The sequence below is a fragment of the Roseovarius sp. MS2 genome, from assembly GCF_051447875.1.
Classification (GTDB): Bacteria; Pseudomonadota; Alphaproteobacteria; order Rhodobacterales; family Rhodobacteraceae; genus Roseovarius; species Roseovarius mucosus_A.
Genome location: NZ_JBKHVF010000001.1, coordinates 109,307 through 332,193 on the forward strand (window position 1 = coordinate 109,307; position 222,887 = coordinate 332,193).

At 61.7% G+C, this 222,887-nt stretch carries 229 protein-coding genes, 1 tRNA gene, 2 pseudogenes and 2 riboswitches (2 of these 234 running past the window's edge); of the genes and pseudogenes, 87 read left to right on the forward strand and 145 right to left on the reverse strand.

Features of this window, described 5'->3' with window-relative positions:
• The 8 genes from metK to miaB all read right to left on the reverse strand — a co-directional run.
• A protein-coding gene (gene metK, locus ACLGGT_RS00605; RefSeq protein ID WP_437194816.1) for a methionine adenosyltransferase crosses the window boundary here: on the reverse strand, positions 1-539 show its 5' end (the start). Its footprint begins 628 nt before the window's first position; the window shows 539 of its 1,167 coding nt (coding positions 1-539); it begins with the start codon at positions 537-539; its stop codon lies off the left edge, out of view.
• A 5-nt stretch (positions 540-544) separates the two neighbouring features.
• Positions 545-592, reverse strand: a riboswitch (SAM-SAH riboswitch).
• A gap of 38 nt (positions 593-630) precedes the next feature.
• Entirely contained in the window at positions 631-2,151 is a 1,521-nt protein-coding gene (gene lnt, locus ACLGGT_RS00610) for an apolipoprotein N-acyltransferase (protein ID WP_437194817.1), read from the reverse strand.
• Entirely contained in the window at positions 2,144-3,031 is an 888-nt protein-coding gene (locus ACLGGT_RS00615) for a hemolysin family protein (protein ID WP_081506596.1), read from the reverse strand. Before ACLGGT_RS00615 ends, lnt begins: the two co-directional genes overlap by 8 nt.
• A gap of 41 nt (positions 3,032-3,072) precedes the next feature.
• Positions 3,073-3,561, reverse strand: coding sequence for an rRNA maturation RNase YbeY (ybeY, locus tag ACLGGT_RS00620; RefSeq protein ID WP_422000497.1), 489 nt, complete (start codon positions 3,559-3,561; stop codon positions 3,073-3,075).
• A gap of 6 nt (positions 3,562-3,567) precedes the next feature.
• Positions 3,568-4,500: a PhoH family protein gene (locus tag ACLGGT_RS00625; RefSeq protein ID WP_232279184.1), complete on the reverse strand. Its 933-nt coding sequence runs from the start codon at positions 4,498-4,500 to the stop codon at positions 3,568-3,570.
• A gap of 226 nt (positions 4,501-4,726) precedes the next feature.
• Complete coding sequence (locus ACLGGT_RS00630) at positions 4,727-5,032, reverse strand: hypothetical protein (RefSeq protein WP_037297429.1); 306 nt, start codon at positions 5,030-5,032, stop codon at positions 4,727-4,729.
• Between the two features lie 12 nt (positions 5,033-5,044).
• Entirely contained in the window at positions 5,045-5,584 is a 540-nt protein-coding gene (locus ACLGGT_RS00635) for an OmpA family protein (RefSeq protein WP_008280420.1), read from the reverse strand.
• 223 nt (positions 5,585-5,807) lie between these two features.
• On the reverse strand, positions 5,808-7,130 hold the full coding sequence (gene miaB / locus ACLGGT_RS00640; protein ID WP_008280421.1) for a tRNA (N6-isopentenyl adenosine(37)-C2)-methylthiotransferase MiaB: 1,323 nt from the start codon (positions 7,128-7,130) through the stop codon (positions 5,808-5,810).
• A 114-nt stretch (positions 7,131-7,244) separates the two neighbouring features.
• On the opposite strand from miaB, the gene ACLGGT_RS00645 reads away from it, so the two are divergent.
• On the forward strand, positions 7,245-8,120 hold the full coding sequence (locus ACLGGT_RS00645; RefSeq protein ID WP_081506599.1) for a glycosyltransferase family 2 protein: 876 nt from the start codon (positions 7,245-7,247) through the stop codon (positions 8,118-8,120).
• Positions 8,121-8,185: 65 nt separating this feature from the next.
• Here ACLGGT_RS00645 and ACLGGT_RS00650 read toward each other — a convergent pair whose 3' ends face one another.
• Positions 8,186-8,497 (reverse strand): hypothetical protein, encoded by a 312-nt coding sequence (locus ACLGGT_RS00650; protein ID WP_422000494.1) that lies wholly within the window; start codon positions 8,495-8,497, stop codon positions 8,186-8,188.
• 164 nt (positions 8,498-8,661) lie between these two features.
• On the opposite strand from ACLGGT_RS00650, the gene ACLGGT_RS00655 reads away from it, so the two are divergent.
• A complete protein-coding gene (locus tag ACLGGT_RS00655) occupies positions 8,662-9,453 on the forward strand; it encodes a calcium-binding protein (protein ID WP_008280424.1) in 792 nt (263 codons plus the stop codon).
• Positions 9,454-9,494: 41 nt separating this feature from the next.
• Here the strand turns inward: ACLGGT_RS00655 and ACLGGT_RS00660 are convergent, their stop codons facing one another.
• From ACLGGT_RS00660 to ACLGGT_RS00710, 11 genes are all read right to left on the reverse strand, one after another.
• A complete protein-coding gene (locus tag ACLGGT_RS00660) occupies positions 9,495-10,286 on the reverse strand; it encodes an enoyl-ACP reductase FabI (RefSeq protein WP_008280425.1) in 792 nt (263 codons plus the stop codon).
• 6 nt (positions 10,287-10,292) lie between these two features.
• Entirely contained in the window at positions 10,293-11,522 is a 1,230-nt protein-coding gene (gene fabB, locus ACLGGT_RS00665) for a beta-ketoacyl-ACP synthase I (RefSeq protein WP_008280426.1), read from the reverse strand.
• Between the two features lie 318 nt (positions 11,523-11,840).
• Complete coding sequence (locus tag ACLGGT_RS00670; protein ID WP_008280427.1) at positions 11,841-12,119, reverse strand: HlyU family transcriptional regulator; 279 nt, start codon at positions 12,117-12,119, stop codon at positions 11,841-11,843.
• A gap of 85 nt (positions 12,120-12,204) precedes the next feature.
• Positions 12,205-14,190 carry an RNA polymerase sigma factor RpoD gene (rpoD, locus tag ACLGGT_RS00675; RefSeq protein WP_437194818.1) on the reverse strand — a complete coding sequence of 662 codons (1,986 nt, stop codon included), beginning with the start codon at positions 14,188-14,190 and terminating at the stop codon, positions 12,205-12,207.
• A gap of 118 nt (positions 14,191-14,308) precedes the next feature.
• Positions 14,309-16,258: a DNA primase gene (gene dnaG, locus ACLGGT_RS00680; protein WP_422000486.1), complete on the reverse strand. Its 1,950-nt coding sequence runs from the start codon at positions 16,256-16,258 to the stop codon at positions 14,309-14,311.
• 47 nt (positions 16,259-16,305) lie between these two features.
• On the reverse strand, positions 16,306-16,593 hold the full coding sequence (locus ACLGGT_RS00685; RefSeq protein WP_008280430.1) for a hypothetical protein: 288 nt from the start codon (positions 16,591-16,593) through the stop codon (positions 16,306-16,308).
• A gap of 60 nt (positions 16,594-16,653) precedes the next feature.
• Entirely contained in the window at positions 16,654-17,211 is a 558-nt protein-coding gene (locus tag ACLGGT_RS00690) for a sarcosine oxidase subunit gamma (RefSeq protein ID WP_437194819.1), read from the reverse strand.
• Complete coding sequence (locus tag ACLGGT_RS00695) at positions 17,204-20,134, reverse strand: sarcosine oxidase subunit alpha family protein (protein WP_437194820.1); 2,931 nt, start codon at positions 20,132-20,134, stop codon at positions 17,204-17,206. Before ACLGGT_RS00695 ends, ACLGGT_RS00690 begins: the two co-directional genes overlap by 8 nt.
• Positions 20,131-20,388 (reverse strand): sarcosine oxidase subunit delta, encoded by a 258-nt coding sequence (locus tag ACLGGT_RS00700; protein ID WP_151978962.1) that lies wholly within the window; start codon positions 20,386-20,388, stop codon positions 20,131-20,133. Before ACLGGT_RS00700 ends, ACLGGT_RS00695 begins: the two co-directional genes overlap by 4 nt.
• Positions 20,389-20,445: 57 nt before the next feature.
• Positions 20,446-21,699, reverse strand: coding sequence for a sarcosine oxidase subunit beta family protein (locus ACLGGT_RS00705; protein WP_008280434.1), 1,254 nt, complete (start codon positions 21,697-21,699; stop codon positions 20,446-20,448).
• Positions 21,700-21,831: 132 nt separating this feature from the next.
• Positions 21,832-23,262, reverse strand: coding sequence for a Glu/Leu/Phe/Val family dehydrogenase (locus tag ACLGGT_RS00710; protein WP_437194821.1), 1,431 nt, complete (start codon positions 23,260-23,262; stop codon positions 21,832-21,834).
• A gap of 315 nt (positions 23,263-23,577) precedes the next feature.
• On the opposite strand from ACLGGT_RS00710, the gene ACLGGT_RS00715 reads away from it, so the two are divergent.
• The 3 genes from ACLGGT_RS00715 to ACLGGT_RS00725 are packed head-to-tail and all read left to right on the forward strand — an operon-like array spanning position 23,578 to position 26,497.
• Entirely contained in the window at positions 23,578-25,377 is a 1,800-nt protein-coding gene (locus tag ACLGGT_RS00715) for a pilus assembly protein TadG-related protein (protein ID WP_437194822.1), read from the forward strand.
• Positions 25,374-25,910 (forward strand): TadE/TadG family type IV pilus assembly protein, encoded by a 537-nt coding sequence (locus ACLGGT_RS00720; RefSeq protein ID WP_008280437.1) that lies wholly within the window; start codon positions 25,374-25,376, stop codon positions 25,908-25,910. Before ACLGGT_RS00715 ends, ACLGGT_RS00720 begins: the two co-directional genes overlap by 4 nt.
• Positions 25,910-26,497 carry a TadE/TadG family type IV pilus assembly protein gene (locus ACLGGT_RS00725; RefSeq protein ID WP_437194823.1) on the forward strand — a complete coding sequence of 196 codons (588 nt, stop codon included), beginning with the start codon at positions 25,910-25,912 and terminating at the stop codon, positions 26,495-26,497. Before ACLGGT_RS00720 ends, ACLGGT_RS00725 begins: the two co-directional genes overlap by 1 nt.
• On the opposite strand, the gene ACLGGT_RS00730 is transcribed toward ACLGGT_RS00725, so the two are convergent.
• The gene (locus ACLGGT_RS00730) at positions 26,494-26,973 is read right to left on the reverse strand and encodes a hypothetical protein (protein ID WP_437194824.1); all 480 of its coding nucleotides are present in this window, start codon (positions 26,971-26,973) and stop codon (positions 26,494-26,496) included. The genes ACLGGT_RS00725 and ACLGGT_RS00730 overlap by 4 nt on opposite strands.
• Before the next feature lie 155 nt (positions 26,974-27,128).
• On the opposite strand from ACLGGT_RS00730, the gene ACLGGT_RS00735 reads away from it, so the two are divergent.
• Positions 27,129-28,031, forward strand: coding sequence for a pirin family protein (locus ACLGGT_RS00735; RefSeq protein ID WP_151978960.1), 903 nt, complete (start codon positions 27,129-27,131; stop codon positions 28,029-28,031).
• Between the two features lie 142 nt (positions 28,032-28,173).
• On the opposite strand, the gene ACLGGT_RS00740 is transcribed toward ACLGGT_RS00735, so the two are convergent.
• Complete coding sequence (locus ACLGGT_RS00740) at positions 28,174-28,761, reverse strand: TetR family transcriptional regulator (protein ID WP_437194825.1); 588 nt, start codon at positions 28,759-28,761, stop codon at positions 28,174-28,176.
• Positions 28,762-28,869: 108 nt separating this feature from the next.
• On the opposite strand from ACLGGT_RS00740, the gene ACLGGT_RS00745 reads away from it, so the two are divergent.
• The 7 genes from ACLGGT_RS00745 (at position 28,870) to ACLGGT_RS00775 (ending at position 34,645) form a co-directional block, all read left to right on the forward strand.
• Positions 28,870-29,175: a hypothetical protein gene (locus ACLGGT_RS00745; protein ID WP_008280443.1), complete on the forward strand. Its 306-nt coding sequence runs from the start codon at positions 28,870-28,872 to the stop codon at positions 29,173-29,175.
• Between the two features lie 96 nt (positions 29,176-29,271).
• Entirely contained in the window at positions 29,272-30,558 is a 1,287-nt protein-coding gene (locus tag ACLGGT_RS00750) for a homoserine dehydrogenase (RefSeq protein ID WP_008280444.1), read from the forward strand.
• Between the two features lie 79 nt (positions 30,559-30,637).
• Complete coding sequence (gene glpX, locus ACLGGT_RS00755; protein ID WP_008280445.1) at positions 30,638-31,603, forward strand: class II fructose-bisphosphatase; 966 nt, start codon at positions 30,638-30,640, stop codon at positions 31,601-31,603.
• 95 nt (positions 31,604-31,698) lie between these two features.
• Complete coding sequence (gene recJ, locus ACLGGT_RS00760; RefSeq protein WP_437194826.1) at positions 31,699-33,447, forward strand: single-stranded-DNA-specific exonuclease RecJ; 1,749 nt, start codon at positions 31,699-31,701, stop codon at positions 33,445-33,447.
• Between the two features lie 124 nt (positions 33,448-33,571).
• Positions 33,572-33,646, forward strand: a tRNA-Glu gene (locus ACLGGT_RS00765).
• A gap of 79 nt (positions 33,647-33,725) precedes the next feature.
• Complete coding sequence (locus tag ACLGGT_RS00770; RefSeq protein ID WP_008280447.1) at positions 33,726-34,100, forward strand: exodeoxyribonuclease VII large subunit; 375 nt, start codon at positions 33,726-33,728, stop codon at positions 34,098-34,100.
• A gap of 35 nt (positions 34,101-34,135) precedes the next feature.
• Positions 34,136-34,645: a peptidoglycan-binding domain-containing protein gene (locus ACLGGT_RS00775; protein WP_081506608.1), complete on the forward strand. Its 510-nt coding sequence runs from the start codon at positions 34,136-34,138 to the stop codon at positions 34,643-34,645.
• A 46-nt stretch (positions 34,646-34,691) separates the two neighbouring features.
• Here the strand turns inward: ACLGGT_RS00775 and ACLGGT_RS00780 are convergent, their stop codons facing one another.
• Entirely contained in the window at positions 34,692-35,747 is a 1,056-nt protein-coding gene (locus ACLGGT_RS00780) for a P-loop NTPase (protein ID WP_437194828.1), read from the reverse strand.
• Positions 35,748-35,995: 248 nt separating this feature from the next.
• Here ACLGGT_RS00780 and ACLGGT_RS00785 point away from each other — a divergent pair, with 248 nt between their 5' ends.
• Positions 35,996-36,223, forward strand: a complete 228-nt coding sequence (locus ACLGGT_RS00785; protein WP_008280451.1) for a DUF1127 domain-containing protein — start codon at positions 35,996-35,998, stop codon at positions 36,221-36,223.
• A gap of 255 nt (positions 36,224-36,478) precedes the next feature.
• On the opposite strand, the gene ACLGGT_RS00790 is transcribed toward ACLGGT_RS00785, so the two are convergent.
• The 8 genes from ACLGGT_RS00790 to pyrH all read right to left on the reverse strand — a co-directional run bounded on the left by ACLGGT_RS00790 (position 36,479) and on the right by pyrH (position 43,001).
• A complete protein-coding gene (locus ACLGGT_RS00790) occupies positions 36,479-36,775 on the reverse strand; it encodes a hypothetical protein (RefSeq protein ID WP_437194829.1) in 297 nt (98 codons plus the stop codon).
• A 102-nt stretch (positions 36,776-36,877) separates the two neighbouring features.
• Positions 36,878-37,077: riboswitch (cobalamin riboswitch) on the reverse strand.
• 50 nt (positions 37,078-37,127) lie between these two features.
• A complete protein-coding gene (locus ACLGGT_RS00795) occupies positions 37,128-37,598 on the reverse strand; it encodes an OsmC family protein (protein ID WP_008280453.1) in 471 nt (156 codons plus the stop codon).
• 18 nt (positions 37,599-37,616) lie between these two features.
• Positions 37,617-38,966, reverse strand: coding sequence for an RIP metalloprotease RseP (gene rseP, locus ACLGGT_RS00800; RefSeq protein WP_375553201.1), 1,350 nt, complete (start codon positions 38,964-38,966; stop codon positions 37,617-37,619).
• Positions 38,967-38,969: 3 nt separating this feature from the next.
• A complete protein-coding gene (gene dxr / locus ACLGGT_RS00805; protein WP_008280455.1) occupies positions 38,970-40,148 on the reverse strand; it encodes a 1-deoxy-D-xylulose-5-phosphate reductoisomerase in 1,179 nt (392 codons plus the stop codon).
• Positions 40,145-40,924: a phosphatidate cytidylyltransferase gene (locus ACLGGT_RS00810; RefSeq protein WP_437194830.1), complete on the reverse strand. Its 780-nt coding sequence runs from the start codon at positions 40,922-40,924 to the stop codon at positions 40,145-40,147. Before ACLGGT_RS00810 ends, dxr begins: the two co-directional genes overlap by 4 nt.
• Complete coding sequence (locus tag ACLGGT_RS00815) at positions 40,921-41,646, reverse strand: isoprenyl transferase (protein ID WP_437194831.1); 726 nt, start codon at positions 41,644-41,646, stop codon at positions 40,921-40,923. The genes ACLGGT_RS00810 and ACLGGT_RS00815 overlap by 4 nt, the downstream gene beginning before the upstream one ends.
• Before the next feature lie 17 nt (positions 41,647-41,663).
• Positions 41,664-42,227 (reverse strand): ribosome recycling factor, encoded by a 564-nt coding sequence (gene frr / locus ACLGGT_RS00820; protein ID WP_008280458.1) that lies wholly within the window; start codon positions 42,225-42,227, stop codon positions 41,664-41,666.
• 48 nt (positions 42,228-42,275) lie between these two features.
• On the reverse strand, positions 42,276-43,001 hold the full coding sequence (pyrH, locus tag ACLGGT_RS00825; protein WP_198133578.1) for a UMP kinase: 726 nt from the start codon (positions 42,999-43,001) through the stop codon (positions 42,276-42,278).
• Positions 43,002-43,142: 141 nt separating this feature from the next.
• Here pyrH and miaA point away from each other — a divergent pair, with 141 nt between their 5' ends.
• The 8 genes from miaA (at position 43,143) to ACLGGT_RS00865 (ending at position 51,309) form a co-directional block, all read left to right on the forward strand.
• Positions 43,143-44,030 carry a tRNA (adenosine(37)-N6)-dimethylallyltransferase MiaA gene (gene miaA, locus ACLGGT_RS00830; RefSeq protein WP_437194832.1) on the forward strand — a complete coding sequence of 296 codons (888 nt, stop codon included), beginning with the start codon at positions 43,143-43,145 and terminating at the stop codon, positions 44,028-44,030.
• Positions 44,031-44,167: 137 nt separating this feature from the next.
• Entirely contained in the window at positions 44,168-45,022 is an 855-nt protein-coding gene (locus ACLGGT_RS00835) for an FAD binding domain-containing protein (RefSeq protein WP_437194833.1), read from the forward strand.
• A gap of 12 nt (positions 45,023-45,034) precedes the next feature.
• Complete coding sequence (locus ACLGGT_RS00840) at positions 45,035-45,529, forward strand: (2Fe-2S)-binding protein (protein WP_008280463.1); 495 nt, start codon at positions 45,035-45,037, stop codon at positions 45,527-45,529.
• Positions 45,526-47,943: an aerobic carbon-monoxide dehydrogenase large subunit gene (locus tag ACLGGT_RS00845; RefSeq protein WP_081506614.1), complete on the forward strand. Its 2,418-nt coding sequence runs from the start codon at positions 45,526-45,528 to the stop codon at positions 47,941-47,943. The genes ACLGGT_RS00840 and ACLGGT_RS00845 overlap by 4 nt, the downstream gene beginning before the upstream one ends.
• 67 nt (positions 47,944-48,010) lie before the next feature.
• Positions 48,011-48,889 carry an AAA family ATPase gene (locus ACLGGT_RS00850; protein WP_081506615.1) on the forward strand — a complete coding sequence of 293 codons (879 nt, stop codon included), beginning with the start codon at positions 48,011-48,013 and terminating at the stop codon, positions 48,887-48,889.
• Entirely contained in the window at positions 48,886-50,067 is a 1,182-nt protein-coding gene (locus ACLGGT_RS00855; RefSeq protein WP_437194834.1) for a vWA domain-containing protein, read from the forward strand. The genes ACLGGT_RS00850 and ACLGGT_RS00855 overlap by 4 nt, the downstream gene beginning before the upstream one ends.
• The gene (locus tag ACLGGT_RS00860) at positions 50,064-50,831 is read left to right on the forward strand and encodes an XdhC family protein (RefSeq protein ID WP_437194835.1); all 768 of its coding nucleotides are present in this window, start codon (positions 50,064-50,066) and stop codon (positions 50,829-50,831) included. Before ACLGGT_RS00855 ends, ACLGGT_RS00860 begins: the two co-directional genes overlap by 4 nt.
• Before the next feature lie 28 nt (positions 50,832-50,859).
• Positions 50,860-51,309 carry a CoxG family protein gene (locus ACLGGT_RS00865; RefSeq protein ID WP_437194836.1) on the forward strand — a complete coding sequence of 150 codons (450 nt, stop codon included), beginning with the start codon at positions 50,860-50,862 and terminating at the stop codon, positions 51,307-51,309.
• Here ACLGGT_RS00865 and ACLGGT_RS00870 read toward each other — a convergent pair.
• The gene (locus ACLGGT_RS00870; protein ID WP_375553190.1) at positions 51,306-51,728 is read right to left on the reverse strand and encodes a GlcG/HbpS family heme-binding protein; all 423 of its coding nucleotides are present in this window, start codon (positions 51,726-51,728) and stop codon (positions 51,306-51,308) included. The genes ACLGGT_RS00865 and ACLGGT_RS00870 overlap by 4 nt on opposite strands.
• A gap of 12 nt (positions 51,729-51,740) precedes the next feature.
• On the reverse strand, positions 51,741-53,867 hold the full coding sequence (locus ACLGGT_RS00875; RefSeq protein ID WP_437194837.1) for a malate synthase G: 2,127 nt from the start codon (positions 53,865-53,867) through the stop codon (positions 51,741-51,743).
• A gap of 111 nt (positions 53,868-53,978) precedes the next feature.
• Here ACLGGT_RS00875 and ACLGGT_RS00880 point away from each other — a divergent pair, with 111 nt between their 5' ends.
• Complete coding sequence (locus ACLGGT_RS00880; RefSeq protein WP_008280471.1) at positions 53,979-54,758, forward strand: IclR family transcriptional regulator; 780 nt, start codon at positions 53,979-53,981, stop codon at positions 54,756-54,758.
• A 5-nt stretch (positions 54,759-54,763) separates the two neighbouring features.
• On the opposite strand, the gene xseA is transcribed toward ACLGGT_RS00880, so the two are convergent.
• Complete coding sequence (gene xseA / locus ACLGGT_RS00885; RefSeq protein WP_437194838.1) at positions 54,764-56,251, reverse strand: exodeoxyribonuclease VII large subunit; 1,488 nt, start codon at positions 56,249-56,251, stop codon at positions 54,764-54,766.
• An 81-nt stretch (positions 56,252-56,332) separates the two neighbouring features.
• Here xseA and purD point away from each other — a divergent pair, with 81 nt between their 5' ends.
• Positions 56,333-57,595 carry a phosphoribosylamine--glycine ligase gene (gene purD / locus ACLGGT_RS00890; protein WP_437194839.1) on the forward strand — a complete coding sequence of 421 codons (1,263 nt, stop codon included), beginning with the start codon at positions 56,333-56,335 and terminating at the stop codon, positions 57,593-57,595.
• A 60-nt stretch (positions 57,596-57,655) separates the two neighbouring features.
• On the opposite strand, the gene ACLGGT_RS00895 is transcribed toward purD, so the two are convergent.
• From ACLGGT_RS00895 to ACLGGT_RS00905, 3 genes are all read right to left on the reverse strand, one after another.
• Positions 57,656-58,402: an FG-GAP repeat domain-containing protein gene (locus tag ACLGGT_RS00895; protein WP_437194840.1), complete on the reverse strand. Its 747-nt coding sequence runs from the start codon at positions 58,400-58,402 to the stop codon at positions 57,656-57,658.
• A gap of 1 nt (position 58,403) precedes the next feature.
• Complete coding sequence (locus tag ACLGGT_RS00900; protein WP_008280476.1) at positions 58,404-58,727, reverse strand: 2Fe-2S iron-sulfur cluster-binding protein; 324 nt, start codon at positions 58,725-58,727, stop codon at positions 58,404-58,406.
• A gap of 98 nt (positions 58,728-58,825) precedes the next feature.
• A complete protein-coding gene (locus ACLGGT_RS00905) occupies positions 58,826-59,857 on the reverse strand; it encodes a hypothetical protein (RefSeq protein ID WP_151979567.1) in 1,032 nt (343 codons plus the stop codon).
• Between the two features lie 222 nt (positions 59,858-60,079).
• Here ACLGGT_RS00905 and ACLGGT_RS00910 point away from each other — a divergent pair, with 222 nt between their 5' ends.
• Positions 60,080-60,364, forward strand: coding sequence for a hypothetical protein (locus tag ACLGGT_RS00910; protein ID WP_008280478.1), 285 nt, complete (start codon positions 60,080-60,082; stop codon positions 60,362-60,364).
• Here ACLGGT_RS00910 and ACLGGT_RS00915 read toward each other — a convergent pair.
• The 3 genes from ACLGGT_RS00915 to ACLGGT_RS00925 form a co-directional block, all read right to left on the reverse strand.
• Complete coding sequence (locus ACLGGT_RS00915) at positions 60,361-61,971, reverse strand: thiamine pyrophosphate-binding protein (protein ID WP_437194841.1); 1,611 nt, start codon at positions 61,969-61,971, stop codon at positions 60,361-60,363. The genes ACLGGT_RS00910 and ACLGGT_RS00915 overlap by 4 nt on opposite strands.
• Positions 61,972-61,997: 26 nt before the next feature.
• A complete protein-coding gene (locus ACLGGT_RS00920) occupies positions 61,998-63,446 on the reverse strand; it encodes a TrkH family potassium uptake protein (protein ID WP_008280480.1) in 1,449 nt (482 codons plus the stop codon).
• Between the two features lie 63 nt (positions 63,447-63,509).
• The gene (locus ACLGGT_RS00925; protein WP_437194842.1) at positions 63,510-63,737 is read right to left on the reverse strand and encodes a DUF1127 domain-containing protein; all 228 of its coding nucleotides are present in this window, start codon (positions 63,735-63,737) and stop codon (positions 63,510-63,512) included.
• A 254-nt stretch (positions 63,738-63,991) separates the two neighbouring features.
• Between ACLGGT_RS00925 and ACLGGT_RS00930 the strand changes: the two genes are divergently transcribed.
• Both ACLGGT_RS00930 and ACLGGT_RS00935 read left to right on the forward strand, forming a co-directional pair.
• Positions 63,992-64,579 (forward strand): cytochrome P460 family protein, encoded by a 588-nt coding sequence (locus ACLGGT_RS00930; RefSeq protein ID WP_437194843.1) that lies wholly within the window; start codon positions 63,992-63,994, stop codon positions 64,577-64,579.
• 86 nt (positions 64,580-64,665) lie between these two features.
• Positions 64,666-65,373 (forward strand): CDP-alcohol phosphatidyltransferase family protein, encoded by a 708-nt coding sequence (locus ACLGGT_RS00935; protein ID WP_008280483.1) that lies wholly within the window; start codon positions 64,666-64,668, stop codon positions 65,371-65,373.
• Positions 65,374-65,402: 29 nt separating this feature from the next.
• Here the strand turns inward: ACLGGT_RS00935 and ACLGGT_RS00940 are convergent, their stop codons facing one another.
• From ACLGGT_RS00940 to ilvD, 4 genes are all read right to left on the reverse strand, one after another.
• A complete protein-coding gene (locus tag ACLGGT_RS00940; RefSeq protein ID WP_008280484.1) occupies positions 65,403-65,780 on the reverse strand; it encodes a hypothetical protein in 378 nt (125 codons plus the stop codon).
• A gap of 12 nt (positions 65,781-65,792) precedes the next feature.
• A complete protein-coding gene (locus ACLGGT_RS00945) occupies positions 65,793-66,551 on the reverse strand; it encodes a DUF6478 family protein (protein WP_008280485.1) in 759 nt (252 codons plus the stop codon).
• A 107-nt stretch (positions 66,552-66,658) separates the two neighbouring features.
• Positions 66,659-67,195, reverse strand: a complete 537-nt coding sequence (locus ACLGGT_RS00950) for a hypothetical protein (protein ID WP_008280486.1) — start codon at positions 67,193-67,195, stop codon at positions 66,659-66,661.
• Positions 67,196-67,244: 49 nt separating this feature from the next.
• Positions 67,245-69,002 (reverse strand): dihydroxy-acid dehydratase, encoded by a 1,758-nt coding sequence (gene ilvD / locus ACLGGT_RS00955; RefSeq protein ID WP_008280487.1) that lies wholly within the window; start codon positions 69,000-69,002, stop codon positions 67,245-67,247.
• A 97-nt stretch (positions 69,003-69,099) separates the two neighbouring features.
• Here ilvD and ACLGGT_RS00960 point away from each other — a divergent pair, with 97 nt between their 5' ends.
• The 4 genes from ACLGGT_RS00960 to ACLGGT_RS00975 all read left to right on the forward strand — a co-directional run bounded on the left by ACLGGT_RS00960 (position 69,100) and on the right by ACLGGT_RS00975 (position 73,220).
• On the forward strand, positions 69,100-69,987 hold the full coding sequence (locus ACLGGT_RS00960) for a CPBP family intramembrane glutamic endopeptidase (RefSeq protein ID WP_437194844.1): 888 nt from the start codon (positions 69,100-69,102) through the stop codon (positions 69,985-69,987).
• Positions 69,988-70,049: 62 nt separating this feature from the next.
• Complete coding sequence (accD, locus tag ACLGGT_RS00965) at positions 70,050-70,967, forward strand: acetyl-CoA carboxylase, carboxyltransferase subunit beta (RefSeq protein WP_437194845.1); 918 nt, start codon at positions 70,050-70,052, stop codon at positions 70,965-70,967.
• On the forward strand, positions 70,964-72,238 hold the full coding sequence (locus ACLGGT_RS00970) for a bifunctional folylpolyglutamate synthase/dihydrofolate synthase (RefSeq protein ID WP_437194846.1): 1,275 nt from the start codon (positions 70,964-70,966) through the stop codon (positions 72,236-72,238). Before accD ends, ACLGGT_RS00970 begins: the two co-directional genes overlap by 4 nt.
• A 358-nt stretch (positions 72,239-72,596) precedes the next feature.
• Positions 72,597-73,220 (forward strand): LysM peptidoglycan-binding domain-containing protein, encoded by a 624-nt coding sequence (locus ACLGGT_RS00975; protein ID WP_151979572.1) that lies wholly within the window; start codon positions 72,597-72,599, stop codon positions 73,218-73,220.
• Between the two features lie 82 nt (positions 73,221-73,302).
• On the opposite strand, the gene ACLGGT_RS00980 is transcribed toward ACLGGT_RS00975, so the two are convergent.
• Positions 73,303-73,746, reverse strand: coding sequence for an Lrp/AsnC family transcriptional regulator (locus ACLGGT_RS00980; protein WP_037297527.1), 444 nt, complete (start codon positions 73,744-73,746; stop codon positions 73,303-73,305).
• Positions 73,747-73,827: 81 nt separating this feature from the next.
• Here ACLGGT_RS00980 and ACLGGT_RS00985 point away from each other — a divergent pair, with 81 nt between their 5' ends.
• On the forward strand, positions 73,828-74,424 hold the full coding sequence (locus tag ACLGGT_RS00985; RefSeq protein ID WP_437194847.1) for a LysE family translocator: 597 nt from the start codon (positions 73,828-73,830) through the stop codon (positions 74,422-74,424).
• Positions 74,425-74,495: 71 nt separating this feature from the next.
• Positions 74,496-75,458: an acetyl-CoA carboxylase carboxyltransferase subunit alpha gene (locus ACLGGT_RS00990; protein WP_008280494.1), complete on the forward strand. Its 963-nt coding sequence runs from the start codon at positions 74,496-74,498 to the stop codon at positions 75,456-75,458.
• Positions 75,459-75,479: 21 nt separating this feature from the next.
• Here ACLGGT_RS00990 and ACLGGT_RS00995 read toward each other — a convergent pair whose 3' ends face one another.
• Positions 75,480-76,532 (reverse strand): ketopantoate reductase family protein, encoded by a 1,053-nt coding sequence (locus tag ACLGGT_RS00995; protein ID WP_081506634.1) that lies wholly within the window; start codon positions 76,530-76,532, stop codon positions 75,480-75,482.
• 142 nt (positions 76,533-76,674) lie between these two features.
• On the opposite strand from ACLGGT_RS00995, the gene ACLGGT_RS01000 reads away from it, so the two are divergent.
• Positions 76,675-78,081, forward strand: coding sequence for a helix-turn-helix domain-containing protein (locus ACLGGT_RS01000; protein ID WP_008280496.1), 1,407 nt, complete (start codon positions 76,675-76,677; stop codon positions 78,079-78,081).
• 45 nt (positions 78,082-78,126) lie between these two features.
• Here the strand turns inward: ACLGGT_RS01000 and ACLGGT_RS01005 are convergent, their stop codons facing one another.
• From ACLGGT_RS01005 to ACLGGT_RS01045, 9 genes are all read right to left on the reverse strand, one after another.
• Positions 78,127-79,638, reverse strand: coding sequence for a tripartite tricarboxylate transporter permease (locus ACLGGT_RS01005; protein ID WP_375553180.1), 1,512 nt, complete (start codon positions 79,636-79,638; stop codon positions 78,127-78,129).
• A 40-nt stretch (positions 79,639-79,678) separates the two neighbouring features.
• Positions 79,679-80,182: a tripartite tricarboxylate transporter TctB family protein gene (locus ACLGGT_RS01010; protein ID WP_008280498.1), complete on the reverse strand. Its 504-nt coding sequence runs from the start codon at positions 80,180-80,182 to the stop codon at positions 79,679-79,681.
• A 34-nt stretch (positions 80,183-80,216) separates the two neighbouring features.
• Positions 80,217-81,173 (reverse strand): Bug family tripartite tricarboxylate transporter substrate binding protein, encoded by a 957-nt coding sequence (locus tag ACLGGT_RS01015; RefSeq protein ID WP_037297528.1) that lies wholly within the window; start codon positions 81,171-81,173, stop codon positions 80,217-80,219.
• Between the two features lie 168 nt (positions 81,174-81,341).
• Positions 81,342-82,205 carry a universal stress protein gene (locus ACLGGT_RS01020; protein ID WP_008280500.1) on the reverse strand — a complete coding sequence of 288 codons (864 nt, stop codon included), beginning with the start codon at positions 82,203-82,205 and terminating at the stop codon, positions 81,342-81,344.
• Positions 82,206-82,207: 2 nt separating this feature from the next.
• Positions 82,208-82,384: a hypothetical protein gene (locus ACLGGT_RS01025; RefSeq protein WP_157667266.1), complete on the reverse strand. Its 177-nt coding sequence runs from the start codon at positions 82,382-82,384 to the stop codon at positions 82,208-82,210.
• A 29-nt stretch (positions 82,385-82,413) separates the two neighbouring features.
• On the reverse strand, positions 82,414-83,331 hold the full coding sequence (locus ACLGGT_RS01030; protein ID WP_232279177.1) for a methionyl-tRNA formyltransferase: 918 nt from the start codon (positions 83,329-83,331) through the stop codon (positions 82,414-82,416).
• 58 nt (positions 83,332-83,389) lie between these two features.
• Positions 83,390-84,661, reverse strand: coding sequence for a formyl-CoA transferase (frc, locus tag ACLGGT_RS01035; protein WP_008280502.1), 1,272 nt, complete (start codon positions 84,659-84,661; stop codon positions 83,390-83,392).
• A gap of 60 nt (positions 84,662-84,721) precedes the next feature.
• Positions 84,722-86,494 carry an oxalyl-CoA decarboxylase gene (gene oxc / locus ACLGGT_RS01040; RefSeq protein WP_008280503.1) on the reverse strand — a complete coding sequence of 591 codons (1,773 nt, stop codon included), beginning with the start codon at positions 86,492-86,494 and terminating at the stop codon, positions 84,722-84,724.
• A 62-nt stretch (positions 86,495-86,556) separates the two neighbouring features.
• Positions 86,557-87,261, reverse strand: a complete 705-nt coding sequence (locus tag ACLGGT_RS01045) for a GntR family transcriptional regulator (protein WP_081506636.1) — start codon at positions 87,259-87,261, stop codon at positions 86,557-86,559.
• Positions 87,262-87,705: 444 nt separating this feature from the next.
• On the opposite strand from ACLGGT_RS01045, the gene ACLGGT_RS01050 reads away from it, so the two are divergent.
• The 7 genes from ACLGGT_RS01050 to ACLGGT_RS01080 all read left to right on the forward strand — a co-directional run bounded on the left by ACLGGT_RS01050 (position 87,706) and on the right by ACLGGT_RS01080 (position 94,535).
• Positions 87,706-88,284, forward strand: a complete 579-nt coding sequence (locus ACLGGT_RS01050; protein ID WP_008280505.1) for a hydrolase — start codon at positions 87,706-87,708, stop codon at positions 88,282-88,284.
• A 34-nt stretch (positions 88,285-88,318) separates the two neighbouring features.
• Positions 88,319-89,512 (forward strand): ADP-forming succinate--CoA ligase subunit beta, encoded by a 1,194-nt coding sequence (gene sucC / locus ACLGGT_RS01055; protein ID WP_151979574.1) that lies wholly within the window; start codon positions 88,319-88,321, stop codon positions 89,510-89,512.
• Positions 89,513-89,640: 128 nt separating this feature from the next.
• Complete coding sequence (gene sucD, locus ACLGGT_RS01060; RefSeq protein WP_008279485.1) at positions 89,641-90,522, forward strand: succinate--CoA ligase subunit alpha; 882 nt, start codon at positions 89,641-89,643, stop codon at positions 90,520-90,522.
• 55 nt (positions 90,523-90,577) lie between these two features.
• A complete protein-coding gene (locus tag ACLGGT_RS01065; RefSeq protein ID WP_437194849.1) occupies positions 90,578-91,333 on the forward strand; it encodes an alpha/beta hydrolase family protein in 756 nt (251 codons plus the stop codon).
• Positions 91,334-91,474: 141 nt separating this feature from the next.
• Positions 91,475-92,650: an ATP-grasp domain-containing protein gene (locus tag ACLGGT_RS01070; RefSeq protein ID WP_151979577.1), complete on the forward strand. Its 1,176-nt coding sequence runs from the start codon at positions 91,475-91,477 to the stop codon at positions 92,648-92,650.
• On the forward strand, positions 92,650-93,549 hold the full coding sequence (sucD, locus tag ACLGGT_RS01075) for a succinate--CoA ligase subunit alpha (RefSeq protein ID WP_081506639.1): 900 nt from the start codon (positions 92,650-92,652) through the stop codon (positions 93,547-93,549). Before ACLGGT_RS01070 ends, sucD (ACLGGT_RS01075) begins: the two co-directional genes overlap by 1 nt.
• Positions 93,546-94,535, forward strand: coding sequence for an NAD(P)H-quinone oxidoreductase (locus tag ACLGGT_RS01080; protein ID WP_437194851.1), 990 nt, complete (start codon positions 93,546-93,548; stop codon positions 94,533-94,535). The genes sucD (ACLGGT_RS01075) and ACLGGT_RS01080 overlap by 4 nt, the downstream gene beginning before the upstream one ends.
• A gap of 75 nt (positions 94,536-94,610) precedes the next feature.
• On the opposite strand, the gene ftsZ is transcribed toward ACLGGT_RS01080, so the two are convergent.
• The 9 genes from ftsZ to ACLGGT_RS01125 all read right to left on the reverse strand — a co-directional run bounded on the left by ftsZ (position 94,611) and on the right by ACLGGT_RS01125 (position 104,460).
• On the reverse strand, positions 94,611-96,212 hold the full coding sequence (gene ftsZ / locus ACLGGT_RS01085) for a cell division protein FtsZ (RefSeq protein ID WP_037297441.1): 1,602 nt from the start codon (positions 96,210-96,212) through the stop codon (positions 94,611-94,613).
• Positions 96,213-96,385: 173 nt separating this feature from the next.
• Complete coding sequence (ftsA, locus tag ACLGGT_RS01090; RefSeq protein WP_008280514.1) at positions 96,386-97,720, reverse strand: cell division protein FtsA; 1,335 nt, start codon at positions 97,718-97,720, stop codon at positions 96,386-96,388.
• Positions 97,721-97,723: 3 nt separating this feature from the next.
• Positions 97,724-98,593 carry a cell division protein FtsQ/DivIB gene (locus ACLGGT_RS01095; protein WP_008280515.1) on the reverse strand — a complete coding sequence of 290 codons (870 nt, stop codon included), beginning with the start codon at positions 98,591-98,593 and terminating at the stop codon, positions 97,724-97,726.
• Positions 98,581-99,504, reverse strand: coding sequence for a D-alanine--D-alanine ligase (locus tag ACLGGT_RS01100; RefSeq protein ID WP_437194852.1), 924 nt, complete (start codon positions 99,502-99,504; stop codon positions 98,581-98,583). Before ACLGGT_RS01100 ends, ACLGGT_RS01095 begins: the two co-directional genes overlap by 13 nt.
• Before the next feature lie 52 nt (positions 99,505-99,556).
• The gene (gene murB / locus ACLGGT_RS01105) at positions 99,557-100,501 is read right to left on the reverse strand and encodes a UDP-N-acetylmuramate dehydrogenase (RefSeq protein WP_437194853.1); all 945 of its coding nucleotides are present in this window, start codon (positions 100,499-100,501) and stop codon (positions 99,557-99,559) included.
• A gap of 50 nt (positions 100,502-100,551) precedes the next feature.
• Positions 100,552-100,797 carry a DUF2484 family protein gene (locus tag ACLGGT_RS01110; protein WP_008280518.1) on the reverse strand — a complete coding sequence of 82 codons (246 nt, stop codon included), beginning with the start codon at positions 100,795-100,797 and terminating at the stop codon, positions 100,552-100,554.
• On the reverse strand, positions 100,794-102,197 hold the full coding sequence (gene murC / locus ACLGGT_RS01115) for a UDP-N-acetylmuramate--L-alanine ligase (RefSeq protein WP_437194854.1): 1,404 nt from the start codon (positions 102,195-102,197) through the stop codon (positions 100,794-100,796). The genes ACLGGT_RS01110 and murC overlap by 4 nt, the downstream gene beginning before the upstream one ends.
• Positions 102,194-103,300: an undecaprenyldiphospho-muramoylpentapeptide beta-N-acetylglucosaminyltransferase gene (gene murG / locus ACLGGT_RS01120; RefSeq protein WP_437194855.1), complete on the reverse strand. Its 1,107-nt coding sequence runs from the start codon at positions 103,298-103,300 to the stop codon at positions 102,194-102,196. The genes murC and murG overlap by 4 nt, the downstream gene beginning before the upstream one ends.
• Complete coding sequence (locus ACLGGT_RS01125) at positions 103,297-104,460, reverse strand: peptidoglycan glycosyltransferase FtsW (protein WP_081506644.1); 1,164 nt, start codon at positions 104,458-104,460, stop codon at positions 103,297-103,299. Before ACLGGT_RS01125 ends, murG begins: the two co-directional genes overlap by 4 nt.
• Before the next feature lie 126 nt (positions 104,461-104,586).
• On the opposite strand from ACLGGT_RS01125, the gene ACLGGT_RS01130 reads away from it, so the two are divergent.
• The gene (locus ACLGGT_RS01130; RefSeq protein WP_437194856.1) at positions 104,587-105,780 is read left to right on the forward strand and encodes an NAD(P)/FAD-dependent oxidoreductase; all 1,194 of its coding nucleotides are present in this window, start codon (positions 104,587-104,589) and stop codon (positions 105,778-105,780) included.
• A gap of 19 nt (positions 105,781-105,799) precedes the next feature.
• On the opposite strand, the gene ACLGGT_RS01135 is transcribed toward ACLGGT_RS01130, so the two are convergent.
• The 5 genes from ACLGGT_RS01135 to flgB are packed head-to-tail and all read right to left on the reverse strand — an operon-like array spanning position 105,800 to position 109,377.
• A complete protein-coding gene (locus ACLGGT_RS01135) occupies positions 105,800-106,561 on the reverse strand; it encodes a flagellar basal body rod protein FlgF (protein ID WP_008280523.1) in 762 nt (253 codons plus the stop codon).
• A 14-nt stretch (positions 106,562-106,575) separates the two neighbouring features.
• Positions 106,576-107,835, reverse strand: a complete 1,260-nt coding sequence (locus tag ACLGGT_RS01140) for a flagellar hook protein FlgE (protein ID WP_199861306.1) — start codon at positions 107,833-107,835, stop codon at positions 106,576-106,578.
• Positions 107,836-107,881: 46 nt separating this feature from the next.
• Positions 107,882-108,559: a flagellar hook assembly protein FlgD gene (locus ACLGGT_RS01145; RefSeq protein ID WP_008280525.1), complete on the reverse strand. Its 678-nt coding sequence runs from the start codon at positions 108,557-108,559 to the stop codon at positions 107,882-107,884.
• Between the two features lie 11 nt (positions 108,560-108,570).
• A complete protein-coding gene (flgC, locus tag ACLGGT_RS01150) occupies positions 108,571-108,987 on the reverse strand; it encodes a flagellar basal body rod protein FlgC (RefSeq protein WP_008280526.1) in 417 nt (138 codons plus the stop codon).
• Between the two features lie 3 nt (positions 108,988-108,990).
• Complete coding sequence (gene flgB / locus ACLGGT_RS01155; RefSeq protein ID WP_081506647.1) at positions 108,991-109,377, reverse strand: flagellar basal body rod protein FlgB; 387 nt, start codon at positions 109,375-109,377, stop codon at positions 108,991-108,993.
• Between the two features lie 133 nt (positions 109,378-109,510).
• Between flgB and ACLGGT_RS01160 the strand changes: the two genes are divergently transcribed.
• Positions 109,511-109,939, forward strand: a complete 429-nt coding sequence (locus ACLGGT_RS01160; RefSeq protein ID WP_008280528.1) for a hypothetical protein — start codon at positions 109,511-109,513, stop codon at positions 109,937-109,939.
• A gap of 131 nt (positions 109,940-110,070) precedes the next feature.
• The gene (locus ACLGGT_RS01165) at positions 110,071-110,238 is read left to right on the forward strand and encodes a hypothetical protein (RefSeq protein WP_157132402.1); all 168 of its coding nucleotides are present in this window, start codon (positions 110,071-110,073) and stop codon (positions 110,236-110,238) included.
• A gap of 148 nt (positions 110,239-110,386) precedes the next feature.
• Here ACLGGT_RS01165 and scpA read toward each other — a convergent pair whose 3' ends face one another.
• A complete protein-coding gene (gene scpA / locus ACLGGT_RS01170; RefSeq protein WP_008280530.1) occupies positions 110,387-112,516 on the reverse strand; it encodes a methylmalonyl-CoA mutase in 2,130 nt (709 codons plus the stop codon).
• A complete protein-coding gene (locus tag ACLGGT_RS01175) occupies positions 112,488-113,423 on the reverse strand; it encodes a hypothetical protein (protein ID WP_437194857.1) in 936 nt (311 codons plus the stop codon). The genes scpA and ACLGGT_RS01175 overlap by 29 nt, the downstream gene beginning before the upstream one ends.
• 169 nt (positions 113,424-113,592) lie before the next feature.
• Between ACLGGT_RS01175 and ACLGGT_RS01180 the strand changes: the two genes are divergently transcribed.
• On the forward strand, positions 113,593-114,039 hold the full coding sequence (locus tag ACLGGT_RS01180; RefSeq protein ID WP_008280532.1) for a DUF4174 domain-containing protein: 447 nt from the start codon (positions 113,593-113,595) through the stop codon (positions 114,037-114,039).
• Positions 114,040-114,052: 13 nt separating this feature from the next.
• On the opposite strand, the gene ACLGGT_RS01185 is transcribed toward ACLGGT_RS01180, so the two are convergent.
• The 8 genes from ACLGGT_RS01185 to ACLGGT_RS01220 form a co-directional block, all read right to left on the reverse strand.
• The gene (locus ACLGGT_RS01185) at positions 114,053-114,571 is read right to left on the reverse strand and encodes a hypothetical protein (RefSeq protein ID WP_437194858.1); all 519 of its coding nucleotides are present in this window, start codon (positions 114,569-114,571) and stop codon (positions 114,053-114,055) included.
• Positions 114,572-114,575: 4 nt separating this feature from the next.
• A complete protein-coding gene (locus ACLGGT_RS01190) occupies positions 114,576-116,576 on the reverse strand; it encodes an acetyl-CoA carboxylase biotin carboxylase subunit (RefSeq protein ID WP_151979585.1) in 2,001 nt (666 codons plus the stop codon).
• 160 nt (positions 116,577-116,736) lie between these two features.
• Positions 116,737-116,967, reverse strand: coding sequence for a hypothetical protein (locus ACLGGT_RS01195; RefSeq protein ID WP_151979586.1), 231 nt, complete (start codon positions 116,965-116,967; stop codon positions 116,737-116,739).
• A 412-nt stretch (positions 116,968-117,379) separates the two neighbouring features.
• Positions 117,380-117,724, reverse strand: a complete 345-nt coding sequence (locus ACLGGT_RS01200; RefSeq protein WP_037297538.1) for a hypothetical protein — start codon at positions 117,722-117,724, stop codon at positions 117,380-117,382.
• 93 nt (positions 117,725-117,817) lie between these two features.
• Positions 117,818-117,955: a hypothetical protein gene (locus tag ACLGGT_RS01205; RefSeq protein ID WP_008280537.1), complete on the reverse strand. Its 138-nt coding sequence runs from the start codon at positions 117,953-117,955 to the stop codon at positions 117,818-117,820.
• A gap of 223 nt (positions 117,956-118,178) precedes the next feature.
• Entirely contained in the window at positions 118,179-118,580 is a 402-nt protein-coding gene (locus tag ACLGGT_RS01210; protein WP_437194859.1) for a DUF6497 family protein, read from the reverse strand.
• A gap of 8 nt (positions 118,581-118,588) precedes the next feature.
• Positions 118,589-118,927: a hypothetical protein gene (locus ACLGGT_RS01215; RefSeq protein ID WP_081506652.1), complete on the reverse strand. Its 339-nt coding sequence runs from the start codon at positions 118,925-118,927 to the stop codon at positions 118,589-118,591.
• A gap of 41 nt (positions 118,928-118,968) precedes the next feature.
• Positions 118,969-120,501, reverse strand: coding sequence for an acyl-CoA carboxylase subunit beta (locus ACLGGT_RS01220; protein ID WP_437194860.1), 1,533 nt, complete (start codon positions 120,499-120,501; stop codon positions 118,969-118,971).
• A gap of 169 nt (positions 120,502-120,670) precedes the next feature.
• Between ACLGGT_RS01220 and ACLGGT_RS01225 the strand changes: the two genes are divergently transcribed.
• The 7 genes from ACLGGT_RS01225 (at position 120,671) to ACLGGT_RS01255 (ending at position 128,760) form a co-directional block, all read left to right on the forward strand.
• Entirely contained in the window at positions 120,671-121,891 is a 1,221-nt protein-coding gene (locus tag ACLGGT_RS01225) for a multidrug effflux MFS transporter (protein WP_081506653.1), read from the forward strand.
• 236 nt (positions 121,892-122,127) lie between these two features.
• On the forward strand, positions 122,128-122,682 hold the full coding sequence (locus ACLGGT_RS01230) for a L,D-transpeptidase (protein WP_008280543.1): 555 nt from the start codon (positions 122,128-122,130) through the stop codon (positions 122,680-122,682).
• Positions 122,683-122,833: 151 nt separating this feature from the next.
• Positions 122,834-123,040 carry a cold-shock protein gene (locus tag ACLGGT_RS01235; protein ID WP_008280544.1) on the forward strand — a complete coding sequence of 69 codons (207 nt, stop codon included), beginning with the start codon at positions 122,834-122,836 and terminating at the stop codon, positions 123,038-123,040.
• 159 nt (positions 123,041-123,199) lie between these two features.
• Positions 123,200-124,267 carry an AI-2E family transporter gene (locus tag ACLGGT_RS01240; protein WP_037297449.1) on the forward strand — a complete coding sequence of 356 codons (1,068 nt, stop codon included), beginning with the start codon at positions 123,200-123,202 and terminating at the stop codon, positions 124,265-124,267.
• Positions 124,267-124,941: a chromosomal replication initiator DnaA gene (locus ACLGGT_RS01245; protein WP_437194862.1), complete on the forward strand. Its 675-nt coding sequence runs from the start codon at positions 124,267-124,269 to the stop codon at positions 124,939-124,941. Before ACLGGT_RS01240 ends, ACLGGT_RS01245 begins: the two co-directional genes overlap by 1 nt.
• A 49-nt stretch (positions 124,942-124,990) precedes the next feature.
• Complete coding sequence (locus ACLGGT_RS01250; protein ID WP_437194863.1) at positions 124,991-127,165, forward strand: RNA degradosome polyphosphate kinase; 2,175 nt, start codon at positions 124,991-124,993, stop codon at positions 127,163-127,165.
• A gap of 50 nt (positions 127,166-127,215) precedes the next feature.
• Positions 127,216-128,760 carry a Ppx/GppA family phosphatase gene (locus ACLGGT_RS01255; RefSeq protein WP_008280549.1) on the forward strand — a complete coding sequence of 515 codons (1,545 nt, stop codon included), beginning with the start codon at positions 127,216-127,218 and terminating at the stop codon, positions 128,758-128,760.
• Positions 128,761-128,765: 5 nt separating this feature from the next.
• On the opposite strand, the gene ACLGGT_RS01260 is transcribed toward ACLGGT_RS01255, so the two are convergent.
• The 9 genes from ACLGGT_RS01260 to ACLGGT_RS01300 form a co-directional block, all read right to left on the reverse strand.
• Positions 128,766-129,128, reverse strand: coding sequence for a hypothetical protein (locus ACLGGT_RS01260; RefSeq protein ID WP_151979589.1), 363 nt, complete (start codon positions 129,126-129,128; stop codon positions 128,766-128,768).
• Positions 129,129-129,180: 52 nt separating this feature from the next.
• The gene (locus ACLGGT_RS01265; RefSeq protein ID WP_437194864.1) at positions 129,181-130,206 is read right to left on the reverse strand and encodes an endonuclease/exonuclease/phosphatase family protein; all 1,026 of its coding nucleotides are present in this window, start codon (positions 130,204-130,206) and stop codon (positions 129,181-129,183) included.
• The gene (locus tag ACLGGT_RS01270; protein ID WP_008280552.1) at positions 130,187-130,885 is read right to left on the reverse strand and encodes a molecular chaperone DjiA; all 699 of its coding nucleotides are present in this window, start codon (positions 130,883-130,885) and stop codon (positions 130,187-130,189) included. The genes ACLGGT_RS01265 and ACLGGT_RS01270 overlap by 20 nt, the downstream gene beginning before the upstream one ends.
• Before the next feature lie 45 nt (positions 130,886-130,930).
• Positions 130,931-131,410, reverse strand: a complete 480-nt coding sequence (locus ACLGGT_RS01275; RefSeq protein WP_008280553.1) for a GNAT family N-acetyltransferase — start codon at positions 131,408-131,410, stop codon at positions 130,931-130,933.
• Complete coding sequence (locus ACLGGT_RS01280; protein ID WP_437194865.1) at positions 131,407-132,018, reverse strand: VOC family protein; 612 nt, start codon at positions 132,016-132,018, stop codon at positions 131,407-131,409. Before ACLGGT_RS01280 ends, ACLGGT_RS01275 begins: the two co-directional genes overlap by 4 nt.
• Positions 132,019-132,022: 4 nt before the next feature.
• Positions 132,023-133,426, reverse strand: a complete 1,404-nt coding sequence (murD, locus tag ACLGGT_RS01285; RefSeq protein ID WP_437194866.1) for a UDP-N-acetylmuramoyl-L-alanine--D-glutamate ligase — start codon at positions 133,424-133,426, stop codon at positions 132,023-132,025.
• 104 nt (positions 133,427-133,530) lie between these two features.
• On the reverse strand, positions 133,531-134,115 hold the full coding sequence (locus ACLGGT_RS01290) for an HNH endonuclease (protein ID WP_437194867.1): 585 nt from the start codon (positions 134,113-134,115) through the stop codon (positions 133,531-133,533).
• Positions 134,116-134,285: 170 nt separating this feature from the next.
• Complete coding sequence (locus tag ACLGGT_RS01295; RefSeq protein WP_422000377.1) at positions 134,286-136,106, reverse strand: ABCB family ABC transporter ATP-binding protein/permease; 1,821 nt, start codon at positions 136,104-136,106, stop codon at positions 134,286-134,288.
• 63 nt (positions 136,107-136,169) lie between these two features.
• Complete coding sequence (locus tag ACLGGT_RS01300; RefSeq protein ID WP_437194868.1) at positions 136,170-137,288, reverse strand: LysM peptidoglycan-binding domain-containing protein; 1,119 nt, start codon at positions 137,286-137,288, stop codon at positions 136,170-136,172.
• 103 nt (positions 137,289-137,391) lie between these two features.
• Here ACLGGT_RS01300 and ACLGGT_RS01305 point away from each other — a divergent pair, with 103 nt between their 5' ends.
• A complete protein-coding gene (locus tag ACLGGT_RS01305; RefSeq protein ID WP_437194869.1) occupies positions 137,392-137,943 on the forward strand; it encodes a TIGR00730 family Rossman fold protein in 552 nt (183 codons plus the stop codon).
• Here the strand turns inward: ACLGGT_RS01305 and rarD are convergent.
• The 7 genes and pseudogenes from rarD to ACLGGT_RS01340 all read right to left on the reverse strand — a co-directional run bounded on the left by rarD (position 137,904) and on the right by ACLGGT_RS01340 (position 145,154).
• Positions 137,904-138,800, reverse strand: coding sequence for an EamA family transporter RarD (gene rarD, locus ACLGGT_RS01310; protein WP_437194870.1), 897 nt, complete (start codon positions 138,798-138,800; stop codon positions 137,904-137,906). The two genes, ACLGGT_RS01305 and rarD, sit on opposite strands and share 40 nt — an antisense overlap.
• 423 nt (positions 138,801-139,223) lie before the next feature.
• Positions 139,224-139,823, reverse strand: coding sequence for a superoxide dismutase (locus ACLGGT_RS01315; protein WP_375553160.1), 600 nt, complete (start codon positions 139,821-139,823; stop codon positions 139,224-139,226).
• A gap of 107 nt (positions 139,824-139,930) precedes the next feature.
• Positions 139,931-140,500, reverse strand: coding sequence for a sarcosine oxidase subunit gamma (locus ACLGGT_RS01320; protein ID WP_437194871.1), 570 nt, complete (start codon positions 140,498-140,500; stop codon positions 139,931-139,933).
• Entirely contained in the window at positions 140,493-140,936 is a 444-nt protein-coding gene (locus ACLGGT_RS01325) for a glycine cleavage T C-terminal barrel domain-containing protein (RefSeq protein ID WP_437197384.1), read from the reverse strand. The genes ACLGGT_RS01320 and ACLGGT_RS01325 overlap by 8 nt, the downstream gene beginning before the upstream one ends.
• Positions 140,913-143,503, reverse strand: a pseudogene (locus ACLGGT_RS01330) (2Fe-2S iron-sulfur cluster-binding protein); the annotation flags it as partial. The pseudogene ACLGGT_RS01330 and the gene ACLGGT_RS01325, both read right to left, overlap by 24 nt.
• A gap of 62 nt (positions 143,504-143,565) precedes the next feature.
• The gene (locus ACLGGT_RS01335; protein ID WP_151979632.1) at positions 143,566-143,895 is read right to left on the reverse strand and encodes a sarcosine oxidase subunit delta; all 330 of its coding nucleotides are present in this window, start codon (positions 143,893-143,895) and stop codon (positions 143,566-143,568) included.
• Between the two features lie 14 nt (positions 143,896-143,909).
• Complete coding sequence (locus ACLGGT_RS01340) at positions 143,910-145,154, reverse strand: sarcosine oxidase subunit beta family protein (protein ID WP_037297457.1); 1,245 nt, start codon at positions 145,152-145,154, stop codon at positions 143,910-143,912.
• 214 nt (positions 145,155-145,368) lie between these two features.
• On the opposite strand from ACLGGT_RS01340, the gene ccmI reads away from it, so the two are divergent.
• The 4 genes from ccmI to ACLGGT_RS01360 all read left to right on the forward strand — a co-directional run bounded on the left by ccmI (position 145,369) and on the right by ACLGGT_RS01360 (position 147,672).
• Positions 145,369-146,610: a c-type cytochrome biogenesis protein CcmI gene (gene ccmI, locus ACLGGT_RS01345; RefSeq protein ID WP_437194872.1), complete on the forward strand. Its 1,242-nt coding sequence runs from the start codon at positions 145,369-145,371 to the stop codon at positions 146,608-146,610.
• Complete coding sequence (ruvX, locus tag ACLGGT_RS01350; protein ID WP_008280568.1) at positions 146,607-147,089, forward strand: Holliday junction resolvase RuvX; 483 nt, start codon at positions 146,607-146,609, stop codon at positions 147,087-147,089. The genes ccmI and ruvX overlap by 4 nt, the downstream gene beginning before the upstream one ends.
• Positions 147,079-147,315 (forward strand): DUF1289 domain-containing protein, encoded by a 237-nt coding sequence (locus ACLGGT_RS01355; RefSeq protein WP_081506670.1) that lies wholly within the window; start codon positions 147,079-147,081, stop codon positions 147,313-147,315. The genes ruvX and ACLGGT_RS01355 overlap by 11 nt, the downstream gene beginning before the upstream one ends.
• Before the next feature lie 114 nt (positions 147,316-147,429).
• Positions 147,430-147,672: a hypothetical protein gene (locus ACLGGT_RS01360; protein WP_112303047.1), complete on the forward strand. Its 243-nt coding sequence runs from the start codon at positions 147,430-147,432 to the stop codon at positions 147,670-147,672.
• Positions 147,673-147,875: 203 nt separating this feature from the next.
• Here the strand turns inward: ACLGGT_RS01360 and ACLGGT_RS01365 are convergent, their stop codons facing one another.
• From ACLGGT_RS01365 to cysE, 3 genes are all read right to left on the reverse strand, one after another.
• Positions 147,876-148,187 carry an ETC complex I subunit gene (locus ACLGGT_RS01365; protein ID WP_008280571.1) on the reverse strand — a complete coding sequence of 104 codons (312 nt, stop codon included), beginning with the start codon at positions 148,185-148,187 and terminating at the stop codon, positions 147,876-147,878.
• Positions 148,188-148,271: 84 nt separating this feature from the next.
• A complete protein-coding gene (locus tag ACLGGT_RS01370) occupies positions 148,272-148,625 on the reverse strand; it encodes a DMT family protein (RefSeq protein ID WP_008280572.1) in 354 nt (117 codons plus the stop codon).
• A 5-nt stretch (positions 148,626-148,630) separates the two neighbouring features.
• Positions 148,631-149,461 carry a serine O-acetyltransferase gene (cysE, locus tag ACLGGT_RS01375; protein ID WP_008280573.1) on the reverse strand — a complete coding sequence of 277 codons (831 nt, stop codon included), beginning with the start codon at positions 149,459-149,461 and terminating at the stop codon, positions 148,631-148,633.
• An 85-nt stretch (positions 149,462-149,546) separates the two neighbouring features.
• Between cysE and ACLGGT_RS01380 the strand changes: the two genes are divergently transcribed.
• The gene (locus ACLGGT_RS01380; protein ID WP_422000359.1) at positions 149,547-150,524 is read left to right on the forward strand and encodes an NAD(P)H-binding protein; all 978 of its coding nucleotides are present in this window, start codon (positions 149,547-149,549) and stop codon (positions 150,522-150,524) included.
• Between the two features lie 153 nt (positions 150,525-150,677).
• Here the strand turns inward: ACLGGT_RS01380 and bfr are convergent, their stop codons facing one another.
• Genes bfr through hemP form a run of 4 tightly spaced genes read right to left on the reverse strand, consistent with a single transcriptional unit; the run spans position 150,678 to position 152,056 of the window.
• The gene (bfr, locus tag ACLGGT_RS01385; RefSeq protein ID WP_008280575.1) at positions 150,678-151,163 is read right to left on the reverse strand and encodes a bacterioferritin; all 486 of its coding nucleotides are present in this window, start codon (positions 151,161-151,163) and stop codon (positions 150,678-150,680) included.
• Positions 151,111-151,404 carry a (2Fe-2S)-binding protein gene (locus tag ACLGGT_RS01390; protein ID WP_008280576.1) on the reverse strand — a complete coding sequence of 98 codons (294 nt, stop codon included), beginning with the start codon at positions 151,402-151,404 and terminating at the stop codon, positions 151,111-151,113. Before ACLGGT_RS01390 ends, bfr begins: the two co-directional genes overlap by 53 nt.
• A 20-nt stretch (positions 151,405-151,424) precedes the next feature.
• Positions 151,425-151,895, reverse strand: coding sequence for a hypothetical protein (locus tag ACLGGT_RS01395; protein WP_081506672.1), 471 nt, complete (start codon positions 151,893-151,895; stop codon positions 151,425-151,427).
• Positions 151,892-152,056, reverse strand: coding sequence for a hemin uptake protein HemP (gene hemP / locus ACLGGT_RS01400; protein ID WP_008280579.1), 165 nt, complete (start codon positions 152,054-152,056; stop codon positions 151,892-151,894). The genes ACLGGT_RS01395 and hemP overlap by 4 nt, the downstream gene beginning before the upstream one ends.
• Before the next feature lie 270 nt (positions 152,057-152,326).
• Here hemP and ACLGGT_RS01405 point away from each other — a divergent pair, with 270 nt between their 5' ends.
• Together ACLGGT_RS01405 and ACLGGT_RS01410 are read left to right on the forward strand one after the other, a co-directional pair.
• Positions 152,327-152,740 carry a DUF1178 family protein gene (locus ACLGGT_RS01405; RefSeq protein WP_037297545.1) on the forward strand — a complete coding sequence of 138 codons (414 nt, stop codon included), beginning with the start codon at positions 152,327-152,329 and terminating at the stop codon, positions 152,738-152,740.
• 15 nt (positions 152,741-152,755) lie between these two features.
• Entirely contained in the window at positions 152,756-153,403 is a 648-nt protein-coding gene (locus tag ACLGGT_RS01410; RefSeq protein ID WP_437194874.1) for an SDR family oxidoreductase, read from the forward strand.
• A gap of 4 nt (positions 153,404-153,407) precedes the next feature.
• On the opposite strand, the gene ACLGGT_RS01415 is transcribed toward ACLGGT_RS01410, so the two are convergent.
• Positions 153,408-153,821 carry a VOC family protein gene (locus ACLGGT_RS01415; RefSeq protein WP_081506674.1) on the reverse strand — a complete coding sequence of 138 codons (414 nt, stop codon included), beginning with the start codon at positions 153,819-153,821 and terminating at the stop codon, positions 153,408-153,410.
• An 84-nt stretch (positions 153,822-153,905) separates the two neighbouring features.
• Here ACLGGT_RS01415 and ACLGGT_RS01420 point away from each other — a divergent pair, with 84 nt between their 5' ends.
• The 4 genes from ACLGGT_RS01420 to ACLGGT_RS01435 all read left to right on the forward strand — a co-directional run bounded on the left by ACLGGT_RS01420 (position 153,906) and on the right by ACLGGT_RS01435 (position 159,609).
• The gene (locus ACLGGT_RS01420) at positions 153,906-155,186 is read left to right on the forward strand and encodes an O-acetylhomoserine aminocarboxypropyltransferase/cysteine synthase family protein (RefSeq protein WP_437194875.1); all 1,281 of its coding nucleotides are present in this window, start codon (positions 153,906-153,908) and stop codon (positions 155,184-155,186) included.
• A 116-nt stretch (positions 155,187-155,302) separates the two neighbouring features.
• Positions 155,303-156,994, forward strand: a complete 1,692-nt coding sequence (locus ACLGGT_RS01425) for a hypothetical protein (RefSeq protein ID WP_437194876.1) — start codon at positions 155,303-155,305, stop codon at positions 156,992-156,994.
• Positions 156,995-157,152: 158 nt separating this feature from the next.
• The gene (locus ACLGGT_RS01430; protein ID WP_437194877.1) at positions 157,153-157,683 is read left to right on the forward strand and encodes a hypothetical protein; all 531 of its coding nucleotides are present in this window, start codon (positions 157,153-157,155) and stop codon (positions 157,681-157,683) included.
• A 27-nt stretch (positions 157,684-157,710) separates the two neighbouring features.
• Positions 157,711-159,609, forward strand: coding sequence for a cation:proton antiporter domain-containing protein (locus ACLGGT_RS01435; RefSeq protein WP_437194878.1), 1,899 nt, complete (start codon positions 157,711-157,713; stop codon positions 159,607-159,609).
• 12 nt (positions 159,610-159,621) lie between these two features.
• Here ACLGGT_RS01435 and ACLGGT_RS01440 read toward each other — a convergent pair whose 3' ends face one another.
• Together ACLGGT_RS01440 and ACLGGT_RS01445 are read right to left on the reverse strand one after the other, a co-directional pair.
• Positions 159,622-160,710 carry a DUF2235 domain-containing protein gene (locus ACLGGT_RS01440; protein WP_437194879.1) on the reverse strand — a complete coding sequence of 363 codons (1,089 nt, stop codon included), beginning with the start codon at positions 160,708-160,710 and terminating at the stop codon, positions 159,622-159,624.
• 118 nt (positions 160,711-160,828) lie between these two features.
• Positions 160,829-161,959 carry a type III PLP-dependent enzyme gene (locus ACLGGT_RS01445; RefSeq protein WP_437194880.1) on the reverse strand — a complete coding sequence of 377 codons (1,131 nt, stop codon included), beginning with the start codon at positions 161,957-161,959 and terminating at the stop codon, positions 160,829-160,831.
• A gap of 114 nt (positions 161,960-162,073) precedes the next feature.
• Here ACLGGT_RS01445 and ACLGGT_RS01450 point away from each other — a divergent pair, with 114 nt between their 5' ends.
• The 3 genes from ACLGGT_RS01450 to ACLGGT_RS01460 all read left to right on the forward strand — a co-directional run bounded on the left by ACLGGT_RS01450 (position 162,074) and on the right by ACLGGT_RS01460 (position 166,549).
• On the forward strand, positions 162,074-162,508 hold the full coding sequence (locus tag ACLGGT_RS01450) for an Lrp/AsnC family transcriptional regulator (protein WP_008280588.1): 435 nt from the start codon (positions 162,074-162,076) through the stop codon (positions 162,506-162,508).
• 134 nt (positions 162,509-162,642) lie between these two features.
• Positions 162,643-165,762, forward strand: a complete 3,120-nt coding sequence (locus ACLGGT_RS01455) for a valine--tRNA ligase (protein WP_437194881.1) — start codon at positions 162,643-162,645, stop codon at positions 165,760-165,762.
• Positions 165,763-166,213: 451 nt separating this feature from the next.
• Positions 166,214-166,549, forward strand: a complete 336-nt coding sequence (locus ACLGGT_RS01460) for a hypothetical protein (RefSeq protein ID WP_008280590.1) — start codon at positions 166,214-166,216, stop codon at positions 166,547-166,549.
• 85 nt (positions 166,550-166,634) lie between these two features.
• Here the strand turns inward: ACLGGT_RS01460 and ribD are convergent, their stop codons facing one another.
• The 4 genes from ribD to fabA all read right to left on the reverse strand — a co-directional run bounded on the left by ribD (position 166,635) and on the right by fabA (position 169,308).
• Positions 166,635-167,705 (reverse strand): bifunctional diaminohydroxyphosphoribosylaminopyrimidine deaminase/5-amino-6-(5-phosphoribosylamino)uracil reductase RibD, encoded by a 1,071-nt coding sequence (ribD, locus tag ACLGGT_RS01465; protein WP_437197385.1) that lies wholly within the window; start codon positions 167,703-167,705, stop codon positions 166,635-166,637.
• A gap of 20 nt (positions 167,706-167,725) precedes the next feature.
• Positions 167,726-168,208, reverse strand: coding sequence for a transcriptional regulator NrdR (gene nrdR, locus ACLGGT_RS01470; RefSeq protein WP_008280592.1), 483 nt, complete (start codon positions 168,206-168,208; stop codon positions 167,726-167,728).
• Positions 168,209-168,343: 135 nt separating this feature from the next.
• Positions 168,344-168,775 carry a hypothetical protein gene (locus tag ACLGGT_RS01475; RefSeq protein ID WP_437194882.1) on the reverse strand — a complete coding sequence of 144 codons (432 nt, stop codon included), beginning with the start codon at positions 168,773-168,775 and terminating at the stop codon, positions 168,344-168,346.
• Positions 168,776-168,798: 23 nt separating this feature from the next.
• Positions 168,799-169,308, reverse strand: coding sequence for a bifunctional 3-hydroxydecanoyl-ACP dehydratase/trans-2-decenoyl-ACP isomerase (fabA, locus tag ACLGGT_RS01480; protein WP_008280595.1), 510 nt, complete (start codon positions 169,306-169,308; stop codon positions 168,799-168,801).
• A 189-nt stretch (positions 169,309-169,497) separates the two neighbouring features.
• Between fabA and irrA the strand changes: the two genes are divergently transcribed.
• The 3 genes from irrA to ACLGGT_RS01495 all read left to right on the forward strand — a co-directional run bounded on the left by irrA (position 169,498) and on the right by ACLGGT_RS01495 (position 171,723).
• A complete protein-coding gene (irrA, locus tag ACLGGT_RS01485; RefSeq protein ID WP_037297550.1) occupies positions 169,498-169,917 on the forward strand; it encodes an iron response transcriptional regulator IrrA in 420 nt (139 codons plus the stop codon).
• 11 nt (positions 169,918-169,928) lie between these two features.
• The gene (locus tag ACLGGT_RS01490) at positions 169,929-170,918 is read left to right on the forward strand and encodes an NADPH:quinone reductase (protein WP_437194883.1); all 990 of its coding nucleotides are present in this window, start codon (positions 169,929-169,931) and stop codon (positions 170,916-170,918) included.
• 166 nt (positions 170,919-171,084) lie between these two features.
• A complete protein-coding gene (locus ACLGGT_RS01495) occupies positions 171,085-171,723 on the forward strand; it encodes a hypothetical protein (RefSeq protein WP_375553125.1) in 639 nt (212 codons plus the stop codon).
• 180 nt (positions 171,724-171,903) lie between these two features.
• On the opposite strand, the gene ACLGGT_RS01500 is transcribed toward ACLGGT_RS01495, so the two are convergent.
• The gene (locus ACLGGT_RS01500) at positions 171,904-172,332 is read right to left on the reverse strand and encodes an FKBP-type peptidyl-prolyl cis-trans isomerase (RefSeq protein ID WP_008280601.1); all 429 of its coding nucleotides are present in this window, start codon (positions 172,330-172,332) and stop codon (positions 171,904-171,906) included.
• Between the two features lie 205 nt (positions 172,333-172,537).
• Here ACLGGT_RS01500 and ACLGGT_RS01505 point away from each other — a divergent pair, with 205 nt between their 5' ends.
• The 7 genes and pseudogenes from ACLGGT_RS01505 to ACLGGT_RS01535 all read left to right on the forward strand — a co-directional run bounded on the left by ACLGGT_RS01505 (position 172,538) and on the right by ACLGGT_RS01535 (position 178,810).
• Positions 172,538-173,224, forward strand: coding sequence for a haloacid dehalogenase type II (locus tag ACLGGT_RS01505; protein WP_437194884.1), 687 nt, complete (start codon positions 172,538-172,540; stop codon positions 173,222-173,224).
• The gene (locus ACLGGT_RS01510; protein ID WP_437194885.1) at positions 173,224-174,057 is read left to right on the forward strand and encodes an alpha/beta fold hydrolase; all 834 of its coding nucleotides are present in this window, start codon (positions 173,224-173,226) and stop codon (positions 174,055-174,057) included. Before ACLGGT_RS01505 ends, ACLGGT_RS01510 begins: the two co-directional genes overlap by 1 nt.
• The gene (locus ACLGGT_RS01515) at positions 174,054-175,031 is read left to right on the forward strand and encodes a threonine ammonia-lyase (protein ID WP_151978783.1); all 978 of its coding nucleotides are present in this window, start codon (positions 174,054-174,056) and stop codon (positions 175,029-175,031) included. Before ACLGGT_RS01510 ends, ACLGGT_RS01515 begins: the two co-directional genes overlap by 4 nt.
• Positions 175,032-175,192: 161 nt before the next feature.
• Positions 175,193-175,516: a hypothetical protein gene (locus tag ACLGGT_RS01520; RefSeq protein ID WP_008280605.1), complete on the forward strand. Its 324-nt coding sequence runs from the start codon at positions 175,193-175,195 to the stop codon at positions 175,514-175,516.
• A gap of 50 nt (positions 175,517-175,566) precedes the next feature.
• Complete coding sequence (pcaD, locus tag ACLGGT_RS01525) at positions 175,567-176,364, forward strand: 3-oxoadipate enol-lactonase (protein ID WP_437194886.1); 798 nt, start codon at positions 175,567-175,569, stop codon at positions 176,362-176,364.
• A 66-nt stretch (positions 176,365-176,430) separates the two neighbouring features.
• A pseudogene (locus ACLGGT_RS01530) lies at positions 176,431-177,515 on the forward strand (alcohol dehydrogenase catalytic domain-containing protein).
• 62 nt (positions 177,516-177,577) lie between these two features.
• Entirely contained in the window at positions 177,578-178,810 is a 1,233-nt protein-coding gene (locus ACLGGT_RS01535) for a mandelate racemase/muconate lactonizing enzyme family protein (protein ID WP_008280608.1), read from the forward strand.
• A gap of 3 nt (positions 178,811-178,813) precedes the next feature.
• On the opposite strand, the gene ACLGGT_RS01540 is transcribed toward ACLGGT_RS01535, so the two are convergent.
• Positions 178,814-179,734 carry a LysR family transcriptional regulator gene (locus tag ACLGGT_RS01540; RefSeq protein WP_008280609.1) on the reverse strand — a complete coding sequence of 307 codons (921 nt, stop codon included), beginning with the start codon at positions 179,732-179,734 and terminating at the stop codon, positions 178,814-178,816.
• 105 nt (positions 179,735-179,839) lie between these two features.
• Between ACLGGT_RS01540 and metF the strand changes: the two genes are divergently transcribed.
• The 4 genes from metF to ptsP all read left to right on the forward strand — a co-directional run bounded on the left by metF (position 179,840) and on the right by ptsP (position 184,891).
• A complete protein-coding gene (metF, locus tag ACLGGT_RS01545) occupies positions 179,840-180,706 on the forward strand; it encodes a methylenetetrahydrofolate reductase [NAD(P)H] (RefSeq protein ID WP_008280610.1) in 867 nt (288 codons plus the stop codon).
• Positions 180,707-180,767: 61 nt separating this feature from the next.
• Positions 180,768-181,259: a PaaI family thioesterase gene (locus ACLGGT_RS01550; RefSeq protein ID WP_437194887.1), complete on the forward strand. Its 492-nt coding sequence runs from the start codon at positions 180,768-180,770 to the stop codon at positions 181,257-181,259.
• Between the two features lie 82 nt (positions 181,260-181,341).
• A complete protein-coding gene (locus tag ACLGGT_RS01555; RefSeq protein ID WP_008280612.1) occupies positions 181,342-182,580 on the forward strand; it encodes an aspartate kinase in 1,239 nt (412 codons plus the stop codon).
• Positions 182,581-182,647: 67 nt separating this feature from the next.
• Entirely contained in the window at positions 182,648-184,891 is a 2,244-nt protein-coding gene (gene ptsP / locus ACLGGT_RS01560) for a phosphoenolpyruvate--protein phosphotransferase (RefSeq protein WP_008280613.1), read from the forward strand.
• 13 nt (positions 184,892-184,904) lie between these two features.
• Here the strand turns inward: ptsP and ACLGGT_RS01565 are convergent, their stop codons facing one another.
• The 4 genes from ACLGGT_RS01565 to ACLGGT_RS01580 form a co-directional block, all read right to left on the reverse strand.
• Positions 184,905-186,101 carry an HlyD family secretion protein gene (locus tag ACLGGT_RS01565; protein ID WP_008280614.1) on the reverse strand — a complete coding sequence of 399 codons (1,197 nt, stop codon included), beginning with the start codon at positions 186,099-186,101 and terminating at the stop codon, positions 184,905-184,907.
• Entirely contained in the window at positions 186,094-186,468 is a 375-nt protein-coding gene (locus ACLGGT_RS01570) for a hypothetical protein (protein WP_008280615.1), read from the reverse strand. Before ACLGGT_RS01570 ends, ACLGGT_RS01565 begins: the two co-directional genes overlap by 8 nt.
• 109 nt (positions 186,469-186,577) lie before the next feature.
• The gene (locus ACLGGT_RS01575; RefSeq protein WP_008280616.1) at positions 186,578-187,348 is read right to left on the reverse strand and encodes an EcsC family protein; all 771 of its coding nucleotides are present in this window, start codon (positions 187,346-187,348) and stop codon (positions 186,578-186,580) included.
• 54 nt (positions 187,349-187,402) lie between these two features.
• Positions 187,403-187,888, reverse strand: coding sequence for a GNAT family N-acetyltransferase (locus tag ACLGGT_RS01580; RefSeq protein WP_008280617.1), 486 nt, complete (start codon positions 187,886-187,888; stop codon positions 187,403-187,405).
• 89 nt (positions 187,889-187,977) lie between these two features.
• Between ACLGGT_RS01580 and ACLGGT_RS01585 the strand changes: the two genes are divergently transcribed.
• Positions 187,978-188,583 carry a flavin reductase family protein gene (locus tag ACLGGT_RS01585; RefSeq protein WP_198133579.1) on the forward strand — a complete coding sequence of 202 codons (606 nt, stop codon included), beginning with the start codon at positions 187,978-187,980 and terminating at the stop codon, positions 188,581-188,583.
• A gap of 32 nt (positions 188,584-188,615) precedes the next feature.
• On the opposite strand, the gene ACLGGT_RS01590 is transcribed toward ACLGGT_RS01585, so the two are convergent.
• Together ACLGGT_RS01590 and cobT are read right to left on the reverse strand one after the other, a co-directional pair.
• A complete protein-coding gene (locus tag ACLGGT_RS01590; RefSeq protein ID WP_437194888.1) occupies positions 188,616-190,280 on the reverse strand; it encodes an ABC transporter permease in 1,665 nt (554 codons plus the stop codon).
• A 77-nt stretch (positions 190,281-190,357) separates the two neighbouring features.
• Positions 190,358-191,374 carry a nicotinate-nucleotide--dimethylbenzimidazole phosphoribosyltransferase gene (gene cobT / locus ACLGGT_RS01595; protein WP_437194889.1) on the reverse strand — a complete coding sequence of 339 codons (1,017 nt, stop codon included), beginning with the start codon at positions 191,372-191,374 and terminating at the stop codon, positions 190,358-190,360.
• Positions 191,375-191,452: 78 nt separating this feature from the next.
• On the opposite strand from cobT, the gene cobS reads away from it, so the two are divergent.
• Positions 191,453-192,211 (forward strand): adenosylcobinamide-GDP ribazoletransferase, encoded by a 759-nt coding sequence (gene cobS / locus ACLGGT_RS01600; RefSeq protein WP_008280622.1) that lies wholly within the window; start codon positions 191,453-191,455, stop codon positions 192,209-192,211.
• A 57-nt stretch (positions 192,212-192,268) separates the two neighbouring features.
• Here cobS and ACLGGT_RS01605 read toward each other — a convergent pair whose 3' ends face one another.
• From ACLGGT_RS01605 to ACLGGT_RS01625, 5 genes are all read right to left on the reverse strand, one after another.
• Positions 192,269-192,778, reverse strand: coding sequence for a CarD family transcriptional regulator (locus tag ACLGGT_RS01605; protein ID WP_008280623.1), 510 nt, complete (start codon positions 192,776-192,778; stop codon positions 192,269-192,271).
• A gap of 290 nt (positions 192,779-193,068) precedes the next feature.
• Positions 193,069-193,407 (reverse strand): ferredoxin FdxA, encoded by a 339-nt coding sequence (gene fdxA, locus ACLGGT_RS01610; RefSeq protein ID WP_008280624.1) that lies wholly within the window; start codon positions 193,405-193,407, stop codon positions 193,069-193,071.
• 52 nt (positions 193,408-193,459) lie between these two features.
• Positions 193,460-193,840, reverse strand: a complete 381-nt coding sequence (locus tag ACLGGT_RS01615) for an RNA-binding S4 domain-containing protein (RefSeq protein ID WP_437194890.1) — start codon at positions 193,838-193,840, stop codon at positions 193,460-193,462.
• Positions 193,841-193,843: 3 nt separating this feature from the next.
• Positions 193,844-196,756, reverse strand: coding sequence for a helicase-related protein (locus ACLGGT_RS01620; RefSeq protein ID WP_437194891.1), 2,913 nt, complete (start codon positions 196,754-196,756; stop codon positions 193,844-193,846).
• Positions 196,757-196,777: 21 nt separating this feature from the next.
• Entirely contained in the window at positions 196,778-197,338 is a 561-nt protein-coding gene (locus ACLGGT_RS01625) for a tetratricopeptide repeat protein (protein ID WP_081506696.1), read from the reverse strand.
• Positions 197,339-197,409: 71 nt separating this feature from the next.
• On the opposite strand from ACLGGT_RS01625, the gene ACLGGT_RS01630 reads away from it, so the two are divergent.
• Together ACLGGT_RS01630 and ACLGGT_RS01635 are read left to right on the forward strand one after the other, a co-directional pair.
• Positions 197,410-197,700 carry an SCP2 sterol-binding domain-containing protein gene (locus tag ACLGGT_RS01630; RefSeq protein WP_008280628.1) on the forward strand — a complete coding sequence of 97 codons (291 nt, stop codon included), beginning with the start codon at positions 197,410-197,412 and terminating at the stop codon, positions 197,698-197,700.
• Positions 197,700-198,689: an alpha/beta fold hydrolase gene (locus ACLGGT_RS01635; protein WP_375553114.1), complete on the forward strand. Its 990-nt coding sequence runs from the start codon at positions 197,700-197,702 to the stop codon at positions 198,687-198,689. Before ACLGGT_RS01630 ends, ACLGGT_RS01635 begins: the two co-directional genes overlap by 1 nt.
• On the opposite strand, the gene ACLGGT_RS01640 is transcribed toward ACLGGT_RS01635, so the two are convergent.
• Positions 198,643-199,473 carry a fumarylacetoacetate hydrolase family protein gene (locus ACLGGT_RS01640; protein WP_437194892.1) on the reverse strand — a complete coding sequence of 277 codons (831 nt, stop codon included), beginning with the start codon at positions 199,471-199,473 and terminating at the stop codon, positions 198,643-198,645. The two genes, ACLGGT_RS01635 and ACLGGT_RS01640, sit on opposite strands and share 47 nt — an antisense overlap.
• A gap of 124 nt (positions 199,474-199,597) precedes the next feature.
• Between ACLGGT_RS01640 and ACLGGT_RS01645 the strand changes: the two genes are divergently transcribed.
• Positions 199,598-201,418, forward strand: coding sequence for a M3 family oligoendopeptidase (locus tag ACLGGT_RS01645; protein WP_437194893.1), 1,821 nt, complete (start codon positions 199,598-199,600; stop codon positions 201,416-201,418).
• 106 nt (positions 201,419-201,524) lie between these two features.
• On the opposite strand, the gene ACLGGT_RS01650 is transcribed toward ACLGGT_RS01645, so the two are convergent.
• The 4 genes from ACLGGT_RS01650 to ACLGGT_RS01665 form a co-directional block, all read right to left on the reverse strand.
• On the reverse strand, positions 201,525-201,794 hold the full coding sequence (locus tag ACLGGT_RS01650) for a DksA/TraR family C4-type zinc finger protein (protein ID WP_437194895.1): 270 nt from the start codon (positions 201,792-201,794) through the stop codon (positions 201,525-201,527).
• 64 nt (positions 201,795-201,858) lie between these two features.
• Positions 201,859-202,896 (reverse strand): alpha/beta hydrolase, encoded by a 1,038-nt coding sequence (locus tag ACLGGT_RS01655; protein ID WP_237183536.1) that lies wholly within the window; start codon positions 202,894-202,896, stop codon positions 201,859-201,861.
• Between the two features lie 108 nt (positions 202,897-203,004).
• Positions 203,005-203,901 (reverse strand): RNA polymerase sigma factor RpoH, encoded by an 897-nt coding sequence (rpoH, locus tag ACLGGT_RS01660; protein WP_437194896.1) that lies wholly within the window; start codon positions 203,899-203,901, stop codon positions 203,005-203,007.
• A 158-nt stretch (positions 203,902-204,059) separates the two neighbouring features.
• Positions 204,060-205,088, reverse strand: coding sequence for an RluA family pseudouridine synthase (locus tag ACLGGT_RS01665; RefSeq protein WP_437194897.1), 1,029 nt, complete (start codon positions 205,086-205,088; stop codon positions 204,060-204,062).
• On the opposite strand from ACLGGT_RS01665, the gene ACLGGT_RS01670 reads away from it, so the two are divergent.
• Complete coding sequence (locus ACLGGT_RS01670; protein WP_008280636.1) at positions 205,087-205,398, forward strand: DUF6476 family protein; 312 nt, start codon at positions 205,087-205,089, stop codon at positions 205,396-205,398. The two genes, ACLGGT_RS01665 and ACLGGT_RS01670, sit on opposite strands and share 2 nt — an antisense overlap.
• Before the next feature lie 134 nt (positions 205,399-205,532).
• On the opposite strand, the gene ACLGGT_RS01675 is transcribed toward ACLGGT_RS01670, so the two are convergent.
• From ACLGGT_RS01675 to ureC, 18 genes are all read right to left on the reverse strand, one after another.
• Positions 205,533-205,877 (reverse strand): hypothetical protein, encoded by a 345-nt coding sequence (locus tag ACLGGT_RS01675; protein WP_008280637.1) that lies wholly within the window; start codon positions 205,875-205,877, stop codon positions 205,533-205,535.
• Between the two features lie 17 nt (positions 205,878-205,894).
• Positions 205,895-206,602: a tetratricopeptide repeat protein gene (locus ACLGGT_RS01680; protein ID WP_151976128.1), complete on the reverse strand. Its 708-nt coding sequence runs from the start codon at positions 206,600-206,602 to the stop codon at positions 205,895-205,897.
• Positions 206,599-207,705, reverse strand: a complete 1,107-nt coding sequence (locus ACLGGT_RS01685) for a Rieske (2Fe-2S) protein (protein ID WP_437194898.1) — start codon at positions 207,703-207,705, stop codon at positions 206,599-206,601. Before ACLGGT_RS01685 ends, ACLGGT_RS01680 begins: the two co-directional genes overlap by 4 nt.
• 71 nt (positions 207,706-207,776) lie before the next feature.
• On the reverse strand, positions 207,777-209,987 hold the full coding sequence (locus ACLGGT_RS01690) for a N,N-dimethylformamidase beta subunit family domain-containing protein (protein ID WP_437194899.1): 2,211 nt from the start codon (positions 209,985-209,987) through the stop codon (positions 207,777-207,779).
• A gap of 8 nt (positions 209,988-209,995) precedes the next feature.
• On the reverse strand, positions 209,996-210,181 hold the full coding sequence (locus ACLGGT_RS01695) for a hypothetical protein (protein ID WP_375553108.1): 186 nt from the start codon (positions 210,179-210,181) through the stop codon (positions 209,996-209,998).
• A gap of 98 nt (positions 210,182-210,279) precedes the next feature.
• The gene (locus ACLGGT_RS01700; RefSeq protein ID WP_008280641.1) at positions 210,280-210,720 is read right to left on the reverse strand and encodes a hypothetical protein; all 441 of its coding nucleotides are present in this window, start codon (positions 210,718-210,720) and stop codon (positions 210,280-210,282) included.
• 34 nt (positions 210,721-210,754) lie between these two features.
• Positions 210,755-211,453 carry an urea ABC transporter ATP-binding subunit UrtE gene (urtE, locus tag ACLGGT_RS01705; protein ID WP_437194900.1) on the reverse strand — a complete coding sequence of 233 codons (699 nt, stop codon included), beginning with the start codon at positions 211,451-211,453 and terminating at the stop codon, positions 210,755-210,757.
• Complete coding sequence (locus ACLGGT_RS01710; protein WP_081506706.1) at positions 211,453-212,202, reverse strand: ABC transporter ATP-binding protein; 750 nt, start codon at positions 212,200-212,202, stop codon at positions 211,453-211,455. The genes urtE and ACLGGT_RS01710 overlap by 1 nt, the downstream gene beginning before the upstream one ends.
• The gene (locus tag ACLGGT_RS01715) at positions 212,199-213,305 is read right to left on the reverse strand and encodes an ABC transporter permease subunit (RefSeq protein ID WP_081506707.1); all 1,107 of its coding nucleotides are present in this window, start codon (positions 213,303-213,305) and stop codon (positions 212,199-212,201) included. The genes ACLGGT_RS01710 and ACLGGT_RS01715 overlap by 4 nt, the downstream gene beginning before the upstream one ends.
• Before the next feature lie 35 nt (positions 213,306-213,340).
• A complete protein-coding gene (locus tag ACLGGT_RS01720) occupies positions 213,341-213,901 on the reverse strand; it encodes an ABC transporter permease subunit (protein WP_437194901.1) in 561 nt (186 codons plus the stop codon).
• On the reverse strand, positions 213,877-214,221 hold the full coding sequence (locus ACLGGT_RS01725) for an ABC transporter permease subunit (protein ID WP_437194902.1): 345 nt from the start codon (positions 214,219-214,221) through the stop codon (positions 213,877-213,879). The genes ACLGGT_RS01720 and ACLGGT_RS01725 overlap by 25 nt, the downstream gene beginning before the upstream one ends.
• Positions 214,222-214,298: 77 nt before the next feature.
• On the reverse strand, positions 214,299-215,603 hold the full coding sequence (locus ACLGGT_RS01730) for a transporter substrate-binding protein (protein WP_081506708.1): 1,305 nt from the start codon (positions 215,601-215,603) through the stop codon (positions 214,299-214,301).
• Positions 215,604-216,006: 403 nt separating this feature from the next.
• The gene (locus ACLGGT_RS01735) at positions 216,007-218,250 is read right to left on the reverse strand and encodes a nitric oxide reductase activation protein NorD (RefSeq protein WP_437194903.1); all 2,244 of its coding nucleotides are present in this window, start codon (positions 218,248-218,250) and stop codon (positions 216,007-216,009) included.
• Positions 218,237-219,034, reverse strand: coding sequence for a CbbQ/NirQ/NorQ/GpvN family protein (locus ACLGGT_RS01740; protein ID WP_437194904.1), 798 nt, complete (start codon positions 219,032-219,034; stop codon positions 218,237-218,239). Before ACLGGT_RS01740 ends, ACLGGT_RS01735 begins: the two co-directional genes overlap by 14 nt.
• Positions 219,035-219,089: 55 nt before the next feature.
• On the reverse strand, positions 219,090-220,133 hold the full coding sequence (locus ACLGGT_RS01745; RefSeq protein ID WP_008280651.1) for an aliphatic amidase: 1,044 nt from the start codon (positions 220,131-220,133) through the stop codon (positions 219,090-219,092).
• Positions 220,134-220,181: 48 nt separating this feature from the next.
• On the reverse strand, positions 220,182-221,012 hold the full coding sequence (locus tag ACLGGT_RS01750; RefSeq protein ID WP_219435133.1) for an urease accessory protein UreD: 831 nt from the start codon (positions 221,010-221,012) through the stop codon (positions 220,182-220,184).
• Positions 221,009-221,668 (reverse strand): urease accessory protein UreG, encoded by a 660-nt coding sequence (ureG, locus tag ACLGGT_RS01755; RefSeq protein WP_437194905.1) that lies wholly within the window; start codon positions 221,666-221,668, stop codon positions 221,009-221,011. Before ureG ends, ACLGGT_RS01750 begins: the two co-directional genes overlap by 4 nt.
• A protein-coding gene (ureC, locus tag ACLGGT_RS01760) for an urease subunit alpha (RefSeq protein WP_437194906.1) crosses the window boundary here: on the reverse strand, positions 221,665-222,887 show its 3' portion. Its footprint extends 490 nt past the window's final position; 1,223 of the gene's 1,713 nt are visible here — the last part of the coding sequence; its start codon lies off the right edge, out of view; its stop codon occupies positions 221,665-221,667. Before ureC ends, ureG begins: the two co-directional genes overlap by 4 nt.

Below are 222,887 nucleotides of genomic sequence, written 5' to 3' on the forward strand. Positions count from 1 at the left end.
GGGCGACCCCCCTCATAGCGCAACGTCAGCTGCGATTTGGCATCCGGCCCCAGCGTCGGCTGGGCACCGGATTTCCGCACCTCCGCCAACCGCTTGAGGATCGCATGCGAATAAAGGATCGGTGCCGGCATGAATTCCGGTGTTTCATCCACGGCATAGCCAAACATGATGCCCTGATCCCCGGCCCCGTCCCGGTCCACACCCTGCGCGATATGCGCCGATTGCGGATGCAGCAGGTTCTGCAATTTCAGAGTATTCCAATGAAAGGCATCCTGCTCATAGCCGATGTCGCGCACGCAATCGCGCACGATCCCGTCAATCCGGCCCATGAAATCCTTGAGCCGCGACTGATCACTCAGCCCGACCTCACCGCCGACAACCACGCAATTGGTCGTGGCAAAGGTCTCACAGGCGACCCGCGCATTGGCTTCTTCGGTCAGAAATGCATCAAGAATAGCGTCGGAAATCCGGTCACACACTTTATCCGGATGCCCCTCCGAAACGGATTCGGAAGTGAAAAGGTAATTCTGTCTTGACATGAAGTTGCTCCATTTGATGTCACCGCCACGCCAGGAAGCCGTTGTGGGGGATTAGCGTGTGGTTACGCCCCTCTAGAACCTGCGTCAATGCCTATATGCGCGCGGCCCTGCGCCTGTGATCCAACCGCGACAGCCCCAGCAAAACAAGGAAAATTGCCAGCATCGGCGCATCGCCCAGCCGCGCATAAACCGTGGGCGGCAAAGGTGGCGGCAGCGCCGCATCGCGCCACCCCGCCTCGCCCAAGGGCAAAGACTCAGTCACCCGCCCGGCTGCGTCAATCATTGCCGAAACGCCGGTGTTGGCCACCCGGATCATCGGCAGGCCAAATTCCACACTGCGCAACCGCGCCTGCGCAAGATGCTGATAGGGGCCAGAAAACTTGCCAAACCACGCGTCATTGGTGATGAGCAGGATGAAATCCGCCCGCCCCGGTGCCGCCCGCAAATCCTGCGCGAAAACCCCCTCGTAGCAGATCAGCGGCAGCGCGCGCCCCAGCGCACCCATCTCGATCACCTGTGCCCCCGGACCAGACGAGAACCCCTGCCCGTCCTTAGAGGCCATCCCGTGAATACCCCACTGCGCCAAGACATCCCCATAGGGCATGTATTCGCCAAACGGCACCAGATGATGCTTGTCATAAACCGCCGCCACACTGCCCCCGGCCTCAACCAGCGCCAGCGTGTTGAAAAGACGCAGCTCCTCGCGGCGTTGCAGGCCGACCACCACCGGCACGCCCCCCGCCGCGTCCGAGATCACCTCGAGTGTGCGCGCGGCATTCTCGAGCATCACCGGCACCGCCGTTTCCGGCCACACGATCAGATCGGGCCGCCCATCGCCCGCCGCCGAAAACGCCAACTGGCGGTCAAAGAAGCCTTGGATCTTTTCGGGGTCCCATTTCTCATGCTGCGGCGCGTTGGGCTGGATCAACCGCACTATCGCGGCCTCTGGCCCGGCCCCCGCGTCAGGCGTCAGCATCGCTCCGAGAGGCCACAAAAGCGCCATAGCCCCCAAGGCAGCAAATCCTGCCCGCGCGCCCGTCAGTGCCATCCACAAGGCCACCGCCGCCAGCAGCACCAGCGCCGTCAACCCAAGCGATCCAAGGTACGAGGCCCAATGCAAAAGTGGCGTGTCGATCAACACATGCCCCGGCTGCGCCCAAGGAAACCCCGTCAGCACATATCCCCGCGCCAGTTCGACCAGCCCCAGACCCCCGACAAACCCCAAGGCACCGCCGCCCAAGGAACGCCCAAGCCCAAGGGCCGCCGCCGCAAACAGCGCAAGCCCCCCGGATAATCCCAACAGGGCAAAAGGGGCCATCCAGCCATGCCGCGCCACATCGACCAAAAACGGCTCGATGATCCAGTTGAGCGAAAGAAGAAAATAGCCGGTGCCAAAGGCCCAGCCGATCCATGCCGCCTGCCGTCCACCCGCAGCGCGCAAGAACACCCCGTACAGCAGCGCAAAGGCCAGAATGCTCAGCGGCCATGCCCCGACCGGCGCCTGCCCCAACGCGGCCACGGCCCCCAGCGCCCCCAACACCAGAACACGCCCGCGCCACGACAGGCCCGCAACCCGATCAATCAGGGCCGCGGCCCGGCCTGTTTCAGGCATTCTTTGCCTCGGGCAGACGCACGCGAACACGTTTGATGCGCCGCGGGTCGGCCTCCATCACCTCGATCACCGGCCCGGCGGGATGCTCGATCACCTCGCCACGCACCGGCACCCGGCCAAGCAACATAAAGACCAAACCACCCAGCGTGTCGATTTCTTCCTCATCGACTTCGTCCGCCTCGGTCAGAGACATCCCAATCTCGGCCTCGAAATCCTCAAGCGGGGTCTTGGCAAGGGCCACGTAACAGCCGGGTTTTTCCTGCGTCCAGTAATGATCTTCGTCGATGTCGTGCTCATCCTCGATCTCGCCCACCACCTGTTCGATCAGGTCCTCGATGGTCACAAGACCGTCCACCCCGCCATATTCGTCGATCACCAGCGCCATATGCCGCCGCTCGGCCTGCATTTTCTGCAAAAGCACACCAATCGGCATCGACGGCGGCACAAAAAGCAGAGGGCGCAGCATATCCTCGAGCTTGAATTCCTCAGTCTCGCCGTTGAACCCATGCTTCAGCGCAAAATCCTTGAGATGCAGCATGCCGATGGGCGAATCCAAGGTTCCCTCATAGACCGGAAGACGCGACATGCCGCTGTCACGAAACACATGCACAAGGTCTTCTTTGGAAATCGAATTGGGCACCGACACGATATCGGCCTTTGGAATGGCCACATCCTCGACCGCCATATGCCGCAGATTGCCCATGCCCGGCACGCCGTTGGCTTGCGCCGGATGCTCATCCTCAGCCGCTTCGGCCTCATCAGTCGTGGAAAAAACCCCAAGGATCCGGCGAAAAAACCCGCCTGATTCCTCTGTTTCCTTGTCATCGTCAGGCTGCGCGCTCTGCGCTGCCATAGACGATCCGTCGATACTCTCGCCCATCCATCTCTTTCCAGGTGACGGGGCACAGGGCCCCAGCACGGTTAATATGGGTCACTGACCCCAAGTTTGCCAAGTATCTCCACCTCAGTTGTTTCCATGAGAGTGGCATCTTGGTCACGCACGTGATCATAGCCTAGTAAATGTAACACCGCATGAACGATCAGATGCGTCACATGGTCCGCCAGCGGTTTTTCGCCCTCTGCCGCCTCACGCACACAGGTGTCCCAGGCAATCGCGATATCCCCCAGCTCCGGATCGGGGCTAGGCATGGGGGGCGCAGGGCGTACCCCCGGCACCTCCGCCGCCCTCTCTTCGCTGGGCCAACTCAGCACATTGGTCGGCTGCGGCTTGTCGCGGAAATCCTCGTTCAGCACAGCAATCCGCGCATCATCACAGGCCAGAATGCTGATTTCCCAATCCTCGGGGTCCATCGCCAGATGCTCCAGCGTGGCTCTTGCGGCGCGTTCGGCCAAATCCTCCAGCGCCGCCGCCTGCCAGCGGTCGTCCTCGATCACCACATCGCACAGCATGGCGCCTTAACCTTCCGCCTCATAGGCCTCGATGATCGCGGCCACCAGCGGATGCCGCACCACATCCTTGGACGTGAAGTAATTGAAACTGATCTGCGGAATCCGCGTCAACAGCCGCTCCGCATCGGCAAGCCCCGAGGGAACACCGCGCGGCAGGTCGATTTGCGTGCGGTCGCCAGTGATCACCATCCGGCTGCCTTCGCCCAAGCGCGTCAGGAACATCTTCATCTGCATCGAGGTCGCATTCTGCGCCTCATCCAGCACCACAAAGGCATTCGACAGCGTGCGCCCGCGCATGAACGCCAAGGGCGCAATCTCGATCTTTTTCTCTTCGATCAGCTTTTGCACCTGCTTGGCGGGCAGAAAATCGTTCAGCGCATCATAAAGCGGCTGCATATAGGGATCGACCTTGTCCTTCATATCCCCTGGCAAATAGCCCAGCTTTTCACCCGCCTCGACCGCCGGGCGGCTCAGGATGATGCGGTCCACATGCCCCTCGATGAACATATTGACCCCCACAGCCACCGCCAGATAGGTCTTGCCGGTGCCCGCAGGCCCGATGCCAAACGCCAGCTCATGCGCAAACAACGACCGCACATAAGATTTCTGCGCCTCGGTGCGCGGCTCCACATATTTCTTGCGGGTCTTGATCTCGACCGGGCCGCTTTTGAACATCTCAAGCTGATCACCCGCATGTGCGCCAGTCTCGACCTCCGATCCGCCCATGCGCAATTCGCGGTCCACATCGCCGCTCTCAACCGCACGCCCACTCTCCAGCCGGGAATACAGCGCCTGCAACACGCCCGAGGCTTCACGCACCGGTCCATCCTCGCCCAAAACCGACAAGTGATTGCCGCGCCGGACAATCTGCACCGCCAGCTTACGCTCGATTTCGGCTAGGTTTCGATCATATTCGCCGCAGAGGTCAATCAGCAGCATGTTGTCGGGGAATTCGATCACGGACTCTTGCAAAGTGCCCAGATCGGCGGCGGGGGGCGGCGCGTTGTTACCCAAGCATATCTCCCACGGGGTCAGAGGTTCCCCTTTACAGTGCCAAGATGCCGCCGCCTGCGCAAGCAGCCAGCCACGATTCCGTGAAAACCGGCGAAAAAAATGCGGGCCACACCGGGCCCGCACATTGGTTCAGCATATCGGGCAAGCCCGATCAAATCGGATCGCCGATCAGACTTGTCGAGCCACCTTTGAAATTGCCCGTCGCCACGGTCGGCGGGGCGACACCCGAACAGACCGGCTTGCCGAACTTGTCCAAACGCTGCGACAGATACCCCTCGACGCCATCGTCGATGATCCAATGGTCACAGCCGTTGGGATCAACCCAAATGCCGGCCTGCATCTGGCTCAGATGCCCGCGGTCAAAGATATTGCGGTCCACCGTCTTGTCCGGCCCCGCGTCACAGGCAGCCAACATCCCGACGATAGGCAGGGCGAGTGCTAATTTATAGGTTTTCATTGCACAGCCCCCTCAGCGCCAGCACAGGATTTCGACACGGCGATTCTGCGCCATGCCCTCGGCGGTGTTGTTCGACGCCTTGGGCACCCGCTCGCCATAGCCGCGGACATCCGCGATGCTTGCGCCGCTGCTGCGGGCAACCGCAGCAACAGAATTCGCCCGCCGCAGCGACAGGTCCATGTTGTACTCATCCGATGCGCGGCTGTCGGTATGGCCAACGATGGTATAGGATACCGCCCCGGCCTGCTGGAAAAACTCTCGCAGGCGCTGCTGCCCAGAGGCGTGGATACGCGCGCTGTCCGTTGCAAAAAGCTGGTCGGTGTTGACAACGCCGCAGAGATTGACCTCGCGACACACCGGAATACCTTGGCGCGTCACATGCGGGCTCATATAGCCCTCAGCCCCGTCATCCATCACCCAATGTTCGCACCCATCGGGGTCCACCCAGATAGTTGGAATATACCGCTCACCGACGACAGTCCGCTGTTGCTGCGCGGATGCGCCACTCGCCATCACCGCGACACCAAGAGCAATGGCACTCGCCCCCCGCATGACCGCGTGAAGCGTATTCGAAATCCTTTTCGTCACGACCCCAGTCCTTTTATTGCCCCCCGGATAGAAGCCGAAAGAAAGGCCCCCAACCACTTAATCATGTCAAATAGTATCAAGTCTTCGCTTAAAGTGAAGCAAATTTCACCACATATTGTGTCCCTTAAGGAAACAATGCCACGCTCTGGCCACAATTCACCCAAAGCATACGAAAATCGCCTAAGAATCAAGAGGACAGCAAACGCCCGGCCAATGAATTGGGGCCGCTCTCGATGATCTCGACCTGACGCAGATCGCCAATCGCGACATCCCCCGTGACATGCACCGCATGCAAATGATCCGACTTGCCCACCATTTGCCCCGGCATCCGCCCCGCCTTTTCAAAGAGCACCCCAACCCTGCGCCCGACCATCGCATCTTGTGCGGCGCGCTGCTGGCGGGTGATCAGCTCTTGCAAACGATAGAGCCTCTCGGTTTTGACCTCTTCGGGCACCTGCGGACGCTCGGCAGCGGGCGTGCCGGGACGGGTGGAATATTTGAACGAAAACGCAGACCCATAGTTGACCGCCTCGATCAACTCCATCGTCGCCTGAAAATCGGCATCCGTTTCCTCGGGAAACCCGACGATGAAATCCCCCGACAACAGGATATCAGGCCGCGCCGCGCGGATGCGCTCGATCAGCCGCAGATAGCTTTCGGCGGTATGGCTGCGGTTCATCCGCTTAAGGATACGGTCAGACCCGGATTGCACCGGCAAATGCAGATAGGGCATCAGCTTCGCGCACTCCCCATGCGCGGCAATCAGATCATCATCCATGTCATTAGGATGGCTTGTCGTGAACCGTATACGCTCCAGCCCGTCAATCTCGCTCAAGGCCCAGACAAGCCGCGCAAGGCCCCAATCGCCCCCCTCACCGGCCCCGTGGTAGGCATTGACGTTCTGACCCAAAAGCGTGATCTCGCGCACGCCGCGCTCGACCAGATCACGCGCCTCCTCCAGCACGCGGCTCGCCGGGCGGCTTACCTCGGCCCCGCGCGTATACGGCACCACGCAAAACGCGCAGAACTTGTCGCAACCTTCCTGCACCGTCAAAAACGCTGTTGGCCCGCGCCGCGCCTTTGGCCGGTGCCGCAACGTGTCAAACTTATCCTCAATCGGAAACTCGGTATCGAGCGCCTTTTCCCCAGCGCGCACCCGCGCCTCCATCTCGGGCAGACGGTGATAGCTCTGCGGCCCCACCACCAGATCGACCAGCGGCTGACGGCGCATGATCTCTTCACCCTCGGCCTGTGCCACGCAGCCCGTTACCCCGATCTTCAAATCGGGCTTGTCCAGCTTGAGTTGTTTCATCCGCCCCAGTTCGGAATAGACCTTTTCCGCCGCCTTCTCGCGGATATGACAGGTGTTGAGCAGGATCATATCGGCCTCAGCCGGATCTTGCGTCTCGACATACCCAGACCCGCCCATGGCCTCGGCCATACGCTCGCTGTCATAGACATTCATCTGACAGCCATAGGTCTTGATATAGAGCTTTTTCACATCCGCCATGCGCCCGGCCTCCGCCCTTGGGTTCAAGATGTCTGACTACATCAGGGGAGAGGGCACTTGCAATGCCTCTGCGTTTGGCGGATTCTGCATCCAAAACCAAGGGTAAAGCCGCGCATGACCGCCCCCGATCTCAAGACCTTTCTCGCCAACCCCGGCAAGGCGCTGGCCAAGGGGCCCATCGCCATGGTCTTTGCCGAGGATGAAAGCGAACTCAACTCCACCTTGCGTCACCATCTCGACACCGGCTTTGCCGCCGTGCTGCTCTTTGCCCCCGACAATTTCGCCTTGGCCCGCGACGTGGCCGAGGCACCCGGCCTCAGCCGGATTCGCCATGATCTGTCCTCCGGCGATAGCCTGACCGAGGCCGTGAATGCGGTCATCGCCGCCGCCCCCGGCCTTTGGATGTATTACTGCTACAACGCCGAATACCTGTTCTACCCCTTCTGCGAGACCCGCACCGTGGGTGAAATGCTGGCCTTTCACACCGAAGAACGCCGCGATGCGATGCTGACCTATGTGATCGACCTCTACGCCGGCGATCTGGATCGCTATCCCGATGCCGTGTCCCTTGAGGCCGCGCATATGGACAAGTCCGGCTATTACGCCCTCGCCCGTCCCGACCCCGAGAACCACAACCACCCCAGAGAACGGCAGCTTGATTTCTACGGCGGCCTGCGCTGGCGCTACGAGGAACACATCCCCGCCAAACGCCGCAAGATCGACCGCATCGCGATTTTCCGCGCCAAACCGGAACTAAGCTTGCGCGAGGATCACACCTTCTCGGACGAGGAATACAACACCTACGCCTGCCCGTGGCACCACAACCTTACCAGCGCCATCGTGTCCTTTCGTACCGCCAAGGCGCTCAAGCGCAACCCCGGCTCGACCTTTGACATCCACAGCTTCAAATGGCGCAACTCCATCCCGTTCGAATGGCATTCGCGCCAATTGCTCGATCTGGGGCTGATGGAACCGGGACAATGGTTCTAAGCACGGCTAAAAGCGAACGCACCTATTCAAAGCGTTCTGGTCATTCAACGATCCACCAGAACGCTTTACTCTGTCGCCCTCAGCAACAGCGCGGTGAGCGGCGCAAGCCCGGCATCCTTGGCCACGTCCACGCCGCCATCCACACCGGCCAGCAGGGCACGAACGGCCTCGTTGCCGTCCATCACGCCCTGCGCCTGCGCCACCAGACGCTGCATCCCGTCATGCACCCCCGGTGCCAGCGCCCGCTCTTGCCATATCGCCAACAGCCCACAAATCCCCAAGGAGACCCCTGCCACCCATGTCCAGCGCCGCGCGCGGCGCGCACGGGCGGCGGTTTTGCTTTCGGCGGGATCGGCAAAATGGCGGATATGTGTCATGCCCGCTACCTTCCAAATCCACATGGCAAGACTGTGGCAAGAATTCGGCCAGACCCGGGAATAAACCCCGCAGCCCAGCGTTCACCTGACATCCCGGATCACTGCGATCCGGGAATAGGAACGCAACCGCGCCCATGAGCGGCGCTTAAAAATGGACCAGCACCATGGCTCGACTGACAGGAACCGACAGCGCCGACCGCTTGGTCGGCACCGCCTTTGCGGATCAAATCACCGGCCTTGACGGCAACGATACGATCTTTGGCGGCGGGGGCAATGACGCCATCAATGGCAATGACGACGGCGACCGCCTCGACGGTGGTGCAGGCAATGACACCATCGCGGGCGGCAAGGGCGAAGACACGCTCTTGGGCGGCCTCGGCAATGACCGCCTCACCGATGAAAGCGGCGATGACAGGCTCTTTGGTGGGGATGGCGACGACACGCTCGATGCAGGCGAAGGCAACGACCGCCTCGATGGCGGCACCGGCAATGACCGGATGTTCGGCGGCGAAGGCAATGACACCATGAACGGTGGCACCGGAAATGACGTGATGCACGGCGGTTCCGGCGACGATGTGATGAACGCCGGGGCCGGCGCGGATCGCCTCTTTGGCGGCGAAGGCAATGATGTGATGCGTGGCGGCGGTGGCCGTGACGTGCTCTCGGGTGGCGAGGGCAATGATTTCATCGACGGTGGCCACGGCAATGACCTGATGACCGGCGGCGTGGGGGCCGATACTTTCGTCTTCAAATTCGGGCGCGATGTCATCACCGATTTTGAGCCCGGCGATGATCAGATCGACCTCACCGGCATCAGCGGCCTCAACGATTTCGATGATGTGCTCAGCGCCGCCCGCATCTCGGGCAGCGATGTCGTGCTCGACTTCGGCGCGCATGAACTCACCCTGCGCAATTTCAGCCTGTCACAGCTCGACTCGGATGATTTCATCCTGTGACGCCTTGCGCGCTCCCGCCACCGGCGGGGGCGTGCCCCCGATCAGAGGTTCTCGGCCTGCGGCATCCCCAGCACGTGATAGCCGCCATCAACATGGATGACCTCACCGCTGGTGCAGGCCCCCGCATCGGACGCCAGATAAACCGCCGTGCCACCAATAGCCTCGAGCGTCGCATTGGCGCGCATCGGCGCATTCAGCTCGGTATGGCGAAACGTCTTGCGCGCGCCGCCAATCGCGGCCCCTGCCAGCGTTTTCATCGGTCCGGGGCTGATCGCGTTGACGCGGATCCCATCCGGCCCCAGATCATTCGCCAAATAGCGCGTCGCCGATTCCAGCGCCGCCTTGGCAACGCCCATCACGTTGTAATTCGGCACAACCTTGTTCGACCCTTGATAGGTCAGGGTCAGCAGACAGCCGCCCTGATCCTTCATCATCGGATAGGCCCGCCGTGCCACCTCGATAAGAGAATAGGCCGAGATTTCCAGCGAATGCTTGAAATTGGCGCGGCTGGTGTTCAGGAACCGCCCGGTCAATTCCGACTTGTCGGAATAAGCCACCGCATGCACCACGAAATCAATCGTCGGCCACCGCCCCGCCAGCGCCCCAAAGGCCGCATCAAGCGAGGCATCATCGGTCACATCGACATCGAGCAGCAGGTCAGAGCCAACGCTCGCCGCCAAGGGCTCCACCCGCTTGGCGAAATTCTCGCCCTGATAGGAAAAGGCCAGCTCCGCCCCCGCCGCATGCATCGCCCGTGCAATGCCCCAAGCGATAGAGCGGTCATTGGCCACCCCCATGATCAGGCCGCGCTTGCCCTGCATCGCAATCGTCATCTCATCTCACCCGTGAAATTTGCTCAGCAACATCGAGCCATTGGTGCCGCCAAAACCAAAGGAATTCGTCATCACCGTATCCAGCCCGGCCTTGTCCACCCGCACCGTTGCAATCTCGGCCGGATCAAGGGCCGGATCGAGCGTCTCAACATTGATCGACGGGGCAATGAAATCGTTTTCCAGCATCAAAAGGCAGTAGATCGCCTCTTGCGCGCCGGTGGCCCCTTGGGAATGCCCTGTCATCGACTTGGTGGAACTGATCGGCGGGGTGCTGCCCTGCCCAAAGACCCGGCGCACCGCCTCAACCTCGCCCACATCGCCGACAGGCGTCGAGGTGCCATGCGCGTTGATATAGCTCACGCGGCGTCCCTCAGGCAGTGTCGCCACCGCCAACCGCATCGCGCGCTCGCCGCCCTCGCCCGAAGGTGCCACCATATCGGCCCCATCCGACGTCGCGCCATAGCCCGTCACTTCGGCATAGATCTTGGCCCCGCGCGCCTTCGCCCGCTCCAACTCTTCCAGCACGACAATACCGCCCCCCGCCGAGATCACGAACCCGTCGCGCCCCACGTCAAAGGCCCGGCTCGCAGTCTCGGGCGTGTCATTGTACTTGGACGACATCGCGCCCATCGCATCAAAGAGGCACGACAGCGACCAATCCAATTCCTCTCCACCACCTGCAAACATCACATCCTGCTTGCCAAACATGATCTGCTCTGCAGCATGGCCGATACAATGCAGGCTTGTGGAACAGGCCGAGGTGATCGAATAGTTCAGACCCTTGATCTTGTAGGACGTCGCCAGATTGGCCGAAATCGTCGAACACATGGTCTTGGGCACAGCAAACGGCCCGATCCGCTTGGTCGATCCGGTGTCCAACGCCACCTGATGCGCCGCCAGCATGGCACTGGTGGACGGCCCGCCCGATCCCGCAACAACCCCGGTGCGTGGGTTGATCACGTCTTTTTCCTCAAGCCCCGCATCCGCAATGGCCTGCGCCATGGCGATATGCGCATAGGCCGCCCCGCCCCCCATGAACCGCAACGCGCGCTTGTCCACATGCTCGGTCACATCGAGCTTGATCGCCCCGGCCACCCGGCTGCGAAAGCCATGCTCGGCCATAGCCTCATTCGCGGTGATGCCCGAGCGCCCCTCTCGGAGCGATGCCAGAACCTCTTGGGCGTTGTTGCCAATGCTGGAGACGATCCCCAGACCTGTGACGACGACACGACGCATGGGTGCCTCCCTCTGCTTTGTTACAGCCTCTGTAAGACAGCGTGACTTGAGGGGCAAGCGGTTAGCGGGACGATCCGCGCAACACCGCGCGCACTGGTCACCCTTTGCGCAGAAGCCCGGCCAGATATGCAAGCGCGGGCTTCATAGGTTAACGCCCCCACGCCCGCAAAGGTTAAGCCTCCGACAACCGCCCGCCCGCGCAACGCGCAAGACGCGGGCGCGACCTTACATAATCCCCTGACAAACCTTACAGAGATTACACGCGCCAGATGCCCGCACAGGGCCTGATCCGGGGCCTCGCATATTCAGCGCATTCGCCTATTTGCGGAAAACTGCCTCGCCCTGCTCGTCGATAACCTGCTTGGCCTTGCGCACGCAAAACGCCCGCGCCTCATCAAGGCTGGCAATGGTATCGGCCCGCAAAAGCTGGTGAACTTTCACCTCGCCCGCGATGTCCTTTTCAATCCGCGCCGCCACGCGGTATCCCCCGTCTGCCGCCTGTGGCGCGGGGAAGATACGGAAATCCTTATATATTTCCGGCTGCGCCTCAGGCTCTGCTTTGGGCTTGCCCCCAAACAATCGCGACAGGATCGACATACGGCCTCCAGATTATGCACCGTAGGGTGCGCATTCATTGCGCACCCCATAACCCCCTGTTTTCAAACGTAGGCTTTCACCCAGCTCATTGATCCAGAAAACTCCGCAGCTTGCGGCTCCGGCTCGGATGCTTCAGCTTGCGCAGCGCTTTGGCTTCGATCTGCCGGATACGTTCGCGGGTGACAGAGAACTGTTGCCCCACCTCTTCCAGCGTATGATCGGTGTTCATGCCGATACCAAACCGCATCCGCAACACCCGCTCTTCGCGCGGTGTGAGCGATGACAGAACCCGTGTCGTGGTTTCCTTGAGGTTGTCCTGAATAGCGCTATCCAACGGAAGAATAACGTTTTTATCCTCAATGAAATCACCAAGCTGGCTGTCTTCCTCGTCGCCGATCGGGGTCTCGAGCGAAATCGGCTCCTTGGCGATCTTCATCACCTTGCGGACCTTTTCCAGCGGCATTTGCAGCTTTTCGGCCAGTTCCTCGGGCGTCGGTTCGCGGCCAATCTCGTGCAGCATCTGACGACCCGTGCGCACCAGCTTGTTGATCGTCTCGATCATATGCACCGGAATCCGGATGGTGCGCGCCTGATCCGCAATGCTCCGCGTGATCGCTTGACGGATCCACCAAGTCGCATAGGTGCTGAATTTATAGCCCCGGCGATACTCGAACTTATCCACCGCCTTCATCAGGCCGATATTGCCTTCCTGAATAAGATCAAGGAATTGCAGGCCACGGTTGGTGTATTTCTTGGCAATCGAAATCACCAGACGCAGGTTGGCTTCGACCATTTCCTTCTTGGCTTGGCGCGCCTCTTTCTCGCCCTTCTGCACTTGCTGCACGATGCGGCGGAATTCGGAAATGTCCAAACCCACATACTGCCCCACCTGCGCCATGTCGGCGCGCAGCTCGGCTACCTTTTCAGGGCTGCGCTCAATGAACATCTGCCAGCCGCGCCCGGCCTTGCGGGCCATATCGTCCAACCAGTTGGGATCAAGCTCGCGACCGCGATATTCTTCAATGAATTCAGAACGGTTGATACGCGCCTGATCGGCCAGTTTGACCATGGCACTGTCGATCTGCATGATCCGGCGGTTGATGCCGTAAAGCTGATCAATCAGCGCCTCGATCCGGTTGTTGTGCAGATGCAGCTCGTTAACCAGCTCGACAATCTCGCTGCGCAGGGTCTGATAGGTGGCTTCCTGCTCGCGGCTGAACGATCCACCCTCGTTCAGCGTGGCCGAAATCCGGCTATCCTGCATCTCGCTCAGCTTGGCATAATCCGCCGCAATCCGGTCCAGCGTATCCAGAACGCGCGGCTTGAGCGCGGCTTCCATCGCCGCAAGGCTCATATTGGCCTGTTCGTCGTCCTCGTCATCGTCGTCGGAATGGATCGGATTGCCATCGGCATCCAGATCAGGCTCGCTGTCATCACGCCCCATACCGCCGGGGGCGCTGGTCACATTGGCAGCCCCCACCACCGGCTCGGCGTCTTCGTCGCCCAATTGCGTGCCAAACGTGGCCTCAAGGTCGATCACATCGCGCAACAGGATGTCTTCACCCAAAAGTTCGTCGCGCCAGATGGTAATCGCCTGAAAGGTCAGCGGGCTTTCGCAAAGACCTGCGATCATTGTGTTGCGCCCGGCTTCGATCCGCTTGGCGATGGCAATCTCGCCCTCGCGGCTCAAAAGCTCGACAGATCCCATCTCGCGCAGATACATCCGCACCGGGTCATCTGTACGGTCGAGCTTTTCTTCCTTGCCCGAGCCAAGGGTGATCTCGCCCCGTCGCCCAATCTCGGCAACGGCAGTCGAACGCCCCTCTTCCTCTTCCGCATCCTCGGCCTCGATGATGTTGATCCCCATTTCCGAGAGCATCGACATCACGTCTTCGATCTGTTCCGACGACACCTGATCCGGGGGCAAAACCTCATTCAGCTGGTCATAGGTGATAAAGCCCTTTTCCCGCGCCTCCGCGATCATCCGCTTGACCGCCGCCTGGCTCATGTCGAGCGAAACCTCGGCTTCGGCTTCCTCTGGCTTATCGTCGTCGGTATCTTTGGCGGCCATGAATGACTCCTCGGCTATGGGCGGGGCGGGTGATTCGGTTGACCCGAATCAATAGCGTGTTCTGTTGATTCGCACACCCGTCTACCCTGATTTATTCGGCGCTTCCTTACGAAAACAATCATCGTCCCGGTTTAGAAAAGGTTATCTTGTCGAGCAAGGCGTCGAACTGTTGTTTCTCATCTCGTTTGATCCGCGCGCCATTTTCGCCCAAATCATATTCCGCCCGGTCCTCTTGCTGGCTGCGCACAGCACGATTTCGCGCCTCGGCAGCCTGCCCCAGACGATACGTCAGTGACTCGTCTACAAGCCCCTCAATGTCCTCGGTCGCCTCGGACAGCTCTGCCATCCAGCCACGTTGGGCCGTCAGTTTGGCAAATTCTTCGGTCAGGGTCAGGATGGCAAGCTCCTCATCTCCGGGGCGCCGCACCGGCGGGATGAGCGCGACATGGGGCAAAGTCATCAGCTTTTCAAGGGGTGCCGATCCGATCTCGGCCTCAATCCGGGCGCGCAAGCCCTCGGCACCGCTTACCGCATGGCGCAGGATCAAGTCCCGCAGCCGGGCCAAATCAGGGTCTCGACACTCAAGCCTTTCAAGACCCGCTTCGAACCGCGCGGCCACGGACGGGCAAGAGATGAGCGTCGCCAGAACCACCGCCTCGCGCAGATGCACCGTGCCATCCCCGCCCGCAGCCACCAAGAGCGAGGATTTGGTCGCCGCCCGCGCCGGTTCCGGCGGTGGCCATTTGCCGCCACGGGCACGGGGCGTAAAACCGGTGCTCCGGCGCGGATTGAACAACTGCCACCGCAGGTCCTTGATCGCCTGCCCGTAATGGCTGCGAATCGACGGGTCGCGAATCAACATGATCTTTTCACGCAGCACCTTGTCGAGCGCCGCCCTACGCTCGGGGCTGTCATAATCGCGCCCTTCGGTCTCGCGCTGCCACAAAAGCTGCACCATCGGCAGCGCCGCATCAATCCGCCCCTGCACCGCGCCCGCCCCCTCGGACCGCAAGAGGTCGTCTGGGTCTTTGCCCTCGGGCATCAACGCAAACCGCAGCGATTTGCCCGCCTCCAAAAGCGGAAGCGCCAGATCAATCACCCGGTAGGCCGCGCGCAGCCCCGCCGTATCGCCATCAAGAGCAATCACCGGCTCTGGGCTGATCCGCCACATAAGCTGCAACTGATGCTCGGTCACAGCCGTGCCCAAGGGGGCCACCGCCGCACCAAATCCCGCCGCCACAAGGGCGATCACATCCATATAGCCCTCGGCCACGATCAGCGTCTGGCCCTTGCCCGATGCCTCCCGCGCAGGCCCGTGATTGTAGAGCGTATGGGATTTGTCAAAAAGCTCGGTTTCCGGCGAATTCAGATACTTGGCCGGGTCACTCGGGTCCATTGCCCGCCCGCCAAAGGCGATGCAGCGCCCGCGCGCATCGCGAATGGGAAACATGATCCGGTTGCGAAACGTGTCATAGGGCTTGCCGCCCTTCTGGCTGTCCTTGGCCAGACCGCAGGCAAGGATCAAGTCGGGCGGCACGCCCTTGCCCGTCAGATGCTCCCACAGCCCCTGCCAGCCATCGGGCGCAAAGCCTATGTCGAATTGCGCCTGCGTCGCCTCAGCCAGCTTGCGACCCTTGAGATAGTCACGCGCCGCCGCCCCGGCCCCGCTGCGCAGGTGCAGGACAAAAAATTTGACCGCCTGCTCCATAACCTCAATCAACTGCCCGCGCCGATCCGCCTTTGCCTGCGCCTGCGGATCGCGCTCGGGCATCGGCATGCCCGCCTCTGCCGCAAGGATTTTCACCGCTTCCATGAAATCGACATTCTCGGTCTCACGGACAAAGGCAATCGCATCGCCCTTGGCGTGACAGCCAAAGCAATAGTAAAACCCCTTGCGGTCATCCACATGAAAAGACGCGGTTTTTTCTTGGTGGAACGGGCAAGGTGCCCACATATCGCCCTTGCCTGGATTTGACTTGCGATTGTCCCACGTCACTTTGCGCCCAACCACATGGGAGAGCGACAGGCGGTTTTGCAACTCGTCTAAAAATCCGGGGGGCAGGCTCATGCCCCTATATTGGGCGCGCGCCGCTCAGAGTCCAGAGGTCAGAGGTGTTACTGTGCCTCGCATTGCGTGACATAGCTGCCCGCCACATCCTCGGCCAATTGCGCCTCGTCCAGCGAATAGACCCAATCGACCAAAGGCTGCACCGCAGGCGCGTAGACGGCCATATCACCCGTCATTTCGGCTGTGATCGTGGTGATCGTAGCGGGGGCATCCTCACCCGCTTTGCGCGCGTCAACGGCGCTCGCCACGATTTCACCCGTGGGCGCACAGATCGGGTTTTCGGCCATGGCCATGGCAGGCATCAGGCTTAGGGCGGCACTCAGCATCAGGCGCATTGGCGATCCTCTCTTTCAGACCCCGCTCTCATAAGCCAGTTTCTCGGCCCTGTCAGCGCCTCAGACGGGGGAATTTTGTCGCGCCGCGACCCGACGCATGGCGATTTCCGCCTCATGCACCAGTGTCGCCGCCATCGAGCGGAACACCATAATCTGCCAAAGCTGTGGCCCCAACCGGCTGATCGACCCGGCCATATGCGCCACATCCGTGCGCGCCGTATGGCCCGGCGCAAAGACTGCATCGCGCAGATCAAGCGGGCAGAGCCGCGCCAGAACCTCGGCCGCCTGTCGCCCCTCCAATTGCACGACCGCCCAGCCATCCGACTGATCCGTCAGCGCCGCATGCGCCGCCAACCCGGCCTCAGGCTCCGGACCGATCAAAAGCGCCATGTCGCGCCCAAACCACAGGGCGCGCGCCTGCGTATCCCCTGTCAGACGCCCCGGTTCCGGCCAAGCGACACCATGCGCCGCCTGCATCGCCGCAGACAGCGCCGCCACGCAGCCCCGGTAGGGTGCCAGCGATGTCATCCGCACCGGCCTTATCTCGGTCAGGCTCAGATCGCCCACCGACACCGGCAAAAGCCCCGCGCAGGGGGTCTGAGCCTTTAAGTCAGCCACGCAACCGCCCTCCTTCTGGATCAAACGCCACAAGGGGCGTCACTTCGCAAATCGTCTCGGACTTGCGCAAATGATCCACCACGCGCACCCGGTCGCCCATCCGCTCTGGTCCGCGCTGCAGAAACCCGATGCCGATCACATGCCCCAACGTGGGCGAATAGCACGCGCTCGTGACATAGCCCCGATCCTGCGTGCGAACCGCTTCGGCGCCCTCGTCAAAAATATGCGCGCCGGCCAGCAATTCCTTGACCGCGCCCACCGGCTTCAATCCCACCATACGCTCACGCTCCGGGTCCGTCAGACCCGGGCGTGCGGCCGCCGCCTTGCCGATGAAATCCTTCTTGGCGCTCATCATCCCCTGCATCCCGATGTCATAGGCGGTGACGCGGCCATGGATTTCGGCATGGGTGATAAACCCCTTCTCGATCCGCAACACATTAAGCGCCTCCAGCCCGTAAGCCCCGCCGCCCATCTCTTCGGCGCGCGCCACCAAGGCCGCAAAGAGCGCCGCCCCATAGCGCGCAGGCACCGCGATTTCATAGGCATGCTCCCCCGAGAACGAGATCCGAAACAGCCGCCCCGCAACCCCACCAATCCGCGCCGTCCCACAGGCCATATAGGGAAACCCCGCCTCGTCAATCGGCGCGTCCAGCATGCCATTCAGCAGGGCGCGCGATTTTGGCCCGGCCACCGCGAATTGCGCCCATTGCTCTGTCACGGAAACAAGGCGCACATCCCAGTCAGGCCGCAACACCTGCGAGACGAATTCCAGATGCCGCATCACCTGCCCCGCCGCAGCCGTCGTGGTGGTCATCACGAAATGGGTCTCTGCCATGCGCGCGCAGGTGCCGTCGTCCATCACATGCCCATCCTCGCGCAGCATGAGACCATAACGCACACGGCCCACCTTCAGCGTCGAGAACATATTGGTATAGACGAAATCAAGAAACCGTGCCGCATCAGCGCCTTGCACGTCGATCTTGCCTAGGGTGGACACATCGCAGATCCCGACCGCGCTGCGCACCATCGCCACTTCTCGGTCGCAAGATTGCCGCCAGGTATTCTCGCCTTTCTGCGGGAAATAGCTGGGCCGATACCAGAGCCCCGCCTCGATCATCGGCGCATTGCGCGCCACGCTTTCGGCATGCGAGGTGGTGCGCCGTTCGGGGGCAAAGCCTTTGCCCTTCCCCCCTGCCCCCAAGGCCGCGATCGGAACCGGCACATAGGGCGGACGAAAGGTGGTGGTGCCAGTCTCGGCAATACCGCGCCCCGTCGCCTCGGCCAGCACCGCCAGAGCCGCCACATTCGAGTTTTTGCCCTGATCGGGGGCCATACCCTGCGTCGTGTAGCGCTTCATATGCTCGACCGAGCGGAAATTTTCGGCCGCCGCCTGCACCACATCCTTGACCGTCACATCATTCTGGAAATCAAGCCAGGCACGCCCCTTTCCCGGCACATGCCAGAGCGGAAAGATGTCATAGGCCGCGTCACCTGCCATGGGTGCGGCCAGATCCGGCACGCTGTATCCAAGATCCTGCGCGGCGCGCGCCCCCTCAGCCAATCCGCTCTCCAGACAGGCGCGGGTGGAAAACGCCCCCGCTGCCGCCCCCGCCGCACACAGCCCCGGCACGGCATTCGCAGGCGGCAGAAACGCCTGTCGGGCCGCGTCCCACTCGGGCCGCGCGCCCATGTGGCAGGCCAGATGCACCGTCGGGTTCCACCCGCCCGAAATCGCAAGACAATCCGCAGCGATCCGATCCTCACCCCGCTGCGTGGCAATCGTCACCGCCTCAAGCCCACGCCGCCCGCTCGTGCCACAGACCTGCGCGCCGGGATAAAACGGCACGTCCAGAGCAGAGCGCGCATAGGGCCGCGCGTCGATCAATGCCGCCACATGCACCCCCGCCGCCTGCAAATCAGAGACGGTGAGATGCGCGCTGTCATTGTTGCCAAAGACCACAGTGCTCTGGCCCGGTGCCACGCCCCAGCGGTTGACATAGGCACGCACCGCCCCTGCCATCATCACACCGGGCCGGTCATTGTTGGGAAAGGCAATGGCCCGTTCCAATGCGCCCGCCGCCAACACCGCGCGCCGCGCCACGATCCGCCAAAAACACCCCTTGGGCGCATGGGGCCGAGTGGCCAGATCAGGTGCCAACCGCTCAAGCGCGCCATAGGTGCCGCCATCATACACGCCGGTAACCGCCGTGCGCGTCATGATCCGCACATTGGGCATGGCCGCAAGCTCTGCCGCGATCTCTTCTACCCAATCCACAGCGGGCAGCCCGTCAACCTCTTCCGTCTCGGCCAAGAGACGCCCACCAAGCCGCGTGTCCTCTTCGGCAAGGATCACATCCGCCCCCGCCTCTGCCGCAGCCCGCGCCGCCATCAGGCCCGCAGGACCGCCGCCGATCACCAGAACATCACAATGGGCGTAGGCGCGCTCATAACTGTCCTCTGCCGCATCCCCCGACAACGCGCCCAGACCCGCCGCACGGCGGATCACAGGCTCATAAACCCGCTCCCAAAACGCACGCGGCCACATGAATGTCTTGTAATAGAACCCCGCCCCAAGGAATGGCGCAAAAAGATCGTTGGCCGCCAGAACATCCAGCCCCAGCGTCGGCCAACGGTTCTGGCTACGCGCCTCCAGACCCTCATGCAACTCGACCGTGGTCGCCCGCAAATTGGGCCTTTGTGCCGCCCCCCGCCCAACCGTCACAAGGGCATTGGGTTCTTCGCTGCCAGCGGTCATCACCCCGCGCGGGCGGTGATACTTGAAGGACCGCGCCACCATCCGCACCCCGTTGGCCAAAAGCGCCGAGGCCAACGTATCCCCCGCGAACCCTTCATAGCGGTGCCCGTCGAATTGAAATTGCACCCGGCGCGTGCGGTCGATCAGGCCCTTGTCCTCGATCCTCATGCGCCCAACTCCGCCGCTAACGCCACGCCAAGCACCGCATGCGAAACCGTGTCGCGCGTCACGATCAGCCAGGCCCCGCACCCCTGCTCATGCTGCCACAGATCGCGCGTCACACCCGCCGGATTGTCGCGGTTGTGAATGTAATCGTCCCACTCCGGGCTCCAGACTTCATCCTCGGGGCGCACGAGCGCGGCACCTTGATAATAGAATTCGCGACGATCCCGCTCGCCACAGATCGGACAGCCCAGCCTCATTTCGCGCGCGCTTTCATCGTTCCAAGAATACTCAAGATTTCGCCCTCTCTGCGCTGCTCAATGCAGGTTGTGCTGCGCCCCGGTGCCTTCTTCGTCCATCAGCCCCCGGCCCGTGCGGAACCGGTCCAGCCTGAATCCCGTAGCCGCCGGATGTGGGCGGTCGGTGGCGATAAGATGCGCCATCGCATCCCCCGAACCGGGCACCGCCTTGAACCCGCCATAGCACCACCCACAATTGAGATAGAGCCCCTCGATCCCCGCGTGATCAATGATGGGTGAACCATCGGGCGACATATCCATGATCCCGCCCCAACTGCGCAGCAGGCTTGCATTGCCGATCATCGGCATCAAGGTCATGCCCGCCTCCATCACATGCTCGACAATCGGCAGATTGCCCCGCGCGGCGTAAGAGGCATACATGTCCAGATCCCCGCCAAAGACCAGCCCCCCCTTGTCGGATTGGCTGATATAGAAATGTCCCATGCCAAAGCTGATGACATGGTCGATGCAGGGCTTTAGCCCTTCTGTGACAAAGGCCTGAAGAACATGGCTCTCGATGGGCAGGCGCATCCCCGCCATTGCCGCCACTTGGCTGGATCGTCCAGCCACCACAATCGCCAGCTTCTTGGCACGAATAGCCCCGCGTGTTGTCTGAACGCCGCGCACCTGACCATTCTCGATGTCGATGCCCGTCACTTCACAATTCTGGATAAGGTCCACGCCCCGCGTGCTGGCCCCCCGTGCATAGCCCCAAGCCACCGCATCATGCCGTGCCGTGCCTGCGCGCCGCTGCAACAGGCCGCCATGGATCGGAAACCGCGCCTGATCATAATCGAGATACGGCACCATGCGTTTCAGCTGCGCCACGCTCAGCAATTCGGCATCATCGCCCTGATTGATCATCGCATTGCCGCGCCGGGCAATGGCGTCGCGCTGCCCGTCCGAGTGAAACAGCACGATCTGCCCGCGCTGGCTGTGCATCACGTTGTAATTCAGGTCCTCTTCCAGACCCTCCCACAGCTTGAGGGAATGGCTGTAGAACTCCGAATTGCCCGGCAGGAAATAATTGGCGCGCACGATGGTGGTGTTGCGCCCCACGCTGCCGCCGCCCAGATAGCCCTTTTCCAGCACCGCCACATTGGTGATGCCATGCCGCTTGGCCAGATAATAGGCGGTCGCCAGACCATGCCCCCCGCCGCCGATGATCACCACGTCATACGCGGGTTTGGGCGTCGCATCGCGCCAATGCGCCTGCCAGCCCTTGTTGCCGGTCAGCCCTTCCTTCAAAACCCGCAGGCCGGAAAACCGCATGCCACTCCCCTTGCGCCATTTTCTGCGCCAATCTGGCGCGACTGAACCAACTTCACCCATCAATAGCAATGGCAGAGCCGAAGCTCTGCTATCTTTCCCGCCATTTTCAGGCCCATGCGCGACCCGAGCGTGTCAGAGCCCCATCGCGCGATAGCTCGCCGCGACCTTGGCGATGGACACGAGATAGGCCGCCGTGCGCAGGTCCGTCACGTCCTGACGACTGTGCCAGACCTCGCGCATCGACTGATACGCGGTGCGCATCGTGTCATCGAGACCCGAGCGCACCAGTTCCAACTCGCCCGCACCCTTGAGGTATTTCTGCTTGAAATCGGGCGACATTTCCCAAGCATCCCCCAAACCCCGGTTGAGCCGCTGCAATTCCGTCACCAAGAGTTGATGCCGCGCCTCCTCTTGTCGCCGCCCGATCCGGCCAAAGCGGATATGGCTCAGGTTCTTGACCCATTCGAAATAAGACACCGTGACACCGCCTGCATTGGCGTACATATCCGGAATGATGACCGTGCCTTTCTGGCGCAGGATGTCATCGGCCCCCGCCGTGATCGGCCCATTCGCCGCCTCAATGATCAGGGATGCCTTGATCTGTGTGGCATTGCTCAGGTTGATCACCCCTTCCATCGCTGCGGGGATCAGAATGTCACAGGCCTGTTCCAGAACCTTGGCACCCTCCTTGACAAATTGCCCCTCGGGATAGCCCTCCACACCGCCATGCCGTGCGATCCAGTTGCGCACCGCTTCGACATTCAGCCCCTTCGCATCAACCAAAGCACCATCACGCTCGATGATCCCGGTGATCAGACAACCATCCTCTTCGCTCAGAAACTTGGCCGCGTGATAGCCCACGTTGCCAAGCCCCTGCACGACCACCCGCTTGCCATCCAGCGTGCCCGACAGCTTCGCCGCCGCGATATCCTCGGGATGACGAAAGAATTCGTGCAGCGCATATTGCACACCCCGCCCCGTCGCCTCGACCCGGCCTTGAATCCCGCCCGCATTGATCGGCTTGCCGGTCACGCAGGCGCGGTAATTGATGTCCGTGGTATTCATGCGCTTATATTGATCCGCGATCCATGCCATCTCGCGCTCGCCCGTGCCCATGTCGGGGGCAGGCACGTTTTGCGCCGGGTTGATCAGGTCGCGCTTGATCAGCTCATAGGCAAAGCGCCGGGTGATCAACTCCAGCTCATGCTCTTCCCACTGGCGCGGATCAAGCCGCAACCCCCCCTTGGAGCCGCCAAACGGGGCCTCTACCAGCGCGCATTTATAGGTCATCAGCGCGGCCAAGGCCTCGACCTCGTCCTGATTGACGCCCATGGCATAGCGGATCCCGCCCTTGACCGGTTCCATATGTTCGGAATGAACGCTGCGATAGCCGGTAAAGGTGTGGATCTGTCCGCGCAAACGCACGCCAAAGCGCACGGTATAGGTGGCATTGCAAACGCGGATCTTTTCCTCGAGCCCCGGCGGTAGATCCATCAGCGCCACCGCGCGATTGAACATCAGATCCACACTTTCGCGAAAGCTCGGTTCCTTGCTGGCGTTCATTCGTCCTCTCCCTGTTGCAGCCCGGCTCTGTCGACTGGCCCAAGTAGCGCGCAGCCCCGGTGCATTCGTATGCTACCCGATGAAAGCCGTTTGTCTACCCGCCGCCAGCGCGCCCCTTGGCGGATTCGGGCCACCTTGGGTGTTTGTCGCCAAAGGTCATACAATCGAGCGCCAGCTTTTACATTGTTGATTTTGATTGATTAACTTCTGCATTTTCGTCCGAAACCCGCCACAATTCAGCCATAGAGAATAAGGATAAAGCCAGATGGTGCAGTGCGGGGTTGGGGAAATGCTCCGTCACAATGAGGTGTTTACATGCTTTGGAATGGCAAGACGTCGGGTCGGGGGGCACGGTCGAACTTGCGCGAGACGACGCGCGCAGCAGAATATGCGGAACGGTTCGCCAAGGATGAAGAGGGCACCGTAACGGTACTCGCATTTGCGATTTTCGTTATGTTCCTCGTCATGGGCGGTATCGGCATTGATATGATGCGTCAGGAAATGGCGCGCGCCAGCCTTCAGGCTACGCTGGATCGGGCCGTTCTGGCTGGGGCCACAGCGGTCAACAACGCCACGGCCAGGGCCGTGATCGAGGATTACTTCGCCAAATCAGGTCAGTCCGACTATCTCGCGGCGCAGGAAGCCGGCGATATCGACATTCGTCTCAACTCGTCCAAGGTTACGGCACGGGCGACCCAAACGCTTGACACCTACCTGATGCGCCTTGCCGGGGTGGACACGCTGACCTCAGCGGGCAACTCTACCGCAGAGGTGACGATCCCCAAGCTGGAAATCGCCATGGCGCTCGACGTCTCGGGCTCCATGATTGGCGCTCGTATCGACGCATTGAAACCCGCCGCCATCGAATTTGTCGACTCCATTCTCGACAGCACGGAACCGAATGATGCGGTGATCTCAGTGGTCCCGTTCAGCTGGGGCGTGACCCCGTCCAAGGAAATCTACGAGGCGCTGACCGTCAACGAAACTCACAAGTATTCATCGTGCCTAGAGTTGAATGACTCGCATTTCACCGACACCACGATTGATCCGAACACAGCCTATAATCAGCTGATCTATACCTCCCGCGAGGGCGTAACCTTTGGCGATCTTACGACAACACCACTGGGCGACTTCCTCGATACCTATAACCAGACGTGCTATACGCAGGATTATTTCAACATCCTGCCCTACGCCACCACCAAAACAGCGCTGCACGACAAGATCAATGGGCTACAGGCGGGCGGCAGTACCTCGAACGACGAAGGCGTGAAATGGGCCGCAGCTTTGCTGGACCCGGCCTTCCAGCCCGTTGTCACAAGCCTCCAGCAACCGATCCAGGTGCCTCAGGATGACGGCACCATCCTGACCTACTCCTTGGTTGAACCCGCGCTCAGCGACATGCCCGCCGTCTTCAACGAAAGCGAAACGCTCAAGGTGATCGTGCTCATGGGCGACGGGGCGAATGACAATTCGTATAGCTTCAGCAGCACCTATCGCGGGGCGAACTCGGACCTGTTCAAGCTGACATACGAGCAAATGCAGTTCCTTTACCTCCAGCGGAACTATGACAATCGCCGTTGGTATGGGTCAGAGTATCAGCAATACTGCAGCTACAGCGGCTATACATGCATCTATGAGCCGACAGGCGAGGAACAGGTGTCCTATTTCCTGCGCCGCCCCTCGGACAGCCGCATGTTCAACGTCACCGATGGCGGTTCCGTAACGTGGTCCACCTTTAACAACTACAACTCAAACACCCTGCCCGGTTTCATTTCCAGCGAGCGTCTGAGCTGGGAAACCGCTTGGGGCCTCATGTCGCCGCGCTTTTATGGCAACACGACTGGCAACTGGGGACCGTGGAACAACTTCCTAAACAATCCGATTAACCGCTCGAAGAAAGATGAACGTCTCGACGACATCTGCCGCGAGGCCAAATCCGAAGGTATCGTGATCTATACTATCGCCTTTGAGATGGGCAGTCAGCCAACGGGGGCCGACAAGATCAAGAAATGCGCCTCGTCGGTCAATCATCACTACAATGCGACAACCGTCAATATTGCCAGTGCCTTCAGCGCCATCGCGGCGAATGTGAAACAGTTGAGGTTGACCCAATGACCCGCGTGTTCAAAAACTTCCTACGCCGTTTCCGGCAGGACGATACCGGCACCGCTTCGCTCGAATTCGTTCTGGTGGCCCCGTTCTTCATCGGCATCATGATCTTTTCGATCGAAATGGGGTTTGTGACCATGCGCGCCACCTTGCTCGAGCGCGGGCTGGATATGGCGGTGCGCGAGGTGCGCCTAGGCACCGGAACGGCACCGCAGCATGATGACATCAAACAGATCATCTGCACCAACGCGATCATGATCAACGATTGCGAAAACAACCTGCGCCTGGAAATGCGCCCCGCAGATATCCGCAACTTCAATGGGCTGGATGCAGAGGCCGATTGCACGGATCAGGCAGAGCCCGCCAAGCCGGTGCGCGAATTCGTGCCCGGCCAGCAAAACGCGCTCATGCTCTTGCGCGCCTGCCTCAAGTTCCGGCCGCTGTTCCCTGCGGGGATGCTCGGCAGCCGCCTTGTCCCAGACGGCGACAGCCAAGCGTCCCTCGTCGCCACGACTGCCTTTGTTCAGGAGCCAATCTGATGACCCTGCGCCCTGCTCTCAAACTGCTGCGCCGGTTTTGGAAACAAGAAACCGGAACCGCCGCCATGGAAACGGTCGTGATGTTCCCCTTCCTGTTCATGGGGCTCACCTTCAGCTACGAATATTTCGACATGTTCCGCTATCAGAGCGTCCGAGAAAAAGCGACCTACACGGTTGCCGACATGCTCTCGCGCGAAACCTCTGAGGTGAACGAGGCCTATATCGACAACGTCAAAGTCCTGTTCGACATCATGACCAATGATGACGGGAACAATCAGGTGCGTGTCACCGTGGTTCGCTACCACGTCGACGCCACCAACAACATTGACGAGTTCGAACTGCGCTGGTCCGAAGTGCGCGGCTCGGGCGATCTCAACCCTCTGAGCGCGGATGATGTGCGCAACGCCCATGCGACGCTACCGCAAATGCTGAATGGCCAAGAAATCATCTTGGTCGAGACATCCTCGGATTATGACCTGGTCTTCTCCACCGGGTTCACCGATGGCACCAATATCAAAACACGGATGTTCGTGCCGCTGCGCTTTGCGTCGCAACTGTGCTTCGAGGGTGTCTGTACCGCCGCTTAATCCTGCGACTGCCGGGTGATCAACTCTTGAATTTGCTCGGCCATGTACTTGGCTGGCGTGCCAGCGGTTACTCCGCCCACGCCAACACTGCGCCCAACACGCCACCAAAGCCCCGGTTGCCAAACAGCCGGGGCTTTTTCCGTCAGCAGGATGCGAAAGCCGTTCGACGGCTTGAACGCAAACACGCCCCGATCCACCGATCTAATCTGTGCCGCTGGCGCGATCATCCGGCCCGTGTTGTCGCGCAATCCATCGCGCGTCAGCACCAGCCATTGCGCCGTAGCCCGCCACATCCGCTCGGCCAGAAAAACGCACGTGCCCCCGAACCCGACCATGAACACCTGCCAGCCAAGGCTCGGGGATTGGACAAGTGACAGATAAAGCAGCGTCAGCCCCAGGCCCGCAACCGAACCGACACCCAGAATCCGCCGCCCCGCCGACGCCCCTAATGCCGCCAAAACCTCTTCATCCTGCATGCGATCTCTCCCTTTGCGCCTGCCTTTACCCCGGATCGTCCCCCATGGCGAGAGGGGCACCGCGCAAAACGCACAGGCGCCGTTCAGCCATGAACAGACAGCACCATTTCACCAGCGCCTACGCTGCCTATATGCTGTCTCAAAGGAGATTTACCATGTCCATAAGACCTGTTTTGGAACAACGTCAGGCCATTCCCACACGAGAGGGGGCGGGCGTAGACCTTCACCGCGCGTTCGGCTTTCAGGACCCAACCGAACTTGACCCGTTCCTTTTGTTCGACGACTTCCGCAATGACGATCCCGCACGCTATACGGCGGGCTTTCCCTGGCATCCGCATCGCGGCATCGAAACGATCACCTACGTCCTTGCAGGCGAGGTCGCGCATGGTGACAGCTTGGGCAATCAGGGCAGCTTGGGCGCAGGCGATGTGCAATGGATGACTGCCGGATCGGGCATCCTGCATCAGGAAATGCCACGCGGCAACGCGCAGGGTCAGATGCACGGCTTCCAACTCTGGGCCAACCTGCCCGCCGCACAAAAGATGACCGCCCCCCGCTACCAAGACGTGCAATCGGCGGACATCCCCGAGATCATCGACGATGACGGCACGCGCGTGCGCGTGATCGTGGGGGAGTTCTGGGGGCGGCGCGGCCCTGTGGACGGCATCGCCGCCGATCCGCAATACCTCGATATCTCGGTCCCTGCAGGAGTGAAAAAGACCTTTCCGGTCGACACGTACCGGCGCAGCTTTGCCTATGTGTTCGAGGGGGCCGGTGCCTTTGCCGATGCCTCAAAACCCACCGGAGTCTTGCTGGAAAAGGAAGTTGCCGGTCAAGAGATCCACATCCGCGACTTCTCTGGCGACCGTACGTTGATCCGTTTTGGCAGCGGCGATAGCGTGACAGTGCAAGCAGGCGAAAAAGGCGTGCGGTTCCTGCTCATTTCCGGTGCACCGATCCAAGAACCGGTCGCGTGGCACGGCCCGATCGTGATGAACACCAAGGACGAGTTGCGTCAAGCGATGCGAGAATTGCGAGAGGGCAGTTTCATCAAGTGAAGCAGCGGGGCAGGCAGGGACTTAAGAGCGCGACTGGCCTGTTGCTGGGCATCAACCAACATCCGCGCAGCTCAACGTTTAGGGCAAACGTCCTCTCTCTGCTCATCTCTCGCAAAAGGCACCCGGAGGCCAATTTTGCCCCTCACCCTTCCACCGACCGCCGCACGATATCCCAATAAACCGCCTCCACCTCTGCAAGCGACAGACGCCCCTGCGCGCGATACCAGGTATTGACCCCGGTCAGCATCGCAATCAACGCCATGCTGGCGATCCGTGGCTCGGCAACAACCATCGTGCCCGCCTCCGCCCCATGCCGCAACACCGCTTCAAGCCGCGTCTCATAATCCCGCCGCAGCCCCTCGATCACCGCAAAATTCGCAGGCTCAAGGTTGCGCAATTCCATATAGGACACAAAGACCGCATCCGCCCGGCTGGTGTTGAAACGAATGTGAAACCGCGTGAACGCCTCCAGCGCCGCCATCGCATCGCCCTGAGGCTCCGCACGATCCCAAGCGGCCAGCAACTCTTCCATATGGCCGCGCATCAGATCAAACAGCAGCGTCTGCTTGTCGGGCGTGTAATTATAGAGCGCGCCCGCCTGCACCCCCACCGCCGCTGCGATCTGCCGCATCGAGACCGCCGCATAGCCATGCCGCGCAAAAAGCCGCAACGCCGCCTCGCGCACACGCGGGCCTGTAATATCGGAATGAGAGCCTTGGGTTCGTGCCATGACATCGGGTTTAACTGAACACGCGTTCAAATCAAAGCCCGGCTTGCCCTTTGCCCCCAAAGAATGGCAAGACAAGCACACCCTCCGGCACAAAGGACACCGGCCCCGATGACACCGGCCCTCATGGCTCTGCGCTTGCCCCTTTTGATCCTGATCACCGGCCTCGTGACGGGATGCAGCGATATCCTGCCGCTCGACCGCTCTGTCGATAAACGCACGCGGGATGCGGCCTATCCCGATCTGATCCCGGCCGAAAACATCCGCGCCAAGGCAACCACACCTCAGATCACGCCCGACACCGCCGACAATCTCGATCAGCGCAGCGCCGGGTTGCGCGCCCGTGCGGCGCGGCTCAAGGGTGGCGTGGTCGATCCCGGCACGCAAGAGCGCCTGCAAACCGGCGTGCGCGAGTGAAAACCAACGTCCATCCCCTGCAAGCCGCGTTGCAAGGGACCACCGAACCCGCTACATCGCGGCAAAATCCCTGAACAGTGACAATCGGAGAACCCCATGAACACACCCCTGCGCCTTGGCATCGCCGGATTGGGCACGGTTGGCACGGGTGTCGTGCGGATCATCCGGCAAAAGGCCAATCTTTTGGCCGCCCGCGCAGGCCGCCCCGTGGTGATCACTGCTGTCTCAGCCCGCACAAGGGACAAGGATCGTGGCGTCACCCTTAGCGATTACGCATGGGAAGACGATCCCGTCGCTTTGGCCAAACGTGCCGATGTGGATGTGTTTGTCGAACTGATGGGCGGCTCTGACGGCCCGGCCAAGGCCGCAACCGAGGCGGCGATTGCTGCTGGCAAGGATATCGTGACCGCCAACAAGGCCATGCTCGCCCTCCACGGTCAGGCACTGGCAGTGGCCGCAGAGGCCGCAGGCCGCGTGATCCGGTTCGAGGCGGCTGTCGCCGGTGGCATCCCTGTCATCAAGGCGCTGACCGAAGGTCTGGCAGGCAATGACATCACCCGCGTCATGGGCGTGATGAACGGCACCTGCAACTATATCCTGACCCGCATGCAATCGGCAGGCCTGCCCTATGCCCAAGTCTTCGACGAGGCCGCCAAACTGGGCTATCTCGAGGCAGATCCGACACTCGACGTGGGCGGCATCGACGCCGGTCACAAGCTGGCGCTGCTCGCGTCTATCGCCTTTGGCTGTCAGGTGAATTTCGACGGTGTCACGCTGGAGGGGATCGAAAAGATCACCATCGAGGATATCCGCCACGCCGCCGATATGGGCTATCGCATCAAACTGCTGGGCGTGGCCCAGATGACAGGGCGCGGCCTTGAACAGCGCATGTCGCCCTGCCTCGTGCCCGATACCAGCCCGCTTGGACAGCTTGAAGGCGGCACCAATATGGTTGTGCTGGAAGGCGACAATGTCGAACAGATCGTGCTGCGCGGTCCCGGTGCAGGCATGGGCCCCACGGCGAGCGCGGTGATGGGCGATGTGATGGACATCGCGCGCGGCGCCCGCCTGCCCACCTTTGGCCAACCCGCCGCCAGCCTTGCGCAGTGCCAGACCGCGACCAGCGCCACCCCCGCCCCCTATTACATGCGCATGTCGCTGATCGACAAACCGGGTGCCTTGGCCAAGGTTGCGACCCTTCTGGGCGAGGCCGGTATTTCCATCGACCGGATGCGCCAGTATCGCCACGATGCCACCACAGCGCCCGTGCTGATCGTCACCCACAAGACGACGCGCGACGCGCTCGACACGGCCCTGACCGGCATCAGCCGTCTGGATGTTCTCCACGGAGAGCCGGTCGCACTGCGCATCGAAACCGTCTGACATAGCCACGCCCGCCAGACTTGTGCGCCAGAGCGCGCGGCGCTAATGCTGATTTGACCTGATTTACAAGGACCATCCCATGACCTCCGATACCGCTTTCAACGATCGCATGCTTTCGCTCGGCCTCGCGCGCGTGGCCGAACAGGCCGCCCTCGCCTGCGCCGACCTGATCGGACGCGGCGATGAAAAGGCTGCCGATCAGGCCGCCGTGAACGCCATGCGCGAACAGCTCAACATCCTTGCCATCAAGGGTGTCGTGGTCATCGGCGAGGGCGAGCGCGACGAGGCCCCGATGCTTTTCATCGGCGAGGAAGTGGGCACCGGCGACGGCCCCGGCGTCGATATCGCCCTTGATCCGCTCGAAGGCACCACCCTGACCGCCAAGGCCATGCCCAATGCCCTGACCGTCATCGCCATGGCCCCGCGCGGCACGCTTCTGCATGCGCCCGACACCTATATGGACAAGCTGGCCATTGGGCCGGGATATCCTGAGAATGTCGTCTCCCTCGCCATGAGCCCACGGGAGCGCGTCGAGGCGCTGGCCGCCGCGCGTGGCTGCCGCCCCTCCGAAATCACTGTTTGCGTGCTGGAACGGCCCCGCCATCAGGAAATGATCGACGAATTGCGCAGCACCGGCGCTGCCGTGTTTCTGATCCCCGATGGCGATGTCGCAGGCGTGATCCATTGCGCCGAGGCTGACCGCACCGGCATTGATATGTATATGGGCACCGGCGGCGCACCCGAAGGCGTGCTCGCGGCCTCTGCGCTCAAATGCATGGGCGGGCAGATGTGGGGACGCCTTGTGTTCCGCAACGAAGATGAACGCGCCCGCGCCGCCAAGGCCGGGATCACCGATTTCGACCGCATCTATTCGCGCGACGAGATGGTGACATCGGACGTGATCTTTGCAGCCACCGGCGTCACCGACGGCTCGATCCTGTCGGGCGTCAAACGCCGCCCCGGCTATGTCGAAACGGAAACCCTGCTGATGCGCTCGCGCACGGGATCCGTGCGGCGCATGACCTATCGCAGCAAGCGGGACTAAGCGCGGCACAGGGGAAGGGGGCGCTGCCCCCGTCCCGGACCAAGTCCGGGACTCCCCCGAGGTATTTTGGGCCAGATGAGGAAGAGGAGGCGCGCATGCAATCGGCCTTTCTCGGAGTTGAGAGCTCGTTGACAAGTCGCCGATGGGTCGGTCCGGGCGTTGAGGCCGACCGACTGGCCGAGGCCATGGCACAGGCCACCGCCCTGCCCCGCCCCCTGTGTCAGACATTGGCGCGCCTTGGCGTGCCAGAGGACGCAGCCGAGGCCTATCTCGCCCCGACCCTGCGGGATCTTCTGCCCGACCCGCGCGCGTTGCGCGACATGGAACGGGCCACCGCGCGGTTTCTCAAGGCGCTGCGTGGCGAGGAACGCATCGCCATCTTCGCCGATTACGATGTCGATGGTGGCACCTCTGCCGCTCTGCTGATCGACTGGCTGCGCCAGATGCGCGCGCCCAGCCCCACGCTCTATATCCCCGACCGGATAGATGAGGGATATGGGCCAAACGTGCCCGCCATGTCCGATCTGGCCGCGCGCCACGATCTTATTGTCTGCGTCGATTGCGGCACCCTCAGCCATGAGGCGATTGCCGCAGCGACAGGCGCGGATGTGGTGGTGCTCGATCACCACTTGGGCGGGGAAACCCTCCCGCCCGCCCATGCCGTGGTCAATCCCAACCGTCAGGACGAGAGCGGTGATCTGGCGCATCTTTGCGCCGCCGGTGTCGTGTTCCTGATGCTGGTCGAGGCCGGGCGACAATTGCGCGACAGCGGCACCCAAGGGCCGGACCTGATGGCGATGCTCGATCTGGTGGCGCTGGCCACCGTGGCCGATGTAGCGCCTCTGATTGGCGTCAACCGCGCCTTTGTGCGTCAAGGGCTGCGCGTTATGGCTGCGCGCGCGCGTCCCGGTTTGGTGGCGCTGGCGGATGTGGCGCGGATGGACACCGCCCCAAACGCCTATCACCTAGGCTTTCTGCTCGGGCCGCGCGTCAACGCAGGCGGGCGGATCGGCAAGGCGGACTTGGGCGCGCGCCTTCTGGCCTGTGACAATCCCGCCGAGGCGCGCGCCATGGCCGAACGTCTTGACCAGCTCAACACCGAACGCCGCGAGGTCGAGGCGCAGGTGCGCGATGCCGCCCTCGCCCAAGCCGAGGCGCGAGGCCTGGACGCGCCGCTTGTCTGGGCCGCAGGCGAGGGTTGGCATCCCGGTGTCGTGGGCATCGTCGCCAGCCGTCTCAAGGAACGCGCCAACCGCCCCGCCATCGTGATCGGGTTGGAAGGCGACGAGGGCAAAGGCTCGGGGCGCTCGGTCTCGGGCGTTGATCTGGGGGCCGCCATTCAGCGGTTGGCCAGCGAGGGCCTCTTGATCAAAGGCGGCGGGCACAAGATGGCGGCGGGTCTCACCGTCGCGCGTGAGCGGCTAGAGGCGGCCATGGCGCGCCTTTCAGAGTTGCTTGCCAAACAGGGCGCAGGCGTGGGCGGTGCCGCCGATCTGCGGCTCGACGGTCTCTTGATGCCCGGTGCCGCAACGGTCGAGCTTGTGGAACAGATCGAGGCCGCAGGCCCCTTTGGCGCAGGTGCGCCCGGCCCCCGTTATGTCTTTCCCGACTGCCAGATCACTTTTGCCAAGGCGCTGAGCGGCGCACATCTCAAGTTGCGCTTCGGGGATGGCATGGGGGCAAGCCTTGACGCCATCGCATTTGGGGCGCTTGACGGCCCGTTGGGGCCTGCGCTCCTGAACCATGGCGGCGCGCGATTCCACCTCGCCGGGCGGCTCGATCTCAACAGTTGGGGCGGTCGGCAAACCGTGCAACTGCGCCTGGAAGACGCCGCCCCAGCCTGAGGCGCGCGAGGCCTGACCGTTCCGGCCCTCGGCGGATAAATTTCTGAATGGGGCGCAAAGTTTTTGCAAAATCCCTCTTGCACCCCCCGCCGCTTTTGCCTAGTTACGCGACACGCCAAGGAATGGCCCGTTCGTCTATCGGTTAGGACGTCAGGTTTTCAACCTGAAAAGAGGGGTTCGACTCCCCTACGGGCTGCCACTTTTCCTGATAATTGTTAAAGTCGTGATGCGTGATCGCAGTGCGCTCTTGTCGGAGATATTCCCACCCGAAAGACCTTATGCCCCCGTCGCGCCCCATTCCCCGCCCCCCTTCTGCCCTGATCGCTGCGGCCCTCCCCGAGGTGGCACCGGGGCGGCGCGTGACCGTGGCGGGGCTGGTTCTGGTGCGTCAACGCCCCGGCACCGCGCGCGGCGTGGTCTTTGTCACGCTCGAGGATGAGACCGGCACCATCAATGTCGTGATCTGGCGCAAGGTGTTTGACCGATTTCGCCGCGCGGTGATCGCCGGGCGCATGCTGCGTGTGACCGGGCGCGTCGAGCGGCAATCCGGCGTGACCCATCTCGTCGCCGAAGAGATCGAGGATATCTCGGCGCTGCTTGACCTTCTGGCCGATCCCGAAACCCCGCTTTCCCCGCCAGATCAAACAGGCTAGGCTCGCCTCGATCATCGCCCGCGAGACGCCCGCCCATGCTGCTGCCCCGCCTGTTCTGCCTTGCGCTGGCCCTCGCCCTCGCCGCGTGTCAGCCCGTGCCCTCTGGGCCAGAGCGCTCCAACGTCGGGGCCGAAGCGCCGCCGGGCGCGCCCCCGGGCACCTGCTGGGGCAAAAAAGACACCCCCGCCGTTATCGAAACTGTCACCGAACAGGTGCAGCTTACCCCAGCGGAAACCGATGCATCTGGCCAGACCCTGCGCCCTGCCGCCTATGCAACCGTGACCCGTCAGGCGATTCTGCGCGAACGCGTCACCACTTGGTATGAAACCCCCTGCGCCGATCTCTTGACGCCCGAGTTCATTGCCTCGGTGCAGCGCGCCCTTGCGGCGCGCGGCCTCTACACCGGGCAGATCACCGCGCGGTTTGACGCCCGCACCCGCGCCGCCATCGCCCGCTATCAAGCGCCATTGGGCCTTGAGAGCGATACGCTCTCGCTGGATAGCGCCCGCCGCCTTGGGTTGGTGGCCACGCCAATCAGCGACTGATCCTGCTCCGCCTTTGGCATTGGGGTTACGCTTGCGGCATTGACCCTCACCCATGCCCCTCCCGGATCAGACGGAGCGCAAGCTCGCCATAGGCCCGCGCCGCCGGGCTGTCGCCCGCAGCCACCGGGCATCCCGCATCCCCCGCGAGCCGCGTCTCAAGATCAATCGGCAAAGCCGCCAAGAGCGGCAGGCCAAGCCCCTCCGCCTCGTGCTTCACCCCGCCATGACCAAAGACATGCGCCTCATGCCCGCAGTCGGGGCAGGTAAAGAACGACATATTCTCGATCATGCCCAATATCGGCACCTCGAGCGTGCGGAACATATCCATCGCCTTGCGCGCATCAAGGAGCGCCACATCCTGTGGTGTCGAGACGATGATCGCCCCATCAGGCCGCGCGCGTTGGCTGAGTGTCAGTTGCACATCGCCCGTGCCCGGCGGCAGATCGACGATGAGCGCATCCAGATCGCCCCAATCAACCTGCGCCAACATCTGCTGCAAGGCCCCCATCAACATCGGCCCCCGCCATATCACCGCCTTGGCCGGATCGAGCATCAGCCCGATCGACATCACCTTGACGCCATGCGCCTCAAGCGGCGTAATCCGCGTGCCATCAGGGCTTGCAGGGCGCGCGCTCAGCCCCATCATGCGGGGCTGACTTGGCCCATGAATATCGGCATCAAGCAGGCCCACGCGCCGCCCCTGTCGCGCCAGCGCTACCGCCAGATTGGCCGCCACGGTTGATTTGCCCACGCCACCCTTGCCGCTGGCCACCGCCAGCAACGCGCCAATGCCCTCGGGCCTAATAGAGGCATTGCCGCCCTTGGGATGCTGCCCCAGCTTGAGCACAGGCGGGGCCGCCTGCGCCGTCAGCACGACCCGCGCCCGGACAACCCCCGGCAGGCTCAGGGCCGCGCGCTCGGCGGCGGCGCGCAAGGGTTCCATCATCCGCGCCATCTCGGGGCTTGGGGCCTCGATGACAAAGCGCACCTCACCGGCCTCTTCGGTCAGCGCCCGCACCATGTCTCGGGAGATGAGATCACCGCCATCCGGCAATTCCAAATGCCGCAACCGCGCTTCAAGTTCGCTGCGAAAATCGTTCATCTTCGGTCCTTTGGTCCTGGGTTGGTCCTCAGCCACCATCACGGCGACAGCAGCAAGTCTTCACATAACGCCTAAAAAATGCCGCATTTGCTTAACCTTAGGTCACTTTTAGCTTATGCATTTGCTGCATAGCAGCATTGCTTATCAGGGGTATTGTGCACGCGCAGCAAAGGCGTATCTTACTCTCAACAAATGGCGAAACGAACCCCGCCGAACCTGAATACAATCAAATCCGCAAGGACCCGAAAATGCCGACGACGCTTAACACCAGCCGCTCCGCCACCGCCGTCCTCGGCGAAGACCTGAGCGCGGCTGTCTATGCTGCAATGCAGCGCTTTGTGAATTATCGCACCTATCGCCGCACGGTCAATGAGCTGTCGCAACTTAGCGCGCATGACCTCGCCGATCTGGGCCTGCACCGTAGCGAAATCCGCCGCGTTGCGCATGAAACAGTTTACGGCCACCGGTCGTACTAAAGGATCAGATACCCCCTCCTCCTCCCTGGGGTATCTGTTACGGTCACGGGCATCTTTCCTCCTCCCTGATGCTCGGGGCCGTCAAATCGGGACTGAACAAGTCCCTTCGTTTTGCGAATGGCCCTCTCCTCCTCCCTGGGCCGGACGTATAGGAAACGGCGGCACCCCTCCTCCTCCCTGGTGCCGCCGTTTTTTATTGCGCGGATGCAAGACAGGGCAAACTTTTCACTAGTCGCACGAACCGCCCCGCGCGGCTCACCCCTCCGGTAGCCGCACGGCAAGGCTTAGTGCTGCACGCGCGCGCCCGCGCCGCATCGTGCCTGCCAGATACGCCCGGCTCGCCTCTTGCAAGATTCCGACAAAGGCCCGCGCCGCGTCGCTTTCTGCCGCCACGGCTTCGGGGCAGTCCAACGCCGCCCGCGCCACTTGCGCCGTGACAGGCCCTTCAACCGAACACGCCCAGGTCAAAAACCCGATCCGCGCCACTTGCTCGGCCTGACGCCCGATGGCCGGATCACGCTCCAGCCCATTCATGATTCTTAGGAAACTCATTCTGCTCTTCTCCCCGACCGCACCCCGGGTCGGATGGGGCGAGAGCAGCAGGGGCCATGGCACGACAGAGACGAGGCGCGCACGCCCGCACCGCACCCCGCGATTCGACGATCCGCCAAGGCTGGTTTCCGGGCTTGGGCGGCAGGCCAAATGGCCCTCGCATCTCGGCACCTTCCCGGACAAATTGCCCAGTGGCCTATCGCCGAAATGCCCTCCCTTACCGTTGCGGGGGCAGCGCCGGAGTTACACCGGCTTCCCAATTCTCCGCCCCAAAGGGCGGCACCCTGACAGGATCAGCCTAGCCGCGCAGGCCCCCGATCTGCAAGTCTGAAACCGACGCCGCCCGCGCCGCTCACGCCAGAACGCGATACCGCGCCGCGTAGCTCACAGGAAAATTCACCGACCGCGCGATAAAGCAGAACGCATGCACCTGCCCATGCAACGCATCAACCCGCCCAAGATCGGTTCCCGCCGGCACCGCAATCCGGGGCCGCAGCGTGGCGCGCAGAAACCGGCTGGCCCCGGTGCTATCCGTCTCACCCACCGCCAGCGGATCATCCTCATAGGCTTGCACGGCAATGCCCGCATCGCTCGCCAGATGCAAAAACCACAGCATATGACAGGCGCTGAGCGCGGCAATCAGCATATCCTCGGGATTATGCAGACCGGGATTTCCGCCAAGCAGCGGGTCGTTCGAGCAGTGTATCACGGGCTTGCCCGGCGTCTCGACATTCCAGGTCCGGTCATAGCCCTTGTAATGCCGCGTCCCGTCGCCCCGGTTGCCGGTCCAGACGACGCGGGCAGTATAATCATGCTCCGTCACCTTGACCCCTCCCGCGCCTTAGGGGCAAAAAATATCGTTGAAGAGGGCGAACAGCATCAGCGACAAGATGAGCGTCAGACCAACAGTCATCAGCACCCGCAACGCCCGCTCGCTCGGCGGGCGGCCCGAAACGGCCTCATAGGCGTAAAACACCAAATGCCCGCCATCCAGAACCGGCACCGGAAAGAGATTAAGCAGACCAACCGCCGTTGACAGCACCGCAATGAACCAGATGAAACTTTCCGCGCCTTGGCTGGCCATCGCCCCCGAAACCTGCGCGATGCCAATCGGCCCGGACATGTTGCAACTGCTGATCGCCCCGGTGATCATGTGATAAAGGCCCGACAGCGAACTTTGGATGATGTCGCCGGTCTGGCCGACCGCATCCCCCACCGCTTCAATCAGCCCAAGCCGCTCGGTCGCAGGCTCAAACGCCATGCCGCCCGCGATCCCGATTCGCCATTCGGTGCGAAACCCGCCCTCAGGCTGCGGTTCGTCCACCCGGCGCGGGGTAATCGTGACCTCGTGGCTTTCGTCGCCCTCGCGCCACACTGTCAGCGCCAGCGGTGCCCCATTAGACCCCTCGACCACAACCTTCAGCTCTTCAAAGGCCACAATCGGCGTGCCATTGATCGCCGTAATCACATCACCCGCTTCCAAATCCGCCGCAAAGGCCGCAGATTGCGGTGCCAGCCCGCTGATCAACGGCGGCATAAGCTGCGGGCCCATCGCCTCGATCTCGCGTCCCGCGCGCTCAACCGTGTAGCGCAACAGCGCCTCGCGCGGCAGCGCGTCGATCATATCATCATAGACCTCGCCCGCAGCAACATCAGGCAGGGGCATACCCTCGACGCTCAGCACCCGGTCGCCCGGCTCCAGCGTGATCCCCGCAACCGGCAGCGGCTTCAATGCGCCCACGGTCAGCGGGTCGGCGGTCTTGCCCCCGGTCATCATCACAGCGCTGAAAATGATGATCGACAGAATGAAATTGAACACCGGCCCCGCCGCCACGGTCGCCGTGCGCGCCCAAAGCGGAGCACCATGCATCGTCTGGCGCAGCCGTTCAGGCGGCAGCGCCGCCATCGCCGCGCCGTCCTTGCCGCTCGCCGCATCGGCATCACCCAGAAACTTGACGAACCCGCCAAAGGGCAAAGCCGCGATCTGCCAGCGCGTCCCATGCCGATCCATCCGCGAAAACAGCACCGGGCCAAACCCCAAAGAGAAGACTTCGGCCTTGATCCCTGACCAGCGCCCAACGATGTAATGGCCATATTCATGCACCGCCACGATCACGGACAACGCCACAACAAAGGCCAACAGGGTCAGGAACAGATTGCCGAATTGCGGCAGAGAGGTCAGAATTTCCACGCTTTATCCTTGGGTTCTTCGCTGAGAGACGACCAGATCGGCCTGCTTCCTAGCCAGATGGTCCATATGCGCCACCACATCAAGGGTCATCTCGGAATTCCGCGCCTCTGGCGCATCCTGCAAGGCGGTCAAAACCTCCTCAACCACGATGTTCATATCTGTAAAGCTGATCCGCCCCGCGATAAAGTGATCCAGCGCCCGCTCCTTGGCCGCATTGAACACCGCCCCCGAAAGGCCCCGCGCCTGCATCACCTCGCGCGCCAGCCGCAGCGCGGGATAGCGCTCGGGGTCTGGCGGGCGAAATTCCAGCATGCCAATCGCCGCCAAATCCAGCGCCTCCACCGGCAGCGCCTGTCGCTGCGGCCAGTTCAGCGCATAGCCAATGGCATGGCGCATATCCGGCGGCCCGACATGCGCCATAAGCGCACCATCGCAGAACCCCACCAACGCATGCACCAGCGATTGCGGATGAATAAGCACCTCAATCTGATCGGGGGCAAAGCCAAAAAATTCGCGCGCCTCGATCATCTCCATCGCCTTGTTGAACATCGAAGCGGAATCAATGGTGATCCTCTGCCCCATGGCCCAATTGGGATGGCTCGACGCCTCAGCCACGGTGGCCCCCGCCAGCCGCTCCAGCGGCCAATCGCGAAAGGCCCCGCCCGAAGCGGTGATGATCACCCGGCTCACGGCGGCCGCATCCTCGCCCACAAGCGCCTGAAATATCGCGGAATGTTCGCTATCCACGGGCAGAATATTGGCACGGTTGGCACGCGCGGTGCGCATCATCAGCGCCCCCGCCGTCACCAGCGATTCCTTGTTGGCCAAGGCCAGCGTCGCGCCCTGCTCCAGCGCCGCCAAACCGGGGGCCAGCCCTGCGGCCCCCACGATGGCCGACATCACCCATTGCGCCGGTCGGCTGGCCGCCTCATTCAACGCCGCCTTGCCCGCCGCCGCCTCAACCTTGCTCCCTTTGAGCGCCTCGCGCAGCGACACCAGCAGATCGTCATGCGCCGTCACCGCCACCTCGGCCCCGAGGTCTATGGCATCGCGCGCCAGCTTGTCGATGTGATGCCCCCCCGTCAGCGCCACCACCTGATAGGCCCCCGGCGCGCGCCGGATCAGGTCAATCGTGTTCTGCCCGACAGAGCCGGTTGCCCCTAAAATGGAAATACGTTTCATGCCACCCCCGGCAAGAGGCCCAGCGCCCACAAGATCACCACGACCAACGCCGCGCCCAGCATCGCATCAAACCGGTCCAGCACGCCGCCGTGACCGGGAATAAGGTTGGAACTGTCCTTGATCCCGCGCAACCGCTTGACCGCACTTTCTGCAATATCGCCCATCTGCCCGGCAAACCCCACCAGCACCGACAGCGGCACCAGCGCAAGCCCCGCCCCGGTCGGCGCGGCGAATATCGCCCCGATCACCGCCGCACCAAACCAGCCCGCAATCGTGCCTGACCATGTTTTCTTGGGGCTGATGCGCGGCCAGAACTTGGGCCCACCCAGCATGCGCCCGGCAAAATAGCCCGCAACGTCAGAGATGACCACCACCGCCACCAGCCATAACACCCAGATCAGCCCCGCCTCGGCGCGCAGCGTGCCCATGGCGTAGCACCCCAACAGGGCCCAAATCGCAAGCGCAAAGAACGGCCCGCGCTCGCGCTCGACCGAACTTGCGGCAACCACGACCGCAGCCAAAAGGATCGGCAACACCATGATCCCCGGCAACCACAGCGCCAGTGCCACCGCCACAGCCGCCAGCACGCCCGAGCGCAGCGCGTCAGGGGCCGCGAACATGCGCGCCGCTTCCCAGATCATCGCGCCCGCCAGCACACAGACCAGCGCGGCAAAGGGCAGACCGCCCAACCAGATTTCAATTGCGCCCACAACGATCAGCAAGATACCCGACACAAGGCGCGGCCACAGGTCCGCCCAGCGCGCCGCCCCGCTCATGCAGGCACAGCCCCAAAGCGGCGATCCCGCGCGCCATATTGCGACAGCAACCGGGCGAACACATCCGGCGTGAAATCTGGCCAGAGCGTGTCGATGAATTCATATTCCGCATAGGCCGATTGCCACAGCAGGAAATTGGAAATCCGCGCCTCGCCGCTGGTCCGGATCACCAGATCAGGATCGGGCAGCACGCAGGTATCCAAGTAGCGGGGCAAGGTTTCCTCGTCGACATCCTCGGGGCGCAACCGCCCTTCGGCCACATCAATCGCCAACCGCTTGGTGGCGCGCGACACCTCATCGCGCCCCCCGTAATTCAGCGCGATGGTCAGGTTGGTGCCCGTGCAATGCGCGGTCATCGCCTCGGCCTCATCCATCAGCCCGCGCAGCTTGGCATCCAGCCGGGGCCGGTCGCCGATGAAACGCACCTGCACATTCTCGCGCACGAATTCCTGCATTTCCTTCATGATGTAGCGACGAAAGAGGCTCATCAGCCCCGCCACCTCGGTCTGGGTCCGTTTCCAGTTCTCGGTGGAAAAGGCAAAGATCGTCAGATACTTGACGCCCAAACCGGGGCAGGATTGCACGATCTCGCGCACCCGGCGTGCACCGGCATGATGACCAAAGAGACGCGGCCGCCCACGCTTTTGCGCCCAACGCCCGTTGCCATCCATAATGATCGCCACATGGCGCGGCCCCTCGGCCGGCGCGGATATTCCTGCCATGGGCGCACTTTTTGCCATCAGACCTGCATGATCTCCGCTTGCTTACCCTCCAGCAATTCATCGACATGCTTGATGAAACGGTCGGTCAGAGATTGCACCTCGGATTCCCAGAATTTCTGATCATCCTCCGACATGCCATCGCCTTTGGCCTTCTTGATCTGATCCATCCCGTCGCGGCGCACATTGCGCACAGCAACCCGGGCATGCTCGGCATATTGCGCCGCCACTTTGGTCAGCTCTTTGCGCCGCTGTTCGTTCAGCTCAGGAATCGGCAGCATGATAATGGTGCCGTTAAGCTGCGGATTGATGCCCAAACCACTCTCGCGAATGGCTTTTTCCACCTTACCGACAAGGCCCTTGTCCCAGACATTGACCGTCACCATGCGCGGTTCGGGCACGTTGACCGTGCCCACCTGATTGATCGGGGTTTTCTGGCCATAGGCATCGACCATGATCGGCTCCAGCATCGAGGCCGAGGCGCGACCGGTGCGCAACGAGGCAAACTCGGTTTTGAGCGCGCCAATCGCACCCTCCATCCGGCGCTCCAGATCACCTGTGTCGATTTCGATATCATCCGCCATATTGTCTTGGTCCTTCTTGCGGCTCTTGCGTCTAAGCCTTGTTTTGCCTCAACCGTGCACGGTTGTATAGGTGCCCTCACCGGCCAGAATGCCCTTGAACCCGCCCGGTTCGTCAAGCGAGAAGACGATAATCGGCAAGTTATTGTCCCGCGCCAGCGCAATCGCCGAGGCATCCATCACCCCCAGATGCTGCGCCAGCACCTCGTCATAGGTCACACGCTCGAACCGCTTGGCATCCGGATATTTGATCGGGTCCTTGTCATAGACCCCATCCACCTTGGTCCCCTTAAAGATCGCCTCACAGGCCATTTCATTGGCCCGCAGCGTTGCCGCCGTATCGGTGGTGAAATAGGGGTTGCCGGTTCCAGCGGCAAAAATGCACACGCGCTTTTTCTCCAGATGCCGCACGGCACGGCGGCGGATATAGGGCTCTGCCACCTCATCCATGCGAATGGCGCTGATCACCCGGCAAAACACGCCCATTTTCTCCAGCGCGCTCTGCATGGCCAGCGCGTTCATCACTGTGGCCAGCATGCCCATGTAATCCGCCGTCGTGCGCTCCATCCCCTGAGCGCTGCCTTGCAAGCCGCGAAAAATGTTACCGCCGCCAATCACCATGCAGATCTCAACCCCCAGATCATGCACAATCTTGACCTCGCGCGCGATCCGCTCAACCGTTGGGGGATGCAACCCGTAGCCCAGATCCCCCATCAGCGCCTCCCCGGAAATCTTGAGCATCACACGGGTGAATTTGGCTCTCTCCGGGGTGGTCATCGGCATTCTCCGTTCGGTCGTGTCAATCTCGCGCAAAATGTCGCAAATGCCGCCCATGTGCAATCGCTGATCACCCCGTTTCGCGGGGAAAAGGCGGCAAACCGCCTCGCCAAACCGCGCGATTGGCGCTAACCGGGGCCTATGAGCCTGCCCGTTGAGATCCACCCTGACCGCCCCGTCTTGATCGCTGGCCCCACCGCCAGCGGCAAATCGGCGCTCGCGATGCATATCGCGCGCACCCAAGGTGGCGTCATCGTCAACGCCGACGCCCTGCAAGTCTATGAAAACTGGCGCATTCTCAGCGCCAGGCCCAGCGCCGAGGACACAGCAACCGTTCCCCACCGCCTGTACGGGCATATCGGCGCGCAGGACGACTATTCCACCGGCCATTGGCTGCGCGAGGTGGCGGCGATCCTCCAGACGCCAGAACGCGCGATCATCATCGGCGGCACCGGCCTCTATTTCAGCGCGTTGACCGAAGGTCTGGCCGAGATTCCCCCAACCCCACCCGCTTTGCGCGCCGAGGCCGATCACCTCATGGCCACACAAGGGCTATCCACACTCCTTGCCGCCCTTGATCCCACGACCCTTGCGCGCATCGACACCCGCAATCCCATGCGCGTCCAGCGCGCGTGGGAGGTGCAGCGCGCCACAGGTCGCGGGCTGGCCGCATGGCAGGATGACACGCCGCCACCCCTTCTGCCACTCTCCGGCTGCACCCCGCTTTTGATCACCGCCAACAAGGATTGGCTAAATGCCCGCATCGCCCGCCGGTTTGACGCCATGCTCGCCGCCGGGGCGCTGGACGAGGTGCGCGCCAATCTGCCCCTCTGGAACCCTGCCCTGCCCTCGATGAAGGCCATCGGCGCGCCCGAACTCATCGCGCATTTACGCGGCGAAATGACGCTCGATCAGGCGCGCGAGGCCGCCACCATCGCCACCCGCCAATATGCCAAACGCCAGCGCACATGGTTCCGCGCGCGGATGCAGGCATGGCAGCCGATAGAGGCCGAAACGCTCACCGCCTGAAACGCTCGCATTTCGTGCAAGCATTTCGCATTTCGTGCAGCGAACCACGATTTTCAGGACTTGTGAGGCGACAAATCGCCCCTGCCCTCTCCAATTCCGCCCAAGGCCGCCCGGCCCCGTCTTTGGGAGGAGACCACATGATTTCAGCCGCATTCGAGTATCACCGCCCCGGTGATCTGCCCGCCGCCCTCGCCCTCTTGCAACAACACGGCGACGAGGCCCGTGTTATCGCAGGCGGTCACAGCCTCATCCCGATGATGAAGCTGCGCATGGCCGAGGTGCCGCACCTCATCGACTTGCAAGCGATCGACGCGCTGCGCGGGATCACCATGGATGGCAGCCGCATCACCCTTGGGGCCATGGTCACGCAGGCCGAAATCATCGCTCATGCCGGTCTGACCACCCACGCGCCCATCCTGCGCGAGGCGGCGCTTCAGATTGCTGATCCGCAGGTGCGCGCCATGGGCACGCTCGGCGGCAACGTCGCAAATGGCGATCCCGGCAACGACATGCCCGGCCTGATGCAATGCCTGAACGCCACATTCCACGTCACCGGCCCCGAGGGCAGCCGCACCATCCCCGCACGGGAATTCTACGAGAGCGCCTATCTGACCGCCCGCGAGGATGACGAAATCCTGACCGCAGTCAGCTTTGACGCGCCCACCGGCGGGCAGGCCTATGAGAAACAGAAACGCAAGATCGGCGATTACGCCACCGCCGCCGCCGCCGTGATCCTCACCCGCTCGGGCGATCACTGCACCGCCGCGTCCATCGCCATGACCAACCTCTCCGATACGCCCATCTGGGCCGAGGCAGCAGGCAATGCCCTCATCGGCACCGCCTGCGGCGAAGATGCCGTCATCGCCGCAATCACCGCGATGCAAACCGCCATCGACCCGTCAGAGGACAATCGCGGACCGGTCGAATTCAAACGCCACGCGGCAGGCATCATCCTTGCCCGCGCCATCGCCCGCGCTTGGTCGCGCGCCTGAGGAAACGCACCCATGTCCAAGAAAATGCAGATCACCCTCACCGTGAACGGCACCCGCCATGAATTGCTGGCAGAACCACGCGAGCTTTTGATCCATGTCCTGCGCGAACGCCTCAATATCACAGGCCCGCATATCGGCTGCGAAACCTCGCATTGCGGCGCCTGCACCGTGATTATGGGCGACCGGTCGATCAAATCCTGCACCGTCTTCGCCGCTCAGGCAGACGGGGCCAGCATCACCACCATCGAAGGGCTCGGAAGCCCCGATGCGCTCCACCCGCTGCAAGAGGCGTTTCGCGAGCATCACGGGTTGCAATGCGGCTTTTGCACGCCGGGTATGATCACCCGCGCGGCACAACTGCTTAAGGAAAACCCCGACCCCACCGAAGAAGAGGTGCGCTTCGGCATGGCGGGCAATCTCTGCCGCTGCACCGGCTATCAAAACATCGTCAAATCGGTGCTCGCCGCCGCTGCCACACTCAATTCCTCCAAGGAGGCCGCAGAATGAACGATCTGACGCCAGACCGCGACGACCGCACCGCCAAGCTCAAGGGCATCGGCTGCGCCCGCAAGCGCGTCGAAGATGCGCGCTTTACCCAAGGCAAGGGCAATTATGTCGATGACATCAAGATGCCCGGCATGCTCTTTGGCGATTTCGTCCGTTCGCCCTATGCCCATGCCCGCGTGAAATCCATCGACACCTCCGCCGCCATGGCGCTTGACGGCGTGGTGGCTGTGCTGACGGCCAAGGATCTCGAACCGCTCGGCCTGCATTGGATGCCCACCCTTGCGGGCGACAAACAGATGGTGCTTGCCGATGGCAAAGTGCTCTTTCAAGGACAAGAAGTGGCCTTTGTCGTCGCCCGCGACCGTTACGTTGCCGCCGACGCTGTGGAACTGGTCGACGTCGAGTATGAGGAACTCCCCGTCATCACCGACCCGTTCGAGGCGCTCAACTCCGACACAGTGCTGCGCGAGGATCTCGCCCCCGGTGCCGATGGTGCCCACGGCCCCCGCCGCCACCCCAACCATATTTTCCTGTGGGAACAGGGCGATAAATCCACCACCGAAGAGGTGATCGCCTCCGCCGATGTGGTGGCCGAGGAAATGATCTATTACCACCGCACCCACCCCTGCCCACTGGAAACCTGCGGCTGCGTCGCCTCCATGGACAAGGTGAATGGCAAGCTCACGCTCTATGGCACCTTTCAGGCCCCGCATGTGGTGCGCACCGTGGCCTCCTTGCTGTCGGGCATCGACGAACACAACATCCGCGTGGTGTCGCCCGACATCGGCGGCGGCTTTGGCAACAAGGTCGGCGTTTATCCCGGCTATGTCTGCTCGATCGTCGCCACCATCGTCACCGGCCTGCCGGTGAAATGGGTCGAGGATCGGATGGAAAACCTGATGGCCACCGCCTTCGCCCGCGACTACTGGATGAAGGGCAAGATCGCGGCCACCAAAGAGGGCAAGATCACCGGCCTCTGGTGCCATGTCACCGCCGATCACGGCGCGTTCGACGCCTGCGCCGATCCAACCAAATTCCCGGCCGGATTCTTTCACATCTGCACCGGCAGCTATGACATCCCCGTGGCCTACGTGGGCGTCGATGGCGTCTATACCAACAAGGCCCCGGGCGGCGTCGCCTATCGCTGCTCCTTCCGCGTGACCGAGGCCGCGTATTTCATAGAGCGCATGATCGAAATACTGGCCATTGAACTCGGCATGGACGCGGCAGAACTCCGCCGCATCAACTTCATCCGCGCCGATCAATTCCCCTATCACTCGGCGCTTGGCTGGGAATATGACAGCGGCGATTACCACACCGCCTGGGACAAGGCGCTCGAGGCTGTGGATTACGCCGGGCTGCGCGCCGAACAGGCCGAACGCATCGAGGCCTTCAAACGCGGCGAAACCCGCAAACTGATTGGCATTGGCCTCACGCATTTCACCGAAATCGTGGGGGCCGGCCCGGTCAAGAATTGCGACATCCTTGGGATGGGCATGTTCGACAGCTGCGAAATCCGCATCCACCCCACCGGATCGGCCATCGCCCGCCTTGGCACCATCTCTCAGGGTCAAGGCCACGCCACCACCTTTGCCCAGATCCTCGCCACCGAAATCGGCATCCCGGCGGACAAGATCACGGTGGAAGAAGGCGACACCGACACCGCGCCCTACGGCCTTGGCACCTATGGCAGCCGCTCTACCCCCGTGGCAGGGGCCGCCACCGCGCTCGCCGGTCGCAAAATCCGCGCCAAGGCGCAGATGATCGCGGCCTATCTGCTAGAGGTCCATGACGATGACGTCGAATTCGACATCGACCGCTTCGCCGTCAAAGGCGCGCCGGAACGGTTCAAGACCATGGCCGAGATTGCCTATGCCGCCTATCATCAGGCCATTCCCGGCGTCGAGCCGGGGCTCGAAGCGGTCAGCTACTACGATCCGCCCAACATGACCTATCCCTTCGGGGCCTATATCTGCGTGATGGAAATCGACGTCGACACCGGCGAGACCCAAATCCGCCAGTTCTACGCGCTCGACGATTGCGGCACCCGCATCAACCCGATGGTGATCGAAGGCCAAGTGCATGGCGGCCTGACAGAGGCGCTCGCCATCGCCATGGGACAGGAAATTGCCTATGACGAGATGGGCAATGTCAAAACCGGCACGCTGATGGATTTCTTTATCCCCACCGCGTGGGAAACGCCGCATTACACCACAGATCATACGGAAACCCCCTCGCCACACCACCCCATCGGGGCCAAGGGCGTGGGTGAAAGCCCGAATGTCGGCGGTGTTCCGGCCTTTTCAAACGCCGTGCATGATGCGCTGCGCCCCTTTGGCCTGCGTCAAAGCCATATGCCGCATGATCATTGGCGCATCTGGCGCGCAGCCCATGACCTCGGGCTGCATGGCTGAGGACGGGACCGGGGGCCAGCCCCCGGACCCCCGGAGTATTTGCACCAAAAAGAAACAGGGAGACTGCATGCAAGGCTGGCGCGATCTGCAACAGGGCATGACAGATCATGGCTATATCGCAGGTGACGATTTGGCCATGGCGCTGCATATCGCCCTGTCACTGGAACGGCCCCTCCTGCTGGAAGGGGCTGCAGGCGTCGGCAAGACCGAGGTGGCGCGCGTGTTGGCTGCGATGAAATCCGCGCGCCTGATCCGCCTGCAATGCTACGAAGGGCTCGACGCCGCCCAAGCCATCTATGAATGGAACTACCCCCGCCAACTCCTCGCCATCCGCGCCGCCTCAGAGGGCGGCGAGACCGGCGCAGGCGTGGAAGCGCGAATTTTCTCTGATGATTACCTCTTGGAGCGGCCCCTCTTGCAGGCCATCCGGCAGGCAGAATCGCCGGTCCTGCTGATCGACGAGATCGACCGCGCCGACGAGGAATTCGAGGCCTATCTTCTTGAAATCCTGTCCGAGTTCCAGATCACCATCCCCGAAATGGGCACTCTTACCGCCACCGCGCGCCCGATGGTGATCCTCACCGCCAATGGCACCCGTGACCTTTCGGATGCGCTGCGCAGGCGGTGCATTTATGCCCATGTCGATTACCCGGACCGCACCGCAGAGCTTGCAATATTGCAAAGCCGCTGTCCGCAGATCGACCAGCACCTCACCCGCCAGATCGTCAGCTTCGTGCAGGCCCTCCGCCGCGAGGACCTTGAGAAAACTCCCGGCATCGCCGAAACCCTCGATTTCGCCGCGGCTCTTGCGGGCCTTGGCATCAACGATCTGACCCATGATCCGGTGATCTTGCAAGCCGCGCTTGCGACCCTGCTCAAGACCCAAACAGACCGCGCCAATATCACTACAGAAGTGGCGCAGCGCCTCGCAGGGCAGGCCGCATGAGCCGCGTCACCCGCTTTGCCGCCCGCGATCCGGGGCCATCCGCACGTATCGCAGGCTTCATCGCCCATCTGCGCGCCAATGGCCTGAGGTTGGGCGTGGGCGAGACACAAACAGCCCTTACAGCCCTCAGCCATATCAACGCGGCCAACCCCGACGAGACCCGCCGCGCCCTCAAATCAGTTTGCGCCAGCACCGCCGATGAGGTGGCCCAGTTCGACGCGCTCTTTGACAGCTATTGGCTGAGCGCAGGCCGCGTGCGCGAGAAATTCGCCCCGTCAGAGCGCAGCGGCAATGCCAATAGCCGCAACAGCCGCGATGCCAGCGGTGAAAACAGCACCGCGCGCGGGCAAATCCACGCCCCCGACGATGGCAGGGGTGCGGCCCATGGCGACGGCACCGGCACGCTCATCGCCAGCCGCACCGCCAGCCTGATGCATCACGACATGCGCAAACTGGTCAGCCCGCAGGATATTGCCGAGGCTGAATCCATCGCCCGCCGCCTTGCGCAATCCCTCGCCTACCGCCGGTCCCGCCGCCGCCGGGCCGCCCATCGGGGCGATCAGATCCACTTTCGCCGCCTCATCCGCGCCAGCCTTGCCACCGGGGGCGAACCCCTGACACTCCCGCGCAAGAAACGCCCGGATCGTCAGATGCGGATCGTCGCCCTCTGCGATGTCTCCGGCTCGATGACGATCTATGCGCGGGTGTTTTTGGCCTTTCTCACCGGCCTTGTTCGCGCTGATGACGCCACGGATGCCTGGCTCTTTCATACCCGCCTTGTGCGTATTTCGGACGCGCTGCGCGATCCTGACCCACTGCGCGCCCTCAACCGCCTGTCGCTTCTGGCCGATGGCTTTGGCGGCGGGTCCAAGATTGGCGCATCGCTGGCAGATTTCGCCCGTGGCCCCGCGCGGCACGGCGTCAATTCCCGCACGGTCGTGGTGATCCTGTCGGACGGCTATGACACTGACGCGCCCGCAGCCCTGACCGAGGCCCTCATCCGCCTGCGCAAACGAGGTGGGCGAATCATTTGGCTCAACCCCTTGAAAGGTTATGCAGATTACGCGCCCGTCACCGCCGCCATGGCCGCTGCCCTGCCGCATCTCGATCTCTTTGCCGCCGCCACGACGCTGAACGATCTGGCGGCCCTCGGCCCGCAGCTGGAGCGCCTGACATGATCTCTGACACGCTCAACACCGCCACCCACCGCCTGAACGCCACCCGCACCCCCTATGCCATTGCCACGGTGATCCGCACCGTGGGGGCCACTGCCGCCAAACCCGGCGCACGCGCGCTGATCCTCGCCGATGGCACCATATCAGAGGGCTGGATTGGTGGCGGCTGCGTGCGGGGTGCGGTGGCCCGCGCCGCCCAAAGCGCCCTCGCCGAAGGCACGCCGCGCCTCATTTCCATTCAGCCTGACGAAGACCTGACCGCGCAGGGCCTGACCCCCGGCGAACACCATCAGGGCCGCGACATCGCCCGCAACGGCTGTCCCAGCAAGGGCGCGATGGAGATTTTCGTGGAACCGGTCCTGCCCCGCCCCGAACTTGTGATCCTTGGTGCCTCACCTGTGGCGCTTGCCCTCGCCACGCTTGCGCAGCCCTTCGGGTTTGACATCACCACACCCGATACCCAGCCCGATTCTGGCCCCCTGCCCGCCGCCAACCATGCGCGGATGGTGGTCATCGCCACCCAAGGGGCCGGCGATCTCGACGCCCTGCGCACGGCACTGGCCTCTGACGCCGACTATATCGGCTTTGTCGCCAGCCGCCGCAAATTCACAACCCTCGCCGCGCGGCTTGAGGCCACGCCAGAGACGCTGGCGCGCGTCCATTCCCCGGCGGGCCTTGCGATCAACGCTGTCACCCCCGAGGAAATCGCGCTCTCAATTCTGGCCCAGATCGTCCAGCACCGCCGCCAAGGCCAGCGCCAAACCTGACATTCCCCTAAATATCAAGGAGACCCCCATGGACCTCGCCGATGAAATCACGCTCAATGCGCCCAAATCCCGCGTCTATGCCGCGCTCAACGATCCCGAGATTCTGCGCCAGAGCATTCCGGGATGCGAGGAACTGATCAAACATTCCGATACAGAATTAGAGGCCCGCGTCGTGCTCAAGATCGGCCCGGTCAAGGCACGCTTTACCGGTACGGTCAGGCTCGACACCTCGGGTGCGCCAGATGCGTTTTCATTGACGGGCCAAGGCAATGGCGGCGCTGCGGGCCATGCCAAGGGCGGCGCGGATGTGACGCTGACCGAAGAAAACGGCGTCACCACCCTGCGCTATAATGCCCGCGCCGACATCGGCGGCAAGCTCGCGCAATTGGGCAGCCGCCTCATTCAAAGCACGGCGAAAAAGCTCGCCGCGCAGTTTTTCACCAATTTTCAAGAGGTGGTCGCCCCGGCAGAGGTTTAGAGCCCCGCCAGAAACGCCGCAATACCAGCCTCCGCAACCTCGCGGTCCTGCATCGGCGTGCCCGAACTCACGCCGATGCCACCCACAACATCGCCCTCCACAACCACGGGCAGGCCGCCGCCCACCACCATCAACCGCCCGCCAATGGCCGCCGCGATGCCATAGGCGGGCATGCCGGGTTGGCTCAACTCGCCATACTCATGCGTCGCTTTCTTGGCTCCGGCGGCGGTAAAGGCCTTGTCGATCGCAATGGTGATCGACGTAACCTTGCCCCCGTCCATCCGCTCAAACGCCACCAGATTGCCGCCCTCGTCGGTGATGGCGATACACATCGGCACGCCGATCTCCGCCGCCTTGGCGCGCGCGCCCGCCAAGAGCACCCCAGCGTCCGCCAGATCGAGCCTTTTTACCGTCAGCATAAACCGTTCCCCCTATGCCGCTTTGACCCCGCGCCGCGCCGCATGCAACAGCGGCTCTGTATAGCCCGAGGGCTGCTTGGCCCCTTCAAAAATCAGATCCCGCGCCGCCTTGAACGCCGCCCCATCGAAATCGGGGGCCATCGGGCGATAGGCCGGGTCCTGCGCGTTCTGCGCATCCACCTTGGGTGCCATACGCCGCAGCGAGGCGTCAATCTCTTCCGCTGTGCATATCCCGTGGATCAGCCAATTGGCCAGATACTGCGACGAAATCCGCAAAGTCGCGCGATCCTCCATCAGCGCCACATCGTTGATGTCCGGCACCTTGGAACAGCCGATCCCCTGATCGACCCAACGCACGACATAGCCCAGAATCGACTGACAGGAATTGTCCAGCTCGCGCCGTACTTCTTCGCCCGATAGGTTGCGCCCCACCATCAGCGGCGGCGTCAGCAGATCAGCCCGCGCCGCGCAATCCCGGCCCTTGAGCGCCGCTTGCAGCCCGGCCACATCCACCTGATGGTAATGCGTGGCATGCAGCGTCGCCGCTGTGGGCGACGGCACCCAAGCCGTATTCGCCCCAGCCTTGGGATGCCCGATCTTGACCTCCAGCATATCGGCCATCGCATCGGGCTTGGCCCACATGCCCTTGCCGATTTGCCCGCGCCCGGTCATGCCGGCTGCAAGGCCCGCATCGACATTCCCGGCCTCATAGGCCGCAAGCCAGATAGCCTTTTGCATCTCGCCCTTGGGAATGACCGGCCCCGCCTGCATCGAGGTGTGAATCTCGTCGCCGGTCCGATCAAGGAACCCGGTGTTGATGAACACACAGCGATCCTTGACCGCCTTGATACAGGCCATAAGGTTCGCCGAGGTCCGCCGCTCCTCATCCATCACGCCCAGCTTGACAGTATTTTGCGGCAGGCCCAGCACCTCTTCGACCCGCCCATAGAGCGTATCGACAAAGGCGCATTCCTCTGGCCCATGCAGCTTGGGGATCACCACATAGACCGATCCAGCCCGCGAATTGCCCTCTGCACCGCGCGCCAGATCATGCATCGCCGCCGCAACCGTCACGGCGGCATCCAGCATCACCTCGGGCGTCTCCTTGCCATCGAGCAGCACCGCATCAGTGGTCATCAAAAGCCCGACATTGCGCACCAGCATCAGCGCACGTCCTGGATGCACCACCTCGTTCCCCTGCGGATCAAGATAGGTCACATCCGGGTTCAGCGCCCGGGTGAGCAGACGCCCGCCCTTCTCGAACCGCTCTTGCAGGTCGCCACGCATCAGACCCAGCCAATTGCCATAGACCACGCATTTATCGTCAGCATCCACCGCCGCGACCGAATCCTCGCAATCCTGTATCGCGGTCAGCGCGCTTTCGATCCGCACATCCGAAATTCCCGCCGGATCATCGCGGCCAATGGCCGACGCCCGGTCAATCACGATCTCGATCATCAGCCCATTGACCCGCAACATCACGTTGCCGCCCGCCGTAGTGCCTGCAAACTGCCCTGCATCAGCCAACCCCGTGACGTGCCCGCCCACGGTAACACGCAACGCGCCGTCCACCTCCAACGCCGCGACATCCGCCCAGGACCCGGCGGCCAAGGGGGCCACCTTGTCCAGATGCGCCCGCGCCCAGGCAATCACTTGGCTGCCCCGCGCAGCATCATAGCCCGGCCCCTCTGCCCGGCCCGCAATTGCATCCGTGCCATAAAGCGCATCATAAAGACTGCCCCAACGCGCATTGGCGGCATTGAGCGCAAACCGCGCATTCATCACCGGCACCACCAATTGCGGCCCCGCAACCTGTGCAATCTCGGCATCCACATTCTGCGTGCCCAGCTCAAACGCCTCAGGTTCCGGCACCAGATAGCCGATCTCGGTCAGAAATTCGCGATACGCGTCACCATCAAACTGCTGCCCGCGCCGCGCGCGGTGCCAGCCGTCAATCTGCACCTGCAGCTCCCGCCGCTTGGCCAAAAGGGCCGCGTTCTTGGGCGCAAGATCCCGCAACAGCGCGGCATAGCCGGACCAGAACTGATCAGCACTCAGCCCAAGCAGCACCTCATCTTCGATCAAACGGGCCAGCGGTGCGGCCACGCTCAGGCCGTGACGGTCAACATAGGTGGTCATGGTATCGCTCCAGTATTTCAGGAAATCATCGGGTTTTGCAGCTACTTCAGTGCTGCGGGACTTGTAAGAACGGGAAAAATGTTTTCCATTGTATGGAAAGGTATACCGAACATGACCGATCCCCAATCCCAAGGCGTCCAGTCTGTCGCCCGCGCCCTGCGCCTGCTGCACCTGCTCAGCCAGCAGGACGAAGGCGCGCGCGTGTCGGATTTGGCCCGGCTGGCCGGTCTTGCGGTCTCGACCACGCACCGCCTGCTGACCACGCTCGAATTGCAGCACTTCGCACAATTCGATTCAGAGCGCGCGCTGTGGCATGTCGGACGGGGCGCGTTTTCCGTTGGCACCGCCTTTGCCCGGCGGCATAATTTCGTCACCCCGGCCCTGCCGCTCTTGCGCCACCTGCGCGATGCCACGCGCGAGACCGCCAATCTCGGCATTCTCGATCAGGACGAGCTTGTGACCCTCTCACAGGTCGAAAGCCGCGAAATCATGCGCGCCATCTCGCCCCCCGGCGGGCGCGTGCCCGCCTTTTGCTCTGGCATGGGCAAGGCGATTCTCGCCACATGGCCCGATGCCGATATCGCCGAGTTCGTGGCCCGCACCGGGTTTCACCCGATGACCAAACGCTCACACCGCAGCCTGACCACAGCCATGGTCGATATCAAACGCATCCGCGCCCAAGGCTTTGCACTTGATGACGAGGAGCATGTGACGGGCTTACGCTGCTTGGCCGCCGTGGTCTGGTCGCCACAGGCCGAAGCAGTCTGCGCCATCTCGGTCTCGGGTCTGGCCGCACGTCTGCCTGATGCCCGGCTCGACACCGTCGGGCGTCAAGTGGCCGAGGCCGCAGCCGAACTCACCCAGCGCATCGGCGGGCAAAAACCGGACTGACCCCGTCAGAACAGGCTGCCTTGCCCCGCAGGCGGGGTTTTGGGCTTGGGCTTGGGCGCAGCGGCGGGCGACCCCGACACATCAAGCACGCCATCGGCAAATTCAATCTGCAGCGCCGCCGCCCCTGCTGCGGCCGCCCGTGTCGTCATCACGGCCCCATCGCCACGCACCACCGCATAGCCACGGCTCAGCGTGGCCTTGTAGCCCAGCGTCTCGCGCAACCGCTCCAGCGCCGCCAGCCGATCCTGCCAGCCCCGCACCTGCCGCCCCGCCACATCCGACAACCGCGCCGAGACCTGATCCAAATCGCGCCGCTTCTGCGCAATATCGCGGTTGAGCGCATGCACATTCAGCCGCGCCGCCGTCGCCTGCAACCGCCGCCGATCCCCTTCAACCGCCCGCCGCAACAGCGCCGGGCGCAACGCCCCCGCCGTCTCTGACAGATGAACCCGTCGCACCTGCACCGACCGGATCAGCGCCGCAGGCAGGCGCTCGCCCAAGGCATCCAGCCGCTGCCGCGGCCCATCCAGCAAAACCTCGGCCCGTGGCAAGGCCCGCGCCAGATCGCGCAACCGCTGACCGCGCAAACGCACCCCTTGGCTCAGCGCATGGCTCAGCCGCGCGCCCTGCCCCTCAACCCAGGCCAAAAGGTCCATCCGCACCGGCACCGCCAATTCCGCCGCCGCCGTCGGCGTCGGCGCGCGCTTGTCCGAGGCGAAATCAATCAGCGTGGTGTCCGTCTCATGGCCCACGGCGGAAATCAGCGGAATCGCACTTTCCGCCGCCGCGCGCACCACGATTTCCTCGTTGAACCCCCGCAGATCCTCGACCGATCCACCACCGCGCGCCACGATGATCAAATCAGGGAGCGGCAGCGCGCCCCCCGGCGTCATCGCATTGAACCCCCGGATCGCCCGCGCCACCTCCGGCGCACATTTGTCACCCTGCACGGCGACGGGCCAAATCAGCACCTTGCGCGGAAACCGATCCCGCAGCCGGTGCAGAATATCGCGGATCACCGCGCCCGAGGGCGATGTGACAACCCCGATGATCTCCGGCAGATAGGGCAGCGCCTGCTTGCGCTCAGGCGCGAACAGCCCTTCCGCCGCCAGCGCCGCCTTGCGTTTTTCCAACATCGCCATCAGCGCGCCCATGCCCGCTGGCTTCATATCCTCGATGATGATCTGATAGCGCGATTGACCGGGGAAGGTGGTCAAACGGCCCGTGGCCACCACCTCCATCCCCTCTTCGGGCTGCACCGCAAGGCGCGTGGCCACACCTTTCCAGATGATCCCAGCCAACACCGCCGAATCGTCCTTGAGGTCCAGATAGATATGCCCCGACCGTGGCCGCGAAATACGGCCCAATTCGCCGCGCACCCGCACATGCGAAAACTCGCCCTCGATCATCCGCTTGATCGCCCCCGACAGGTCCGAGACGGAAAACTCCGGGGCATTACCGCCCTCTTGGGGATCGTCGATCAGATCGGACATGCGCGCGCCCCTCCTGCCTTGTGTCTGCCTGCCCACCACCTTAGAACGCAGGCCAACCAAGGCCAAGCAGGAGTTGCCGCCATGAATATTCTCATCCTCGGATCAGGCGGGCGGGAACATGCGCTTGGCTGGGCAGTACTGCAAAACCCCAAATGCGACCGGCTGATCGTGGCCCCCGGCAACGCGGGCATTGCAGAAATCGCCGAATGTGCCGCACTCGATATCCTCGACGGCGGCGCGATTGCGGGCTTCTGCGAGGCCGAGGCCATTGATTTCGTCATCATCGGCCCCGAGGCCCCGCTTGCCGCCGGTGTCGCCGACCGCCTGCGCGAGGCGGGATTGCTGGTCTTTGGCCCCTCCGCCGCCGCCGCCCGGCTTGAGGCGTCCAAGAGCTTTACCAAAGCCATCTGCGACGCGGCAAACGCGCCCACCGCCGCCTATGCCCATTTCACCGACCTTGCCGCTGCCCGCGCCTATGTCACGGCGCAAGGGGCCCCCATCGTGGTCAAGGCCGACGGTCTGGCCGCTGGCAAAGGCGTGATCGTGGCCATGACCGAGGATGAGGCCCTCGCCGCGCTGGAGGATATGTTCGGCGGCGAATTCGGGCAGGCCGGGGCCGAAGTGGTGATCGAGGAGTTCATGGAGGGCGAAGAGGCCAGCTTTTTCGTCCTTTGCGACGGCGAGACGGCGCTCCCCATCGGCACCGCCCAAGATCACAAACGCGTGGGCGAGGGCGACACCGGCCCCAACACCGGCGGCATGGGGGCCTATTCCCCTGCGCCCGTGATGACCGACGCCGTGACCCAACAGGCGCTCGATCAAATCGTCCGCCCCACCTTGGCCGAAATGGCACGGCGCGGCACGCCCTACCAAGGCGTGCTCTTTGTCGGGCTGATGATCAAGGACGGCACACCGCGCCTTGTCGAATACAACTGCCGCTTTGGCGATCCCGAATGTCAGGTGCTGATGATGCGCTTGGGCGCGCAGGCGCTCGACCTGCTGCTCGCCACCGCCGAAGGACGACTGGGCGATATTTCGGTCAACTGGGCCGAAGATCACGCCCTGACGGTCGTTCTGGCCGCACGCGGCTATCCCGGCACCTATGAAAAAGGCAGCGTCATCAAAGGGCTAGAGACCTGCCCCGAGGACAGCTTTCACATGGTCTTTCATGCAGGCACCACCCGCGCAGAGGGGCAAATCACCGCCACAGGCGGCCGCGTTCTGGCCGCCACAGCCCGTGGCACCACCCTGCAAGAGGCGGCAGAGCGCGCCTATGCCATGGTGGACCAGATCGACTGGCCCGAGGGGTTTTGCCGCCGCGACATCGGCTGGCGCGCGCTCTGAACTGCGCCCTGCGTGGGGGCCAGCCCCCACACCCCCGAGGTATTTTTGGCCAGATGAACCTCAGCCGCAGGCCATCGCCTGTGCGAACCCCTCTTGGGTGGCCATGATCCCCAAGGGCCGCGCCGTCAGGTCAGCGCCGTCAAACGCCACCGCCACAACCTCGCGAAATCCGGCATCCGCGACGATGATCTCAGGCCCTAGACCACAGTCGCGCAACCCGCCCCAGATCACCTCATCCCCGATCCGGTGATTGGTCACGCCCTTCAGGCTCGCAACCTGCGTCAAGCCCCCCGGTGCCCAACTCCAGACGCGCAGGGTCTTGCCCAGATGCGGCGTCTCGACATAGGCGATATCGGTGATCCCGTCGCCATTCAGATCGGCAATCGCAGCAGGCGCCAGCCAGCGAAACCGTGTCCCGATGTGGGGCGTGGCGGCGGATTTCACCAAGTGCCCGCGCCGCAGACTGTAAATCGCCAGCTGCGCGCCCTGCGTGGGGCTGGATTCCACAACCACCACATCAATCTGCCCATCGCCATCGGCATCCACCAGACGCGGGGCGATATCCTCGAACACATGGCTGGGTTCCGGCCCCTGCCGCAGGTCATACCGGATTTCCATTCCAGAGGCATCGCGCACCGCCAACACACGGCGCTCGTGTATCTGCCCCATGATCCGATGCGGATAACTGTCATCAGGGCCTTCAAAGCGCGCAGCGGCGATGCTGCCACCGCCGCTTGTCACCCAAGGTTCGGCCAGAACTGGCCCCGCAAGCAGCAGCGCCCCGAAGACCGCCGCCGCGCCGCGCATCTCAGATTTGTTTTTCCGGCATCTGCACCACCAAACCATCCAGCGCCTCCGTCACCTTGAGCTGACAGGTCAGACGCGAGCGCGCCGGGTCCGGCTGATAGGCGAAATCGAGCATGTCCTCTTCCATGTCATCCTTGGCAGGCAGTTTGCCCACCCAAGCCGGATCGACATAGACATGACAGGTGGAACAGGCGCAGGCCCCGCCGCAATCGGCCTCGATGCCGGGGATATTGTTGTCGCGTGCGCCTTCCATCACGGTCAGGCCATTGGCCACCTCGACCTCATGCCGGGTGCCATTATGCTCGATATAGGTGATTTTAGCCATGTCTGGGCTCACTCCGTTGCGTCGCTATCGCCCATCTACCTAATCGCGCCACCGGCCCGAGACCAGCCCAATTTGCGCCACCTCGGCAAAAGATTACACTACGTCTTGCCGCGCCGCGCCGCCCGCCAGCGCCCGATAAGCGAGCTATCGGGCTTGGCCTCGGGCGCAGATCCAAGCATCTCTTGCGACACACGCTCTGCGAGGATCGCAACCGCCCGCTCCGAAAGCGGCACCCAGGCCCCCACCGGCTCTGGCGGATCAAAGGGCACCTGCCCGGCAAGAAACTCTTGCGCGAGCGCCGCATTGGACGCCGCGCAGCGCTCCAAAAGGTCGCGCCGCGCCTCAGGGCTCAGGATCTCTTGCGCCGCGCCGGTCTGCGCCCGCTCTGGCATCTGCGCCATGAACTGCGCCAAAAGCGGCGCAATCTCTGGCCCGCTCAGCCCCCGCGCAAGGAGGGCGGCCTTGATGTGCCGCGCAGCCTCGATCATCGCCGCAGGCGGGCTCACATTCTGCGGAGCTAGTCCCAATGCCCCCTCGGGCGGGGCCACGCCGATGATCTCCAAAAACCGCCGCACGGCAAAATCCTGTGGCTGCGACGGGTTGAGCGGCACAACGGTCATCGCCTCGCGCCCCACTTGCGCCGCCCATGCCCCCAAAAGCCGATGATAGTCCAGCGTCCCCCGCGACAGCCGCCGCTCCAGCAGGTGCTCAAAGCTGCCAGCCCAGTCGCTCCGCCCCTTCACATGCTGCTTGAAATCGCTCTCGATCCACAGATCCTGCCGCTTGAGATAGACCACCACGCGAAGCTCGTAGCCCAACCGCTGCACCGCATCGCGCAACGGCACGAACCTGTCTTGACGCCAAAGGTCAAACAAAACCTCGCTGCTCAGCACAACATCGCGCCCCGAGCGCAGGAAATAGCCCAGATGCGCCGCCATCCGCGCGCTATCCTGTGCCACACCAAAGGCCGCCAATTGCGCCGCATTGCCCTGATTGCGCGTGCGGTCCTCGGGATGATGCTCATAGACCTGCCCCTGCGCCGCCAGCCACGTGGCACCCTCCGCCAGAAAGCTCTGGATCGTGGTCGTCGCACATTTCGGCATGCCGATATGAAAGGTGACAATGGGCATGATCGCGCCTGTGATCCATGTTCAAAGCGTGTCAGCCCATAAAAGAGCGACATACCCCTCTTATACCACGGGTTTGCACGCGCAACACTGCGCACTCTTTGCAAAAATTTGGGAATAATCCTCGGCAAGCGCCGTTCTTTTGACATGGTCCTGACGCCAACGCGCCCCCGGCGGGCAGTGGAGTGAAGGCCGGAATGCAAAACTTGTAACGGAGTCCCGCCAATGAAAACCATCCTCACACTCGTCACCGCCCTCACGCTCGGCCTCACCGGCATCGCTCAGGCGGATGTGTCGAAAACGATCGGCCGCGCCAGCCAGATCAAGGTCGGCAAATCCAGCGTCATGCCCCCCGTCAGCCATCAGGGCCAATGGTGGACGCATCCCTCGGGCTGCGAATATTCGCGCACCGGGCGGCCCGGCGAAACCGTCTGGTATCTGATCATCAACACCGCCCGGCCCGGTTGCCCAGCCTATATTTCGGTGACCGGTCGCGGCGATGTTTACTAAGCCGGCACCGACAGAACCGGCGTCATATGGATCAACGTGGGGCGGTCCGCGCGCAGCGCCGCCTGCACCGCCTCTTGCAACGCCGCCACGCTTTGCGGGGCCTCGGCATGGGCGCCATAGGCCCGCGCCAGCGCGCAGAAATCGGGGTTATGCGCCTTGACCGCATTGGGCGCGATCTGCGCCCGCACCATGCTGTCCTCGATCTCTTTCAGCTTGGTATTGTCCCAGACCAGAATTGGCAGGGCCAGCCCCTGCTCTACCGCCGTGCCCAGTTCCTGCACCGTATACTGAAACCCGTAATCGCCCGCGATGGCGACGGTGGGTTTGCCCCGCCGCGCCATCGCGCCGCCAATCGCCGCAGGCAGCGCATAGCCGAGCGTGCCAAAGCCTGTGGGATGATGCCAATGACCGGGCCGCGCCATCGGCCAGACCTCTTTGGCGACATAGGCGAATTGCGTCATGTCGGAATAGATCATCGTGTCCTCGGGCAAGGCTGCGCGCAGGGCATCGCAAATGCTGGCAATCCCCGGCCGCTCCGCGTCGCTCTCAGCCCGCCAGCGCGCCCGCGCGGCAGTGATCTCTTCGGGCCGCCAACCGCCGCGTGACGGCAAATCCTGCGCCAAGAGCCCCCGCGCCAACGCCCCGGCCTCTGCCAAAACCCGGCGATCACCGGCCACTGCACCACCCAGAACATCCGAGTCCATATCCACCCGGATCAGCGGCGCACGATGCCCCAACTCTGCCCGCCACAGATCGTTTTGCGACAACTCGCTGCCCACCACCAGCACCAGATCGGCCTCGCCGATCACCGTCGCGCTATCAGGCCGCGCCAGATAGGCCCCGAAATCAAGCGGGGCCGCCGCCCCCATGATCCCGCGCCCGGCATAGGTGGTAAAGGTTGCCGCCCCCAACCGCGTCGCAATCTCGCGCCAGGCCTCGGCACTCTGCGCAGCCCCGCCGCCCAAGATCATCAACGGCTTGCGCGCAGCCCGCAACGCCTCGGCCACCTCCGCCACCACCTCGGTGGCGATTTCCGGCACATCCACCAATGGCAGGGCCGCAGGCGCCGCCTCGGCCATCCCTTCCAGCGTCGCAATCGGCACCTGAATATGCCGGGGCCGCCCGCGCCGCGTGGCAAATTCCACAAGCGCGCGGTCAATCAACCGATAGGCACTGGCCGCATCGCGCGCCTCAACGCTCCATTCTGTAACACAGCCCGCCGCCGCGCGCTGATCGCGCATCTGGTGCAACTGCCCCTGCTGCGCTGCTGTCTCATCCAGACAGGACGACAGCACCAGCACCGGCACACTGTCCGACCACGCCTGCCCGAGCGGCGTCAGGATATTGCACAGCCCCGGCCCGGTGATCACATAGGCCACCCCCGGCTGGCCCGTGGCCCGCGCATAGCCATCCGCCATGAACCCGGCCCCCTGCTCATGCCGCGCCAACACATGCGTGATGCCGGCCTCTTCGATCCCGCGATACATCTCTTGGTTATGCACCCCCGGAATGCCAAAAATCACCGCGACCCCGCGCGATTTCAGCATATGGCTGATCTGCGCCCCCAAAGGCGCTTGGGCGCGGAACTCGTCGGATTTCTCAGCCATCTCAGGCTCCTTTTCAGATCAGGGTGTCATGGACGCCAGAACGACGGCAGGATAAGAACGATCACGGCCAGAATCTCCAACCGCCCCATCAGCATGGCAAGGATCATCAGCGCCTTGGCCGAATCCGGAAACGCAATAAGCGACCCGGTCGGCCCAACACTGGGACCAAAGGCAGGCCCCACATTGAAAATCGCCGTCCAGGCCCCCGTGACGGATTCCATCAGCGTCAGCCCCGTCAACTCCAGCGCGACCGAGAAAAACCCGAGCGACAGAATATAGACGGTGAATAGCAGCATCACCGATTGCAGCACCTCATCCTCAACCCGCCGCCCCTCATGGCGCAGGATCATCACGCTCGACGGGTTGAAAATCCGCCGCGCCTGTTGGCCCATCGCCCGCATCATCAGCTGGTAGCGGAAAATCTTGATCGAACAGCCCGTAGACCCGGTGCAGCCGCCAATCGCCCCCACCACGATCAGCACGACAAAGGGGAACGTGCCCCAGGCGGTCACATCGCCATCGCCATAGCCGGTGCCGGTAAAGATCGAGACGATATTGAAAAGACGCAGGCGCAGGCTTTCTTCCGTAAACTGCCCGTTCATCACAAAATCATAGCCCACCACCATGGCGACGGCGTAGAAAATCCAGCGCAGATAGGTGCGCACCTGCGTATCGCGATAAAGCGGCAAAAGGTTGCCCTGCACCCCCTGCATCATCCGCACAAAAGGCAGGCTGGCCAACACCATGAACAGCACACAGGCATATTGAGGCCCACCGGGAAAGGCCGCAAACGAGCTATCCATGCTGGAAAATCCACCCGTCGACACGGTGGTCAGCGCATGCACCGTCGCGTCAAACGCCCCCATCCCAAGCGCAAGATAGGTCAGCGTGCAGGTTGCGGTCAGCAAGAGATAAATGTTCAACACACCCTTCGAGATATCGATGGTGCGCGGCAGGGCCTTGCCAAAGGTGTCGAACCCTTCGGCACGGAAAAATTGCATCCCCCCAACCCGCATTTCGGGCAGGAACACCAAGGCCACGATCACAATCCCCAGACCGCCCAACCATTGCAAGATGCCCCGCCACAGCAAAAGCCCCTTGGGCAGGGTATCCAGCCCTTCAATCACCGTCGCGCCGGTCGTGGTCACGCCTGACATCGCTTCAAAATAGGCGTCGATGAACTCCAGATCGGTCTCGCCAAGCATGAATGGCAACGCCCCGAACAGCGGCAGCGCCACCCAGACCAGCGTGGTCAGCAAAAACGCCTGTTGGATCGTCAACGGCTGGCCCATCGAATTCTTGCACGACAGCGCCACCAATCCGCCCGCGATGCAGGTCACGATCAAGCTCTCGGCAAACACAGGCCAATGCTCGCGCCCCTCGGCAATATCCACCAAGAGCGGCAGCGCCATGGTCAGGCCCATGGCCATGACCATCAGGCCAACGAGATATCCCACGGGTCGCATATCGAACATGAGGCGCAGAGTTGGCGCTTGCCGCCGAAACTGTCAAGCTGGATCAATGCCCGCGCGCGGCACTCACTCGGGTAAAAGGTCCTCAAAGACAAAGCTGGGAATATCGGCGCGCGTCAGCCCCATCGCCGCCAATTCAGACTCAGACAGGCTCTCGAGATGCGCCACGCTCGCCAATCTCGGGCGCGCCAGAATATAGCCATTCATCCCGGCGGCACGCTCCGCAAGGAAGAGGTCCATATCCCGCCGCCAATTGGCGGGCATGAAGCGGGTCGTCAGGTCGGTTTCGGCCATTTGGGTTCCCTTTCCCGGATCGGACAGGTCCCCTCCCTGAAGGTATCATAGCGCGAATCCGGTCGGAAATCGCCCATCACCGGACAGCTGCCGCAAAGTGTTGCCGCATTGCAGCAATCGCACAGCCCCGGCCCGTAACAGCCCCCGATCCCTTCAACACCTCACGTAATAGTTAAGTTCAATTACATTGGATTCATGCAAATGTCCGCGTGGATGACCGCCGTGTCTCATCATTTAAAGGGAGAGAATTTAGAATGAACCGCCTGCTTTTCGCCGCCGCGACCCTGATGGCCAGCCTCAGCTTTGCGCAAACCGCCCATGCCGCCGAATGTACCGTCGCGGTGGATGACCCCTTCGCGCTCGAGGCCGCCGCGATCGAGGAAATCTACGCCTGCATCAAGGACGAGATGGTCGCAGGCTACACCAAAGAGGGCGATGCCGTGGCAGGTGCCTATCGCGATTGGACCGTAACATCGAGCCGCCCCGCCGTGGCCGGTGCCCATGGCAACCGCCTGCTTTACACCTTCGCCAATGACATCGCCGCCGAGCAATACCTGAAATATGCAGACGAAGGCGTCATCATGCCCGTCGGGTCTGTGCTGGCCAAGGAAAGCATCACCATCAGCGCCAAGAAAAAAGCCGCCGTGACAGGCCCGCTCTTTATCATGACCAAGGGCGAAGCCGGCAGCGCGCCAGAGACCGCCGATTGGGTCTATGCCGGCATTCAGCCGGACGGCAAGCCGATGAAATTCAAGCAAAGCTTCTGCCATGACTGCCACGTCGCATGGGAGGCACAAGACATGATGGCCTATCCGCTGGAAGAGGTCCGGCTGGCAAACTAAGCACCCTGTCAGAAAATTGGCCCGGTCCCTGCTTGGGGGCCGGGCTTTTGTTTGCAAATCCCTCATCTCTGCGTCATTAAACCCGGATGACCCAGCAGATGCGCGCCCTTCTTGTTCACCTTTTCACCGCCACCGGCGCCGTGTTTGCCATGCTGGCGATGCTGGCGGCGGTTGATCACAAATGGGAATTGATGTTCCTGTGGCTCGTGGTGGCCTTTGCGGTGGATGGTATCGACGGTCCATTGGCACGCAAATACGATGTTCAACAACATGCCCCCGAATTTGATGGCGTGCTGCTTGATCTCATCATCGACTATCTCACCTACGTCTTTATCCCGGCCTTCGCGCTCTTCAAATCAGACCTGCTGCCGGGCTGGACGGGCTGGCTTGCCATCATCGTCATCACTTTTGCCAGCGCGATGTATTTCGCCGACACACGGATGAAAACCAAGGACAATTCCTTTTCCGGCTTTCCCGGCTGCTGGAACATGCTGGTTCTGGTGCTCTTCGCGCTCGAGCCGAATTTCTGGATCATCCTCGGTCTGGTGGTGGTGCTGGCGGTGGCGATGTTCCTGCCGCTCAAATTCGTGCACCCCGTCCGCACCGAACGCTGGCGCTGGCTGACCCTGCCGATGGCCTTGGCTTGGACCTTTTTCGCAGGCTGGGCCGCGTGGGTGCATTTCGATCCCCAAAGCTGGGCACATTGGGGGCTTGTCGTCACCAGCATCTACCTGCTCTTTGCGGGCATCGTGCAACAGCTTTTGCCGCGCAAGGGCGATCTCGACCGGCTTTGACGCGCAGGTCGCGGCTGGCCTTGGGCCCCCTACATCGTATCCAGACAATGCCGCCGAAACGCCCGCTTGAGCAGGTCCAATTCCTCGCGCAAGAGCGCCATTTCAGCACGGATGTCATAGCTCAGCACATCCCCCGACAATAGCGCGAAACTGTCCAGAACCTCACCACTCCGCCGATCCCGGATGACAAAGGTCTGCACCCCATCCGCGATCTTTTCCACCGGCACCGGCACCCGCACCACCCAGAGCTTTTCCTCAGGCTTGGCCGTTACCGCAACCCCCGCCACCGGCTCTTGCTGATGCGTGACCTCGATCTCGGGCGCGGCCTCGGCCTCGCCCGCCCGCGTCAAAACACCTTCCCAAACCCCTTCAAACAGGCGCGTCTTGGTCAATGTCCACTCGTTCATCGCCGCACTCCCCTATAGCGCCGCGCGCGGACGGCGACTGAACGTCACATCCCGCAACACAAGCTGGCTCATCTGCGGATTCTCGAAAATCAGGTCGATCCACGCCCGCTCCACCCGCTTTTCATTCAGGTTGGAATAGGCCAGATCGAACTCAACCATGATTTCCTCTGCATTCAGCGGCAATTCCCGCACGATCTGTTCGGTGTTCGGCCCATGTTTGATATTGAGCCGCGCAAAGATTTCCAGCGGCTTTTCCAGCTCTACGATCGTATCCATCCGCAACAGATGCCGCTTGGTCAGCCCGTTCACCGCCTGCTGCGGGAAATCCAGCACCACCGACAGAAACGATCCGTCAAACGCAAACACATCCATCCGCAAGCCGTAAGGCGCCAGATCCGCCTCGCGGCTGTTGCGCAATTGGCGCAAACACAGCTCCGACCGGGCGCAATCGTGAAACAGCGTCACCTCGCGGCCCAGCATAGACTTGGACCGAACCGAGGCCATACCCGGCACCGGCAGCGGCTCGCGCCACAATTCGGGCCGCCATGCCCAATCGGTGCCATGCGGGCGGGAAAACGAATTTGACCCGATCATCGGCAGCGCCAGCCGGTTATCGGAAATCGAGATCACCTCGTTCAGCGAATACATCAGCTTGCGCGCCCGCGCCCGCGCGCGCCGCAACTCCGCCAATCCCATCATCGGGGCATTGCGCGCAGTCTGACGCCATTTGCGCAGGCTGTGGCGATGCGTCAACACGTCCAGTAATTTCATGCAGAGCGCACCCTTGCCACTATTCGCACGCGCGGTCGTGCCGCAATGCTACGTCCCAAATCCTTGCATAGCATTAATTCAAAAGAGGAAACAATCCATCCCAAAGATCAGGATTTCGGGCTTGCCGCCCGCATCGCCCGCGCCAAGGCTTGCAACAGCGCCTGCCCGTCAGACCCAGACACGCCCTGCCCCGCAGGTCCATAAACCGCCAACCCCACCAGATGCCCGTTGATCACCAGCCCCGCGCGCCAATGCACCGGGTCACCCCCCGGCAACGCGGCATCGCCGCCCTGCATCACCTGAACCAGCGCCAGCCCCTCATCGTCCTGCGCCACCCGCACCTTGGCCGGAGCCAAGGCCCGCGCCATGGCCTGTGCATCGGGCTTTTGGGTCGACGCCGCACGGGCCAGCACCGAAACCGTCATCACCGCTGGATCAGCATAGACGCCCCCGGTCTGGCCTAGGCTCACACAGCTGGCCATCAGCGCAAAACTGCCCGACGCCCCGCGCCGCACACTGGCGGCATCCACACAATAGCCACGGGGGCCCGTGACCACCACATCACCGTCATAAAACGCCACAGCCGCTATAGCCTGCGGCTTTTTCTCCACAGGCACGGCCAGACAGCCCGCAAGGGCCATCATCCCCAGCCCCAGCAGGGTCCGGAACGCATGCGCCCGGACCCTACCTTGCTTAGAGGTCCATATAGACATGCCGCTCGAACGCTGCGCCGGGATGGGTCACAGCGCCTTTATAGGTCTCGCCCACCAATTGCGCATATTTCCACAGCGCCCCGCTGGTATAGATCGTCTCGCGCGGCCCGCCCCAAGCGTCCTTGCGCTTGGCCAGTTCCTCGTCGCTCAGATCAACCGACAATTCCCCCTTGATCGCGTCAATCGTGATCATGTCGCCCGTGGCAATCAAGGCAATCGGGCCACCATGCGCGGCCTCTGGCCCAACATGGCCCACACAGAACCCGCGTGTCGCCCCAGAGAACCGCCCGTCGGTGATCAGCGCCACCTTCTTGCCCATACCTTGACCACTCAGCGCCGCTGTGGTCGACAGCATCTCGCGCATGCCGGGGCCGCCTGCCGGGCCTTCATTGCGAATGACGATCACCTCGCCCTCTTTATAGGCGCGCGCTTTGACGGCCTCGAATGCGTCTTCTTCACATTCAAACACCCGCGCCGGGCCGGTAAAGACCTGATGCTCGGGCGCAATGCCCGCCACTTTCACAATCGCGCCGGTTGGGGCCAGATTGCCCTTGAGACCGACAACGCCCCCCGTCTTGGTGATCGGCGTTTCAATCGGATAGATGACCTTGCCATCGGCTTCGCGCTCGATCAGGTCCAGCTCCTCGCCGATGCTGCGCCCGCTCGCGGTGATGCAATCCTCATGAATCAGACCGGCCTTGCGCAATTCCTTCATCACAACCGGGATACCGCCCGCATCATAAAGGTCTTTGGCCACATAGGCCCCGCCCGGTTTCAGATCGACGAAATAGGGCGTGTCGCGGAAGATATCGCAGACATCTTCGAGAAAGAAATCAATCCCCGCCTCATGCGCAATCGCAGGCAGGTGCAGACCGGCATTGGTGCTGCCGCCGGTGCAGGCCACAACCCGCGCCGCATTCTGCAACGACTTGAGCGTCACCACGTCCCGCGCCCGGATGTTGCGCTCCAAAAGATGCATCACCGCACGACCAGACGCCTCGGCATATTGATCGCGGCTTTCATAGGGCGCGGGCATCCCCGAGGAATTCATCAACGCCAGACCAATCGCCTCAGAGACACAGGCCATGGTGTTGGCGGTGAACTGCCCGCCACAGGCCCCCGCCGATGGGCAGGCCACCCGCTCCAGCATATCCAGCGCCTTGTCGGACATCTCGTTGTTCTGATGCCGCCCCACCGCCTCGAACATATCCTGCACGGTCAGATCACGGCTGCGGAAATCCGCCGGAATTTCCTCGACCTGCGGGGCCTTGCCCGGCAGGATCGACCCGCCATAAATGAACACCGACGGCACGTTCAACCGCACCATCGCCATCATCATTCCGGGCAGGGATTTGTCACAACCCGCCAAACCAACCAGCGCGTCATAGCAATGTCCGCGCATGGTCAATTCCACCGTATCGGCAATCGCCTCCCGGCTCGCAAGGCTCGACCGCATGCCCTCATGCCCCATCGCAATCCCGTCCGTGACCGTGATCGTGGTAAACTCACGCGGGCTGCCATGCGCCTCTTTCACGCCACCCTTGACCGCCTGCGCCTGACGGTTCAGCGCGATGTTGCAGGGGGCTGCTTCGTTCCAGCAGGTCGCCACGCCCACGAGCGGCTGATGAATCTCCGTCTCGGTCATGCCCATGGCATAGTAATAGGACCGATGCGGCGCGCGCTCGGGCCCTTCGGTCACGTGACGGCTGGGCAGTTTGGCTTTGTCGAACTTGGTCATGAGGGGCCTCCCGAAATTTGCTGAAATCGGTCTAGGCCAGCGACGCGACGGGGGCAAGCCGATTGCAACCCCTCAGCCCTGCCTATAGCGTGCGCCCATGAGATATGACGCCCATGAAATCCTTGTCGGCCCCGCCCGCAGCACCGCCCATCCCGCCCGCCTGCTGGCGGGCATTGCGCTTGGCGTGCCGGTCTTCGTGGCGCTCAGCTTTGGCTATGCCGCGCTGCTCCCTATCCTCTTTGGCCCCGAGGCTTGGGCGCAAATCGCACCGGGAATCGAGACCGCATCAAACCCACAAGGCGTGCTGATCAACCTCTTCGTCTTCGGCCTCTTGATCGTGGCACTTGGTCTGACCCTGCGCATCATCCACCGCCGCAGCCTCTGGAGCATTATCGGCCCCCGCGCCCTAGCCATCCGCCAATTCGCCCGCGCGATGGGCGTCATGTTGCTGCTCTACGGTGCCCTCCTCTTTTTGCCGATGCCCGAAGGGATGGACCCCGTTGCCAATCTCACCCCGGCGCTTTGGCTCATGCTCCTGCCGCTCGCGCTCACCGGCCTCTTCCTTCAGGTCTTTGCCGAAGAACTGGTGTTTCGCGGCTATTTGCAAAGCCAGCTTGCCGCGCGCTTTGCATCGCCTCTTGTATGGATGGTGCTGCCCTCCCTCAGCTTTGCCATTCTGCATTACGATCCCGTCAGCTTTGGCGCCAACGCCTGGGTCGTCGTCGCCTGGGCCGCCACCTTTGGCCTTGCCGCCGCAGACCTGACCGCCCGCGCCGGCACGCTTGGCCCCGCCACAGCGCTGCATTTCGTCAACAATTTCAGCGCCATCATGATCGCGGCCCCGCGCGGGCAATTCGACGGGCTGGCGCTCTACGCCTACCCCTTCACCCTCGACAATGCCGAGGCCCTCTGGGCCATGATGCCGCTCGACCTGCTGATCCTCGTCTGCGGCTGGCTCGCCATTCGCCTCAGCTTGCGCCGCTGATTGCATTTCACCCGCGCCCCGCTTATGTGAGGGCGCAATCGTCACCAGAGGGACCTGACCCGATGAACTGGATCACCAATTACGTGCGCCCGCGGATCAACTCGATCTTCTCGCGCCGCGAAATCCCCGAAAACCTCTGGACCAAATGCGACGAATGCGGAACCATGCTGTTCCACCGCGAACTCTCGGACAATCTCAACGTCTGCACCAACTGCGGCCACCACATGGGCATCACCCCGCGCGCCCGCTTCGTGGGGCTTTTTGACGGCGGCATCTTCTCCGAGGTGGACGTGCCCGCCCCCACCCCCGACCCGCTGCATTTCCGCGACCAAAAGAAATACCCCGACCGCCTGCGCGCCGCCCAAAAGGCCACCGGCGAGAAAGAGGCGATGCTCGTCGCCACCGGCGAAATGGGCCGTACGCCCATCGTGGCCGCCGCACAGGATTTCAGCTTCATGGCGGGGTCCATGGGCATGTATGTGGGCAATGCCATCATCGCCGCCGCCGAAACAGCCGTTAAGCTCAAGCGCCCGCTCATCCTCTTTTCCGCCGCTGGTGGCGCGCGCATGCAAGAGGGGATTCTCAGCCTCATGCAAATGCCCCGCACCACCGTCGCCGTGCAGATGCTGAAAGAGGCGAACCTGCCCTATATCGTCGTGCTGACCCACCCCACCACCGGCGGCGTCACCGCATCCTATGCGATGCTGGGCGATGTCCAGATTGCCGAACCGGGCGCGCTCATCTGCTTTGCCGGTCCGCGCGTCATCGAACAAACCATCCGCGAGAAACTGCCCGAGGGCTTTCAGCGCGCCGAATACCTGCTGGATCACGGCATGCTCGACCGCGTGACCCCCCGCACCCAATTGCGCGACGAGTTGATCACAATCACCCGCATGCTCATGGGCCCGCCCCCCGCGATCAAGGGCGACCTGCCCGCGCCCACGCCCGATGCCAAACCGCAGGACGCCACCCAGAAATGACCGCTCCCACATCTGACGCCATCCTTGCCCGGATGATGGCGCTGCACCCCAAGATCATCGACCTCACGCTCGATCGCGTCTGGCGTTTGCTCGATGCTTTGGGCAATCCCCAGAACGATTTGCCGCCCGTGATCCATATCGCAGGCACCAATGGCAAAGGCAGCACTCAGGCGATGATCCGTGCAGGGCTCGAGGCGGCGGGCAAGACCGTGCATGCCTATACCTCGCCCCATCTCGCGCGCTTTCACGAACGCATCCGCCTTGCAGGCAACTTGATCACCGAAGAGCACCTGACCGCCGTCTTGGATGAATGCTACGCCGCCAATGGCAGCGATGCGATCACCTATTTCGAGATCACCACCTGCGCCGCCCTTCTCGCCATGGCCCGAACACCCGCCGACTATACCTTGCTTGAGGTGGGTCTTGGCGGGCGGCTTGACGCCACCAATGTGATCGACCAACCGGCGCTCACCGTGATCACGCCCATTTCCATCGACCACGAACAATATCTGGGCGACACGCTGGCCAAAATCGCGGGCGAAAAGGCCGGGATCATCAAGCGCCGCGTGCCCTGCGTCGTCGGCCCGCAACCGGATGAGGCTCTGGAGGTGATCGAGGCCGTCGCCGCCCGCCACGGCGCGCCTCTCTTGGCCCACGGCCAGCACTGGCACGTCACCCAAGAACGCGGCCGCCTGATCTATCAGGACGAAACTGGCTTGCTTGATCTGCCCCTGCCCAATCTTCCCGGCGCGCATCAAATCGAGAATGCCGGTGCCGCCCTTGCCGCCCTGCGCCATTTGACCATGGGCGATGCCGCCTTTGAGGCCGCCGTTACGCGTGCGTTCTGGCCTGCCCGCATGCAACGCCTGCAAACCGGCCCGCTGACCGATGCCGCCCCGCACGCCGAGGTGTGGCTGGACGGGGGCCACAACCCCGCCGCCGGGCAGGCGCTCGCCCGGCATCTGGCCAGCCTGCCCGCACGCCCGACCTATCTGATCTGCGGCATGCTCAACACCAAGGACATCGCGGGCTATCTCACACCGCTGGCCGCCCATGCCACCGCCCTCACCGCCCTGTCCATTCCCGGCGAGGCCAACACCCTACCCGCCGAAGTAACGGCAGAGGCCGCCCGCGCCGCAGGCCTTCCCGCCAGCACCGCCGATACCGCCCTTGCCGCTGTCACCGACATCGTGAAAATCTGCCCCGAGGCGCGAATTTTGATCTGCGGGTCGCTCTATCTCGCTGGCGGAATTCTGCGCGAGAACAGCTAGGCGCTTTTTGGCAAAGCGGAACGAACCAGACACACGCAAAAAGCTTACAAAATCCATGTAACAACCTTACAGATTGTAAGGTTGCCCCCTCCCTGCGACGCCGCGACAGAAATCGGCGCATTTAACGGCTTTTCGGGCCGTTTTGGGCTATTTCCGAATCACCCCATATTGACGAAATCGTGAAATTCAGACTAGATATAGGCAATAAAAACCGGCTTTCGTGCCTGCCGGGCTGCATAATCATCAAGGGGGGAAGCGCCGTGCACTATCACGTCACTGGCCAAGCAGAGCTAGGCTATGGCTGCTGCCCATCCCGGACCAGCCTTTCCCAATGTATTGATTTTAGTGAGGTTTTCATATGTTGCGTGCGACACTGATCGCGGCGGGTTTTGTCGCCATCACCCTTGCGTTGATCCTCATTCAACCCGGAAAACCGCGCACTTTGGCGGACCTGCCCCCCGTGACCGACAGCGATGTCACCCGCGCAGCGCCAGACCTCTCAACGCTCGCCGCGCCCGCCTTGGCCCCTGAGCCATTGGTAAACGGCACGACCGTTGCCACGCGTCCGGCGCTACCAGACCCCACACCCACCCCCGCTGCCGCGCCTCAGGCTTCCATGCCGGTTGGGCCAGCGCTTGAATCCATGGTGCTTGGGGCCCTGCAACAAGGCCAGTCCGAAACCTACATTGACGCGCTCGTGAATGACGCCGCGAAGAAGGGCAAGGTCGAGGTTCCCCAAGGTCTTGTGACCGCCGAAGGCCGGGTTGATACGGCCCTCCTGCTCAGCGCCCTGTCACAGCCCGCCCGCCCTCGCGTGCCAAATAGCTACACCGTGGCCACGGGCGACAGTCTCGCCTCTATCGCCTATCGTTTTTATGGTGATTTCGGGCGGCAGGCTGATATCCTCGCCGCCAACGCAGACACAATGCAACCGACTGATCGCTTGCGCGTGGGTCAGGTTCTCAACCTTCCAACACCCTGACCTTACAGGGTTTCACAGTTACGATGGCAGGAATGATCGAGGGGCCGAACCAACGGCCCCCTTTCATTTTTAGGCGCTCAGTTTATCCGCGACCATCCTTTGGCGATCCCATCACCACATAAGACGTGATCGCATTGACCTGTGGCAAGGTGCCCAGAACATCGGTGTGAAACCGTTTGTAGGCCACCAGATCCGCCACTTCGACCCGCAGGATATACTCCACCGCGCCGGTGATGTTGTGACATTCCACCACCTCGGGTGCCCGGCCCATTGCCTGCTCAAACGCCACCTGACTGGCCTTGGTATGGCTGTTCAAACCGACCGTGACATAGGCCAGAAATCCGATGCCAAGCGCGCCCCGATCCAGCACGGCACGATAGCCTGCAATCACCCCGCGCCGCTCTAGGTCTTGCACCCGCCGCAAGCAGGCCGAAGCCGACAGCCCCACCCGCTCGGCCAGCTCCAGATTGCTGATCCGACCATCGCGCGTTAACTCTTGCAATATACGTTCGCTTATTTTGTCCATGGCCGAATTATATTGCATATGTCTGTTATGATCACAACAAACGCAATTCCATGCCTGCTGTTATCGCATAGGATTGCAGACATGACACTCGATTTGCTCACCGCCCTCGCCACTTTCGCCTTTGTCACGGTCATGACTCCGGGACCGAACAATCTCATGCTCATGGCATCGGGGACAAACTTCGGTTTTTCCCGCTCAATTCCCCATATGTTGGGGGTCGGTTTGGGCTTTCCGCTAATGCTGGCCTTTGTGGGCCTTGGCGTGATGCAGGTCTTTGACCTATGGCCGCTCAGCTACACCCTGCTCAAGATCGGTTCCGTCGCCTATCTCGTCTATCTGGCGTGGAAAATCGCCAACGCCGCCCCGCCCCGCGACGCAGAAGCGTCTGGTAAGCCATTAACTTTCCTACAATCTGCGGCGTTTCAATGGGTCAATCCAAAGGCGTGGAGCATGGCTCTTTCGGCCATCACCCTCTATGCTACTGGCCGTGATCTGGCCTCGGTTCTCTGGGTGGCAGGGGTATATGTTGCGGTATCCATGGTCAGCACCACAAGCTGGACCCTGCTCGGCCAACAACTCCGCCGCCTCCTAAAGAACCAAACTCGCCTACGCATCTTCAATTGGATCATGGCCAGCCTGCTGATCGCAACCCTTATCCCCGTCCTTTGGCCCACCTGACCGGGTTGTGATTGCAAATCACCGCTCTTGCAGCCATATAACGCCACGGCAACCGTGGAGACAGCATTGCGATGACCAACTACCTCGATTTCGAAAAGCCGCTGGCCGAGATTGAAGGCAAGGCCGAAGAGCTGCGCGCCATTGCGCGCGGAAATGCCGAAATGAACGTCGAGGCAGAGGCTGCAGCACTGGATGCCAAGGCTGCCGAAATGTTGCGCGATCTTTATAAGACGTTGACTCCATGGCGAAAATGTCAGGTGGCCCGTCACCCTGACCGCCCGCATTGCCGCGATTATGTCGAGGCGCTGTTTTCCGATTACACCCCGCTGGCCGGCGACCGCGCCTTTGGCGAGGATCACGCGGTCATGGGTGGTCTTGCCCGGCTCAACGGAAATCCCGTGATGGTGATCGGCCATGAGAAAGGCAATGATACCAAAAGCCGGATTGCTCGTAATTTCGGCATGGCCCGCCCCGAGGGCTATCGCAAGGCCGTCCGCCTGATGCAGATGGCCGACCGTTTCGGCCTTCCGGTTGTCACGCTGGTGGACACCCCTGGCGCCTATCCCGGCAAAGGGGCAGAGGAACGCGGCCAAAGCGAAGCGATTGCCCGCGCCACTGAAACCTGCCTTGCCATCGGTGTGCCGTTGGTCAGTGTGATCATCGGTGAGGGTGGATCAGGCGGTGCCGTGGCCTTTGCCTCGGCCAACCGTGTGGCGATGCTGGAACATTCCGTTTATTCCGTCATCTCCCCCGAGGGTTGCGCCTCAATCCTGTGGAAAGATTCCGAGAAAATGCGCGAGGCTGCCGAAGCACTTCGCCTGACGGCACAGGATCTGACACGACTGGGCGTTGCGGATCGGGTGATTGACGAACCTTTGGGCGGCGCGCATCGCGATCCCGCCCGCACCATCGCCGCCGTGGGTAAGACAATCGAAGCCATGCTCAGCGAGTTGGCGAAAAAGGATCGCGCCGCCCTTATAAAGGATCGGCGCGAAAAATTCCTGCGAATGGGAACCAAAGGGCTCGCGGCCTGAGCCGCGAGCACTGATCTATTCTCAAGCAGCGTCGCGCCGATTGGCCTTGAGCCGTGCATTAACGGTGTCAACGATCCCAGAAAATTCAGCGCAATCAAGACCTTGCTGATCGGCAATCAGCTTGACCAGCATATCCACGCGCTCAATCCGGTCTGCCCCACCTTCAATCGCACGCGCGGCTGAGGACGGCTTGAGCAAGCCATTGGCAGCACTGGCATATTTGGTAAAGGGCACGGCGTCGTCCGCCTCTGCACCCAAGCGGCGCACAACCTCGTCGACCGTGCTATAGATCTTTTCCGACAGCGCCACGTCACCATGCACCGCCTCTTTGATCGGCCGCGCCCCTTCGGGCAGCACGCAGCGATAGTTGCCCGTAAGAAGCATGCTCCACTTGGCAAAAGGCACATAGATCGAGTCGAACACGCGCAGCTTGACCGGCACATCTTTCCCTTCAACCGTCACCGCATCAATCGCCGCCTCAAGGTCGCGCAAGATGCGGTTATGGGCTTCATCCTCAAAAATCGCGGCTTTAAAATTGGTGGGCAAACCAACATGCAGGGTGTTGGCACCATCCTCTGCGACGCGGTAGGCCTGCGGATCTGGGCTGCAAAGTGTTACAGTGCCCGGTTTGAACGCAGCCCATGCCCGCGGGCAGGTGTAAGCTGCCTCAAGTTTCGAGGTATCCAGCCCCGGCACCCGACGCAAATAGGGCAGCGGCGGCATGTTCATGATCGAGAGGCACGGCGTGCCCGCAGCCGCGATCCGGCCCAACAGATCAACAATATTGTCAGCACAATACTGCGGTTCTGACATGGCAAGCGCCACCATATCATAATCGGCAGGATTCACATCCTCAGGTGTCAAGGCATTCAATTTGCCCGGAAGGTCATGGGAGCGGAACGAACGGTGCTCTGCCTCATCTCGCAGTTTGATACGCACATCCGTGCCCTCTGAATTGATGAGGTCAGCGGTGGACTGACGACAGACGAGCGTCACATCCTGCCCGGCCATCAATAGCTTGGTGCCAAGCAAAGAGCCATAAGAGGCCCCTAGGATAACGATACGATATGCCATGATAGTCCTTTCGAAAGAATCTTGCGCGTGTAGGTGATGAATTTACTATACAGGAGCCCCGCGATTTCACTACGAAATTTATGTCAATGTGTGTACAGTAAACTTTACAATGCGAAAATCTGTAATGTTGTAAGGTTTCTCTATGGCAAAGACCCTCATTGGTCCTCGTCTGCGGCAGTTGCGGCGCGAACGTGGGCAAACTCAGGCCGATATGGCGCGCAAATTGGACGTCAGCCCGTCCTACATCAACCTACTGGAAAACAACCAGCGTAGCCTTTCCGTCCAGATGCTGATGTCGATTGCCGATGCCTATGCGGTAGACTGGCGTGACCTGACCCGAGACGAGACCGCAAGACGGGTGGCGGATCTGCGCCATGCTGTGCGCGATCCAGTATTTGCCTTAGACCGCCCAGACCTGCAGGAATTGCGCGGTGCCGTCGATCACGCCCCCCGGCTTGTCGATCTTTTTCTTGAACTGCATGGCGCCTATCGCACCGCGCTGGAAAAGATCCTGAGCCTCGCCGGAGAGAACGCCGCCGATGAACTCTTGCGCAGTTCGCCCGAGACCGTGATCCACAACTTCTTCCGCGACCACGAAAACCACTTTCCCGAGTTGGAACGCGCCGCTGAGAGCGCGCGCGAAGGTGACTTTTCTTCGCCCGAAGATCGCTATTTCGACCTGCGCGAACGCCTGAGAACACGCCATGGCATCAGCGTACGCATTCGACGGATCGGAGAGATGGGCGACGCGCTGCGCTACTACGATGAGGCAACGGGCGTTGTGCATCTGTCACAGGCGCTTGATACCTCCAACCGTGCCTTTCAGCTGGCGCATGTGCTCTGCCTTGTCGCCTATCCTGACGTATTGTTAGGGGTCGTGGACCGCAGCGGGCTTGGCTCGCAGCATGCATTGGCGCGGCTCCGGGTGGAATTGGCCAATTACTTTGCCGCCGCGTTTCTCATGCCCTATGACGCCTTTCTGCGTGAGGCTGAGTTGGCCGCTTATGACATCGACCGCGTTGCCGCCGTGTTCAGTACCTCGTTTGAACAGGTCTGTCAGCGCCTGACCACTCTGCAGCGTGAGGGCGCGCGTGGTGTGCCGTTCTTCTTCTTGCGGATCGACAAGGCTGGAAATGTTACCAAACGGTTCAATTCCACCTCGTTCCACTTGGCGGAATATGGCGGCTCCTGCCCGGTCTGGAATATTCACACGGCGTTTTACCAACCCGGCGTGATGATGCCGCAATTCGTCGAAATGCCCGATGGCGCGCGCTATTTCACGGTCAGCCGCACGGTGCACCGCCCCGTTTTCAGTGAGGAAACGCAAGACCGCCGCTTGACACTTGCCCTTGGATGCGAGGCGAAATACGCGCACCGCCTGCGCTATGCATCGAGCTACAATTTCGACGACCCCAAGCTCTACGCGCCTATCGGCCTAAATTGCAACCTTTGTCCGCGTCAGGCCTGTTCGCAGCGCGCACATCAGCCCTTGTTGATGGAATTGCCGATTGACGAGAACCGGCGCGGCAGCACCCGGTATGAAAGCTGAAAGGGGGGCCGATTGGCCCCCCTTTCCATTTTACTCGATAGGTCTTTATTCGGCCGGCTTGGCCCGGCGCGGGCGCAAGTATTTGAACGCAGGCATCAGGATCAGGATGATTGCGATGATCATGATCGGTGCCGAAATCGGACGGGTGAAGAAAATCGAGGGATCACCCGAAGACAACAGCAGCGATTGGCGCAGCGTCGGTTCGGCAATCGGACCCAGCACGATGGCCAGAACCGCAGGAGCCACCGGATAGTCGAACTTGCGCAGGAAGAACGCGCCAAAGCCGAAGATCAGCAGCAGCCAGATGTCGAACATATCCTGCATCGCCGCATAGCCGCCAACGACCGACAACACAAAGATGAGTGGTGCCAGCACAGTAAAGGGCATGCGCAGCATCCAGATAAAGAGCGGGATGAAGGCAAGGTTCACGATCAGGGCAAACAGGTTGGACACATAGAACGATCCAATCAGACCCCAGACGAAATCCGACTGCTCCACAAAGAGGCGCGGACCAGGTGTCAGACCCCAGATGACCATCCCGCCGAGCAGAATGGCCGTGGTCGGAGACCCTGGGATACCCAAGGTCAACATCGGCAGCATGGACCCGGTCGAAGCAGAATTGTTTGCCGCTTCAGGGGCGGCCACACCACCAACATGGCCCTTGCCGAATTCGTCCGGGCGTTTCGAGAGCATCTTGGTCACGCCATAGGACATGAGCGACGCCGGGGTTGCCCCTGCAGCGGGAAGCACGCCAACAAAGAAGCCAAGGAACGAACCGACAGATATGCCTTTCCACCCCCGTTTGATGGTCGTGCCACTATCCTCAATGATCCCTTTAACCGAGATCTTTGCTTCGGTATTGGTCACTTCCCCGCGTGTCGATTCAATCGTCCAGATCATCTCGCCGATGCCATAGACACCGATGGCCAGAACCAGAAAGCTGATACCGCCCAGAAACCCGTTCATGTCGAGCAGGATCAAACGCGGCGCACCGGAAATCTGGTCAAAGCCCACTGTTGCCAGCACGAGGCCAAAGCAGATCGAAAACACCGTCTTGGGGATATCGTCGCCGCCGAGGCCCACGAATGTGGCAAAGGCCAAAAGCATCAGCGCAAAGATTTCTGGCGGACCAAAGCTGAGCGCCACCGTTGCCAAGAGCGGGGCAAAACCGGTGAAGAGAACAACAGATACCGTTCCCCCGACGAAAGACGCGATCGCTGCCGCCACGAGGGCAAGACGCGCCTTGCCTTGAAGGGCCAGTGGTCGTCCGTCAAAGGTGGTGGCGACCGCCGTCGAGGCCCCGGGAATACCCAAGGTAATCGACGAAATCGCCCCCCCATACATGGCGCCATAGTAGATGGCGGCCAAGAAGATGATTGCTGATCCCGGCGGGACAAGAAAGGTGATCGGCAACAGAATTGCCACACCATTCACCGAACCCAAACCCGGCATTGCGCCGATAAAGAGCCCGAGAGTCACGCCAACAAAGATGAGCAAAAGGTTAAGAGGTTGCAATGCGACAAATATGCCGTCGCCAAGTAGAGATAGAATTTCCATGGGTTTGGTCGCCCTTTTTGTCAGCTAGGCCGTGACCGGCTCAGTAGATGATTTCGTAGAGGACATTGAACACCGGCTCGGTGAATCCCATGCCTGTTGGCATCGAGATTTGCATCAGCCCTTCGAAGAAGAAGAACAGTCCGAGCGGGAACATCACGACCATCATGCTGGTCAGAAACCAGCCATGTCGGCCGAGGACTTTGAGGTAGTAAATCATGAAGATCGCAACCGCGCCATACATCGACACAATGTCGATCAGGGCAACAAAGCCTATGATACCGCCCCCTACGAGCAACAATGTCTTGAGCCCGTAAGAGTCGAGAACCGGTTCGTCCGACTGGGATTGCGGAGACGTGCCCCGCACCCAGTTCAGGGCGATAAAACCGGTCGAGATCAGCATGCCAAGCGACAGCCAGAATGGCCAGAAGCCGCCCTGTGGTCCGGTTCCGGCGACAAAGCCGATCCCGTTCGCCGATGACTTGTACATCAGATAGATGGAGAGGAGGGCCAGCACGCCCGCCGTCACTAGTTCGCCAACCCGCATGGCCAGCCCTCCTTGTTTTCAGTTTCGGTTCAGATCACTTCATGCCTTCAAGCAGCTTGGTGTGGTTTTCCACCTGCAACTGCCAGTAAGCACGCTGCTCGTCGGCGTTCATCCACAGCGGCGAGAGAGATTCAGCTTCCAGGTAACCCTGCCACTCTTCCGAGTTGAAGATGTCCTCAAACAGCTTTTGGTAATAGGCTGCAGCCTCGTCCGACATCCCCGGCGCGCCCACGACGGCCCGCTGGTTGTAGTAGCTGAAGTCTTGGCCTTTTTCCTTGAGCGTCGGAATGCCCGGATAGGCGCTCATCTGCTCGTCCGAAAACACCAGAAGCGGACGTACATCGCCCGACTGGAAGAAACCGCGCGCTTCAGCCGGGTTGTTCACAGTCGCCATGATCTGCTTGCCTGCAAGGGCCGCCGCAACCGCGCCACCACCGTCGAAGGGAATATACTTCGTCTTGAGGTCAAACGCGTTGTTCATGTAGGCGAAAACGATGCTGTCTTCCTGCCCCGTTCCGGTGCCGCCAGTGACATACTCGCCATCCGCCGCCTTGACCGCATCAAGCCACTGCTCGAAGGTCTCGATGCCGCTGTCCTTGTGGACCCAGAGGGCGAAAGGATCAACGCCCATCATCGCAATCGGCGTAAAGGTCTGGATGTCGATGCCCAGCTCTGGCTGACGGATCGGCGTAGAGAAGAACGAGTTCAGCGTCACCAGAATTGTGTGATCCGGATCGTTGGTAGAATTGAGCCAGATCAGCGACTCTGCACCAGAACCGCCACCCTTGTTGTTGGGGATGAGCGGACGGTTTGTCATGTCCTTCTTTTCAGCCACAGACTGAATAAAGCGGGCGATCTGGTCTGCACCACCACCCGGACCCGCCATGATGACAAAGTCGATGGGCTTGCGCGGCTGCCATTCGGCCATGGCGGCTGGGGCAGAGAGCCCGAGCGCGGCGATGCCGACTGCTAACGTCTTTAGAATATTCATGTCTTCCTCCCGTTGATGGCCTGTTTGTTTGGCCAGATGCGTTAGAGGTTCTGACATGCCCTTGACCCTCCTCGGCCATGTTTTTTGGGGCTTATCCGAACCAGATTTTAGTTTGCTGTCGTCCTCCCTTTTCTGTCCAGAACTTTTCCGACCCGCTTGCTCGCGGCCTCAATGCACCATGACGACGGGGATTTTCGCTTCCGCGACAATCGTTGCGGAATTGCCGCCCAAGAGCGACTCCCGCTCATAACTCTCATGATAGGCACCCATGATCAGCATGTTTGCCCCTACTTCGGTGCATTTTTCCAAAAGCGTCCGGCCAACGTTTCCGCTGCGCTCAAAGGTGTTAATCTGCGATGTTATCCCCCGCTGCGCGAGATAATGGCGGAATTCCTCGGGCGTGGCGGTGTGATCGATTCGGCCCCCGGTCAGGATCGTCACCTGGTCCGCACCCTCGATGAGTGGCATCGCCATGGCCACCGCCCGCGAGGCCTCGAGTGAGCCGTTCCAGCCAATCGCCACATGGCTGCCGATATCCGGGGCCACTACCTCGGTTTCGGGACACACAAGAACTGGGCGCCCAGACGTGAAGAGTGCCGATTTCAATGTGTTATACCCAAGGTTCTCTTCTTGGCTCGGCTTCGCCACACAGATTAGATCGGCCAGACGTCCGTAGTGGCGCACCACCTCGACTTGCTTGCCCTCGTATTCGCGAAAGGCAGCCGTGGCCTTGCCGATAGCGCGCGGCTCTACGCTGATGCCGTGACGCTTGGCATCCTCAAGAAACTTGTCGCGCATATAGCCTTGCTCGTAATCCGCCCGTTTCTGGCTGGCTTCTTCCAACTGCTTTCGCAGGAACGCGGGGATCACCACGCCATAGGGCATCATATCTTCGGCCTTGGGGTGACAATGAACCACCCGCACATGGGCGTCATAGCGCTTGGCGAGGGCTGCGGCATGGGCAAACAGGATCGGCCCCCGCCCGTCTTCGCGAACCGGCATCATGATGGTGTGAAGTGTGCTCTTGCCCATGATCAATAGAACCCGTTGGGAACGCCTGCGGCGTTGGTGGATAGGAACCGCGCCAAAGGCATGTCGCCCGAAATCGGCGCGGTCACGATGGTGCAGCCTGTCAGACCTTGACCCGTAGGGCTATCGGCAATCTGCCTTGGCCCTCCTGTGGTGGCGTGGGAATGGTCTAAATCAGCCATGATGCGCTCCCATTGCTCTGGTGTCGAAATCAGCTTCCGAGGGTGGCCCCCGGTGCAAGCCCGACCGAAGCCGCCCAATCACTTGCGGGCATCTTGGCTCCGCCTGCCGGTCGCACCCGCTTGATCAGGATACGCCCGCCCACGCATTGCACCGCAACGCCCGCATCAGACACGTCACGCACGCGGCCCGAAATCCCGTCTCCCGCCACGATCGCGCAGTCGTAAACATCAACCTCTGCGCCATTCAGCGTGGTCCAGGCCCCTGGTGCCGGATTGGTTCCACGAATGAGGTCATAGACCTGTTTTACCGGCCGGTGCCATTCGATCCGCGCATGGGTGCGCGTGCAGCGGCGCTCGTACGTGGCCTGATCTTCGTCGGGCACGATGCGCGGCGGATTACCTGCCCGAAAGAGATCACAGACCGTCAGTACGCTGTCGACAGCATGCGGATAGATCTTTTTGAAATAGAGGTCGATCACCGTGTCATCGGGCCCGATCTCGCATTCCCACTGCAAAAGGCTGTCGCCCTCGTCCAACCCATCCGACGGGTAGAACCACGAATAGCCAGACTTGGTGGACCCCATGATGATGGGCCAGTTGACGGCAGACGGCCCACGATGCAGCGGCAACAAAGAGGGGTGAAAGCAGATCGAGCCATGGGTCGGCGTATCGCGCGCAGCCTCAGGGACAAAGACATTCACAAAGGCCATGACCATCAGGTCCGCCTTATGCCCCGCCAACACCTCAAGCGAGGCAGGATCATCGAAATTGGCAGGCTGGTGGACCGGCAGGCCCTTTTCCAGCGCAAGCTCCTTGATCGGATCGACAGGTTTTCCATCCCGATCAGGTTCGCAATAGACCGCGACGACTTCGTCTGTCCCGGTGTCGAGCAATTTGGCCAGCACATCTTTGCCAAAGGCCTGTTGCCCCATCACTATAAGTCGCATTCGCTCCTCCCGTTTGTGCGGTTGGCCGGTCTACGCCGGCCTTACCGACACCTATTCGTTATTCTGCAGCCTGCTTGGCTGTGCCAACGGCACCGGACTCCATGATCCGCGCCAGATCCTCGCCGGAATAGCCCAGCACATCCTTCAGGATTTCCGCCGTATGTTCCCCAAGAAGGGGCGACCGCGTAACCTCGACCGGGCTATCGCTCAGCTTGATCGGGCAACCGACGCTGGTGTAGCGGCCCCGCGTCGGGTGATCGACCTCGACGATGGTGCCGGTCTTGCGCAGGCCCTCATCCTCCATGATTTCCTTGGTCGACAGGATCGGACCCACGGGGATGTCATGCGGGTTGCAGATGTCCATCACCTCGAACTTCGTCTTGGTCATGGTCCATTCTTCAATGCGCGCAAAAATCGCATCCAGCTTGTCCAGCCGCTCTGCCGGTGTGGCATAACCGGGCGCATCTTTCCAATCAGGCTCGCCGATCACGTCGCAGACCTTTTCCCAGACAGCCGCCTGAGTGATGAAATAGGTATAGGCGTTGGGATCGGTCTCCCATCCTTTACATTTCAGGATGCGGCCCGGCTGACCACCGCCTGAATCGTTGCCCGCGCGCGGCGTCGAGTCGCCAAACGGGATACCTGCGCCATATTGCGAATACTCGGTCAGGGGACCAACAGAGAGGCGCTGTTGATCGCGCAGCTTGACGCGGCAGAGGTTGATCACCCCGTCCTGCATCGGCGCCAGCACCTTTTGCCCCCGACCCGAACGCTCGCGCTGATAGAGCGCGGTCACGATGCCAAGTGCCAGATGCAGGCCGGTGCCACTGTCGCCAATCTGTGCGCCGGTCACAAGCGGCGGACCATCGAGGAAGCCAGTGGTCGAGGCCGCACCGCCTGCGCATTGCGCGACGTTTTCGTAGACCTTGCAATCCTCGTATTTGCCGGGGCCAAACCCTTTGACCGAGGCCATGATGATCCGCGGATTGATTTCCTGAATCCGCTCCCAGCTAAAGCCCATACGGTCAAGAGCACCCGGCGCGAAATTCTCAACCAGCACGTCGCAAGTCTCGACAAGGCGCGTCAACACCTCTTTACCTGCCTCATTCTTGGGGTTGAGCTCGATCGAGCGCTTATTGTGGTTGAGCATTGTGAAATAGAGGCTATCCGCCCCCGGCACGTCCACGAGCTGCTTGCGCGTGGCATCACCAACACCGGGGCGCTCCACCTTGATCACATCCGCGCCGAACCATGCCAACAATTGCGTGCAGGTCGGGCCTGATTGCACATGGGTAAAGTCGAGGATCTTGACGCCTTCAAGAGCTTTCATTGAGTTCTCCATCTTCTGAGTCACGTGGGCCTAGTGCCCACGCCCCAGTTTCGTTTTCATTCAGTCTTTACGCGCCTGCGGATAGAGGCGTTGCGCCACCACAGATTGCGGGTTGAGATTGCCGATATTGCCACTTTCCTTGCCCGCTGCCGGGTCAATGATTGCATTGATCAGCGTCGGCTTGCCACTGTCGAGCGCCTCATAAACCGCCTTGCGCAGTTCATCCGGCGAGCGCGCGATGACACCGACGCCACCGAAAGCCTCGATCATCAGGTCATAGCGCGATCCTTTGACAAAAACCGTGGTCGCGGGATCATCGCCGCCGCCCCAATTTTCGCCATCACCGCGATAGATACCGTCATTGTTGAACACGACCGTGCAAATCGGCAGATTGTAGCGGCAGACCGTTTCGATCTCCATTCCGCAGAAGCCAAAGGCGCTGTCGCCCTCAACCGCCAGCACACGCTTGCCGGTCTCGATGGCGGCCGCAATGGCCGAACCCAAGCCGATCCCCATCACACCCCAGGTGCCCACGTCGATCCGGTGACGCGGCTTGTGGATGTTGACGATCGAGCGACACATATCGAGCGTATTGGCCCCCTCGTTGACAAGGATCGTATCGGGATTGTCGTTGATCGCGTCTTTGATCACACCGAGCGCGCCGTGATAATCCATCGGATCATTGTTGTTGCGCAGACGTGCGTCCATTTTCTCCATATTGGCCGTGGCCTTGGAGTTTACCGCATCAAGCCACTCTTTCGGTGGGGCGATCCCAGCCCCGTCCATCGCCTTGAGCAGCGCCTCACAGCACGATCCGACATCCCCCACGATGGGGGCTGCAATCTCGACGTTCGAGTCCATCTCTTCGGCCTCGATATCCATCTGGACAAAGCGTTTGGCCCCCGGTTCGCCCCACTGCTTGCCCTTACCGTGGCTGAGCAGCCAGTTGATCCGCGCGCCCATCATGATGACCACATCAGAATCTTTAAGCACCATCGAACGCGCCGCCGCGGCACATTGCGGATGGGTGTCAGGCAACAGACCCTTGGCCATCGACATCGGCAGGAAAGGATAGCCAGACTTTTCAACAAGCTCGCGGATCAGATCATCACACTGATCATAGGCCGCGCCCTTGCCCAGCACGATCAGCGGGCGCTTCGCGGTCTTCATAACTTCGATGGCGCGATCAATTGCGGATTTCGCCGGGATTTGCCGCTGCGCTGGCTCGATCACCTTGACAAGCGAGCGCGCGCCCTCAGCCGCATCCATCACCTGCCCCAGCATCGCGCCGGGAATGTCGAGATAGACCCCACCGGGCCGACCGGAAATGGCCGACCGGATGGCACGGGCCACAGCAATGCCGATGTCCTGGGCATAGGTCAGACGATAGGACGCCTTGCAGAATGGCCGCGCCATGGCCAATTGGTCCATTTCCTCGTAGTCGCCTTGGGCAAGGTCCACGATCTCGCGCTCGGACGAGCCGGAAATCAGGATCATCGGCCAGCAATTCGTGGTCGCATTCGCAAGAGCGGTCAGCCCGTTCATGAAACCGGGGGCAGACACTGTCATGCATACGCCGGGCATCTTCGTGAGGAACCCCGCAACCGACGCGGCATAGCCCGCATGCTGCTCATGCCGAAAGGAAATCACCCGCATTCCCTGTGCCTGCGCATAGCGGCCAAGGTCGGTGATCGGGATGCCGGGGACGTTATAGATCGTCTCAATCCCGTTGAGTTTGAGTGCATCAATCAGCAGGTGAAACCCATCTGTGAGATTTTCGATATCCCCTTCAGGTGCCTTGCTATGTGCTACGTGTGCGCTGGCGACTGCCATGGTTTCCCTCCCGTTTCAAATCTGTCTCACCCCGTCTATGCTGCCGGGTGTGAGGATGATGTTCAGCCCGTGTTCGCCGCAGCGTTGCGGGTTAATTCCAGCCGGCCCCAAGTTCTGCGAAGGTGCTGATGCAACTGCATCGTATGCTCCCGCACCCGTTCAGCGGCCTCCTCGGCATCGCGACGCTCCAACGCCTCGATGATTTCAGCATGATCGACAACCGATCGCTTGACGCGATCACCCTCCCACATAGACCGAAGCCGCACCGCTTGGATGTGCAGAAACAGCCCCTCCGCCATAGTCTTGAGCAGGCCACAATGCGAAATTTCCAAGATGTGCATGTGGAACTTTAGGTTGTCGTCAGAATATTCAGCGATCCGCGTCGCGGAGAGCTCGTCATTGTATTTCGAGGCGATCTTGCGCAGTGTCGCAATCTCTGTGTCACTCGCATTATCAACCGCAAGCCGTGCCGCCATACTTTCAAGCGCCGCCCAGGCCACGATCATCTCCAGGATCTCTTCCAGACTCTTGCGCTGAACAAACACACCTTTGCGCGGGACGACCGTCACCAGCCCATCAGACTCAAGTCGCGCAATCGCGTCCCGTAGCGGGGTGCGCGAAATATTCAGTTGCTCCGCCAACGAACGCTCGTCCAACCGCAGTTCTGCGTTCTGATCGTAGATATCCATCTCTAGGATCGCCTCGCGCAGACGGTCGTAAACATGATCCTTGAGCGTGAATTTCGACGCGATCGGGCGTAGCTTCATGTTATCCCTCCAATGCGCCCGCGCCCTTCGGCGGCCATGCTCATTTCTGTGGTATACCATAGACCAGCATATCAGGTCGGGCAAATCATTTTTCCAAGATTCGTCGCCGCAGGTGCAGCATGACTCACCGGAAATGACCATGACAGCCTTGTTTATCAAGCAGAATTCAGGCGTGCGGACCTAACGGTCATCGACGACGGCTCAATCCTAACGAAGCAGTGATAAATATCTGATTATATTTGTTTTTTGTTAATTTTATTGCAATCTAGAGAGGAAGCCCACTCTCACCGAATCACATCGCGCGTGTCGCACTGCAGCATCGCATCGCACAATGAAACCGCTTCACCGGGTCTTGCATTGTCTTAGCTTGAAACCTGCGGATCACGCCTGAAAATTGCTGGGTTGCTGGGTAAAATCATCTGTGGTATTTGGAATACCACAAGAATGAACACCACATTTGTGGATGACATCAGGGGGACGATCATGCTTATCCGTGCCGCCGACAGCGCGCTTGTGATCATTGATATGCAAGAGCGGCTCGTCCCCGCCATGCAGGCTCCGGCGCGGACGATTCGCAATGCGCGCACTCTCATGGCCTGCGCGCAAGAAATGGCTGTACCCGTGGTGATGACCGAGCAGTATCCGTCAGGTCTTGGTCGCACCGTCCCGGATCTCAAACCGGGGCCAGATGCCGTCGTCCTCAGCAAAATGCATTTTTCCTGTATGGAAGACACCCATTTTGCAGCGCATTTCCGCGCTCTTGGCCGCAAACAAGCCGTGCTTGCGGGAATGGAGGCGCATGTCTGCGTGCTGCAAACCGCCGCAAGCCTGATCGAAGAGGGATTTGAGGTTTTTGTTGTCTCAGATGCCACCGCCTCACGCACGTTGGAGAGTGAACATGCTTGCATCGCGCGGCTCAGCGCAGCGGGTGCAGGTATCGCCACCACGGAAATGGTCGTGTTCGAATGGCTGGGCCAGGCTGGAACACCGGCCTTCAAGAAACTGTTGCCACTGATCAAATGACGGCCGCGGTCGTATTATCCAAGGGAGGAAGAGCGTGAACATCCATGAATATCAGGCAAAGGCCTTGTTGCGCAGTTATGGCGCACCGGTCAGTGAGGGCCGGGTCGTCTTGCGCGGCGAAGAGGCCAAGACCGCCGCTGGCGCGCTCGATGGCCCCGTCTGGGTGGTCAAAGCGCAGATCCACGCCGGTGGCCGTGGCAAGGGCAAGTTCAAAGAGGCGGGTGCCGGTGAAAAAGGCGGCGTGCGCATTGCCAAGTCTGTGAACGAGGCGGCCGAAGAGGCCAAGCGCATGCTGGGCCGTACACTTGTCACGCATCAGACCGGACCTGAGGGCAAACAAGTCAACCGCATTTACATCGAAAACGGCTCGGCCATCGCGCGCGAACTCTATCTTGCCCTGCTGATCGACCGCCAGACCAGCCGCATCAGCTTTGTGTGCTCGACCGAGGGCGGCATGGATATCGAAGAGGTCGCCGCAGAAACGCCTGAGAAAATCCTCAGCTTCGCTGTCGATCCCGCCACCGGCTACATGCCCTATCATGGACGACGCATCGCCTTTGCGCTTGGTTTGACCGGCGGTCAGGTTAAACAATGCGTATCTTTGATGGGCCTGCTCTACCGTGCCTTTGTCGAAAAAGACATGGAGATGCTCGAGATCAACCCGTTGATCGTTACCACCGACGGCAATCTGATGGTGCTCGACGCCAAACTTGGCTTTGACGGCAACGCGATCTACCGCCACGCCGATATCGCCGAACTTCGCGATACCTCGGAAGAAGACCCCAAGGAACTGGAAGCGTCGAAATACGACCTCAACTACATCGCGCTCGATGGCGAGATTGGCTGCATGGTCAATGGCGCGGGTCTGGCGATGGCGACGATGGATATCATCAAGCTCTACGGCGCCGAGCCCGCCAATTTCCTCGACGTGGGCGGCGGGGCGACCAAGGAAAAGGTCACCGAAGCCTTCAAGATCATCACCTCTGATCCGCAAGTGAAGGGCATCCTCGTCAATATCTTTGGCGGCATCATGCGCTGCGATGTGATCGCCGAGGGCGTGGTGGCTGCGGTCAAAGAGGTGGGGCTGAAAGTGCCGCTCGTCGTCCGTCTCGAAGGCACCAATGTCGAAAAGGGCAAGGAGATCATCAACACCTCCGGCCTCGACGTCATCGCCGCCGATGATCTGAAGGACGGCGCGCAGAAGATCGTCAAGGCCGTCAAGGGGTGAGCGCCGGTCCGGGGCCTTGGCCCCGGCAAACGCTCCGGTGGAGCGTTTGAGGCGCGAACGGGCGGAGCCCCGGATCATCCGACCATACCATAACGCGGCCCCGCCGCAGAACTCAGGAGCCAAACAAAATGGCAGTCCTCGTCGACAAACATACCCGCGTGATCTGTCAGGGCCTTACCGGCTCGCAGGGCACATTTCACTCTGAGCAGGCCATCGCTTATGGCACCCAGATGGTCGGCGGCGTGACCCCCGGCAAGGGTGGCACGACGCATCTCGACCTGCCCGTGTTCAACTCGGTGCATGAGGCCAAGCATGTGACAGAGGCCAACGCGAGCGTCATCTACGTGCCGCCGCCCTTTGCTGCGGATTCCATTCTCGAGGCGATTGATGCCGAGATGGAATTGATCGTCTGCATTACCGAAGGCATCCCGGTTTTGGACATGATGCGCGTCAAGCGCGCGCTCGAAGGGTCGAAATCGCGCCTCATCGGCCCGAACTGCCCCGGCATCATCACGCCCGACGCCTGCAAGATCGGCATCATGCCCGGCCATATCCACCGGCGCGGCAGCGTCGGCGTGGTCAGCCGCTCGGGCACGCTGACCTATGAGGCGGTCAAGCAGACCTCGGATGTGGGCCTTGGCCAGTCGACTTGCGTCGGCATCGGCGGCGACCCGATCAAGGGCACCGAACATATCGACGTGCTGGAATGGTTCCTGGCCGATGACGAAACGCAGTCGATCATCATGATCGGCGAAATCGGCGGTAGCGCGGAAGAAGAGGCGGCGCAGTTCCTGAAAGACGAAGCCAAACGCGGGCGTAAAAAACCTGTCGCAGGCTTTATCGCCGGGCGCACAGCCCCGCCGGGCCGCCGCATGGGCCACGCCGGCGCCATCGTCGCGGGCGGCAAAGGCGACGCCGAGAGCAAGATCGAAGCCATGAAATCCGCCGGCATCACCGTGGCCGAAAGCCCCGCTGGCCTCGGCGAGGCCGTGCTCAAGGCGATTGGCTGAATCACTTAAGACCGGTAACAATGAGAGCGCATGCACAACGTGAAGGGAATTCACCATGCCGCTACCGCTCTCATTGTTCCGTCTAATTGCATTATTGGTTCTGGGCCTCGCCAATATGGCGATGGCCCAGTCCCCCGGGCCTCTGAACGGTCAGATGTTTGGCGCAGGCAACCGCGCTCTCGTGGTCGTGGTTCACGGCGATGTCAGCAAGGGCGGGCCAGCCACCTATCATTATGATTTCGCGGAACAGGTCGCAAAGCAAGGCAAAGGGACCAGTGTCTTTGCCCTCATAAGGCCCGGATACACGGGTGAAAAGGGTCAGAAATCCCCCGGCTCCAACAACGGGCGCAGCGATCACTACACCAAGCAGAATAATGCACTGGTGGCACAGACAATCCAGAATCTTGCAAAAACCGTCGGAGCATCAAAGGTAATCGGCGTAGGCCATTCAGGCGGGGCCGCGCAACTTGGGGCGATCGCCGGTCTGTATCCGGGTCTGTTAGACAGCGTGATTCTTGTCTCCTGCCCCTGCAACATTCCTGCATGGCGCGCCAAACGTGGCAAATCCGCTTGGAAAAACAGCCTCTCTCCTTCTGACTATGTCGGTTCCATCGCGCGTGGCACTCGTATTTTTGCGGTCGTGGGCGATAAGGACACGAATACCTACCCTGAATTCTCAGAAGCATTCGTCACCGCCGCCAAGGCGCGTGGACTTCCCGCCGCATATGTTCCTGTCAAAGGGGCAAGCCATGGCTTTGATGGGTTGCAACGCACCGTAGAACAGTTGACCTTGCAAGAAATTGCCAAATGAGCAGGGCAAGCGCATTGTAGAACGGCACGAGGAAAGATCCTGGCCGAAACCGCCTGCCGGTCCCCAGAATGGAATGGCATCCGTTGACTAGATCTGGCACCTGGTATACCAAGAACCATAGCCGAACAGGAGGCACATCCCATGTTTCTCGCCGAATATCAGTCTAAAGAGCTGCTCGCGCAATATGGCGTGCTTGCCCCCGACGGGCGTCCCGCGCGTAGCCCGGACGAAGCGCAACGCCTGTGCAAGGAAATTGACGCGCGAAAATACGTGGTGAAGGCCCAGATTGGCGCAGGTGGGCGCGGGCTTGCTGGGGGTATCCGCTTTGCCGCTACGCCCTCTGCGGTGGCTGACGAGGCGCGCCGCCTACTTGGATCGACCCTGGTAACAGACCAGACCGGACCGGCAGGAGAGACCGTAACCCTCGTGCAGATCGAGGCGGCGATTGACATCGCACAAAGCTGTTTCGTCGCCATCGCCTTTGATCCGGAAACAGGGCAGCCCATGCTTTTGGCCTCGGGTGCGGGCGGGGTGGAATTCGAGCAGCGCGCCCGCATGGACGAGGACACGGCTCAAAGCTGCCCGCTACCTTCGGATAGCCCCGAGGCGCGCGCCAAGATTGCAACCTTTCTGACTGGTGTGGGGATCAGCGAAGCGCAAGACGCGGCCATCGACGCGATCTTTGCCGCCCGCCTCGCCTTTACCGAAAACGACATGACACTTATCGAAATCAATCCCTTTGCCCGAACGACCGATGGCCGCTGGATGGCCGTGGATGCCAAGGTTGCGATTGATCCAAACGCCGGCTTTCGCCGCCCCGAATTCGCCTCCATGGTCGCGGATCGTCCCGCGCCAGCGGATGAGTTGGCCGCGCAGAAACATAATATCAACCTTGTACGGCTGGAGGGAAACATTGGCGTTGTTGCCAATGGCGCGGGGCTTGGCCTTGCTACCAATGACATGATCACAGACGCTGGCGGCAAGGCTGCAAACTTCATGGATATCCGCACGACCGCGAGCAGTATGGATGTGGCGCGCGGGGTCGAGATACTTCTCGCCGATGATCGAGTATCGGCGATCCTGCTCACCATCCACGGCGGCGGCATGACCTCTGCCGATACGGTAGCCGAAGGCGTAAACTTTGCCTATGCTAAAGCCACGCGGAAGCTGCCGGTGATCGCCTATATCTCGGGGAAACATGCCGATTGGGGCCACCGCATCCTGCGCGAACGCAAAGTGCCGGTTGAGAGCTGCGACACGCTGTCGGCTGCGGTTGGACGGGTAGTAGAGCTGGCAGGCCAGAGGAGGGCACGCTGATGGCGATCTTTGTCAATTCCGAAACACGGCTCATTGTTCAGGGCATGACCGGGCGCTCCGGCACCTTCTACACCGATGAGGCGACGCGCTATGGCACCACCTGCGTGGGCGGCGTGCGCCCCGGCAAGGGCGGTGCGCGGCATCTGGGCCTGCCGCTTTTCAACACCGTGCGCGAGGCGGTTGAAGCGACACAGGCCAACGCCAGCCTCGTGATCGTGCCCGCACCTCAGGCTGGCCCCGCGATGATCGAGGCGATCGAGGCCGGGGTCAGCGTAGTCGTCTGCGTGACAGAGCGCGTGCCACAACATGACATGAGCCGCGTCAAACAGGCGCTTGCGGGCACCGATACCATATTGATTGGCCCAAACTCGCAGGGCATCCTGACGCCGGGCCAATGCAAAATCGGCGTCATGCCGACGGTGAATGCAATGCCGGGCCATATCGGTATTGCCTCACGTTCGGCCTCGCTTACCTCGGAAATCCTTGCGCAATGTAGCAAGGCGGGGCTTGGACAATCGACCACCGTGGGCATTGGGGGTGACACATTGCATGGCGTGGGCTTTGTCGACTGTCTTAAGGCATTTCGCGACGATCCAGAGACCGAGGCTGTCGTTATGATCGGCGAGATTGGCGGGCGCGGCGAAGAAGAGGCCGCCGCCTATCTCGAAGCGGTGGACTATGGCAAGCCCGTCGTTGCCCTTGTGGTCGGACGCCATGCGCCGCGCGGGCGGCGGATGGGCCATGCTGGCACGCTTTCGGTTCTGGGCGGTGGCACGGCGGCGGATAAGATCGCGCGTCTGCGCGGTGCCGGGGTCGAGATTGCAACCCATGCCGATGACGTGGTGGCCGCCGTAGCACGCGCGAGCGCCAAGACACCGCAAAAGGCGGCTGCCCGATGAGCGCCTTGCCCGAAACCATGCGCGTTATCGAAATGGCCGCCCCCGGTGGCCCCGAGGTTCTGATCCCCGGCACGCGCGCCCTGCCCGGCTGCGGCACAGGCGAGGTTCTGATCCGCGTCACCGCCGCTGGCGTCAACGGTCCGGACCTTGTGCAGCGACGCGGGCATTACCCTCCACCCAAGGGCGCGTCGGACCTCCTTGGCCTTGAGGTTTCTGGCGAAGTGGTTGCTTGTGGCGAGGGTGTCACCAACTGGCACCCCGGAGACCGCATCTGCGCCCTGACCAACGGCGGGGGCTACGCCGAATTTGTGGCGGTCGACGCGAGCCATTGCCTGCCCATCCCGAACGGCGTGGACGAGGTCGAGGCCGCAGGCCTGCCCGAGACCTTTTTTACCGTCTGGAGCAATGTGTTTCTGGGGCACAATCTGCCCAAGGACGGCGTTTTCCTTGTGCATGGCGGAGCAGGTGGGATCGGCTCAACCGCAGTTCAGTTGGGCAAGGCTATGGGCCTCACGGTGCTGACGACGATTGGCGATGACGCAGCGGCGCAATTCGTGACCGAATTGGGCGCAGACCGAGCCATCAATTTCCGCACCGAGGATTTCGTCGCTCTCACTCGCGAGGCTGGCGGGGCCGACATCATCCTCGATATCATAGGCGGAGATTATGTAGCGCGAAACATCAAAGCCGCGCGGCACGATGCCCGGATCATCCAATTGGCATTCAACATGGGCTCAAAGGTCGAGATTGATTTGATGCCTGTGATGCTCAAACGCCTGAGCTATACCGGCTCTACTCTGCGCTCGCGCCCCGAAGGCTTCAAGACGCAAGTGGCCGAAGCCCTGCACGAGACGGTTTGGCCCCTCTTCGCTGCTCAGAAGCTGCGCCCGGTAACGCACCGCGTCCTGCCGATGGCCGAGGCGGCAGAAGCGCATCGGTTGATGGAGGCCGCCGAACACCACGGCAAGATCCTCCTGCGGATGTGAAGAGACGCACCAAACCGAAATGAAACAAAAAAGCCGCCCAAATGGGCGGCTTTTTCATTTGGCTTGAAACGATAATCAGTTCGCCTGACGACGCAGGAAGGCTGGGATTTCGATCTGCTCGTCCTCGTCATGGGCACGCGCCGGGGCCTGCTGGGGCTGTGCGCCGCCCATGGTTGGCTGTTGGCGGCTCGGGCGCGCGACAGGCTGCGCACGTTCTGGCTCGGCAGAATGGCCGGTCATGCGGTTTATGAGCGAGTTGATGCCAAAGCGCGGACGCTCTTCTGCGGCCCGTGCCTCGGGCTCGGGGCGGCGCTGTTGAGGCTGTACCGGGGCACGACCGACAGCCGCCTGCAACCGTTGGAGCGCCTCGGGCGAGGGGGTGCCGGGGGCCGGTGCACGCGGCGCAAGGTAGGCTTCGAGCTCGTCTTCATCGTCATAGGTGTTGCGCGCAAACTCTTCGACGCGCGGCTGATAGGCAGGCGGCGGAAGATCGTCTTCTGCGATTTCCTCTTCGAAAATATCTTCCATCTGATCTTCGGCGGCTGCGCGCTGCGTCTCCATCGCGGCAAAGAGCGACGGCTCCGGCTCTGCCACACGCGCGGCGACCGGTGCAGGCTCGGGCTTGGCCACCGGGGCAGCCTCGGCGCTGACATGCTGCTTGAGCGGCTGCGCCATCGAGCGGCGCGGTACTGGCAGATCGGCCGCTACCTGGCTTACGTCGATGCCCGTTGCCACAACGCTGACACGGATCGAGCCTTCCATAGACGGATCAAGTGTCGAGCCCACGATGATATTGGCATCCGGGTCCACTTCCTCGCGGATACGGTTGGCGGCTTCGTCCAACTCGAACAGCGTGAGGTCATGCCCACCCGTGATGTTGATCAACACACCCTTGGCGCCCCGCAGGCTGATTTCATCCAAGAGCGGGTTGGCAATCGCCTTTTCGGCGGCTTGGATGGCGCGATCTTCGCCGCTATCCTCGCCTGTGCCCATCATCGCCTTGCCCATCTCGTCCATCACCGCGCGCACGTCGGCGAAATCGAGGTTGATGAGGCCCGGACGCACCATCAGGTCTGTCACACCCTTGACGCCCTGATAGAGCACGTCATCGGCCATGCTGAACGCTTCGGTGAAGGTCGTCTTTTCGTTCGCCAGACGGAACAGGTTTTGGTTGGGGATGATGATCAATGTATCGACCATCTTTTGCAGCGCCTCAACGCCTTCTTCTGCCTGACGCATCCGCTTGGCGCCTTCGAACTGGAACGGCTTGGTGACAACACCCACCGTCAGCACGCCCAATTCCCGCGCGGCCTGCGCGATGATCGGTGCAGCACCGGTTCCGGTTCCGCCGCCCATGCCCGCAGTGATAAAGCACATGTGCGCGCCAGCCAGATGATCAACGATCTGCTCGATGCTCTCTTCAGCGGCGGCGGCCCCGACAGAAGCCCGTGCGCCTGCACCCAGACCCTCTGTCACCTTCACACCCAGTTGGATGCGGCTCTCTGCGTTGCTCTGGCTCAGGGCCTGCGCATCTGTGTTGGCCACCACGAAATCCACACCATCGAGACGCTTTTCGATCATGTTGTTCACGGCGTTGCCACCCGCCCCACCCACACCGAAAACGGTGATACGGGGCTTCAGCTCGTCATGTCCGGGCATAGTGAGGTTGAGTGTCATAGCTTGTCCGCCTGTCCTGATGCCCACATTCGCGGGCTGTTTTCCGCCTGATTGCGCCCATTCTTACCGATGGTTAGCCCAATCGTCACCTAAAAAACACGTTTTGACCACTAAATATGGTCATATTTCCAGCCTTTTTCGCGGGATTTCGCCGACTACGCCATATCTTGCGATCACCAGTTGTCCCGAAACCATTTCATTGCCCGCTTGAGCGACCGCGCCGGATAGCGATCCACCGGAATCTCGAAATCCCACCATTCGTCTTGCGGATTGGCCGCAAAGAGACACATGCCCACGGCACTGGCAAACCCTGCACCGGTTGCCGCTTGCGGCAGACCATGCACCCGCAAAGGCCGCCCAAGCCGCACCTGCTGTCCCAATATCTTGCTGGCCAGCCCGTCAAGGCCGGGGATCTGGCTACCGCCGCCGGTCAGCACGATCTGCTGGCTTGGCAGGTGATCGAACCCGGCCGCATCAAGCCGTGCGCGCACCTCTTCGAGAATTTCCTCGACCCGAGGGCGCATAATGCCGATCAATTCGGCCCGGCTTACGCGGCGGCGATCATGCTCGTAATCGCCGGTATCACCACCGATATCGATCATCTCGCGGTCGTCCATTCCAGTGGCAACCACTCCGCCATAAAAGGTCTTAATTCTCTCGGCGGTGGCCTGCGGCACTTGGAGGCCCATGGAAATGTCGTTGGTGACGTGGTCGCCACCCATCCGCACACTGTCGGCGTAGATCATATGCTTCTTCATGAAAATGGACACGCCCGAGGTGCCGCCACCCAGATCAATACAGGCCGCGCCCAACTCCTGCTCGTCCTCGACCAAAGCGGCAATGCCCGACACATAGGCAGAGCTGGCAACCCCTGCGAGTTCCAGATCGCAGCGCTTGACACAATAGGCAAGGTTCTGGATCGCCGCACCATCAACGGTCAGCATATGCATATCGGTGGCCAGCACCTGCCCCATCTGCCCACGCGGATCAATCAATCCACTGCGGTGATCCAAGGCGAAATTGACCGGCTGCGCATGCAGCACCTCACGCCCCTCGCCGAAATCTGGCACATCACAGGCGCTCAGAACGCGGCTGATGTCCTGCTCGCTGACGGTATGGCCCTCAAGCTCGACCTGCCCCGCCAACCCATAGCTGCGCGGCCCTGCGCCCGAAAAACAGGCAATGACGTGATCAACACGAATGTTGGCCATCTTTTGCGCCGCCTGAACGGCGGTGCGAATGGCGCGCTCGGTCTCGGCCATGGCGTCGATCTCGCCAAAGCGCACCCCGCGCGACCGTGTCGTGGCCGCACCGATCACCCGAAAGCCAGCTTGTCCCGCCATCCGGCCGATGCCTTCGGCCTCGTGCAGCCGCTCGGTGCCGTCAAAGCGCAATACAAGGCAGGCTATCTTGGAGGTGCCCACATCCAAGACAGCGACCACCCCCCGCTGCATCGCCGCCTTGCGCATGTTGCGCATCGCCCGTTGGGATTCGTAGAGCTCGATCATGGTTCAGTTCGTCCCCAAACTCATCTGTGTTATGGTCCACCAGTCTTCCATGGCATTCTCGTTTAGGCGGATTGTCGGGCGTGCGGCAATGCGCATGTCGACCGAGGCCAGATCACGCCCCAGCATGTCCTGCGCCCCGTGCAGCACGATCACACGCTCCAAAGCGCGCACCGCCCCAGTTTCGGGCAACAGGATGCGTTTGCCATCCGCCAGCACCAGATCCCACCGCCGCTCTCCCATCCGCACAAGACCGCGCAGGTCCATGCCAAGCGGAACAGCCGCCCGTAGAAGTTCAATCGCCTCAGCCACCTGATCCGGGGCTCCATCGCCCGCCACCACCGGCAGGTCAGCACGCTCGGCGCGGGCTTTGACCACGCCGATCACCTGCCCTTCGATGTCGATCACATTGAGCGCGTCGCGCGTTTTCCAAAGAGCGACCGGAACCCGCTCGGTGATTTCGGCGACCAGAACACCGCCCTGACGGATGCGTACTTCGGCGCGCGCGACCGCCGGCAGCTCTTCGATCATCACGCGGATATCATCGAGCACAAGGTCAAACGAGCTCGCGGGCAGGTCATAGGGGAAAATCTCGCGGATATCCTCCTGAACGCTGGTGCTCGCGCCCTCGACCGATAGCAGATTGACCATGAACTCGGGGCGGGTTTCGATCTGGTGGCGGATTTCGGCAACCTGCTCGACAAGGGCGGTGCGCCGCGTCTCGCTGCTGAGATATCCGCCGGCGATCCCCGCCACCACCAGTATCGGCAAGCCAAACCGGATCAGACGCCGATAGAGCGGCGTCAGCATCAGGCGCTGAAGACGGTAGGACATGCGCGACGGCGCAGGATCAGCGCGCGGAATTACCGGTTGCATGACGCATCCTCCACCATCCAGCGACACAACTCGGGAAAGGTAATGCCGACCGCTTGTGCCTGTTCCGGGACGAGCGACGTGGGGGTCATTCCCGGCTGCGTGTTGGTTTCCAACAGGATCAACCCATCACGCCCACGCGCCGCGTCCCAACGAAAATCCGTGCGGCTGACCCCGCGACACCCCAGCACCGCATGCGCCCGCAGCGCATAATCCAGACAGGCATCAAAAATCTCTTGCGGAATTTCAGCGGGCACCACATGGCGCGACCCACCAGGTTTGTATTTGGCGTCGTAGTCATACCAGCCATCAGTCAGAATATCCGTCACGGTCAGGGCACGGTCGCCCATCACCGTCGTGGTCAATTCGCGCCCCGGCGCATAGGCCTCGACCATCACCACCTCGGGCATGTCATCGGACAGGGCGGGTGGATTGTTGGCGCCCGCCTCAACCAGATAGATGCCGACGGAAGAGCCCTCGTTACATGGTTTCACCACATAGGGCGGGGGCATGACATGGCGCGTGCGCACCTCATCGCGCCGCGCCAGCACACTCTCGACCACCGGCAGGCCAGCCGCGCGATAGGCCGCCTTGGTGCGTTCCTTGTCCATGGCAAGTGCTGAGGACAGCACGCCCGAATGGGTGTAAGGCAGGCGCAACCATTCCAGCATCCCCTGCACGCACCCATCCTCGCCCCAACGCCCATGCAGGGCATTGAATACCACGTCCGGCTTTATCGCTTGTAAACATGTGCAGAGGTCGGCCGCGGCATCCACCTCAACCACCTCAAACCCTGCTTCCCGCAATGCGACGGCGCACTCACGCCCTGAAGAGAGCGACACGTCCCTCTCCGCTGAGGGGCCGCCCATGATCACCGCCACTTTCGGGGTTGTTCTGCTCGAACCAACCACCATGTGCCTCAATGTCCCGGGCTGGTTCACCAGCCCTGTTGTCGATTTGTTTTTGTTAGTCTGCCTGTGGGCTTGCGCCCGGAGCCGGTTCGCCGACCCTCATGATTTCCCACTCTAACTCTATTCCACGCATTTGAAAAACCTTTTTTCGCACCTCTTCGCCAAGACCTTCCAGATCGGCGGCAGACGCCCCGCCGGTGTTGATCAGGAAGTTGGGATGCATCTCGCTCATCTGCGCCCCACCGCGCCGTGTGCCGCGCAATCCCGCCTCGTCGATCACTTTCCACGCCTTCAGATCATGCACGTCATCCGCCCTCCCGGTCGAGGAAAATCCCGCCGGATTGCGAAAAGTACTGCCTGCGCTGCGCTCTTTCGTCGGCTGCGTGGCGTCACGCTTGGCGATTTGGTCGGCCATTTTGGCCTCCAGCGCCGACGGATCGCCCAAGCCCCCCTCAAAGGTTGCCTCTACGATCACCCACCCGTCAGGAACAGCGCTGTGCCGATAGGCGAAGTGCAGCGCATCATGCGCGAGGGTCACCACCTCGCCGCCCCGTGTCACGGCTTTCGCCTCAACCAGATGATCTGCCACATAGGCCCCGTAACAGCCCGCATTCATCCGCACCGCGCCACCGATGCTCCCCGGGATGGTGCGCAAGAACGTCAGATCAACGCCCGCCTTGGCCGCCCGCCGTGCCACATGCGCATCAAGGGCAGCAGCCCCGGCTATCACGCGACTGCCCTCAACACGAATACCATTGAACCCGCGCCCCAACCGGATAACCACCGCATGCACCCCGCCATCGCGCACAATCAGGTTGCTGCCCACGCCCATGGGAAACACCGGCAGGCTGAGGTCAAGCCCCGCAAGAAACCCTACCAAATCGTCAAGATCTGCTGGTTGAAACAACCAATCCGCAGGCCCGCCCACACGCAGCCAGGTCAGGTCAGCCAAGGGCCGGTCGGGCGTCAGCGCGCCCCGTGTCTGTGGCATCGTCATCATGACAGCGCTTCTGCCTTTTGCCGCGCCCAAGGTAAAGCCCTGCGCATTCCCTACCCCAGTTTCCGCCGCATCCACCGCCCAAGGTAGATCACCGGCCATCGCAGCACGCTCATCCCGCCAACCATGACAAATAGGCCAACCCACGGCCCATTCTGCCACGTGACAAAGCCAAGGATCGGCACACCAAGGGCCATCAGCACATAGGCCCGCCGCCAGTAATTGTTGCGGCTAGGCAGCATCGCCAGCACATTCGCAGCGACTGCCCAACAACACGCCAGAACCAAAGAGAGCGTCATCCCAACCCTTCAAGGCGTGCTGGCAATCCATTCGCCCAAGCACTGATCGTGCCCGCGCCAAGACAGACAACCATATCCCCCGATCCCGCCTGCTCACGCACCAGACGCTCCAAATCGTCTTCGTCGCGGATGGCACGGGCGTGGCGGTGGCCGTGGCGGATCAGCCCCGCCACCAGATCATCGCGACTGGCCCCGGGAATGGGGTCTTCGCCCGCAGCATAGACCTCGGCGATGGCCACCACATCGGCTTCGTTGAAACAACCGCAGAAATCATCAAAAAGGCTCGAAAGCCGGGTGTACCTATGCGGTTGATGTACCGCGATAACCCGCCCCGTCGTGGCCTGCCGCGCCGCACGCAGCACAGCGGCAATCTCGACCGGGTGATGGCCGTAATCGTCGATGATGGTCACGCCGTTCACTTCGCCCACACGGGTAAAGCGCCGGTTGACGCCTCCGAAACTTGCCAAAGCGGTGCGAATTTCATCGCCTTTCATCCCCAGATGCCGCGCCACTGCAACCGCGCTCAGCGCGTTGCTGACATTGTGATCGCCGGGCATTGGAAGGGTGCAGCCTTCGATCATCCGCCCCTCAGCCTGAAGCGCCACGTCGAAATGCGCGACACCCTTTTCGTAATGCAGATTGACCGCCCGCACATCGGCCTGCGCGTTGAACCCATAGGTCCTCACGCGGCGGTCGGTGATGCGGCCCACAAGGGCCTGCACTTCGGGGTGATCGGTGCAACAGACCGCCAGCCCATAAAAAGGAATATTGCTGACAAAGTCGTAAAAGCCTTGCCGCAACCGCTCGATATTGCCCCAATGCTCCATATGTTCGGGGTCGATATTGGTTACGATGGCGATGGTCGCCGGCAGGCGGTTAAAGGTGCCGTCACTCTCGTCGGCCTCGACCACCATCCATTCGCCCTGCCCCATACGCGCATTGCTGCCATAGGCATGGATGATGCCGCCATTGACGACCGTGGGATCAATTCCGCCCTTGACCAAAAGCTCTGCAACCAGCGTTGTCGTCGTGGTCTTGCCATGGGTGCCCGCCACCGCAATGTTGGATTTGAGCCGCATCAGTTCGGCCAGCATCTCGGCGCGGCGCACGACGGGCAGGCCGCGCTTGCGCGCCTCGTCTAATTCAGGATTGCCGGGCTTGATGGCAGATGAGATGACCACCACCGCAGCACCCTCGAGGTTTTCGGCGCGCTGCCCCTCAAAGACCGTAGCCCCCATGCCCGCCAACCGCACGGTGATCGGCGTGGATTTGAGGTCAGACCCCTGAACCTGGTAGCCATGATTGATCAACACTTCGGCAATGCCCGACATCCCGATACCGCCGATCCCGACAAAATGGATGGGGCCGATATCAGTCGGAAGCTTGGTGGCTGCATTCATTGCTTTTGCCCTTTATTCGCAAGGTCTTCGACCATATCGGCCAGATGTTGGGGGGCGTCCGGCATGCCACAACTCAACGCCGCCTGCGCCATCATCGACGCGCCGGTCGGATCGCCCAGTACAGCACCGATCTGCTCGCGCAGCACCGTTTCAGTCAAGCGGCTTTCGGGGATCACGATTGCCCCACCCGCCGCCGCCAGACCACGAGCATTGGCGGCCTGATGGTCGCCAGCGGCAGCAGCATAAGGAATGAGGATCGCAGGCCGCCCGATGATCGAAACATCAGCGATGCTCGACGCGCCCGCCCGGCTGATCACCAATTGTGCCTCGGTCATGCGGCGAGGCACATCGCGGAAAAATGGCTGCACATCGGCATCAATCCCCGCCCCGGCATAAAACCGCGCCACGCGGTCCATATCTTCCTCGCGCGCCTGATGGCTGACCCGGACATTGCGCAAGATCGCCTCCGGCAGGGCTGCGACAGCGGCTGGCACCATATCGCTGAGGATACGCGCCCCTTGTGAGCCACCAATCACCAGCACCGACATTGGATAATCGCCCGGCGCGATATAGCCCGCGCCCGCCCGCTCCAACACCGCGGCCCGCACCGGATTGCCCACATGCACCGCCTGCGTGCCCTCAGGCAGGGTGGTGGGCCAAGTGCCACAGGCAACAACATCGACCCGGCGCGCAAAGAACCGGTTGACCCGACCAAGCACCCCATTTTGTTCATGCACCATACGCGGACGGCGCAGCAGCCACGCCGCCGTGAGCGCCGGAATGCTTGGGTAGCCGCCAAATCCCACGACCACGTCCGGTTTGTCCTGCATTATCCGCAGGCTTGCCCCCAACACGCCGCCCGCGATGTGAAACGGTGCCAGCAGTTTGTTGAGCAGGCCGCCGCGCGCGAAGGTGGCGCTTGCCACCTGCTCAATTTCGACCGAATGAGGAAAGCCGCCAACATAGCGCGCACCGCGTGCATCCGTGCTCAATCGTACCCGCCAACCACGCCGCAGCATCACCTCGGCCAGGGCCTGCGCGGGAAACATATGTCCACCCGTGCCGCCCGCAGCGATGATCAACAGCGGCTGTCGCGCAGTCATGAGCGCCCCCGCAGGATATCCCCGATCTGTCCCTGAGGCCGCGTTCGGGTAAAGGCCAAAAGCATACCCACGGCAATCCCGCCCGCCACCACCGACGAACCGCCATAGCTGACAAAGGGTAGGGTCATGCCCTTGGCTGGCAGAAGGCGCACGGCGACGCCCATGTTGATCATCGCCTGTGCCCCGAACATCACCACAAGGCCGGTGCCCGCAAGGCGGATGAAGGGATCACGTTCCCGCATCAGGCGCAAAAGCGAGCGCACCACGACACTGGCATAAAGCGCAATGATGCAGAGCACCAGAACCAGCCCGTATTCTTCGGCGGCGACCGCGATGATGAAATCCGTATGCGCGTCCGGCAGGCTCCATTTGACCTGCCCTTCCCCCACGCCCACGCCAAAGAAACCGCCTTCGCGGATCGCATTGGTGGCAAAGCCAAGCTGTGTGGTCGGGTCGACCTCAGGGCTGAGAAACCCGTCAATCCGGCGCGCGAAATGCTCGGAATTGGCATAGGCGAAACTGCCCACGAGCACCACGCCCCCTGCCATCCCCAAAAGCAACGTCACCGGGGCCCCTGCCACGAAATACATCACGCCCCAGCCAAAGAGAACAAGCGCGGCCTGCCCGAAATCGGGCTGCATCGCCAGAAAGGTGAGGATCACGAGGGTCAAAAGAAACGACCAACTCAGACCCGGCGGCCCATTCACCTGCTGGCTTGCCGCCATCATCCAAGCGGCCACGACCACGAAAACGGGCTTGAGAAACTCCGACGGCTGCACCGACGCAAAACCGAGGCTATACCACCGTACCGCCCCCTTGCCAAAGTCTGTCCCCAGAAACGGCAGCGCCATCAGCGCGGCAAAGGCAGCGAGAAACCCTAGAACCGCCATGCGCCGCACCATTTCCGGGCGCATCATCGACACCAGAACCATCACCGCCAGTGCCATGCCTCCGAAGAGCGCCTGACGCTGCACGTAGTAAAACGCGCCAAGCCCATTCTTTTCCGCAAGCGGTGGCGAGGCGGCCAGCCCCAACAACATACCGATACTGAACAGGATCAAGACGCATGTCAGCGACCATTTGTCGATCGTGCGCCACCATTTGGGAATGACGGGCTCTGCGTCCCGCAGGGGCACAGCCCCATAGACCATTTCTGTCATCTGCCTGCCGCCTCATGCATCTTGCGCCCCTTTTCGGGGTCTGACACATATTCTAGCGCTGTTTTCGCCTTAATACCAGAACTATCCCCTTGCCAATCGGCGGCTTTTCGCGTCAGAGCCACGCACATGCGCCACAACTGCAACACGCTCATCCTTGGGGCCGGGGCCGCCGGCATGATGTGCGCGGCTAATGCCGGGCCAAGCACGCTGATCATCGACCATGCGCGCGCACCGGGCGAGAAAATACGTATCTCAGGCGGTGGGCGGTGCAACTTCACCAATCTTGGCACGACACCGGCGAATTTCATCTCGGCCAACCCGCATTTCTGTAAATCCGCCCTCTCGCGCTATACCCAGTGGGATTTTCTTGATCTCATCGCGCGTCACGGCATCGCTTGGCATGAGAAAACCCTTGGCCAGCTTTTTTGCGACGACAAGGCCACACAGATCGTCACGCTGCTGGTCAAGGAACTGCGTCAATCGGAGGCCGATCTTTGGCTTTCAACGCATGTGTCGGACATCAGCCATGACGGCAGCCGGTTTCACGCCACGCTTGACCGCGAAGGGCGGCGCATGACTGTCTCCGCGCGCAACCTCGTGCTGGCAACGGGCGGAAAATCTATCCCCAAGATGGGCGCCACGGGCATGGCCTATGACATTGCACGCCAATTCGGCCACCAGATCACCGAAACGCGCCCGGCACTTGTACCACTCACCTTTTCCGACGCCCCTTTTACCGCACTCTCCGGCACCGCCCTGCCCGTGCGGGCCAGTTGCGACGGGGTCAGCTTTGATGAGGCGGCGCTTTTTACGCATCGCGGGCTGTCGGGCCCCGCCATCCTGCAAATTTCCTCTTACTGGCGCGAGGGGCAGGCGATCACCCTCGATCTCGATCCCAACGCCAGACTTTATGACATGCTCCGCCAGCAGCGTCAGACCACAGGCCGCCGTAATATCACAACCGACCTTGGCCATTACCTACCCGCGAAACTGGTGACGCATCTGGCGGCGAGCTTGGGTCTTGCGGGCAATCTCGCAGATCACTCCGACGCGCGGCTCGCCGAGATCACCGGGGCGTTGCGCGGCTGGCAGATGAAGCCGACCGGCACCGAAGGCTATCGCACCGCCGAAGTCACCTTGGGCGGCATCGACACTAACGGGATTTCGTCAAAATCAATGGAATCCAATCACATGCCCGGCCTCTATGCGATTGGCGAGGCCGTGGATGTCACCGGGTGGCTTGGCGGTTACAATTTTCAATGGGCATGGTCGTCGGGTTGGGCTGCAGGCAAAGCGATCGCTCAAGCCGGGGATGGCTAAGCCCGCACGCAATTCAACGTCAGCCTTCGGGGGCCTGCATTGTCCTTGCGCCGCTTTCATCCAGTTCGCGCGCAGTCAGGACCATGCGCATACCCAATTCGAAATTCCGCTGCATCTGCATCGTCGACAGCAGTTCCTCGACCGGGTTGACGTTGCTGCTCTCCAGCGTGCCCTGCAACACCTCCGCCTGTTGATTGGGCGGCGGCAACACGCCCTCCACGGTTCGGATCTGACCGTCTGCACCTTTGGTCAGCGCAACATCCTCAGGCGGGATCACGGTGGCCAGCACACCGGCCAAGACCGGATCACCCTCAGGATCATCAAGCGGCTGTATGTAGATTTCGCCAATATCCGTGATCCGGATATTGCGATAAGCGGGCACCTGAAGCGGGGCCATATCCGCACCCAGCATCGCATCGCCCGCACCATTGCGCAGCGTGCCATCCGTATCACGCCGCAGATCGCCACGACGGCTGAGCGCCGGATCGCCGGACTCGGGCATCACGTAGAAAAAACCCCGATCCGCAATCGCCACATCCAGTTCCTCGTCGGTGCGGGTGAGCCTGCCCGTTTCCTGCGAGAACCCGGCGGGCCCGGTCTCGACCTGAAAGGCACGAGTGGTCAACCCCTCCATCATGTCGAGGAACCGCACCCCGCCCTCGTTGGGCAGGTCGCGGCGATAACCCGGAACGGTCTGGTTGGCGAGGTTCTGCGCCTGCGCCACCTGACTGTCGCGATTGACGCCCAATGCGTTGAGCGCGGTATAGATCATGCGGTCCATGGTGGTGCCTTGCGTTAGCTGCGGATGTTCAGAACCGTGTCGGCCAAGGTTCCGTTGGTCTCGAGCGCTTTGGCAGAGGCCTGATAGTTCCGTTGCGCCATGATCAAGTTGACCAATTGCTCAGTCAGATCGACATTCGAGCGTTCGACCGAGCCAGCCCTGATCGCACCAAAGCCACTTGTCCCCGGCACACCCAAACGGACGTCACCGGATTCTCGCGAGGCGCGGTAAGTTGCGCTACCGATGCTGCCAAGACCCTGGATATCCGAGAAATTCGCAACAGCAACCTGACCGACTGCAACCGAAGTCTCGGCACCATAGCTGGCCCAAACGGTGCCATCCTGACGCACATCAACCGAGGACAGATCAAGCTGGCGGGTGCCGTTCTGTGACACAGCAATCGCGCCAAACGGGCCCTCAGACACCCGCGAGCCACCAAGAGAAAGCGACAGCGCCTGCTCCCCAAAATCAAAGTTCATCGCCTCAAGACCGCCGGTCTGCGCGCCGCCCGCATCAAAAGACAATGTGGCCAGCGGGTTGGTGGGGGCGGTGATAACGCCGTCGACCACCAGTTGCACCGTATAGGCCAACCCGCCATCCAGCGCGTCGGGCGCATCGGACATCACGAAATAGGCTTGCGCCGGCACGGCACGCCCCGCAGCATCCAGCACCGGGATTTGCGTGGTCGCAGCATAAGTCGTTGGATCCGCTGGATCAAAGGCAGCGGCAGGAATGGCCGCCTGCGCGCCCAGACCACCATTATTGCTCAGCGACAGGTTGAACGATAGATCAACGGCCGTGGTCGCCTGGGGCGTGCCGAACTGCTGCGGGATCTGCAGGCGTTGCGTCTGTGTCGTGGACAGCGTGTCGCCATTCTCTGAGGTCGGGAAGACCGTAAGGAAATGCCCCGCCGCATTGGTCACAAACCCTTCTCGGTTCATGCCAAAGGCACCGGCACGGGTATAGCCCGCATCGGCCCCCGCATCCGGCCCGGTGCGGACCTGAAAGAACCCCGGCCCCTGCAAAGACAAGTCCAGCACATTGCCGGTCGCCGTCAGAGACCCCTGTTTGAAATCTACACCAATCCGGCTGACTTCGGTGCCTGATCCGATCTGTGAGGCAGGGCGGCTGTACGGGCTGGTGGTATAGATATCGGCGAATTCCGCCCGGCTGCCATGAAACCCGAGGGTGCCCACGTTGGCAATATTGTTCGAAGTCACCGAAATGTCGGTCTGCGCGGCGTTCAGCCCGGAAAGTGCAGTGTGAAAGCTCATGAATCTGGTCCTGTCAGGTCGTTGAAGGGTCTGGTGTTGGTTGGGATTAGCGAATATCGGTGATCTCGAGACTGCTACGCAGCCCATAGTCTTCGACCCTGAGGGTCATGTCCTGCCCGCCCTCGGGCATCTGCACCCCCACAACCCGGGCATAAACAAAAGGCTCTGCCGGTGTGTCGCCATCCACCTCGATCGCCACCCGCACCGCACCGCGCGCAGCGACGATCTCAGGCGGCAGGCCGTCCCAGTCAAAGCCCATCAGCCCGGCAGGCTGTGCGCCCATATCTTTTCGGTGGAGTTCCGCGCCCGTCTCGGCGTTGGAATAGATCACTGTGACAGCACTTGCCGCCTCTGGAAGGTCTGCCACACCGTGCACCCCGCCCGACGCATCTGGCCGCGCGAGCGAACCCGGCACCAAAACCTGTTGCCCCAAGAGCGACGAAGCGGTCGCAATCCGATTGCCCCCGATCTGGCTGCCGATATCGCTTAAGGTGGTGTTCACCCGGTCCAACCCCGCCACGGTCGAAAATTGCGCCATCTGTGCGAGGAATTCGCCATTTTCCATTGGCGCGAACGGGTCTTGGTTCTGTAACTGCGCCGTCATCAGCGCCAGAAAATCCTGCTGCCCCAGATCGCCATTGCCTGTCCGTGTTGGGGCGGAATTGGCGGCGGCGGCGGCCGTGAACGTGGCACTTGCGCCGGTTGCTGTATTGACTTCAGGCATTGCAGTGCTCCTTAGCCCTGACCCATCATGACCGTGCGTGCCATCAGCGTGCGCAGGGTCGAGACGGTTTCCAAAACATTCTGATACTGGCGGCTGGCCTCGACCATCTCGACCATTTCCTCGTCTGGATTGACGACGGATTCGTAGACGAAGCCCTCTTCATCGGCCATCGGATGATCGGGGCGGTAGGCACGCACAGGCTCTCGATCAAGCTGCACGACGTCGGTGACATGCGTGGTCGAAAGGCCAGACTGGCCGGTCTGATCGGCATAGATCGTCTCGAACACCGGGCGCAGCGGGCGATAGGCCTCTTCTTTGGTGGTGCTCACCGCCTGCGCATTGGCCATATTGGAGGCCACCGTATTCAAGCGCACCATCTGCGCCGACATGGCAGAGCTGGCGACATCAAAGATATTCTTGATCATCATGGCTTATTCTCCCTTGATCGCCGTGTTCAAACCAGAAATCCGCCGGTTGAGCAGCGTAAGACTGGTTTGGTAACGCAGGCTGTTTTCCGCAAATTCCATCTGCTCCACAGCCAGTTCGACCGTATTGCCATCGAGCGAAGGATTGACCGGAACGCGGTATCCCGCCTGCCCCGCATTTGGACCACTGGTTGCGAAATGGCGGCCGTTGCTGGTGGCGAGGGCACCGCCACCAGTTTCAGCATTCAGCACCGTTTCGAAATCCATGTCGCGCGCCTTGAAGCCCGGAGTCGCCGCATTGGCGATGTTGGAGGCCAGCATCGCGCCACGCTGCTCGCGCAGGTTCAGAGCCGAAGCAAAGAGGCTCAGGTGATCGCGGAACGCATCTGTCATGGCGCGAGATCCTTTCCCGGGTGGTCAGCGCAGTTGGTCCAGTCCTTGCAGGGTGACGTGCATCGTGGATGCTCCGGCCCTGCCCGCATCCCTGCAATTCTGGTGCCAACCCGCCCGAAACCAAGGAACGCCGATGTCAGAGACCGCCGCCCGCCCCGCCATGCGCAAGTCGCTCACCCTGCCCCGAAGCTTTAGTCGTGTGCTGGGGCGTCTGCTGATCCTTCCCGCCACCGAGAGCCTGCCCCTCGCAAACAACGTCTACGCCCAAACCAGCAATCCGGTGCAGCGCGCGCTCGCGATGCGCCTGCGCCTGCGCCTCTTGCAAGAGGCTCTCGATGCCCCGCACAAACCCGTCCCACCGGTCAAAGCCGAACCCGAACCTCTGCCCCCACCGATGCCGGAACCAATGCCGGAGCCAGAGCCAGAACCCGCACCACCCCCAAAACCCGCCAAGACAGCCAAGCTCGTCAGTCTAGATCTGGCAGGCGGCGCTCTTTCCATGATGATGAGCGAATTGGGAAGCGGCGAAGACGCAGAGGATGATTTCTTTGGCGATGACTGAACCCTTCAAAGCCAATATCTTTGGATACCAGCCCTCTCTTTCGCCCCCTCGCAAATACCTTCGCGCGCTTTCTATTTCAGTCAGATCATGGGATTGTGGTTGTACTTCCAAGGCTGCCAGGAGATACGGAAATGAAACAGTTGGCACCACAAATGACAGTGAACGATACGCATCGGTTTGGGCAAGACGCCAATACCCCCCTCCATCTCCCCAGTGGATGGTGGATTGCCCCCATGGTCGGTCTCGGCGTTGTGATGTGGTACTGGATCATTTCCGCACTTCTCTCGGTTTTGGGCTAAGCCTCCCTCCAGAGCTTGCAAAGTGTTGTCGCCCGGTCGCTCTCGCGTCCGGGCGAAACCTTTTTTCCGGGTATTATGTAGAACTTGACCCCGCGCATGTCTGCGCGGGGTCGTTGTTGTTCTTGCCGTTTGTTGCAGCGCCCTGCCGTTATCCGCGCGCCTCGCGGATCAGCCGCAGAATATCCTTGGCTGCCTCAGGAATATTGGTGCCCGGACCAAAGATTGCCTTGACTCCCGCCTTCTTGAGGAAATCGTAATCCTGTTGGGGGATCACCCCGCCGCAGATAACGATAATGTCGCCTGCATCCCGCGCCCTAAGCGCCGCGATCAGTTTCGGTGCCAATGTCTTGTGCCCCGCCGCCTGAGAGCTGATGCCCACCACATGTACGTCATTGTCAATGGCATCCTGCGCCGCCTCTTCTGGCGTCTGAAAGAGCGGGCCCACATCCACATCGAACCCGATATCGGCAAAGGCGGTGGCAATCACCTTGGCACCGCGGTCATGCCCATCTTGCCCCATCTTGACGACAAGCATACGCGGACGGCGCCCCTCAACCTCGGCAAAATCCTCGACGGATTTCTGAATGGCGGCAAAGCCTGCGTCGCCCTCATAGGCGGCACCGTAAACCCCGGCCAAAGTCTTGACCTCGGCGCGATGCCGTCCAAACTCTTTTTCCAGTGCCATGCTGATCTCTCCTACCGTGGCGCGCGCGCGCGCTGCCTCAACCGCTGCGTCGAGCAGATTGCCGCCCTCACGCGCACGGCGCGTCATCTCGTTCAGGGCGGCCTGACAAGCCGTCTCATCGCGTTGCGCGCGAATACGCTCCAACCGGGCGATCTGCGCCTCGCGCACCTTGTCGTTGTCGATATCCAGAATATCGATCGGGTCTTCCTTGTCCTTGCGATACTTGTTGACGCCGACGATCACCTCGTCACCCCGGTCGATCATGGCCTGCCGGGTCGCCGCAGTTTCTTCGATGCGGAGCTTTGGCATGCCGGATTCCACCGCCTTGGTCATGCCCCCCATGGCCTCGACCTCTTCGATCAGGGCCCAGGCCTTTTCGGCCAACTCATGCGTCAGGCTCTCGACGTAGTAAGACCCCGCCAGCGGGTCGACCACCTTGGTGACGCCAGTCTCTTCTTGCAGGATCAACTGCGTATTGCGGGCGATGCGCGCGCTGAAATCTGTAGGCAGGGCAATCGCCTCATCCAGCGCATTGGTGTGCAGCGACTGTGTGCCCCCCAGAACCGCGCTCATCGCCTCGTAGGCGGTGCGCACCACGTTGTTATAGGGATCTTGTTCCTGAAGGCTCACCCCGGATGTCTGGCAATGGGTGCGCAGCATCTTGGATTTCTCGTCCTTGGCACCGAATTCGGTCATGATCCGGTGCCAGAGCAGGCGCGCAGCGCGCAGCTTGGCGACCTCCATAAAAAAGTTCATGCCAATGGCGAAGAAGAACGAAAGACGCGGCGCAAAGCTGTCTACATCCATGCCCGCAGCGATGGCTGCACGCACGTATTCGCGCCCGTCGGCCAGCGTATAGGCCAATTCCTGCACAAGGTTCGCGCCCGCCTCTTGCATGTGATAGCCCGAGATCGAGATCGAGTTGAATTTTGGCATGTGTTGGGCTGTATAGCCGATGATATCCGACACAATCCGCATGCTGGGTGCAGGTGGATAGATATAGGTGTTCCGGACCATGAATTCCTTGAGAATGTCATTCTGAATGGTGCCCGAGAGCAGCGCCCGATCATGGCCTTGCTCTTCTCCGGCGACGATAAAGCTGGCCAAAACCGGGATCACAGCGCCGTTCATCGTCATCGAAACGGAAACCTTGTCGAGCGGGATGCCATCAAAGAGGATTTTCATATCCTCGACGCTGTCAATCGCCACACCTGCCTTGCCGACATCCCCCTCGACGCGGGGATGGTCGCTATCATAGCCGCGATGCGTGGCCAGATCGAAGGCGACCGAGACCCCCTGCTGTCCGGCTGCAAGGTTGCGGCGGTAAAAGGCGTTCGATTCCTCGGCCGTTGAAAACCCGGCATATTGCCGGATCGTCCAGGGGCGGCCTGCGTACATCGTGGCCTTGACGCCGCGCGTAAAGGGCGCTTTCCCGGGGATGCTCCCCATATGCGGCAGCTCCGCCACATCCTCTGCGGTATAAAGCGGTTGAACCGCTATCCCCTCGAGCGTGTTCCACGTCAAGTCTTCGGGTGCGCGCCCCCGCAGCTCAGCCGCCGCGAGTTTACGCCAATCGTCTTTCTTCGTCGCCATTCCGATGTCCTCTTCCAATCTGGCCAGAGGGCAGGTGTTTCCCCGCCTCATCTGATCCGGTTTCTTCTGATAGTCGCGCCACCCCATCTGCCCCGGCAGAAAGCCAGAACAGATCGTCGGCATAGGCCTCTTGCAGGGCCAAACGCTGCGCCCGGTCAAAGGGCTGCCAACGCCCTTCGCCCTCGGGCAATTGTGTCAAATCGCCGCCACGCGCGGCCACAGCACGGCGTAACGCCGCCAGATCCGGCGCGCGGTTGAGCCAGAGCCGCGCCGCCTTGACCGGCACCTCTGCAAGCCCGGTTATCGCGCGCATCCGCCCCTCGGGGCGTCCGGCATGTACTTCATGCGGAAGGATCACGAGGTCGACACCGGGCAGCGCACAGGCCAGATCAGTGATCACCTCGCGCCAATGCCGGTTGACCGTCACCAGCCGGTCAAGGTCATCGACCCCCGGCACACCGTGCCCCCGCGCCACGCCATAGGCCAGCGACGACGCCCACCAACTATCCTGTCCGCGCACGGACAGCGCCACACGCGTGATCCGCCCGTCAAAAGCATGGGCGAACCGCGCCACACGCTCGCCAATGCCGGGATAGAGCCGCGCGTGCCGCAGGTTACGCCGGGTTGAGCCGATCATGTTCTCATCGCTGATCAACACACGGGTCATGCCCTGCGTGCGCGCCTCTTCAAGTCGAAGCGCGATACGCCCACGCGCGCGGTCCAACTGTTGGGTGGCAGTGGCAAGGCCCGATGCCGGGATGACCCCACTCAACACACCGTCCCGTGTCACCTCTGGGCCCCAATAGCACAGGCCTTGCGCTGCCAAAGTACGCGCGTTGGCGCGCATATAGTGTTGAAACGAGGTTGAGGCGGTGCGATGCGCGCCCAGATGCAGGATAATGTCCATGTCAGGTCTGACCTTTCGATTGGCCGCCCCTTGCGACCGCAAACGATTGGTCTCGATCCTGCCCGCCATTCCTGACCATGCGCTTAACTTCGGAAAATTTCCGTGCGCTTGCCATTCACCCTTCGCAATCGTCGTCATCCAGCCTATATCTTGACCGACAGGAGACCCCATGAAAACGATCTTATCCCTTGTTTTGGCTCTCTTTATCGCGCTGCCAGCGACCGCGCAGGACAGCGATACGGGCCCCGCGTCTGCCTCGATCCTCTCGGCAGATACTGTCAATTTGAAGGATTTTCTCTGGCTCAAGCGCCCACTTGTGATTTTTGCCGATACGCCCGCCGATCCGCGATATGTTGAACAGATGGCGTATATCACCCAGCGGCTTGATGTGCTCAATTCGCTTGATGTGGTGGTGATCACCGACACTGATCCTGACGCGCGCTCGGACCTGCGCAAGATGCTGCGCCCTCGTGGATTTGGCCTTGTGCTTATCGGCAAGGACGGGGTGATATACCTGCGCAAGCCCGCGCCCTGGCATGTGCGCGAGATCGTCCGCACCATCGACAAACTGCCAATGCGCCAACAGGAACTGCGGGAGCGTCCGGGCGATAGCTGATGCTCGCACACCATCATCCGGCCCCAATCGCCACAATCAAAAGCCCTGTGGCAGGGTCCATCAGCATGAGCGCGCCCACATGCGCTTCCCATGCCATCACGGCACCCGGCTGACCCAAGATGTGATGAAAGGCGCTCTCGCTTGTCGCTTCCATGCAGGCGCGCGCCTCAAGGCCTGCGCGTCGCATAGCCATACCGATAGGCCGGTCGAAATTGGCCATGGCCACCATGGCCGCATCGGGGGCCAGCCCCGGCGCGATCCAAGCCGCCTGACCACGCGCGGCGAGGGCGCGCGCCATCTCTGACGCTGACCCGACCAAGGGCATCGCCGCCTTGATCCGCCCATCCGTTACGCGATAGAGGCCCACGGCACACTGCATCGTCGCCGCAAATTCCACTGTTTCGCCCAACGCAAACCACGCTGCCAGCCGCCCGCGCTGCGCCGCCTCTGCGTCACGCGCACAAGCGGCAACGACAGCGATAGCAGCAAGGCACGAAAGCAGCCGCAGGTCATGGCGCAGGGTCAGGTGCATTCCCTCACTCGAACTCCATGATCACATCATCCACTGCAAGGCTGTCACCCGGCCCCGCATTCACCTTTGCCACCACGCCCTTACGCTCGGCGCGCAGGATGTTTTCCATCTTCATCGCCTCCACCGTACAGAGTGCCTGCCCCTCCTGCACCTCTTCGCCCGCTGCCACATTGACCTTTACGATCAACCCCGGCATCGGACAGAGCAGCAGCTTGGATGTATCAGGTGGGAGTTTCTCGGGCATTAACGCGGCCAGTTCCGCCTGACGCGGCGTGCGCACATGGACCTTGAGATCGGCGCCCCGCGTGCGGATGCGGAACCCGCCGCTGATTTTGCCGACCTTGAGCACCAGCGCCCGGCCATCCACATCAAGCCGCGCCAGTTGATCGCCGGGTGTCCAGTCGCTTGTGACGCGCAGGGTGTCTCCATCTTCAAAGCGCACGGTCGCCCCCTCACGATCCGCCGCCACCACCACGGCAAAGCTCTTGCCCTGCAAGGACACAACCCAGTCTTCACCGACATGGCGTTCGTGATTGTCCATGCGCCCCGATACCCGCGTACGTCGGATTTCAGCCACCCGATGCATCGCCGCCGTGCTTGCCGCAATCGCGCGCAGCGCCTCTTCCGGCAGTGTTACGCCAGTGAAACCCTCGGGATACTCCTCGGCGATAAAGGCCGTGGTGATATCGCCACTGACAAAGCGCGGATGATCCATCACGGCGCTCAGGAACGGCAGGTTATGCCCAATGCCCTCAACTTCAAAGCTGTCCAGAGCCACGCGCATGCCCTCGATCGCCTCGGCGCGGGTATGGCCCCAAGTGCACAGCTTGGCGATCATCGGATCGTAATACATGCTGATCTCGCCGCCCTCGAACACGCCCGTGTCATTGCGCACCACAGCACCGTCCATCGCCAGCTCCTCGGGCGGCCGATACCGGCTCAGACGACCAATAGATGGCAGGAACCCGCGATATGGGTCTTCGGCATACAGACGGCTCTCCATCGCCCAGCCTGTCAGCTTTACATCCGCTTGTTTGAGGCTCAGCGCCTCGCCATGCGCAACCCGGATCATCTGTTCCACAAGATCGACGCCGGTGATCAATTCCGTCACCGGATGTTCAACCTGGAGGCGCGTGTTCATTTCGAGAAAGTAGAAATTCCTCTGTCCATCCACGATAAACTCCACCGTGCCTGCACTGGCATAACCCACCGCCTGCGCGAGTGCCACGGCCTGCTCACCCATTGCGCGGCGTGTGGCCTCATCAAGAAACGGGCTCGGCGCTTCTTCGATCACCTTCTGGTTCCGGCGCTGAATGCTGCATTCGCGCTCGCCAAGATAGATGCCGTTACCGTGGGTATCGCAGAGCACCTGAATTTCAATATGGCGCGGTTGGGTGACGAATTTTTCGATGAAAATGCGATCATCACCAAAAGAACTCGCCGCCTCGTTCTTGGAACTTTGAAAGCCCTCGCGCGCTTCCTCGTCATTCCAAGCGATCCGCATCCCCTTCCCGCCGCCGCCCGCAGAGGCCTTGATCATGACGGGATAGCCGATTTGATTTGAGATGGTCACCGCCTCTTCGGCATCGGCGATCAGGCCCATATAGCCGGGCACGGTGCTAACGCCTGCCTCTTGCGCGATTTTCTTCGAGGTGATCTTGTCCCCCATCGCCTCAATCGCCTTTACGGGAGGCCCGACAAAGGCCACGCCTGCCGCTTCCAGCGCCTGCGCGAATTTGGGGTTCTCACTCAAAAAGCCATAGCCCGGATGCACCGCCTCTGCCCCGGTGGCCTTGATCGCGGCCATCACCTTGTCGATCACGATATAGCTCTCGGACGCAGGCGCCGGACCGATATGAACCGCCTCGTCGGCCATGCGCACATGCAACGCGTTGCGATCCGCATCGGAATAGATCGCCACCGTCGCAATCCCCATCTTGCGCGCGGTCTTGATCACGCGACAAGCGATCTCGCCCCGGTTGGCAATCAATATCTTCTTGAACATCTTCCGTCCCTTCCTCTCTTATCGGCGCGGCCTTTAGGCGGCGCGCCGGATTTCTTCTGGCACAACAAGAAAACCACCGGCGCGAAACGCACCGGTGGTTTTAAATAACTGGTCTTGGATGGCTGGCAGACCGCTCGCAGAACGGTTCGCGCTCAGATCATCAGCAGCGGCTCGGATAGGCCTGACAAAAGACCACGTTGCCCGCGGCCCCAACTGCGGCACCGGTGATGACGCTGCCGCCAACCACCGCAGTTGTAAGAGCGCCCGCACCGCCGCCGATAAGCGCCTGCTCTGGAACCGTGTCACCACAGGCCACCAAAGCGCCAAGCGCCAAAACACCAAGGGTCGGAGCAAGGCCACGCGGCAGGAGATGTGTTCGAAGTCTTTGCATATGGGATGTCCTCTTGTCAGATCGCATGAAAAATCCACGCCATAGAACGTCACCAAGCGGGCCGCGTCAAAGCGATTGCATCGTCTCCACACACCATCGGCGAACCCCCGCCCATCTGCGCCGGAAACCGCAAGTATCGAATGTTCAACAGAAAAAGAGGGCGATCCATGCACGCCCGTACAGGATCGCCCCCAGGGGGAAGGGCGGCAGGACCGACGCAATGTCAATACCTCTGGGGAAAGGACTCCCGCCACTAAGGTCACTCTGCCTGCATTCGATCCACAGGCCAAACACAGTCTCGCAGCGATACTCGCATGAGCAGAGCTTTGCCGATTTTCAATGCCTCTAGGCAGAACGCCGCGCATCCTGGAGCGCGAGGTCCTCGCCCTGGGGTGATGAGGGCGCGTTAGGGTCACACGAACACCTCGGGAAATGACTCGCGCGCAACATCTAGGTCCAAGACCAAGAGTGCCTCGTAACTTGTGGGATCAAAGGGGTCATCGACCGGCTTCACCTCGCGGCCCAAAAGCCAGCTTAACCGCCCGGCATCAAGATTGCCGCGCTCAAACGGCTCTTCGCCAAAACACTCCCAAATCGCGCGCACAAAAGCCGCGTCTGCCCGTTTATCAGCAGGCTTACGGTCGCGGTAACGCTCACGCGCAACCAAGGGAGTGGCACCTTTGGCGTTCGCACGTCTGATTGTGAATTGAAAGTCCGTGCTTGGTAGACGACCAGGAAAACCGCGATGTTTCAACATGTTGCGCCCTCCGAACCAAAGAGGCGCCATGCGGTATATGGTCTTGTGGGCGGGACGGACCCTTGAGCCCGTCCCGCGCCTAGCCCAATGGGCTTACTTGTACTTGCCGGTCTGAACGGGCTCGGTTGTGATCGGCTCAACCACAACGAACTCTTCTTCGGCAGGCTGTGCGCATGCTGCGACAACGGCAATGAAACCGATTGCGAGAATGCTCTTAAGGCTCTTCGACATGTATTTCTCCTGTCTCTCGTAACTTCATGAAGAGACGCGCAAGGACACGTTGTCCCTGCCCGTCTCAAGGGCGAGGTAAAGGTCGCTTGGGTGCAACCTCGACGCAGCTTATCGGAAATTTCAGGATTTGAACATCTGTCATCACCAATCCCGTGCGGCTGTGTCCCCAAAGCCTCAGTACCTCCAAGGCGTTGATTTCGTGGCGCAAGATTTTGCGTTCTCATTAAAACATCTCCCAGATGCAGGCGCCTTCCTGCGGCCTGTAGGCCTCGAAGACCTGAGTGACATCAGGGTCGAAAACCCCGAATTCCGACGGTCGATCCGCCAATGAAATAACAACCTGTGCGGGCACAGGCCCGGTTACTGCCAATCGCGGCAAGGCGTAGCTCTCGCATAGCCAAACAAGATCGGCCAGCACCGTTTCCAACTCCGCCTCGCTCTCACCAACCCCAGCGAATCCTTCAGCCACAAAACGAAAGCGATAGGTCAGGCCCAGACCCGGACGGTCGGTCAGCACCTCCTGAACTTGCGCCGTCAGTCCCGAGGGTAGCGGCAGCGCCTCCTCCTGCGCTGCCGCCCCTTGGGCAAGAGCCAACCCGACGCTTAGCGCCACAGCATGTCTCACCCGTCTCCTCACAGCCGCGCCATCCAGCGCGCGCGATTCGCCGCATCCTCTAGCACACGGGCAATCAACGCCTCGCAAGCGGCGCGATCAAACCGCCCGGCCACGGCCCCTCCAGCCCGCACCTGCATCACCGCCCCATCCCGGCACACCTGCACGGCTGGGGCAAAGCCGCGCAGCGATTGCAGCGACCGCCACAGATCTTGCCGCACCAAATGCGCCAGTCTCCGTCGCCCGGTCGTTCCCTCCAGAATGGTCTCCACCGCCAAATCGAAGCGCACAGGCAGTCTCCGCGTCACCGTCAGAGCGCCATCTTCGTCTTCGATCACATGCCAGCGGCTGCGCCCCATCCTGCCCTCCGTGCTTCATCTGGCCCCAATTCTCACCCGTTTCAGAGCGGAATGTTATCGTGCTTTTTCCATGGGTTGCTCAGTTTCTTATTGCGCAGGGATGCAAAGGCACGGCTCACGCGCATGCGTGTACTGCGCGGCTGGATCACCTCGTCGATAAAGCCACGCTCGGCGGCCACAAACGGGTTGGCAAAGCGGGCTTCGTAATCTTTGGTATGCGCCGCGATCCTTTCTGGCGATCCAAGGTCGGCCCGGTGAATGATCTCGGTGGCACCTTTTGCCCCCATGACCGCAATCTCTGCCGTTGGCCAAGCATAATTGAAATCACCACGCAGATGCTTGGAGGCCATCACGTCATAGGCCCCACCATAGGCTTTGCGGGTGATGACAGTCACTTTCGGCACAGTCGCCTCGCCATAGGCAAACAGAAGTTTCGCGCCATGCTTGATTACACCGCCATATTCCTGCCCTGTCCCAGGCAGGAACCCGGGCACATCCACAAGAGTAAGTATCGGAATCTCAAAGGCATCGCAGAACCTGACAAAGCGCGCAGCCTTGCGGCTGCTGTCGATGTCGAGGCAACCGGCCAGCACCATGGGTTGGTTGGCCACGACACCCACGGTCTGCCCTTCAAGACGAATGAACCCAGTGATGATATTCTTGGCGAACTCGGCCTGAATCTCGTAAAAATCCGCCTCATCCGCAACCTTGAGGATCAATTCCTTCATGTCATAGGGCGTATTGGCGTTGTCGGGGATCAGCGTATCGAGGCTTTGCTCAACCCGGCCCGGTTCGTCGAAGAAGGGCCGCACCGGCGGCTTTTCCCGGTTGTTCAACGGCAGAAAATCCAAAAGGCGCCGAACTTCAGCCAAGGCTTCTACATCGTTTTCAAAGGCCCCGTCGGCGACGCTCGACTTGCGTGTATGGGTCGATGCGCCCCCCAGCTCCTCGGCCGTAACCACCTCATTGGTGACGGTTTTGACCACATCAGGGCCAGTCACGAACATGTAGGAACTGTCGCGCACCATGAAAATGAAATCGGTCATAGCCGGGCTATAGACCGCGCCACCCGCGCAAGGGCCCATGATCAGACTGATCTGGGGAACCACACCGCTGGCCATGATGTTGCGTTGAAAAACCTCGGCATAGCCCGCAAGACTTGCAACACCTTCCTGAATCCGTGCGCCACCCGAATCGTTGATACCGATGACAGGCGCGCCATTCTGCATCGCCATATCCATGATCTTGCAGATTTTTTCGGCATGAGTTTCCGACAAAGACCCACCGAACACGGTGAAATCCTGGGAAAAGACGTAAACCATCCGGCCATTGATCGTGCCCCACCCGGTGATGACACCATCGCCGTAGGGCCGCTCTTTCTCCATGCCGAAATCAGTGCAGCGGTGCGCCTTGAACATGTCGAACTCTTCAAAACTGCCCTCGTCGAGCAGCAATTCGACCCGCTCGCGCGCTGTCAGCTTTCCCTTGGCGTGCTGGGCTTCGATACGGCGCTCACCACCGCCCTTCCGGGCTTCGGCGCGCCGATTTTCCAATTCCTGAAGGATGTCTTTCATGGCACTCCCCTTGCGATGTTGCGCGCAGCATAGAGTTTGTGAGGAGTGGCTCAAAGCAGAATCGGGCAAATTTGCAAATCATCGCAAAGCATAATTTGGAAATCTGTAAACTTGCGAATTTTCGCTCTGCCTCATGGACTTCCCCGCGGGTCACTCCTAGCCATGCCGCATGACCCGCGTTCAGACACCCAAGTATCTCGACCGCACCACCCCGCCACATATCACGACACTGATCCTGTTGGCGGGGCTGTCGGCCCTCGCCATGAACATTTTCCTCCCCAGCCTGCCGGGGATGACCGCGTATTTCAACACCGAATACCGGCTGATCCAGTTGTCAGTGGCACTTTATCTTGGGGTCAATGCCGGGCTGCAACTGCTGATGGGGCCGATTTCGGATCGGTGGGGGCGGCGACCGGTGATTCTCTGGGGTCTTGGCCTCTTTCTAGTCGCCACCTTGGGCTGCATCTTTGCTCCGAATATCACGGTGTTTCTGACCTTTCGCATGGTTCAGGCAAGCGTGGTGGTCGCCATGGTGCTATCTCGTGCCATCGTGCGCGACATGGTGCCCCAAGACCGCGCCGCATCGATGATCGGCTACGTCACCATGGGCATGGCGGTGGTACCGATGATCGGCCCGGCCTTTGGCGGGCTCTTGGACGAGGCTTTTGGCTGGCAAGCGAACTTCTGGGCGCTTTTCGTTCTGGGGGCTGCGCTTTTCTTCGTCTGCTGGCGAGATTTGGGCGAGACCGCGCCGCTGTCGGGCCGAACCTTGATGCAGCAGTTCCGTGACTATCCAGCTCTTCTGACCTCGCGCCGGTTCTGGGGATATGCGTTAGCGGCGGGGCTGAGTTCAGGTGCATTCTTTGCCTATCTGGGCGGTGCGCCCTTTGTAGGAGACCGGGTGTTCGGGCTGCCCCCGTCTACGCTCGGTCTATTGTTCGGTGCTCCGGCGATTGGTTATTTCCTTGGCAATTTCGTCTCAGGGCGGTTTTCCACCCGAATTGGCATCAACCGCATGGTGCTTTGGGGCACACTGTTCAATGCAGGCGGCATAGCTCTCAATCTTATGCTGTTCCTTGTGGGCCTTGGCACACCGCTCACGTTCTTTGGGCTCATGACATTCATGGGGCTTGGAAATGGCATGGTCATCCCGAATGCTACTGCTGGTGCCCTTTCGATCCGTCCTGACCTCGCAGGCACAGCAAGCGGCCTGTCGGGCGCGCTGATGATCGGCATCGGGGCAGGTCTCTCGGCGCTCGCCGGAACGATGCTGACCCCCGGCAGTGGGGCCTTTGCCCTGCTGGGGCTGATGCTGTCGACGGCGCTAGCGGCGATTGCGACGATCCTCGCCGTGATCCGCCGCGAACGCAGACTTGGGCTATCAACATAACCGGGCCGGTCGCTGCGGCTCCCTGCAAGACCCGTCGCCAATGCCAAAACTTGATGATCACGCACCCATCTATCGCCAGCTTTCACCTTCTCGTTCCAGCCATCCTACCAGTGTTCAGGGCGTGTGCGCGACCCGAGTGCAACAGTTTTGGTTAGAACGCGGGGCTTCTGCGCGTTTTGATTTCTAACGCCGCTGCGACCCATCGTATAACCGAGGCATTATTTCAGGAGGTTCTGATGATCCATCGCCGCACATTCATGGCCACTGGCCTTGCCGTCTTGGGTACCGCATCCCTTGCCAATGCCTTTGAACTTGACCCGAGATTCCTGCCACAAGAGGTGGCGTTTGATCCCGTCTATCAACCCGGCCAGCTTATTGTGCTGCCGCGCGCGCATTTTCTTTATTTCGTGACAGAACCCGGTCGCGCGCGCCGCTACGGCGTAGGCGTGGGCAAGGCAGGGCTGGAATTCACCGGCACCGCCACCATCGCCGTCAAGAAACAATGGCCAACATGGCGCCCCACCGATGAGATGATTGAGCGTGATCCGCGCACCTATGGCCGCTTCAAGGGCAATGACTATGTTCAGCCCGGCGGTGCTGGCAATCCGCTAGGCTCTCGTGCGCTTTACTTGTTCCAGAATGGTCGTGACACCTATTACCGCATCCACGGAACCACGCAGCCATCGTCGATCGGGCAATCCGTCTCGAATGGCTGCATCCGAATGATCAACGAGCATGTGCAGGATCTTTACGATCGCGTTCCAATCGGTACGGTCGTCACGGTTCTGTAATCTTGATTTTTGCACGGGGAAACTGCATATTTCCCCGTGCGACGCTACAACTATCGACCATCTGTCCTTTTCGGCTCAGTCACTCGATCTTGTATGACTTTGCCGGGTTGCCGCACTCCCGCGGGCAACAGTTACAGAAGGAATCAGTAAGATGGCGACTGGCACCGTGAAATGGTTCAATGCCACCAAAGGATATGGATTCATTGCGCCCGACGGCGGCGGCAAGGATGTCTTTGTACACATCAGCGCGGTTGAGCGCGCAGGCCTGACCGGCCTTGCCGACAACCAAAAGGTCAAGTTTGACATTGAGGCAGGCCGCGACGGCCGCGAGTCGGCATCCAATATCGTTCTCGCCTGAGCGACAGCAGCGACCGACAGAGAGTTATCTCTCCCACCACACATGTATCGCGCCCAACACGGCGCGATACACAGCATCCGGGGTTTTCGCCCCCCCTGCCTTTCCCCTTGAAACCTACCGCCCAAACCATGACATAGGGCGGGCATCAGGAGGCGAACCATGGCGCTCCCCGTCCGGGAACAAATGAAATACTGGGGCGCGGCTACGGCCGTGTTTTTTGTGCTGCTTTGGTTTCTGGGGGATGTGATCTTGCCCTTTGTCCTCGGCGGGGCAATTGCCTATTTCCTTGATCCAGTCGCAGATCGCCTCGAGCGAATGGGCCTAAGCCGTGCAGCGTCGGTCGTGGTCATCACGCTGATCGCCATTCTCGCGTTTGTGGTTATTGTTCTGCTGATCGTGCCAAGCCTCGTCAATCAGGCGGTGGCGCTGTTCAATGTGGCACCGGAACTGGCCCGCGATTTGCACGGCTTTCTCAGCACTCACTTTCCCGCCCTGTTCGAGCCAGACTCGGCGCTGAACAAGACCCTGCTGTCCTTGGGCGAAACCATTCGCGAACGCGGCGGGCAATTGCTGGAAACCTTGCTCAGCTCTGCGGCCTCTATGGTCAACATCTTGATCCTTTTGGTGATTGTTCCCGTTGTGGCCGTTTATCTTCTCTATGATTGGGATAATATGATCGCCGAGATTGATCATCTCTTGCCGCGCGACCATGCGCCGGTGATCCGCAGTCTTGCGGGGCAGATCGACAATACCTTGGCGAGCTTTATTCGCGGGATGGGAACGGTCTGCTTGATCTTAGGGACATATTACGCGGTTGCCCTGATGCTTGTCGGGCTGCAATTTGGCCTTGTGGTGGGGGCGATTGCAGGCCTGATCACCTTTATTCCCTATGTCGGGTCTATCGTCGGCGGCGTGCTTGCGGTGGGTCTTGCCTTGTTCCAGTTCTGGGGGGATTGGGTCAGCGTTGGTCTGGTGGCTGCCGTCTTTGTATCGGGACAGGTGATCGAGGGGAATTTCCTGACACCCAAGCTGGTGGGGTCTTCGGTGGGCCTGCACCCAGTATGGCTCATATTCGCGCTCTCGGCCTTTGGTGCGCTGTTTGGCTTTGTCGGCATGCTGGTTGCGGTACCGGTCGCGGCATCGCTTGGTGTCATTGCCCGCTTTGCTTTGGAACAATACCGCGACAGCCGTCTCTATCGCGGATTGGAAAGCATTGATCGCGAATGATGCCACGCCAACTCAGCTTTGACCTGCCGGTGCGCGCCGCACTGGGGCGTGAGGATTTCTTTGTGTCACCCGCGAATGCCGAAGCTGTGGCTATGATCGAAGGCTGGCAAGGTTGGCCCGGACGCAAACTTATTCTTGCCGGACCTTCGGGGGCGGGCAAGACCCATCTGGCGCATGTCTGGGCGGCCCTGTCCGGAGCTCAGATGATCGCCGCCAAGCACATAGCTCAGGCAGATATCCCGAACTTCGCTAGCCGCCCAATTGTGGTTGAGGATGCCGATCAGATAGCAGGGGATCGCCCCTCCGAAGAGGCGCTTTTCCATCTCCACAATCTCGTATTGGCCGAGGGGCATTCGCTGTTGCTGACAGCGAGGCAGCCACCGAACCTATGGCCGCTCGTATTGCCTGATCTGCAAAGCCGCATGCAGGGCACGATGCTTACCCAACTGCGCGCGCCAGATGATACGCTCTTGGCGGCCGTGCTGACCAAGCTCTTTGCCGACCGCCAGATTGCCCCCAGCCCGGACACGATCCCCTATCTCGCGCGGCGGATGGATCGCTCGTTTGACGCAGCGCGCGAGGTGGTCGCGGCGCTCGATGCGGCAGCACTCGCGGAAGGCCGCGCAATCACCCGTGTACTCGCCTCGCAAGTGCTGGACAAATTGGCGCATTAACGCCACGCTACGTCACCGTTCCGTTACATGTCAGCGCCATAAGGCCCCCATGACCCAAGCAGATTTTCTCAAACATCCCACGCCCGAAACTGTCGAATTGTCCGATCTGGACCTGCACGGACCGGGGCGCTTTTTTAATCGTGAACTCAGTTGGCTAGGGTTCAATTGGCGAGTTCTTGAAGAAGCGCAAAACAGCCGCGTTCCCTTGTTGGAACGGCTGCGGTTTTTGTCGATTTCCGCCACCAATCTTGATGAATTCTACAATGTGCGCGTGGCCGGTCTAAGGGAGTTGGCGCAGGCGGGTAACACAACCCCGGCGGCGGATGGTTTATCGCCGGCAGAGCAGCTTGTGTTGATCAACGAAAACGCCCGCAGGCTGCTCGCATCTCAGCAGCAGACCTACGATACACTCCGCCGCGATTTGGAAGCAGAAAAGATTTCGATCCTCGATCACAGCTCCGTTGAGGAGGGAGATCAGGAGTATCTCGCCGATGTCTTTCTGAACAAGACCTTTCCGGTACTTTCACCCTTGGCGATTGACCCGGCGCATCCCTTCCCGTTCATCCCCAATCTCGGGTATAGTTTGGCGCTTCAACTTGAACGCAAGGCAGACAAACGCCCACTTCAAGCACTCTTGCCCATCCCGCAACAGATCGCCCGGTTCGTCCCCCTGCCCGCGCCCGAGGGCACGTATCGGTTTTTGCCCCTAGAAGAGCTGCTCTTGTTGCATCTTCACAGCCTTTTTCCCGGTTATCGCTACAAGAGCCACTGTGCCTTTCGCGTGTTGCGCGACAGCGATCTAGAAGTCGAGGAAGAGGCCGAAGACCTCGTGCGCGAGTTCGAGGTGGCGTTGAAGCGCCGCCGCCGTGGCGAAGTGGTCCGCATGAAGATTTCGGCCAATGCGCCCGAGGATCTGCGCCGCGTGATCATGCAGGAACTGCATGTCATCCCGGAAGAGGTGGTCGAGGTCGAGGGTATGATCGGTCTGGCTGATCTCAAGGAATTGGTGCTCGACTCGCGCCCCGATCTTTTGTGGCCGCCCTTTACACCGCGCGTGCCCGAACGGGTGCAGGATCACGGCGGCGACATGTTCGCGGCGATCCGGCAAAAAGATATGCTGTTGCACCACCCCTACGAGACCTTTGACATGGTGGTGCGGTTCCTGACGCAGGCGGCGCACGATCCCGATGTTGTCGCGATCAAGCAGACGCTCTATCGCACCTCTCGCAACTCGCCCATTGTCGAGGCGCTCTGCGAGGCGGCGGAGGATGGCAAATCGGTCACCGCGCTTGTCGAACTCAAAGCACGGTTCGACGAAGCGGCGAACATCCGGCAATCCCGGCGGCTGGAACGTGCGGGGGCGCATGTTGTCTATGGGTTTATAGACCTCAAAACCCATGCCAAGATTTCCACCGTCGTGCGCCGCGAGGGCGACAATCTGGTAACCTATACCCATTACGGCACCGGCAATTATCACCCGATCACCGCACGCATTTACACCGATCTTAGCTTTTTCACCTGTGATACCAAACTGGGACGCGACGCGACCAAAGTGTTCAACTACCTCTCGGGCTATGCAGAGCCTGAGGGGCTTGAAAATCTTGCCATTTCGCCGAAATCGCTCAAACCGCGCCTGATGGAACTGATTGATCGCGAAGCAGAACATGCCCGCTCAGGCAAACCGGCTGCGATATGGGCCAAGATGAATTCGCTGATTGAGCCCGATATCATCGACGCGCTCTATGCCGCCTCTGAGGCGGGGGTCAAGATTGACCTCGTGGTGCGTGGCATCTGCGGCTTGCGCCCCGGGATCAAGGGATTGTCCAGCAACATCCGGGTAAAATCCATCATTGGTCGGTTCCTCGAACATTCTCGCATCGTCTGTTTTGGCAATGGCGCGGGACTGCCGTCGAAAAAGGCGCGTGTCTTCATCTCGTCAGCCGACTGGATGGGGCGTAATCTAAATCGCAGGGTGGAAACCCTGGTCGAGATCGAGAACCCGACCGTCAAAGCACAGATCGTCAGTCAGGTCATGGCCGCGAATATGGCGGATGTGGCGCAAAGCTGGGTCATGGCACCCGATGGCAGCTTTTCTCGTCCGCCAGCGATCGAGGGCACGTTTGCATTTAACTGCCATCGCTTCTTTATGGAAAACCCCTCTTTGTCAGGCCGGGGTTCTGCCGGGGCGTCAGATGTGCCCAAGCTGACGCACACGGATGATTGACCCACGCGCGCCTCTGTCGCATAGAGGGGGCGCGAAAGACTGGGACGGACATGGACGGCACCAACGATCCAAAAGAACCCGACGGCGGCCCATTTGGCCGCCCCCTGTTCGATAGCCCAACGGCGCGCGCGCTCAGCCGCGTGGGCGTGGTTGATGTGGGCTCCAACTCCGTGCGCCTTGTGGTCTTTGACGGTGCCGCCCGTAGCCCTGCCTATTTTTACAACGAAAAAATCATGTGCGCCCTTGGCGCAGGCATGTCTGAAAGCGGTCGGCTCAACCCAACGGGGCGCAAGCGCGCCCTAGAGGCGCTCAAGCGGTTCAAGATGCTGGCCGAGGGAATGGACACCGGACCCCTCGTTATCGTCGCCACCGCCGCCGTGCGCGAGGCCAGCGACGGCGCAGAGTTCTGCGCCGATGTCGAGCGGGAAACGGGCCTCAAACTCTGGGTCATCGACGGGCGCGAAGAGGCACGACTATCAGCGCAAGGCGTGCTCTTGGGTTGGCCCGGCTCTTACGGCCTTGTCTGCGACATCGGCGGTTCGTCCATGGAGCTTGCCGAAATCAATGGCGGCACCGTGGGCACTCGGGTGTCGGCACAGCTTGGCCCTCTCAAACTGCGCGACCTCAAGGGCGGCAAGAAAGAACGCCGTGCTTATATTCGCAAGACGCTGACCGCTATGCGCGCTGAACTGGGCGAGCAAAAGAATCGCCTCTTTCTGGTGGGCGGGTCGTGGCGGGCGATTGCCCGAATTGACATGGTGCGGCGCAAATACCCGCTGCATGTGCTGCATGAATACCGCATGACCCCGGCTGACGTGCGCGCGACGATAAAATACATTGAAAAGCTGGACCTCGAAACGCTCCGGGCGCAATCCGGCGTGTCTATGGCGCGGATCGAGCTAGTGCCGCAGGCGATCGAAGTTCTGGGAGAGTTGGTCAAGACCTTCAAGCCGCGTGACATCGCCGTATCGAGCTATGGTATCCGCGAGGGTCTGCTTTACGAGCAGATGCCGCAGATGCTGCGCGACCGTGACCCCCTGATCGAAGCCTGTCGGTTCGCCGAACAAAAGGATGCGCGCCTGCCCGGTTTTGGCAAGGTGATCTATCATTTCATCCTGCCGCTCTTTAAGTCTGCCAAGCCCGAGCGCCGCCGCCTGATCCGCGCGGCCTGCCTCTTGCATGATGTCAGTTGGCGCGCCCATCCCGATTACCGGGCTGAAGTTTGTTTTGACAATGCCACGCGCGCCAATCTGGGCGGGCTCAAACACTCCGAGAGGGTGTATCTGGGCCTTGCCCTTTTGCACCGCTATTCAAACAAACGCGAAGGCAGCCGTTTTGCCGATTTAGACGGTCTGCTTACCGAAAAGGACCGTCACGAAGCCGAAGTTCTCGGCAAGGCCATGCGCTTTGCCGCGATGCTCTGGCTCAAGCGCAATGCCCAACTTGGGGAATTGCGGTGGTTTCCGCAAAAAAAGGTGCTGGAATTACGCCTATCGGCAGAGGCGGTGCCACTCTTTGGCGAAGTGGCGCAGGCGCGTTTTGCCTCGCTCGCCGCAACACTTTCGGCGCGCATCGTGATCAAAACGCCGAAATAGCGCGATCACAGTTCGATTTCACCCTCTGGCGCGGGCGTATCCTGCAAGTCCTGCGGTGATTTGCGACGCAGAAGTATATCACCATTCGGCAGCACTTCGGGCGCATGAAAGGCGCTGAGGTCGCCGATTTCGCCCATCAGGTCGCGCAATGCGGGCCCCATTTCCTCGACGAACTGACGCAGAGCAGGCTCCATCTCTTGGGCGCGCTCACGAAGCCCCTCAAGTGCCGGTCCCATTTCCCGCTGTATTCCCTCGAAAAAAAGGCGCGCCCCCTCTTCCATCAGGGAACGCCCCTCTTCCTCTGCCGCGTCCTGCGCGGCAACAGGCGATACCGCAAGCGCGGATATCAGACAGGCGGTTCGGATCATGTTTAGCGGTCTCATACAGATCATATAATCGCTCCGAGTGTCGAATTTAAGATCACAATTCGAGATCGAGACTGACAGGAAAATGATCCGACGCCATGAGCAGGGCATCGCGCAATTCTTTGTTGTCCCAACAAACCGGATCATCGAACGGATGCCAGATGCGCCAGACCGGCCGGCGCGCCATGAGATCAGGCGAAATCAGGATGTAATCCAGCAATGCCTGCATATACCGACGCTGGTCGCGCAAGTAGAACCTTGCCGAGGTATGGACCACCCCAAACCGCTGAAAAAGCGCGCCGCGCGCATGCGGATCATAGAGCGCGGCGGCTGCGTCTTGCCCTTCGCCCATGATAATCTCGACCGACGAGCGCCCGAAAAGATGCTCGTATTCATCAAGACCCGGACCATCGTTGAGATCCCCCAGCACAATTAGAGAGTCATCCGTTGCAAGATGGGCCTCGATCCTTTGACGCAGCCACACCGCCTGCGCCAATTGCTTGCGGCGATTGGTAATCCCGATGCGGATCGCCTCATCGCGCCCCACGGCACCATGGGGGGCCTTGGATTTGAGATGCGCCCCGATCAGTCGGGTTACCCGACCCGAGATCGTGGTCAATTCCACCTCGAGCGGCGGTTTGGAAAACTCGACCCGATCTGCGCGATCGTCGATGTCTAGGTCAATCCGGAACACCCCGTCAAACCGCGGTGGCATATCCCCGCCCGCTGTCGTCGCACCTTGCGGATCATGCCGCGCACTCAGCACGTCAGGATCATACAGCAGCGCCAGTTCTTGTTGGGTGTCATTGGCAAAGCCGATCAGCGCCCGCCGCGCCCGAAGCTGCATCAGTTTTGCAAAACTCTCCAACGCCTTGACGGTGCTGCGTCGGCCATTGTCATCCGGCGCCTCAACCACCAGCACCGCATCTGCATCCAGAGCGGTAAACACGATCCCGAGCGCGGCAAGCTGGTCGCGGCGTGTCACATTATAGCGCGCGGACCATTTGCCGTCGTCATGGGGTTGGCCCTGATCGTCAAAGAGCGCGTTGAACCATTCAACGTTATAGGTGGCGATCCGCATGAGTGCGGGCCTCGCTGATCTCTTCCCAAGCGCGGTTTATGTCCACCAAACGCCGCTCTGCAAGACGAACAGCCTCTGGTGGCACCCCGCGCGCCTGCATGCGATCGGGGTGGCTCTCTCGCACCAAATCCCGCCAGGCTTTGCGCACGTCTTCCATCGGCATGTCAGGGGTCACCCCCAGAACAGACCATGGGTCGGGCGTGGCATCTGGCACGAACCGCGTCCGCAGCGTGCGAAAAGACGACGCGGGCAGCGCAAAAATCTCGGCCACGCGCGCGAGGAATTCATCCTCTTTCGCGTGATAGACCCCGTCTGCCATGGCAATGTGAAAGAGCCCCTCCATCAGGTCACAGAGCGTTCCGGGCTGGCCTTCGAACATGCGCGCGATGCGACGGGCATAGTCCTCGAAACCGGCCACATCCTGCCGCGCGAGATTGAAGACGCGGGCGGCGTTTCCCTCATCCGCCTCAGCAATCTGGAACACCTCGCGAAACGCCGTGACCTCGTCGCGCGTCACCTGCCCGTCTGCCTTGGCCATCTTGGCCGAGAGTGCGATCACCGCGATGGTAAAGGCCACGCTGCGTTCTGGTGGCGTGCGAAGACGGTCGAAAACAGCACTCAGGCCCTCGCCATTGGCAAGGGCCGATAGGGCTTCGGAGATGCGGACCCAGATCGACATGGGCGTTACCCTAGACCCATTCACCGGCCCTGTCAGTGCAAACCGTCACAGGGTCTTTTGCAAAAGTACCAAATCCATCCAGCGGCCGAATTTCCGCCCCACTTCGGGCATACGCGCCACCTCTGCAAAACCGATAGCCCGGTGAAAGGCGATGGCGCTTACGTTCTCGCCGCTGACCCCTGCGACCAGCACATGCAGCCCTGCTGTGCGCGCCACGTCTTCCAGCCGCGTCATCAGTGCGCGCCCGACACCATGCCCACGTGCCTCGGGTGCCAGAATGACGGTATGCTCGGCGGTATGGGCATAGCCCGGCCCCGACCGGAACGCGCCATAGCTGGCAAAACCCAGCACCGCCCCCGCCTTTTCAACCACCTGAAACGCAGCGCCCCGGCTGGCTATGTCAGCCGCCAATGTCTCGGGTGTCTTTTCCACGGTAGTAAAGGTGACCGAGGTGTCACGAATAAGTGGGTTCCAAAAGGCTAGGATAGGGGCAATGTCGCGCGGCTCTGCCTGTCTGAGGATCATTGCAGCACCCTCACACCATGGGAGGTTTCAATTTCGGCCCGCAGACCAGCGGTGCCCGGCTCGAACACCACGCGCGCATCCCGCACTTGCGCTCCTATCATGTCACGCAATGTCGCCGCCTCTGGATGTGAAACGACCAACCGTCGCAACCGCGCACCCGAGGGCGCAAGCCGGGTCGCCGGATGCATCAAGCCCTGCCACTCGATCAACGCCGGAAAGAGATTGTCCATCGGGAGCACGCCAGTATCCGGCACCGCCATGCGCCACCGCAGATCACCCCGCGCCAGATCCACGGCCTGTCCCGCCCCGGGATATTGGATCAGCGCCGCCTCCAGATCCTCGACCGCGCAAATCCAGTTGTGAAGCCGCGGCGCGCCGCTGAAACGATCCAGATCGAACCAACGCGGATATGCTGGCGCAAGGGCGTCCGGATCAATCGCGATCACTTCAAGGTAAAGACCCTCTTCCAATCCCAACAAGAGGTTATGCGTGCCGAAATGCGCATGTTGGCCACCGGGCTGCAAGCGCAGCCCAAGCGCCGCCTCGACATACGCGCGCCCCGCCTCAAGGCTCTCTGCTGCGACCGCCAGATGATCGAGCTGGATCATGCCACTAGCCCCCAAGCTGCGCATGCACCTGCGCCATGAAATCCTCGCCGCGTTTTTCGAAATTGTCATATTGATCAAAGCTCGCCGCAGCCGGTGCCAAGAGCACCACATCCCCCGGCTCTGCATCGCGGACAGCGCGGGCGACCGCCTCGGACATCGTGGTGCATACCTCGGTATCGACAGCCCCCAACCCAATGGCGAACTGCGCCGCCTCGCGTCCGATCACATAGGCCCGGCGCACATGCGCAAGGCCGGGGGCCAGTCCGCCCAATCCGCCGTCTTTCTCGAGCCCGCCACAGATCCAACGGATATTGTCAAACGCCAAGAGCGCCTTGAGCGCGCTGTCGACATTGGTGGCCTTGCTGTCATTCACAAAGATGACGCCATCTTTTTCCGCAACCCGCTGGCTACGATGCGGCAGACCGGCATAGCTGTGGAATCCCGCCTCGATCACGCGGGGGGCCAGACCCAAGGTTCGACAGGCCGCATAGGCGGCGCAGGCATTCTGATGATTGTGCGATCCGGGCAGGCCCTTGACCTCACGCAGGTCGATCGACCCCACCTGACGCCCATGACGATATTCGCTGAGGAACCCCTTGCGCGCAAACACCGACCATCCAAAACCGCTCAGCTTGCGATCCACCGAAATACGGATAACGCGGTCATCATTCGGCCCCTCGGCCATCTGCCCCGCCAGATAGCGCCCCTCGGCCTCATCGACGCCGATCACCGCCCGGTCCGGCCCTCCTTCGGCAAAAAGCCTGCGTTTGGCGGCAAAATAGCCCCCCAATCCGCCATGACGATCAAGATGGTCTGGCGAAAGATTGGTGAATACTGCCACATCTGGCGTCAGCGCCCGCGCCAGATCAGTCTGATAGCTGCTCAGTTCGAGCACCACAACGCCGCTGTCTTCGGGAGGATCAATGTCCAGCACCCCGCGGCCGATGTTGCCCGCCAGTTGCGCCGCCCGTCCCGCCTCGGTCAACACATGGTGAATGAGGGCCGAAGTGGTGGATTTGCCGTTGCTTCCTGTGACGGCGATCACCTTGGGCGTCACGTCAAAGCCATCCCAATCATCTGTGGCCAACGAGCGAAAAAAGAGCCCGATATCATTGTCTACCGGAACGCCCGCCTCTTGTGCTGCGGCAATGACACGGTTGGGAACGGGATAGAGATGCGGAATGCCGGGACTAACGATCAGCGCCGCCACCCCGTCAAACGCAACGGCACGCGCCAGATCGACGATGGCAAACCCCTCGGCAGCGGCGGTGTCGCGCGCGGTTTCGCTATCGTCCCAGGCCAGCACCTCGGCATGGCCTGCGCGCAGCGCACGGGCCGCCGATAGGCCGGAACGTCCAAGCCCTAGCACCGCAACCTTGGCACCCGCATATCCTCTGACCGGAATCATCCTGCTCTCCCTTGGGGCCTTTGCCCCGCCGTCGCCTCTGGGCGCATATTTGCGCCGGGACCGGGGCAAGATGCAAGCGTTGGCCAGCAGACAAAGATCCCGCGTCAAGCGTCGAGTTCGGCATCCCAATAGAGGTAATCGAGCCAACTGTCGTGCAAGTGGTTCGGGGGGAACTTGCGCCCTTGATTGCGCAACTGCTCTGCCCCCGGCATACGCGGCGGTTTGCGCAGGCTTAGGCCCGATTGGCGCAGGCTTTTGGAGCCTTTGCGCAGGTTGCACGGGCTACAGGCCGCCACAACGTTTTCCCAGCTTGTAACCCCGCCGGACGCGCGTGGCACGACGTGGTCAAAGGTCAATTCGCCCTTGGAGCCGCAATATTGGCACATGAAGTCATCGCGCAGAAATAAATTAAAGCGCGTGAAGGCCACGCGCTTTTGAGGTTTAACGTAGTCTTTCAGCACAATAACCGACGGTATGCGGATCACAGTGCTTGGGCTTCGGACCCAGTGATCGTATTCGGCCACGATATCCACCCGGTCGGACCACGCGGCCTTGACCGCTTCTTGCCAAGTCCAGAGCGACAGCGGGTAATAAGAGAGCGGGCGATAATCCGCGTTCAGCACAAGTGCCGGGAAATGCCGCAAGGATGCAGGCTCTCTTACAAATTCGGTCCTGAAATCGCCGTCCATCTGACTGACTGTCCTCTCACCCCGGTCGTTGGGGGCGCAGGTGCCAGAGCGGGCACCTGACCCCGTCCTCACTTCACTATATATCGTCATTGCACCCTGACAAGTGCGATATGTAGCGCTTCATGACGGGATGTCTAATGGGACAAAGTAACTGTCCGATGACAGGTCGCTCAGGCCGCCTCTTCTGCATCCTCACTGGCCTGCCGTTGCCAGAGCGCGGCGTAGCGCCCCTGCCGTGCCAAGAGGTCTGAATGCGTTCCCTCCTCGACAACAACCCCTTGATCTAGAACGACAATTCTATCCGCATTGGCGACGGTGGACAGGCGGTGCGCAATCATGATCACGGTGCGCCCTTCGGCCGCACGCGCCAAAGCCCCTTGGATCTCCCGCTCGGTCTGAGTGTCGAGCGCGCTTGTCGCCTCGTCCAGCAGCAGGATTGGTGGATTTTTAAGCAAAGTGCGCGCGATTCCCACGCGCTGCTTTTCACCGCCCGAGAGTTTGAGGCCGCGTTCCCCCACTTGCGTCGCGTAACCCTCGGGCAAACTTGCGATAAAATCGTGAATCTGGGCCGCACGCGCGGCCTCTTCGATCTCGGCTTGTGTGGCCCCGGCGCGCCCATATCCGATGTTGTAGCCAACGGTGTCGTTAAAGAGCACCGTGTCCTGCGGCACCACACCGATAGCGGCATGAAGGCTTTCTTGCGTGACATCGCGCACGTCCTGGCCATCGATCAGAACACGCCCCGCCTGGACATCGTAAAAGCGGAAAAGAAGACGCCCGATGGTTGACTTGCCCGATCCAGAGGGCCCAACCACCGCAACCGTCTGCCCCGCCGGAACATCAAGCGTAACGCCCTTTAGGATCGGTCGATTGGTGTCATATCCAAAATCTACCGCCTCTAATCGAACGGCGGCACCTGTTACTTTTAGAACATCTGCACCAGACTTATCCTCAACATCCCCTTGTTGCTCTAACAAATCGAACATTTCGGACATATCGACCAGAGCTTGCCGGATCTCTCGATAGACGGTGCCCAGAAAGTTGAGCGGCATGGTGATCTGGATCATATAGGCGTTGACCATGACAAAGTCGCCGACGGTCATAGAGCCCGATTGAACCCCCACTGCTGCCATGACCATCACGATGACCAACCCGCCCGTAATGATCAGGGATTGCCCAAAGTTGAGAAAGGCCAAGGAGTAAGAGGTCTGAAGCGCAGCTTTCTCATAGCCAGCCATGGCCGCATCGTAGCGGTTGGCCTCGCGGCGTTCTGCACCGAAATATTTGACGGTCTCAAAGTTCAGCAGGCTATCAATCGCCTTTTGGTTGGCGTCGGTATCCTGATCGTTCATTTCTTTGCGCAGGCGGACGCGCCATTCCGTGACCTTGAAGGTGAAGGCGACATAAGTGCCGATCACGGCGACGACCACGACCAGATACCAGATATCGAAAATGACCGCGAGAACGATCCCGATAAGTGCCAGTTCCAGCACCAGAGGTCCGATGGAAAAGAGCAGGAACCGCAGCAGGAACTCGACCCCTTTGACCCCACGCTCGATAATTCGGCTGAGGCCACCCGTCTTGCGCGTGATGTGGTAACGCATTGACATTGAATGGATATGTTGGAACGTCTTGAGGGCAAGCGCGCGGAGGGCGCGCTGTGCGACGCGGGCAAAGATCACATCGCGCAGTTGCTGAAAGCTTACCGTCATGAGGCGCGCCATGCCATATGCGACGGTCAGGCCAACCGCCCCGGCCCCCAACATCCAGGCAGCGGATTGTCCCTCTCCGGCCAGCATGTCGACTGCGGCTTTATAGAAAAACGGGGTTCCGACACCGATCAATTTGGCCACCACCAAAGCCATCAGCGCGAACACCACACGGCGTTTGACCCAAGGCTGATCGGCAGGCCAGAGATAGGGCGCGACACGGCGAATGGTGCGCCAGCCCTTTGCAGGAGCGTCTGATGTCGTAATTCTGGCGTGGCGCATAGGCTGGCCTTTTCAATCCCTTATGGAGAGATAGCCCTGAGGCGGGGAGATTGCCAGAAAGGATTATTGTGGCAAGGCAAAGACTTGGCCGGGGTAGATGAGGTTCGGATCGCGGATGCGGTCGCGATTGGCCTCAAACACGCGGACATAGAGCAGACCTTCGCCATAGGCCTCGCGGGAGATTGCCCAGAGGGTTGAGCCGGGCTGAACGGTGATCGCACGGATTGGTGTGCTCTCTGCGGTTTGGGCGGCGGTCAGCACAGCCTGATCCTCGCGCTTGAAGGGGGTTTCCACCCGCGACGTCACCGCACCTGTGGTGTCAACCTCGTCGACGCGCAGGGTGTAGACACCGGTATCAACCTCGGGCAAGGCAGTTGCCCAATCCCCTGCGGAGGATATTGGAGAGGTCACAACCGGATCATTGTCAATATAAATCCGAACGAATCCAGTACCTTGCGCCCGGCCTGAGAGTTCGACATCGCCATCGGGGGAATAGGTGATCGCGTCGAGCGCGACATTTGACATGACATCGGGCGGCGTTTCCGCAGCGGGGGTTTGCAACACGCGCACACCGGTTTCATCGGTGAGAAGCACAGTTTGACTGGGTTGTGGAGCGTCTTGTGACTCGGCCAGTGGGGGCGAAGAATTCTCTTCGGATGCAACGGCTTGCACCTCGGAGCTTACAGAAGGGGCCGCAACGGGCACCGAAGCCTCGGCGTGGTCAACGGGAGTGGGCGCGATGATGATTTCATCTTGCGACGCAAGCTCTGGCCCCGATGGGTCCGAGCGCGTCCGCAGGGAGAGAACACGCGGTGCGGTGCTGGCGGGCAGATCGAGGAACTGCACGAATTTCCCTGCATTATCAGAGAGAACCGAGCCGATCATGACGTTGTCCAAAAGGATCGAAACCTGTGATCCCGGCTCTGCCTGACCGGCGATGATCATCTGGCCGCCGGGTTCCAACCGGAAGGTGTCGATGGTCGGTGCTTCGGGCATGAGCGGGGTTGGGGCAGGATCAGGCAGCGCGGGGGCTGGGGCCTCGACCGTTTCGACCACGGGAGATGTTTCTGGGGTGGGCGCAGGTTGAGCGCGGAACCAAAGAGCCGCAATAACAGCGCCGACCACGGCCAATCCGCCGAGCCCCATAACCGATCCAGTGCCTAAGCCACCGAATTTGCTCATATTTTTAAAAATCCCCCTCTCGCGGCGCTTTGGCCGGTTGTCCGAGAATAGCAACAAGGCTATCACGGGTCAAAACAACCCTGCATGTGCCCGGAGTGATTTCATGGCCGCGCGTTCTGTCTGTGTCTTTTGCGGCGCACGTCCCGGCCACGACCCTATATATATGCAAGAAGCAAAGGCTGTGGGCCAGATGTTGGCCGCAGAGGGCTGGCGGCTTGTCTATGGCGCGGGGGATGTCGGTTTGATGGGGGCCACGGCGCGCGCGGTTCAGGCCGCAGGCGGTGAAACCTTTGGCGTTATTCCCGCGCATCTGGTGTCTTGGGAGGTCGGCAAGCGGGATCTGACGCAATATATTGTGGTCGAGACCATGCATGAACGCAAGAAGGTGATGTTCATGAATTCTGACGCCATCGTGGTTCTGCCCGGTGGCGCGGGATCGCTGGATGAGTTTTTCGAGGTGCTGACATGGCGTCAGCTTGGATTGCATCAAAAGCCGATTTTCATCTTAAACACAAATGGATACTGGACACCCTTGATGCAGATACTGGATCATGTGGTGAGGCAGGGTTTCGCCGCTGAGAATGTGAAATCCTTTGTCCAGAGCCTTGAAACACCTCAGGATTTAAGGATCGCCCTGCGCGCCGCCCTGTCCTGACGGAGGCTGGCGGTGGTGTAAATCGCCAAAGCAGACCAGATCATGCCAAAGGCAATGGCATGCCAGAAGCTGAACATTTCGCGAAATAAGAGTGTTGCAACAAGGAATTGCAGGCTGGGGTTCATGTATTGAACCAGCCCGACGGTGGCCAATGTGATGCGTTTGGTGGCATAGCTGAACATGATGAGGGGGGACGCGGTGAGGATACCGGAAAAGGCCAAGAGCAGGCTGTCGTGCCAATTGGTGCCAAAGGCCCCGTGCCCGTCAGAGTGGAACCACCACAGAACGCCCAAGGCAATGGGGGACAACAACAGCACCTCGGCAGTGACCGAGACCACGGGGCCGACAGAAAGCCCTTTTTTAACAAGGCCATAGAAACCAAAGCTGGTTGCCAGTATCAGCGCGATCCAAGGCGGGACGCCAAGACCGATGGTCAGCGTGATCACCGCCGTCGCGGCGAGGGCCACGGCAAAAAGCTGAGCCTTTCCAAGGCGTTCGCGAAAGGCGATGGCCCCCAAGAGAACGGCGACGAGCGGGAAGATGTAGTAGCCTAAAGACGCTTCGACCGCTTTGCCGATCTGAATGGAGGTGATGAAAACGAACCAATTGGTCGAGATCATCAGCGCGGCAAAGCCGATCAAAAGCACCGATTTTCGCGCGCCAAGGGTTTGACGCAAAACGGAAATTCTCCCTTGAACCAAGAGCACGAGAGCAAAGAAAATGAAGGACCAGAGGGTGCGATGGGCGAGAATTTCAATGGGGGGGATATGATCGAGCAGCTTGTAATAGATGCCCGAGAGGCCCCAGACACTGCAGGTGGCGACCATCGCCAGAATACCCTTGGTCGCCTCTCGCATGTGATGTCCGTCCTTCAGATCCGTTGCCCGAGTGCTGCCGCATGTGGCGGGTGGGGGCAAGGGCAAACCTCAAGCTCTGTAAGGTTTGTAAGGTGATTTTGTAAGGTCTGGCGGCAGAGTCCGGTTTGCGCGGCCCTGCGCCTTAGAGAACGTTGGGTCTGATCGGAGTCACATCGCCTCGGGGCCTCCACCTCGCCTCGGCGAGGTCCCGGGTCAAGCCCGGGACGAGTGTGTTCTAGATTGAGCGCACCGCCCCCTAACTTCAGTGGGATGTTTAAAAGCGGTTAACATCACGGGCGGGAGCCGCGCGGCACCTTCGGTGCCAGTCGCGCGGGAACGGATGCGTAGCGGTGTTTCAGGACCTTCAAAAGCAAAAGCCCCCCACGACGGAGTGGGGGGCTTTGGCGTAAAACTGAAGGTCGATCACATCCGCGAAGCGACGTTTTCCCAGTTGACCAGATTGTCGAGGAAGTTGGTCAGATAGGCCGGGCGCTTGTTGCGGAAGTCGATGTAGTAGGAATGTTCCCACACGTCGCAGCCCAGGAGCGCTGTCTGGCCGAAGCAGAGCGGGTTGACGCCATTCTCGGTCTTGGTGACCTTGAGTGCGCCATCCGCGTCTTTGACGAGCCAGCACCAGCCCGAGCCGAACTGACCGGCACCGGCGGCGGAAAACACCTCTTTGAATTTGTCGACCGAACCGAAGCTCTCGGTCAGGGCCTTTTCCAATTCGCCGGGCATGCCGGTTTTGGTCGGGCTCATCATTTCCCAGAACTGGTTGTGATTCCAGAGCTGGCTGATGTTGTTGAAGATGCCCGACTGCGCCACGGCGGATTTGTCATAGGTGCCGGTGATGATGTCCTCGAGCGACTTGCCATCCCATTCGGTGCCCGCGATCAGCTTGTTGCCGTTGTCGACATAGGCCTTGTGGTGCAGGTCGTGGTGATATTCGAGGGTTTCAGCAGACATGCCGTGAGCGGCCAGCGCGTCATGGGCATAGGGAAGGTCGGGAAGTTCAAAAGCCATTTGGGCCCCCTGTTTGTTGAGGTTCTCGTTCCGATGCCCCTACATGGTGGGGCGACCCGGCAAAGGTCAACCCCGTATATCGGAGTTTTTCAGTCAGGAAGGCTTGGTCAGGCGTAAAGCCCGACCTCGCCGCCCGGTTGGGCCGAGACCTTGAGAAGTTCAAAGGCGTAGTCTGCGACCGAACGGAAGCAGATCAGGTGGAATGTGCCGGTTTCATCCAGCCAGAAGGCGGCCGGCACTTGTGCCATGCGGGTGCGGCGGAACATGCCGGGGGTGAACGCCTCGGGCGAGAGATCGACCGGGCAGAGCTTGGCCAGAACCTCGCGCGCGCCGCTGCCGGAGATCCGCAGGAAGGTGCGGGCGTCCGAAACGTTAACGGCAAGGAAATGCTGGCCCTTGAGCGCGGCTTCGATCCCGGCGATTCGCGTGCTCACCTCGGCGTAGGGGCACAGAAGCAGAAGTTCGTCGGGTGACATCCAGAGGGCGGCAGTGCCCTTGCCCATCAGCGCCTGACGCTGGGCGGGAACATCGAGGTCGGTGGCGGATTTGACCGCAGCCTTGATCCCGGCGCTGGCAAGATCGCCGCGCAGGGTGATCATGCCGGTCAGGCCCTGATCCGCGATGGTGGCGAGGCCCTGATAGTTGGCCCCCTTGAGGGCGGTCACGGCGTTAGACATTCTGTTTCTCCCCGTCCTTATCGAAGAAAATCGGATCGACGATCTTGGCCTTGATGATGCCGCCGTCCACCTTTGGGAAATCGAGCACATCGCCCATGCGGTCCGGGCCATTATGCACCAGACCCATGGCAATCCCGCGCCCGAGGGTGGGCGAGAAATAGGTCGAGGTGACGCGGCCTTGGGTCATGCGCTGACCATTGGCGTTGTGACCGGGGGCGGTGGCATAGGCCCCATCGGGCAGAACAGAGCCGTCGAGCGTTTCCAGACCCACCAGTTTCCAGCGGTTGGGATCGGCCATATGCGAGCGTTCCTGCGCGCGTTTGCCAAGGTAGTCGTCTTTTTTCTTGGAAATGGCCCAGCCCATGCCCAGGTCTTGCGGGATCACCGTGCCGTCGGTTTCATCGCCGATCATGATGAAACCCTTTTCGGCGCGCATGACGTGCAGGCCTTCGGTGCCATAGGTCGTTACGCTATGCTCTGCCCCGGCCTCTAAGAGTGCATCCCAGAGGGCGCGGCCTTGGCTGGCGGGAACGGCCAATTCATAGCTGAGTTCCCCGAGAAGGAGATGCGATAGGCGCGCACCGGCATGCCCGCGAGCGTAAGATCCGCCCAACCCATGAACGGCAGCGCGTCATTGCTGAGATCATCGGTGGTGAGTTTCGCCAGCGTTTCGCGGCCCTTGGGGCCGACGACGGCGATTTGCGCATATTGCTCGGTGACGTTGGCGGTGTAGACCTTCCAATCCCACCATTCGCATTGCAGCCAATCCTCCATATGCCCGTGGATCGATTCCGCGCCGCCGGTGGTGGTGTGGCAGAGGAAGGTGTCTTCGTCGATGCGGGCAACCACGCCGTCATCCATCAGGAAGCCGTTTTCATTGCACATGAGGCCGTAGCGGCATTTGCCGGGCTTCAGGCTGCTCATGACATTGGTGTAGAGCATGTCGAGGAAGCGGCCTGCGTCCGGCCCTTTGACGATGATCTTGCCCAAGGTGGAGGCATCAAGCAGGCCAAGGCGCGCACGGGTCTGGTTGATCTCGCGGTTGACGGCGTCGCGGTGGGTTTCCTCGCCCTTGGGGAAGCAATAGGGGCGTCGCCACTGGCCGACGGGTTCGAAATGCGCGCCATTGGCCTCGTGCCAGCCATGGATCGGGGTTTTGCGGATCGGTTGGAACACGGCGTCGCGCGCCGCCCCTGCGATGGCCGACAGGGAAATCGGCGTATAGGGCGGGCGGAAGGTGGTGGTGCCGGTCTGCGGGATGGGCTGGCCAAGCGCATCCGAGAGGATCGCCAAGCCGTTGATATTGCTGAGCTTACCCTGATCGGTTGCCATGCCGAGCGTGGTATACCGCTTGGCATGCTCGACGGATTCGTAGCCTTCGCGGGCGGCCAACTGGACGTCGGACACTTTCACATCGTTCTGGTAATCGAGCCAGGATTTCATCCGCAGCTTGATATTGGCGCCTTGGGGCATGAGCCAGACCGCCTCGAGTGCCGCCTCATCTGTGGCGGTGGCGGTGGGGGCCTTGGTGGATTTGGGCTTGTGGCCCATGGCCGCCGCTGCCGTCTTGCCTGCGGTGTCGGCGTCGGTGAGCGTGGCCGCGAGATCAAGGTTGCCGTTGGCCGAGCCTGCGACGACCACAAACGCCTCTCCTTTCGCGCCGCGCGGGGGATTGGCGGGGTCGGGGCGGAAATGCGCCTGCGCGCTATCCCAGAGGAGTTTGCCGCCGCAATGGGACCAGAGATGGACCACCGGCGACCAGCCACCGGACATGGCGACCGCGTCGCATTTGATCTCTTCCAGCACAGCGCCTTCGCCAGCCTGGGCGCAAATGGCGACGCCGGTCACGCGCTTGCCGCCTTTGACCTTGGCGATGCCCTTGCCGTTTTCGACCCGGATACCAAGCGCGCGAGCCTCTGCCGCAAGCGCGCCGCCGCCCGATTGGCGGGCATCAAGGATGGCGGGGATTTCGAGGCCGAATTTCTTGAGCGTGATCGCGGTGCGGTAGGCGTCATCGTTATTGGTGACAACCACGGTGCGGTCACCGATGGAAACGCCGTAATTCACCGCATAATCGCGGATGGCAGAGGCGAGCATCACGCCGGGGATGTCATTGCCTGCAAAGCTGAGCGGGCGTTCAATCGCGCCGGTGGCGGTGATGATCTGGCCTGCGCGGATGCGCCAGAGGCGGTGGCGGGGGGTATCGGTGCTGGGCGCGTGGTCATTCACGCGCTCGTAGCCCAAGAGATAGCCGTGGTCATAGACCCCTGCCCCCATGCAGCGCAGGCGCAGGGTGACATTGGGCATGTCGCGCAGTTTGGCGAGTGTGGCGGTGATCCAGTCCTCGGCGGGCTGGCCGTCAATCTCGCCGCCGTCAACCGGCGCGCGGCCGCCCCAATGGGCGGTTTGTTCCATCAGCATGACCTTGGCCCCGGCCTCGGCTGCGGCAACTGCCGCTTGCAGACCGGCCACGCCGCCGCCGATCACGGCCACGTCGCAGAAGTGATAGAAATGCTCATACCGGTCAGGATCGCCGGGGTTGGTGGCCTTACCCAAGCCTGCCGATTGGCGGATGAACGGCTCGTAGACATGCTTCCAGAAGGGGCGCGGGTGGATGAACATCTTGTAGTAAAAGCCCGCAGGCAGGAAGCGCGCGAGATGCGTGTTGACCGCGCCGATGTCATACTCAAGGCTGGGCCAGTGGTTCTGGCTGGTGCAGGTCAGACCGTCGAAAAGCTCGGTCGTGGTGACGCGCTGGTTGGGCTCCATGCGGGCCCCCTCGCCCAGATGGACGAGCGCGTTGGGTTCTTCGGCCCCGCTTGCCACGATGCCACGCGGGCGGTGGTATTTGAACGAGCGCCCGACCAGCATCTGATCATTGGCCAGAAGCGCCGAGGCGAGTGTATCGCCGGCATGGCCCTTGAGGCGTTTGCCGTTGAAGGTGAAGTGAAGGGCGCGGCCCTTGTCGAGGAGGCGGCCACCCTTGGCCAGACGCGTGCTCATGTCTTAAACCCTCGTGCCCGGTGCGGGCGTGGTGTTGTGAGTATGTTTGGAACGGTGAAGGCTCATGCGAAGTCGCGCCATGTCCAGCCGGGGCGTTTGGCGGTGATCGCATCGCGGATATGCTGGGGCGGCTCGTGGGTCTGGGCGGGATAGCTGCCGTAGACCTCGAGCGTTACGGTATCGCGGGCCATGATGAACCACTTGCCGCAGCCATTGTTATGCCGCCAGCGTTCGAAATGCGCGCCTTTGGGGTTTTCCTTGGCGAACATATAGGTGTGGAAGTCATCGTCCGCCGAGCCGGGGCCAAAGCGCTTGAGATGCGCCTCGCCGCCTTGGTGGAATTCGGTCTCTTCGCCCGTTACGCCGCAGCAGGGGCAGGTGAGGATCAGCATGGTTCAAGTCCTCCTTAGTGGGCAACGCCAGCGGCAACGGATTCATCAATGAACCGGCCCTGATAGAAGCGGTCGAGGCCGAATTCGTCGCAAAGGGGCGAGTGGCCCTTGGCCATCAGTTCGGCAAAGCCCCAGCCGGAGCCGGGGATGGCCTTGAAGCCGCCGGTGCCCCAGCCGCAGTTGATGAAAATGCCATCGACCGGGGTTTTCGACAGAATCGGCGAGCGGTCGCCGGTGACGTCGACGATGCCGCCCCATTGGCGCAGCATCTTGAGGCGGGCGACCATCGGGAAGGTCTCGATGAGCGCGCGCACGGTTTCTTCGATATGGTGGAACGAGCCGCGCTGCGTGTAGTTGTTATAGCCGTCGGTGCCGCCGCCAATAACCATTTCGCCCTTGTCGGATTGCGACATATAGCCGTGCACGGTGTTGGCCATGACGACGCAATCCATGCAGGGTTTGATCGGTTCCGACACCAGCGCCTGAAGGGCGACGGATTCGATGGGGAGGCGGAAGCCCGCCATATCGGCAAGGTGGCCAGAGTGGCCCGCGACGACGATGCCGAGTTTATCGCAGCCGATGTCGCCACGATTGGTGGTCACACCCGTCACGCGGCCATTCTCGCGGGAAATCCCCGTGACTTCGCATTTTTGCAGGATATGCATGCCCATGGCGGAACAGGCGCGGGCATAGCCCCATGCCACCGCATCGTGGCGTGCCGTGCCGCCGCGCGCCTGATAGAGGCCGCCGAGCACCGGATAGCGCGGCCCGTCGAGATTGATGATCGGGACAATCTCTTTGACGCGGGCTGCCGAGATGAATTCGGTCGAGACGCCTTGCAGGGCGTTGGCATGGGCCGTGCGCAGGTAGCCGCGCACCTCGTGTTCGGTCTGGGCCAGCATGATCAGGCCACGGGGGCTGAACATGATGTTATAGTTGAAGTCCTGCGAGAGGGTCTCATACAGGCTGCGCGATTTTTCGTAGATCGCGGCAGAGGGGTCTTGCAGGTAATTCGAGCGGATGATGGTGGTGTTGCGGCCCGTGTTGCCGCCCCCAAGCCAGCCCTTTTCCAGCACCGCGACATTGGTGATGCCGAAATTCTTGCCCAGGTAATAGGCTGTGGCGAGGCCGTGACCCCCGGCGCCGACGATGATGACATCGTATTTCTTTTTTGGCTCGGGCGAGGCCCAAGCGCGCTCCCATCCCATGTGGTAGCGGAGGGCCTCTCGGGCGACGGCAAAGGCGGAATAGTGTTTCATGCGCGCTCTCTGGAGTTGGCGGGATTCGGGCTTGGATGCGACTGGCACCGTAATGCGTCAGCTGGCCGGTTGAAAGGATACTCCGGGCGGCGGAAACGGTATCAATAGCGACATTGCGACATCGGGGCGCGGGCTGGGCGCGCGGATGCGACGGCTTGACCCTTTTTTCCGGGCGCATGGGCGGTTACATGAGAGCAACATAGAAGGAAAAGACATGGGTTTCTGGATCACCGTTGCGGGTTTGGCGATTGGCGTGAGTGCCGTTCTGGGCCTTGTGCTGCTGCGCGGGCGGGTCGGCGAAGCGCCGCCTGCCGCCTATGATTTGCAGGTCTACCGCGATCAGTTGAAAGAGATCGAGCGCGACACCGCGCGCGGCGTGATCGCGGCAGAGGATGCCGAGCGGCTGCGGGCCGAGATTTCGCGCAAGGTGCTGGCGGCGGATGCGCAATTGCGTCAGGGCGGCGAAAGCGGGGGGCAGCCGCGCGGCGCGGGCGTGATCATGGCCGGGGTGATCGTGGCGGTGATCGCGGGCGGCGGTGTTCTGATCTATGACAGGATCGGCGCGCCGGGCTATCAGGATTTGCCGATGGCGGCGCGGATTGCGGCCTCGGATGCGGCGCGGGCGGCGCGGCTGGATCAGGCGGCGGCAGAGGAGCGATTTGGCCCCGGCGAGACCGGGGTGCCCGAGGGCACGAACGAGGATTACATCAAGCTGATCGAGCAGTTGCGCAAGACCGTGGCAGAGCGGCCCGAGGATCAGCAAGGATTGCGGTTCTTGGTGCGCAGCGAGGCGGCGCTGGGCAATCTGGTGGCGGCGCGGCAGGCGCAAGCGCAGTTGATTGCGGTCAAGGGCGAGGCGGCGAGTGCGGCGGATTATGCCATGTTGGCGGATCTGATGATCAATGCCAGCGGCGGCTATGTGTCGTCGGAGGCAGAGACAGCGTTGCGCGCGGCCTTGGAGCGGGATGGGCGAGAGCCGTCATCGCGGTTTTACCTTGGGCTCTACATGATGCAGGTGGATCGGCCCGATGCGGCGTTCCGCCTGTGGGAGGCGCTGCTGAACGAGAGCACGCCAGAGGCCCCTTGGGTGCCCACCATCCGGGCGCAGATCGAGGAATTGGCGGGGCGCGCCGGGGTGCGGTATACGCTGCCGCCCGAGCAGGACGCGCCCAATGCGCCGGGGCCATCGGCGGCGGATATCGCTGCGGCAGAGGATATGGACCCCGAAGCGCAGCAAGAGATGATCCGCGGCATGGTGGCGGGCCTTGCGCAGCGGCTGGCCACCGACGGCGGCACCGAGCAGGATTGGGCGCGGCTGATCAATGCCTATGGCGTGTTGGGGGAACAGGATAAGGCGCAAGAGGTCTGGACCGAGGCGCAGACGGTCTTTGCCGCAGAGCCGGAGCGTTTGGCTGTTGTGCGCGCTGCTGCGGCAAGCGCGGGCGTCGCGGAATGATCCTTGAGGAGATCGCCGCGTTCGCCGCAGCCCTGCCGCAGGGTCGGGCGATCATGGGCCTTGATCTGGGCACCAAGACGATTGGCGTGGCGCTGTCAGACCGGCTCTGGTCGGTGGCAAGCCCGCATGAGACCGTGAAGCGGGTGAAGTTTACCGACGATGCCGCGCGTCTGTTGCAGATCGTGGCGGGGCGCGAGGTGGGCGGGATCATCCTTGGCCTGCCGCGCAATATGGACGGCAGCGAGGGGCCGCGCGCGCAATCCACCCGCGCGTTTGCCCGCAATCTGTCGCGCCTGACAGAGGTGCCGATTGGCTATTGGGATGAGCGGCTGTCGACTGTTGCCGCGGAAAGGGCGCTTTTGGAGGCGGATGCGACACGAAAGCGTCGTATGCAGGTTATCGACAACATCGCGGCGGCCTATATCCTGCAAGGGGTGTTGGACCGGATGGGGCATATGAGGGCAGAGCATGACAGATGAAAGCCCATGGGCACGCAATGAAGTCGAGAGCCCTTGCGTGAAAATCTGTGTGGTGCATCCGCAGGCGCGGATTTGCACGGGATGCCTTCGCTCGATCGACGAGATCACCCGCTGGACCAAAATGGCCCCGGACGAGCGGCGCGCGATCATGGAGGCGCTGCCCGACCGTGCCTCCCTGCTGCGCAAGCGCCGCGGTGGGCGCGCAGCACGGGTTGGAGAGGTTTAACCTTCGCCAGCCATGCCGCCCGCGCAGAGCGGGTTTGCATACTGTGGTATGGAAAAATGCTGCGCCGCAACATAGATTATGTTGCAGACGCGGCATTCTCAGGAGAGCACAGTTATGGCCTATTCGTCCCACAGTAATGTTCCGGCACCGGGGTTTGGGAATGTCGGGCGCTTTGTATTGGCGCCGCTGCGCCTGATCGACGGTTTCTTCAAGTCGGTCGTTGCCGCCAACCGCTTCGCCCATGAGGTTGAAACGCTGTCAATGGCGAGCGATCAGCGGCTTGCAGCCCTGGGTCTTAAGCGCGACACATTGGTGGCTGATCTTGCGGCACGCTCGGACCTGTTCCGCGCCGCTTGAGTTCAGGATCAACGCTGAAAACGAAAACGCCCCGGAAGATTTCCGGGGCGTTTCGCGTTCTGTGCCGGGGCTGACTGCTTAAAGCACGTTACAGCCTATCGAAACCGCACCCGTCCCGGACTTGATCCGGGACCTCGCCGGGTCAGCGCAGAGGCCCCGGCTCTGGGGCCGGGGCGGTGTGAACCTGATCAGACGAAACGTATTTAGTGCGTCCAGACTTGGCGGCGGTTGGTGGCGAAGTTATCGCCATAGCCGCCGGGGCGAATATTGGGTTTGCGGGCCTGCGGTTCCTGAACCACGGCGTCGATGCCATGTTCCTTGGCGTATTGCAGCGCCGCTTCTTTGGTCTCGAAGCGCAGGCGCACTTGGGTTTGCGTATCGGCGTTGGAGGTCCAGCCCATCAGCGGATCAACCTCGCGCGCGGTCTCGGACACGAATTCCAGAACCCAGTGCCGGGTTTTGCCGGTGCCGGATTGCATGGCGGTGCGGGCCGGTTTGTAGATGCGCGCAGACATGGGACTCTCCGTGAGATGATCGCTGGCGTCTTATCCCAAATCGGGCGCGGCGCGGCAAGAGGCGAATGGGCGCAGGTGGCCCGGTCAGAGCGGGGCGCGGAATATGACGAAAGCCCCTGCCGCAATCAGCGAAAAGCCAAGCGCGTGGTTCCAGGTGATCGGTTCCTTGAGGTAGAGCACGGAAAAACCCGCAAAGATCACCAGCGTGATCACCTCTTGCATGGTCTTGAGTTCCGCCGCCGAATAGACGCGGTGCCCAAGCCGGTTGGCGGGCACCGCGAGCATATATTCAATCAGCGCAATGCCCCAGCTTATCAGGATGACAAGCCAGAGGGCGACATGCGGAAACTTGAGGTGCCCATACCACGCGAAGGTCATGAAAATATTGGACAGGCTCAAGAGCACGACCGGTGCCAGCCACAGCCAGAGGCCGTGCATGATCGTCAGTCGCTCGCGTCGTCGTCAGTGCCGCGCACGCCCAAGAGCTGATCCATCTTGACCGAGGGTTGATCGCAGCCAGCCTCGCCCACGATTTTGGCGGGCACGCCTGCAACAGTCTTGCAGGGGGGCACCTCTTGCAGAACGACCGAGCCTGCGGCGATACGGCTGCAATTGCCGACGCGGATATTGCCCAGCACTTTGGCCCCGGCCCCGATCAGGACGCCATTGCCGATCTTGGGGTGACGATCCTCTTCTTCCTTGCCGGTGCCGCCCAAGGTGACGGAATGCAGCATCGAGACATTGTCGCCCACCACGGCGGTTTCCCCGATCACGATGGAATGGGCGTGGTCGATCATGATGCCCTTGCCGATGCGGGCGGCGGGGTGAATATCGACGCCGAACACTTCGGAGGCGCGCATCTGGAAAAAGCGCGCAAGATCACGGCGGCCCGTCGTCCAGAGCCAATGGGCGATGCGATAGGCCTGGATTGCCTGAAAGCCCTTGAAGAAGAGGAGCGGCAAGAGGAACCGGTCGCAGGCCGGATCGCGGTCATTGACGGCCACGATATCGGCGCGGGCGGCAAGGCCGATGGACGGGTCAGACGCCAAAGCCTTGTCGCAAATCTCGCGCAGGATCTGTTCGGGCATCTCGTTGGAGGTGAGCTTGAGGGAAATGCGATAGGCAAGCGCTGATTCGAAGGTGCCGTGATGCAGCACGCTGGAATGGATCAGCCCGCCCAAGAGCGGCTCATCGGCGATGGCGGCCTTGGCCTCTTGGGCGATCTGCCCCCAGACCGGATCGAGTTCGGCCAGCTTTCGTCTTGTATGTGCCATGGGCTATGCTCCTCTGGGTCGTGGGAAGTATAGCAGATAGGCAGGGCGGGTAAAATGCAAAGGGGTGCGGGGAGGTATCACCAAAATGAATGAGACGCAGGCTTGGGCCGGAGGGGGCCGGGTTCTGGTGCTGGGCGGCACCGGCACGATTGGCCGGGCTGCGGTGGCGGCGCTGTTGGCGCGGGGGCATGAGGTGGTCTGTGCCCTGCGACCGGGGGCGAAGGCGGCGGGGTTGCCCGCCGGGGTCACGCTGTGGCGGGGGGAGATTTCGGACCTCGCCCGCGAGGGATTTCACGGTGCCAAGTTCAGAGCGTTGGTGTCTTGCATGGCGTCGCGCAGCGGCTTGCCCGCCGATGCCTGGGCGGTGGATCACGATGCGCATCTTGTGGCGCTCGAGGCGGCGCAGGCGGCGGGGGTGCAGCATATGGTGCTTTTGTCGGCGATCTGTGTGCAAAAGCCGATGCTGGCGTTTCAGGCGGCCAAGCTGGCCTTTGAGGCGCGGCTCATCGCCTCTGGCCTGCGCTATTCGATCGTGCGGCCCACGGCCTATTTCAAATCGCTGTCGGGGCAGATTGCGCGGGTGCAGGCGGGCAAAGCCTTTTTGGTGTTCGGGGATGGGCAGTTGACGGCGTGCAAGCCGATCAGTGACCGGGATCTGGGCGACTATCTGGCGGGCTGTCTGGACGTGCCGGACCGCTGGAACAAGGTGTTGCCGATTGGAGGGCCCGGCCCTGCGATCACCCCGCGCGATCAGGCCGACTGGCTGTTCAAGCGGTTGGGAAAGCCGGTGAGCCTGCGGCAGGTGCCGGTGGGCATGATGGATGCGATCATCGGCGGGCTGTCCTTGGGCGGGCGCGTTCTGCCACGGTTGCGGGCCAAGGCGGAACTGGCGCGGATCGGGCGCTATTACGCTACCGAATCGATGCTGGTCTGGGATGCGGCAGCGGGGGCCTATGACGCCGAGGCCACGCCCGAGACCGGGCAGGACAGGCTATTCGATTACTATGAAGAGGTGATCTCAGGCCGCGCGCGGGTGGATTTGGGGGCGCATGCGGTGTTTTAGGGGGGCGGCTTATACGACAAAACCTCTGCAGTTATCCTAGTGTTAGGCTTGCACCCACGCACACCGCGCGGCACCTTCGGTGCCATGCGCGCGGGGGATTGGGGCCAATGACGGCTCAACCTAATCCCCCGCATGCTGCGGAGCCTCCTCTATTTACGCGCCCTCGTCCGCCGGGCTTGCGTTGAGCAGGCCGTAGCGTTCGGCTCCCAACTGGTCATAGAGGTCGATCTGGGTTTCGAGAAAGTCGATATGGCCCTCTTCATCTGTGATCAGCTCTTCAAAGAGGTTTTTGGACACGTAATCCGCCACGCTTTCGCAATGGCCGCGCGCCTCGATATAGAGGGTGCGGGCGTCGTGTTCGGCGGCAAGATCCGCCTCGAGCGTTTCGCGCAGGTTTTGCCCGATACGCAGCGAGTCGAGTTTTTGCAGGTTGGGATGCCCCCCCAAAAAGATGATCCGTTCGATCAGCTTGTCGGCGTGCTGCATCTCTTCGATGCTTTCGGCGCGGGATTTGGCGGCGATACGGCCATAGCCCCAATCCTCTTGCAGCCGGTAGTGGAGCCAATACTGACTGACAGCGGTCAGTTCACTCCGCAGAGCCTGATTGAGATAGTCGATGACCTTGGCGTCGCCCTTCATGTGGTTCTCCCTGTGTGGATGCGCGGCGGAGGCCGCGCAGGTGCATGGGTATGCTCAGGCTATCGGCCTGACGCATGGTGTCAACAAAGAGCGGCAAACATCCGCCGCAATCGGCACGCTTTCCGAGCGCGCGGTAGATCTTGCCGGGGGTGATCAGCGTCTCGGCATCCGCCGCGCGCATCCAGTCCATCGCGCGGTGAATGTCGGCGTCGGTGATGGCCATGCAATGACAGATGATCATCGGTTCAGTCCCTCTTACGGCTAGTGACGTGTTGCGCTGGCAGGTTCGGGGATGCGCGACTGCGGTGCGCGCAGCGCTGCGCGGTGCAGGCAGAGGCCCAAGCGCGCCGCCGCATCCGTGAGAGGCAGGATGGCGCGCGGTTGCACCAGAATACTGGCCAGAAGAAGCGCATCTTCGCGGTCGCCCAAGGCCGCCTCTTGGACAAAGCGGGCAAAGGCGGCCTCGTCCAGCCCGACACAGGTGCAGTTGGGCGCATGACAGCGCAGCGGGCGGCGGATATGCGGGCCCAACACCTCGGTCAGGTCCTGCAACGCCTCGAACGCGGCGAGCGCCATCGGTTCGGCCATGCGATCACACAGGAGCGCATGGGCGCGCAGCGCGCCGCCCGCGTTCCAAGCGCGCAGCGCGGCCACAGTCAGACCGTTCAGCCCGTCCAACTGTGCCATCTGGTCCACCGGCATCTGGCCGGTCAGGTCGCGCGCGTGTTTCATTTGGTCAGGATCAGCTTGCCCGCGCGGGTGATGCGCAGGGTGTAGATTTGCCCGTCGAGCACGATAAGCGCGGTATTGGCACCATTGGTGAGGGCGCGCGCATCGTGGCAGGGGGCCTCGGCCACCAAAGCGGGATCGGATTTGGTCTGAGCGCGGATCATGCGAAGGCCCTCGCCGGGATGGTATGAAGAAGTGACATGGTGTTTCGGTCCTTTGTTACAGGGTGGCCGGGCTGACCGCAGGACCGGGCTGGCTTGGCCCTTCTTTTCTGACTTAAACAATCAGGTATGTCAATTCCGATTCTTTTCGTAGGCTTTAATCATGCGCCGCGTGCCCGGTTGGCCCCCCCGCTTGGGCTGCAAGATCAAAAGCATAGCTTGAAATTCCCGGCGGGCGGCGTAACTATCGACGGCGATGCGATGGACCGGGAAATGATCAAGTTCACCCTCAGATGCGCGGATAAGCACGAGTTCGACAGTTGGTTTCAATCCGCTGCCGCCTTTGACAAGCTGCAGGGAGCGGGCATGGTGACATGCGCCGTATGTGGCGGCACTGAGGTGCAAAAGGCGTTGATGGCCCCCAGCCTGCATACTGCGCCCGACAAGGCGCCTGCCCCGGCCCCAACCCCCGAAGAACAGGCGCTGGCGCAGCTCAAGCGGCAGATCGAACAGAATTCAGAATATGTTGGCCTTAATTTTGCGCGGGAGGCGCGCGAGATGCATGATGGGCTGGCCCCGGAACGCGCCATTTATGGCGAGGCGAAACCCGAAGAGGCGCGCAAGCTGATCGAGGATGGCGTGCCTGTGGCCCCCCTGCCCTTTGTGCCGCGCCGCAAATCCAACTGACCGAAAGGCCCCACCATGCATATCCTCATCACCGGTGCCAATCGTGGCATCGGGCGCGCCCTCGCCGATCATTACCGCCAAGCGGGCCATGAGGTGACTGCCACGGCGCGCAGACCGTCGGAGGGGGAGGTGGCACTGGATGTGACCGATCCCGCCTCTTGTGCGGCACTTGCCGCGCGGCTGGGCGGTCGGGCGGTGGACCTTTTGATCTGCAATGCGGGCGTATACCTCGACAAGGGGCAGGCATTGGCAGAGGGCTATGCGGCGCAGATGTGGGCCGACACCTTTGCCACCAATGTAACGGGCGTGTTTCTGACCGTGCAGGCGTTTCTGCCGCATCTGCGGGCGGGCAAGGGCGCGAAAATCGCGATCATTTCCAGCCAGATGGCCAGCCATACCCGCGCGCCGGGGGGCAGCTATATCTATCGGGCGTCCAAAGCGGCGGCGCTCAATCTCGGGCGCAATCTGGCCAGTGACCTTGCGGACGATGGCATTGCCGTGGGCATCTATCACCCCGGCTGGGTGCGCACCGAGATGGGCGGCGATTCGGCGGAGATTTCGGTAGAAGAGGCCACGTCCGGGCTTGTGGCACGGTTCGCGGCGCTGGATTTGGCATCAACGGGGTGTTTTCAAACCTGGGACGGGCGCGACCACCCCTATTGAGGCGTCAGGCGGCAAAGACCGTCGTCATATCGGCAAAGCCCTTGAGTTCCACCGGATTGCCCGAAGGATCGCGAAAGAACATCGTCCATTGCTCGCCCGGCTGACCCTCGAACCGCACCGAGGGAGGGAGGACGAAATCGACCGCCGCCGCCGTTAACCGCTCGGCCACGCCGCGCCAGATGTCGAGCGGCAGCACCACACCGAAATGCGGCATCGGCACCATGTGATCGCCGACCTTGCCGGTGGCTTGCGTGGCAAAGGGCGTGCCCAGATGCAGGCTGAGTTGATGGCCGAAGAAATCGAAATCGACCCATGTCTCGGTGGAGCGCCCTTCGATCCCGCCAAGGAGCCCGCCGTAAAAGGCGCGCGCCTCACCCAGATCGGTTACATTGATTGCCAGATGAAAGGGATGTGCCATATCATGTCTCCTCATGCCCGTTGCATGGCACCTAGCGATGCCTTAACCGGGTTTGCAAGGTATATGACGCGGGAGGACGCTGAAATGACATACGGATTCGACACGTTGCAGGTACATGCGGGCGCGCGGCCCGATCCGGCCACGGGCGCGCGGCAGGTGCCGATTTACCAGACCACGGCCTATGTGTTTCGCGATGCCGATCACGCGGCGGCGCTGTTTAACCTGCAAGAGGTGGGGTATATTTATTCGCGCCTGACCAATCCCACGGTCGCTGCGCTGCAAGAGCGGGTGGCCACGCTGGAGGGGGGCGCGGGCGCAGTCTGTTGTTCCTCGGGCCATGCGGCGCAGATCATGGCGCTGTTTCCGCTGATGGGTCCGGGGTTGAATGTTGTGGTCTCGACGCGGCTTTATGGCGGCTCGATCACGCAGTTCAGCCAGACGATCAAGCGGTTTGGCTGGTCGGCCAAGTTTGTTGATTTCGACGATCTCGGGGCCATTGAGGCCGCGATTGACGACAATACCCGCGCGGTGTTCTGCGAATCCATTGCCAATCCGGGCGGCTATATCACCGATCTGGATGCGGTGGCGGCGGTGGCCGACAAGGCGGGTCTGCCGCTTATTGTCGATAACACCTCGGCCACGCCGTATCTCTGCCGTCCGATCGAACATGGGGCGACATTGGTCGTGCATTCGATGACCAAGTTCCTGACCGGCAATGGCACGGTCACGGGCGGTGTGGTGGTTGATTCGGGCAATTTCAATTGGTCCGCGTCGGACAAGTTCCCGTCCCTTTCGGCCCCGGAACCCGCCTATCACGGGCTCAAGTTCCACGAGACCTTTGGCCCCTTGGCGTTCACCTTTCACGGCATTGCCATCGGGCTGCGCGATCTGGGCATGACGCTCAATCCGCAGGCGGCGCATTACACGCTGATGGGGATCGAAACGCTGTCCTTGCGCATGGCGCGGCATGTCGAGAACGCGGAAAAGGTGGCGGCCTGGCTGGAAGGGCATCCGGCGGTTGAGGCTGTGACCTATGCGGGCCTCAGATCTTCGCCCTGGCATGACAGGGTGGCGCGGATTTGCCCCAAGGGGGCGGGCGGGCTGTTCACCGTGGCGCTCAAGGGGGGCTATGGTGCCTGTCTCAAGCTGGTGGATAGCCTTAACCTCTTTAGCCATGTTGCCAATCTGGGTGATACACGGTCGTTGATCATTCATTCCGCCTCGACCACGCATCGGCAGCTTACGCCCGAGCAACAGACCGCCGCCGGGGCCGCGCCCAATGTGGTGCGGATTTCCATCGGAATCGAGGATGCCAAGGACATCATCGCCGATCTGGAGCAGGCGCTGGCCAAGGCGAGTGCATAATCGGCCTTGCGCCGGGGTGCGACCGGATGGTTGGCCTCGGCGCGAAGCTGCTGTAGGATGGGGGGATCGAGAACAAGGACTCCCGCCGATGTCGGACGAGTGTTAAAGCGTTCCCCATGAAACCGAATTTTGCCCTGTCCCTTTCGTTTGAAGGCATCGGCCTTTTGCACCGCGCGGGCAGCGCGGGCTGGCATCTTGTCGGCGATGTGCCGCTTGATGCGGAGGATTTGGCGGGGGAACTGGCGGCGCTTAGGGCCAAGGCGGCGCTGCTTGATCCGTCTGGATTGTCCACCAAGCTGATCATTCCGGACGAGCAGATCAAATATATGGATCTGCCCGCCACAAGCGCGCCGGACGGGGATTATGACCGGGCCGCCGCCGAAGCCTTGGAAGGGGCGACGCCCTATCACATTGATGATCTGGTCTATGACTGGAGCGTGGAGGATGGGCGGCTTTATATCGCCGCCGTGGCAAGCGAGACCTTGGACGAGGCTGAGGCCTTTGCCGCTGAGCATCGGTTCAACCCGGTGAGCTTTGTCGCGCGGCCACAATCAGATCGCTTTGCGGGCGAGCCGTTCTTTGGAGCGGCGGCGCAGGCGCGGGGCGTGGACCGCGACGAGGCACCGGTGCGTATTCTGGGCAGCGCGCGCCTGCCCGAGGCACCACCACCGGTGGAGAGCGTGGCCAGTGCCGCGCCAGTCATCGCGCCTGCGGCGGACGCGGCTGCGGCCACACCCAAGGCCCCGAACACCGCTCCCATGCCTGCTCCTGCCCCTGCGCCGCCCGCGGCCCCTGACAAGCCCGCGGCCCCTGCGCTCAAGGCTGAACCGGACCTGCCGGCGCTGTCGTTTTCCAGCGTCCGGGCCGAGCGGGGAGCGCCGATTGCCGGGGCACCCAAGCTGGAAGGTGCCGCGCGGATCACACCGCTGCCTGATACCGCCCCTGCCCCAGAGTTGCCGCGACCGGGCGCTGCGCCGCTTTTGACCGGCGGGGCCAATCCGGCGCTGACCGATCTGGCCGCCGCAAGCCTTGCGCCCGAAGCGGCAAAGGGGGCGGGCCTGGCCGGGCTGCTCGCGCGCCGGGACAAGACGACGGCCCCTGAGCGGGTTGTGGCCAAGCCTGCGGATGAGGCGGAGCGTCTGACGGTGTTTGGCGCACGCAGCCAACCCTCAGCACGTGGCAAGCCCCGGTTTCTGGGGCTGATCCTGACCGCGCTTTTGCTGCTCTTACTGGTGGGCGTGGCGGCGTGGTCGACGATCTTTGGCGGGAGCGATCCGGCAGAGATTTCGGTTGAGAGCGCGCCTGAAATTGCGCTGACGCCACCGATTGAGGCGGAGGCGGAAGTCGCCGTCGGGGTTGAAGCAGAGACCGTACCGGAGATTACACCCCCGGAACCAGAGGCTGAGCCAGAGGCAGTTGCGACCACGCCACCGCCCCCCGAAGACTTGACGCCGGATGAGATGATGGCGCGCTATGCCGCCACGGGCATCTGGCCATTGGCCCCCGAGCCGCCCGCGCAGGCGGATACCACCGATCTGGATGAGTTTTACCTGACCTCGATTGACGAGGCCGTAAACTTTCAGGATGCCGTGGCGCTGCCCCCGGCATCTGAGACCGTGCTCGACCGTCGCCCCGAGACCCCGGCTGCGCCCGCGCCGCCGGGCACGCAATTCACACGTGATGCACGCGGCTTTGTGCAGGCCACGCCAGAGGGTGCGCTGACGCCTGACGGTATCTTGGTGCGGGCCGGGCCGCCGCCGGTGCGCCCCCCGAGACCCCCACCCGCGCGCTGCCGGTTCCCGGATTAGAGCAAAGCGCCGAGACCGCCGCCGAGGCGGCGCGGCTGGGCGGCATCCGCCCCCGCACCCGCCCCGAGAACCTGATCGAGCAGCAAGAGCGCGGGGCGCTCTCGGGTCTTACACGGTCCGAGCTTGCGTCACTGCGTCCGCGCCTGCGCCCGCAAGCGGTGATTGAGGCGGCAGCAGCGGCGGCGGCCCCGCCGCCCGCCCCAGAGGTGCAGCCCGCCGATATCAGTTCCGCCTCGCTGGCCGCCGCGCTGATCGAGGCCAATCGCGGCTCAGTCGCCGAGAGCCTGCCGCAGGCGGTGGGCACGTCGATCAAGCCCAAGGTGCGGCCACAAGAGCTAGAGCAGGCCGCGCGCGCGCCGCAGCCGGACCGGGCGACGCCGGGCGAGGATGAGGAACCCGAAATCCAGACCGCTGCTGCCGCGCGGGTGGCCCCCAATATTCCCACAACCGCCTCGGTTGCGCGATCGGCCACCGAGGCCAATGCCATCAACCTGCGCAACGTTAATCTGATCGGCGTCTACGGCAGCCCGCAAAGCCGCCGCGCGCTGGTGCGGCTGGCGAATGGTCGGTATCAAAAGGTGCAGGTGGGCGACCGGCTGGATGGGGGGCAGGTTTCAGCCATTGGTGATTCCGAGTTGCGCTATAACAAACGCGGGCGCGATGTGGTGCTGCGCATGCCGAAGGGGTAGGATGATGACCTACGCCCTTATTCGCTGATGGACGGGTTCCTGTTTCAGACCACGGTTTACCTTGCCGCCACTGTGATCGCCGTGCCGATTGCGGCGCGGTTGGGATTTGGATCGGTGCTGGGCTATCTGGCTGCGGGCATCCTGATCGGGCCGGTTTTCGGGCTGGTGGGCGGGCATGAGACCGCAGAATTGCAGCATGTCGCCGAGTTTGGCGTGGTGATGATGCTGTTTCTCATCGGGCTGGAACTGGAACCCCGCGCGCTTTGGAATATGCGGCACCGCTTGCTGGGTCTGGGCGGATTGCAGATCACCGTGACGACGCTGACGGTGATGGTGGCGGGGCTTTACCTTTTGGGGATGGGATGGAGCGTGGCCTTGGCGGTGGGGTTGATCTTTGCGCTCTCCTCCACGGCCATCGTTTTACAAACCCTGTCGGAAAAGGGGTTGATGCAGACGGGGGGCGGACGATCAGCCTTTTCCGTTCTGCTGACGCAGGACATTGCCGTTATCCCGATGCTGGCGTTTTTGCCGCTTTTGGCCCTGCCCAAGACGCCCGAGATGATCATGGGCGAGCTTTTGTCGCGCGGCGCGCCTGAGGCGGGGCATGGCGCGAGCGGGCCGCATGAGGCGGCGCAGAGCTTCATCGCCTCTTTGCCCGGTTGGGGGGCGACACTGGTCACGATTGCGGCGGTGGCGTCGATTGTGCTGGCGGGGGTTTACCTGACCCGGCCGGTATTCCGCTTTATCCATGGCGCGCGGCTGCGCGAGATGTTCACGGCGATTGCCCTGTTGATCGTGGTGGGGATTTCATTCTTGATGACGCTGGTTGGCCTCTCGCCCGCGTTGGGGGCGTTTCTGGCCGGTGTCGTGCTGGCAAATAGCGAATTCCGGCATGAGTTGGAAAGCGATCTGGCCCCCTTCAAAGGGCTGCTGTTGGGGCTGTTTTTCATCACCGTGGGGGCGGGGATCAATTTTACGGTGCTCTTTGGTGCGCCGGTGTTGATCGTGGGACTGGCGCTTGCGGTGATCGTGACCAAAGGGGCAATCCTCTATGTGCTGGGGCGCATTTTTGCGCTGCGCGGACGCGATCTTTGGCTTTTTACGCTGTCGCTGGCGCAGGCGGGCGAATTTGGTTTTGTTCTCGTGGCCTTTTCGGTGCAGCAGCATGTGCTGCCTGCCGGGCTGAGCGAGGTGATCCTGTTGGTGATCGCGCTGACGATGCTGATCACGCCGCTTCTCTTCATTCTTTATGATGTCCTGTCGCGAAACCTGCGCGAGCGGAGCGAGGCACCGGAGGCCGATACGATTGATCAGACCGGGCCGGTGATCATCGCGGGCATCGGGCGTTTTGGACAGGTGGTTAATCGGCTGGTGCGTTCAAGCGGGTTTGAAACCGTTGTGCTGGATCACGACCTTTTGGCCATCGAGCGGATGCGGCGGTTTGGCGTGCGGGGGTTCTTTGGCGATCCGACGCGGCCTGATCTGTTGCATGCGGCGGGGTTGGCGCGGGCGCGGGTCTTGGTCGCGGCGCTGGATGATCCCGAAGCGACGGTGCGGCTTGTGAGCTTTGCCCGGCGCGAACGCCCGGACCTGCATATCATCGCCCGCGCCTATGACCGCACGCATGTGTTCCGGCTGTATCAGGCGGGGGCCAATGACATCGTGCGCGAGATGTTTGACAGCTCGTTGCGCGCGGGGCGCTATGTGCTGGAAAACATGGGGCTGACGGAATTCGAGGCGGCGGAGCTGGAAAAGACATTTTACCAGCATGATCGCCAATCGGTGCGGGAATTGGCGGCGCTGTGGGACCCGGCGCGCCCGACCGTTGAGAATGACGCCTATATCACCCGCGCGCGAGAGCTGGAGGCGGAATTGCAGACCATGCTGCTGTCGCAACTGGAAGAAACGGGCGGCCCGAAAGCGTAAGGCGCAGAATGTTCAGGTGCCGCCCTGTTCCTTGACCATGCCGGTCAGGCGCGGGCCGCCCCAACGGCGGGGGGCAAGGCCACCCACGCTTTCGTGCAGACGCTCGGATGGGTCATGCCCCACTACGCGCGGACCGCGCAGCACAAAGATCTTGCCCCAGCCCACCCATGTGCCGACGGAGGGCGCGTTTGCATCCTGCGGAAAGCGCGTGCGCCAGTCTTGGGGCAATGGCAGCGCGCAGCCCTCTAGCCGCTCGAGCATCCAGACCAGCGGGATATTGGCAAGGGGGCGCGCGGCGTGGATGCCGCAGAGTTGCCCACCCACATCCGAATGACAGCCCCGGAACCAGACCTGTTCGACATGGCCGCCAAAATTGGGCGGACAATCCCAGAGGACGGGCGCATAGGCCTTGCGTGTCTCGTCGAGGGCCAGCGCGTGAAAGCCATTCCGCGTGGTGCGCCCGAGGTGATGATTGTGAAAGCCATGCGCGTCGGCGCGATAGCGCCACAGGATCGGGATGCGCAGGCCCAGCGCCTTGACCGTGTCCCAGACGCCGATCATCTCGACATGGGTGTCGCCGTAGCAATGGGCGCGGGCAAAGGCCTGCGCGGCGCGGCCCGACGGCGTGCAGCGGTAATGGCGAAAGGCCTGATGCACATTGCGTTCGGTCGCCTCTTCGGCGCGCAAAAGGCCGATGCGGTCGATCACCCCCGCCAGCGAGCGCACCGCATAGGCCCCGCGCGAATAGCCCATCAGGAATATCCGGTCGCCGGGCCGGTAGCGATTGGCGAGATAGCCATAGGCGCGGCGAATTTGGCGATTGATACCGCGCCCCATGACGATATCGCCGGTTGCGCGCCAGTCACGCCACTGAATCCCCGCCTCGTAATAGAGCGAGAGATTGGCCCCCGACACCTCGCGCAGCAATTTATAGGTGAGGCCAGCGTTGGTTTCATAGCCCGGTGTCAGGCTCGACATGGTGCCATCGAGGATCAGCACATGATTGACCGGACCGCGCTGGTGACCAAAGGCCGGATGCCCCGCGCTTGGCCCCGGTCGCAGCCAATCCAGAATGCTTTTGGTCCATCCCCGCCATGACATGACGCACCGCCTTTGCCGCCCAAAAGCGCGCCCATGGCATCACGGGCGCGACCGGACCTTAGGGTAAGTTTGCGCAGAAATCCGTTGCGATTCCATGAAATTCGGCGTGAGCCGCGCGTTACAGATGCGCCACGGTCACAACGTCGCGCAGGCCGTAGCCGTTGAAATCGGTACTGAGGCAGCGGGTATAGGCGCCCATGCCTGCGATGAGCAGATAATCGCCCTCGGCCAGATCACCGGGCAAGGGCAGAGGATCAGGCAGCCGGTCAATGCTGTCGCAGGTGGGGCCAAAGACCACGCGCGGGTGCGGCGCGCCGGTGCGCGGCGTGCCGTCGGGGGCCAGAACGGTGATCCGGTCGGGCGCGCCGATGTCGCGGATTTCGGTGAGGCCGCCGTAGACGCCATCGTTGACGAAAATCGCGCCGGTCTCGCGCAGCGCCTTGACGCGCACGGCAAGGCTGAACGCCTCGGCCACCATGGCGCGGCCCGGTTCGCACACCAGCGCCGGGGCATCCGCGCCAAAGACGCGGGCGACCTCGGCCCCGATATGGGTGAAGATTGCGCCAAGGTTCGGCATGGTCCCGGTGCGATGCGACGCAAAGCCGCCGCCCACATTGAGCCGCGCGAGACGCACGCCAGCGCTGCGCGCCACCTCGGCCACAACACCGATATAAGCGCCCCATGCGACCGGGTCGGCGCATTGCGTGCCGGGATGAAAGGTCATTGACGGGGTAAAGCCACGGTCTGCGACCACGCGCAGCAACTCTGCCGCGCGCTCTGGCCCGACGCCGAATTTGGCCCCGAAATCATAGGCAGCCCCCCGCACCGGCAGGGCAAGCCGCACGGTGATTTCGGCATCTGGTGCAATCCGCCCCGTCAGCTTGTCCAATTCGCGCAAGTCGTCGATGGAATAGGACCGCACGCCCATCTGCGCCGCGACCTCGATCTCGGGGACAGAGCGCACGGGGTTGTTGTAATGCAGCACGGCAGCCGGGCAAACGCTGCGCACCGCGCGCATTTCCTCGGGGCTGGCCACGTCAAAGGCGGTGATGCCCGCCGCCACCAGATTGGCCAGCACCTCGGCCCCCGGATTGGCCTTGACCGCATAGGTCACAAGGCCGGGAAACCCGGTCTGAAAGGCCTGTGCGGTGGCTTGCAATTGGTCGGGCGAGAAATAGAGCAACGCCGCGTCGGGGGTTTGGCGCATCAGATGCGCGCGCGGATCGGACCAAGGGGCGGCGTTTTTCATGGGCATACCTCAATCTGCTGCGTGTTTTCTTTGAGTGTGCTGCGAAATCTCGTCGATTCAGGGTGGCGTTTCGTATAGATTGCAGGAAATTTTCGTCGTATTGACGGAGGCACAATGCAAACCGACGAAACTGATCGCGCGCTGATCGCGCTCTTGCAGGAAAACGCCCGCCTGCCGGTGGCGACATTGGCGCGCCGTCTGGGGCTGGCGCGGACCACGGTGCAGGCGCGGCTGGAGCGCTTGGAAAACGCCGGGATCATCACGGGCTATAGCGTGCGGCTGAGCCAGAGCGCCCGCCCGGCGCTGCGCGCCACCGCGCTTGTCAGTATCGAGCCGCGCTCTGGCCCTGCGGTGTTGGCGCGGCTCAAATCCTTGCCTCAGGTGCGGCGGGTGCATACCACCTCGGGGCGGTTCGACCTGATTGTGACGCTGGAGGCCGAGACCACCGAAGCGCTGGATGAAACGCTGGACCGGATCGGCGAGGCCAAGGGCGTGCGCGGATCAGAGAGCCTTATTCACCTGAGCACGAAACTTGACCGGGGCGCGTGAGGCGCGGCGAGGATTTGCGTATTTGCGGAACGGTGAAACCGGGGGCGGGTCGATTTTCCCGCACCGCGCCTTTTCCTTTGCCGTCACATTCGCTAGAGCAGGGCAAACCCTCGATTTTGCAGGATCACGACGTCATGGCGATGGAAAAGACATTCAATGCGGCCGAGGCCGAGACGCGGCTTTATCAGGCGTGGGAGGATGCGGGCGCGTTCCGGGCTGGGGCCAATGCCGCGCCGGGGGCCGAAACATTCAGCATCATGATCCCGCCGCCCAATGTGACGGGCAGCTTGCACATGGGCCATGCGTTCAACAACACCTTGCAGGATATTCTGATCCGCTGGCACCGGATGCGGGGCCATGACACGCTATGGCAACCGGGGCAGGATCACGCCGGCATCGCCACGCAAATGGTGGTCGAGCGCAAGCTGGCCGCCGAGGGCGCGCCCACGCGGCGCGAGATGGGGCGTGAGGAGTTTCTCAAGAAGGTCTGGGAGTGGAAGACGCAATCGGGCGGCACGATCATCAATCAGTTGAAGCGGTTGGGTGCCTCCTGCGATTGGTCGCGCAATGCTTTTACCATGTCGGGCGCGCCGGGCGCGCCTGCGGGCGAAGAGGGCAATTTCCATGACGCGGTGATCAAGGTCTTTGTCGATATGTACAACAAGGGTCTGATCTATCGCGGCAAGCGGCTGGTCAATTGGGACCCGCATTTCGAGACGGCGATTTCCGATCTGGAGGTCGAGAATATTGAGGTGGCGGGCCATATGTGGCATTTCAAATATCCGCTCGCCGGTGGGCAGACTTATGAGTATGTCGAAAAGGACGCCGACGGCAATGTGACCCTGCGCGAGACGCGCGATTACATTTCCATCGCCACGACGCGGCCCGAAACCATGCTGGGCGATGGGGCCGTTGCGGTGCATCCGTCGGATGCGCGCTATGCGCCCATCGTGGGCATGCTTTGCGAAATTCCGGTGGGGCCCAAGGAACATCGCCGTCTCATTCCGATCATCACGGATGAGTATCCCGACCCCAATTTCGGCTCGGGTGCGGTCAAGATCACCGGCGCGCATGATTTCAACGATTATGGCGTGGCCAGCCGCAATGGCATCCCGATGTATCGCCTGATGGACACGCGCGCGCAGATGCGGGCCGATGGCGCGCCCTATGCCGAGTGCGCCGCGCGCGCGCAGGAGATTGCGGAAGGGGCTGCATTTACGGCCGAAGAGATTGATACGCTCAACCTCATCCCCGACCATCTGCGTGGGCTGGACCGGTTCGAGGCACGCAAGCGCGTCGTCGAGGAGATTACGGCCGAAGGGCTGGCGGTGATGGTAGAGGTCCCGGGTCAAGCCCGGGACGCCGAGGACAGCGCCGAACCCGCGCCCGAGATGGTCCCCTTTGTCGAGGCCAAACCGATCATGCAGCCCTTTGGCGACCGCTCCAAGGTGGTGATCGAGCCGATGCTGACCGATCAGTGGTTTGTCGATACCGCCAAAATCGTTGGCCCCGCGCTGGATGCCGTGCGCTCGGGCGAGGTGACGATTCTGCCGGAGAGTGATCGCAAGGTCTATTTCCATTGGCTGGAGAATATCGAGCCTTGGTGCATCTCGCGGCAACTCTGGTGGGGGCATCAGATTCCGGTGTGGTATGGTTTTGACCTGAGCGCGCCAGAGTTCCACGATGACGAGGGTGATGGCACGCTTGATCTGGTAGAGATGCTGCGGCTGTTGAATGAGGGGCATTTGGGGCCGCTGATGGAATGTGGCGCGGATTTTGCGGGGGTCACGGAGGCCTTTCACGGGCGTCTGGCTGGCCTGCCGGTGCCGCTGGCGTCGATGCAGGTGGTCGAGGTCGAGAGCCGCGAGGCCGCCTTGCACCGTTTGGCGAGCGCGCTGGCCGATTACACCGCCACCCAAGACCCGACCCATCTGGTCTATCCGGTCTGGCGTGATCCCGACGTTCTCGACACGTGGTTTTCCTCTGGCCTCTGGCCCATCGGCACGCTGGGCTGGCCCGAGGATACTGCGGAATTGCAGAAATATTTCCCCACTTCGGTTCTGATCACCGGGTTTGACATCATCTTTTTCTGGGTCGCCCGGATGATGATGATGCAATATGCCGTGGTCGGGCAAAAGCCGTTTGCCCATGTCTATGTCCATGCTCTCGTGCGCGACGAGAAGGGCAAGAAAATGTCCAAGAGCCTTGGCAATGTGCTCGATCCGCTCGACCTGATCGAGGATTATGGCACCGATGCCGTGCGGTTCACGCTGACGTCGATGGCGGCCATGGGGCGCGATCTGAAGCTCAGCAAAGAGCGCATTGCGGGCTATCGCAATTTCACCACGAAACTGTGGAATGCCGCGCGCTTTGCCGAGATGAATGGCGCCGTGGGCAGCGCGGGGGCGGTGCCCGCCCCCACCGCGACGGTCAACAAATGGATCATCGGCGAGACCGCCAAGACGCGTGCCGCCGTCGATGAGGCGCTGGAAAATTTCCGCTTCAATGATGCCGCCAACGCGCTTTATGCCTTTGTCTGGGGCACGGTCTGTGACTGGTATGTCGAGTTTTCCAAGCCGCTTTTGCTGGATGGCGATGCCGCGACCAAGGCGGAAACACAGGCGACAATGGCGTGGGTCATTGACCAATGTCTGATCCTTTTGCACCCGATCATGCCCTTTGTGACCGAGGAGCTGTGGGGCACGTTGGGCACGCGCGCGAAGATGCTGGTGCATGGCGATTGGCCGACCTATGGGGCCGAGTTGATCGACGCCGAGGCGGACCGCGAGATGAATTGGGTGATTGCCCTGATCGAGCAAATCCGTTCGGCGCGCGCGCAGATGCATGTGCCTGCGGGGCTTTATGTGCCGTTTTTGGTGACAGAGTTGAACGAGGCCGGGCGCGCGGCCTGGGCGCGCAATGAGGTGATGATCAAGCGTCTGGCGCGGGTTGAGAGCCTGAGCGATGTGGATGCCTTTCCCAAGGGCTGTGTCACCGTGGCGGTAGAGGGCGGCAGCTTTGGCCTGCCATTGGCCGACATCATTGACGTGGCCGAGGAAAAGGCGCGGCTGGAAAAGACGCTGGCCAAGCTGGAAAAGGAATTGGGCGGGCTGCGCGGGCGACTGAACAACCCCAATTTCGTGGCCTCTGCCCCCGAAGAGGTGGTGGACGAGGCGCGCGAGAACCTGGCCCTGCGCGAGGAAGAGGACAGCAAACTGCGCGCAGCCTTGGCACGGTTGGCGGAACTGGGCTGAGCCCCTCACTTGCCGCATGCTTGAGACTGCGGCCCCAAGGCCGCAGTGTCTAACGCGCCAGGCGCGACCTGCAAGAATGTCTAGCGCGGGATCGCGACCTGTCGGGTATGGGGGCGGCCCAGCGCAAAGGCGCGCCGCGCTGTCGAGAGATCACTCAAAGTATCTTTGGAGACCATGCAAAGCCCGCAGGCTAGGTGCATACTGAAGTTGTGCAAGACGTTGCCACACACGCGCGAGGCCAAATCCAAATGCGTAAGTCGCTGAAAATCGTCTACGAATACAGAGGCAGCCGCGCCAGTCTGACGGATGGCGGTCTCTTGAATTACAGTCTCATCGACGCGCGTTCCGGGGGCTGCCGCCCCTGTCGGGCATGTCGATCACCTTCGATATCGCTGCGACGGTCTCTCACAGCCTAACTTCATTTCCACCTCACTTGGTAAAGGGCACACCCATGGAAACTCTGTCTGGACATACGCCGATCAAGGACCCTGCTGTTGGACCCAACCTTCTCGCGCTGGCGCGGGAGCGTCGCGTTGCCGCAGTCGACGGCCATCCGCGGCTGGCTTATGTCGCGCGGTTGCGCGACCATATGGGGCTTCAGCATGAGATCGCCTTTGCGACCTCAACAGAGTTCGAAACCGTCGAGAAGAACACACGAGAGAACGGCCTTTGCGACAAGATCGTAGTGCTGGACATGAATGTGCGCGCGATCAAGCCGCGCCCTCTGGTGTTGTCGCCCTGCCAGCGTATCAAGGCGTATCACGCGCTGGCAATCGCGGCGGAATAAGGCACGCGAGCGCGCGTCGTCGAAGGACGGCGTGCGATGGCAAACCTTGTCGGATCAAACACCGGGTGGGGTGCGTGGCTTGGCGTCAGGCGCGGGACCAGCGGTGCATCACATCGCCGCCCAAGGCGCGGGTTTCTACCAGCCGGTAGCGTTGGGCCTCGTCCAGCCGCGCGAGGCCCAGAGCGCCGACGCCCGGCAGACCTTCGGCACCGATGGCAAATCCTGCGGTAAAGCCCACCAACTCATCCACCAGCCCTGCCGAGAGGAGCGATGCCGCGAGCGCCCCGCCACCTTCGCAGAAGACCCGCGTCAGCCCTTCGGCCCCGAGCGCATGGAGCACCGAGGCTGGATCGACCTGGCCTTGTGTCACCTCGCAGGGCAAGAGGCGTGCGCCAATGCCCTGCCAAGCCTTGACCAGCGCCGGATCGACATGTGGCCCGTGGCAGAGCCAGAGCGGCACATCGCGCGCTGTGCGGGCGAGATTGCTGAGGAGCGGCAGATCAAGGCGGCGCGAGACCACGACCCGCACCGGTTGGCGGCGCGCGCCCATGTCACGCACGGTGAGTTGCGGATCATCTGCACGCGCGGTCCCTGCACCCACCATCACCGCGTCATGACGGGCGCGCAGGCCGTGGACCACGCGCCGCGCCTCTGGCCCGGTGATCCATTGGCTGTGTCCGGCCGCGGTGGCGATGCGGCCATCAAAGCTCGAGGCGAGTTTGAGCGTCACAAGGGGCCGCCCGATTTCGTTGCGCATGAGAAAGCCGGCCAGATCACGCCCGGCCTGTTCTGCCATGACGCCGGTGCGCACCTCGATGCCCGCCGCGCGCAGCATGGCAAAGCCACGACCGGCGACGCGCGGATCATTATCGTCAAACGGGGCCACGACCCGCGCAATGCCCGCCGCAATAAGTGCCTCGGCGCAGGGTGGGGTTTGGCCGTGATGCGCGCAAGGTTCGAGCGAGACATAGGCCGTGGCCCCGCGCGCCAGTTCCCCCGCCTGTGCCAGCGCCTGAGGTTCGGCATGGGGCCGCCCGCCCGGCGAGGTCCAGCCACGCCCGACGATGCGCCCGCCCTGCACGATGACGCAACCCACGGCGGGGTTGGGCGCGCATTGGCCCATCCCCCGCCGCCCCAGCGACAGGGCCAGCGCCATAAAGCGGGCGTCGGCGCCGGTCACGCGTCCGGTTTGGGATTATGGGCCGCGTCCTCGGGCCGCAATTCGCTGACGAAGCGGTCGAAATCATCCGCTTCCTGAAAGTTCTTGTAGACGCTGGCAAAGCGCACATAGGCCACGGTGTCGATCCGTGCGAGGCTTTCCATCACGATCTCGCCCACGGTTTTCGAGGGAATATCGGTCTCGCCCATGCTTTCCAACCGTCGCACGATGCCCGAAATCATCTGTTCGATGCGCTCGGGCTCTATGGGTCGTTTCTGGAGCGCGATGCGGATCGAGCGTTCCAGCTTGTCGCGGTCGAAATCCTCGCGCCGACCATTGGATTTCACAACGACCAGATCGCGCAGTTGCACGCGCTCATAGGTGGTGAAACGACCGCCGCAGCCCGGGCAAAACCTGCGCCTGCGGATCGAGACATGCTCTTCCGCTGGGCGCGAATCCTTGACCTGTGTGTCGATATTTCCGCAAAACGGGCAGCGCATTGGCCGTCCCCCTTTTCTGTCCTTGCCTCTTGGATCATGGGTCTGATGCCCAGTTATCCACAGCCACTATAGGCCAGCCGCAAGGTTTTGGGTAGGGGGGATTTTACTGCCCCAGATCATGGGGACGAAGCGGGATCAAAAGCTGTAATTTACGGTTCCGGCGCGGCATTTAAGATGCGCAATCTCGCCTTTGCCGTCCTGCAACACCACCACGCCGCCAAAGCGGCTGTCGGGTTTGCTGTCGTCGACTGCGTCGAACTTATCGAACCCTGCATAGACCTCGTAAATCACGGCGTTGTTGCGCAGGCGCACCGCCTCCCAGATGGTGCGACCGATGCCGGGCCATGGAACGAGTTCGGCCCCGTCGCCGATGGGGCGTGTCAGCGCCAGCTCTGGCGTGCCGCCTTTGGGGCCAAAGCGGTAACTGACCTCGGTGTCGCTGCGGCAGACGCTGAGCGCCTTGCTGCCTCGCTCCATGTCGCAGGTGATGAAAGCTGTCTGGCCTTCGGGACAGGCGATGGCGGGATAGGCGATGATGCTTACGAGGGCCGCAATCCATCCACGCATTCGCCCTGCCCCTCTGTGTCCGCTCAGTTTTCCGACAGCGCGACCTTCATATCCGTGACCTGATAGATCACCTCGCCATCCGCCTCGACCCTTCCATTGGCCACACCCATGGTCAGGCGCCGTGTCTGCACCGCCTTGGTGAAATCCACATAATAGGTCAGCATCTTGCGGTCGGGCCGCACCATGCCGGTGAGTTTGACCTCGCCCACGCCCAGCGCATAGCCACGCCCCTGCCAGCCACGCCAGCCAAGGTTGAAGCCGGTCAATTGCCAGAGGCCGTCAAGACCCAGACAGCCGGGCATGATCGGGTTGCCGGGAAAATGGCATTTGAAGAACCACAGGTCCGGGGTGATGTCGAACTCTGCCACCACATGCCCCTTGCCATGGGCACCGCCATCACCGGAAATCTCGGTGATGCGATCCATCATCAACATGGGCGGTTCGGGCAACTGGGCATTGCCCGGTCCGAACAACTCGCCTCGGGCACATTTAAGCAGGTCGTCACGGTCGAAGCTGCTTGGATAATCGGCCATGCAGGCGGCCCCCTTCATTGCAAATACCGGTCACTGCCCCCTCTATCATCCTGCAAAAGGCGCATGCAAGCCTGCGACATCACCGCACCTCGAATTGCCCAGTGCAGGAAATTAATTGAAACCACCCCCATGCAGGCCCTATATTGGATGAAACACGGGATGAACGAGACGATGACAGCCTATGACACGATGACCACTGAGGCCGGAACGATTGCCGGAAAATGGCTTTCCGATGCAGGATTGCGGCCCACGCGGCAGCGAATGACGCTGGCCACTTTGCTGATCGGCGATGGCAAACACCGCCATGTGACAGCCGAGAGCCTTTATGCCGACGCGCAAAACAGCGACGAGGCGGTGTCCTTGGCTACGGTCTATAACACGCTGCGCGCCTTTTGCGATGCGGGTCTGCTGCAAGAGGTGACGGTGGATGGCTCGAAGAGCTATTTTGACACCAATACCGTCGATCATCCGCATTTTTACTGGGAAGACGAGAATCGGCTGAGCGACGCCCCGGCGAGCGAGCTGGAAATTGCACGTCTGCCCAAGGCCCCGGACGGGGCCGAGATCACCTCGGTGGATGTGGTGATCCGCCTGCGCCGGACCAAGTGATCCCGCGCAGCATGCGCGCGGTCAGCTATACGCGCTTTGGCGCGGCGCATGATGTTCTGAGCCTGCATGAAACAGACACGCCTGCGCCCGCTGCGGGCGAGGTGCTGGTGCGACTGCATGTCTCGGGGGTGAACCCGTCGGATGCCAAGGCGCGGGCGGGAAGCCGCCCCGGTGTCACGAAACCCGCCTATCCGCGAATCATCCCACATTCGGACGGGGCTGGCGTTGTTGCTGCGGTGGGCGAGGGCGTCAATCCGGGGCGCATCGGGCAGCGCGTTTGGGTCTGGAACGGCCAGTGGCAACGCAGCCATGGCACCGCCGCCGAATTCATCGCCCTGCCTGCGGTGCAAGCCGTGCCTTTGCCGGATGAGGTGTCGTTCGAGGTCGGCGCGACGCTTGGTATTCCCGGCCTCACGGCGGTGCAGACGGTGTTTGGCGGCGGCGATGTGGCGGGACAGACGATCCTGATTTCTGGCGGGGCGGGGGCCGTTGGGCATATGGCCGTGCAATTGGCCCGTGCCGCCGGGGCACAGGTAATCGCCACCTGTTCGGCCCCCGCGATGGAGCGGGTGCGCGCGGCGGGGGCACACCATGTGTTCGACTATGCCGATCCGGATTTGGCGGCACAGATCATGGCGGCGACGGGTGGGCGCGGTATCTCCCGTGCCATCGAGGTGGAGTTTGGCCAAAACGCCGCTTTGCTGGCCGAGGTGATGGCCCCCAACGGCACCATCGCCGCCTATGGATCAGGCAAGGACATGGGCCCGACGCTGCCGTTTGGGCCCTATCTGTTCAAGGCGCTCAAGATCGACATCACGCTGATCTATATCCTGCCATGGCCCGCCCGCGAGGCGGCGATTGCCCGGCTGCATGCCGCACTTGAGGCGGGCACGCTGTGCCCAGAGATTGCAATGCGCCTGCCGCTGACGGATTGCGCCAAAGCGCATGAGGCGGTGATGACACCGGGGCGCGCAGGCGCGGTGTTGCTCGATATCGGCTAAGCGCCCGCCGAGAGGCCGTGGGCGTCAGTCAAGGCCACCATAATTTCCATTTCACATCAGATGCTTGATAGAATTCGGCCCCCGCCCCGGAATATTTCGCGGGGCGGCACGTTTTCACGAAACGAGATCATCAACATCTTGATTATAGGACGAAAAGGAACGGGTCATGACGACACCACACCTCAGCCGGCGCTTTTTTATCGCCGCACTTGCCGGCGGCGCAGTCACGGCGGTCGCCGGATGCGTGCCGGATATGCCGGTGATCCAGCTGCCAGGGGCATCGGCGCAGCTTGGGTTTGGGCTCTGGGCGGGGGTGCCCGGCGCGAAATTCGGGGATCGGATTGATCGCACCGTCGGGGCGCGGCGGATTCAGGGGCCGCGCCGTTGGACCCATCCGGTGACAGGCCAGCGCATGACGATCTATGTGCGCACGAAACGTGAGAAATCCGGCACCAAGACCAGCTATTACACGCTGCGCCCGGATGGCACGGCCCTGGCGCGGGTGCTCGACAAGCGACCGGGCGCGGCCAACAGATATTTCACCGGTGATGGCTTTGTGCCGGTCGGCCCATGGCGCAGCGGCATGACCAAAAGCTACAAGATGGCGCAGCATATGGGCGGCAAGACAACGCGGTTCACGGTGACGATCCGAGTGACCAGAGTGTCCTTTACCTACAAAGGCCGCCCCGGTTCGATGGAGTATATCTGGACCGAGCGGACCCAATCGGGGCGCAAGACCAAGCAGCTGCGTTATATCTACAGCCCTGGCATCGGATTGGCGGATGTGGACAACCTGATGAAATGAGCGCGCGCGCGACCGGGATCAGAGCAGATTGCGCCTGATCGGGGTCACATCGCCCCGGCCTTCGAGCCGGGGCCTCCACGCTGCTGCGGTGAGGTCCCGGGTCAAGCCGGGACGGGTGTGGTTTCGATCAGCGCATCACGCCCCGGAAAACTCCGGTCGCGCCCCTTGGCACTTGGAGGCCTAGCCGATGGCCACCAGTTCGATGGCAAAGGTCAGGTCCTTGCCTGCGAGCGGGTGGTTGGCATCCAGCACGACTTCGGTGTCGGAGACTTCGGCCACCGTCACCGGCAGCACCTGACCCTGCGGCGTCTGCATCTGCAACTGTGTGCCCGGATCAAGCGGGATTTCCGCCGGGATATCGGCGCGGGGCACGGCCTGCCGGGCATTGGGATCCGGCTGGCCATAGGCCATATCGGCGGGCACCTGAACGGTTTTCTTGTCCCCCACGGTCATGCCAGGGATCGCGGCATCAAGGCCGGGGATGATCTGGCCCGAGCCTACGGTGAATTCCAGCGGATCGCGGCCCGCGCTCGAATCAAAGGTGGCACCATCGGCCAGCGTGCCAGTGTAATGAATGCGGACAGTATCGCCCGATTTGACCTGCGTCATGGGATTTCCAATCTGTTGTGAAGGGGGATGGGTTTGCAAGGCCACGCAAGGATTGCGCGGGTGCTTGAGACGACTGTCTGTCAATTTAGGCAAGCTGATCCGGATTTGCAAACCGATGCCCAAACTCTGACGCGGCCGTGGTGTTCGGGGTCTTTCCCCCTCTGACGTTCCGTGACAGTCTGCGCGCAACGAACGAGGGGACACGATGCCGATTACCACCTGCATTTTTGATGCCTATGGCACGCTCTTTGACGTGGCCGCCGCCGCCCGCAATGCCGCGTCCGAGCAGGGACGCGAGGTTTTTGCCCGGCACTGGCCCGCGATTGCCGAGAAATGGCGGCTGAAACAGTTGCAATACACCTGGCTGCGCGCCGTGATGGGGCAACACACCGGGTTTTGGCAGGTCACACAGGACGGGCTGGATTGGGCGCTGGAGGCGGAGGGATTGCAGGGCGACAGCGACTTGCGCGCGCGGCTTTTGCAGCTTTATTGGGAGCTTGAGGCCTATGCCGAAGTGCCCGCCATGCTGGCCGCGCTGAAAGCGGCGGGGATGAAGACCGCCATCCTCTCGAACGGATCGCCGGATATGCTGCAGGGCGCGGTAGACTCTGCCGGGATTGGCGATGTGCTTGATGATGTGCTCTCGGTGGAGAGTGTGGGCATCTTCAAACCGGCGCGGGGGGTCTATGATCTGGTGGGGCAGCGGTTTGGCTCTGCGCCGGATGAGGTGCTTTTTGTATCGTCGAATGGCTGGGATGCGTCTGCGGCGGCAGGCTATGGGTTTACGACCGCTTGGGTCAACCGCGCGGGTGATCCGGTGGATCGCCTGCCCGCCACACCGCGCCACCAATTGCGCGACCTCACGGGCGTCCCCGATCTGGTGCGCGGCTGATGGGGCGGTTTAGCACCTCGGACGGCGTGTCGCTCTATTACTCTGATGAGGGGGCGGGCGCGCCGATCCTGTGCCTTGCGGGGCTGACGCGCAACAGCGCCGATTTCAGCTTTGTCGCGCCGCATCTGGCGGGCTACCGCGTGATTTGCATGGATTATCGCGGGCGCGGGCAATCGGATCATGCGTCCGATTTCATGTCTTACAACATCCTGCGCGAAGGGCAGGATGCGATTGAACTGATGGACCATCTGGGGCTGGAGCGCGTGACGCTGATCGGCACATCGCGCGGCGGGCTGATCGCCATGGCGCTGGCCTATGGGCAGCCTGAACGCCTGCGCGGTGTCGTGCTCAATGACATCGGGCCAGAGGTGGCCCCCATCGGGATCGAGCGGATCATGGAATACGTGGGCAATGAGCCGGCGCAGGCCGATCTGGAGCAGTGCGCCGCCGCGCTTGCCCATGTCCATGCCGCTGGCTTTCCCGATGTGCCGCTGAGTCGCTGGCGGCAACAGGCCGAGCTCATGTTCTATGAGAAACCGGGCGGCGGGCTTGGCCTGCGCTATGACGCGCGGCTGCGCGATGCGCTGGTGGGGCAAGCGGGGGCGGGCGAGGCAGTGGACCTGTGGCAACTTTTCGACGCGCTGCGCGATATTCCCACCGCCGCGATCCGAGGGGCGAATTCCGACCTTCTGAGCCTTGAGACCTTTGAGAAAATGCAGGCGCGTCATCCCGCACTTATCACCGCCACCGTGCCCGACCGGGGCCATGTGCCCTTTCTCGACGAACCGCAATCCCTCGGCGCGATACGCGCCCTATTGGACCTGACAAAATGACCGACATCACGATGATCCGCGCCGCCGCCACCCGTCTTGCGGGCCATGCAAGGCGCACGCCGCTGCTCTCTTCGCCCTTTCTGGACGAGATCGCGGGACGGCGCGTATTCGTGAAACCCGAATGCCTGCAACATACCGGCAGTTTCAAATATCGCGGTGCGCGCTCGGCTGTGTCGGCGCTGGATGAGGGCACCCGCGCGCGGGGCGTGATCGCCTTTTCCAGCGGCAACCATGCGCAGGGTGTGGCGCTGGCGGCGCGGCAATTCGGGGTGCCCAGTGTCATCATCATGCCCGGCGACGCGCCGCGCATGAAAATCGACAACACCCGCGCGCTGGGGGCCGAGGTGGTGCTTTACGACCGTGCGACCGAAGATCGAGACGCCATCGGCGCGGCGCTGAGTTCTGAGCGCGGTCTGACCCTGATCAAACCCTTTGACGAGCCACAGGTGATCGCAGGCCAAGGCACCATCGGGCTGGAGATTGCCGAGGATGCGGCGGCCATGGGCATTACCCGCGCCGATGTGCTGGTTTGCTGCGGCGGTGGCGGTCTGACCTCGGGGATCGCCCTTGCGCTTGAGGCGGATGCGCCGGGGCTGCGCGCGCGCCCTTGTGAGCCGGAAGGCTTTGATGACGTCGCCCGTTCGCTGGCATCGGGCCAGATCGAGCGTAACGCCCGCACCGCGGGCAGTCTCTGCGATGCCATCATCACGCCGCAGCCGGGGAACATCACCTTTCCGATCATGCAGCTGCTGTGCGGTCCGGGATTGGTGGTGAGCGAGGATGAGGCGCTGCACGCGGTGGCGCTGGCCTTTTCCCGGCTTAAACTGGTGGCAGAACCGGGCGGTGCCGTGGCGCTGGCGGCCGCCCTTTTTCGGGCCGATCAGATCGAGGGCGAGGCGGTTTTCGTCACCATTTCTGGCGGCAATGTCGATGCGGATGTATTCTGCGATGCGCTGTCGCGCTTTGCTGTCTGAGCTCTGATCATGGGCCAAACCTGAGCCGCGTCATACTGCGCCGGTATGGAAAACCGGACTTGAACTGACGCAAGGTAAGCTGCAACACTCACCCCAGAAGAACGCCATCATTCACTCCAAAAACATTTTAATGCCACGGACTTGTGGCACAGGAGGATACTATGGCTGTTTTAAATGCTCAGGCAATTTTTCTGATTGTCCTGTCGGCGCTAGGTTATTCGATCGCGACAATTGGACTGAAGATGGGGTCATCCACGATCAGCCTCGCGGCAATCGGCTTGGTTGCGCTTGGCTTTGGGGCGGCGGCACTGTGCGAAATCGAGATCCTGCGCCATGTTGATCTTGGGGTCGTCTATATCTCGATCATCGGTCTGGAAACACTGATCGTGCTCAGCTATGCGTGGTTCATTGGCGAGGCGCTCAGCGTGCGTCAGATCGGTGGTGCGACCATGGTGTTGGCGGGCCTTGCTGTGGTGTCGCACTGACAGAGGGGACCTGCCCCCGCGTCGCGCCCAAGGGACAAGGAGCGACGCGGATGATGTTTGATACAGGCGATGTGACCCTGCATTACCTCAACGAAGGCGACCCCGAAGGCGCGCCCATCGTCTTTGCCCATGCGCTTGGCACCGGCACGTTTCTGTGGGATGCGGTGGTGCCGCTGTTGCCGCCCGGCCTGCGGATCATCCGCTATGATGCGCGCGGGCATGGGCAATCCTCGACCCCGCCTGCCCCCTATTCCATGGGCGCGCTCATCCGCGATGCCGAGCGATTGCTGGATCACTTGCAGGTGCGTGAGGCGATGTTTGTCGGCCTTTCGATTGGCGGGATGGTGGCGCAGGGGCTGGCGGTAAAGCGCCCCGACCTCATTCGGGCGCTGGTGCTGTCCAATACCGGGGCCAAGATCGGCACGCCCACGCTTTGGGCCGAGCGGATCGCCACCGCACGCCGCGCGGGCGGCATGGCAGAGCTGGCGCGCGGATCGTGTGAACGGTGGTTCACGCGCAGCTATCTTAGGGAAAACAGGCACTTGCCATGGTTTGAGCAGCTTTGCCAGCATGATCCGGAGGGCTATGTCGGCTGTGCCGCTGCCATTTCCGGCACGGATTTCTACACGCCCACCTCTGGCCTGCGCCTGCCCACGCTGGGCATTGCGGGGGCCGAGGATGGCTCGACCCCGCCGGATCTTGTGCGCGAGACGGTGAACCTAATCCCCGGCTCAAAATTCGAGCTGATGCGCCGCACCGGGCATGTGCCCCCGGTGGATCAGCCGCAAGAATACGCGCGGCTGCTGTCAGAGTTTCTGCGCGCCACGGGGCATATCGGCCACGCCTGATAGAAACCCGCTTGCGGTGACACGCGAATCCGGATCACTTGCGCCCAGCATTGGAAGGGAGGCCCCATGCAGACCATCACAGCCGCCGTATGCCATGAATTTGGCGCGCCTCTCGTGATCGAACCGGTGCATCTGCGCGCGCCCGAGGCGGGTGAGGTGCAAGTCGAGGTCAAGGCGGTGGCGATTTGCCACTCGGATATTTCCTATGCAATGGGGGTTGGGGCGGCACCCTGCCCGCCGTTTACGGCCATGAGGCGGCGGGGATTGTGAGCGCGGTTGGCGCGGGTGTCCCCGGCTTTGCGTTGGGCGATCCGGTGGTGGTGACGCTCATCCGCGCCTGCGGGCACTGCGCGCCCTGCGCCACGGGCCGCCCAACGGGATGCGAGACGCCACAAGACGACGGGCACGGCCCGCTTTCGACGCTCTCGGGGGGAAGATTGCATCAGGCCATGGCCTGCGGGGCCTTTGCCACATCTGTTGTGGTGCATCACAGCCAGATCGTGAAAATCCCGCATGGGATCGACATGGCGGCGGCCAGCCTATTGGCCTGCGGGGTGATTACCGGCGTGGGGGCCGTGATCAATGCGGCCAATCTGCGCGCGGGGCAGGATGTGGTGGTGATTGGGGCAGGCGGTGTTGGCCTTAACGCCATTCAGGGCGCACGCATCGCGGGCGCGCGGCGGATCGTGGCGGTGGATATGACCGAGGACAAGCTGGCCGCCGCCCGTGAATTCGGCGCGACCGATGGTGTCTTGGCGACCGAGGAAAAGCCGTGGCGCAGCGCCAAGGCGGCGATGGGACGCGGGGCCGATGCGGTGCTTGTCACCGTGGGCGCGGCCAAGGCCTATGATCTGGCGCCGCGCTATCTGGCCGGGGGTGGCAAGGTGATCATGGTCGGCATGCCCCATACGGGTGCCGCCTCAAGCTATGAAGCCGCGAGTTTCGCCGCGATGGGACAATCCATGGTCGGCTCCAAGATGGGCGAGGCGGTCATTCGCCGCGATATTCCGTGGATGGTCGATCTTTATGGTCAAGGGCGGCTCAAGCTGGACGAGCTGATTTCCCGGCGCTGGCGGTTTGACCAGATCAACGAGGCCATCGCCGATACCAAATCCGGGTCGGCCCGGCGTAATGTGATTGTGTTTGAATGACAGCCTTTCATCTGGCCGCAAATGCCGCGTGCCCCGCTCTTGCGTTTTAACAGGACACAGCCATGAAGCTCAGAGACCTTGATATCATCGTGACCGCACCGCCTGCGCCCGGCTGGGGTGGGCGCTATTGGATTTTGGTCAAGCTGACCACGGATGACGGGATCACCGGCTGGGGCGAATGCTATGCCGCGAGCGTCGGGCCTGAGGCCATGCGCGCGGTGATCGAGGATGTGTTTGCCCGCCACATGGAAGGCGAGAACCCCGAGAATATCGAGCTGATGTTCCGACGCGTCTATTCCTCGGGCTTTACCCAACGCCCGGACCTGACGGCCATCGGGGCCTTTTCGGGGCTGGAGATTGCCTGTTGGGATATTCTGGGCAAGGCGCGGGGGCGGCCTGTCTGGGCGCTTTTGGGCGGCAAGATGAACCCGCGCATTCGCGCCTATACCTATCTTTATCCCCTGCCCCATCATCCGATCACGCCATTCTGGACCTCGGCCGATATGGCCGCCGAAAGTGCGGCGGACTGCGTGGCGCGCGGTTATACGGCAGTCAAGTTCGATCCCGCAGGCCCTTATACGCTGCGCGGCGGGCATATGCCTGCGATGACGGATATATCCCTGTCGGTCGAATTTTGCCGCAAAATCCGGGCGGCAGTGGGCGACAAGGCCGATCTGCTTTTTGGCACCCATGGGCAATTCACGACCGCAGGCGCGATCCGTCTGGGCCAAGCCATCGAGCCTTATTCGCCGCTCTGGTATGAAGAGCCGGTGCCGCCCGACAATGTGGGCGCAATGGCACAGGTCGCGCGCGCGGTGCGCATCCCCGTGGCGACAGGCGAGCGGCTGACCACCAAGGCCGAGTTTGCGCCTGTGCTGCGCGAGGGCGCGGCGGCGATCCTGCAACCGGCCTTGGGCCGTGCAGGCGGTATCTGGGAGATGAAGAAAGTGGCCGCCATGGCCGAGGTCTATAACGCGCAAATGGCACCGCATCTTTATGCCGGGCCGGTGGAATGGGCGGCGAATGTGCATTTTGCCGCGTCCATTCCCAATATCCTGATGTGCGAGAGCATCGAGACCCCTTTCCATGATGCGCTGATCAAGGGCAGCATCCGGGTTGAAGGTGGTTATATCACCCCGCCAGAGGCCCCCGGTCTGGGGATCGAAGTGGATGAGGCGCTGGCGCGCGCCAACCCCTATCACGGCACCGGCCTGCATCTGGAGATGCAGGAAGCCTCCTGCGACTATACCAACGGCAACAGCTTTGCCGGGGGGGCGCCGCACGAAGAGGGCTGACGCTCAGCCCCCCACCTTATCGCCACGTTGCAGGCGCACCGGGATTTCGCGGGCAAGTTTGAGCAGATAGGCCATATAAGGCTTGTCTGCGTCATCGTCGCGGATGGCGGCATAGAGGCGTTTGGTCTTGCCTGTGGCCGTGAGGGGGCGGGTCACGTAATCCGTGCTGGTCTTGACCTCGCGCACCACCCAATCGGGCAGCACGGCGACACCACGATTGGAGGCGACCAGAAGCAGGATCACGGCGGTCAGTTCGACCTGTCGGATGCTTTTGGGTTCGACCTTGGCCGGGGTCAGCAATTCGGTGAAGACATCAAGCCGCGAGCGGTCCACCGGATAGGTAATCAGCACCTCATCGCGAAAATCCGCCGCCTCGACATAGGGTTTCTGCGCCAAAGGATGCTGGCTTGAGGCGACAAAGACCGGCTCGTAATCAAAGAGCGGTTTGAAGCTGATTCCCGGCAGATCCTCGGGGTCGGAGGAGACCACCAAATCCACCTCTTCCTTTTGCAGGGCGGGCAGCGCGTCAAAGGCCAGACCGGGGCGAATATCGACATCGACCTCGCCCCAGGTTTTGCGAAAGCGTTCCAGCACGGGAAAGAGCCATTCGAAACAGGCGTGGCATTCAATCGCGATATGCAGGCGGCCCGCGCTGCCCTCGCGCAGGCCTTCGAATTCCTGTTCCAATGCTTCGATCTCAGGCAGGATTTTTTCGGCCAGCCGCAGCAGGCGCTGACCGGCAGCAGACAGGCGTAAGGGTTTGGAACGTCTCACAAAAAGCTCGACCCCGGTCTGATCCTCAAGCCCTTTGATCTGATGGCTGAGGGCGGATTGGGTGATGTGCAACAGGTCCGCCGCACGTGCCAAACCGCCGGCCTGATGAATGGCACGGATCGTTTTCAGGTGCCGGAACTCGATATGCATTATTAGTGAACCTCATTCAAACCATGAATTTAATGAAGTTGTCTCACATTGCTGCACCTGCAACAAGAGGACAACAGATTTCACTCCTGCACGGGATGACCCAAGATGACAACGCCGCGTATCTCTTTTGAATTCTTCCCGCCCAAGACGCTTGAGGCCTCGTTTCGCCTGTGGGAGACGATCCACGCGCTTGCGCCGCTCGACCCACGGTTTGTGTCCGTGACCTACGGCGCGGGCGGCACCACCCGCGAATTGACCCGCGAGGCGGTGGGCACCTTGCACAAGGCCACGGGCCTGAATGTGGCGGCGCACCTGACCTGCGTCGATGCCAGCCGCGCCGAGACGCTGGAGATTGCCGACCAATTCGCCGCCGCTGGCGTGTCTGAGATTGTCGCCCTGCGCGGCGACCCGCCCAAGGGATCGAACGGGTTTGTGCAGCATCCGGATGGGTTCGCCAATAGCTGCGAGCTGATTTCGGCACTGGCCGATACCGGCAAGTTCACCATCCGTGTTGGTGCCTATCCCGAGAAGCACCCCGAAGCGGCAGATCAACGCGCCGATATCGACTGGCTCAAACGCAAGATTGACGCGGGCGCATCCGAGGCGATCACGCAGTTCTTCTTTGAGGCAGAGACCTTTTTCCGCTTCCGCGATGCCTGTGCGGCGGCAGGGATCAACGCGCCGATCATCCCCGGCATTCTGCCGATTGAAAACTGGGTCGGCGCGCGCAAATTCGCACTGTCCTGCGGCACGCAGGTTCCTGCGTGGCTGGATGAGGCGTTTGACAAGGCCATTCGCGACAACCGGCATGATCTGCTGGCAACCGCACTGGCGACTGAGCTGTGCAGTGACCTGCTGGATGGTGGGGTCGAAGACCTGCATTTCTACACGCTCAATCGCCCGGAATTGACGCGCGATGTGTGCCATGCCTTGGGTGTCACACCCAAAGTGACGCTGCGCGACGTCGCCTGAGCGCTTGCCGAGACAGTCGGCCCCGCCTACCCTGCACCCCGCAGGGACAGGAGGGGCCGATATGCCGTCAACCCACGCCACATCGCTGGACGAATTGCCGGACCTCGCGGCCATTTTGGCCCGAACGGGGCTGGGGTTCATCGAGGATATGATCGCCGGCCGCTTGCCCTGCCCGCCGATTGGGGCGACGCTGGGCTTTCGGCCGATTGAGGCGCGGCAGGGTCATGTGGTGTTCGAGGGGGCAGCACAGTTTGACGCCACCAACCCGATGCGCGGCGTGCATGGTGGCTGGTATGGGGCCATTCTTGACAGTTGCATGGGCTGCGCGGTGATGACGGCGCTCGAGCGTGGCGAGACCTACACAACCCTGGAATACAAGGTGAATATCACCCGCGCCCTGCCGCTTGATGTGCCGGTTCAGGCGATTGGCACGCTTGAACACAAGGGCCGCTCGACCGCCGTGGCGCGCGGCGAATTGCGCGGGCTGAGCGACGGGCGGCTCTATGCCACCGGATCGACCACCTGTTTGGTGATGCGTCCCGACGGCGCATAGATGCTCCGGGCGCAGCACCCCCTTGCGCAGCGCCCTGCCCGCGCGTAAACCGCGCCCGATACTTCGGCTCAGGACTGCACCCATGCCCGTTCTCGTGATGAAATTCGGCGGCACATCGGTCGCCAATATCGACCGCATCCGCCGCGCCGCCAAGCGTGTGGGCCTTGAGGTGGCCAAGGGCTATGACGTGATCGTCATCGTCTCGGCCATGTCGGGCAAGACCAACGAACTGGTCGGCTGGGTCAATGAAATCGCGCCCTTACATGATGCACGCGAATATGACGCCGTGGTCAGCGCGGGCGAGAATGTGACGGCGGGGCTGATGGCGCTTACGTTGCAGGAAATGGACATCCCGGCGCGCAGTTGGCAGGGCTGGCAGGTGCCGCTCAAGACCAATTCCGCGCATTCCGCCGCCCGGATCGAGGAAATCCCGACCGAGAACATCAATGGCCGCTTTGCCCAAGGCATGCGCGTGGCCGTTGTGGCGGGCTTTCAAGGGGTTTCGCCCGAGGGCCGCATCACCACGCTGGGCCGTGGCGGATCGGACACCACCGCCGTGGCCTTTGCCGCCGCCTTTGATGCGGAACGCTGCGATATCTACACCGATGTGGACGGGGTCTATACCACCGATCCGCGCATCACCTCCAAGGCGCGCAAGCTTGATAAGATCGCGTTTGAGGAAATGTTGGAACTGGCCTCGCTGGGGGCCAAGGTGCTGCAAACCCGTTCCGTGGAACTGGCGATGCGGTATAATGTGAAACTGCGGGTGCTCAGCAGTTTCGAGGAACCATCTGATGAGGCCGGCACGCTGGTCTGCGCCGAGGAGGAAATCATGGAATCAAAGGTTGTCAGCGGCATCGCCTATTCCCGCGACGAGGCGAAAATGACCCTCATTTCGGTGGCGGACCGCCCCGGCATCGCGGCCGCCATCTTTGGGCCCCTGTCCGAGGCGGGCGTGAATGTCGATATGATCATCCAGAATATCGCCGAAGAAGGCCGCACGGATATGACCTTTTCTTGCCCCACGGATCAGGTGATCCGCGCCGAGAAGGCGCTACGCGAGGCCAAGGACCGCGGCGACATCAATTATCACGACCTTGTGGCCGATACCAATGTGGCCAAGATTTCGGCAGTGGGCATCGGCATGCGCAGCCAATCGGGTGTTGCCGCCAAGATGTTCAAGACGCTGAGCGATGAAGGAATCAACATCAAGGTGATTGCAACCTCCGAGATCAAGATTTCCGTGCTGATCGACCGGAAATACATGGAACTCGCGGTGCAGGCACTGCATGATGCGTTCGAGTTGGACAAAGCGGCCTGACCCGGCCACAGCATCCCTGCCGCCGGGTCTGGCCAATCCCTGAATCTGCTTGGGGGGATCGCCACCCATGAGCGAACATTTCAAGACCGACAGCCGCCAGATGCTGGGCCGTCTGCGCGCCATCATGGCCGAGGATGCGGGCGGGCAGACGCGGCTTGACCAGATTACCCGCCTCATCGCCGAGGAAATGCGGATCGAGGTGTGCTCGATCTATCTGTTCCGTGACGAGGACACGCTGGAGCTGTGCGCGACAGAGGGTCTCAAGGCCGAGGCCGTGCACCAGACCCGGATGCGTATGGGCGAGGGTCTGGTGGGCCGGGTGGCGCGCACCGGCGAGGTGATCAACACCGACAATGCCCCGGCAGAGCCCGGATTTCGCTACATGCCAGAGACCGGCGAAGAGGCCTATTCGTCGTTTCTGGGTGTGCCGATCCAGCGGCTTGGCGAAAAGCTGGGCGTTCTGGTTGTGCAATCGAAACAGGCACGGCTGTTCTCTGACGAAGAAATCTACGCGGTCGAGGTGGTGGCCATGGTTCTGGCCGAAATGGCCGAACTGGGCGCTTTTGTGGGCGAAGGGGCCGCCATGTCGGCGCGCCACCAGCAAGCGGTGCTGTTTCGCGGTGCCAGCGCGCAGGAAGGCACGGCGCAGGGCCGGGTCTGGCTGCACGAGCCGCGCGTGGTTGTGACCAATCCCATCGCCGATGATCCGGTGCGTGAATTGACACGGCTGAACGAGGCGGTTGAGGCGCTGCGCGTGGGCGTGGACCGCATGCTGAATTCGGCCAATGGCGGCGACAAGGATCAGACCGAAATTCTGGAAGCCTATCGCATGTTCGCCAACTCCAAAGGCTGGATGCGCCGGATGGAGGCCAATATCGATAGCGGTCTTTCAGCAGAGGCTGCGGTGGAAAAGGAGCAATCCGCCGCCCGCGCGCGCATGGGCCAGGTGACGGATGCCTATCTGCGCGAGCGCCTGCATGATCTTGATGACCTTTCCAACCGGCTGTTGCGGATCCTGACCGGGCAGGGCAACGAGACTGGCGCGGACATGCCCGCCGATCCCATTCTGATCGCCCGCAACATCGGCCCGGCAGAGTTGCTCGATTATGGGCGCACCCTGAAGGGGATCGTGCTAGAGGAGGGATCGGTCGGGTCTCATGCCGCGATTGTGGCGCGGGCGTTGGCGATTCCGCTGGTGATCCATGCCAATCGCATCACGACCGAGGCCCTGAACGGCGATCCGATCCTTGTCGATGGTGATCAGGGCATCGTGCATCTGCGCCCCGACGATACGGTCGTGTCAGCCTTTCGCGACAAGATGGCGATGCAGGCCGAGGCGCAGCAGCGCTATGCCTCTATCCGTGACAAACCCGCCGAAACGCTCTGCGGTCAGCGCATCAAGCTCAAGATGAACGCGGGGCTTATGGCCGACCTGCCCAGCCTTGTCGGCTCGGGGGCAGAGGGGGTGGGGCTGTTTCGCACCGAATTGCAGTTCCTGATCCGCAACCACATGCCCAAACGGGCCGAATTATCAGAGCTTTATGCGCGGGTGATGGATGCCGCGGGGGAACAGCGCGTGGTGTTCCGCACGCTTGATATCGGTTCGGACAAGGTGCTGCCCTATATGAAGCCCAATGACGAACCCAACCCGGCGATGGGCTGGCGCGCGATCCGGGTGGGGTTGGACAAGCCGGGGGTGATGCGGATGCAGCTTCAGGCGCTCATTCGCGCCGCCAAGGGGCGACCGCTGACCATCATGTTCCCCTTTGTGGCACAGCGCGACGAGTTCACCGCCGCCCGCGCCGAGATGGACAAGGCCCTGGAGCGCGAGCGTATTCTGGGCCATCCGATCCCTGCGCAGATCGAAGTGGGCGCGATGCTGGAAACCCCATCGCTGGCTTTTGCGCCGGATGACTTTTATTCAGAGGTGGATTTCATCTCGGTGGGTGGCAATGACCTCAAGCAGTTTTTCTTTGCCGCTGACCGTGAAAACGAGCGCGTGCGCCGTCGTTATGACACGCTCAACATCAGCTTTCTCAATTTCCTTGAGGGGATTGTCTATCGGTGTGCCACGCTTGGAACGCCGCTGAGTTTCTGTGGCGAAGATGCGGGCCGCCCGATCGAGGCCGCGTGCCTTGCCGCCATCGGGTTTCGCACGCTCTCGATGCGCCCCGCCTCTATCGGCCCGGTCAAAAGCCTGTTGCGGCGGATCGACCTTGGACAGTTGCGCGAGCTGATCCATGCAGAGCGCGCGCGTGGTGCGCAGACCGTGCGCCCGGCGGTGATGGATTATCTGCGCGACCAGATGTGAGGCGCGCACGGCCCTAGTGACCACCACCCCCGGCCAGGCCCACACCCGACACCAGCGATCCCCAGACCTTGATGCGCAGCCCCACCGCCTTGACCACGCCGGTGGCTGCGATCACATGGCCGAAAAAGCCGGGCAGATTGCTGGTATAGGTCTGAATCATGCAGCCGCTGCCATCGAGCATGATCTTTTCATGCTCGGGATGCGCCAGTTCAAAATAAACCAGGATCGACCCGCGCCGCAGCATTTCGGCGGGGTCCATCAGGCGACCACCGGGCACGATCTGCCCCGTGGAGATGGCCGGTTGCACCGAGACCACCCGCGCCGGAAGGACCGCATCGCGAAATGACAGGCTTATATTGCTGTCGCAGGCGATTTCGGCGGGCATGCCCTCGTAGATCGTGCTGTTGGCAACCTGAGAAAATCCCGCAACGGTGCGCACGGGCGTGCCTTGTGGCCGGTCGGGGATGATCACCATGGCCGGGCTGAGGATCAGGGTCGAGGCGGGGCTGCCCAAGCTCATGGCAAGCTGGGTGACAACACCGCCCGTATAGGCATGCACCTCGGTTTGCGCCAAGGCCACTTGCGCGCTGTGCAGGGCGGCTTCGGCGGCGCGGCGTTGCGCGGGAAGGGTTTGGGAAATATCCGTCTGGGCCAAGGCAACCTGCGCCTCTGCTGCGGCAACCCCAGCCTCGGCAATCGCGACCGAGGATTCCAATTGGCGCACGGCATCACGCGTGCCGACGTTGCGGGTGACAAGCGTCAGCGCGTTATCGAGATCGACGCGCAGCTTGTCGAGCGACGCCTCTGCCTCGGCAACAGAGGCTTGGGCGACCTTGAGCGTCTCGGCGGCCTTGGTCTCGGCCGCGCTGATCTTGGCGAATTCCGCCTCTGCCTGTTCCAGGGCGGCGCGTTGGGCCCGGTCATCGACTTGGAACAAAAGATCGCCCGCTTCGACCCGTTGGCCATTGATGACGTTGATCGCCGTCACAGGCCCGCTGGCCTGTGACACCACGGAAATGGTGCGGAACGGCACGATGCCCGAATAGGATTTGGGGTGGAAATAAAAGATGAGGAGGAAGAGCAAGAAGGCCAGCACCGCCCAGATCAGAACCGCTGTGCGCATGTTCCAGACGGTCATCGCCTCGCCGCGACGCTTGAGCTGGAAATACCGGATAATGACCGGGAAAGAGGTCAGAAGCAGCTCAATCACGTTGGGTGTCTCCTGTCGGCTTGGCCGTATCTTCGGGCGTCTGTGCGCCTGCGCCCCACAGGTTGAAGCGCGCCAAATCTGCCATGAGCGCAATCAGGATGGCACTGATCGGCAACAGGATATTGAAATGCCCGAGCGGAAACAGCTCGTAAAGCAGGGCGACGGTGAGCATCGTCGGGATCGTCTTGGCCAGCGGCGTGCCGTGCGATTGATGTTCGGCCCAGCGATCAAAGGCCGCGTAGAGCGTGACGAGCACATAGATCACTGCGATAAGCAGCCCCAAGGACACCCATGCCAGCGTGTCGCCCTCTCCCGGCGCGGCGAACCATCCCGGAAGCGCAGCGCCGTGTTCCTCTGTAGTTGCCATAGCTGAAATCCATCACGATCAATCGCCATCAGCCTATGGGTTATAGCTGCAATATCAAGGAAATTATGTGCTGCATCCGCCGTGCTGATGCAGGGGCGGATAGATCGGATCAGCTGACGCGGCCCGGTGTGCTTTGGGCCATTGCACGAAACTCGGCGCATAACGCGGAATGGTCGCGACCGGCGTCAATCGCCAGCCGACGGAGCCCGAAATGCACCTGCGCCATATCCTGATAATAGCGGGTGTAGGCATAATTGGTCGCCGCCCCCGCTGCGGCCCCCAAGATCGGCACAGTCTGCGCCGCCAGCTTTTGGCCCAGCACCGCCGCCAGACGCGGCGCCACCCGCGCGATAAGCGCGTTGAGCGCGGGGCCGGTCACAGTCATCCGACTGCCCAGAAAGCCCAGATTGGCCCCATCGTCGCGCTCGAGCGGCCCTGCCGCGCCGAACACCTGCACCGAATCGAACCGCACAGCGGGTTCGGATGGGTCAAACCCGTTTTCCACCGCCACATCCTGAATGGCGCGCAAGAGCACGGTAACCGTGATCGGCAGTTCGGCCAGCGCTGTGGGCAGGCCGCCGATGCCGCCCACCGCCCCCATTGAGGTGGTCAGCGCCCGCGCCATCCAGCCCGGCTGATCGCCCACAACCCCGCGCGAGCGATGCGCCATTTCGGCGGCGCGGCGCAGCGCCTCTTCGGTGGTCTCGTTAAGGCGCGCGCGCAAACTGGGCGGCAAGCGATCCAGCAAGCCCTCGGCGCGCCCACCCACAAGGTTGAGCAGATCAATCACCCCATTGCCCGCCTGCGCATTGCGCGCCACCAGCGCGCGCAAGCGCCGCTCGGTTTCGGTCTCGTCAATCGGTCGGCCCAAAAGCTCCATCCGCGTGCCTCATCCTCGTTGCCTAGGTTGAACTGGCCACGGCAGAGCCTGAATTCAAGCGTCGCGCATCACTTTGCCGGCCACATCCTCCCACGCGCCGGGGCGCAGTTCCAGCCCCAGCACACGCTCTGGGTTGGTGGGGGGCGGCATTTCCACGGCGGTCAGCTTGGTAAATCCAAAGCGGCTATAGTAGGGCGCGTCGCCCACCAAGATCACCCGCTCCCAGCCGAGCGCCGCTGCGCGCTCCAGACTGTCGCGCATGAGCAGCGCGCCCAGCCCCTCGCCCTGATGGGTGGGATGCACGGCAACAGGCCCCAGCAAAAGCGCGCGCGCCGTGCCGATCCGAACAGGCCAATAGCGGATTGCCCCGGCCAAAATCCTGTCATGATCGCGCACCACAAGGCACAGATCGCGCACGGGGGGCACATCATCACGCAGCCGGTAAGACGACAGCGCCTCGCGCCCCGGCGCGAAACACAGGTCATAGAGGGCCTCAACCTCCCAGTAATCAACGGGTTTCTCCGTCTCGAGGGTGAACATGCCGCGCGTTGCCCTTGCCAAAAATCGACTGGCCATGCGCGTAGCACGACGTTACGACAGGCACAAACCCGATGACCAAGGAGAGGCGGATGTTTTACCGACCCGAAGAGGGCCATGGCCTGCCCCATAACCCGTTCAACGCCATCGTGACCCCGCGTCCGATTGGCTGGATCTCGACCCGTGGGGCCGATGGGCAGGACAATCTGGCCCCCTATTCGTTTTTCAATGCGGTCGCCTATGTGCCGCCACAGGTGATGTTCGCCTCGACCAGCGCCAAGCCGGATCGCGGCGATACCAAGGACAGCGTCGCCAATATCCGCGAGACAGGCGTCTTTTGCGTCAATATCGTCAGCGAAGCGTTGCGTGATGCCATGAACCAGACCTCTGGCGCGTGGGGCCGTGAGGTGGATGAATTCACCGATGCCGGGTTGGACAAGGCCACCTGCGAAACCATCGCCTGTTCCCGCGTGGCGGCAAGCCCGGCCAGTCTGGAATGCAAGCTGACGCAGATTGTGCAACTGCCCGGCGAGGCGAATTTCGTGGTCTTTGGCGAGGTGATCGGCGTGCATATGCGCGACGACTGCATGGTCGAGGGCCGGTTTGACGTGACCCGGTTCAATCCGCTGACCCGGCTTGGGTATCAGGATTATTCGGTGATCCGCGAGACATTCAGTTTGAAGCGACCGGGGGAGTAAGCCGCGCGGGCGTGATTGGGGTGAATGTTACCCTACCCCGCTGAAATCGCCGTGCCCAGTTTCGCCGCGCGCCGCCCCATGCTCTCGCGGCCCAGCGTGCGGCAGAGGATCAGCACCGGGATCAGTCCGAACGCCACCAGCACCAGCGATGGCACCGCCGCCTCTGACAACCGCTCATCGGCGGCGAGGCGGTGCGCCTGCACCGCCAGCGTCTGAAAATCAAAGGGGTGCAGGATCAGGGTGGCGGGCAATTCCTTCATCACATCGACAAAGACGATCAAAAGCGCGGTCAGAACCGAGGTGCGCGCCACCGGCAGATGCACCCGTGTCAGCAGTTTTGGCCCCGGCTGCCCCAAAGAGCGGCCAATCGCATCAAGATGCCCCGGCACCGTCGCCATGCCACTGTCATAGGCGTTGAGCGCCGCCGCCATGAACCGCACCATATAGGCCATGATCATGAGCCAGATTGATCCGGTGATCAAAAGCCCGGTGCGGATGCCAAACGTCTCTTGCATGAAGGCGTCGATGGCGTTGTCCAGCCCCGCCATCGGCACCATGAGGCCAACGGCAATGACGCCACCGGGCACGGCATAGCCCAGACCTGCCCCCATCACCAGCCAGCGCGCGCTGCGCCCCGGACGGGTGCGGGCGCGAAACCCCACGAGGATTGCCCCCACCACCGTCAGCACTGCCGCGACACTGGCCAAGAGCACCGAATTGGTCATGAACCCCAGATAGCGCGCCGAAAGGATATTTTGCCCCGAGCCGATGGCCATTTCCCCCAGCATGATCACCGGAATGATGAACCCCAGCAGCACCGGCAGGAAACAGAGAGCAAAAGCCCCCCAGCCCGCCGCACCGCGCAACTGCGGGCGTTCCATCGTCTCGAACCGTGCGCCGCGCCCGGCGGTGCGCGACCGCCCCCGGCTTGCCCGCTCTAACCCGGCCAAGAGCAGCGCGAAACTGAGCAGGCACAGCGCCAGTTGCGCCGCCGCCGCCCGGTCGCCAAGGCTGAACCACGCCTGATAGATGCCGGTGGCAAAGGTCTGGACGTTGAAAAACGCCACGGTGCCGAAATCGGCGATCGTCTCCATAACCGCAAGAAGTGCCCCGCCCGCAATCGCCGGGCGCGCCATCGGCAGGGCCACCCGCCAGAAGGCCTGCATCGGCGAACGCCCCAGCGTGCGCGCCACAAGGAACGCATTGCCCGATTGCTGCCGAAAAGAGGCCCGCGCAAGGAGGTAGACGTAAGGATAGAGCACGATTGTCAGCATCAGGGCCGCCCCGCCAAGGCTGCGCACCTCTGGAAACCAGTAATCGCGCGGCCCCCAACCCGTGATCGCGCGCAAGGCGGTTTGCACCGGGCCGGGATGGTCCAGAAAATGCGTATAGGCATAGGCCATGACATAGGCCGGAAAGGCCAGCGGCAGCGCCAGCGCCACCTCTAAAAGCTGCGCACCGGGAAAGCGGTAGACCGTCACCAGCCAAGCCGTGACCGATCCGATCACCGCCGTGCTGACGCCGACGATGGCGACCAGCGTCAGGGTCGTCGCGGTATAACGCGGCAAGACTGAGGACAGCACATCGCGCCAGGTCTGCAAATCGCCCGCGAAGGCCGCGAGCGCCGCCGCAAGGATAGGCGCCACGCAGAGCACGACGACGACCCAGGCAAGGCGGTGCAAAAGGGTTTCGCTCATGGGCCAAACGCTCCGGTATAATCCGACGGTTTTGATCAGTATTCCGGGGCGGCAGGCGGGTCAAGCCGATGAGGCGATTACGCCCCCGACACGCCCGCCTCGGCAAAGGTGGCCATGCCGGAATGACAGGCGAGCGCCGCTTGCACGATACCCATCGCCAGAACCCCGCCCGAGCCCTCGCCCAGACGCAGGCCGAGCGCCAAAAGCGGCTCTTTGCCCAATGCGTGCAAGAGGCGTGGATGGCCCGGTTCGGCGCTTACATGCCCGGCTATGGCGTGATCAAGCGCACCGGGGCATTCCGCGTGCAGACAGGCGGCGGCGGCGGTGCAGATAAAGCCATCGAGCACGACCGGAACACGCAGCTGCCGCGCCCGCGCCATGGCCCCGGCCATCGCCACCAATTCGCGCCCGCCCAAGCGGCGTAAGACCTCTAGCCCCCCTGCCCCAGAGGCGGCGTTGACCGTGACCGCCCGCGCCACGATCTGTGCCTTGTGCGCCAGTGCCGCATCGGCCAGCCCGGTGCCGCGCCCCGTCCATCCCTCGGCCCCGCCGCCAAACAGCGCCAGCGCAATCGCCGCCGCAGAGGTGGTGTTGCCGATGCCCATCTCGCCCACAACCAAAAGGTCTGTAACCGGGTCCACCGCATCCCAGCCGATGTTAAGCGCGCGCAGCATGTCGTCCTCGGACATGGCCGGGCCAAGGCTGATATCGCCCGTGGGCCGATCCAGATCGAGCGCGACCACATCCATCCGCGCGCCCACTTGCGCCGCCAATTGATTGACCGCCGCCCCGCCCGCCCGAAAATTCGCCACCATCTGCGCGGTGACAGCCGCAGGAAAGGCGGAAATGCCTTGCGCCACCACCCCATGATTGCCTGCAAAGACGATCACTTGTGGGGCTGTCACCCGCGCCCGTGCGTCGCTGCGCCAGCCGCAATACCATTGCGCCAGATCTTCAAGCCGCCCCAGCGCGCCGGGGGGTTTGGTGAGGTCTGCGTCGCGGGCTTGCGCCGCTTGCGTCGCCGCCGCATCGGTGCCGGGGGCCGCACGCAAGAGGGCTGCGAAATCCGAAAGCGAAGAGAAAGGAGACGGCATGCAAAGCCTCATTGATTGTGCTGCGCCCATTCTGTATCGCAGGCAAAGCCCCCGCCCCAGACGAAAAAGGGCACGCCCATGGCAGAAAACGACAAGGCGTTGATCCGCCTCAGAGATATGCCGCTGGCGCTGAGCCTGCTCAGTCGCTTGGCCGTGCCGTTACGGCGGTTTGATCGCGGCGCGCGGGCGGCTTGGGCCTATCCGTTGGCGGGGCTGGTGCTGGGCGGTATGGCGGCCTTGGGTGGGATCGCCGCCCTGGCACTTGGGCTGCCCACGCCGGTTGCGGCGCTTGTGAGCCTGAGCTTGCAGGTGGTTCTGACCGGGGCCATGCACGAAGACGGGTTGGCAGATACTGCCGATGGTCTTTGGGGGGGATGGACGCCGGCGCGACGGCTCGAGATTATGAAAGACAGCCATATCGGCAGCTACGGGGTCATTGCGCTGATCCTGTCACTGGGCGCGCGCGGTGTGGCGCTCTGGCTGCTTTTTGAGGTCAGTCCGGCGCTGGCGACCTCTGCCATTCTGGCCGCTGCCCTGCTGTCACGCGCGATGATGCCCTTGGTCATGTGTGCCCTGCCCCATGCCCGCGCCAGCGGGTTGTCGCAGGCGCAGGGGCGCGCGCCGCTGGCGACGGCGACGGTTGGGCTGGCCCTTGCGGTGGGTCTGGCGCTTGTGCTTGTCGGTGCGGCAGGGCTGAACGCGCTGGTTGCGGCGGCCGTTGCCACCTGCGCCCTTGGCCTGATTGCCCGCGCCAAAATCGGGGGGCAGACCGGCGACATCCTTGGGGCCACGCAACAACTGGCGGAAATCGCGGTGTTGTTCAGCCTTTTGATGTGAGCCATGAAAAAAGCCGCGCCAGAGGACGCGGCCTTTTCCTAACATTCGGGGTTGGGATCACGCCGCGCGCGACACCAGCACCTCATCCACCTTGCGGGCGGCCAGAACTTCATCGCCACCCGACACGGCGGCCACTTCGCGCGTCAAACGCTCGAGTGCGGCCTCATAGAGTTGACGCTCGGAATAGCTCTGCTCGCGCTGATCGTCCGAGCGGTGCAGGTCGCGCACCACCTCGGCAATGGCAATCAGATCGCCAGAGTTGATCTTTTGCTCGTATTCCTGCGCCCGACGCGACCACATGGCACGTTTGACCTTGGCCTTGCCCTTGAGCGTGCTCATTGCCTTGGACACGACATCGGGGCTGGACAGGCCACGCATCCCAATCTCGGTGGCCTTGTTGGTGGGCACACGCAGGGTCATCTTGTCCTTTTCAAAGGAGATCACGAACAGTTCCAGCGTGATGCCGGCGATTTCCTGCTCTTCGATCGAAACGATCTGGCCCACGCCATGGGCGGGGTATACAACGTAATCATCAGGGCGAAATTCGGACTTTTTGGTCTTCGACATTCAGGTCTTCCTCGCAGGGCTGCCAGCTCGGACGCACAAAAACACATGCCAAGGGCCAATGCGGTCCACGGAATATGTGTATCTGTCGCAGAGAAATCCACCCCGGGCAGCAACGCGGGTGAATGGATATCAGGCACATTTGATCTTGTCATGAAACTGTATCACAAAAAACCGCCCAATGAAAGGGCGGTGTTCTGTACGGGCATATTCGCCCCTGCAAATCAACGGCTTATCAGGTTCACAATGTCACGCGCGGCGCTGTTTCACCGGCGAATGCCGCGAATCGGGTCTCAGCCGCCCAGTCCGGGGGCCTCGGAAAAGTATTTCTCAAGCTTGCCCGCCTCGCCGTCGCGCTCTTCGGCTTCGGGCAGCGGATCTTTCTTGGTGATGATCACCGGCCACATTTCCGCATATTTGCGGTTGAACTCGACCCATTTTTCCATGTCCGGCTCGGTATCCGGGCGGATCGCATCGGCGGGGCATTCCGGTTCGCACACGCCACAGTCGATACATTCATCGGGATGAATGACCAGCATGTTCTCGCCTTCGTAAAAGCAGTCGACAGGACAGACCTCGACACAGTCGGTATATTTGCAGGCGATACAGGCGTCGTTCACGATATAGGTCATGGCCGTCTCTCATTCTTGCCGAATTGCGCCTCACCTAATCCAGTGGGCGGGATCAATCAAGCGGTCCTGGTTCATTGAGATCGAGTTTGCGGCGGTCGCGCTTGGTCGGGCGCCCTTTTCCCTCATATTTGGGCGTGGGCGGAACGCTGTCCTGCGTCACCAGGTCGCTGAGATCGTCATAGAGCGCCTGCGCCTCGGGGGCTGGTCCACGCCGTGTGCCAAGGGCGGCGATCCGCACCACCCAGACGCGTGTTGCCTGCGCAAATGTCAGGACATCGCCCGGCCCCACCGCTTGCGCAGGTTTGGTGACACGCGCGCCATTGACGCGCACATGCCCAGCCGAGATTTCCTTGGCCGAGAGGGTGCGCGTCTTGAAAAACCGCGCGTGCCAGAGCCATTTGTCGAGCCGGATTTTGGCGGCGGGCGCGTCCAAAACCTAGCCCTTGGTCCGCAACCCCATCAAGGCCGCAGCGAACGGATTGTCCGGGTCGATCCGATCATTGCGCTTCTCGGGCTTGGCGGCATAGGTTTTGGGCTGATCATCGCGCGGCTCGCGCGGCTTGCCTTTGCCGGGCTTGCCACGGGGCTTGCCGCCTTGGCGCTGCGGGCGGTCGCGTTTCTGCGCCGCGTCGCCATCCCCTTGGGCGGGCTGTCCAGCCTGTGCACCACGCGGGCCACGCCCGCCCTGTGCGGGGCGATCGCCACGTGGGCGATTGGCGCGCGGGGCCCAGGTGAAGGTGTAATAGACCTCGAGTTCGGTCGCCGCGACCTCGGGGCTTTCACCGGGAAGCACCTCTTCGGCCGGGGTCTCGTCGAGCGCGGCGGGAACGACGGTCTCGGCCACCGGCTCTGCGGCGATGGGCGCAACGCCCTCGTCGGGGATCTCGGCCACGATATCCGCGACCGGCGTTTCAGCCTCTGTCGCCGCCGCCGCATCTGCGGGGGCCTCGGCAATGGCCTGATCGACCGGCTTGACCTTGGCGCGTTCGGCACGCTCGGCCTTGTAGCCCAGCCCCTGCATCAGCAGGGCAAACTGCTCGAGCGTCATCCCCGTGATAGAGAGCATATCGGGCTTGGCCTCGAATCCGCCGCGCGTATCTTCGCTGCGCAGCATGTCGGCCAGACGTTCCAGCATGTCGATGCGGATCGCCCGATCCCCGGCAGCGCGATACCCGGCCATCGTGAAATAGCCCTTGGGCGCGTCGCTACGGGCGGGCACGGTCACCAGACCCGGCGGCGGGGCCTCGGGGAATTCATCCATCCCTTGGCTCAGCGACCATAGCACCAGCCGCAACCGCGTCGGTGCAGGCTTGAGCAAGAGCGGCAAAAACACGGTGAACTGGCCAAAGCGGATGCCATGCTTGCGCAAGGCGCCACGCGCGTCTTGATCCAGCCCCTTGACCTCGTCGGCGATTTCACCGCGCGGGATCAGGCCCATCGCCTCGACCATGCGAAAGCCTAAACCGCGCGCCAGACCATTCAGCGTCTCGTCGCGCTGGATGTTCAAGAGCGGTTCAAACAGCGTGGCAATGCGCCGGTCGATATAGTGCTGCAAGCGGCGTTGCACCTTGGCGGCCACATCCGGGCCGGCCTCGTCATCGACAAAGGCCACGATCTGTGGCTTGAGCGGGTCGGCACCGGGCGTCAGCTTGCCCACCGCCTCTTTGCCCCACAAGAGGCCACCCTGTTCGGTAAAGTCGATCTCGGTGTCGGGTGCGTTGTAAAAGCGGTCCGCCTTGAGATGGAAATGCGGGGCAAGTGCCGCGACGCTCGCCTGTTGCAGCGTGCGTGCTTCCTTGCCTGCTGCCGCGCGGTCCTGCATGAAGCGGAACCCTTCGAGCCGTCCGACGAATTCGCCCTCGACGGTCACATCACCTTGATCGTTTACTTCGGCCACCATGGCTTCCTTCTGCTTGAGTCGGCGCAACAGAACCGAGGTGCGCCGATCCACAAATCTCTGGGTCAGCGCGCCGTGCAACGCATCTGACAGGCGGTCTTCTACAGCGCGTGTCGCCCCGCGCCAATGGTTTTCGTCATCCAGCCAGCCTTTTCGCTGTGCGACATAGGTCCAAGTGCGAATATAGGCCAACCTTTTCGACAGTGTGTCGATGTCACCATCGGTGCGGTCGATGCGGGCCACCTGCTGTGCCAGCCAGTCATCAGGCACGCGACCATAGTCGGTCAGGTCGCAATAGATGCGTTCCAAGAGGCTGGCATGTTCGGCGGCGCTGATGCCCCGGAAATCGGGAATGCGGCAGACATCCCACAAGAGTTTCACCGCTGTCCCCCCGATGGCGCGCGGCATCACATCGGGATGTTCGGCCAATGACTTGAGCGCGCCCAGATCATCCGCCTCGCGGGCGCGGGCCAGCAACTCGTGATCGGGGCGCGCCTCGAGACTGGCGATGAGCGCGCCGGTGGTGCCGAATTGCAGACGCGCATTGCGCCATTCCAGCTTGCGGATGGGGGCAAAGCGATGCTCCATGATCGCCTCGGCCAATTCGGGATCAAGATCCGGCGCCTCGCCGGTCACACCAAAGGTGCCGTTGTTCATCCCCCGCCCTGCGCGCCCGGCAATCTGGCCCAATTCATTGGGCTGCAAATAGCGCATGCGCCGCCCGTCGAATTTGCTGAGCGAGGAAAAGGCCACGTGGTTGATATCAAGGTTCAGCCCCATGCCGATGGCATCGGTCGCCACGAGGTAATCGACATCGCCATTCTGATAAAGCTCGACCTGCGCATTGCGCGTGCGCGGGCTGAGCGCGCCCATGACCACCGCAGCGCCCCCTTTTTGGCGGCGCAGCAACTCGGCCATGGCATAGACGTTTTCCACCGAAAAGCCGACAATGGCGCTGCGCGCGGGCATCTTGGCGATCTTGCGCGGGCCGGTATATGTAAGTTGCGACATGCGCGCCCGGCTGAGGAATTCGACCCCCGGCACCAGCGCGGCTATGGTTTGGCGCATCGTGTGGCTGCCCAGAAACTGCGTCTCGCGCAGGCCGCGCATCCGCAGCAGCCGGTCGGTGAACACATGCCCGCGCTCCGGGTCAGCGCAAAGCTGGATTTCATCCACCGCCACGAAATCCGCGCCCATCCCCTCGGGCATCGCCTCGACCGTGCAGACCCAGTATTGCGCACGCTCGGGCACAATCCGCTCTTCGCCAGTGACCAGCGCCACGACAGAGGGGCCGCGCACCGCGACGATCTTGTCATAGACCTCGCGCGCCAAAAGACGCAGCGGCAGGCCGATGATGCCTGTGCGATAGCCCAGCATACGCTCGATAGCGTAATGCGTCTTGCCGGTATTGGTCGGGCCCAGAACCGCGAGGGTTCTTGACTGCTCGGACATCCAGAGCACTCCTTGATGGTGTCAGAGATCCGCGCCGCCCAATTCGCGCGCCACGTTGTCCCGCGCCTTGGTTACGTCCTCGTGATGGGGATGTATAGCCAGCGCGCGCGAAAACGCATCCCGCGCAAGATCGGGCTGTCCCAATTCATCCAGCAACACCCCAAGGCCGTAAATCGCATTGAAGTGGCGTGGCTCCAGCGCCAGCGCACGTTCGATATCATGGAGGGCCAGACCATAGCGCTCTTGCCGGTAAAACGCGACAGAGCGCAGATGCCATGCCTCGGCAAAGTCCGGCGCATGGTCGATGGCCGCGCTCAGATGCGCGATGGCTTCGGCCATATCGCCCGACTCAATTGCGTCTTCGCCGCGCCGCAACAAAAGATCCATTGCTGGCGATCCTGAGCGCGCCAATTCCAGCTCGATTTCGGCGGCAATCTTGCGCGCTTCCCCGGCCTCGGCCTGCGCCAATTGATCAAAGAGCCCGTCAAGCCGCGTCTCCTCTGCCAAGGCAGGTAGGGAAAACGTGACTATCGCTGCAAATGCCGCGACGATACGGTTGAGATTGAAGTTCGCTGCGCCCATAACGAGTCTGAGTTTAGCGCAGATTGTCCGGTTGCACAGCCCCGGCATCGCAAATGTGAAAGGAAGCGCAGATGAGCGACGTAATCACCACAGCCGTGGCCGCCCTGAATGAGAAACTGGGGGGCGAGGGCCTTGAAGGCAGCGCGAAATTCGTGATCGAAGATGAGGGTGCCATCGTGATCGACGCCAATGGCGCGCGCGCCGGCGATGACGACACCGATGTCACGCTGACGGCCAGCCGCGATACGTTCGAATCGATCCTCGCGGGCGATCTCGATCCCGCCGCCGCCTTTATGTCTGGCCGTCTAAGCGTCGATGGCGATATGGGCATGGCGATGAAACTGGGCAGCGTGCTGGCCTGATGCAGGCCGCGCCGCTCTTTGACGATGTGGCCCAAGGGCCAGAGGGCGGTGCCGCATGGTGGATGTCTGCCTCTGACGGAATGCGTCTGCGGATTGGCCTGTGGAATAGGGACGGGGCCCGTGGCACTGTCCTGCTCTTTCCCGGGCGCACCGAATATATCGAGAAATACGGCCGTGCCGCTGCGCATTTCGCCGGGTGCGGGTATGCGACACTGGTCATTGACTGGCGCGGTCAGGGTCTGGCAGACCGGCTGACCACGGATGCCATGGCAGGCCATGTGCATGAATTCGGGGATTATCAGCGGGATGTCGCGGCCATGGTCGAGGCGGCTGAGCGGCTTGATCTGCCGCGCCCTTGGCATCTACTGGCGCATTCCATGGGTGGCTGTATCGGGCTGCGCGCAGTGATGCGGGGGCTAGAGGTGCAAAGCTGCGCCTTCTCGAGCCCGATGTGGGGCATCCACATGGCGCAAGCTCTGCGCCCGGTGGCATGGTCCCTGTCTTGGGGCAGTCGTCAGTTGGGCATGAGCCATCACTACGCCCCCGGTACGGCGGGCGCGCATTACGTGCTGGAAGAGCCATTCGAGAGCAACAAGCTGACCAATGACCGCGAGATGTATGACTATATGGCCCAGCAATTGCGCGCCCACCCCGAGTTGGGGCTGGGTGGGCCCAGCCTGCGCTGGCTGCACGAGGCGTTGAAGGAAACCCGGGATTTGGCGCGCCTGCCCTCTCCTGATCTGCCTTGCCTGACGATTCTGGGCAGCGACGAGCAGATTGTCGATGTGCCCCGTGTGATCGACCGCATGGCGCATTGGCCGGGCGGGCATCTGGAACTGGTCCCCGGCGGGCGGCACGAAACGCTGATGGATACGCCCGACATGCGCGGGCGCCTGCTGCGCCAGCTTTGCGATTTCTATGGCGGCGCGTGGCGCGCGTCGGCTACGGATCGCGCCGCACAGGCGAGCGCTGTTCCCCAAGCCCGCTGATCCGCACCACCATTTCATCGCCCTCGGTCAGATAGCGCGGCGGCTTGCGCCCCATGCCTACACCCGGTGGCGTGCCGGTGGCGATCACATCGCCCGGTTCCAGCGTCATCAGCGCGCTGAGATAGGCCACGATATGCGCCACCGAAAAGATCATGCGCGCCGTCGTGCCGGTCTGCATGCGCGCGCCATTCAGGTCGAGCGAAAGATCAAGCGCCTGCACATCCCCCACGGCATCGGCTGTCACCAGCCAAGGGCCCATCGGCGCAAAGGTGTCACAGCTTTTGCCCTTGGTCCATTGCCCGGCCCGCTCCATCTGAAAGGCGCGCTCGGACAAATCGTTGACGATTGTGTAGCCCGCAACATGGTCCAACGCCTCAGCCTCGGTCACATATTTGGCGCGTCGCCCGATCACCACGCCCAATTCCACCTCCCAATCGCCCTTCTCCGCACCGCGGGGCAGATACACAGGGTCTTGTGGGCCGCAAATTGCCGAGGTCGCCTTGAGAAACACCACCGGCTCTGGCGGGGCGGCAACGCCCACCTCTTCGGCATGGTCGGTATAGTTGAGACCGATGCAAATCAGTTTGCCGACCTGCCCCACCGGCGGCCCGATCCGGGGGGTGCCTGCAACCAAAGGCAGGCTTTCGGGGTCGATCCGGGGCAAATCAGCAAGCACCGCCCCGGCCAAATCGGGCACCACACCCGACAAATCCCGCAAGCGGCCCTGATCGTCCAGAACGCCGGGTTTTTCCTGACCTCTCTCACCAAATCGCGCGAATATCATGTGATCTTCCCCTTTCACCTTGCGCCCCACCCTAGCCAGCCGCGCCCGAATGGCAAGCACCCCGCCCCTTGTGGCCCCCGCCCCCCCGGCCTATGTCTGGGCCATGTCAACAAGAGGTGCTCTCATGCTCAACCTTCCGTTTCCCGTCCGCGATGCCAATGCCAGCTCTGGCAACAGGAACTTGGGACACCTGCCGGAATGGGACCTGAGCGATCTCTACACCTCTGAGAAAGCCCCCGAACTCAAGCGTGATCTGGACTGGCTGCACAGCGCCTGCGCCGAATTCGCCACCGATTACGAGGGCAAGCTGGCCACGCTCGACGCGGCGGGCCTCTTGGAGTGTATCCGCCGCGACGAGGCGATCAGCACCACGGCGGGGCGCATCATGTCTTATGCAGGGCTGCGCTATTACCAGCTTACGACTGATGGGGGGCGGGCGAAATTCATGTCCGATTGCCAAGAAAAGGTGACGAATTCCACCACGCCGCTGGTGTTTTTCTCGCTCGAACTGAACCGGCTCGACGAGGGCGCGCTGACGGCGATGTATGCCGAGAATGCCGATCTTGCCCGCTACAAGCCGGTGCTCGACCGCATCCGCGCGATGAAACCCTATCAGCTGTCGGATGAGCTTGAGAAATTCCTGCATGATCTGGGCGTGGTGGGCGACGCGTGGGAACGGCTCTTTGACGAGACCATCGCCGGGCTGACCTTTACCGTGGATGGCGACGACCTTACTATCGAGGGCACACTCAACCTTCTGACCGAACAGGACCGCTCCAAACGCGAATCCGCGGCGCGCGAATTGGCGCGGGTGTTTGGCGAGAATATCCGCACCTTTGCCCGTGTTCATAACACGCAAGCCAAGGAAAAAGAGGTGATCGACCGCTGGCGCAAGATGCCCACGGCGCAGACCGGGCGGCACCTGAGCAACGATGTCGAGCCCGAGGTGGTCGAGGCGCTGCGCAATGCGGTTGTCGCGGCCTATCCCAAGCTCTCGCATCGCTATTACGAGCTCAAGCGCAAATGGCTGGGGCTGGAGCGCATGCAGGTCTGGGACCGCAACGCGCCCCTGCCGATGGAGGCCACGCGCCTTGTCGATTGGGACGAGGCCCGCGATACGGTGATGGGCGCCTATGCCGCCTTTGATCCGCGCATGGCCGATCTCGCGCAGCCGTTTTTCGAGCGCGGCTGGATCGACGCGGGCGTGAAACCGGGCAAGGCGCCGGGTGCCTTTGCCCATCCCACCGTGACCACGGTGCACCCCTATGTGATGCTGAACTACCTTGGCAAACCGCGCGACGTGATGACGCTTGCCCATGAATTGGGCCACGGCGTGCATCAGCGTCTGGCGGCGGATCAGGGCGAATTGCTGTCCTCGACGCCGCTCACACTGGCCGAAACCGCCAGCGTTTTCGGCGAGATGCTGACCTTCCGCCGCATGCTGGCAGGGGCGCAGACCCAGGCCGAACGCAAGGTGCTGCTCGCGGGCAAGGTTGAGGATATGATCAACACGGTCGTGCGCCAGATCGCCTTCTACGACTTTGAATGCAAGCTCCACGCCGCGCGCCGCGAGGGTGAATTGACCCCCGATGACATCAACGCCCTCTGGATGAGCGTGCAAGCCCAGAGCCTGGGCGAAGCCTTTGATTTCATGGACGGGTATGAAACCTTCTGGGCCTATATCCCGCATTTCATCCACTCGCCCTTCTACGTCTATGCCTATGCCTTTGGCGATGGGTTGGTGAATGCGCTCTATGCCGTCTACGAAGAAAACCCCGACGGCTTTCAAGACAAGTATTTCGATCTGCTCAAGGCGGGCGGCTCCAAGCATCACAAAGAGCTTTTGGCGCCCTTCGGCCTTGATGCCTCGGACCCGGCCTTTTGGGACAAGGGGCTGAGCATGATTTCAGGCATGATCGACGAGTTAGAGGCGATGGAGGGCTAAGCCTCAGGCCTCAGAAATGAGTATTTAAGCCATAAAGAAGCCAAAAGTGGCTTTCATCTGGCCCAAAATACCTCGGGGGGCACGGGGGGCAGAGCCCCCCAACCTTTCACTTCAACTGGCTGTCCTTTGATCCACGCCGGTTGATGCCGCCGCGCGGTTGATGCGCCGCGTCGCGTTCTTGCTGGCAGTCGATGCAGAGCTTGACGCCCGGAATGGCCACGCGCCGCGCCTCGGGGATGGGTTCTTCGCATTCGGCGCACTCGGTCAGGCTGTCGCCCTCTGGCCCACGCCGCGCCTTGAGGCGTGCCAATTCGTCGGAAATCGACGCCTCGATCTGTTCGCTTACCGCGCCGTCGCGCGCCCATCCACCGGCCATGTCGCCTTGCTCCTCTGCCGGGGTCAGTTTACGCCTTGCGCGCGTCCCGTCAATTCCGCGCCGCTCAGGGCAGCAAAACGCGGGGCTTGGGCAGGCTTAGCGTCATATCGCGCACAAACTCGCCGCTGATACCGTTGGTGCCAGCCATGATGCCACGCAAAAAGTCGATGGCGGCAGGCGAGGTCACGGGCACGAAATGGTTGAGGCCAGAGCCATCGGCCAGCGCGGTAAAGTCGATCACCTGAACATCGGGGCGCTGCACCTTGTCGGCGCGGTCGATCATGCCAAGGCGCGGCTTGCGTCCGGTGATAAAGCCCGAGAGTGACAGCGCGCGATCGGCCTTGGTGATGAAAATGAGGAAGGGCTGGGGCAATTCGCCAATCGCCTCGGCCTGCCGGTCGAACACATCGGGATCAATATCGGGCGACATCAGCACCACGCCGCTGATCCGGCGCAGCAAATGGCGGTCTTCGCTTAGGGCAATACTGCGCAGCGCCTCCATCACAAGGCTTGATCCCATGGAATGCGCGAGCAGGAACACCCGGTCGCCCGGCGCATCCGTCAACTGGCGCAACACCTTTTGCAGATCGTCGCGCGCAAAAAGCACCGAGTCGCGGTCGTAGATATAGCCGCGCGGGTCCCCTGCCGAGGGCCAGGAAAACAGCACGCCGGGCATGGCCGTGTCAAAATCAGTCTGGATCTGGGCCAGCCGATACATCGCCTCGGAGAGGGTGTTGTTATAGCCGTGCACGAAGAGCAGCGTCTCGCGTGTTTCGGGATGGGCGCGGCGCATCGCGCGTTGCATGGCCGCCGCCCCGTCATAGACTTCGGTGCCCGTCACCACAAAATCGGTGGCGGCATCAGGCGGGCCATCGGGCCATTCGATCTGCCCCGGCGTGTGGGTCGGGGGCACCGACACATCCGCCCGGAAAAACCGCAGCCCCTCAGGCCGTTCCAGCCCAAAGATCGGCCCGGTCTGATCGAGTTTGCGCCCCGTCGCCACATAAACGGGCTGGATCGTGGCGGCGGGGTTGGGGGCCGCGCGCTCTGCGGTGACGCGCGGGGAACAGGCGGCAAGCAGCAGGATTGCGCCGCCCAGCATCGCGCGCCTGACACACTCTGCCCAGTTTACACCCTGCCCCATACCCTGCCTCACACGCTCATGTTCGGCGTGAGAGATACGCGCAAAGCCGCGCGCCGCCAAGAGACCTTAGGCCGAGGTCAGCATGCCCTTTTCCTGGGCCAAGGCCCGCATCCGCTTTTGCAGCTTTTCAAAGGCCCGCACCTCGATCTGACGAATGCGCTCGCGGCTCACGTCATATTCGGCGCTCAGTTCCTCGAGCGTCACGGTCTCGTCGCTCAGCCGCCGCTGGGTGAGAATGTCGCGCTCGCGCTCGTTGAGCACATCCATCGCCTGCACCAGCAATTCGCGCCGCGCATCCAATTCATCACGCCGCTCGTAATCGCCGGCCTGATCGGCATCCTCATCCTCAAGCCAGTCCTGCCATTGCATAGAGCCTTCGCCCTCGGCCCCGACCGTGGCATTGAGCGAGGCATCCGCACCCGCCATACGCTGGTTCATGCTGATGACTTCGGCCTCGGTCACGCCCAGATCTGTGGCGATCTTTTTGACCACATCGGGCCGCATATCGCCCTCTTCCAATGCGCCGATCTTGGCCTTGGCCTTGCGCAGATTGAAAAACAGCTTCTTCTGCGCCGAGGTGGTGCCCAGTTTCACAAGGCTCCACGAGCGCAGGATATATTCCTGAATGCTGGCACGAATCCACCACATCGCATAGGTCGCCAGACGAAAGCCGCGCTCGGGGTCGAACCGCTTGACCGCCTGCATAAGGCCCACATTCGCCTCGGAAATCACTTCGGCCTGCGGCAGACCGTAACCGCGATAGCCCATGGCGATCTTGGCCGCGAGGCGCAAATGGCTTGTGACCATCTTATGCGCGGCCTCGGTGTCCTGCTCTTCGGCCCAACGCTTGGCCAGCATATATTCTTCTTCCGGCTCCAAAAGCGGGAACTTGCGGATTTCCTGCATATAGCGGTTCAGCCCGCCTTCCGGGGTCGGGGCTGGCAGATTGTTATAATTTCCCACGCTGTCGTCCCTCCTGATGTTTGCATCGTTAACATTCAACTAGGTATGCGCTACTGTCCTTTCAAGACAGCCGTACATGACTATCTTAACGCGCATCTAAGGTGTTTCCGTCGCTGCACCCGTATTGTGACAGGAATTCACAAGATATTGCGCCGCTGTCATGCCCCGCGCAAGGCAGAGAGGAGCGCCAGCATATCCTGAGGCAAGTCCGCCTCGAACCGCAGCGCCGCGCCCGTTCCGGGATGCACAAAGCCCAGAACCGCCGCGTGCAGCGCCTGCCGCGGAAATTCCTGCGCCGCCGCAACACCCGCAGGCAAAAGCGCCTTTTCCTTGAGCTTGCGCCGCCCGCCATAGACCGGATCCCCGATCAACCCATGGCCCGCATAGGCCATATGCACCCGGATCTGATGGGTGCGGCCAGTCTCTAACCAACACTCCATCAGCGCGGCAACGCTGGGCGTTCCGAAGCTTTCGATCACCCGCGCCCGCGTCACCGCATGCCGCCCGCCCTCGAACAGCACCGCCTGCCGCTGCCGGTCGGTTTTGTGGCGCGCAAGGCGGGTGGCGATGCGCAAGATATTGCCGGGTTCAAAGCTGATCCCCCGCAGGCCACGCAGGCGTGGATCGCTTGCCTCGGGCACGCCGTAGACCACGGCGCGATACTGGCGCTCGACGCTATGCGCCTCGAATTGCGCCGCAAGGCCCTGATGCGCGGCATCCGATTTGGCCACCACCAAAAGGCCGCTGGTCTCTTTGTCGATGCGGTGGACAATGCCCGGTCGTTTGGCCCCGCCCACGCCCGAGAGGCTGTCGCCACAGTGATGCAAAAGCGCATTGACCAGCGTGCCCTCGGGGCTGCCGGGGGCGGGATGCACCACCATGCCCGCAGGTTTGTTGACGACGATGAGATCGTCATCCTCATAGACCACCTCTAGCGCGATGGCCTCTGGCGCCATATGGCTCTCGCGCGCCTCGGGCACGACAATCTCGATAAGGTCCCCCGCCTGCACCCGCGCCTTGGCCTCAGACACGACCGCGCCATTGACCCGCACGGCCCCCTCTTCCAGCAGCCGTGCCAGCCGCGTGCGCGACAGCACCGCCGCCTCTGGCACATCGCGGACAAGCGCCTTATCAAGGCGTTGAGGCGGATCATCCCCGATCCGGAAAACAAGCGGGTCCAAGCCCATGAATGACAACTCTCCGCCGGTCAGCCCGGCCACTCTGAAGTTTCTGGCGCGGTTGGTCACGCTGTTGACCGCCACGATGGTTGTCGGCCTCATAGTGATCATCGGCCTCTTTGTCACCCGCTTCTGGGGCGAGGATAGGGGCGCGCTGTCCTTGCCCGACAGCCTGACCCTACCCGAGGGCACCCGTGCCACGGCCTTTACCCAAGGGCCGGACTGGATTGCCATTGTGACCGAGGACAATCGCATCCTGATTTACGATCGCACAGGCAGCACGCTGCGGCAAACCGTGACCATCGAGACGCAGAATTGATACTTTTGAAGATGGTGCCGCACCCCTGACTGGACCAAGGGCGCATTGGACCCACGAAGCTCTCTGATAACAGCCTTTTAAAACTTATTCAGGTCATCCGTGTTGAGTGTCCCTGAGAACTGACCGGGCTGCGCTTAGTCTCCGACCGCGTTTAACGGCTCCAGCAGATCAGCCTTGCTCGGAAGGCTTTCTTTGGAACGAAACAGAATAACCCATTCGGCTGTTCCCTCTGCCTCTAATTGCCCTGAGTCTACGGTCCCGAAGCGCTGAATGAAGAACGCCTTCACAATCTCGGCGGCGCGCGGGGTGCCCGCCGGTTTGCCCAGATAGATAAAATCCTCAACATCAAAGCCCATCCGCGACAGCGTCTCGGATGGGGGCACGGGCGACGTCACCACCCCCCACCGCGTACCGTCAGAGTCGAACTCTTTGATGGCATAGAGGAAATCATATTTGATCTGCTGTACGCTGAACCTCAAAACCGGATCCTTTCAGGTTAATTGGTGCTCACCCGGAACCGAACGTCACCTGCGCCGCCTCGGTGGTCCTGCATCCATTTCTCGACCATCTGATGCCCACGGTGCAGCTCATCTGGCGTCATCTCGGACACCAGACCTTCAAGCATGCTGATCGCGCTGCCCGCGCCGTGCTGAGAGGCCAGCGTCAGCCACAAAAACGCCTGCTGACAATCCTTGGCCACGCCAAACCCATTCCTGTAGCTGAACCCAAGCCGCGCCTGCGCCGGGAAATACCCACTTTCGGCAGCCATCCGGTAATACTTGGCCGCGGTTTCGAGATCTTTGTCCACAACCTTGCCCGCAGACAGAAGCGTGGCCGCATTGAACTGCGCACCGGTGTCACCGGCATCGGCGGCGCGGCACAGCCACATCAGACCAGTGCGCGCATCTTCGGTCACGCCGTCGCCCTGAATATACATCACGCCAAGATTTGTCTGCGCCTGAACACTGCCCATCTCGGCGGCCTTGAGACAGCATTTGAACCCCATCTGCTTGTCAACCGCGACCCCGTCGCCATTCATGTGCATGACTGACAGCCAGAACCAAGCGGTCGCATCGCCCGCTTTGGCACAGTCATAAAAGAGGTCATAGGCAGCCTTGAACTTGCCAGCCTCGTAAAGGGCCACCCCATCCATAAGGGTGTCGCCAAGTTTGCCCGAAGGCTCTTGCAGGGAAAGATCGGTCATATCAGATAATGCTCCACGTTGCGGAAAATCGGGATGTCGCTGTCGACCTGCGGCATCTTCACAAAACGCGAGATGAGCGCGTTATGCGCCCACCACGCGGCGATCTGATCCTGTATCAGATCAACGGCACAGTCTGGGCCCCGGTCGCGTGACGCGCTTGACGGGATGCTATCCTGAAGCGCCTCTGCCCCGGTTCCGGCATGCAACAATTCTTTGTGCCAGAACGCCAGACGTTCGGCATCGAGCGGACAGTCCGAGAGGATCTCTATCCGGAACAGGGTTTTCGTGATCGCCGTGTGCTGAAGCGTGATCGCGCAGGTCTCGGCCCCTTGCGTGAGCAGAATGAGGTTGGGAAAAATCCATTGAACCGCGATCTGCGAACCGTCAGACGCGGCTCTGCGGCCCTGCATGGCACGATCCGAAGACGTCAGCATCTCGTCCACGCGGGCCAACATCTGGCCCGAAAACTTCCAATTGGCGTCAAACTCAAGCCATTGACGATGCGCCCGCACGGCATTGGGCCTCATTACCGGCGCGGGCAGGCTCAGATCACCTGCCAGATCACTGTCGGCACCGCCCGGGTCGATGTTGAGGAACAGCAGATTGCCAAGCTGTGCCACGTGAACCGGATGCAGCCGCTCGGGGCGCAGGCCCAGATATTGGTACTTGATGCGGGTATTGTCCGGCCCCTCTCCTGTGGTAATCGGGCCCCGGTCGCGGCTATAGCCGCAAGAGGTGAACGAACAACTGGTACGCTCACCCTGCTGGCATTGCGTTGGCACCATGCGACACCCGCCATGTTGCGCCATATTGAACCGTGCCTCTAGGCTGCCATCCTCCATCCGTTGAACGTGGACGCCGTGATAGCCAAGGGTAAAGGGCAGGATATCGCCCTCTGCAGGAATTTCATGGACCGTACCGACAGACACCCAGTCTCGGGTCCAGATGGCCTCGTCTTCAAGGTAGAGAAACTGAAGCGAGCGGTAAGCAACCCGAGGCAGACCGATTGCCTCGCCAAAGGGTAGGCGCACCCTGTCGAACACGCTTGGATCGCTTAGGTTCACGCCCTCGTCGCGATAGCCAAGGTCAGGTCTGCGTACCATTGGGGCCTCCGGTTTTTGGGTGGGCTTTCTAAAGGTGGGGCCGGCGCACGCAGCGCCGACCCCCAATTGCGTTACTCTGCCGGGACCAGATCGGGGTTTCCGGCATCGCCATCGGCACGGCCCCGCGCCCGGATCTCGGACTTGGGTGCTGCGGGCAACGGACCATCGACCATGAAGTGATCCAGCACATTCTTGGTCAACTTGGAGATATTGTTGTCGCAGTTGTTCCAAGGCAGTGAGCCGCAATAGGCGATTGACGAGAACGAGAAACATGCGCCCCCATTCGGCGTTTCGTGAAAGGCGATATCGCCGCGAACGCGCGGGTGCGTCGTGCCGTCAAGCCCCTGCTGGTTAAAGCCGAAATCCTCGGTCACCAGAAGATACGCCTCGGTATGACGGCCCGCCGATGTTGCCACCGTCAGCGTGTGGGGGGGCGAGCCGAGGGTGAAATCGACGATGTCGAGTTCAAGACCGGCAGCACCACCGCCCACAAGCCCGAAATTGCCCAGCATTTCGTCATAGTCGATCCCCTCGAACGCCCAGGATACACGGGGGTTGTTGCTTTCCGGGGTTCTTGAGAAATAGCTCGAAACGTCGAACCCTTCTGACGACATGCCCACACCCGCCACCGAATGCAGGTAGCGGCCACGGAAACGCCACATCCCGCCCAGCTCGCCCGTGCCCGCGTGATAGTATTCACCGGGATCGGCGCGCCACGTACGGATGCCGGATTCGCAGCGCCGCATCTCTGTGATGACACCACGCCCTTTGTCCTCGTAGGCGGGATGGAAGGAATGGACCCAATACCAAGCATCCGCGCCCATATACATCAGCCGTCCACCGCGCTGCGTGTAGTTGTGCAGCGCATCAAGCTGGGTTCCCGAGTTATGCTCGGGATGCGATCCGGTGATGATGACATTGTAGTTCTCCAGACGCGCGAGCCCGTCATAGGTGATGTCTTCATCGGTGATGCAGTCGTATTCATACCCCATGGTTTCCAGCCAATAGATCAGATGCAGATCTGCCGGGTATTGCCAGGGGGCCTGGGCGAGGAAGTGGTCATACTTGGGCCGGTTGCTGAGGATCGGGCGCAGGCGGGACGAGAAACAGATGCCGGTGCCGTCGGTATGCGTGTCATAGATCGAGCCACCGTATTCGCGGTGCTCGGCCAGAAACATGTTTTGATGCTGCATGATGGGCACGCGGTAGATGAACAGCTCCGCCGCGCCCGCGTTACAGGCGACATGTTCGTTGGCATAGGCCATATAGCTGATCGTGGGCACCATGAAGGCGATCTTGGACTGCTCCTTGCCGATTTCCGGGACGACCCAGAACGGCACGTAGTCCTCATCGCCGTCAGCCGTCGTCAGCTTGGCCGCGTAAGAGCGGCTCTTGCAATCGGCGGGCACCTGCCATTCGAAATCGACCTCCCAGCGCGCATCGTCGATATCGTCGTCGTGAAAGCTGATTGCCGCGTATTCTTTTGGGGCTTCCTTCCAATCAAAGACGGTGCCGCTCCAGTTGTGGCCGGTCATGCCTCGGGTCGGCAGGTTCACGAAATCGAGGTCCAGGCGATAGGGGCCGAAATCCTTGCCTTTGATCGTGTCGATCCCGTGGGAGAAATCCCACGCCGCAACGATCACCTCTGACAAGGCACCGGTCGGGCCAGAGTTGCGGCGTTCTGTCAGGCCCGATTGCGCGCCCAGTTTCATCGTCTCGATGTCCTGACGCGACAAGGCCTTGGAGCAGATGCGCGGTGCTTCGATTTTGCCGTTGTACTTTCCGGCCAGAACCACACCAGCAGGCACCGAAGACTGCGCGGTCGGATCGTCCGATAGGCATTCGGCATAGGCCGCAACAGCGGCAGGGATCGGCAGATGCTCGATCTTCTCCGAAATCGTCTTGGAGACGGGCTGGATCACCGGATCAAGCGCGTAATGCACCTGCGGCTCGTGATACAGGATCAGCTCGCCGCTTGCCGCGTCATAGGTGGCGGCCACGAAATGCCAGGCGTGATCGCGGACAGGCTCTGGGCTTTCGAGAGTGACGCCGTTCACGCGCACCTCGACATGCCCCTTTGCATTGAGAAACAGGCCGTACCCCTTGCCGCCGCTCCACTTGGTGACCAAGGCCTGTTCGCCATGCTTCCAGTATTTCGGATGCGTCTTGGGCGCGGTCGGCCAGATCCAGCACTGAAGTGTGAAGCTCTCGACGCGCAATTGCTTGCAATCGGCGACATAGCCGTAAGATCCGCTGTGGATCACCTGCTTGCGGCCGGGCACCGTGATGTTCAGCCCCCCGGCACGGCTTTTTCGATAAAGCCGGGACCGCGTGGGTTGGTGTCGCCGTTGATCATCTGGACGATCTCGGCCTTGAATTCCTTGGGGCCGTCGCAATTGATCATGAATTTGATGGTGCCTCCGGGATGCACCCCGAAAGTGTCGGCATAGCCGGCAAGTCGCATAGCTGCAGACATGTTCTTTTCCTCTTATGGCTGTCTCACAGGTGGCCTGACGTCTTGTCAGCCCCCTGCCGTTACGATGGTTTTTTCCTTTGGCCCCTGTCCGGGTGGGATCAGGTCACAGGCCAGTTGTCGTCGCGGTGCTTCCAGCCCTCGCGGTAGTGCTCGGGCATGCCCGCAGTTTCCGGCAGCTCGTCGAGGCGCATCAGAAAGATGGCGTGCTGCGCGTCCTGCTCATCGGTGAAAACACGGTCATCAACAAACTCTGGCGGCACGCCGCGCACACCCGACAGGCGACCGATGCGCCATTCCTTTTCGACCTCTGTGCAGATGATGATCAGCTTGCCCGCCGTGGATTCCCCGCGCATGCGCAGCAAAACCCGCTTTAGCAACGGATCGTCATGGACCCCGCCCGAGACAACCGTCGTATCTCCGGGGGTTTCACATTTCAGGATCGAGAATCCGGCAACGCCTTTCATCGACTCCGTACATTCCAGATGCGCTTTGATCAGCGCCTCTCGCTCCGGTGTTCCCTTCTTTGGAATGGATTCCATTTTTTTCTCCCTTGGTTATGTGTGGCTTTGGTTTTCAAACGGTCATGTGGCGGTCGACCATCTCGTCGGTGAGGTCGGAAATGACGCCGGATTCAACGATGCGCCCGTTGTCCATCATCACGAATTGATCCCCCAGATCGCGGGCCACTTTGATATGCTGTTCGGACAGGATCATGCTGATGCCCATCTTCTTGTTGAGCATGCGCAGCGTCTCTCCGATTTCGGCCACGATATTGGGTTGGATGCCTTCGGTGGGCTCATCCAGCAGAAGAATTTGCGGATCCACTGCCAGCGCGCGCGAAATCGCAAGCTGTTGCTGCTGCCCACCCGATAGCTCACCGGCGCGCCGGTTCAGGTTTTCGGCAAGGTAGGGAAAGAGATCCAGACAGATCTCCGGCACCTTGCCACTCCGATCTGCCTTGGCAAAAGTGCCAAGCAGGATGTTTTCGCGCACCGTAAAGTTGCCAAGGATCTGACGGCCCTGTGGCACATAGCCCAGCCCGTATTTCGCCCGCTCATCGGTGCGCGCCTTTGTCAGGTTGGTGCCCGAGACGGAGAGCGTGCCCGTCATTTTGTCGACAAGACCCATGATCGTGCGCAAAAGGGTGGTCTTGCCCACGCCATTGCGCCCCAAGACACACATGCAGGTGCCCTTGGTCACGCCGAAATCAATATCGCGTAAAATCTGTGTTCGCCCGTAGAACGACGACACCTTTTCCAGTTGCAACAGCATCAGTGTGCATCCTCCGTACCAAGATAGACAGCGCGCACGCGGTCGTCTTTTTCGATTTCCTCGATGCTGCCCTGCGCCAGAAGCGCCCCCATGTGGAGCACGGTGACCACGTCAGCGATCTTGCGCACAAAGCCCATGTCATGCTCGACGAGGATGATCGTATGGGTGCGCTTGAGCTTGTTGAGGATGTCGACCGTCAGCCCGATCTCGTTCTCGGTCATGCCGGCCACGGGTTCGTCGAGTAACAGGATCGCCGGATCCTGCATCAGCACCATGCCGATCTCGAGCCATTGGGTCTCGCCATGTGACAACAGCCCCGCCTCTACATCGAGACGTTTGGTCAAACGCACCTGCTGGGAAATCTCGTCGAGTTTCTCGGCGCATCCCTTGGCCCGCATCGAGAACATGTTGCGCAGCGCGTTCACTTCGCGGCTATAGGCAACCTCAAGGTTTTCACGCACGGACAACCCCTTGAGCACGGCAGGAATCTGGAACTTGCGCCCGATACCTTTGCGCGAAATCTCGTGCTCTCCCTTGCCGGTGATATCATCGCCATTGAGATAGACCTTGCCTGCGTCGGGTTTCTGGCGGCCACTGATCAGGTCGATCATGGTCGTCTTGCCCGCCCCATTCGGACCGACGAGACATTGCAGCGTGTTTTCCGCCACATCGAGGCTGAAGCCGTTGATAACCTTGTTACCGCCAAAACTCTTCTCGATGTTCACGACCTTGAAAAATCCGCCGATCATTTCAACACCTCTTTCCCGTCGCTGAATTCAAGGTTGGCGTGCTCGGCCTCCATCTTCAGCTTGGTGGTCCGCCCAAGAAGCGTTTCGACCAAGCCCGCAAGGCCGCCAGGCAGGAACCGCACCACAAGGATGAACGAGAACCCGAGGATCAGTATCCATGTGCTGAGAAACTGGTCGCCCACATAGCTTTGCGCGCCTTGAACCGTGAAAGCCCCAAACATCGCCCATATCAAAGAGTTGCGGCCCCCAAGCGCGACCCAGATCACAATCGAGATCGAGAACCCAACTTCGAATTGCGCGGGCGAAACATATTGTGTGAGCACCGCAAAGCAGCAGCCTGCGATGGCCGCGATCAAACCCGAGAGGGTGTAGACCAGCGTTTCGTAGATCGCGACATTGTAGCCAAGGAACCGAACACGTTCCGGATCGTCCTTGAGGGCGCGCACGATCAGGCCAAACCTGCTTTGATTGATGAGCTTTGCCGCCACAGTGCATGCCGCCAACAAGGCGAAGACGAACCAATACGCACCGCTTGAATAGGGGTCGATCTCGGTTTGGCCCAGCTTGAGCGAACTAGGCGGCGAAATGCCGTTCACGCCATTGGTGTAGGGTTGCAGATCAACGAAGATGGTCGCAAAGGCGCTGAGCGTTGCCAATGTCATGATCGCAAAGAACGGCCCCGACACGCGCGCCGTGAACATGATCCCACCAAAGATCAGGTAGAACACCGTTGGCACAAAAAGCGCGAGGAAGATGCCTGTCGAGGTGTTCTGGAAAGGCTGCCAGAGCAGCGGCAGGCTATCCAGACCGTTGTTGAGCATGAAAGGCGGGATGGTGCCGTCGGCCTGGGTCTGCATCTGCATGGTCATCGCCATGCAATAGGCACCCAACCCGAACGCTATGCCCTGACCCATGTTCAGGATGCCACCGCTGCCCCAACACAGGCTGATCGACACAGCGAGCATTCCATAGACACCGTAAATCGCAAGCTGATTCAGGAGGAACGCGTCGTTTGATATCAGGGGCACCGCGCCCAGAACCGCGAGAACGGCGATGTAGAAGAGCCATTGCAGCGTCTTGTTGTGATATGCGTTATGGGTCATTTTTATCAGTGCCTGTCATAAGATTGTGGTTTCTCTCAGCGACGCTTGCCGCTTGACGAGATCAGTCCTTGCGGGCGGAATCTCAGGAAAACGACGATCAGCACAAAGATCAGGAACTTGGCGAAGGTGCTGTTGGTGATGAGCGCGAAGAAGGATTGCAGCTCGCCAATGGCAAGGCTTGCAATGGCGCTTCCCAAAAGCGCGCCGCCGCCGGTCACAACCGTAAGGAAGGCCTCGACAACATAGCCCATGCCCATCGTCGGTAGAACAATGTTCAACGCGCCGAACAGGGCCCCGGCAACACCGGCAAGCCCGGCCCCCAAGGCAAAGGTAAAGGAATAGACCTGCCCCGAGTTGATACCGAAGGACGCGGCGATTTCGCGATTTTGCGTCACGGCTCGGATCTTGATCCCGAAATCCGTCTTGTAAAAGATAAGCCAGACACCCGCCGCAAGCACCAGCGCCATGAAGATGATAAAGACGCGGAACACCCCAAGACTCAGCCCGCCAACTTCGATATTCGACGACAAAAACTGTGGGATTTGGACATATTTCGGGTCACTGCCAAAGATCAGGCGCGTTCCCTGAATAAGCACAAGAGACACCCCCAGGTCGCGAGCAGCGTGTCGAGGGGACGATTGTACAGATACCTTATGAGGGACTTTTCAATCGCAAAGCCGATTGCGCCCACCACGACAAAGGCGACCGGAATACATAGAAAATACGGCACGCCCATAAAGGTTTGCAGCGCATAGACCGTGTAGGCGCCCAGCATGATGAATTCGCCATGCGCCATGTTGATCACACCGGCGGTTCCGTAGATGATCGTCAGCCCAAGCGCCGCAACAAAGAAAATTCCGGCAATGCTCAGCCCGAGAATGAGCGAATTGGCGAAAGCAATAGACGAGATGTCCATTTCGTGCCCCCTGACATGAAGTAAGGATCGGTATGGAAGGCGTGGTAGCGGGTGCGTCCCGCCACCACGGGTCAGCATCAGATAACGTCGGTCCGAACAGTTCCGTCCGGTGCAACAAGACCATTCGCCTTGCACGTTCCGATATCGGGATAGATCGAGTACGGATCAGGAGCGACATGCGCATCCGCCTGCTTGACGATCTTGAAGCTGCCGTCAGACTGACAGATGCCAATCTTGGGAACCAACCAAGTGTTGAAGTTGTCTTCATCCACCCAGGTTTCGCCTTCTGGCGAGATATCCGCGCTCAGCTTTACGCCAGCGCAGGCATCGCGAACGCGGGCCGGTGTAACCTCTTCAAACCCGTGTTCGGCGATGGCCTTTTCCATGGCCGCTTTGAACACATATGCAGAGTTGTAGGTCTCGGACATGTTGTAATGGGTGACACCGTTCTTGCCGTAGGGGCTTGAGAGGAAGCCATCGACGAATTTCTCGTTCGTCGGATTGTCCAGCGCCATGAAATACGGGGCAGACAGGAAGTGACCAGCACCGTATTCCGCGCCCATCGCCTTGGTTTCGATTTCACCTGTTGTCAGCGAGGCAATCGGCATCTTTTCCGCATCGAACCCAGCCTGCTTGAACTGGCGGTGGAAGGCGATGTCAGACGCGCCCACCACGGTCGAGAAAATGAAATCAGGCTGCGCTTCGCGGATCTTGTTCAGAACCGGCCCGAACTCTGAATCCCCAAGCGGGATGTATTCCTCACCCAGCAATTCGCCGCCCGCGTTTTCCAGCCATATTTTCGCATTCTTGTTCGACTCTTTCGGCCAAACATAGTTGGAGCCGACAAAAAAGACCCGCTTGCCGAAGTTTTCGACCATGTAGGGGATCAAGTCTTTGGAGTGCTGGTTGGCCAGCGGACCCGTGCAGACGGTATTCTGCGTGCATTCCGCCCCCTCGTAACAGGTTGGGTAGAACAGCAGGTTGTCACGCTGCATCACGATGGGAAGGATCGCCTTGCGGCTGGCAGAGGTATAGCAGCCGAAAATCGAAATAACCTGATCACGCAGGATAAGTTCGCGCGCCTTTTCAGAGTAGACACTGAAATCGGATTTGGCGTCGATGATCACTGGCTCGATCGGAGAGCCGGCGATGCCGCCTGCCGCGTTGATTTCGTCGATCGCATATTGCATGACCAGCGTCGAGTCCTCCTCTGGCACCGCCAGACCGCCCGTAAGCGAGAACAGAACGCCGACCTTGATCGGCTTACCCTCGGTCAACGTGGCACCCCAAGCGCCACGCGACTTGGGAATCCATATTCCCGGTGCCGCAAGTGCGCCCGCCATTGCCGAAGTCTTCAGAAATTTCCGTCTGCTGAATTTCATCTTCTTGTTCCTCTCTGTGGGTTTTTCTAGCTTGCCGGCTGGTTGTTTTTTTGCCGTGCAATTACAGAAATTTGGCAACCATCCCGAAGTATCGTCAAGCAATTAAAATTAATAAGGGGAATATTTTATTCCTGTTGAGAAAAATTTAGACACGAGTCTTACTGCCCCAAGGGACTGCCTAAATTTGTGAAAAACTGTCTAATTTTAATGCGTTACGTGAACTACATCGGACTGAACTTTAGCGCGAAATACCGAGCCTGCTTGATGCTGATCGGGTGATTCTCTTGCTGCGGTGACAGGCCGCTTTCCAGGTTGCAAAGCTTGCGCGTGGAATGGCCTGCACACCCTACCGACAGGCAGGTCTTTACAGGTGCGAACGGCATTGAAAGGCGGTGCATCCGGGTCATCGTGTCATCCGCAGGTAAAACGCCGAAAGGGTGCTTGGCAGAGTTGCGATGTCGGTGATCTGGACACAGGATTTGCGCCCAAAGATCTCTGACTGGCGCTGACCGGCATCCGGGCCTAGGGCCACGCACACAGCGTCGATCCCTTGACTGCGCATGGTTTGAACAGCGCGTCTTGCATCCGCGACCAGATACTCTGGGTCTGCCACATCAATGTCAGACGGTGCGCCATCAGTGACCAAAAGAACAAGTTTGCGATACCGCGACACGTCTTGCATACGTTGAGAGGCAAAGCGCAGCGCAGCGCCGATGCGCGTTGAATACCCCGGGCGCAGCCCGGCCAGTGCCCGCCCCGTTGCCTCATCCAAAGGCGAGCCGAATGTCTTGATCGGGATCACACGGACATCATGCCGTCCCGCCGAGCTGAATGCCGTGATGGCAAGATCGTCACCCAGTTGCAGCATCGTGCCAGCAAGGATCGCTGCGGCATCGCATTCCATATCCAGAATGCTTATGCCCGGCGCGGCAAGGTCCGCTGTTGATTGTGAAATATCCAGAACAAGATGCACCGCAATCGACCGCTCTGGCGGCAAGATGCAGGCGTAGACCCGATCATCCGGTTGCCGCGCGGCCCGGATGGCGATCACCGCATCAACGGCGGCGTCAAGATCAAGGGTCTCTCCCTCGGCCTGTTGCTTCAGCCTGCGTCTCTTGCCCGCCTCGTTCTTGACGATCACGTGGTTGATGCGCGCAATCGTGGTCCCATGCCGCTGTCGCAGCGCATCCCAGAATCCATGATCCCCGGCGACGGGTTCATAGCTGTTCACCGTCACCCAGTCGTCGCGCTCGATACCCGCGCAATGATCATATTCTGGCAGGCAGGATACCTTGCGCCCCCCTTCAAGGGGCGCGCCGATGATCTTGACTGTGTCCAACCGGGCCTGCGCATCTGGCACAGTCTGCTCTTGCGTGCGGTCCTGCGGTCGGTCGTCAACTTCGCTGTTCCGCGCGGTGTGCAAATCGACTTCGATTTCGTCAGAGGGGGGCGGCGTATCCGGGTCATCCGGCAAGTCCCAAAGACCGAGGTTGTCGTCACGATAGGCGGGCTGAACCACATAGCTCAGCGCATCGAACTGAACGCGGATCTGACCGAGATCATTGCCCAGAATATTGCCGATTTCTCGCGATATGGCCGGATCGTCCAGACGTCCGGACGCGGCATCGAACATCGCAACACCTTTGCGGATCCATCCGTGGGTGGGGCAGGACGCCGGATCAATCAAGGCCCGCGCAAGACCGGCAAAAAGGTTTGGTGCCGTCGCAAGACCGTCAAACCGCGCAGTATGAAACGGCAACCACAAGCGAATGAGGCCCGGCATATCGCGCAAAGCAAGCGCTTCCACCCGCGCATCCTCGATCAACGAGATAACGGCAAGCTGCAGCGGTTTGAGCTGCCCCAATGGAAAGCGCGGCCCGCCATAGGCGGCATGCGCGCCGACATGCGCAAGCGCGGCGCGGTAAAGCTGCTGTTCCTGTCCTTTGAAGCCCGGAAACGACGCAGGCATCCTGATGATACCGTCCGAAAAGCCCGTCCGCCGCGCCCGGCGGTTCGACGCATCTGCAACCGCTTCGCGCAGAACCGGCGCGTGCCGCCAGAGAGCGGTGTGAAAAGACGTAAGCCCGGCCTCAAGGCTTGGGAAATTCGCCTCTCCTGCGTAGCGTTCGAGCAGGCGCTGCGCCTCGGGTGTCTCTAGCCGGAAAAAGCCCAAGGCCTGATCGGTATCGAGCCCGCCCACCATCAGCCCGGTTTCGGTCCAAGCGCAAAACCCTTCTAGGCCAAGACGGTCGAGCAGCAGGTCCGCGCGGTCAAGCACCGCACCGACAGCCTTGGGGCTGCGGCCAAGAACCGAGGCGATCATCCCGCGCCACTGCTGAAAATCGGCCGCATTGCGCAGCTTCACGGCAATCGCGGGACACAGGTCGAGATAGGTCGCCGCAAGGCGGGGCCGCGCCTTGATTGCGATCCGCGAGGCATCCGCAGCAATGGCGATGGCCTGCGCAGATCCCGCATGTTCTGCCACGCGCGGTGCTGCGGATGCAAAGGCGCGCGCGACCCCTGCGCCATATCCTGCGCCGTTCAGGCGATCATAGGCGCGCAGATACACGTCACGGTCGGGGCCAGCAAAGGCCTGACAAATGGCCGGCGTCAGCGCCTCGGCCTTTATCCCGTCAGATACAAGCATCAACAGCCGCCGACAGGGTTGAACGCATCTCGGGATCGTCCGTTATTGGGGTGATCACCGCAAATTTGCAGGCTTGGGTGATGGGAAGCCCCGCAACCATCAAGCGGCCCGCGTGAATGAGCATCCGGGTGGATGCGCCTTCGTCCAGTCCCTTGCCCCGCAGGTTGCGGCTCTTGCCCGCGATCCGCGTCAATCGCTCTGCATCCTGCGGGTTGAGCCCGGATTCAGAGGCGATGATATTCGCCTCGATCGTGGCTGCCGGATAATCGAAATCCAAGGCGCAAAAGCGTTGCTTGGTCGACTCCTTTAGGTCCTTGAGAACGCTCTGGTAGCCGGGGTTATAGGAAATCACCAACTGGAAATCCGGGTGCGCGCGGACCAGTTCACCCTTCTTTTCCAAGGGCAGGATGCGGCGATCATCGGTCAAGGCGTGGATGATGACGGTCGTGTCCTGACGCGCCTCGACGATTTCATCCAGATAACAGATACCGCCTTCGCGAACCGCCTTTGTCAGGGGCCCATCCTGCCAATACGTGCCCTCAGCCCCCAAGAGATAGCGCCCGACGAAATCAGAGGCCGTCATGTCTTCGTGGCATGCCACCGTGACAAGTGGCTTGCCCAGTTTCCACGCCATATGTTCGACAAACCGGGTCTTGCCGCACCCGGTCGGTCCCTTGAGCATCACGGGCAAGCGCATTTGATACGCCGCCTCATAAAGCGCAATCTCATCCGCACTTGGGTGGTACCGGGGCTCTTCGGTCAGGCGGTACGTTTCGAGTGACATGCTGTTTCCATCAAAAAGGGGGGGTCGGCGGACGGTCCGCCGACCAGACTGTCGATTACCGATGCGTTTCCTTGGTTTTCTCGTTCGGGATGCCGTCGATCGGGCATTCCTCTGAGCCGACGGTGGAACGGGTCATGGCCTCGACCATCTCGCGCGTGCCTTCGGGGTCTTCGACCCATTTGCGATAGAAATCATAGGGCATTTCTGCGGTGCCCTTGTCCCCGTCGCCCGAGTTGATCATCCCCGTGTAGCCACGATGCACGAGTTTGAAGAGGTGGTTGTTGGATTGCAGCGTGCGCCGCGCTTCGCGGATCGCCGTGACCGAGAGGGGCGCAAATTGAATGCCCATTTCCTCGGTCCCGCACTCTCCCAACGTGCGCCCGTCAAAGCCGCAGATCGTCGAATGACCAAAGAAGCTGAACACACCATCAAAGCCGGTTGCATTGGCCACGGCGACATAGGTGTTGTTGGCCCAGGCCATGGCCTTGGCCATGGTGATCTGCTGTTCCTTGGCTGGATACATATAGCCCTGACAACGCACGATCAGTTCGGCACCCTTCATCGCGCAATCGCGCCAGATTTCGGGATAATTGCCGTCATCACAGATGATCAGGGAAATCTTGAGCCCTTTGGGGCCTTCGCTGACATAGGTACAATTGCCCGGATACCAGCCCTCGATGGGCACCCAAGGCATGATCTTGCGGTATTTCTGAACGATTTCACCCTTGTTGTTCATCAGGATGAGCGTGTTGTAGGGGGCTTTGTTCGGGTGCTCTTCGTGCCGCTCGCCGGTCAGCGAAAAAACCCCCCAGACATCCGCCGCAATGCAGGCCTGGGCAAAAATCGCCGTCTCCTCGCCCGGGATTGACGCGGCGGTCTCGTACATTTCCGTCTCGTCATACATGACGCCATGAGAGGAATATTCAGGGAAGATCACCAAATCCATGCCCGGCAGGCCGCGCTTCATGCCCTTCAGCATCTCCGCGATCTTGTGGCAGTTCTCGATCACCTCGGCCCGCGTGTGCAGCCGGGGCATTTTATAGTTCACCACCGCGACTCCGACGGAGTCGTGGCTGCTTGCGATATCACCGTGATGCATGGTCTTTGATCCTTCTGATTTCAGGAGTGGCAAATGTGGTGGTTTGGGTCATTTCCGGCGCTCCGCAGGTGGCTGGCCGTCCAGCACGGTCGCGGCGGCCCGCCACAAGGCGGCCATCACTTTGGACAGCGCAGCCCCGTCCGGGGCTAGAAAACGGATAAGGGCAATATCCCGGTCACTGAAGACAGACAGGCCGGCATAAACGCCAGGCACGGTATCTGCCGCACGTTGCATCTGCGCGCCCGCGTCTGCACACCCGACGACAATCATCATCCCCGAACACGCGAACCCACCCGTGCGGGCAGGCCAGTCGGAACCGCATAGATCAAAGCGATCAAGCAGCACCGTCCCCTCGGGGCTGATAAGTTCAACCTCGTTCTCAAGCCTTGAAAACGGTCGTGCATGCCCCTCGGGATCGTGGCTGAGTTGCGCGTCCCCCAGGATCACGCGAGCCTCCCGTCCAAACCTCGCCGTCACACGGTTGCAGAACTTGGCACCGGTCATCAGGATCGCGGGATCGGGCAGGTAATCCAGCCGGGCACCCTCCGCAACATCGAGACAGACCGTTTGCCGGGCCCCCTCTCGTCCGCGCGCGTCATGCACGATGGTCGAGGCCTGTGTCGTGACATGCACCTGCGCCCCCGCATCAAGCCCGATTTCAAGCGACAGGTCATCGCCCGCATAGACCCCACCCGACGACGATTGCAGATAGAGCGTTGCCATTCCCTGCGGGTCACCCGCATGGTAAAAGGGCCGCGTGATGTGAAACGGATGCGGCGTGAACTGGCGCGCAAGAAATGTGCGCCCGCCAAGAGCACGAAACCGAAGCTCCGCCGCAACCGGGCGCGCGCCGAGGCCTATCGCGCCAAGGGCGTTCAAGGCGCGACCCCCCGAAACAGCAGCTCACGCGCCAGCAAGTCGACGATTTCGTCCACGCCTGTGATGCGGGCCCCTTTGCAGCAACAGCCGATCACGGGCGCCTTTGCCCTGATCTCGCGCGCCTCAATCAGGATTTTATCCGCATCAACAAAGACATGCGGCGCAAGGTCCAGCTTGTTGATGACCAAAAGATCGCATTGCAGGATGCCGGGGCCGCGTTTGCGGGGGATATCGTCGCCCTGCCCCACGTCGATGACGAACATCCACCAATCCACCAGATCAAGCGAGAAGGTCGAGGCAAGATTGTCGCCCCCTGACTCGATCAGGATCAGGTCAAGCCCGGGAAATCGGGCCTCTAGATCATCGGCGGCAGCGATGTTGAGCGTCGGGTCCTCGCGGATCACGGTGTGCGGGCAGGCCCCGGCCTCGACGGCAGATACGCGGTCTGGATCTATCAGGCCGCTGGCCTGCAAGCGCCGGGCATCCTCTTTGGTGACAAGGTCATTGGTCACCACGGCCACCTCGATCGCACGCGCCTTAAAGACCGGCATCATCGCCTCGATAAGCGCCGTCTTGCCCGAGCCGACAGGCCCGCCGATCCCGATACGGGCTGGACCGGGATTGTTGCTTTTGCTCAGGGGAATAAACTGGTTCATCGCAGCATATACCTTTGCGTAAGCGGCAGGCTTTCCGCTGGCTCGCAGGTGGCAAGAACGCCATCCACGAACACCTCGAAGGTCGCGGGATCCACGGTGATGTCAGGACAGGCATCGTTGAGGAACATGTCCGATTTGCGCAGCGACCGCGTGCCCTGCGCGGGCAACAACGCCTTGGTCAGGCCCAGCCGCTGTGCCAGACCGCCATCAATGGCGCGGGGGTTCACGAAACAGGCCCCACAGGCTGGCGCGGCCTTGCCGAAAGACCCCCATTGCGGTCGCATCATCAGCGGCTCGCAGGTCATCAGCGAGGCGGCGCTATCCCCCATCGCACCCCATGCGATAAAGCCGCCCTTGACCACCAACTCGGGCTTGATGCCGAAATATCCCGGCTTCCACAGCACGACATCCGCCATCTTGCCCGGCTCAAGCGACCCGATGTGATCGGCAATGCCAAAGGATCGCGCGGCGTTGATCGTGTATTTCGCGATGAACCGTTTGATCCGGTGATTATCGCCTTTTGCTACGGTTTCTTCGGGCAGACGCCCGCGTTGAACCCGCATCTTCGAGGCAAGCTGCCATGTTCGGGTGATAACCTCGTGAATGCGGCCCATCCCCTGACTGTCCGAGCCCAGCATCGAGATGGCACCGATATCGTGCAGCACGTCCTCGGCGGCGATAGTCTGCGCGCGAATGCGGCTTTCGGCAAAGGCCACATCCTCGGGGATCGACGGATTCAGGTGATGGCACACCATCGTCATATCGAGATGTTCGTCGAAGGTGTTGATAGTGAAAGGGTTTGTCGGATTGGTTGACGATGGCAGGCAGTTCGCCCGCCCCGCCACCGTAATGATATCGGGGGCATGGCCGCCGCCCGCGCCCTCGGTGTGATACATGTGGATCGTGCGATCCCCGATGGCCCGCAGCGTATCCTCGACGAACCCGCTTTCATTGAGCGTGTCGGTGTGAATCTGCACCTGAAAATCAAGCGCATCGGCGACTGTCAGGCAGGCATCAATCGCTGCCGGCATGGATCCCCAGTCTTCGTGGATCTTGAGACCCAGACAGCCGTTCTCGATCTGCTCGACCATCGCGTCGGGCTGATGGGCGTTGCCGCGCCCCAAGAACCCGAAATTCATCGGCCAATGCTCGGCGGCCTGCAGCATTTTACCGGTGTTGAACACGCCGCCACAATCAATCCCGACTGTGATCGGCCCCA

Coding starts and splice junctions, on each gene's coding strand:
- ACLGGT_RS01620 (WP_437194891.1), bottom strand. CDS start 196,756: ATGTCCGAGCAGTCAAGAACCCTCGCGGTTCTGGGCCCGACCAATACC.
- ACLGGT_RS00900 (WP_008280476.1), bottom strand. CDS start 58,727: ATGGCTAAAATCACCTATATCGAGCATAATGGCACCCGGCATGAGGTC.
- accD (WP_437194845.1), top strand. CDS start 70,050: ATGAACTGGATCACCAATTACGTGCGCCCGCGGATCAACTCGATCTTC.
- ACLGGT_RS00615 (WP_081506596.1), bottom strand. CDS start 3,031: ATGGGCGAGAGTATCGACGGATCGTCTATGGCAGCGCAGAGCGCGCAG.
- ACLGGT_RS01635 (WP_375553114.1), top strand. CDS start 197,700: ATGCAGGCCGCGCCGCTCTTTGACGATGTGGCCCAAGGGCCAGAGGGC.
- irrA (WP_037297550.1), top strand. CDS start 169,498: ATGACCACTGAGGCCGGAACGATTGCCGGAAAATGGCTTTCCGATGCA.
- ACLGGT_RS01405 (WP_037297545.1), top strand. CDS start 152,327: ATGATCAAGTTCACCCTCAGATGCGCGGATAAGCACGAGTTCGACAGT.
- ACLGGT_RS00995 (WP_081506634.1), bottom strand. CDS start 76,532: ATGGCATATCGTATCGTTATCCTAGGGGCCTCTTATGGCTCTTTGCTT.
- ACLGGT_RS01235 (WP_008280544.1), top strand. CDS start 122,834: ATGGCGACTGGCACCGTGAAATGGTTCAATGCCACCAAAGGATATGGA.
- ACLGGT_RS00750 (WP_008280444.1), top strand. CDS start 29,272: ATGAACACACCCCTGCGCCTTGGCATCGCCGGATTGGGCACGGTTGGC.
- ACLGGT_RS00630 (WP_037297429.1), bottom strand. CDS start 5,032: ATGAAAACCTATAAATTAGCACTCGCCCTGCCTATCGTCGGGATGTTG.
- rarD (WP_437194870.1), bottom strand. CDS start 138,800: ATGCGAGAGGCGACCAAGGGTATTCTGGCGATGGTCGCCACCTGCAGT.
- purD (WP_437194839.1), top strand. CDS start 56,333: ATGAATATTCTCATCCTCGGATCAGGCGGGCGGGAACATGCGCTTGGC.
- ACLGGT_RS01365 (WP_008280571.1), bottom strand. CDS start 148,187: ATGTCTGCGCGCATCTACAAACCGGCCCGCACCGCCATGCAATCCGGC.
- ACLGGT_RS01260 (WP_151979589.1), bottom strand. CDS start 129,128: ATGATCCGAACCGCCTGTCTGATATCCGCGCTTGCGGTATCGCCTGTT.
- ACLGGT_RS01700 (WP_008280641.1), bottom strand. CDS start 210,720: ATGGAATCCATTCCAAAGAAGGGAACACCGGAGCGAGAGGCGCTGATC.
- urtE (WP_437194900.1), bottom strand. CDS start 211,453: ATGCTGTTGCAACTGGAAAAGGTGTCGTCGTTCTACGGGCGAACACAG.
- ACLGGT_RS00790 (WP_437194829.1), bottom strand. CDS start 36,775: ATGAGTTTCCTAAGAATCATGAATGGGCTGGAGCGTGATCCGGCCATC.
- ribD (WP_437197385.1), bottom strand. CDS start 167,705: ATGGCGCTGGCCCTGTCGCTGGGGCGGCGGGGGATGGGCCAATGCGCG.
- ACLGGT_RS00780 (WP_437194828.1), bottom strand. CDS start 35,747: ATGAACGATTTTCGCAGCGAACTTGAAGCGCGGTTGCGGCATTTGGAA.
- ACLGGT_RS00935 (WP_008280483.1), top strand. CDS start 64,666: ATGACCCAGCAGATGCGCGCCCTTCTTGTTCACCTTTTCACCGCCACC.
- ACLGGT_RS01030 (WP_232279177.1), bottom strand. CDS start 83,331: ATGCGACTTATAGTGATGGGGCAACAGGCCTTTGGCAAAGATGTGCTG.
- ACLGGT_RS01050 (WP_008280505.1), top strand. CDS start 87,706: ATGAACACCACATTTGTGGATGACATCAGGGGGACGATCATGCTTATC.
- ACLGGT_RS00880 (WP_008280471.1), top strand. CDS start 53,979: ATGACCGATCCCCAATCCCAAGGCGTCCAGTCTGTCGCCCGCGCCCTG.
- miaB (WP_008280421.1), bottom strand. CDS start 7,130: ATGGCGGATGTGAAAAAGCTCTATATCAAGACCTATGGCTGTCAGATG.
- ACLGGT_RS00865 (WP_437194836.1), top strand. CDS start 50,860: ATGGACCTCGCCGATGAAATCACGCTCAATGCGCCCAAATCCCGCGTC.
- ACLGGT_RS01200 (WP_037297538.1), bottom strand. CDS start 117,724: ATGTTGAAACATCGCGGTTTTCCTGGTCGTCTACCAAGCACGGACTTT.
- ACLGGT_RS01575 (WP_008280616.1), bottom strand. CDS start 187,348: ATGGAGCTTTTGGGCCGACCGATTGACGAGACCGAAACCGAGCGGCGC.
- cobS (WP_008280622.1), top strand. CDS start 191,453: ATGGCAGAAAACGACAAGGCGTTGATCCGCCTCAGAGATATGCCGCTG.
- ACLGGT_RS01025 (WP_157667266.1), bottom strand. CDS start 82,384: ATGGCTGATTTAGACCATTCCCACGCCACCACAGGAGGGCCAAGGCAG.
- fabB (WP_008280426.1), bottom strand. CDS start 11,522: ATGCGTCGTGTCGTCGTCACAGGTCTGGGGATCGTCTCCAGCATTGGC.
- ACLGGT_RS01230 (WP_008280543.1), top strand. CDS start 122,128: ATGATCCATCGCCGCACATTCATGGCCACTGGCCTTGCCGTCTTGGGT.
- ACLGGT_RS01695 (WP_375553108.1), bottom strand. CDS start 210,181: ATGTCTGCAGCTATGCGACTTGCCGGCTATGCCGACACTTTCGGGGTG.
- ACLGGT_RS01245 (WP_437194862.1), top strand. CDS start 124,267: ATGCCACGCCAACTCAGCTTTGACCTGCCGGTGCGCGCCGCACTGGGG.
- ACLGGT_RS01370 (WP_008280572.1), bottom strand. CDS start 148,625: ATGCACGGCCTCTGGCTGTGGCTGGCACCGGTCGTGCTCTTGAGCCTG.
- ACLGGT_RS01300 (WP_437194868.1), bottom strand. CDS start 137,288: ATGAGCAAATTCGGTGGCTTAGGCACTGGATCGGTTATGGGGCTCGGC.
- ACLGGT_RS01275 (WP_008280553.1), bottom strand. CDS start 131,410: ATGATCCTCAGACAGGCAGAGCCGCGCGACATTGCCCCTATCCTAGCC.
- ACLGGT_RS01420 (WP_437194875.1), top strand. CDS start 153,906: ATGACATACGGATTCGACACGTTGCAGGTACATGCGGGCGCGCGGCCC.
- fabA (WP_008280595.1), bottom strand. CDS start 169,308: ATGGCCGATTATCCAAGCAGCTTCGACCGTGACGACCTGCTTAAATGT.
- flgB (WP_081506647.1), bottom strand. CDS start 109,377: ATGACAGATGCGTTCCGCGATCACCTGAGCCTCTTTGCTTCGGCTCTG.
- ACLGGT_RS01435 (WP_437194878.1), top strand. CDS start 157,711: ATGGACGGGTTCCTGTTTCAGACCACGGTTTACCTTGCCGCCACTGTG.
- ACLGGT_RS00740 (WP_437194825.1), bottom strand. CDS start 28,761: ATGGCACGAACCCAAGGCTCTCATTCCGATATTACAGGCCCGCGTGTG.
- ACLGGT_RS00685 (WP_008280430.1), bottom strand. CDS start 16,593: ATGCGCCTGATGCTGAGTGCCGCCCTAAGCCTGATGCCTGCCATGGCC.
- ACLGGT_RS00725 (WP_437194823.1), top strand. CDS start 25,910: ATGACCCTGCGCCCTGCTCTCAAACTGCTGCGCCGGTTTTGGAAACAA.
- flgC (WP_008280526.1), bottom strand. CDS start 108,987: ATGATGATCAAGAATATCTTTGATGTCGCCAGCTCTGCCATGTCGGCG.
- cobT (WP_437194889.1), bottom strand. CDS start 191,374: ATGCCGTCTCCTTTCTCTTCGCTTTCGGATTTCGCAGCCCTCTTGCGT.
- ACLGGT_RS01280 (WP_437194865.1), bottom strand. CDS start 132,018: ATGATCCAGCTCGATCATCTGGCGGTCGCAGCAGAGAGCCTTGAGGCG.
- ACLGGT_RS00655 (WP_008280424.1), top strand. CDS start 8,662: ATGGCTCGACTGACAGGAACCGACAGCGCCGACCGCTTGGTCGGCACC.
- ptsP (WP_008280613.1), top strand. CDS start 182,648: ATGAGCGAACATTTCAAGACCGACAGCCGCCAGATGCTGGGCCGTCTG.
- ACLGGT_RS01010 (WP_008280498.1), bottom strand. CDS start 80,182: ATGCGGGTTGGCGAACTAGTGACGGCGGGCGTGCTGGCCCTCCTCTCC.
- ACLGGT_RS00735 (WP_151978960.1), top strand. CDS start 27,129: ATGTCCATAAGACCTGTTTTGGAACAACGTCAGGCCATTCCCACACGA.
- ACLGGT_RS00970 (WP_437194846.1), top strand. CDS start 70,964: ATGACCGCTCCCACATCTGACGCCATCCTTGCCCGGATGATGGCGCTG.
- ACLGGT_RS00645 (WP_081506599.1), top strand. CDS start 7,245: ATGACCGCCCCCGATCTCAAGACCTTTCTCGCCAACCCCGGCAAGGCG.
- ACLGGT_RS01440 (WP_437194879.1), bottom strand. CDS start 160,710: ATGTCATGGCGGGGATGGACCAAAAGCATTCTGGATTGGCTGCGACCG.
- ACLGGT_RS00985 (WP_437194847.1), top strand. CDS start 73,828: ATGACACTCGATTTGCTCACCGCCCTCGCCACTTTCGCCTTTGTCACG.
- ACLGGT_RS01460 (WP_008280590.1), top strand. CDS start 166,214: ATGGAAACTCTGTCTGGACATACGCCGATCAAGGACCCTGCTGTTGGA.
- ACLGGT_RS01190 (WP_151979585.1), bottom strand. CDS start 116,576: ATGTTCAAGAAGATATTGATTGCCAACCGGGGCGAGATCGCTTGTCGC.
- ACLGGT_RS01360 (WP_112303047.1), top strand. CDS start 147,430: ATGGCCTATTCGTCCCACAGTAATGTTCCGGCACCGGGGTTTGGGAAT.
- ACLGGT_RS01240 (WP_037297449.1), top strand. CDS start 123,200: ATGGCGCTCCCCGTCCGGGAACAAATGAAATACTGGGGCGCGGCTACG.
- ACLGGT_RS01015 (WP_037297528.1), bottom strand. CDS start 81,173: ATGAATATTCTAAAGACGTTAGCAGTCGGCATCGCCGCGCTCGGGCTC.
- ACLGGT_RS01590 (WP_437194888.1), bottom strand. CDS start 190,280: ATGAGCGAAACCCTTTTGCACCGCCTTGCCTGGGTCGTCGTCGTGCTC.
- ACLGGT_RS01250 (WP_437194863.1), top strand. CDS start 124,991: ATGACCCAAGCAGATTTTCTCAAACATCCCACGCCCGAAACTGTCGAA.
- ACLGGT_RS01655 (WP_237183536.1), bottom strand. CDS start 202,896: ATGCTGGGCGGCGCAATCCTGCTGCTTGCCGCCTGTTCCCCGCGCGTC.
- ACLGGT_RS00815 (WP_437194831.1), bottom strand. CDS start 41,646: ATGGCAGGAATATCCGCGCCGGCCGAGGGGCCGCGCCATGTGGCGATC.
- ACLGGT_RS00710 (WP_437194821.1), bottom strand. CDS start 23,262: ATGAACGCCAGCAAGGAACCGAGCTTTCGCGAAAGTGTGGATCTGATG.
- ACLGGT_RS01645 (WP_437194893.1), top strand. CDS start 199,598: ATGCTCAACCTTCCGTTTCCCGTCCGCGATGCCAATGCCAGCTCTGGC.
- ybeY (WP_422000497.1), bottom strand. CDS start 3,561: ATGCTGTGCGATGTGGTGATCGAGGACGACCGCTGGCAGGCGGCGGCG.
- ACLGGT_RS00775 (WP_081506608.1), top strand. CDS start 34,136: ATGCTGCTGCCCCGCCTGTTCTGCCTTGCGCTGGCCCTCGCCCTCGCC.
- murG (WP_437194855.1), bottom strand. CDS start 103,300: ATGACTGCGCGACAGCCGCTGTTGATCATCGCTGCGGGCGGCACGGGT.
- ACLGGT_RS00845 (WP_081506614.1), top strand. CDS start 45,526: ATGAACGATCTGACGCCAGACCGCGACGACCGCACCGCCAAGCTCAAG.
- ACLGGT_RS00635 (WP_008280420.1), bottom strand. CDS start 5,584: ATGCGGGGGGCGAGTGCCATTGCTCTTGGTGTCGCGGTGATGGCGAGT.
- ACLGGT_RS00840 (WP_008280463.1), top strand. CDS start 45,035: ATGTCCAAGAAAATGCAGATCACCCTCACCGTGAACGGCACCCGCCAT.
- ACLGGT_RS01730 (WP_081506708.1), bottom strand. CDS start 215,603: ATGAAATTCAGCAGACGGAAATTTCTGAAGACTTCGGCAATGGCGGGC.
- ftsZ (WP_037297441.1), bottom strand. CDS start 96,212: ATGACACTCAACCTCACTATGCCCGGACATGACGAGCTGAAGCCCCGT.
- ACLGGT_RS01005 (WP_375553180.1), bottom strand. CDS start 79,638: ATGGAAATTCTATCTCTACTTGGCGACGGCATATTTGTCGCATTGCAA.
- ACLGGT_RS01515 (WP_151978783.1), top strand. CDS start 174,054: ATGACCGACATCACGATGATCCGCGCCGCCGCCACCCGTCTTGCGGGC.
- ACLGGT_RS01505 (WP_437194884.1), top strand. CDS start 172,538: ATGCCGATTACCACCTGCATTTTTGATGCCTATGGCACGCTCTTTGAC.
- ACLGGT_RS01650 (WP_437194895.1), bottom strand. CDS start 201,794: ATGGCCGGTGGATGGGCGCGCGACGGCGCGGTAAGCGAACAGATCGAG.
- nrdR (WP_008280592.1), bottom strand. CDS start 168,208: ATGCGCTGCCCGTTTTGCGGAAATATCGACACACAGGTCAAGGATTCG.
- ACLGGT_RS01535 (WP_008280608.1), top strand. CDS start 177,578: ATGAAGCTCAGAGACCTTGATATCATCGTGACCGCACCGCCTGCGCCC.
- ACLGGT_RS01270 (WP_008280552.1), bottom strand. CDS start 130,885: ATGTCGATCTGGGTCCGCATCTCCGAAGCCCTATCGGCCCTTGCCAAT.
- ACLGGT_RS01510 (WP_437194885.1), top strand. CDS start 173,224: ATGGGGCGGTTTAGCACCTCGGACGGCGTGTCGCTCTATTACTCTGAT.
- ACLGGT_RS01520 (WP_008280605.1), top strand. CDS start 175,193: ATGGCTGTTTTAAATGCTCAGGCAATTTTTCTGATTGTCCTGTCGGCG.
- recJ (WP_437194826.1), top strand. CDS start 31,699: ATGCAATCGGCCTTTCTCGGAGTTGAGAGCTCGTTGACAAGTCGCCGA.
- ACLGGT_RS00925 (WP_437194842.1), bottom strand. CDS start 63,737: ATGGCCGAAACCGACCTGACGACCCGCTTCATGCCCGCCAATTGGCGG.
- ACLGGT_RS00715 (WP_437194822.1), top strand. CDS start 23,578: ATGCTTTGGAATGGCAAGACGTCGGGTCGGGGGGCACGGTCGAACTTG.
- ACLGGT_RS01640 (WP_437194892.1), bottom strand. CDS start 199,473: ATGATATTCGCGCGATTTGGTGAGAGAGGTCAGGAAAAACCCGGCGTT.
- ACLGGT_RS01665 (WP_437194897.1), bottom strand. CDS start 205,088: ATGGGCTTGGACCCGCTTGTTTTCCGGATCGGGGATGATCCGCCTCAA.
- ACLGGT_RS00990 (WP_008280494.1), top strand. CDS start 74,496: ATGACCAACTACCTCGATTTCGAAAAGCCGCTGGCCGAGATTGAAGGC.
- cysE (WP_008280573.1), bottom strand. CDS start 149,461: ATGGCACATACAAGACGAAAGCTGGCCGAACTCGATCCGGTCTGGGGG.
- ACLGGT_RS01500 (WP_008280601.1), bottom strand. CDS start 172,332: ATGACGCAGGTCAAATCGGGCGATACTGTCCGCATTCATTACACTGGC.
- ACLGGT_RS01020 (WP_008280500.1), bottom strand. CDS start 82,205: ATGGGCAAGAGCACACTTCACACCATCATGATGCCGGTTCGCGAAGAC.
- scpA (WP_008280530.1), bottom strand. CDS start 112,516: ATGGCGACGAAGAAAGACGATTGGCGTAAACTCGCGGCGGCTGAGCTG.
- lnt (WP_437194817.1), bottom strand. CDS start 2,151: ATGCCTGAAACAGGCCGGGCCGCGGCCCTGATTGATCGGGTTGCGGGC.
- xseA (WP_437194838.1), bottom strand. CDS start 56,251: ATGTCCGATCTGATCGACGATCCCCAAGAGGGCGGTAATGCCCCGGAG.
- ACLGGT_RS01315 (WP_375553160.1), bottom strand. CDS start 139,823: ATGGCTTTTGAACTTCCCGACCTTCCCTATGCCCATGACGCGCTGGCC.
- ACLGGT_RS01100 (WP_437194852.1), bottom strand. CDS start 99,504: ATGGTGGTTGGTTCGAGCAGAACAACCCCGAAAGTGGCGGTGATCATG.
- ACLGGT_RS00980 (WP_037297527.1), bottom strand. CDS start 73,746: ATGGACAAAATAAGCGAACGTATATTGCAAGAGTTAACGCGCGATGGT.
- ACLGGT_RS01140 (WP_199861306.1), bottom strand. CDS start 107,835: ATGAGCTTTCACACTGCACTTTCCGGGCTGAACGCCGCGCAGACCGAC.
- ACLGGT_RS01570 (WP_008280615.1), bottom strand. CDS start 186,468: ATGGCAACTACAGAGGAACACGGCGCTGCGCTTCCGGGATGGTTCGCC.
- ACLGGT_RS01625 (WP_081506696.1), bottom strand. CDS start 197,338: ATGGGCGCAGCGAACTTCAATCTCAACCGTATCGTCGCGGCATTTGCA.
- fdxA (WP_008280624.1), bottom strand. CDS start 193,407: ATGACCTATATCGTGAACGACGCCTGTATCGCCTGCAAATATACCGAC.
- ACLGGT_RS00850 (WP_081506615.1), top strand. CDS start 48,011: ATGCAAGGCTGGCGCGATCTGCAACAGGGCATGACAGATCATGGCTAT.
- ftsA (WP_008280514.1), bottom strand. CDS start 97,720: ATGATCGAGCTCTACGAATCCCAACGGGCGATGCGCAACATGCGCAAG.
- ruvX (WP_008280568.1), top strand. CDS start 146,607: ATGATCCTTGAGGAGATCGCCGCGTTCGCCGCAGCCCTGCCGCAGGGT.
- ACLGGT_RS01065 (WP_437194849.1), top strand. CDS start 90,578: ATGCCGCTACCGCTCTCATTGTTCCGTCTAATTGCATTATTGGTTCTG.
- ACLGGT_RS01670 (WP_008280636.1), top strand. CDS start 205,087: ATGAATGACAACTCTCCGCCGGTCAGCCCGGCCACTCTGAAGTTTCTG.
- ACLGGT_RS00670 (WP_008280427.1), bottom strand. CDS start 12,119: ATGTCGATCCTGTCGCGATTGTTTGGGGGCAAGCCCAAAGCAGAGCCT.
- ACLGGT_RS00855 (WP_437194834.1), top strand. CDS start 48,886: ATGAGCCGCGTCACCCGCTTTGCCGCCCGCGATCCGGGGCCATCCGCA.
- oxc (WP_008280503.1), bottom strand. CDS start 86,494: ATGGCAGTCGCCAGCGCACACGTAGCACATAGCAAGGCACCTGAAGGG.
- ACLGGT_RS01145 (WP_008280525.1), bottom strand. CDS start 108,559: ATGCCTGAAGTCAATACAGCAACCGGCGCAAGTGCCACGTTCACGGCC.
- ACLGGT_RS00660 (WP_008280425.1), bottom strand. CDS start 10,286: ATGACGATTGCGATGCAGGGCAAGCGCGGCCTGATCATGGGGGTGGCC.
- ACLGGT_RS01450 (WP_008280588.1), top strand. CDS start 162,074: ATGCAAACCGACGAAACTGATCGCGCGCTGATCGCGCTCTTGCAGGAA.
- ACLGGT_RS01255 (WP_008280549.1), top strand. CDS start 127,216: ATGGACGGCACCAACGATCCAAAAGAACCCGACGGCGGCCCATTTGGC.
- hemP (WP_008280579.1), bottom strand. CDS start 152,056: ATGATCCGCGCTCAGACCAAATCCGATCCCGCTTTGGTGGCCGAGGCC.
- ACLGGT_RS01445 (WP_437194880.1), bottom strand. CDS start 161,959: ATGAAAAACGCCGCCCCTTGGTCCGATCCGCGCGCGCATCTGATGCGC.
- ACLGGT_RS00625 (WP_232279184.1), bottom strand. CDS start 4,500: ATGCTGCTGATTGACCTCTGCGGCGAATATGATCGAAACCTAGCCGAA.
- ACLGGT_RS00700 (WP_151978962.1), bottom strand. CDS start 20,388: ATGAGGCTGGGCTGTCCGATCTGTGGCGAGCGGGATCGTCGCGAATTC.
- ACLGGT_RS01630 (WP_008280628.1), top strand. CDS start 197,410: ATGAGCGACGTAATCACCACAGCCGTGGCCGCCCTGAATGAGAAACTG.
- ACLGGT_RS01685 (WP_437194898.1), bottom strand. CDS start 207,705: ATGGTACGCAGACCTGACCTTGGCTATCGCGACGAGGGCGTGAACCTA.
- ACLGGT_RS00960 (WP_437194844.1), top strand. CDS start 69,100: ATGAGATATGACGCCCATGAAATCCTTGTCGGCCCCGCCCGCAGCACC.
- frc (WP_008280502.1), bottom strand. CDS start 84,661: ATGAAAGCTCTTGAAGGCGTCAAGATCCTCGACTTTACCCATGTGCAA.
- ACLGGT_RS01265 (WP_437194864.1), bottom strand. CDS start 130,206: ATGCGGATCGCCACCTATAACGTTGAATGGTTCAACGCGCTCTTTGAC.
- ACLGGT_RS01455 (WP_437194881.1), top strand. CDS start 162,643: ATGGCGATGGAAAAGACATTCAATGCGGCCGAGGCCGAGACGCGGCTT.
- dnaG (WP_422000486.1), bottom strand. CDS start 16,258: ATGAGCCTGCCCCCCGGATTTTTAGACGAGTTGCAAAACCGCCTGTCG.
- ACLGGT_RS00910 (WP_008280478.1), top strand. CDS start 60,080: ATGAAAACCATCCTCACACTCGTCACCGCCCTCACGCTCGGCCTCACC.
- pyrH (WP_198133578.1), bottom strand. CDS start 43,001: ATGACCACCCCGGAGAGAGCCAAATTCACCCGTGTGATGCTCAAGATT.
- ACLGGT_RS01715 (WP_081506707.1), bottom strand. CDS start 213,305: ATGACCCATAACGCATATCACAACAAGACGCTGCAATGGCTCTTCTAC.
- ACLGGT_RS00940 (WP_008280484.1), bottom strand. CDS start 65,780: ATGAACGAGTGGACATTGACCAAGACGCGCCTGTTTGAAGGGGTTTGG.
- ACLGGT_RS00950 (WP_008280486.1), bottom strand. CDS start 67,195: ATGATGGCCCTTGCGGGCTGTCTGGCCGTGCCTGTGGAGAAAAAGCCG.
- ACLGGT_RS01125 (WP_081506644.1), bottom strand. CDS start 104,460: ATGACAGAAATGGTCTATGGGGCTGTGCCCCTGCGGGACGCAGAGCCC.
- ACLGGT_RS00720 (WP_008280437.1), top strand. CDS start 25,374: ATGACCCGCGTGTTCAAAAACTTCCTACGCCGTTTCCGGCAGGACGAT.
- dxr (WP_008280455.1), bottom strand. CDS start 40,148: ATGAAACGTATTTCCATTTTAGGGGCAACCGGCTCTGTCGGGCAGAAC.
- ACLGGT_RS01080 (WP_437194851.1), top strand. CDS start 93,546: ATGAGCGCCTTGCCCGAAACCATGCGCGTTATCGAAATGGCCGCCCCC.
- ACLGGT_RS01725 (WP_437194902.1), bottom strand. CDS start 214,221: ATGGACATCTCGTCTATTGCTTTCGCCAATTCGCTCATTCTCGGGCTG.
- ccmI (WP_437194872.1), top strand. CDS start 145,369: ATGGGTTTCTGGATCACCGTTGCGGGTTTGGCGATTGGCGTGAGTGCC.
- ureG (WP_437194905.1), bottom strand. CDS start 221,668: ATGAACCAGTTTATTCCCCTGAGCAAAAGCAACAATCCCGGTCCAGCC.
- ACLGGT_RS01070 (WP_151979577.1), top strand. CDS start 91,475: ATGTTTCTCGCCGAATATCAGTCTAAAGAGCTGCTCGCGCAATATGGC.
- ACLGGT_RS01340 (WP_037297457.1), bottom strand. CDS start 145,154: ATGAAACACTATTCCGCCTTTGCCGTCGCCCGAGAGGCCCTCCGCTAC.
- ACLGGT_RS01205 (WP_008280537.1), bottom strand. CDS start 117,955: ATGTCGAAGAGCCTTAAGAGCATTCTCGCAATCGGTTTCATTGCCGTT.
- ACLGGT_RS01305 (WP_437194869.1), top strand. CDS start 137,392: ATGGCCGCGCGTTCTGTCTGTGTCTTTTGCGGCGCACGTCCCGGCCAC.
- ACLGGT_RS00785 (WP_008280451.1), top strand. CDS start 35,996: ATGCCGACGACGCTTAACACCAGCCGCTCCGCCACCGCCGTCCTCGGC.
- ACLGGT_RS01175 (WP_437194857.1), bottom strand. CDS start 113,423: ATGGACATTATCCTGCATCTGGGCGCGCATCGCACCGCCTCAACCTCG.
- ACLGGT_RS00730 (WP_437194824.1), bottom strand. CDS start 26,973: ATGCAGGATGAAGAGGTTTTGGCGGCATTAGGGGCGTCGGCGGGGCGG.
- murB (WP_437194853.1), bottom strand. CDS start 100,501: ATGATGACGATGCCACAGACACGGGGCGCGCTGACGCCCGACCGGCCC.
- ACLGGT_RS01320 (WP_437194871.1), bottom strand. CDS start 140,500: ATGTCTAACGCCGTGACCGCCCTCAAGGGGGCCAACTATCAGGGCCTC.
- sucD (WP_081506639.1), top strand. CDS start 92,650: ATGGCGATCTTTGTCAATTCCGAAACACGGCTCATTGTTCAGGGCATG.
- murD (WP_437194866.1), bottom strand. CDS start 133,426: ATGATTCCGGTCAGAGGATATGCGGGTGCCAAGGTTGCGGTGCTAGGG.
- ACLGGT_RS01295 (WP_422000377.1), bottom strand. CDS start 136,106: ATGCGCCACGCCAGAATTACGACATCAGACGCTCCTGCAAAGGGCTGG.
- ACLGGT_RS01195 (WP_151979586.1), bottom strand. CDS start 116,967: ATGCAAAGACTTCGAACACATCTCCTGCCGCGTGGCCTTGCTCCGACC.
- ACLGGT_RS01540 (WP_008280609.1), bottom strand. CDS start 179,734: ATGCATATCGAGTTCCGGCACCTGAAAACGATCCGTGCCATTCATCAG.
- pcaD (WP_437194886.1), top strand. CDS start 175,567: ATGATGTTTGATACAGGCGATGTGACCCTGCATTACCTCAACGAAGGC.
- ACLGGT_RS01110 (WP_008280518.1), bottom strand. CDS start 100,797: ATGACGCTCTCTTTGGTTCTGGCGTGTTGTTGGGCAGTCGCTGCGAAT.
- metF (WP_008280610.1), top strand. CDS start 179,840: ATGACAACGCCGCGTATCTCTTTTGAATTCTTCCCGCCCAAGACGCTT.
- murC (WP_437194854.1), bottom strand. CDS start 102,197: ATGAATGCAGCCACCAAGCTTCCGACTGATATCGGCCCCATCCATTTT.
- ACLGGT_RS01335 (WP_151979632.1), bottom strand. CDS start 143,895: ATGCTGATCCTCACCTGCCCCTGCTGCGGCGTAACGGGCGAAGAGACC.
- ACLGGT_RS01215 (WP_081506652.1), bottom strand. CDS start 118,927: ATGGGGCGCAGCCGCTGGCATGTGATCGAAGACGAAGATGGCGCTCTG.
- ACLGGT_RS01735 (WP_437194903.1), bottom strand. CDS start 218,250: ATGCTTGTATCTGACGGGATAAAGGCCGAGGCGCTGACGCCGGCCATT.
- miaA (WP_437194832.1), top strand. CDS start 43,143: ATGAGCCTGCCCGTTGAGATCCACCCTGACCGCCCCGTCTTGATCGCT.
- ACLGGT_RS00930 (WP_437194843.1), top strand. CDS start 63,992: ATGAACCGCCTGCTTTTCGCCGCCGCGACCCTGATGGCCAGCCTCAGC.
- ACLGGT_RS01415 (WP_081506674.1), bottom strand. CDS start 153,821: ATGGCACATCCCTTTCATCTGGCAATCAATGTAACCGATCTGGGTGAG.
- ACLGGT_RS01130 (WP_437194856.1), top strand. CDS start 104,587: ATGCGCCACAACTGCAACACGCTCATCCTTGGGGCCGGGGCCGCCGGC.
- ACLGGT_RS01550 (WP_437194887.1), top strand. CDS start 180,768: ATGCCGTCAACCCACGCCACATCGCTGGACGAATTGCCGGACCTCGCG.
- ACLGGT_RS01180 (WP_008280532.1), top strand. CDS start 113,593: ATGAAAACGATCTTATCCCTTGTTTTGGCTCTCTTTATCGCGCTGCCA.
- ACLGGT_RS00650 (WP_422000494.1), bottom strand. CDS start 8,497: ATGACACATATCCGCCATTTTGCCGATCCCGCCGAAAGCAAAACCGCC.
- ACLGGT_RS01220 (WP_437194860.1), bottom strand. CDS start 120,501: ATGAAAGACATCCTTCAGGAATTGGAAAATCGGCGCGCCGAAGCCCGG.
- ACLGGT_RS01390 (WP_008280576.1), bottom strand. CDS start 151,404: ATGATCATCTGTCATTGCATGGCCATCACCGACGCCGACATTCACCGC.
- ACLGGT_RS00915 (WP_437194841.1), bottom strand. CDS start 61,971: ATGGCTGAGAAATCCGACGAGTTCCGCGCCCAAGCGCCTTTGGGGGCG.
- ACLGGT_RS01185 (WP_437194858.1), bottom strand. CDS start 114,571: ATGCACCTGACCCTGCGCCATGACCTGCGGCTGCTTTCGTGCCTTGCT.
- ACLGGT_RS01325 (WP_437197384.1), bottom strand. CDS start 140,936: ATGCGCGCCGAAAAGGGTTTCATCATGATCGGCGATGAAACCGACGGC.
- ACLGGT_RS01580 (WP_008280617.1), bottom strand. CDS start 187,888: ATGTTCACCCTCGAGACGGAGAAACCCGTTGATTACTGGGAGGTTGAG.
- ACLGGT_RS01740 (WP_437194904.1), bottom strand. CDS start 219,034: ATGTCACTCGAAACGTACCGCCTGACCGAAGAGCCCCGGTACCACCCA.
- ACLGGT_RS01710 (WP_081506706.1), bottom strand. CDS start 212,202: ATGATCGGCGGATTTTTCAAGGTCGTGAACATCGAGAAGAGTTTTGGC.
- ACLGGT_RS00975 (WP_151979572.1), top strand. CDS start 72,597: ATGTTGCGTGCGACACTGATCGCGGCGGGTTTTGTCGCCATCACCCTT.
- ACLGGT_RS01475 (WP_437194882.1), bottom strand. CDS start 168,775: ATGCGTGGATGGATTGCGGCCCTCGTAAGCATCATCGCCTATCCCGCC.
- ACLGGT_RS01680 (WP_151976128.1), bottom strand. CDS start 206,602: ATGACCGATCTTTCCCTGCAAGAGCCTTCGGGCAAACTTGGCGACACC.
- ilvD (WP_008280487.1), bottom strand. CDS start 69,002: ATGACCAAGTTCGACAAAGCCAAACTGCCCAGCCGTCACGTGACCGAA.
- ACLGGT_RS01495 (WP_375553125.1), top strand. CDS start 171,085: ATGACGACACCACACCTCAGCCGGCGCTTTTTTATCGCCGCACTTGCC.
- ACLGGT_RS01395 (WP_081506672.1), bottom strand. CDS start 151,895: ATGAAACACGCGCGCGACCTGACCGGCCAGATGCCGGTGGACCAGATG.
- ACLGGT_RS01160 (WP_008280528.1), top strand. CDS start 109,511: ATGTCAGAGACCGCCGCCCGCCCCGCCATGCGCAAGTCGCTCACCCTG.
- ACLGGT_RS00875 (WP_437194837.1), bottom strand. CDS start 53,867: ATGACCACCTATGTTGACCGTCACGGCCTGAGCGTGGCCGCACCGCTG.
- rpoD (WP_437194818.1), bottom strand. CDS start 14,190: ATGGCCGCCAAAGATACCGACGACGATAAGCCAGAGGAAGCCGAAGCC.
- frr (WP_008280458.1), bottom strand. CDS start 42,227: ATGGCGGATGATATCGAAATCGACACAGGTGATCTGGAGCGCCGGATG.
- ACLGGT_RS01095 (WP_008280515.1), bottom strand. CDS start 98,593: ATGCAACCGGTAATTCCGCGCGCTGATCCTGCGCCGTCGCGCATGTCC.
- ACLGGT_RS00920 (WP_008280480.1), bottom strand. CDS start 63,446: ATGTTCGATATGCGACCCGTGGGATATCTCGTTGGCCTGATGGTCATG.
- glpX (WP_008280445.1), top strand. CDS start 30,638: ATGACCTCCGATACCGCTTTCAACGATCGCATGCTTTCGCTCGGCCTC.
- ACLGGT_RS01355 (WP_081506670.1), top strand. CDS start 147,079: ATGACAGATGAAAGCCCATGGGCACGCAATGAAGTCGAGAGCCCTTGC.
- ACLGGT_RS00745 (WP_008280443.1), top strand. CDS start 28,870: ATGACACCGGCCCTCATGGCTCTGCGCTTGCCCCTTTTGATCCTGATC.
- ACLGGT_RS00860 (WP_437194835.1), top strand. CDS start 50,064: ATGATCTCTGACACGCTCAACACCGCCACCCACCGCCTGAACGCCACC.
- ACLGGT_RS01000 (WP_008280496.1), top strand. CDS start 76,675: ATGGCAAAGACCCTCATTGGTCCTCGTCTGCGGCAGTTGCGGCGCGAA.
- ACLGGT_RS00870 (WP_375553190.1), bottom strand. CDS start 51,728: ATGCTGACGGTAAAAAGGCTCGATCTGGCGGACGCTGGGGTGCTCTTG.
- ACLGGT_RS01585 (WP_198133579.1), top strand. CDS start 187,978: ATGTTTTACCGACCCGAAGAGGGCCATGGCCTGCCCCATAACCCGTTC.
- ACLGGT_RS00810 (WP_437194830.1), bottom strand. CDS start 40,924: ATGAGCGGGGCGGCGCGCTGGGCGGACCTGTGGCCGCGCCTTGTGTCG.
- ACLGGT_RS00695 (WP_437194820.1), bottom strand. CDS start 20,134: ATGAGGATCGAGGACAAGGGCCTGATCGACCGCACGCGCCGGGTGCAA.
- ACLGGT_RS01045 (WP_081506636.1), bottom strand. CDS start 87,261: ATGAAGCTACGCCCGATCGCGTCGAAATTCACGCTCAAGGATCATGTT.
- ACLGGT_RS01135 (WP_008280523.1), bottom strand. CDS start 106,561: ATGGACCGCATGATCTATACCGCGCTCAACGCATTGGGCGTCAATCGC.
- ACLGGT_RS01165 (WP_157132402.1), top strand. CDS start 110,071: ATGAAACAGTTGGCACCACAAATGACAGTGAACGATACGCATCGGTTT.
- ACLGGT_RS00895 (WP_437194840.1), bottom strand. CDS start 58,402: ATGCGCGGCGCGGCGGCGGTCTTCGGGGCGCTGCTGCTTGCGGGGCCA.
- ACLGGT_RS01490 (WP_437194883.1), top strand. CDS start 169,929: ATGCGCGCGGTCAGCTATACGCGCTTTGGCGCGGCGCATGATGTTCTG.
- bfr (WP_008280575.1), bottom strand. CDS start 151,163: ATGAAGGGCGACGCCAAGGTCATCGACTATCTCAATCAGGCTCTGCGG.
- ACLGGT_RS00835 (WP_437194833.1), top strand. CDS start 44,168: ATGATTTCAGCCGCATTCGAGTATCACCGCCCCGGTGATCTGCCCGCC.
- ACLGGT_RS01225 (WP_081506653.1), top strand. CDS start 120,671: ATGACCCGCGTTCAGACACCCAAGTATCTCGACCGCACCACCCCGCCA.
- ACLGGT_RS00770 (WP_008280447.1), top strand. CDS start 33,726: ATGCCCCCGTCGCGCCCCATTCCCCGCCCCCCTTCTGCCCTGATCGCT.
- ACLGGT_RS00945 (WP_008280485.1), bottom strand. CDS start 66,551: ATGAAATTACTGGACGTGTTGACGCATCGCCACAGCCTGCGCAAATGG.
- sucD (WP_008279485.1), top strand. CDS start 89,641: ATGGCAGTCCTCGTCGACAAACATACCCGCGTGATCTGTCAGGGCCTT.
- ACLGGT_RS01410 (WP_437194874.1), top strand. CDS start 152,756: ATGCATATCCTCATCACCGGTGCCAATCGTGGCATCGGGCGCGCCCTC.
- ACLGGT_RS01745 (WP_008280651.1), bottom strand. CDS start 220,133: ATGCATCACGGTGATATCGCAAGCAGCCACGACTCCGTCGGAGTCGCG.
- ACLGGT_RS00905 (WP_151979567.1), bottom strand. CDS start 59,857: ATGCCCATTGTCACCTTTCATATCGGCATGCCGAAATGTGCGACGACC.
- ACLGGT_RS01380 (WP_422000359.1), top strand. CDS start 149,547: ATGAATGAGACGCAGGCTTGGGCCGGAGGGGGCCGGGTTCTGGTGCTG.
- ACLGGT_RS01605 (WP_008280623.1), bottom strand. CDS start 192,778: ATGTCGAAGACCAAAAAGTCCGAATTTCGCCCTGATGATTACGTTGTA.
- ACLGGT_RS00705 (WP_008280434.1), bottom strand. CDS start 21,699: ATGCGGTTTTCCGGCCTGCGGGTTTTGAAGGAAGGGCTGACCGGCAAC.
- ACLGGT_RS01425 (WP_437194876.1), top strand. CDS start 155,303: ATGAAACCGAATTTTGCCCTGTCCCTTTCGTTTGAAGGCATCGGCCTT.
- ACLGGT_RS01555 (WP_008280612.1), top strand. CDS start 181,342: ATGCCCGTTCTCGTGATGAAATTCGGCGGCACATCGGTCGCCAATATC.
- ACLGGT_RS01290 (WP_437194867.1), bottom strand. CDS start 134,115: ATGGACGGCGATTTCAGGACCGAATTTGTAAGAGAGCCTGCATCCTTG.